Source organism: Streptomyces bambusae, from assembly GCF_020532645.1.
In the GTDB taxonomy this organism is placed as follows: Bacteria; Actinomycetota; Actinomycetes; order Streptomycetales; family Streptomycetaceae; genus Streptomyces; species Streptomyces bambusae.
In genome coordinates, this window is sequence record NZ_JAJAUZ010000010.1 from 1 (window position 1) to 161,983 (window position 161,983).

145 protein-coding genes, 1 tRNA gene and 2 pseudogenes are annotated in these 161,983 nt (G+C 72.3%); 72 read left to right on the plus strand and 76 right to left on the minus strand.

What is annotated here, in order from left to right:
• Positions 1 to 298: 298 nt before the first annotated feature.
• Positions 299 to 1,498 carry an NAD(P)-dependent malic enzyme gene (locus LG634_RS09555; protein WP_226733252.1) on the minus strand — a complete coding sequence of 400 codons (1,200 nt, stop codon included), beginning with the start codon at positions 1,496 to 1,498 and terminating at the stop codon, positions 299 to 301.
• Between the two features lie 530 nt (positions 1,499 to 2,028).
• On the opposite strand from LG634_RS09555, the gene LG634_RS09560 reads away from it, so the two are divergent.
• The 3 genes from LG634_RS09560 (at position 2,029) to LG634_RS09570 (ending at position 4,757) form a co-directional block, all read left to right on the plus strand.
• The gene (locus LG634_RS09560) at positions 2,029 to 2,991 is read left to right on the plus strand and encodes an ABC transporter substrate-binding protein (protein ID WP_226733253.1); all 963 of its coding nucleotides are present in this window, start codon (positions 2,029 to 2,031) and stop codon (positions 2,989 to 2,991) included.
• 63 nt (positions 2,992 to 3,054) lie between these two features.
• Positions 3,055 to 3,996: an amino acid ABC transporter permease gene (locus tag LG634_RS09565; RefSeq protein ID WP_226733254.1), complete on the plus strand. Its 942-nt coding sequence runs from the start codon at positions 3,055 to 3,057 to the stop codon at positions 3,994 to 3,996.
• Positions 3,996 to 4,757, plus strand: coding sequence for an amino acid ABC transporter ATP-binding protein (locus LG634_RS09570; protein ID WP_308072399.1), 762 nt, complete (start codon positions 3,996 to 3,998; stop codon positions 4,755 to 4,757). The genes LG634_RS09565 and LG634_RS09570 overlap by 1 nt, the downstream gene beginning before the upstream one ends.
• Positions 4,758 to 4,837: 80 nt before the next feature.
• Here the strand turns inward: LG634_RS09570 and LG634_RS09575 are convergent, their stop codons facing one another.
• The gene (locus LG634_RS09575) at positions 4,838 to 5,599 is read right to left on the minus strand and encodes a class I SAM-dependent methyltransferase (RefSeq protein WP_226733255.1); all 762 of its coding nucleotides are present in this window, start codon (positions 5,597 to 5,599) and stop codon (positions 4,838 to 4,840) included.
• Between the two features lie 91 nt (positions 5,600 to 5,690).
• Here LG634_RS09575 and LG634_RS09580 point away from each other — a divergent pair, with 91 nt between their 5' ends.
• Positions 5,691 to 6,320: a CGNR zinc finger domain-containing protein gene (locus LG634_RS09580; RefSeq protein ID WP_226733256.1), complete on the plus strand. Its 630-nt coding sequence runs from the start codon at positions 5,691 to 5,693 to the stop codon at positions 6,318 to 6,320.
• Here the strand turns inward: LG634_RS09580 and sodX are convergent.
• Positions 6,224 to 6,676, minus strand: coding sequence for a nickel-type superoxide dismutase maturation protease (gene sodX / locus LG634_RS09585; protein ID WP_372482398.1), 453 nt, complete (start codon positions 6,674 to 6,676; stop codon positions 6,224 to 6,226). The two genes, LG634_RS09580 and sodX, sit on opposite strands and share 97 nt — an antisense overlap.
• Positions 6,677 to 6,790: 114 nt before the next feature.
• On the opposite strand from sodX, the gene sodN reads away from it, so the two are divergent.
• The gene (gene sodN / locus LG634_RS09590; RefSeq protein ID WP_226733257.1) at positions 6,791 to 7,186 is read left to right on the plus strand and encodes a superoxide dismutase, Ni; all 396 of its coding nucleotides are present in this window, start codon (positions 6,791 to 6,793) and stop codon (positions 7,184 to 7,186) included.
• Between the two features lie 115 nt (positions 7,187 to 7,301).
• Here sodN and LG634_RS09595 read toward each other — a convergent pair whose 3' ends face one another.
• Entirely contained in the window at positions 7,302 to 7,487 is a 186-nt protein-coding gene (locus tag LG634_RS09595; RefSeq protein WP_010061466.1) for a DUF6104 family protein, read from the minus strand.
• A gap of 238 nt (positions 7,488 to 7,725) precedes the next feature.
• On the opposite strand from LG634_RS09595, the gene LG634_RS09600 reads away from it, so the two are divergent.
• Entirely contained in the window at positions 7,726 to 8,832 is a 1,107-nt protein-coding gene (locus tag LG634_RS09600) for an aKG-HExxH-type peptide beta-hydroxylase (RefSeq protein ID WP_226733258.1), read from the plus strand.
• An 89-nt stretch (positions 8,833 to 8,921) separates the two neighbouring features.
• Here the strand turns inward: LG634_RS09600 and LG634_RS09605 are convergent, their stop codons facing one another.
• From LG634_RS09605 to LG634_RS09620, 4 genes are all read right to left on the minus strand, one after another.
• Entirely contained in the window at positions 8,922 to 12,824 is a 3,903-nt protein-coding gene (locus LG634_RS09605; RefSeq protein WP_226733259.1) for a multifunctional oxoglutarate decarboxylase/oxoglutarate dehydrogenase thiamine pyrophosphate-binding subunit/dihydrolipoyllysine-residue succinyltransferase subunit, read from the minus strand.
• Positions 12,825 to 13,082: 258 nt separating this feature from the next.
• Positions 13,083 to 14,171, minus strand: coding sequence for a HAMP domain-containing sensor histidine kinase (locus LG634_RS09610; RefSeq protein ID WP_226733260.1), 1,089 nt, complete (start codon positions 14,169 to 14,171; stop codon positions 13,083 to 13,085).
• A complete protein-coding gene (locus tag LG634_RS09615) occupies positions 14,168 to 14,902 on the minus strand; it encodes a response regulator transcription factor (RefSeq protein ID WP_226733261.1) in 735 nt (244 codons plus the stop codon). The genes LG634_RS09610 and LG634_RS09615 overlap by 4 nt, the downstream gene beginning before the upstream one ends.
• A 234-nt stretch (positions 14,903 to 15,136) precedes the next feature.
• Positions 15,137 to 15,655, minus strand: a complete 519-nt coding sequence (locus LG634_RS09620; RefSeq protein ID WP_226733262.1) for a hypothetical protein — start codon at positions 15,653 to 15,655, stop codon at positions 15,137 to 15,139.
• 585 nt (positions 15,656 to 16,240) lie between these two features.
• Between LG634_RS09620 and LG634_RS09625 the strand changes: the two genes are divergently transcribed.
• From LG634_RS09625 to LG634_RS09635, 3 genes are all read left to right on the plus strand, one after another.
• Positions 16,241 to 17,545 carry a glycosyltransferase family protein gene (locus tag LG634_RS09625; protein ID WP_226733382.1) on the plus strand — a complete coding sequence of 435 codons (1,305 nt, stop codon included), beginning with the start codon at positions 16,241 to 16,243 and terminating at the stop codon, positions 17,543 to 17,545.
• 108 nt (positions 17,546 to 17,653) lie between these two features.
• Entirely contained in the window at positions 17,654 to 20,050 is a 2,397-nt protein-coding gene (gene lon, locus LG634_RS09630) for an endopeptidase La (protein ID WP_226733263.1), read from the plus strand.
• A 127-nt stretch (positions 20,051 to 20,177) separates the two neighbouring features.
• Positions 20,178 to 20,633 carry a MarR family winged helix-turn-helix transcriptional regulator gene (locus LG634_RS09635; RefSeq protein WP_226733264.1) on the plus strand — a complete coding sequence of 152 codons (456 nt, stop codon included), beginning with the start codon at positions 20,178 to 20,180 and terminating at the stop codon, positions 20,631 to 20,633.
• A 31-nt stretch (positions 20,634 to 20,664) separates the two neighbouring features.
• Here the strand turns inward: LG634_RS09635 and LG634_RS09640 are convergent, their stop codons facing one another.
• Positions 20,665 to 21,447, minus strand: a complete 783-nt coding sequence (locus LG634_RS09640) for a protein phosphatase 2C domain-containing protein (RefSeq protein ID WP_226733265.1) — start codon at positions 21,445 to 21,447, stop codon at positions 20,665 to 20,667.
• Between the two features lie 526 nt (positions 21,448 to 21,973).
• Between LG634_RS09640 and LG634_RS09645 the strand changes: the two genes are divergently transcribed.
• Genes LG634_RS09645 through LG634_RS09665 form a run of 5 tightly spaced genes read left to right on the plus strand, consistent with a single transcriptional unit; the run spans position 21,974 to position 27,843 of the window.
• Complete coding sequence (locus tag LG634_RS09645) at positions 21,974 to 25,081, plus strand: nitrate- and nitrite sensing domain-containing protein (RefSeq protein ID WP_226733266.1); 3,108 nt, start codon at positions 21,974 to 21,976, stop codon at positions 25,079 to 25,081.
• The gene (locus LG634_RS09650) at positions 25,078 to 25,560 is read left to right on the plus strand and encodes a roadblock/LC7 domain-containing protein (protein WP_226733267.1); all 483 of its coding nucleotides are present in this window, start codon (positions 25,078 to 25,080) and stop codon (positions 25,558 to 25,560) included. Before LG634_RS09645 ends, LG634_RS09650 begins: the two co-directional genes overlap by 4 nt.
• Positions 25,557 to 25,925 carry a DUF742 domain-containing protein gene (locus tag LG634_RS09655; RefSeq protein WP_226733268.1) on the plus strand — a complete coding sequence of 123 codons (369 nt, stop codon included), beginning with the start codon at positions 25,557 to 25,559 and terminating at the stop codon, positions 25,923 to 25,925. The genes LG634_RS09650 and LG634_RS09655 overlap by 4 nt, the downstream gene beginning before the upstream one ends.
• Positions 25,906 to 26,559: a GTP-binding protein gene (locus LG634_RS09660; protein WP_372482399.1), complete on the plus strand. Its 654-nt coding sequence runs from the start codon at positions 25,906 to 25,908 to the stop codon at positions 26,557 to 26,559. The genes LG634_RS09655 and LG634_RS09660 overlap by 20 nt, the downstream gene beginning before the upstream one ends.
• Positions 26,560 to 26,583: 24 nt before the next feature.
• Complete coding sequence (locus LG634_RS09665; RefSeq protein ID WP_226733269.1) at positions 26,584 to 27,843, plus strand: styrene monooxygenase/indole monooxygenase family protein; 1,260 nt, start codon at positions 26,584 to 26,586, stop codon at positions 27,841 to 27,843.
• On the opposite strand, the gene LG634_RS09670 is transcribed toward LG634_RS09665, so the two are convergent.
• The 4 genes from LG634_RS09670 to LG634_RS09685 all read right to left on the minus strand — a co-directional run bounded on the left by LG634_RS09670 (position 27,795) and on the right by LG634_RS09685 (position 31,284).
• Positions 27,795 to 29,180: a C40 family peptidase gene (locus LG634_RS09670; protein WP_226733270.1), complete on the minus strand. Its 1,386-nt coding sequence runs from the start codon at positions 29,178 to 29,180 to the stop codon at positions 27,795 to 27,797. The genes LG634_RS09665 and LG634_RS09670 overlap by 49 nt on opposite strands.
• A gap of 107 nt (positions 29,181 to 29,287) precedes the next feature.
• Positions 29,288 to 29,569: a DUF8847 domain-containing protein gene (locus LG634_RS09675; RefSeq protein ID WP_226733271.1), complete on the minus strand. Its 282-nt coding sequence runs from the start codon at positions 29,567 to 29,569 to the stop codon at positions 29,288 to 29,290.
• 5 nt (positions 29,570 to 29,574) lie between these two features.
• Complete coding sequence (locus LG634_RS09680; protein ID WP_226733272.1) at positions 29,575 to 30,300, minus strand: TetR/AcrR family transcriptional regulator; 726 nt, start codon at positions 30,298 to 30,300, stop codon at positions 29,575 to 29,577.
• Positions 30,301 to 30,330: 30 nt separating this feature from the next.
• A complete protein-coding gene (locus LG634_RS09685) occupies positions 30,331 to 31,284 on the minus strand; it encodes an AurF N-oxygenase family protein (RefSeq protein ID WP_226733273.1) in 954 nt (317 codons plus the stop codon).
• 173 nt (positions 31,285 to 31,457) lie between these two features.
• Here LG634_RS09685 and LG634_RS09690 point away from each other — a divergent pair, with 173 nt between their 5' ends.
• Complete coding sequence (locus tag LG634_RS09690; RefSeq protein WP_226733274.1) at positions 31,458 to 32,603, plus strand: ferritin-like domain-containing protein; 1,146 nt, start codon at positions 31,458 to 31,460, stop codon at positions 32,601 to 32,603.
• 16 nt (positions 32,604 to 32,619) lie between these two features.
• Here LG634_RS09690 and LG634_RS09695 read toward each other — a convergent pair whose 3' ends face one another.
• From LG634_RS09695 to LG634_RS09770, 16 genes are all read right to left on the minus strand, one after another.
• Positions 32,620 to 34,068: an FAD-dependent oxidoreductase gene (locus tag LG634_RS09695; protein ID WP_226733275.1), complete on the minus strand. Its 1,449-nt coding sequence runs from the start codon at positions 34,066 to 34,068 to the stop codon at positions 32,620 to 32,622.
• Positions 34,065 to 35,315 carry an amidohydrolase gene (locus tag LG634_RS09700; RefSeq protein ID WP_226733276.1) on the minus strand — a complete coding sequence of 417 codons (1,251 nt, stop codon included), beginning with the start codon at positions 35,313 to 35,315 and terminating at the stop codon, positions 34,065 to 34,067. The genes LG634_RS09695 and LG634_RS09700 overlap by 4 nt, the downstream gene beginning before the upstream one ends.
• Before the next feature lie 75 nt (positions 35,316 to 35,390).
• On the minus strand, positions 35,391 to 36,275 hold the full coding sequence (locus tag LG634_RS09705; RefSeq protein ID WP_226733277.1) for a DUF2182 domain-containing protein: 885 nt from the start codon (positions 36,273 to 36,275) through the stop codon (positions 35,391 to 35,393).
• A complete protein-coding gene (locus LG634_RS09710) occupies positions 36,272 to 36,868 on the minus strand; it encodes a DUF1326 domain-containing protein (RefSeq protein WP_226733278.1) in 597 nt (198 codons plus the stop codon). The genes LG634_RS09705 and LG634_RS09710 overlap by 4 nt, the downstream gene beginning before the upstream one ends.
• Before the next feature lie 43 nt (positions 36,869 to 36,911).
• Entirely contained in the window at positions 36,912 to 37,892 is a 981-nt protein-coding gene (locus LG634_RS09715; RefSeq protein ID WP_226733279.1) for a DMT family transporter, read from the minus strand.
• Positions 37,893 to 38,061: 169 nt separating this feature from the next.
• Positions 38,062 to 38,802, minus strand: coding sequence for an iron-containing redox enzyme family protein (locus LG634_RS09720; protein WP_226733280.1), 741 nt, complete (start codon positions 38,800 to 38,802; stop codon positions 38,062 to 38,064).
• Between the two features lie 216 nt (positions 38,803 to 39,018).
• Positions 39,019 to 39,648, minus strand: a complete 630-nt coding sequence (locus LG634_RS09725) for a hypothetical protein (protein WP_226733281.1) — start codon at positions 39,646 to 39,648, stop codon at positions 39,019 to 39,021.
• 10 nt (positions 39,649 to 39,658) lie between these two features.
• Entirely contained in the window at positions 39,659 to 40,720 is a 1,062-nt protein-coding gene (locus tag LG634_RS09730) for a TauD/TfdA family dioxygenase (RefSeq protein WP_226733282.1), read from the minus strand.
• Positions 40,717 to 41,829, minus strand: coding sequence for an amino acid kinase family protein (locus LG634_RS09735; protein WP_226733283.1), 1,113 nt, complete (start codon positions 41,827 to 41,829; stop codon positions 40,717 to 40,719). Before LG634_RS09735 ends, LG634_RS09730 begins: the two co-directional genes overlap by 4 nt.
• A complete protein-coding gene (locus LG634_RS09740) occupies positions 41,826 to 42,878 on the minus strand; it encodes an aspartate-semialdehyde dehydrogenase (RefSeq protein ID WP_226733284.1) in 1,053 nt (350 codons plus the stop codon). The genes LG634_RS09735 and LG634_RS09740 overlap by 4 nt, the downstream gene beginning before the upstream one ends.
• The gene (locus LG634_RS09745; RefSeq protein ID WP_226733285.1) at positions 42,875 to 43,879 is read right to left on the minus strand and encodes a DMT family transporter; all 1,005 of its coding nucleotides are present in this window, start codon (positions 43,877 to 43,879) and stop codon (positions 42,875 to 42,877) included. The genes LG634_RS09740 and LG634_RS09745 overlap by 4 nt, the downstream gene beginning before the upstream one ends.
• Positions 43,880 to 43,906: 27 nt before the next feature.
• Positions 43,907 to 44,872: a transporter substrate-binding domain-containing protein gene (locus LG634_RS09750; RefSeq protein WP_226733286.1), complete on the minus strand. Its 966-nt coding sequence runs from the start codon at positions 44,870 to 44,872 to the stop codon at positions 43,907 to 43,909.
• Positions 44,869 to 46,200, minus strand: coding sequence for a methylaspartate mutase (locus LG634_RS09755; protein WP_226733287.1), 1,332 nt, complete (start codon positions 46,198 to 46,200; stop codon positions 44,869 to 44,871). Before LG634_RS09755 ends, LG634_RS09750 begins: the two co-directional genes overlap by 4 nt.
• Positions 46,197 to 46,679, minus strand: coding sequence for a cobalamin B12-binding domain-containing protein (locus LG634_RS09760; protein WP_226733288.1), 483 nt, complete (start codon positions 46,677 to 46,679; stop codon positions 46,197 to 46,199). The genes LG634_RS09755 and LG634_RS09760 overlap by 4 nt, the downstream gene beginning before the upstream one ends.
• A 213-nt stretch (positions 46,680 to 46,892) precedes the next feature.
• Positions 46,893 to 47,798, minus strand: coding sequence for a LysR family transcriptional regulator (locus LG634_RS09765; protein ID WP_226733289.1), 906 nt, complete (start codon positions 47,796 to 47,798; stop codon positions 46,893 to 46,895).
• 57 nt (positions 47,799 to 47,855) lie between these two features.
• A complete protein-coding gene (locus LG634_RS09770) occupies positions 47,856 to 48,047 on the minus strand; it encodes a hypothetical protein (RefSeq protein WP_226733290.1) in 192 nt (63 codons plus the stop codon).
• Positions 48,048 to 48,421: 374 nt separating this feature from the next.
• Here LG634_RS09770 and LG634_RS09775 point away from each other — a divergent pair, with 374 nt between their 5' ends.
• Entirely contained in the window at positions 48,422 to 49,414 is a 993-nt protein-coding gene (locus tag LG634_RS09775) for a helix-turn-helix transcriptional regulator (protein ID WP_226733291.1), read from the plus strand.
• A gap of 55 nt (positions 49,415 to 49,469) precedes the next feature.
• Here the strand turns inward: LG634_RS09775 and LG634_RS09780 are convergent, their stop codons facing one another.
• Positions 49,470 to 50,924: a penicillin-binding transpeptidase domain-containing protein gene (locus LG634_RS09780; RefSeq protein ID WP_226733292.1), complete on the minus strand. Its 1,455-nt coding sequence runs from the start codon at positions 50,922 to 50,924 to the stop codon at positions 49,470 to 49,472.
• Positions 50,921 to 52,300 carry an FtsW/RodA/SpoVE family cell cycle protein gene (locus tag LG634_RS09785; RefSeq protein ID WP_372482400.1) on the minus strand — a complete coding sequence of 460 codons (1,380 nt, stop codon included), beginning with the start codon at positions 52,298 to 52,300 and terminating at the stop codon, positions 50,921 to 50,923. The genes LG634_RS09780 and LG634_RS09785 overlap by 4 nt, the downstream gene beginning before the upstream one ends.
• Before the next feature lie 119 nt (positions 52,301 to 52,419).
• Here LG634_RS09785 and LG634_RS09790 point away from each other — a divergent pair, with 119 nt between their 5' ends.
• Positions 52,420 to 52,833: a DUF6325 family protein gene (locus LG634_RS09790; protein ID WP_226733293.1), complete on the plus strand. Its 414-nt coding sequence runs from the start codon at positions 52,420 to 52,422 to the stop codon at positions 52,831 to 52,833.
• A complete protein-coding gene (locus LG634_RS09795; protein ID WP_226733294.1) occupies positions 52,833 to 53,153 on the plus strand; it encodes a hypothetical protein in 321 nt (106 codons plus the stop codon). The genes LG634_RS09790 and LG634_RS09795 overlap by 1 nt, the downstream gene beginning before the upstream one ends.
• Positions 53,154 to 53,422: 269 nt before the next feature.
• Here the strand turns inward: LG634_RS09795 and LG634_RS09800 are convergent, their stop codons facing one another.
• From LG634_RS09800 to LG634_RS09810, 3 genes are all read right to left on the minus strand, one after another.
• Positions 53,423 to 54,685, minus strand: coding sequence for a histidine kinase dimerization/phospho-acceptor domain-containing protein (locus tag LG634_RS09800; protein ID WP_226733295.1), 1,263 nt, complete (start codon positions 54,683 to 54,685; stop codon positions 53,423 to 53,425).
• Positions 54,682 to 55,452: a hypothetical protein gene (locus LG634_RS09805; protein WP_226733296.1), complete on the minus strand. Its 771-nt coding sequence runs from the start codon at positions 55,450 to 55,452 to the stop codon at positions 54,682 to 54,684. Before LG634_RS09805 ends, LG634_RS09800 begins: the two co-directional genes overlap by 4 nt.
• A gap of 224 nt (positions 55,453 to 55,676) precedes the next feature.
• Positions 55,677 to 56,282, minus strand: coding sequence for a hypothetical protein (locus tag LG634_RS09810; RefSeq protein ID WP_226733297.1), 606 nt, complete (start codon positions 56,280 to 56,282; stop codon positions 55,677 to 55,679).
• A gap of 484 nt (positions 56,283 to 56,766) precedes the next feature.
• On the opposite strand from LG634_RS09810, the gene LG634_RS09815 reads away from it, so the two are divergent.
• The gene (locus LG634_RS09815; RefSeq protein ID WP_226733298.1) at positions 56,767 to 57,558 is read left to right on the plus strand and encodes a nuclease-related domain-containing protein; all 792 of its coding nucleotides are present in this window, start codon (positions 56,767 to 56,769) and stop codon (positions 57,556 to 57,558) included.
• A 27-nt stretch (positions 57,559 to 57,585) separates the two neighbouring features.
• Here the strand turns inward: LG634_RS09815 and LG634_RS09820 are convergent, their stop codons facing one another.
• Complete coding sequence (locus LG634_RS09820; protein ID WP_226733385.1) at positions 57,586 to 58,467, minus strand: ATP-dependent DNA ligase; 882 nt, start codon at positions 58,465 to 58,467, stop codon at positions 57,586 to 57,588.
• On the minus strand, positions 58,467 to 59,375 hold the full coding sequence (ligD, locus tag LG634_RS09825; protein ID WP_226733299.1) for a non-homologous end-joining DNA ligase: 909 nt from the start codon (positions 59,373 to 59,375) through the stop codon (positions 58,467 to 58,469). Before ligD ends, LG634_RS09820 begins: the two co-directional genes overlap by 1 nt.
• A gap of 60 nt (positions 59,376 to 59,435) precedes the next feature.
• Between ligD and ku the strand changes: the two genes are divergently transcribed.
• Positions 59,436 to 60,629, plus strand: a complete 1,194-nt coding sequence (ku, locus tag LG634_RS09830; RefSeq protein ID WP_226733300.1) for a non-homologous end joining protein Ku — start codon at positions 59,436 to 59,438, stop codon at positions 60,627 to 60,629.
• Between the two features lie 153 nt (positions 60,630 to 60,782).
• Here the strand turns inward: ku and LG634_RS09835 are convergent, their stop codons facing one another.
• Together LG634_RS09835 and LG634_RS09840 are read right to left on the minus strand one after the other, a co-directional pair.
• Positions 60,783 to 61,133, minus strand: coding sequence for a DUF6479 family protein (locus tag LG634_RS09835; RefSeq protein ID WP_226733301.1), 351 nt, complete (start codon positions 61,131 to 61,133; stop codon positions 60,783 to 60,785).
• A gap of 616 nt (positions 61,134 to 61,749) precedes the next feature.
• Positions 61,750 to 61,959 (minus strand): hypothetical protein, encoded by a 210-nt coding sequence (locus LG634_RS09840; RefSeq protein WP_226733302.1) that lies wholly within the window; start codon positions 61,957 to 61,959, stop codon positions 61,750 to 61,752.
• A 2,589-nt stretch (positions 61,960 to 64,548) separates the two neighbouring features.
• On the opposite strand from LG634_RS09840, the gene LG634_RS09845 reads away from it, so the two are divergent.
• Positions 64,549 to 65,817 carry a tetratricopeptide repeat protein gene (locus LG634_RS09845; RefSeq protein ID WP_226733303.1) on the plus strand — a complete coding sequence of 423 codons (1,269 nt, stop codon included), beginning with the start codon at positions 64,549 to 64,551 and terminating at the stop codon, positions 65,815 to 65,817.
• Between the two features lie 251 nt (positions 65,818 to 66,068).
• Here the strand turns inward: LG634_RS09845 and LG634_RS09850 are convergent, their stop codons facing one another.
• From LG634_RS09850 to LG634_RS09875, 6 genes are all read right to left on the minus strand, one after another.
• On the minus strand, positions 66,069 to 67,022 hold the full coding sequence (locus LG634_RS09850; protein ID WP_226733304.1) for an XdhC family protein: 954 nt from the start codon (positions 67,020 to 67,022) through the stop codon (positions 66,069 to 66,071).
• A 299-nt stretch (positions 67,023 to 67,321) separates the two neighbouring features.
• Positions 67,322 to 68,002 carry a hypothetical protein gene (locus LG634_RS09855; RefSeq protein WP_226733305.1) on the minus strand — a complete coding sequence of 227 codons (681 nt, stop codon included), beginning with the start codon at positions 68,000 to 68,002 and terminating at the stop codon, positions 67,322 to 67,324.
• Positions 67,999 to 68,457: a DUF6114 domain-containing protein gene (locus LG634_RS09860; RefSeq protein WP_226733306.1), complete on the minus strand. Its 459-nt coding sequence runs from the start codon at positions 68,455 to 68,457 to the stop codon at positions 67,999 to 68,001. Before LG634_RS09860 ends, LG634_RS09855 begins: the two co-directional genes overlap by 4 nt.
• A complete protein-coding gene (locus LG634_RS09865; protein ID WP_226733307.1) occupies positions 68,448 to 69,089 on the minus strand; it encodes a DUF6230 family protein in 642 nt (213 codons plus the stop codon). Before LG634_RS09865 ends, LG634_RS09860 begins: the two co-directional genes overlap by 10 nt.
• A gap of 235 nt (positions 69,090 to 69,324) precedes the next feature.
• On the minus strand, positions 69,325 to 70,086 hold the full coding sequence (locus LG634_RS09870; RefSeq protein WP_226733308.1) for a MerR family transcriptional regulator: 762 nt from the start codon (positions 70,084 to 70,086) through the stop codon (positions 69,325 to 69,327).
• A 755-nt stretch (positions 70,087 to 70,841) separates the two neighbouring features.
• On the minus strand, positions 70,842 to 71,357 hold the full coding sequence (locus tag LG634_RS09875) for a response regulator (RefSeq protein ID WP_372482401.1): 516 nt from the start codon (positions 71,355 to 71,357) through the stop codon (positions 70,842 to 70,844).
• A gap of 52 nt (positions 71,358 to 71,409) precedes the next feature.
• On the opposite strand from LG634_RS09875, the gene LG634_RS09880 reads away from it, so the two are divergent.
• A tRNA-Arg gene (locus LG634_RS09880) sits at positions 71,410 to 71,481 on the plus strand.
• Between the two features lie 238 nt (positions 71,482 to 71,719).
• Here LG634_RS09880 and LG634_RS09885 read toward each other — a convergent pair.
• Positions 71,720 to 71,929, minus strand: a pseudogene (locus LG634_RS09885) (tyrosine-type recombinase/integrase); the annotation flags it as partial.
• A gap of 29 nt (positions 71,930 to 71,958) precedes the next feature.
• Between LG634_RS09885 and LG634_RS09890 the strand changes: the two are divergent.
• Positions 71,959 to 72,283: pseudogene (locus LG634_RS09890) on the plus strand (NUDIX hydrolase); the annotation flags it as partial.
• Positions 72,284 to 72,310: 27 nt separating this feature from the next.
• Here LG634_RS09890 and LG634_RS09895 read toward each other — a convergent pair.
• From LG634_RS09895 to LG634_RS09905, 3 genes are all read right to left on the minus strand, one after another.
• Complete coding sequence (locus tag LG634_RS09895; RefSeq protein ID WP_226733309.1) at positions 72,311 to 72,808, minus strand: nuclease-related domain-containing protein; 498 nt, start codon at positions 72,806 to 72,808, stop codon at positions 72,311 to 72,313.
• 935 nt (positions 72,809 to 73,743) lie between these two features.
• The gene (locus LG634_RS09900) at positions 73,744 to 74,274 is read right to left on the minus strand and encodes a hypothetical protein (RefSeq protein WP_226733310.1); all 531 of its coding nucleotides are present in this window, start codon (positions 74,272 to 74,274) and stop codon (positions 73,744 to 73,746) included.
• 22 nt (positions 74,275 to 74,296) lie between these two features.
• Positions 74,297 to 75,208, minus strand: a complete 912-nt coding sequence (locus tag LG634_RS09905) for a hypothetical protein (RefSeq protein WP_226733311.1) — start codon at positions 75,206 to 75,208, stop codon at positions 74,297 to 74,299.
• 405 nt (positions 75,209 to 75,613) lie between these two features.
• Between LG634_RS09905 and LG634_RS09910 the strand changes: the two genes are divergently transcribed.
• Positions 75,614 to 75,871 carry a hypothetical protein gene (locus LG634_RS09910; RefSeq protein ID WP_226733312.1) on the plus strand — a complete coding sequence of 86 codons (258 nt, stop codon included), beginning with the start codon at positions 75,614 to 75,616 and terminating at the stop codon, positions 75,869 to 75,871.
• A gap of 358 nt (positions 75,872 to 76,229) precedes the next feature.
• Here LG634_RS09910 and LG634_RS09915 read toward each other — a convergent pair whose 3' ends face one another.
• Positions 76,230 to 76,436 carry a DUF6243 family protein gene (locus LG634_RS09915; RefSeq protein ID WP_226733313.1) on the minus strand — a complete coding sequence of 69 codons (207 nt, stop codon included), beginning with the start codon at positions 76,434 to 76,436 and terminating at the stop codon, positions 76,230 to 76,232.
• Between the two features lie 223 nt (positions 76,437 to 76,659).
• Between LG634_RS09915 and nrtL the strand changes: the two genes are divergently transcribed.
• The 27 genes from nrtL (at position 76,660) to LG634_RS10050 (ending at position 105,975) form a co-directional block, all read left to right on the plus strand.
• Positions 76,660 to 77,958 carry an ArgS-related anticodon-binding protein NrtL gene (gene nrtL / locus LG634_RS09920; protein WP_226733314.1) on the plus strand — a complete coding sequence of 433 codons (1,299 nt, stop codon included), beginning with the start codon at positions 76,660 to 76,662 and terminating at the stop codon, positions 77,956 to 77,958.
• An 18-nt stretch (positions 77,959 to 77,976) separates the two neighbouring features.
• Positions 77,977 to 79,368, plus strand: coding sequence for a diaminopimelate decarboxylase (lysA, locus tag LG634_RS09925; protein WP_226733315.1), 1,392 nt, complete (start codon positions 77,977 to 77,979; stop codon positions 79,366 to 79,368).
• Between the two features lie 147 nt (positions 79,369 to 79,515).
• The gene (locus tag LG634_RS09930) at positions 79,516 to 80,805 is read left to right on the plus strand and encodes a homoserine dehydrogenase (protein ID WP_226733387.1); all 1,290 of its coding nucleotides are present in this window, start codon (positions 79,516 to 79,518) and stop codon (positions 80,803 to 80,805) included.
• A 7-nt stretch (positions 80,806 to 80,812) separates the two neighbouring features.
• A complete protein-coding gene (gene thrC, locus LG634_RS09935) occupies positions 80,813 to 81,883 on the plus strand; it encodes a threonine synthase (protein ID WP_226733316.1) in 1,071 nt (356 codons plus the stop codon).
• A gap of 475 nt (positions 81,884 to 82,358) precedes the next feature.
• A complete protein-coding gene (gene thrB / locus LG634_RS09940) occupies positions 82,359 to 83,276 on the plus strand; it encodes a homoserine kinase (RefSeq protein WP_226733317.1) in 918 nt (305 codons plus the stop codon).
• A gap of 442 nt (positions 83,277 to 83,718) precedes the next feature.
• Positions 83,719 to 85,773, plus strand: a complete 2,055-nt coding sequence (rho, locus tag LG634_RS09945; RefSeq protein WP_226733318.1) for a transcription termination factor Rho — start codon at positions 83,719 to 83,721, stop codon at positions 85,771 to 85,773.
• 419 nt (positions 85,774 to 86,192) lie between these two features.
• The gene (locus tag LG634_RS09950) at positions 86,193 to 87,104 is read left to right on the plus strand and encodes a S1 family peptidase (RefSeq protein ID WP_226733319.1); all 912 of its coding nucleotides are present in this window, start codon (positions 86,193 to 86,195) and stop codon (positions 87,102 to 87,104) included.
• A gap of 118 nt (positions 87,105 to 87,222) precedes the next feature.
• Positions 87,223 to 88,941: a trypsin-like serine protease gene (locus LG634_RS09955; protein ID WP_226733320.1), complete on the plus strand. Its 1,719-nt coding sequence runs from the start codon at positions 87,223 to 87,225 to the stop codon at positions 88,939 to 88,941.
• Positions 88,942 to 89,144: 203 nt separating this feature from the next.
• The gene (locus tag LG634_RS09960) at positions 89,145 to 90,257 is read left to right on the plus strand and encodes an LCP family protein (protein WP_226733321.1); all 1,113 of its coding nucleotides are present in this window, start codon (positions 89,145 to 89,147) and stop codon (positions 90,255 to 90,257) included.
• Positions 90,258 to 90,402: 145 nt separating this feature from the next.
• Positions 90,403 to 90,624, plus strand: coding sequence for a 50S ribosomal protein L31 (gene rpmE / locus LG634_RS09965; RefSeq protein ID WP_030492616.1), 222 nt, complete (start codon positions 90,403 to 90,405; stop codon positions 90,622 to 90,624).
• Positions 90,625 to 90,729: 105 nt separating this feature from the next.
• Complete coding sequence (prfA, locus tag LG634_RS09970) at positions 90,730 to 91,809, plus strand: peptide chain release factor 1 (RefSeq protein WP_226733322.1); 1,080 nt, start codon at positions 90,730 to 90,732, stop codon at positions 91,807 to 91,809.
• Positions 91,810 to 91,848: 39 nt separating this feature from the next.
• On the plus strand, positions 91,849 to 92,694 hold the full coding sequence (gene prmC / locus LG634_RS09975) for a peptide chain release factor N(5)-glutamine methyltransferase (protein ID WP_226733323.1): 846 nt from the start codon (positions 91,849 to 91,851) through the stop codon (positions 92,692 to 92,694).
• 46 nt (positions 92,695 to 92,740) lie between these two features.
• Complete coding sequence (locus LG634_RS09980) at positions 92,741 to 93,388, plus strand: L-threonylcarbamoyladenylate synthase (protein WP_226733324.1); 648 nt, start codon at positions 92,741 to 92,743, stop codon at positions 93,386 to 93,388.
• Complete coding sequence (locus LG634_RS09985; RefSeq protein WP_226733325.1) at positions 93,385 to 94,020, plus strand: arsenate reductase/protein-tyrosine-phosphatase family protein; 636 nt, start codon at positions 93,385 to 93,387, stop codon at positions 94,018 to 94,020. The genes LG634_RS09980 and LG634_RS09985 overlap by 4 nt, the downstream gene beginning before the upstream one ends.
• A gap of 104 nt (positions 94,021 to 94,124) precedes the next feature.
• A complete protein-coding gene (gene glyA / locus LG634_RS09990) occupies positions 94,125 to 95,375 on the plus strand; it encodes a serine hydroxymethyltransferase (protein ID WP_226733326.1) in 1,251 nt (416 codons plus the stop codon).
• 102 nt (positions 95,376 to 95,477) lie between these two features.
• On the plus strand, positions 95,478 to 96,812 hold the full coding sequence (locus LG634_RS09995) for an MraY family glycosyltransferase (protein WP_226733388.1): 1,335 nt from the start codon (positions 95,478 to 95,480) through the stop codon (positions 96,810 to 96,812).
• A gap of 441 nt (positions 96,813 to 97,253) precedes the next feature.
• On the plus strand, positions 97,254 to 97,691 hold the full coding sequence (locus tag LG634_RS10000) for a Cg1360 family ATP-synthase-associated protein (protein WP_226733327.1): 438 nt from the start codon (positions 97,254 to 97,256) through the stop codon (positions 97,689 to 97,691).
• 225 nt (positions 97,692 to 97,916) lie between these two features.
• A complete protein-coding gene (atpB, locus tag LG634_RS10005; RefSeq protein ID WP_504967644.1) occupies positions 97,917 to 98,735 on the plus strand; it encodes a F0F1 ATP synthase subunit A in 819 nt (272 codons plus the stop codon).
• 76 nt (positions 98,736 to 98,811) lie between these two features.
• Complete coding sequence (locus LG634_RS10010) at positions 98,812 to 99,048, plus strand: ATP synthase subunit C-like protein (protein WP_226733328.1); 237 nt, start codon at positions 98,812 to 98,814, stop codon at positions 99,046 to 99,048.
• A gap of 38 nt (positions 99,049 to 99,086) precedes the next feature.
• Entirely contained in the window at positions 99,087 to 99,635 is a 549-nt protein-coding gene (locus LG634_RS10015) for a F0F1 ATP synthase subunit B (RefSeq protein WP_226733329.1), read from the plus strand.
• A complete protein-coding gene (locus LG634_RS10020; protein ID WP_226733330.1) occupies positions 99,632 to 100,447 on the plus strand; it encodes a F0F1 ATP synthase subunit delta in 816 nt (271 codons plus the stop codon). The genes LG634_RS10015 and LG634_RS10020 overlap by 4 nt, the downstream gene beginning before the upstream one ends.
• A gap of 128 nt (positions 100,448 to 100,575) precedes the next feature.
• Positions 100,576 to 102,174, plus strand: coding sequence for a F0F1 ATP synthase subunit alpha (gene atpA, locus LG634_RS10025; protein WP_226733331.1), 1,599 nt, complete (start codon positions 100,576 to 100,578; stop codon positions 102,172 to 102,174).
• A gap of 20 nt (positions 102,175 to 102,194) precedes the next feature.
• Positions 102,195 to 103,112: a F0F1 ATP synthase subunit gamma gene (locus LG634_RS10030; protein WP_226733332.1), complete on the plus strand. Its 918-nt coding sequence runs from the start codon at positions 102,195 to 102,197 to the stop codon at positions 103,110 to 103,112.
• Positions 103,112 to 104,554, plus strand: coding sequence for a F0F1 ATP synthase subunit beta (gene atpD, locus LG634_RS10035; RefSeq protein ID WP_226733333.1), 1,443 nt, complete (start codon positions 103,112 to 103,114; stop codon positions 104,552 to 104,554). The genes LG634_RS10030 and atpD overlap by 1 nt, the downstream gene beginning before the upstream one ends.
• Positions 104,555 to 104,684: 130 nt before the next feature.
• Positions 104,685 to 105,059, plus strand: a complete 375-nt coding sequence (locus LG634_RS10040) for a F0F1 ATP synthase subunit epsilon (protein WP_226733334.1) — start codon at positions 104,685 to 104,687, stop codon at positions 105,057 to 105,059.
• 131 nt (positions 105,060 to 105,190) lie between these two features.
• A complete protein-coding gene (locus LG634_RS10045) occupies positions 105,191 to 105,637 on the plus strand; it encodes a DUF2550 domain-containing protein (protein ID WP_226733335.1) in 447 nt (148 codons plus the stop codon).
• A 95-nt stretch (positions 105,638 to 105,732) separates the two neighbouring features.
• Positions 105,733 to 105,975 (plus strand): hypothetical protein, encoded by a 243-nt coding sequence (locus LG634_RS10050; RefSeq protein ID WP_226733336.1) that lies wholly within the window; start codon positions 105,733 to 105,735, stop codon positions 105,973 to 105,975.
• A 129-nt stretch (positions 105,976 to 106,104) separates the two neighbouring features.
• Here LG634_RS10050 and LG634_RS10055 read toward each other — a convergent pair whose 3' ends face one another.
• The 3 genes from LG634_RS10055 to LG634_RS10065 form a co-directional block, all read right to left on the minus strand.
• Positions 106,105 to 107,994, minus strand: coding sequence for a glycoside hydrolase family 18 chitinase (locus LG634_RS10055; RefSeq protein WP_226733337.1), 1,890 nt, complete (start codon positions 107,992 to 107,994; stop codon positions 106,105 to 106,107).
• Positions 107,995 to 108,166: 172 nt separating this feature from the next.
• The gene (locus LG634_RS10060; RefSeq protein WP_226733338.1) at positions 108,167 to 108,817 is read right to left on the minus strand and encodes a response regulator; all 651 of its coding nucleotides are present in this window, start codon (positions 108,815 to 108,817) and stop codon (positions 108,167 to 108,169) included.
• A complete protein-coding gene (locus tag LG634_RS10065; protein WP_226733339.1) occupies positions 108,814 to 110,013 on the minus strand; it encodes a sensor histidine kinase in 1,200 nt (399 codons plus the stop codon). The genes LG634_RS10060 and LG634_RS10065 overlap by 4 nt, the downstream gene beginning before the upstream one ends.
• A 187-nt stretch (positions 110,014 to 110,200) precedes the next feature.
• Here LG634_RS10065 and LG634_RS10070 point away from each other — a divergent pair, with 187 nt between their 5' ends.
• Positions 110,201 to 110,761 carry a hypothetical protein gene (locus LG634_RS10070; RefSeq protein ID WP_226733340.1) on the plus strand — a complete coding sequence of 187 codons (561 nt, stop codon included), beginning with the start codon at positions 110,201 to 110,203 and terminating at the stop codon, positions 110,759 to 110,761.
• 15 nt (positions 110,762 to 110,776) lie between these two features.
• Here the strand turns inward: LG634_RS10070 and LG634_RS10075 are convergent, their stop codons facing one another.
• Entirely contained in the window at positions 110,777 to 111,349 is a 573-nt protein-coding gene (locus LG634_RS10075) for a cob(I)yrinic acid a,c-diamide adenosyltransferase (protein ID WP_226733341.1), read from the minus strand.
• 212 nt (positions 111,350 to 111,561) lie between these two features.
• Here LG634_RS10075 and LG634_RS10080 point away from each other — a divergent pair, with 212 nt between their 5' ends.
• The 3 genes from LG634_RS10080 (at position 111,562) to LG634_RS10090 (ending at position 115,802) form a co-directional block, all read left to right on the plus strand.
• On the plus strand, positions 111,562 to 112,410 hold the full coding sequence (locus LG634_RS10080; RefSeq protein WP_226733342.1) for a 3-hydroxyacyl-CoA dehydrogenase family protein: 849 nt from the start codon (positions 111,562 to 111,564) through the stop codon (positions 112,408 to 112,410).
• Between the two features lie 151 nt (positions 112,411 to 112,561).
• Complete coding sequence (locus tag LG634_RS10085) at positions 112,562 to 112,885, plus strand: STAS domain-containing protein (RefSeq protein WP_226733343.1); 324 nt, start codon at positions 112,562 to 112,564, stop codon at positions 112,883 to 112,885.
• Between the two features lie 280 nt (positions 112,886 to 113,165).
• Positions 113,166 to 115,802 (plus strand): ATP-binding protein, encoded by a 2,637-nt coding sequence (locus tag LG634_RS10090; RefSeq protein ID WP_226733344.1) that lies wholly within the window; start codon positions 113,166 to 113,168, stop codon positions 115,800 to 115,802.
• Positions 115,803 to 115,869: 67 nt separating this feature from the next.
• Here LG634_RS10090 and nucS read toward each other — a convergent pair whose 3' ends face one another.
• Positions 115,870 to 116,541 carry an endonuclease NucS gene (nucS, locus tag LG634_RS10095; RefSeq protein WP_226733345.1) on the minus strand — a complete coding sequence of 224 codons (672 nt, stop codon included), beginning with the start codon at positions 116,539 to 116,541 and terminating at the stop codon, positions 115,870 to 115,872.
• Between the two features lie 212 nt (positions 116,542 to 116,753).
• Here nucS and LG634_RS10100 point away from each other — a divergent pair, with 212 nt between their 5' ends.
• Positions 116,754 to 117,146 (plus strand): SCO5389 family protein, encoded by a 393-nt coding sequence (locus LG634_RS10100; protein WP_226733346.1) that lies wholly within the window; start codon positions 116,754 to 116,756, stop codon positions 117,144 to 117,146.
• Between the two features lie 150 nt (positions 117,147 to 117,296).
• Here LG634_RS10100 and LG634_RS10105 read toward each other — a convergent pair whose 3' ends face one another.
• Complete coding sequence (locus tag LG634_RS10105; RefSeq protein ID WP_226733347.1) at positions 117,297 to 118,328, minus strand: LLM class flavin-dependent oxidoreductase; 1,032 nt, start codon at positions 118,326 to 118,328, stop codon at positions 117,297 to 117,299.
• A 226-nt stretch (positions 118,329 to 118,554) separates the two neighbouring features.
• On the opposite strand from LG634_RS10105, the gene LG634_RS10110 reads away from it, so the two are divergent.
• Positions 118,555 to 118,881 carry an Rv1322 family protein gene (locus tag LG634_RS10110; protein ID WP_226733348.1) on the plus strand — a complete coding sequence of 109 codons (327 nt, stop codon included), beginning with the start codon at positions 118,555 to 118,557 and terminating at the stop codon, positions 118,879 to 118,881.
• Positions 118,882 to 118,892: 11 nt separating this feature from the next.
• Here LG634_RS10110 and LG634_RS10115 read toward each other — a convergent pair whose 3' ends face one another.
• The 7 genes from LG634_RS10115 to mce all read right to left on the minus strand — a co-directional run bounded on the left by LG634_RS10115 (position 118,893) and on the right by mce (position 128,892).
• Positions 118,893 to 119,717 (minus strand): ABC transporter permease, encoded by an 825-nt coding sequence (locus LG634_RS10115; protein WP_226733349.1) that lies wholly within the window; start codon positions 119,715 to 119,717, stop codon positions 118,893 to 118,895.
• The gene (locus tag LG634_RS10120; protein ID WP_226733350.1) at positions 119,714 to 120,835 is read right to left on the minus strand and encodes an ABC transporter ATP-binding protein; all 1,122 of its coding nucleotides are present in this window, start codon (positions 120,833 to 120,835) and stop codon (positions 119,714 to 119,716) included. Before LG634_RS10120 ends, LG634_RS10115 begins: the two co-directional genes overlap by 4 nt.
• Before the next feature lie 172 nt (positions 120,836 to 121,007).
• Positions 121,008 to 121,787, minus strand: a complete 780-nt coding sequence (locus tag LG634_RS10125; protein WP_226733351.1) for an ABC transporter permease — start codon at positions 121,785 to 121,787, stop codon at positions 121,008 to 121,010.
• A 3-nt stretch (positions 121,788 to 121,790) separates the two neighbouring features.
• Positions 121,791 to 122,804: an ABC transporter ATP-binding protein gene (locus LG634_RS10130; protein ID WP_226733352.1), complete on the minus strand. Its 1,014-nt coding sequence runs from the start codon at positions 122,802 to 122,804 to the stop codon at positions 121,791 to 121,793.
• An 86-nt stretch (positions 122,805 to 122,890) separates the two neighbouring features.
• Positions 122,891 to 123,829, minus strand: a complete 939-nt coding sequence (locus LG634_RS10135) for a coiled-coil domain-containing protein (protein WP_226733353.1) — start codon at positions 123,827 to 123,829, stop codon at positions 122,891 to 122,893.
• 196 nt (positions 123,830 to 124,025) lie between these two features.
• Positions 124,026 to 128,261 carry a polarized growth protein Scy gene (gene scy / locus LG634_RS10140; protein WP_226733390.1) on the minus strand — a complete coding sequence of 1,412 codons (4,236 nt, stop codon included), beginning with the start codon at positions 128,259 to 128,261 and terminating at the stop codon, positions 124,026 to 124,028.
• Positions 128,262 to 128,463: 202 nt separating this feature from the next.
• Positions 128,464 to 128,892 carry a methylmalonyl-CoA epimerase gene (mce, locus tag LG634_RS10145; protein WP_226733354.1) on the minus strand — a complete coding sequence of 143 codons (429 nt, stop codon included), beginning with the start codon at positions 128,890 to 128,892 and terminating at the stop codon, positions 128,464 to 128,466.
• A 145-nt stretch (positions 128,893 to 129,037) separates the two neighbouring features.
• On the opposite strand from mce, the gene LG634_RS10150 reads away from it, so the two are divergent.
• On the plus strand, positions 129,038 to 130,240 hold the full coding sequence (locus LG634_RS10150) for an acetyl-CoA C-acetyltransferase (RefSeq protein ID WP_226733355.1): 1,203 nt from the start codon (positions 129,038 to 129,040) through the stop codon (positions 130,238 to 130,240).
• A gap of 32 nt (positions 130,241 to 130,272) precedes the next feature.
• A complete protein-coding gene (gene meaB / locus LG634_RS10155) occupies positions 130,273 to 131,232 on the plus strand; it encodes a methylmalonyl Co-A mutase-associated GTPase MeaB (protein ID WP_226733356.1) in 960 nt (319 codons plus the stop codon).
• A gap of 79 nt (positions 131,233 to 131,311) precedes the next feature.
• On the opposite strand, the gene LG634_RS38425 is transcribed toward meaB, so the two are convergent.
• From LG634_RS38425 to LG634_RS10175, 5 genes are all read right to left on the minus strand, one after another.
• Positions 131,312 to 131,386, minus strand: coding sequence for a 50S ribosomal protein bL37 (locus LG634_RS38425; protein ID WP_372460710.1), 75 nt, complete (start codon positions 131,384 to 131,386; stop codon positions 131,312 to 131,314).
• Positions 131,387 to 131,440: 54 nt separating this feature from the next.
• Positions 131,441 to 131,917: a MarR family winged helix-turn-helix transcriptional regulator gene (locus LG634_RS10160; RefSeq protein ID WP_226733357.1), complete on the minus strand. Its 477-nt coding sequence runs from the start codon at positions 131,915 to 131,917 to the stop codon at positions 131,441 to 131,443.
• An 85-nt stretch (positions 131,918 to 132,002) separates the two neighbouring features.
• Positions 132,003 to 132,761 carry an AIM24 family protein gene (locus LG634_RS10165; protein WP_226733391.1) on the minus strand — a complete coding sequence of 253 codons (759 nt, stop codon included), beginning with the start codon at positions 132,759 to 132,761 and terminating at the stop codon, positions 132,003 to 132,005.
• Between the two features lie 92 nt (positions 132,762 to 132,853).
• Positions 132,854 to 133,504, minus strand: coding sequence for an AIM24 family protein (locus LG634_RS10170; RefSeq protein WP_226733358.1), 651 nt, complete (start codon positions 133,502 to 133,504; stop codon positions 132,854 to 132,856).
• Positions 133,504 to 134,142, minus strand: a complete 639-nt coding sequence (locus LG634_RS10175) for an AIM24 family protein (protein ID WP_226733359.1) — start codon at positions 134,140 to 134,142, stop codon at positions 133,504 to 133,506. The genes LG634_RS10170 and LG634_RS10175 overlap by 1 nt, the downstream gene beginning before the upstream one ends.
• Positions 134,143 to 134,294: 152 nt before the next feature.
• Here LG634_RS10175 and LG634_RS10180 point away from each other — a divergent pair, with 152 nt between their 5' ends.
• The 3 genes from LG634_RS10180 to glxA all read left to right on the plus strand — a co-directional run bounded on the left by LG634_RS10180 (position 134,295) and on the right by glxA (position 138,550).
• Positions 134,295 to 134,645: a DUF3817 domain-containing protein gene (locus LG634_RS10180; RefSeq protein ID WP_226733360.1), complete on the plus strand. Its 351-nt coding sequence runs from the start codon at positions 134,295 to 134,297 to the stop codon at positions 134,643 to 134,645.
• A 173-nt stretch (positions 134,646 to 134,818) separates the two neighbouring features.
• Positions 134,819 to 136,579, plus strand: coding sequence for a glycosyltransferase family 2 protein (locus LG634_RS10185; RefSeq protein ID WP_226733361.1), 1,761 nt, complete (start codon positions 134,819 to 134,821; stop codon positions 136,577 to 136,579).
• A gap of 3 nt (positions 136,580 to 136,582) precedes the next feature.
• Positions 136,583 to 138,550 carry a radical copper oxidase GlxA gene (gene glxA / locus LG634_RS10190; RefSeq protein WP_226733362.1) on the plus strand — a complete coding sequence of 656 codons (1,968 nt, stop codon included), beginning with the start codon at positions 136,583 to 136,585 and terminating at the stop codon, positions 138,548 to 138,550.
• Positions 138,551 to 138,608: 58 nt separating this feature from the next.
• Here glxA and LG634_RS10195 read toward each other — a convergent pair whose 3' ends face one another.
• Positions 138,609 to 139,634: a glycoside hydrolase family 6 protein gene (locus tag LG634_RS10195; RefSeq protein WP_226733363.1), complete on the minus strand. Its 1,026-nt coding sequence runs from the start codon at positions 139,632 to 139,634 to the stop codon at positions 138,609 to 138,611.
• A 131-nt stretch (positions 139,635 to 139,765) separates the two neighbouring features.
• Positions 139,766 to 140,761 (minus strand): DUF5937 family protein, encoded by a 996-nt coding sequence (locus LG634_RS10200; RefSeq protein WP_226733364.1) that lies wholly within the window; start codon positions 140,759 to 140,761, stop codon positions 139,766 to 139,768.
• A gap of 487 nt (positions 140,762 to 141,248) precedes the next feature.
• On the opposite strand from LG634_RS10200, the gene LG634_RS10205 reads away from it, so the two are divergent.
• The 3 genes from LG634_RS10205 to LG634_RS10215 all read left to right on the plus strand — a co-directional run bounded on the left by LG634_RS10205 (position 141,249) and on the right by LG634_RS10215 (position 143,433).
• Positions 141,249 to 142,472 (plus strand): MFS transporter, encoded by a 1,224-nt coding sequence (locus LG634_RS10205; RefSeq protein ID WP_226733365.1) that lies wholly within the window; start codon positions 141,249 to 141,251, stop codon positions 142,470 to 142,472.
• A 33-nt stretch (positions 142,473 to 142,505) separates the two neighbouring features.
• Positions 142,506 to 143,015 (plus strand): MarR family winged helix-turn-helix transcriptional regulator, encoded by a 510-nt coding sequence (locus tag LG634_RS10210; RefSeq protein ID WP_226733366.1) that lies wholly within the window; start codon positions 142,506 to 142,508, stop codon positions 143,013 to 143,015.
• 85 nt (positions 143,016 to 143,100) lie between these two features.
• Positions 143,101 to 143,433, plus strand: coding sequence for a DUF3817 domain-containing protein (locus LG634_RS10215; protein ID WP_226733367.1), 333 nt, complete (start codon positions 143,101 to 143,103; stop codon positions 143,431 to 143,433).
• Positions 143,434 to 143,479: 46 nt separating this feature from the next.
• Here LG634_RS10215 and LG634_RS10220 read toward each other — a convergent pair whose 3' ends face one another.
• Positions 143,480 to 144,772, minus strand: coding sequence for a serine hydrolase domain-containing protein (locus tag LG634_RS10220; protein WP_226733368.1), 1,293 nt, complete (start codon positions 144,770 to 144,772; stop codon positions 143,480 to 143,482).
• A 181-nt stretch (positions 144,773 to 144,953) separates the two neighbouring features.
• Between LG634_RS10220 and icmA the strand changes: the two genes are divergently transcribed.
• Positions 144,954 to 146,654 (plus strand): coenzyme B12-dependent isobutyryl-CoA mutase large subunit, encoded by a 1,701-nt coding sequence (gene icmA / locus LG634_RS10225; RefSeq protein WP_226733369.1) that lies wholly within the window; start codon positions 144,954 to 144,956, stop codon positions 146,652 to 146,654.
• A gap of 45 nt (positions 146,655 to 146,699) precedes the next feature.
• Here the strand turns inward: icmA and LG634_RS10230 are convergent, their stop codons facing one another.
• Positions 146,700 to 147,320: a TetR/AcrR family transcriptional regulator gene (locus LG634_RS10230; protein ID WP_226733370.1), complete on the minus strand. Its 621-nt coding sequence runs from the start codon at positions 147,318 to 147,320 to the stop codon at positions 146,700 to 146,702.
• 251 nt (positions 147,321 to 147,571) lie between these two features.
• Between LG634_RS10230 and LG634_RS10235 the strand changes: the two genes are divergently transcribed.
• From LG634_RS10235 to LG634_RS10250, 4 genes are all read left to right on the plus strand, one after another.
• Complete coding sequence (locus LG634_RS10235; RefSeq protein WP_226733371.1) at positions 147,572 to 148,543, plus strand: tetratricopeptide repeat protein; 972 nt, start codon at positions 147,572 to 147,574, stop codon at positions 148,541 to 148,543.
• A gap of 551 nt (positions 148,544 to 149,094) precedes the next feature.
• Entirely contained in the window at positions 149,095 to 149,727 is a 633-nt protein-coding gene (locus tag LG634_RS10240) for a DUF6230 family protein (RefSeq protein ID WP_226733372.1), read from the plus strand.
• 123 nt (positions 149,728 to 149,850) lie between these two features.
• Complete coding sequence (locus tag LG634_RS10245) at positions 149,851 to 150,453, plus strand: DUF6114 domain-containing protein (protein WP_226733373.1); 603 nt, start codon at positions 149,851 to 149,853, stop codon at positions 150,451 to 150,453.
• On the plus strand, positions 150,443 to 151,729 hold the full coding sequence (locus LG634_RS10250) for a hypothetical protein (protein WP_226733374.1): 1,287 nt from the start codon (positions 150,443 to 150,445) through the stop codon (positions 151,727 to 151,729). The genes LG634_RS10245 and LG634_RS10250 overlap by 11 nt, the downstream gene beginning before the upstream one ends.
• A 100-nt stretch (positions 151,730 to 151,829) precedes the next feature.
• Here the strand turns inward: LG634_RS10250 and pyk are convergent, their stop codons facing one another.
• The 3 genes from pyk to pta all read right to left on the minus strand — a co-directional run bounded on the left by pyk (position 151,830) and on the right by pta (position 156,656).
• Positions 151,830 to 153,260: a pyruvate kinase gene (pyk, locus tag LG634_RS10255; protein WP_226733375.1), complete on the minus strand. Its 1,431-nt coding sequence runs from the start codon at positions 153,258 to 153,260 to the stop codon at positions 151,830 to 151,832.
• 63 nt (positions 153,261 to 153,323) lie between these two features.
• The gene (locus LG634_RS10260; protein WP_226733376.1) at positions 153,324 to 154,532 is read right to left on the minus strand and encodes an acetate kinase; all 1,209 of its coding nucleotides are present in this window, start codon (positions 154,530 to 154,532) and stop codon (positions 153,324 to 153,326) included.
• A gap of 39 nt (positions 154,533 to 154,571) precedes the next feature.
• On the minus strand, positions 154,572 to 156,656 hold the full coding sequence (pta, locus tag LG634_RS10265) for a phosphate acetyltransferase (protein WP_226733377.1): 2,085 nt from the start codon (positions 156,654 to 156,656) through the stop codon (positions 154,572 to 154,574).
• 290 nt (positions 156,657 to 156,946) lie between these two features.
• Between pta and LG634_RS10270 the strand changes: the two genes are divergently transcribed.
• Positions 156,947 to 157,972: an ATP-dependent 6-phosphofructokinase gene (locus tag LG634_RS10270; RefSeq protein WP_226733378.1), complete on the plus strand. Its 1,026-nt coding sequence runs from the start codon at positions 156,947 to 156,949 to the stop codon at positions 157,970 to 157,972.
• A gap of 74 nt (positions 157,973 to 158,046) precedes the next feature.
• On the opposite strand, the gene LG634_RS10275 is transcribed toward LG634_RS10270, so the two are convergent.
• Positions 158,047 to 158,673 carry a helix-turn-helix domain-containing protein gene (locus LG634_RS10275; protein ID WP_226733392.1) on the minus strand — a complete coding sequence of 209 codons (627 nt, stop codon included), beginning with the start codon at positions 158,671 to 158,673 and terminating at the stop codon, positions 158,047 to 158,049.
• A gap of 272 nt (positions 158,674 to 158,945) precedes the next feature.
• Here LG634_RS10275 and LG634_RS10280 point away from each other — a divergent pair, with 272 nt between their 5' ends.
• The gene (locus tag LG634_RS10280; RefSeq protein WP_226733379.1) at positions 158,946 to 159,548 is read left to right on the plus strand and encodes a TIGR03086 family metal-binding protein; all 603 of its coding nucleotides are present in this window, start codon (positions 158,946 to 158,948) and stop codon (positions 159,546 to 159,548) included.
• A gap of 265 nt (positions 159,549 to 159,813) precedes the next feature.
• Here the strand turns inward: LG634_RS10280 and glgB are convergent, their stop codons facing one another.
• Positions 159,814 to 161,976 carry a 1,4-alpha-glucan branching enzyme gene (gene glgB, locus LG634_RS10285; RefSeq protein ID WP_226733393.1) on the minus strand — a complete coding sequence of 721 codons (2,163 nt, stop codon included), beginning with the start codon at positions 161,974 to 161,976 and terminating at the stop codon, positions 159,814 to 159,816.
• Between the last annotated feature and the right edge of the window lie 7 nt (positions 161,977 to 161,983).

Sequence of the window (161,983 nt, forward strand, 5' to 3'; positions counted from 1 at the left end):
ACCCGCCGGAGGGGCTGGATTCGGGGCTCCGCCCCAAACCCCGCTCCTCAAACGCCGGAGGGGCTGGATTCGGGGCTCGGCCCCAGACCCCGCTCCTCAAGCGCCGGAGGGGCTGGATTCGGGGCTCGGCCTCAGACCCCGCTCCTCAGGCGCCGGAGGGGCTTGAATTCGCCCCGCACGGGACGGGAACGGGCCGTGCCGCCCCCGGTGTGGGGGGCGGCACGGCCCGTTGAGGTGGGGCGGCGTTGCACGCGCCGGTCCCGGTGGCCCGGCGTTGCACGGCGCCGGGCCCGGTGGGTCAGGGGCGGCGGGCGACGCCCTCCGCGCGGGCCGCGGCGGCGACCGCGGCGGTGACCGCCTCGGCGACGCGCTCGTCGAACGGCGACGGGATCACGTGATCCGCCGCAAGGTCGTCACCCACGACACCGGCGATCGCATCGGCGGCGGCGATCTTCATGCCCTCGGTGATCCGCGACGCCCGCACCTTCAGCGCACCGGCGAAGATGCCGGGGAACGCCAGGACGTTGTTGATCTGGTTCGGGAAGTCGCTGCGCCCCGTGGCCACGACGGCCGCGTACTTGTGCGCGACGTCCGGGTGGACCTCCGGGTTCGGGTTGGCCATGGCGAAGACGAAGCAGTCCTTCGCCATCGTGGCCACCGCCGACTCGGGCACGGTGCCGCCGGACACGCCGATGAACACGTCCGCGCCCGCGAGCGCGTCCTCCAGGCTGCCCGACAGCCCGGTCTTGTTCGTCAGGCCCGCGATCTCCCGCTTGACGTCGGTGAGGTCCGACCGGTCGCTGGAGACGACGCCCTTGCGGTCGGTGACGCACACGTCGCCGATGCCCGCGTCGACCAGGATCTTGGCGATGGCGATGCCCGCCGCACCCGCACCGGAGATCACCGCGCGCAGGTCGCCGAGCGTGCGCCCGGTGAGCTTGGCGGCGTTCCGCAGGGCGGCCAGCGACACGATCGCCGTGCCGTGCTGGTCGTCGTGGAAGATCGGGATGTCCAGGGCTTCCTGGAGCCGGCGCTCGATCTCGAAGCAGCGCGGCGCCGAGATGTCCTCGAGGTTCACTCCACCGAAGGACGGAGCGAGGCGCACCACGGTCTCGACGATCTCGTCGGTGTCCTTGGTCGCGAGGGCGATCGGCACGGCGTCCACGCCGCCGAACTGCTTGAAGAGGATGGCCTTGCCCTCCATCACGGGGAGGGAGGCCTCGGGCCCGATGTCACCGAGTCCGAGCACGGCCGTACCGTCGGTGACGACGGCGACCACGTTCGACTTCCAGGTGTAGTCGTTGACCAGGTCGGGCTGCTCGGCGATGGCGCTGCACACCTTCGCGACGCCGGGCGTGTAAGCGAGGGACAGGTCGTCCTTGTCGCGGACGGGCACGGTGGCCTGCACTGCCATCTTGCCGCCCCGGTGCAGCGCGAAGGCCGCATCGGGATTGTTGTCCGTGATGTCGCTGCGAGGATTGACGATCTCCGCTGCCACTTGTTTGACCCCTTAAGTCTTTAATCGTTGAGGGTGGCCACTCCTGGTTGAGGGGTGGGCGGGCACCGCGTGCGAGCTCCGGCTTCGGCTGTGGCGGTAGGCCTGCCTCCCTCGGAGTGGGAGGTACGTACGCGCGGGCGCGCCGCACACGCGCCCTGAGCCCCGGATGAGGGGTGTAAGGATCTGTTCTACCCGAAGAACGCACGCCCAGACGAGTCGATTCCCCTGTGACTTTAAGCCGGTTGTCCGTTTTTGCCTAAAAGTCCACGGAACTCTGTCCAGGCATCGAGACACGCCGCAAAAATTGGCGCCCGAGGCACCTTTCGCACGAGAAATTCCCGTCGCGATCACCCTTGTCCGCAGGGCTGTTGGGCACTCCGGGGTACCCGTTATCCGATTTTGACCTCACTGGCCGTCCGATTCATGCAGTCCGAATGGCAAGATGCGGAATCACACGAGGTCGCGACACTCGAAGGTGCGTGCCCGACCGTTTTCGGCCCGCTTCTGCATCCCTGCCGGAGGACCAGCTCATGACCGCTAGCACCACTCGTCGTACGACCGCCGCCCGGTCCCGGATCGCCGCGGTCAGCGCCGTTGCGGTTGCCGGTGCCCTCATCCTGACCGGCTGTGGCGACCAGACGGACAAGGCTCCCGAGTCCTCCAACAGCCAGGCCGGCAACAGCAAGGCGCCGCTCTTCTCGAAGCTCCCGAAGAAGATCCAGGACGCCGGTGTCATCAAGGTCGGCACGGACGCCACGTACGCCCCGATGGAGTTCACCAAGGACGGCAAGATCGTCGGCCTGGACCCGGACGTCGCGGCCGCGCTCGGCAAGCAGCTCGGTGTCGAGTTCAAGTTCGAGTCCGGCACCTTCGACACCCTGATCGGCAGCATGCAGACCGGCCGCACCGACGCGGTCATGTCCTCGCTGAGCGACACCAAGGCCCGCCAGGAGGGCCTGGACGACAAGGGCAAGAAGACCGGCGCCGGCGTCGACTTCGTCGACTACTTCACCGCCTCCACCGGCATCCTGGTCAAGAAGGGCAACCCGCAGGGCATCAAGACCCTCGACGACCTCTGCGGCAAGAAGGTCGCCGTCCAGCGCGGCACCACGTACGAGCAGTCCGCCAAGGACCAGGCCGCCAAGTGCAAGAAGGACGGCAAGGGCGCCCTGAGCATCGAGTCGTACCCGACCGACGCCGAGGCCCAGACCCGCGTGAAGGCCGGCGGCGCCGCCGCCGACCTGAACGACTCGCCGGTCGCCGCGTACATCGCGCAGACCGCGAACGGCGGCAACGACTTCGAGGCCATCGCCAACCCGACCGACGCGGGTCCGCTCGGCATCGCCGTGGACAAGAAGAACACCCAGCTGCGCGACGCGCTGAAGGAAGCCCTGGCGGCGATCATCGCGGACGGCACGTACAAGGCCGCCCTCGACAAGTGGAACGCCGGCACCGGCGCCGTGACCTCGGCGCAGATCAACGCCGGGCAGTGACCTCCTGCGGGGCGCCCCTCCCGGGCGCCCCGCCTTCTCGTGCACCACTGAAGGGCAGTCACTGTGACTGACAAGCTCGACAAGGCCTCCGGCCCGGCGGACACCCCGCCGGCCGGGAGCACCCCTCACGAGCCGATCCGCGCCATCCCGGTCCGCCATTACGGCCGGTGGATCAGCGCCGTCGTGATCCTGGCCCTGGTCGTCGCCCTCGGGTACGCCTTCTCGCAGGGCAACGTCCGCTGGGCGACCGTGCCGGAGAAGCTCTTCGACGGCTCGATCATCAAGGGTCTGTTCAACACCATCTGGATCAGCGTCGCCTCGATGGCCGTGGGCCTCGTGCTCGGTGTCGTCTTCGCCGTGATGCGCCTCTCGAAGAACCCGGTGACCAGCACCATCGCCTGGTTCTACATCTGGCTCTTCCGCGGTACCCCGGTGTACGTCCAGCTCCTCATCTGGTTCAACCTCGCCCTGATCTTCCCCGTCCTGAACCTCGGGTTCTACAAGGACGAGATGACCCAGGTCATGACCCCGTTCCTGGCCGCCCTGCTGGGCCTCGGCCTCAACGAGGGCGCGTACATGGCCGAGATCGTCCGGGCCGGCATCCAGTCCGTCGACGAGGGCCAGACGGAGGCCTCGCACGCGCTGGGCATGACCCAGACGCAGACCATGCGCCGCGTCGTGCTGCCGCAGGCCATGCGCGTCATCGTGCCGCCGACCGGCAACGAGTTCATCAACATGCTGAAGACCTCGTCGCTGGTGGTCGCGGTGCAGTACTACGACCTGCTGCGCGCCGCCCAGGACATCGCGTCGACCTCGTTCGCGGTCATGGAGATGTTCTTCGTCGCCTCGATCTGGTACCTCGCGCTGACCAGCGTGTTCTCCGTCGGGCAGTACTACCTGGAGCGGTACTACGCACGCGGTGCGCTGCGCACGCTCCCGCCCACGCCGTGGCAGAAGGTCAAGGCGAACCTCTCCCGCTTCTCGAACCGCAAGGCGGTGGCCTGATGACTGCCATGGTGAAGGCCGAGGGCGTCCACAAGTCCTACGGTGCCGCGCACATCCTCAAGGGCATCGACCTGGAGGTCGCGCCGCGTGAGGTGTTCTGCCTGATCGGCCCCTCGGGTTCCGGGAAGTCGACCTTCCTCCGGTGCATCAACCACCTGGAGAAGATCAACGGCGGCAAGCTGTACGTCGACGGCGACCTCGTCGGCTACCGCCAGAAGGGCGACAAGCTGTACGAGCTGAAGGACAGCGAGGTCGCGGCCCAGCGCCGGGACATCGGCATGGTCTTCCAGCGCTTCAACCTGTTCCCGCACATGACGGCCATAGAGAACGTCATGGAAGCCCCGGTCATGGTCAAGGGCGAGTCCAAGGCGGTGGCGCGCGAGCGCGCGATCCGGCTCCTCGACCGGGTGGGCCTGGGCGACAAGGGCAACAACTACCCGTCGATGCTCTCCGGCGGCCAGCAGCAGCGCGTGGCGATCGCCCGCGCGCTGGCCATGGAGCCGAAGCTGATGCTCTTCGACGAGCCGACCTCGGCCCTGGACCCGGAGCTCGTCGGTGACGTGCTCGACGTCATGCGCGACCTCGCCGAGTCCGGCATGACCATGATCGTCGTGACCCACGAGATGGGCTTCGCCCGCGAGGTCGGCGACAACCTGGTCTTCATGGACGGCGGCGTGGTGGTCGAGTCCGGCCACCCGCGCGAGGTCCTGGGCAACCCGCAGCACGACCGCACGAAGGCGTTCCTCTCCAAGGTGCTGTAAGGCCTGTCGGCAGGCCCGCTCACCCGAACGGGCGAAGGGGCGGTACGGAATCTCCCGTACCGCCCCTTCGGCATCCCGGTCTACTTCAGGGCGAGCACCATCGCGTCCGACGGGGACCGCCAGACCGTGCGGGCCTCGGCGAAGCCCGCCTCGCGCAGGGCGGCGGCGTGCCAGTGCTCGGACGGGGTGTCGCCGTCGGCGTGCTCGCCGTAGATCTCGTAGCGGCGCCTGGTGGGCTCGGCGAGCACCGGGTCGGCGGCGCACAGCTGCCACCACTCGGCCCAGTCCAGGGCGCCGGCCGCGCGCGCCCGCTCCATTCCGGCGTGCCGGAGGGCGCGCTCGGCGGCGTTGATCCGCGGAGTGGTGTCGTCGGCCATGTGGTCGGCGTTCACGACCACCCCGCCGCGGCGCACGAGCGGGGCGAGCTGCCCGTAGACCACGGCGAGCTGCGGGGCGTACAGCCAGTGCAGGGCGGTGGCGGTGAGCACCGCGTCGTACGTGTCGTGCGGGAGCAGCGCCGGCCAGTCCGGGTCCTTGAGGTCCGCGGTGACGAAGGCGGCCCGGGGATCGCCCGCGAAGGTGCCCTCGGCGATCGCGAGCAGGGCGGGGTCGAGGTCCACGCCCGTGCACCGGGCCTCGGGGAACCTCTTGAGCACGCGGTCCGTGATACTTCCCGTACCGCACGCGAGGTCCAGGACCCGGGGCGCCGTCCCGACCAGTGCCTCGACCATGTCCAGCATCACCCGGAAGCGCTCCTCGCGGTCCGGCATGTACCACTCCTGCTGGCGGTCCCAGCTCTCCTGCCAGGCCCGCCAGTCCGTACCGGTCTTCGCGTCCGTCATCGGGAACCCCTCTGTACGTAATACCCTCGAAGCCAGATCGGCCATTACAGGGCCGTGCTCTGACCCTAGACCGTCGCCGTAAGGACTACAAGTGGAACTGGCCTATTACTCGGACTATGCCGTGCGCCTGGTCAACACCGAGGAGCCGGCCCGCGCCAGGGACTCCCTCACCTCCGTGGAGGCCGTCCGCGCCCTCTTCGGCGCCGGCTCGCAGATGGCCCGCCGGGTCACCGACGCGGACCTCACCCGCTTCCGCAGCGTCCGCGCCCGGCTGCGCGCGGTCTTCGACGCCGCCGACGGCGGGGACCACACCCTCGCGGTCGACCTGCTGAACTCGCTGCTGCTGGAGTTCCCCGTCAGCCCGCAGATCTCCGGCCACGACCACCTCGACGACGAGGGCCGGCCCCGCTGGCACATGCACCTCGCCGACCACCCCTCGAACGCGACCGCGGGCTACGCCGCGATCGCCTCCATGGGCCTGGCCTTCCACCTCACCGAGTACGGCGCCGACCGGCTGGGCCTGTGCCAGGCCGCGCCCTGCCGCAACGCCTACCTCGACACCTCCACCAACCGGTCCCGCCGCTACTGCTCCGACCGCTGTGCCACCCGCGCCAACGTCGCCGCCTACCGGGCCCGCAAGCGGCTGGAGGCCGACGCGTCGGCCGGCAGCGGGCGCAGCGCCGACAGCGCCCAGGAGAGCCGGGCGGGCAGCGAGCTCTGATGCGCCCGCCGGGGCCGGAACCGCAGCCGGGCGGTGGCCAGGATCAGCTCCTCGGGCACCGTCCCGTAGTCCGTGCTGTCGCCCCCGGCGAACGCGTTGTCGCCGAGCACCCACCAGCCGCCGGACCGCCGTTCCGCGGCCCGCTTGACCACCAGCAGGTCCTGCTGGAACGGGTGGCGCAGGATCACGATGTGCCCCGGCCGGACCGGCCGCCCGAACCGCACCACCAGCCGGTCGCCGTCCAGCAGGGTCGGCGCCATCGACGGACCGGTCACCTCGACCACCTCGAACGGCATCCTGGACGATCTTGGCTCCAGCACCCGGCAACCTCCCGCTCCGGCCGTACGTTCACTCACGTCTCCCAGGATGGCCCTGGACTTTTGTCCTAAGCCGCCGGGGGTGGCGGCGAAAACCGCTTTCTCACGGAGTAATCTCCCACCTGAGAAGACGATCACGAGGAGGAGCACCTCATGCTTTCCCGCCTGTTCGCCCCCAAGGCGACGGTCAGCGCCCACTGCGACCTGCCCTGCGGCGTGTACGACCCCGCCCAGGCCCGTATCGAGGCCGAGTCGGTCAAGGCCGTCCAGGAGAAGTACCAGGCCAACGAGGACGCGGACTTCCGCGCCCGCGCGCTCGTCATCAAGGAGCAGCGCGCCGAGATGGCCAAGCACCACGTGTCGGTCCTGTGGAGCGACTACTTCAAGGCCCCGCACTTCGAGAAGTACCCCCAGCTGCACCAGCTGGTGAACGACACCCTGAAGGCCCTCTCGGCCGCCAAGGCGTCGAACGACCCGGCGACCGGCCAGAAGGCCCTCGACCTGATCAAGGAGATCGACGAGATCTTCTGGGCGACCAAGCAGGCCTGAGCCCGCACGCCCCGCACGCACGAAGGCCCGGCCGGATCGCTCCGGCCGGGCCTTCGTGCGTCGCCGTTCCCGCAGTCGTCTGCGCGGACGCCCGCGCAGACGCCCGCGCGCGGGCCTACTCGTCCTCGTCGTCCTCGTCGTCCAGACGGGCCAGCCAGGTGGCCAGGCGCTCGACCGGGACCTCGAAGTCCGGGTTCAGATCGACGAAGGTGCGCAGCTGCTCCGCGAGCCACTCGAAGGTGACCTCCTCCTCGCCGCGCCGCTTCTCCAGTTCCTCGATGCCGCGATCGGTGAAGTACACAACAGGCTCCGTGCCGTGGGTGGGATGTTCCCCGCCAGGATAGTCGGCCGTCCGGGTGACACCCGGCGGACACGTGACCGCCGTGCACTTGACCGCTTTCCGACGTTAGCCCGCCCCCTCCGAGGGCAGGGATGGAGCGTCCGCAGCGGGAGGAACCACCGATGAGCCATGCCGGCACCCAGGGCGGCATACGGACCGCGCACCACGGCCACGCCCCCCGGCCCGCCGGAGGCGCCGCGTGAACCGGCCCGCCGTGCCCGGCCCGCTGCTGCGCGACCTGGCCGCCGCCGAACCCTCCGCCGAGGGCACCCGGCTGCTCCAGGGCGCCCGGCAGGACCGACGCACCGGCCTGCTCGACGCGCTCCGCTCGGCCGTCCCGCGCGGGCCCGCCGACGAGGCCTGGGCGCTGCTCGACGAGGCCGGCCGGCACGCCCCCGGAGCCGTCCGCGACGTCCTGCACTACCCCGCCACCGGGGTCTGGGCCGAGGAGACCCTGCGCCGGCTGCGCCGCCCCGGCGGCCCGCCGCCGGACCTCGGCCACCTCGACGGCCTGGCCGCGGCCGCCGCCCTGCGCGCCGGAATCACCTTCAAAGCCGTCCTGAAGCCCGTCCAGGGCCGCCTGGTGCTCCCCACCCTCGGGATCCTGCGCCCGCCGCACTCCGGCCCGTACACGCTCACCGAGGGCGGCTGGGACCCCGGCGACCCTGCGGCCCTGCCGCTGCACGCGCTGCCCTGCGGCCGCACCGCCCTCGACGACCTCGACCCGTACCGTGCGCCCGGCGGGGCCGCCGCCGCCCGGGCCGCCCGCCGGCTCACCGCCCGCGGGCACAAGCGCTGGGACACCCAGTGGACGGGCGCCTTCACCCTGCTGGAGCGGTACGACACCGCCCGCGCCGGGGAGACCGCCGGGCTGCTGCGCAGCATCGTCCCGCTGGCCGGCGGGATCCGCAGCGCCGGCGCCGCCGTCCGGCCCGCGCCCGGCTCGGCGCTGGTCCGCGGCCAGTCCCCGCCGGCGCTGGCCGCCGCCCTGGTCCGCGAGGTCCAGCACGCCAAGCTGGCCGTCCTCGCCGGGCTGCTGCCGCTGCGCACCCCCGGACCCGGCCGGCAGCCCCCCGACGGCCTCCTCGGCGGCACGTACGCGGACCTCGCCCTCGCCCGGTACTGGCAGCGGGCCGCCCTCTACGGGGCCCGCGGCGCCTGGACCCAGCACGCCCGGCACCGGTCCCGGGCCGCCGCCGCGCTGCCCGCGCTGGGGAGGGAGCCGGAGCTGACGGAGGCCGGCCGGGAGTTCGTCGCCGCGATGGCGGCCGCCGAACGCGCCCTGGACACGCCGCCCGCGGGCTGACACGCCGGAAGGCCCGGCCCCCGCGGGGGGACCGGGCCTTCCGGATGCCGTACCGGGTCCGTGCGGACCCGCAGCCTTGCCGTGCGGCCTTACGCGTCGAAGACCTCGGCGACCAGCTGGGCCTGCTCGGCCTGGTGGCGCTTGGCCGAGCCCACGGCCGGGGACGAACCGTGCGGCCGCGAGATGCGGCGCAGGCGCTCGCCCGCCGGGATGTCGGCACCGACCGCCAGGTCGAGGTGGTCGATCAGGTTGAGCGCGATGAACGGCCACGCACCCTGGTTCGCCGGCTCCTCCTGCGCCCACAGGTACTTCTCGGCGTTCGGGTACTTGGCGATCTCCGCCTGGAGCTCGGCACCCGGCAGCGGGTACAGGCGCTCGATGCGGATGATCGCCGTGTCCGTGACGCCGCGCTTGACCCGCTCGGCCTCCAGGTCGTAGTAGACCTTGCCGGCGCAGAAGACGACCTTGCGGACCGCGTTCGGGTCCACCGCCGTGTCACCGATCACCGGGCGGAAGCCGCCGGTGGTGAACTCCTCGGCCCTCGACGCCGCGGCCTTCAGACGCAGCATCGACTTCGGGGTGAAGACGACGAGCGGCTTGTGGTGCGGGTTGTGGACCTGCCAGCGCAGCAGGTGGAAGTAGTTCGACGGCAGCGTCGGCATGGCGACCGTCATGTTGTTCTGGGCGCAGAGCTGGAGGAACCGCTCCGGGCGGGCGGAGCTGTGGTCCGGGCCCTGGCCCTCGTAGCCGTGCGGCAGCAGCAGGGTGACGCCGGAGGTCTGGCCCCACTTCTGCTCGGCGGAGGAGATGAACTCGTCGACGACGGTCTGCGCGCCGTTGACGAAGTCGCCGAACTGCGCCTCCCACAGCACCAGCGCGTCCGGGCGGGCCAGCGAGTAGCCGTACTCGAAGCCCATGGCCGCGTACTCGGAGAGCAGCGAGTCGTAGACGTTGTAGCGGGCCTGGTCGTCGGACAGGTAGAGCAGCGGGGTGTAGTCCTCGCCGGTCTCCCGGTCCACCAGCACCGCGTGGCGCTGGCCGAAGGTGCCGCGGCGGGAGTCCTGGCCTGACAGCCGGACCGGGGTGCCTTCCAGCAGCAGCGAACCGAAGGCCAGGGTCTCGCCCATCGCCCAGTCGATCGTGCCGTCGTCGATCATCGCCGCACGGCGCTGGATCTGCGGCAGCAGACGCGGGTGGACGGTGATCCGCTCCGGGATGTTGACCTGCGACTCCGCGATCCGCTTCACGACCTCCTGGGAGATCGCCGTGGTCACGGTGGCCGGGAACTCCGGCTGGGCGGCCGGGACCGGCGCGCCGGCGACGGCCGGGTTGGCGGCGGCCTCGCGGACCTCCGCGAAGACCTTCTCCAGCTGGCCCTGGAAGTCCTGCAGCGCCTGCTCGGCCTCTTCCAGCGTGATGTCGCCGCGGCCGATCAGGGACTCGGTGTACAGCTTGCGCACCGAGCGCTTCTTGTCGATCAGGTCGTACATCAGCGGCTGCGTGAACGACGGGTTGTCGGCCTCGTTGTGACCGCGGCGGCGGTAGCAGATGAGGTCGATGACGACGTCCTTGTTGAACGCCTGGCGGAACTCGAAGGCGAGGCGGCCCACGCGGACCACGGCCTCCGGGTCGTCGCCGTTCACGTGGAAGATCGGCGCCTCGATCATGCGGGCCACGTCGGTGGCGTACATGGAGGAGCGCGAGGACGTCGGCGCGGCGGTGAAGCCGACCTGGTTGTTGATCACGATGTGCACGGTGCCGCCGGTGCGGTAACCGCGCAGCTGCGACATGTTCAGGGTCTCGGCCACGACGCCCTGGCCCGCGAAGGCCGCGTCGCCGTGCAGCGCCACCGGCAGGACGGTGAAGTCCGTGCCGCCCTTGTTGATCAGGTCCTGCTTGGCGCGGACCACGCCCTCCAGGACCGGGTCCACCGCCTCCAGGTGCGAGGGGTTCGCGACCAGGGAGACCTTGATCTGCTCGCCGTCGAGGCCCGTGAAGGTGCCCTCGGCGCCCAGGTGGTACTTCACGTCGCCGGAGCCGTGCATGGACTTCGGGTCGAGGTTGCCCTCGAACTCGCGGAAGATCTGCGCGTACGACTTGCCGACGATGTTCGCCAGGACGTTCAGGCGGCCGCGGTGGGCCATGCCGATGGCGACCTCGTCGAGGCGGGCCTCGGCGGCCGAGTCGATGACGGCGTCGAGCAGCGGGATGACGGACTCGCCGCCCTCCAGGGAGAAGCGCTTCTGGCCGACGTACTTCGTCTGCAGGAAGGTCTCGAACGCCTCGGCGGCGTTCAGGCGGCGCAGGATCCGCAGCTGCTCCTCGCGCTCCGGCTTGGTGTGCGGGCGCTCGATGCGGTCCTGGATCCACTTGCGCTGCTTCGGGTCCTGGATGTGCATGAACTCGACGCCGGTGGTGCGGCAGTACGAGTCGCGCAGCACGCCGAGGATGTCGCGGAGCTTCATCATCGACTTGCCGGAGAAGCCGCCGACCGCGAACTCGCGCTCCAGGTCCCACAGGGTGAGGCCGTGCTCGGTGATGTCGAGGTCGGGGTGCTTGCGCTGCTTGTACTCCAGCGGGTCGGTGTCGGCCATGACGTGGCCGCGCACCCGGTAGGAGTGGATCAGCTCGAAGACGCGGGCGGCCTTCGTGACGTCGTCGTCGTGCGAGGCGTCGATGTCGCGCAGCCAGCGGACCGGCTCGTACGGGATCCGCAGCGACTCGAAGACCTGGTCGTAGAAGCCGTCCTCGCCGAGGAGCAGGTTCGCGACGATCCGCAGGAACTCGCCGGAGGCCGCGCCCTGGATGACCCGGTGGTCGTAGGTCGAGGTCAGGGTCATGACCTTGGAGATGCCCAGCTTGTTCAGGGTGTCCTGGGAGGTGCCCTGGAACTCGGCCGGGTAGTCCATGGAGCCGACGCCCATGATGACCGACTGCCCGGGCATCAGGCGGGGCACGGAGTGCACGGTGCCCAGGCCGCCGGGGTTGGTCAGGGAGACCGTGACGCCGGTGAAGTCGTCCATCGTCAGCTTGCCGACGCGGGCGCGGCGGACGATGTCCTCGTAGGCCTGCCAGAACTCGAAGAAGTTGAGCGTCTCGGCCTTCTTGATGCCGGCGACGACGAGCTGGCGGTCGCCGTTGGGCTTGACCAGGTCGATGGCGAGGCCGAAGTTCACGTGCTCCGGCTTGACCAGGGTCGGCTTGCCGTCCTTCTCCGCGAAGGAGTGGTTCATCGCCGGCATGGCCTTGATGGCCTGCACCATCGCGAAGCCGATGAGGTGCGTGAAGGAGATCTTCCCGCCGCGGGCCCGCTTGAGGTGGTTGTTGATGACGATGCGGTTGTCGAACAGCAGCTTCACCGGGACGGCGCGCACGGACGTGGCCGTCGGCACCTCCAGCGAGGCGTTCATGTTCTTCGCGACGGCGGCGGCCGGGCCGCGCAGCGTCACGAACTCGGGGCCCGCGGGGGCCTCGGCGGCGGGGGCCGCGGCCGGCTTGGCGGCGGCGGGGGAGGCCTGGGGGGCGACCGTGGCCGGAGCGGCGGCCGGGGTCTGGGAGGTGACAGTCACAGCAGAGGCACCAGAGGGAGTGGCAGGAGCAGAGGCAGGAGCTGTTGCAGAGGGCGCGGCCTGCGCGGGTGCGGCGCCGGCCGCCCCCGTGGCGGCGGCGACGGGGGCCTGCGGGGCCGGAGCCGAAGCCGTGGCCGGGGCCGTGGGTGCGGGGGCGGACTGTGCGGTTCCGCTCACGCCGGCCGGGGCCGTGCCGTCCGTGGTCGCGGCGGGCTTCTCCGGCTGGGCCGCGGCGGCCTGGCCGCCCGGCTTGTAGTCGGCGAAGAAGTCCCACCAGGCACGGTCGACCGAATTCGGGTCCTGGAGGTACTGCTGGTAGATCTCGTCGACGAGCCACTCGTTGGCTCCGAAGCCCGAGGCGGGGTTCTTCCCGCCGCCTGCTTCGGTCGTGGTGCTCGCATTACTGGGGGACTGTGGCGACACGGCGGCAACCGCCCTCTTCCGCTTCACAAGGTGATGGACAGCGGGAATAAAGGCTACGCCTCCCCGGCCGCTGGATGCAGACCGGGCGGGACTTACGTCGTGCAAGTCACATCGAACGGCGGGTTTCGCGGGGTGGAATGGCGGGAAACAAACGCGGTTTGCGTACGCGGCACCGCGGTTGCGACCTGCCGGCTCGCACCCCTGACGGAACCCGGGCACGTGTGGCCGAGATCCCTGCTTCCTGACTCGAACCCTACGTCAACCTCGCGCGGTCCGGACTCCCGGAAGGGTGACCAGGATCCGGCAGCCCCGAGGGGATTCGGCCACCCCGATGCGCCCGCCGTGGAGTTCGACCGCCCAGCGGGCGATCGCCAGACCCAGTCCGGTGCCGCCGTCGCCCTTGGCGCTGCCCCGGTTGAAGCGCTCGAAGACCCGGTGCCGCTCGGACTCCGGGATGCCCGGACCCTCGTCCAGCACGTCCAGCACCAGCGACTCCGGCGCGTGCCCGCGCCGCGCCCGTACGGTCACCCGGCCGTGCTGGGGGCTGTGCCGGACGGCGTTGTCGATCAGGTTCGCCACCACCTGGTGCAGCCGCTCCGCGTCCGCGTGCGCGCTCAGGTCCGGCGGGAACACGTCCAGGTGCAGGTGCACGTCCTTGCGGGTGTGGCTGCCCGAGTTCGACGCCAGGCCCGGCCGGCCGGCCGCCGCCAGCCCCGCCTCCTTCAGGATCCCCGACAGGTACGGCCACACCTCGAAGCGGCGGGCGTTCAGCGGCACCACCCCATTGTCCACCCGGGACAGGTCCAGCAGGGTCTCCACCAGCCCGCCGAGCCGCTCGGTCTGCTTGAGCATCGTCCGCATGGTCTCGCCGTCCGGCTCCGAGACCCCGTCCACGACGTTCTCCAGCACGGCCCGCAGCGCCGCGATCGGCGTCCGCAGCTCGTGCGAGACGTTCGCCACCAGCTCCTTGCGGTGCCGGTCCACGGCCTCCAGGTCGTCCGCCATCACGTTGATCGTGGCGGCCAGCGCGCCCAGCTCGTCGCGGCGGTCCGCGCCCTGCACCCGCTGGGTGAAGTCGCCGTGCGAGATCGCCCGTGCCACCGTGGTCATCTCGTCCAGCGGCGCGGTCATGCTGTGCGCCACGAACTGGGTGATCAGCATCGAGGCGATCACCGAGAACACGGTGATGAACCGCAGCTCCGTGTCCGTGCGCAGGGCCACCATCAGCAGGCCCGTGGTGATGAAGACCGAGACGACCACCAGGGTGCCGAGCTTGGTCTTGATCGAGAGCCGCGTCCGCGGACGCGCTCCGGGCCGCTGCGGGCGCGGCCCCGGCCCGGCGGTCATGACGCCGGGGTCTCCAGGGCGTACCCGACGCCGTGCACGGTGCGGATCCGCTCGGCTCCGATCTTCCGGCGCAGCGCCTTGATGTGGCTGTCCACGGTCCGGGTGCCGGAGGCGTCCGCCCAGTCCCACACCTCGGCCAGCAGCTGCTCCCGGGAGAGCACCGCCCGCGGGGTGCCGGCCAGGCACACCAGCAGGTCGAACTCGGTCGGGGTCAGGTGCACGTCCGCGGCCTGCACCCGCACCCGGCGCTGGGCGTGGTCGATCTCCAGGTCGCCCAGCCGCAGGGTGCCGGCCTTGGGGGCGGTCGCGGCCAGGGTGGCCCGCTCCACCCGGCGCAGCAGCACGTGCACGCGGGCGGCCAGCTCCCGCATGGAGAACGGCTTCGTCATGTAGTCGTCGGCGCCCACGCCCAGGCCGACCAGCAGGTCGGTCTCGTCGTCGCGCGCCGTGAGCATGAGGACCGGCACCGGGCGCTGGGCCTGGACCCGGCGGCAGACCTCCAGGCCGTCGAAGCCGGGCAGCATCACGTCGAGCACCAGCAGGTCGGGCTGCCAGCCCTCGGCGGCCGCCACCGCGGCCGGGCCGTCACCGGCCGTCTCGACCTGGAAGCCCTCGGCCCGGAGACGGGCGGCGATGGCCTCCGCGATGGTCTGGTCGTCCTCGACGACGAGGACCCGGCGCTGGGCGCCGGGGGTCGCCGCTGCCGCGTTGTGGGTGTGTGCCTGTTCCATCGCCCCGCCCCTGTTCGGCCGTGCTCGCTGCTCGTCGTCGTCCGTCGTCGCCCGGGGTCCGGTCGCCGATCCGGTGTCGCGACCGGCCCGATGATCCGCGCGATGGGGAGCAGCGTAGAGGAGTCCTGCAGGACGGGCCACGCCCGGTGGAGCCAGGTCAGGACGGGCCCGGGCAAGGGGCACGTCTGGCCGGTACCAGGCTGAATCCGGCATTCCGGATCGTCTGGCGGTGCGTCAGAACGGCGGGAGGGCGGCCAGTACGGCGGCCAGGCGGGGCGGCATCACGGTCTCCTGCGCGGCGACCTCGCGGCCGGCGTGGACGAAGGCGTACATGAACGTGTCGAAGGAGCGGGGGTCCGTGCTGACCCGGGGGAGCTCCTGGAAATCGGCGGCCTCGAGGACGTCCCGGAGCCGGGCCAGCCGGGCGCCGGTGAGGCGGCCCTTCGACGTCTCCCGGCCGTGGTCGAGGCGGCGGTACGTGCCGTCCGAGGCGATCAGGATGCTCTTGTGCTCGCCGGCGTAGCCGCCGCTGCGGGTGACGGTGAGCAGGCGGTCGCTGCGGGGCGCGGGTGTCGTGGGCCGGGGCTGGTCCCCGGTGGGGGCGGGCGCCGGCGCGGAGCGTGCGCTGCTGCTGCTGCTCGCGGGCGGCCGGTCGCCCGCCGAATCGGGGGGCGGCGGGTCCGCGGCGGGGGAGCAGGCGGCCAGGGCGAGGGCCGTGCCGAGGGTGGCTGCGGTCGTCCGGAACCTTGCCATTGCTCCACCTCCGCTGTCGGGGCCCCTCCCCGCGCTCCTTGGACGCCCTCCCCGTCCCCCCGGTTCCCGCCTCGGCCACCGGCGGGGCCGGGCCGCGGGGCGGGATCCGGCGGCGCGGGGGCTCCGCCCCCGCGCCCCCGGTCCTCAAGCGCCGGACGGGCTGGATTTGGGGCTCCGTCCCCGCGCCCCCGGTCCTCAAGCGCCGGACGGGCTGGATTTGGGGCTCTGCCCCCGCGCCCCCGCGCCCCGGGCGCCTCAAGCGCCGGCGGGGCCGGGATTGCCGCTGACCGGGCTTCGGCTGCTCCGTCCATGGGCCGACGGGGCCGACAGGGCTGGATGCTGCGGGGAAAGCAGCCTCGCCGGCGGTTGAGGCGCGGGGTGCGGGGCGGCGGCCCGGGGGTTGGGTGGGATCGGCTTGGGCGGTGAATCCGGGCGGGGGAAAACCAGCCTCGCCGGCGATTGAGGCGCGGGGTCCGGGGCGGAGCCCCGGGGGTGGGGGCGCGCTGCCCCGGCCCGTCCGGCGATCGACCGCCGTGCCCGGGTCCGGACGGGGGGCCGGTCGTTGGGTGGGGTGTGGTGAAGGGGATGGTGTGGGCGGGACCCGCGGCGGCCGCGCTGACGGTCGGCGCCTGGGGCATCCGGCGCGGCGGCAGCATGTGGCGGGACGAGTCCGTGACCGTACAGGTGGGGCGGCGGACGGCCGGGGAGATCGTGCGGCTGCTCGGCCGGGTGGACGCCGTGCACGGGGTGTACTACCTGCTCGTGCACGGCACCTTCGGCGGGGCCCCGGGCCCGGTCGACGCCCGCGCCCTCTCCGTGCTCGCGACGGCGATCGCCGCGGCCGGCGTCGCGGCCACCGGCCGCCTCCTGGCCGGCGACCGCGCGGGACTGACCGCCGGCCTGGCCTACGCCTGGCTGCCCCCGGTCCAGATGTACGCCCAGGAGGCCCGCTCGTACGCCCTCGTCTCCGCCGCCGTCATCTGGTCCGGCCACTTCCTGCTCCGCCGCCGCTGGGCCGGGTACACCGTCCTCCTCGCCCTCGCCTGCTGCCTGCACACGTTCGCGGCCCTCGCCCTCCTCGCCCACGCCGTCACCGCCCGGCACATCCCGCACTGGCGGTGGAGCGCGGCCGCCGTGCTCACGGCCGCCGCCCCGCTCGCCCTCCTCGGCTCCCGCCAGGCCGCGGCCCAGCTCGGCTGGCTCGGCCGCCCGTCGTGGGCGGACTGGACGGCGTACGCGGTGGCCGCCGGCCTCGGCCTGTGGGCGGCCCGGGGCGCTCCGAAGGTCCTGGTCCGCACCGCCCTGCCGCTGCTCCTGCTGCCGCCCGGCCTGCTGCTGACGGTCTCGCTGGCCCACCCCTGGTACGTCGACCGGTACGTGCTGTACGCGCTCGCCGGCCTCGCCCTGCTGGCCGGAGCCCGCCGCGGCCGCACGGTGCTGCTGCTCGCCGTGCTCGTCCTGCCCTGGGCCTGCTGGCTGCGCACCCCCGAGAGCCGCAAGGACGACGCCCTGGCCGCGGCGGCCGCGGTGCGCGAACTCGCCCGGCCGGGGGACGCCGTGCTGTTCCTGCCGGCCCGCCGCCGCGAGTGGCTGCTGTCCTCGCCGGAGGTGCTCGGCCCCCTCGACGACCTCGCCCTCGACCGCCCGCCGGCCGCCTCCCGCACGCTCCACGGCACCGAACTGCCCGCCGACCGCATCCGGGCCGCGATGCTTGCCGCGCCCCGCATCGTCGCCCTGTCCGACCCGCCCGGCCGGCCGCTCGACCCGTACCCGCGGGAAACCGTCAAACGGCAGGCCCTGGCCGCCCACTTCACGCTGTGCACGGCCCGCCCGGTGCTCGGCGCCCGGATCGCGCTGTACGCCCGGCCGGGGCAGTGCCCCAGGAGTTGAATCCTCCCCTCCGGATCTTTCGCCGACGGCGAACGCCGGTTGGGGAACACTAGCCCGCGCAGATGCATTGAGTCGGCATAGCTCAACTTCACTGCCGGAGGGAAGATCATGGCTTCGACGTCCGTACCGCTCACTCTGCCCGTGCTGCCGCTTGACGACGAGGTCGTGCTGCCCGGCATGGTCGTGCCGCTCGACCTGTCCGACGCGGAGGTGCGTGCGGCGGTCGAGGCGGCGCAGGCCGCGGCCGGCAGCGGCAAACCCAAGGTCCTGCTCGTGCCGCGGATCGACGGCACGTACGCCGGGACCGGCGTCCTCGGCACGGTCGAGCAGGTCGGCCGGCTCTCCGACGGCGACCCCGGCGCCCTGATCCGCGGCCGCGGCCGGGTCCGCATCGGCGCCGGCACCACCGGCCCCGGCGCCGCCCTGTGGGTGGAGGGCGAGACCGTGGCCGAGCACGTGCCCGATCCGCTGCCCGGCGCGGTGACCGAGCTGGTCAAGGAGTACAAGGCGCTCGCCACCAGCTGGCTGACCAAGCGCGGCGCCTGGCAGGTCGTCGACCGGGTGGCGCAGATCGAGGGCGTGTCCGCGCTCGCCGACAACGCCGGCTACTCGCCGTTCCTGAGCACCGCGCAGAAGGTCGAACTGCTGGAGACCGCCGACCCGGTCGCCCGCCTCAGGCTCGCCGTCCGCCAGCTGAGCGACCACCTCGCCGAGCAGGACGTCGCCGAGTCCATCGCCAAGGACGTCCAGGACGGCGTAGACAAGCAGCAGCGCGAGTTCCTGCTGCGCCGCCAGCTGGAGGCCGTGCGCAAGGAGCTGCGCGAGCTGAACGGCGACCCCGAGGGCGAGGAGTCCGACGACTACCGGGCCCGCGTGGAGGCCGCCGACCTGCCGGAGAAGGTCCGCGAGGCGGCCCTCAAGGAGGTCGACAAGCTGGAACGGGCCAGCGACCAGAACCCCGAGGGCTCCTGGATCCGCACCTGGCTGGACACCGTCCTCGAACTGCCCTGGAACGAGCGCACCGAGGACGCGTACGACATCCGCGGCGCCCGGGCCGTCCTGGACGCCGAGCACGCCGGGCTGGAGGACGTGAAGGAGCGGATCACCGAGTACCTCGCGGTCCGCAAGCGCCGGGCCGACCGCGGCATGGGCCTGGTCGGCGGCCGCCGCGGCGGCGCCGTGCTCGCGCTGGTCGGCCCGCCCGGCGTCGGCAAGACCTCGCTCGGAGAGTCCGTGGCCCACGCGATGGGCCGCAAGTTCGTACGGGTCGCCCTCGGCGGCGTCCGGGACGAGGCGGAGATCCGGGGCCACCGGCGCACGTACGTCGGGGCGCTGCCCGGCCGGATCGTACGGGCCGTCAAGGAGGCCGGGTCGATGAACCCGGTGGTGCTCCTCGACGAGATCGACAAGGTGGGCTCCGACTTCCGAGGCGACCCGGCCGCCGCCCTCCTCGAAGTGCTGGACCCGGCGCAGAACCACACCTTCCGCGACCACTACCTGGAGGTCGAGCTCGACCTCAGCGACGTGGTCTTCCTCGCCACCGCCAACGTGCTGGAGGCCATCCCCGAGGCCCTGCTCGACCGGATGGAACTGGTCCGGCTGGACGGCTACACCGAGGACGAGAAGGTCGTCATCGCCCGCGACCACCTGCTGCCCCGCCAGCTGGAGCGCGCCGGGCTGGCCGCCGACGAGGTCTCCCTGACCGAGGAGGCCCTGCGCAGCCTGGCCGGCGAGTACACCCGCGAGGCCGGGGTGCGCACCCTGGAGCGGTCCCTCGCCCGGCTGCTGCGGAAGGCGGCCGCCCAGCACGAGCTGGGCGAGCGGGAGCTGCCGTTCGCCATCGGCAGGGACGACCTGCGCGGGCTCATCGGGCGGCCGCACCACGTGCCCGAGTCGGCGCAGGACCCGGCCGAGCGGCGCACCGCGGTGCCCGGTGTGGCCACCGGGCTGGCCGTCACCGGGGCCGGCGGCGACGTCCTCTACGTGGAGGCCTCCCTCGCCGATCCGGAGACCGGCGGGGCCGGGCTGACCCTCACCGGCCAGCTGGGCGACGTGATGAAGGAGTCCGCGCAGATCGCGCTGAGCTTCCTGCGCTCGCACGGCGCCGAGCTGGAACTCCCCGTGGCCGACCTCAAGGACCGGGGAGTGCACATCCACTTCCCGGCGGGCGCGGTCCCCAAGGACGGCCCGAGCGCCGGCATCACCATGACCACCGCGCTGGCCTCGCTGCTCTCCGGCCGCCAGGTCCGCACGGACGTGGCGATGACCGGCGAGGTGTCGCTGACCGGGCGGGTGCTGCCGATCGGCGGGGTCAAGCAGAAGCTGCTGGCCGCGCACCGGGCCGGGATGACCACCGTGATCATCCCGAAGCGGAACGAGGCCGATCTGGACGACGTGCCGGCCGAGGTGCTCGACGCGCTGGAGGTGCACCCGGTCACCGACGTCCGCCAGGTGCTGGAGCTGGCCCTGACGGAGGCCGCCGTGCCGGTCGCCGCCGCGGCCTGATCCCCGCCCGGCCCCTGCCGGACTTCCCGGGACGCGCCGTCCGGGGCCCCGCCGCCTGCGGGGGGCCGGGCGGCGCGCTGCGAAATACTGGTGCCCCGACCGGCCGCGGCGGCCGGGGACACCACCGATGGGAGCGCACGTGCAGGGCAGTGGAGAGCAGGAGTTCCTCGCACTGGAGCGGGAGCTTTCCGTGTTCCTGCGGCGCGCCAGGGCGTCGTCCGGGGAGATGGCGCGCGAGCTCCACCCCGAACTGGAGCCGGCCGCGTACGGGCTGCTCGTCCGCCTGGAGGAGGCGGGGCGGCAGCGGGCCACCGACCTCGCCGCGTACTTCGGGGTCGGCAAGGCCACCATGAGCCGGCAGCTGCGGGCCCTGGAGGAGCTGGGCCTGCTGGCACGCGAGCCGGACCCGGCGGACGGCCGGGCCTTCCTGGTGGGCCTCACCCCCGAGGGCCGCGAACGGTTCCTGAAGGTGCGTGACGCCCGCCGGGTCCGCTACATGCGCAAACTGGCCGGCTGGGACCGCGGCGAGGTCGCGGAGCTGGCCCGGCTGCTCCACCAGCTCAACGCGGGCACGGATTCCTGACGCGCGCGGGGCCCGGCCCCGCCGCACCGCCTCACAGCTCCGCGTACACCGCGGACGCGTCGTCGTGGCGCTTGCCGCGCGGGACCGGTCCGGGCCCCGACTCGCGTGCCCGCACCCGGTCGAGCAGCGCCCGCGGCCCCTCCGTGCGGAGCAGGTCCAGGCACTCCGGCCAGCCGCCCTCGTGGAAGGTGTCCGTCCAGCGGGTGGCACCGTCCGTGAGCGCGGCCGCCGCGGTCACCGCCGCGCGCGGCACCGAGCCCGTCACCGCCCGGGCCGCCACCGCCGGATCCGCGGCCGCCGTGAAGAACGCCAGCGGCTCGCCCGCCGCGTTGCGCAGCGCGTCGGTCGCCGCCGCAGACCCCAGCACCGCGCGCGGCACCCGGTCCAGCCGGTCGTCCCGGACCGCGGTCACCGTCCCGTCCGGGGCCCGCAGCAGCAGCACCGAGTCGGACAGCACGAGGTAGTCGAAGCGCTCCTCGTCCCAGCGCGCGAGCACCACCGTCGCCTGGGGAGTGCGGACGTGAGAAAGGTCACACGAGGTCCGGTGGTCGTCGGCGGTGCGCCCGATCGCCTCCGCCAGGACCTGCGCAAGCGTCATGTTCCGCCGCGATCCGGACAGTTCGGTCAGCCGGCCGCCGAGCCGGGCCGTGAACCAGGGCACTCCGTGCGTGCAGCCGTCCCCGCCCGCGGGTGGAGTGACCCCGTCCAGGACCACCAGGACTCCGCCCTGGCCGGAGGCCGGTAGCGCGGCCGACGCCCAGTCCTCGTTGGGGCGTTGCGGATCCCCCGGCAGGGAGGCCATCTCGATGCGCATGCGGACAGTCTGCCCGGGTTGCCCCGGTCTGGACCGGAGAACCGTCCGGACCCGCGTACAGGTACGTACCAGGGCGCGGCCGGGGTGCCGGCGGGCCGGGTGGGCCGGGGGAGAGGGGAATTCGACGCTCCGCGCGGCTGTGGGCGCGCATATTGCCAAGGCCCCCGCGATGTTTCAACCGCCGGTCCACCGCAGCCCCCTGGCGGGGCCCGACCCGAGTTGATCGCCAACTCGCACCTGATGTTCACTCGTTCGAGTGGCCGGGCCGGCGATGCACGCCTGTCTCCCAAACACACTTGGAATGGTCTGAAGCGGTACGAGGGGGCAGGGGCGTTTACTTGTTGACCGGCCGTCACCTCGGCCAGGGAATCCCCCGGGACACAGCCCGGGGAAGCAGACGAGTACACGTACAGGATTGCGAGCACCGGTGGCGAACAAGCGGTCTCGGAGGACCGGCAGCAGCACGGCGAGGACCGAACGCTCCGGGGGAACCGCGGGCGCCGAAGGCCGTCCCGACGGCCGTTCCGTGCGCGTGCGCACCCGGCTGGTCCTCAGCGTCGCGGTGGTCGGCCTCACCGTCCTCGGCGCGGGCGCACCCGCGGCCGTCTCGGTGTCCGCCGAGCTGAACGAGTCCCAGCGGCTCGTCACCCTCGCCGACCACACCCGGCAGACCCTCGCCCTCGCCCACGCGCTCTCCGACGAGCGCGACGCCGCCGTGGCCTTCGTCGCCGACGGCCGGCCGGGCGCCGGCAAGGCCGCCGTGCAGGACCGGGCCGCCCGGGTCGACCAGCAGATCGGCGAGGCCCGGCCCGAGGCCGGCGCCGACCTGGAGCGCGCGCTCGGCCGGGTGCCGGCCGTCCGCACCGCCACCCTCACCGGCAAGGGCAGCGCCCTCGCCGCGCACCTCGCCTACTCCGAGGTCATCGGCGAGCTGCTGAAGCCCGCCGGCGAACTCGCCGAGCGGACCCCGCCGCGCGCCGACACCGCGCTGGCCACCGCCCGCGCCCTCGACCCGCTGGGCCGCGCCGTCGACCAGGCCTCCGCCACCCGCGGACTCCTCCTGGCCGCGCTCGCCGTGCCCGAGGGCCCCGAGCAGGTGCCCGTCTACAACCCGGACACCGGCCGGTACGAGGAGCCCGGCCCGAGCCCCGAGGACAAGGCCCGCGACGAGCTGACGGCCGCGGCGCAGCGCGCCCGGGTCCGTGAGCAGGCCGCGCTGGAGGACTTCACCCGCGCCGCCCGGCCCGATGTGCGCGAGACCCTCACCGCCACCGTCACCGGCCCCGAGGTCAAGGCCGCCGAGGGCTACCTCGACCGGCTGACCGACCGCGCCACCCTCACCAGCGCCGACCGCAAGCTCGACGGCGAGAAGGTCGCCGCCGCGCTGACCGCGCGCATCGACCGGATGCGGTCCGTCGAGGCCACCCTCGCCGCCGAACGCGCCACCGCCCTGGCCGCGCTGCGCGACGACGACGTGACCGAGCTGGAGGTGCTGCTCGGCCTGGTCGGCCTGCTCCTGCTGATCGCCGTCGGCGTCTCCACCGGCGTCGCCCGTACGCTGACCCGCCCGCTGTCCGTGCTCAAGCGCGGCGCCGAGCGGCTCGCCTCCCCCGAGGGGGCCGCCGACCCGGTCCGCTTCATCGGCCGCAACGACGAGTTCGCCGCCGTGGTCCGCTCCCTCAACGCGATGCAGGCCCGCAACGAGGCCCAGTCCACCGCGCTGCACACCCGGATCGCCGGCCTCGACGACGACCGCAGCCGGCTCATCGAGCGCAACGACACCCTGAGCGCCGCCAAGACCGCGCTCGACAAGGAGCTGGCGGAACTCCGCGCCAACCTGGAGGAGTACCGCCGGGTCCTGTCGACCACCTCCGTCTCGCTCTCGCTGCGCACCCTCGGCCTGGTCGAGCGGCAGCTCGCGGTGATCGAGCAGATGGAGGCCAAGGAGCAGGACCCCGACCGGCTCGCCACCCTCTTCAAGGTCGACCACCTGGCGACGGTCATGCGCCGCCACAACGAGAACCTGCTGGTCCTCGCCGGCCAGGAGCACGGCCACGGGCAGGCGGGCCCGGTCCCGCTGGTGGACGTCATGCGGGCCGCGGTCAGCGAGATCGAGCGCTACGAGCGGGTCGAGCTCCAGGCCATGCCGGTCCTCACCCAGGTCGCCGGGCACGCCGCCGACGACATCTCGCACGTCGTCGCCGAGCTGCTGGAGAACGCCACCACCTTCTCGCCGCCGGAGGCCAGGGTGAAGGTCGCGGCCTGGCTGCTGGACGACGGCGACATCGTCGTCTCCGTCCAGGACGAGGGCATCGGCGTCACCGGCGACCGGCTCGCCGACCTCAACCGGCGGCTGTCCGACCCGGACGCGTACGAGCACGAGGAGGAGTCCGAGCACGGCCTCGGCCTCGGCCTGTACGTCGCCGGCCGGCTGGCCGCGCGGCACGGCGTCACCGCCGAGCTGCGGGCCCGGCAGGGCGGCGGCACGGAAGGCCTGGTCGTCATCCCGGCCGCGCTGCTCCCCGCCGCGCCCGTCGCCCCCGAGCACACCCTCAGCCTCCCGGACGCGCCCGCCCTCCGCCTCCCGGGCGTGATCGCCGAGGCCAACTCGAACGTCATCCCGCCGCGCCGCCGGCCGGACCGGGACCAGGCGGCTCCGGCCGAGCCGTCCGCCGGGCAGGCGCCCGCCGCGGAGGAGCCCGTCGCGGAGGCTCCGTTCGGGGACGAGCCCGTCACGGAAACCGCGTTCGCGGAAGAGCCCGCCGCGCAGGCGGCCTTCGCGGGCGAGCCCGCTGTGGAGGCCGGGGTCGCGGACGAGCCTGCGGCGGACGAGCGCTTCGCGCAGGACGCCTTCGCCCCGGACGCCGTCCCCGAGGCCCAGGCGTCGGCGGACCGGGCCGCCCCGGACCCCGCGCCCGTGCACGGCTTCGCCGAGGCCGGCGCGGCCGGGTTCGCGGAGGCCGCACGCCCGCAGGCCGCCGACGGCCCGCTCCCGTCGGCCGGCGAGGTGTTCCGGGTGCCCGCCCAGGCATCCGGGGAGCCGGCGCCCGAGGCCGCCGAGGAGCTGCCGCCCGCGGCCCAGGTGTTCCGGATGCCCGCCGCCGAGCCGGAGGCGCACGCCTTCGCCGAGGCCGGATCCGCCCCGCAGCCGGCCGGCCCCGAGGCCACCGGGCCCGTCGTCTCGCGCCGCCAGGTGTTCGACGTACCGGCGCCGGCCGAGGAGCCGCTGCCGCCCGCCGGGCAGGTGTTCCGGGTGCCCGCGCCCGAGCCCGCGGCGGAGCAGCCGCAGGACGGTGCGGACCCCGATGGCGCCGCCGACTCCGACGGCTGGGTGCTCGCCGCCCCGCTGCCGCGCCGCGCCGACGCCGGGGAGCAGGAGGCCGACGTCCGGGACGAGACCGACGAGGACGCGTACCGGCTCACCGACAAGGGGCTGCCCAAGCGCACCCCGCGGGTCGTCGAGCCCGCTCCCACGGACGAGCGAAAGACCGCCCCGCGAGTTGACGCCGAGGAACTCCGGCGCCGGCTCGGGGGGTTCTACCAGGGGGCCCGCGACGGCCGGCGGGTGGCTGACGCCGAGCACGCCGAGCGGGCGAAGGACGAGGGGGACACCGTCGAGGAGGCACGCACGTGACCGCGCCCAGTACGTACGGACTGAGCACGCAGGCCCGCAATCTGCAGTGGCTGCTGACCGACCTGGTCGAGGAGGTGCCAGGGCTGCTCTCGGTGGCCGTGGTCTCCTCGGACGGGCTCCTGCTGCTCTCCTCCGACCCGGGACAGGCCGACGCACCCGCACCGAAGAAGGAGACGAGAGGTCCGCGCGGCGCGTCCGCCGACCTCGCGACCATCGTCTCCGGCCTCGGCAGCCTGACCCTCGGCGCCGCCCAGCTCATGGACGCCGGCGGGGTCAAGCAGACCATGGTCTCGATGGAGAACGGCAACGTCTTCGTCATGGCCATCAGCGACGGCTCGCTGCTCGGCGTGCACGCCGTACCGGACTGCGACATGAGCGTCGTCGCGTACCACATGGCGCTCTTCGTCGGCCGTGCCGGCCACGTCCTCACCCCCGAAGTCCGCAGCGAGCTGCGCCAGTCCCTGGAGAGAACGCCGTGAGCGACCGGCTGCCGATACGCGGAGCCGACCGCCGCCCCGCCCGCGTCCGCCCGTACTCCCTGACGGGCGGCCGCACCCGGTTCGGGCACGTCCTGCTCGTCGAGACCTTCGTGGCCACCCTCGACACCACGACGGACGCCCCCGTCCGGCTGCCCGAAATGCGGGCCATCGTCGAGGTGTGCCGCCGCATGCGCACCGTCGCCGAGATATCGGCCCTGCTCAAGCTGCCGCTGGGCGTCGTCCGGGTGCTCCTGAGCGACCTGGCCGACCAGGGAAGGATCCGCGTCTACGGAACCGGTCACGGCAGCGGCCGGCCCGAGCGCGCACTGCTCGAAAGGGTGCTCAGTGGGCTCCGCCGTCTCTGAACCGCTCCCGGACCTGGACGGCCCGGACCACCTGCGCCTCCCGGACTCCGAAGAGGGCGTCCAGCCCTGGCAGTACGACCGCTCCCGCGCCCCGATCGCCGTCAAGGTGCTCGTCGCGGGCGGCTTCGGCGTCGGCAAGTCGACCTTCGTCGGCTGCATGTCCGAGATCACCCCGCTGAAGACCGAAGCCCTCATGACCGAGGCCGGCGCCCCCACCGACGACCTGTCGGCGACCCCGGGCAAGAACACCACCACGGTCGCCATGGACTTCGGCCGCATCACCCTCGCCGACGACCTCGTCCTGTACGTGTACGGCACGCCCGGACAGGAACGTTTCTGGTTCATGTGGGACGACCTGGTGCGCGGGGCGATCGGCGGCATCGTCATGGCCGACACCCGCCGGCTGCCCGACAGCTTCCCCGCCCTCGACTACTTCGAGAGCTGCGGACTGCCGTACGTGGTCGCCGTCAACCACTTCGAGGGCACCCGCTCCTACGAGCCCGAGGACGTGCGCGAGGCACTGACCGTGCCCCCGCACGTGCCCGTCGTGATCATGGACGCGCGGCGACGGGACACGGTGCTGGAGTCCCTGCTCGCGCTCGTGAGCCACGCCCTCGACAGCACGCCCGAATAAGCGGAGAGCCAGGAGAGCCAGTCCATGCGGAAGATACTCGTCGTCGGAGCCGGGCAGTCCGGTCTCCAGATCGCCCTCGGACTCCAGTCCAAGGGGTACGAGGTCACCCTCATGTCCAACCGGACCGCGGACGAGATCCGCTCCGGCCGGGTCATGTCCACGCAGTGCATGTTCACCACCGCCCTCCAGCACGAGCGCGACCTCGGGCTCGGGTTCTGGGAGAGCCAGGCGCCGAAGATCGAGGGCCTCGGCGTCTCCGTCGCCGGCCCGGACGCCTCCCGCCCGGTGGACTGGCTCGGCCGCCTCAAGGGCTTCGCCCAGTCCGTCGACCAGCGCGTCAAGATGGCCGGCTGGCTCGACACCTTCGCGCAACGCGGCGGCAAGCTCGTCATCCACGGCGCCACCGTCTCCGACCTGGACTTCTTCGCCCGCACGTACGACCTCGTGCTGGTCGCCGCGGGCAAGGGCGAACTGGTCTCGCTGTTCGGCCGGGACGCCGCCCGCTCCCCGTACGACACCCCGCAGCGCGCCCTGGCCGTCAGCTACGTGCACGGCGTCGGGCCGCGCCCCGAGCACCCGGACACCGAGGCGGTCCGCTGCAACCTGGTGCCCGGCGTCGGCGAGCTGTTCGTGATGCCGACGCTCACCACCTCCGGACGCGCGGACATCCTGTTCTGGGAGGGCCTGCCCGGCGGCCCGCTCGACGTCTTCCAGGGCGTCACCGACCCCGCCGAGCACCTCTCCCTGACGCTTGAGCTGATGAAGCGCTTCACACCGTGGGAGCACGAGCGGGCGGAGAAGGCCGAACTCACCGACGCCGGGGGCACCCTCGCCGGGCGGTACGCGCCGATCGTGCGCAACCCCGTCGGCCGGCTGCCCGGCGGCGGCCTGGTCCTCGGCGTCGCCGACGTGGTCGTGGCGAACGACCCGATCACCGGCCAGGGCTCCAACTCGGCCGCCAAGTGCGCCGCCTCGTACCTGTCCTCCATCCTCATGCACGGCGACCGGCCGTTCGACGAGGCGTGGATGAAGGCGACCTTCGACAAGTACTGGTTCACCACCGGCAAGCCGGTCACCCAGTGGACCAACGCCATGCTCGGCGTGCCGCCGGAGCACGTGCTGAACCTGATCGGCGCGGCCGGGCAGCTCCGGCCCGTCGCCGACCGGTTCGCCAACGGCTTCGACAACCCGGCCGACTTCGACGGCTTCTTCTACGACCCCGAGGACGCGGCCGACTACCTCGCCGAGGTGTCCGCCGCAGCCGGCGCCGACTCCGCCGCGTAGCCGCTGTCGTCCCCCGCCGCGGCCTCCTCGGGAAGCTCCGGCGGGGTGTACGCGGCGGCCGCCAGGGGCTCGCCCAGCGGGTCCGGGCGGACCGCGCCCAGCAGCGGGTTCGCCGCGATCGGGGAGACCTTCACCCGGGCCCCGGGCCGCGGGGCCTGCACCACCTTGCCGTCGCCGACGTAGATCGCCACGTGGGTGGCCTTCGGGAAGTACACCACCAGGTCACCGGGGCGCAGCCGGTCCAGCGGCACCCGGGGGAGCTGTGCCCACTGCTCCTGGCTGGTGCGCGGGATCGGCCGGCCGGCGTGCGCCCAGGCCCGCGAGGTCAGCCCAGAGCAGTCGTACGACTCGGGGCCCTCGGCGCCCCACACGTACGGCTTGCCCAGCTGCCCGGCCGCGAAGCCGACGGCGGCGCCGCCCGCGGCGGTGGGGGTGCGGACGGCGGCGCCGGGGCCGCCCGCGGTGCCCAGCCGGCCGGAGTCCACGAGGTCCTGCTGGGCCTGCGTCTCGTCGGCGCGCTCCCGGGCGGCGAGTGCGGCCAGCTGTTCGGCGGTGAGCGCGGCGAGCAGCCGCTCCACCTCGCGGAGCTGCCGGACCACCTCGTCGCGCTGCCGCTGCTGCCGGGCGGCCAGCTGCTGCTGGGCGTCGAGGGCCTTGCGGGCCGCGGTGGCGAGGGAGCCGGCGCGGTGCTCGGCGCCGGTCAGCCGGGCCAGTACGGCGGCCCGGTGCCGGGCCTCGCGGCCGGCGATCCGACGCTGGTCGAGGGCCTGCTCCGGGTCGCCGGACAGCAGCATGCGGGCGTACCGGGAGATGCCGGTGGCGCCCTGGTACTGCTCGCGGGCCAGCTGTCCGGCGAGGGCCCGTTCGCCGCCGAGTGCGGTACGGGCCCGGCCGAGGTCGGTGCGCAGCCGCTGCTCTTCGGACTCCCGGGCCTTGAGGGCGGCAGCCGTCGCGTTGTAGGCCTCGGTGGCCTCCTCGGTGCGCTGGTAGAGGCCCTGGAGGCGGGTCAGCAGCGCGGCGATGTCGGCGGGGCTGCCGGTGCCGGTGCCGGCGCCGGTGCCTGCGGCGGCGGTCGGTCCGGCATCTGCTTCCGTGCCCGGGTCCGTGCCCGGGTTCGTGCCCGGGTTCGTGCCCGGTTCCGTGCCCCGGCCCGCCCCGGGGTCTGTTCCCGTACCCGCGTCCGCGGTGCCCCCCGGTCCCGCCCCCGGGTCGGCGTCCGGCCGGGTGCGCGGGCCGGGGTCGGCCGGGTCGGCCGTGGCGGGCAGGGGGACCGCCGTGACCAGAGCGGCGGCGGTCGCGACGGCCACCCAGGCCGTACGCAGCAGTCCTCGTGACAAGGGATCACCTCCGAGGGAGGGATCGTCGCACGCACAATATGACGAATCGCCCAACCGGGTCGGCCGTGCCGCCGCCCTCAGCCGGACGGAGCAGCCGCCGTCGCCGCTCAGTCCCCGGGGGCCGGCGGCTGCGGCTTGGACCACGGCCAGCGCAGCCGGTCCCGGCGGCCCGTCGGGTCGAAGGCGTACTTCCAGCCGGTCTGCAAGCCCAGCCGCTTCGAGTAGCCGGCCGGCTCGCGCCGGTAGACGAGGACGGTCGGCGGGCCGCCGTCCGGGTCGGGCACGGGGATCTCGTACACCTTCGGCGGGTGGCCGGTGGGCCCGAGCAGGATCGGCAGCACCCGGCCGTCCATCGGGCCGCCTTCGAAGGGGGTGTTCTGGCTCTTCACCCTCCCTACAGTAGGTGCGCCGCCTCCGAGACCACCGGGATCACCCGGCGGGCCAGCACGCCCACCGGGCCGTCGGCGGCCTCCAGGGCCAGCGCCCGGCGGGCCGCGGCGGCCGTCTCGGGGTCCGTGGCGGCGGTCGCCGTCAGCAGCGCGACGAACTGGTCGACCAGCCAGTCCCGCAGCTCCGGCAGCGGCGGCTGCTTGCCCTCGTCCAGCCAGATCAGCGAGGCGGCCTCCACGGCGGTGATCCAGGTGCGGACCATCATCCGCAGCCGCGGGCCCGGCTCCGGGACCGCGAGGTGCACGAGTATCTGGTCGGCCGCCGCCCGCCGGATCCCGTCCACGGTGGCCGTGGTCCGGGAGGTCTCCACCACGCAGCCGCCCTGCAGCAGCGCGCTGAACCCGGTGTCGTGCTGGTCCACGAACGCCAGGTAGCGGTCCAGGGCCCGGGACAGCCGGCGGGTCAGCGGGCCGGCCTGCGGCTCGGCGAAGCACAGCGACAGCTCCTCGGCCGCCGACCGCAGGGCCGCCTCGTACAGCTGCTGCTTGCCGCCGGGGAAGTAGCGGTAGACCAGCGGCCGGGAGACCCCGGCCGCCTCGGCGACGTCGTCGAGGGACACGTCCTCGGGTGCGCGCTGCGCGAAGAGGTGCAGGGCCGCGTCGAGGAGCTGGCCCCGCCGCTCCTCGACGCTCAGCCGGCGGTACGTCCGTGTCGGCGAGGTCCTGGTCATGCCCCGCAGCGTAATGCCACGGCGCACGCCTCAGGCCAGGAGTCCGGAGCGCTGCCACAACTTCCGGCCGACTCCCCGCAGCACACCGATGTCGTCGAGGAAGTCGGTCAGCCGCTTGGCGCCGGTCTGCATCACCTCGCGGCGGTGCCCGCTCGCCTTCACCTGGGCCACCGCCTCCCGCCGGTCCAGGCCGACGTTCTCGTACACCTTCGGGTTCACGAAGGCCACCGAGAACACGCGGGCGGCCTCGCCGCAGCTGATCCGGGTCAGCTCCTGCTCCCAGCGCGGCGCGGTGACCATCTGGCGGCGCAGCTCCTCGCGGGCGTACCGGACGTGCCGGGCCTCCTCGATGACGTGGATCCGGGTCACTCCGCGCACCAGCGGCTGGATACGCTCGTCCGGGAAGGTCAGGCGCTGCATCCAGTCGAGGACCTCCTCGCCGAGGAGGGTGCAGGCGAAGGAACCCGGGGTCGTGGAGACGGTCTTCAGGACCCGGCCGAGGTTGTGGTTCGTGCGCGAGACCGGGTACGCGGGCGCGCCGTGCCGCTCGATCATGCGGGCGAACATCATCGAGTGCCGGCACTCGTCGGCTATCTCGGTGAGCGCGTAGCGGACGTGCTTGCTCGTCAGGGGCTTGTCGTAGACGTGCCGGACGAGGAGCTGCATCAGGATGATCTCGAACCAGATGCCGAGGGAGGCGAGGGCCGCGGCCTCGTGCCGGGCCAGCTCCATGCGCTGCTCCTCGGCCATCTTCTTCCACAGCGGGGTGTCGTAGAGCGAGACGAGCTCCGGCGGCCAGTACCACTTGCCCTCGACGGGTTCGGCCTCCCAGTCGAGCTCCTTGTCGGGGTCGAAGGAGTGCTTCGCGGAGGAGTCGAGCAGCCGCTCGGCGACCTGCTCGCGGTCCTTGAGCAGCCCGAGGGCGTCGCGCAGCGCGGTGAGGTCCGCCGGGCTCGCGGAGGTCGCTGGCGTCACGGTGGTCATGGCGGAGGCACCTCGTCGGGTGAGGGGGTTACCGGTGGTCACTGTTTATGAGACTGCTTGTCAGCAAGGTCGTCAATCCCTTGCGCACGGGTTGTTGACCCGGTGTCTACCAACGTGTGACGCTGCGGACCGTCCTGGCTTGTGCGGCAGTCCACAGCACGAAGGGGGCGTCCGTGTCGACGCGAGAGCTCTACACGAAGGACCCGGGAGAACCGGTGTGGCAGATTCCGGCAACCGGCGCGGCCCGGTTCAGCTGGGAGTACGACGAGGGCCGCGAGCGCCTCCTCGCCCTGTACCAGAAGGGCAAGGACAAGCAGTGGGACGGCGCGAAACGGATCGACTGGACCCTGGAGGTCGACCCGTACGACCCGCTCGGCACGCCCGACGAGGCGATGACCCTGTACGGCACCCGGCACTGGGCCAAGCTCTCCGAGAAGGACAAGGGCGACCTGCGCCGGCACTACACCTCCTGGCAGTTCAGCCAGTTCCTGCACGGCGAACAGGGCGCGATGGTGTGCGCGGCGCGCATCGTGGAGTCCGTGCCCGACCTCGACGCGAAGTTCTACTCCGCCACCCAGACCATGGACGAGGCCCGGCACGCCGAGATCTACACCCGCTTCCTGCACGAGAAGATCGGCATGCTCTACCCGGTCAACGAGAACCTGCAGGGGCTGCTCGACGACACCCTGCGCGACTCCCGCTGGGACATGCCGTACCTGGGCATGCAGGTGCTCATCGAAGGCCTGGCGCTGGCCGCCTTCGGCATGATCCGCGACAGCACGCCCAAGCCGCTGCCCAAGCAGATCCTCGCGTACGTGATGCAGGACGAGGCCCGGCACGTGGCCTTCGGGCGGATGGCGCTGCGCGACTACTACCGGCAGCTGACGGACGCCGAGCGGCGCGAGCGCGAGGAGTTCGTCATCGAGGGCTGCCACCTGATGCGCGACCGGCTGCGCGGGGTGGAGGTGCTGGAGAACTTCGGCATCCCCCGCAAGGAGGCCGAGGAGTACGCGGAACGCAACGAGTTCCTGCACCTGTTCCGCAAGCTGCTGTTCAGCCGCATCGTGCCCTGCGTCAAGGACATCGGGCTGTGGGGCGAACGGCTCCAGAAGGCGTACGTGGCCATGGGCGTCTTCGAACTGGGGGACTCCAGCCTCGACCTGCTGATGGCCCAGGACGAGGAGGTCGCCGAGGCCCTCGACCGGGAGCGGTTCGCCGCCGAGGAGCAGGCCCGGGTGTCCGAGGTGGCGGAGGCGATCGCAGAAGGCGCGGCCGCCGCGTCACCCGCGGCCACCGCGCCCCCCGCCGACGGGCCCTGACGTCCCGTCGCCCTCCTCACCCCGCAGACTTCAGCAGCTGTTTGACCTTCGAGCGGCAGATCCCGCAGCCGGTCGTCGCCCGGGTGGTCCGGGCGATGGCCGCGACCGTCCGCGCCCCGGCCCCGCACGCCTCCCGGATGCGCCGCTCGGAAACGTTGCGGCAGTAACACACCGGGGGTTCCGCCTCCGGCTCCGGGCTGTCCGGGGCGAGTTCGCCGCGCGGGCCCGGCAGCCGGGCCAGCCGGCCGCGCTCCGCCTCGGTCAGCACCCGGCGGTCCGCGCACGCCTTGATCAGCAGACCGGTGTCCGGGTGGCCGCCGAGCAGGGCCGCACCGGTGATCCGGCCGCCGCGCAGCACGATCCGCTGGTACCGGCCGGCGGCCTGGTCCGTGTCGGTCAGCACCTCCACGGCCCCCGGCTCCCCGGCCTCCTGCCCGCCGCCCGCCGGCTCCGGCTCGCCGATCAGCGTCAGGTCGATGTCCTCCGCCTTCAGCCGGGTCACCGCCGGCGGCGGCAGCACCGGGCCGCCCTGCGCGCCTGTGATGGCGTCGGCGGCGATCCGGGCGTGCGCCCAGGCGTCGTCCACCAGCCGCGCGGCCCGCCCGCCCTGCCGGGCGCAGTCCCCGATCGCGTAGACGGCCGGGTCCGCGGTGCGCATCCGCTCGTCCACCACGATGCCGTCGGCCACCGGCAGCCCGGCGGCCGCGGCCAGCCCGCTCTCCGCCTCCACCCCGCACGCCACCACCAGCAGGGTGCCCGGCAGCACCCGGCCGTCGGCCAGCTCGGCGCCGGTCAGCCGGCCGTCCGCGGACCGGACGAGCCGCACCGTGACCGCGTCCTGGACCACCGTGACGCCCAGCTCGGCCAGCTGGCGGGTCAGGATGCCGGCGGCCTCCGCATTCAGCTGCCTGTTCAGCACGGCCGGCCCCGAGTGCAGCACCTGCACGTCCAGCTGCCGGCCGGCCAGCGCGCGGGCCGCCTCCAGCCCCAGCAGCCCGCCGCCCAGCACCAGCGCACGGGAGCCCGGCCCGGCCAGCGACAGGATCCGGTGGCAGTCGTCCAGGGTCCGGAACGCCGCCACGCCCTGCCCGAGTTCGCCGTCCGCGTCCCGCAGCCCCGGCACCTCCGGGATCCGCGGGGTACTGCCGGTCGCCAGGACCAGGCTGTCGTACGGGTGGCTGCCGCCGTCCGCGGTCAGCACCGTGCGCCGCTCCCGGTCCACGGCCACCGCGCTGACCCCGGTGTGCACCCGGGCGCCGCGCTGGTCGGCGGGACGGTCGTAGATCTCGTCCTCGTCGATGGCGCCCGCGAGCACGTCCGTGAGCAGCACCCGGTTGTACGAGGCGCAGCGCTCGGCGCCGAGCACGGTCAGGGACAGCGCGGGGTCGCGGCGCCGCAGCTCCTGCGCCACCCGGGCGCCGGCCATGCCGTTGCCGATGATGACGACCCGCGCGGGGGCGGTCACCGCGGCTCCAGCCAGGCGAGTGCGGCGGCGGCCAGGGCCCGGACGCCGGTGCCCAGCGTCGGCTGGACGACGGGCGCGAACGTCGACGCGTGGTTCTGCGGGACGTCCTGGGCGACCCGGCCGGCGAGGAAGGCCTTCGTGTACTCCTCGGCGTCGAGCCCGCCGAAGAACCAGAACACCGACGGGACCCCGGCGGCCTCGGCCAGCAGCCCGAAGTCCTCACTGGCGCTGTTGGGGCCGACCGGGATCACCGCGCCGTCGCCGAAGTGGCCGCGGTGGGCCGCTGCCACCCGCTCGGTCGCCGCGGGGTCGTTGACCGTGTTCGGCAGGGTGCACACCGGGACGATCTCGGGTTCCCGCGGGGCGCCCGCGGCCAGCGCCTCCGCCTTGACCAGCCGCTCGATCGTGGCCAGCGCCAGATCGCGGGCGGCCGCCGAGGTGGTGCGGATGTTGACGGCCAGCTCGGCCTCGTCGGGGATGGTCGCGGCGGTCGTGCCGGCGTGCAGCGCGCCCACGGTCACCACGACCGGGTCGGCGGCCGCCACCGTACGGGAGACCACCGTCTGGAGCCGCAGCACCAGGTGCGCGGCCATCACCACCGGGTCCACCGCGGACTCCGGCTTCGAGCCGTGCCCGCCCCGCCCGAACAGCCGGATGCGCAGGTTGTCCGTACCGCCCATGACGGGCCCCGGGCAGGTGGCGACCAGGCCCGCCGGGCCGGGGCCGACGTGCTGGCCGAGGACGACCTCCGGCTTCGGGAACCGCTCGAACAGGCCGTCGTCGATCATCGCGCGGGCCCCGAGGCCGCTCTCCTCGCCCGGCTGGAACACGGCGACGAGGGTGCCCCGCCAGGACGCGCGGTCCCCGGCGAACAGGGCGCAGGCGCCCAGCAGCGCGGCCACGTGCACGTCGTGACCGCAGGCGTGCATGACGGGCACGGTGGCCCCGCTGTCGTCCACCGCCGTCTGCGTGCTCGCGTACGGGAGGCCGGTCCGCTCCTCGACGGGCAGTGCGTCCATGTCCGCGCGGAGCATCACCACCGGACCCTCGCCGTTGCGCAGCACGCCGACGACGCCGGTGCGGCCGACGCCGGTGGCGGTCTCCCAGCCCTGCTCCTCCAGCAGCGCGGCGACCACACCGGCCGTGCGCTTCTCCTGGAAGGCGAGTTCGGGGTGCTCGTGCACATCCCGGTAGACGTCCTCCAGGCCCGGCATCAGGCTGTCGAGACGGTCGAAGAGGCGGGACATGAGTCTCCCTTGGACGAGGATCGGGATCGTGGGACGGGCGGGAACGGGGCAGGCGGGGCCGGGGGAGCGGGCCGCCTACAGGAGTCCGGCGAGCGGGGTGTGGACGAGCGGTTCCATCACGAGCACCACGCCGAGGACCGTCATGACGGTCCCCGTGACCCGGGCCAGGGCCTGGCCGCGGCGCAGCATCCGCTCGGCGAGGAAGAGGAGGGTCAGCGTCCCCATCCAGGCGATGTTGTCCAGGCCCACGGCCACCTGGACGAGCATCAGGGCCCAGCAGCAGCCCAGGCAGTACACGCCGTTGAGGGCACCGGCGCGCAGCGCGCCGGGCAGGCCGGCGCGGAAGTCGTGCGTCAGGACGAACTGCAGCGGACTGCGGCAGACCGTCAGGCAGCGGGTCTTGAGCCCGCTGAACTGGAACAGCCCGGCGACGGCGAGGACCAGGCCGGTGAGCGCCACCCGCCACGGCCCGTCGAAGGACTCCGGCAGCACCGCCCGCTTGCCGGCCATCAGCAGCAGCGGCACCAGCCCGGCCGCCACCCAGGCCAGCAGGTACCCGGCGACGAGGAATCCGGTCTCGGCGGCGCCCCTCGGGCCGCGGGTACGGGTGACGAAGCGGTGCGCGGCGATCAGCGGCACGGCGACCGGGAACATCATCGCGACCACCATTCCCGCCCACATGGCGAGGAACATGGCGGCCTCGGCGCCGGACACCCCGGCCGCGGCGGCGGCCGGGCCGTGGTGCCCGCCGTGGTGCCCGGCTCCGGCTCCGGCGCCCGCTCCGGTCCCGGCCGCCGGGTCCGTGCCGTGGCCGCCCGCCAGCATCCACCACCAGGCGAACGCGGACGCGGCCAGCACCCACACCGTGGTCGTGACGGTGACCCGGCGCGACCAGACCCCGGGGGAGGCGGCCGCGGGGCGCGGGGCCGCCGCCTCGCGGACGGGTGCCGGCGCGCTCACGCCGAGGCCAGCTTCATCGGGCCGAAGTCGGCGTGCTCCAGCTGCCAGTTCCAGCCCAGGTCCTCGTCGACGAACCGGCTCTCCGTCTTGGCCAGCAGGCGCGAGCCGCCGAACGACATCAGCGCGTTGTTGACCTCGATCGGGGTCTTGCCGTCTTGGCCCAGCAGCGGCCGCAGGCCCACCACCGCGTCCCGGCCCAGCGTGAACGACGGCTTCTCGCCCGTCTCGTCCAGCTCGATCGGGACCCGGCGGATCCCCTTGAAGTCCGCGACGAGCGTGAACAGCGTGGCCAGCAGCCCGCCCGCCTTGCCGGTGAGGATCTGCTCGAGGGCCTCGCTCTGCGGGCCCGGGGTCTGCTCGTCGATGTACACGGCGACCTGGAGGCCGCCGTCCCACACGTGCTTGACCGTACGGTAGGCCACGCCCAGCTTGCAGCCGGACAGGTCCACGTCGCCGTAGTGGCCGCGGTCGACCACGCCGACGCCGATGGCGTCGCACGAGCCGTGCGTGGGGGCCTCGGCGAACCAGCACGGGCACGGCGTACCGCAGTTGCAGGCGCCAGCCAGGCGGCCGTCTATCTCCCAGTCGATCACTTGCGTACTCCTCGGGCGTGGGGTGGGGGGGGGACGGGGGTGGTCAGGCGCGGCCGGCGGGAACGGGTGCGGCCGGCGCGGCGGGTGCGGCGGGTGCGGCGGCGGCGGTGCGGGCGGCGGCGGCCGGGGCCGAGAGCCGGGCCCACTGGGCGAGGCCCACGCAGGCCAGCACCAGGACGGCGGCGGCCAGGGTCCACGCGTCGGCGGACTCGCCGAGCAGCAGCGCCGCCCAGCCGACCGTCAGCAGCGGCTGGAGCAGCTGCATCTGGCTGCCGCGGGTGACGCCGACCCGGGCCAGGCCCGGGTACCAGGCGCAGAAGCCGAGGAACATCGAGAAGACGGCGACGTAGCCGAAGCCGATCAGGGCGCCGGCGCCCGCGCCGTCGAGCTGCGGCGGCGAGGCGATCAGGGCGACCGCGGTGACCGGCACGGTCAGCGGCAGCGAGAACACCAGCCCCCAGGAGATCACCTGCCAGCCGGGCATGGCCTTGGAGGCCTTGCCGCCCTCCGCGTAGCCGAGCCCGCCGGCGACCAGCGAACCGATCAGCAGCAGGTCGGCGATGCCGAAGCCGCTGATGCCGTGCCGCAGCGTGAAGGCGAGGATGACCGCGGCCCCGGCGGCGGAGGCCCACCAGAACAGGGCGCCGGGCCGCTCGTTGCCGAGCAGCCGGCCGAAGGCGGCGGTGGCCAGCGGCAGCAGTCCGGTGACGACCGCCGCGTGCGAGGAGGACACGTACTCCAGGGCGAGCGCGGTGAAGATCGGGTAGCCGGCGACCACGCCCAGGCCGACGAGCGCCACCGGCAGCATCTGCTCGCGCGGCGGCAGCTTCGCCTTGAAGAGGAACAGGCACAGGCCGGCGAGCGCGGCCGCCACGACGGCCCGGCCGATGCCGACCTGCCAGGCGGTGAACACGGCCATCGCCTTCTGGGTGGCCGGGAAGGTCAGGGAGAAGGCCAGCACTCCGGCGCCGGCCATCAGCAGCCCGAACAGGTGGGAGGAGGCAGGCGCCTTGGGTGGGGACATGCCGGTCCTTTCGGGATCCGTGGGGGAGGGCGGAACGGGGGCGGAGCGGGGGCGGAGCGGGGGGTGGAAAGGGGCTGGAAGGGGCTGGAAGCGGATGGAAGCGGATGGAAGGGGGGACGACGGCCGGGCGGAATGCGGCCCGCCTGCTCAGCCGTTGCCGTGGTCCGACTCAGACATGCGCGGCACCGACTCCGGCAGGCTCCGCGGCGGCGACCGCCTTGGACGTGGCGTCGAACGCCTCGACGAAGTACATGACGAACAGCTTGTAGAGGTGGTCGAGGTGGGTCATCAGACGCGCCTCGTCCTCCTCGGTCTTCACCAGGGTCATCAGGACGTTCCACACGTCACCGGTGTGGTCCTCGTCGATGTCGTAGTTGACGTGGGTGCGGGCGCCCTGGACGTTGTCCTCGCCGAGCGTCTTCTCCAGGTTGTCCAGCCAGTCGGGCTGGGTGAGCCGCGTGGTGTACTCCAGGAAGTAGCTGCTGGTGATGGCCGCGAGCGGGGTGCCCTCGAACTCCAGGCAGTACAGGAAGTAGCCGTTGAGCAGCTTGGTGGCGAGGAACGGGTCGGTGCCGTAGACCTCGTCCGCCGGCACGCCGACCTTCTCCAGGTCCGCGAGGAACAGCTGGTCGTGCAGCATCTCGTCGTCGGTGTACGCCGCCCACTCCTTCGCCGTCTCCGGGTCGTGGAGCGTGAAGTAGCGGATGGCGTGCGCGTCGATGGTGCGCTTGCGGCGGATCCGCAGGATGGTCTCGATGGTGTGCCGCTTGTAGTACGGCAGGTCGATGTCGGTGCCGTTCAGGAAGTGCTGGGCGTACGGCGCCTCGGCGTAGAAGTCGACGATGAACGCGTTGAGCTTGGCGTCGACCTTCTCGCGCAGGTCCGGGCGGAGGATGGCGCTGTCACTCATGTGGGGTGTCTCCTCGGTGAAAGGTGTGGCGGAAGATGCGGTCGGGACGGGCCTGGGGGTGTTGCGAAGGTCCTGTGCGGTGCCCGCGGTGTCCGGTGCGTGCTCTCGGCGTGCCGGGCGAAGGCCCTCGTACTGGGCGTACTCGGGGCTTCGGCCGGTGCGGCGAGAGTGCGTGCAGGGCTCCGTGGGCGCTGTGCGGAACCTTCGCGACACCCCCTACGCCGGTGACGGGACCGGCTGGAGCACGTCGGCGACGGTGAACTCGGAGCGGCCGGCGGCCGCGGCGTCGGTCAGGTGCCCGAAGCCGTAGCCCCGGACGGTGTCCACGACCTTCGCGATGTCGGCGACGATCGTGTAGTAGTCGGACCCGCGGCCGGGGATGTCGTGCGGGCCGGCGACCACTTCGGCGCCCGCTGCCTGGAAGTTGCGCAGCTTCCCGCCGCGGCAGTACGACACGACGTGCGTCAGCGGCAGGCGCTCCAGCGCCCAGGCCGCCGACCAGCCGAACAGCAGCAGCGAGTTGGGCAGTCCGCCGGCGGAGGAGCCCGGCAGACCGGCCAGCCGGCCCAGCTCCCACACGTTCGGGTCCTGGGCGAGGCCGGCGGGCAGGAGACCGAGTTCCTCGATCTCCGTGGTGCAGGAGGTGACGGGGACGATCCGCAGGGTGGCCGCGGCCCGGTCGCCCTTGCGGAGCAGGAAGACCTTGCCGAGCGCGTCGCGGTCCCGGTCGAGCCACCAGAACTCGTCGTCGGGGAAGCGGGGCTCGTACCTCAGCAGGCGGAGGGCGTGCGCCTCCGCGAGGTCGGAGGTGGTCTCCGTCACGGAAAAGCTCAGTACGTCGTCCATGCGCTCTCCCTCAGTAGTGAACGCGTCGGTTCTCCGGCGTCACTCGGTAGCGGATGTCCCAGAGGTTGCGGCGCACGTAGCTGCGCTGGAGCCAGCGGTCCTGCCCGTCGTAGCGGGCGGTGAACGTGGACCTGGCGTGCACCCCCTTGCGGTTGTTGATCAGCAGGGCCTGGCCGGGGCGCAGGTACACCGCGTGGGCGACGCTCCGGCACACCCCCTGCAGCTGGTCCAGCGCCGCCTGCGCGCCGCTGGTCAGGGCGCGCACCCCGTTGGCGGCGATGACGATCTCCGGGTACTCGTTCGTCCCGCTGATCAGCGGTACCGGGTCGGACAGCACCTCGGTGTCGCTGGCCACGTCCCGGGTGTAGCTGCCCGGCGCGTTCAGGCGGAACAGCGGCGACCGCAGGGTCTCCAGGACCGTCGGCTCCAGCGCCGCCGAGATGTCCCGGGCGTCCGCGTAGAAGGTGCCGGCGACGCCCTCGTGGTCGGCGCGCACGCAGCTCAGCACGAGGAAGTCCGGGTTGGCGATGTCGTAGCGGCCGATCACGTCGTGCGTGATGTCGCTGTGGAAGTTGAGGAAGACCTCGGAGCCCTGGTTGGTCTGCGACTTGGAGCCGCCGGCCACCGGGATGACGTCGTGGACGACCCGGCCCGCCTTCTCGGTCAGGACGCCGATCGGCTCGCCCAGCAGTCCGCTGAGGCCCAGCAGCACGCCCTCGGCGACCCAGGTGGCCTTGTCGGGGGCCGGGTTGCCGTCCAGCGGGGTGGCCGGCACGTGCGGGTCCACCGGGAGGTTGTCGACGAGCGCGACACCGGCGGTGTCGATGTGCCGGCCGAAGTCCAGGACCTTCTGCAGCAGATCCGTCGGCAGCTGCGCGAAGATCTGCATCCAGCGGGTCATCGAGTGGTCGATGTCGTCGAGCGGGTCGGTCATCTCGGCGAGCGCGCCGCCCAGCGCGTCGCGGACCTCGTCGGGCAACCGGATCAGGGTGAAGGTCTCGGCGCCGGACCGGGCCGAAGCGCCGAGGTCCGTGCCGAGCGGACGGTCGATGAAGGTGGTCAATTCGCTCACACTCCTACGGGTTCGGGTATGGAGCCGACCTCGGGGAAGGGCGCCCGCTCGTCCTGGAGCAGGTCGTGCAGCCGCTGCGCCAGGTGCAGTGCGTCGTCCTCGCTCGCCGCCAGGTGGGTGGCGACCTTGCTGCCGCGCAGCGCCGTGACCGGCACTCCCGCGTACGTGCCGGGGGTCAGGCCCTGGCGGCGCTGGAGCTCGTCCAGGTCGACGAACCCGCCCATGACGGCGACCTGCGGGCCGGTGGTGAGGCGGATCGTGTCGATGTTCGCCCCGTGGAAGGCCGCGAACGCCCGGTCGGCGGCGGCGTCGCTGTCGTATCCCAGGGCCACGGACCGCTGGTTGAGGACGACCGCCGAGGCGGACGCGCCGGCCGTGCCGATCACCGAACCCACCGTGAACGGCGCCCGGTTGAGCCGGCAGACGATCTCGATCCGGTGCTTCTGCGCCAGCCGCACCGATCGTCGGTGCAGCACCTTCGCCCCGTACAGCGACATCAGCGCCGCCACGTTGTACGAGACCTCCTTCAGCAGCCGGGTGCCGCTGACCAGGTGCGGGTCGGTGCTGTAGATGCCGTCCACATCGGAGTGGATCTCGCACCGGCTCGCGCCCACCGCGGCGGCCACGGCCACCGCGGACAGGTCCGAACTGTTCTTGCCGAGCCAGGTCGGCCGGCCCTGCGCGTCGGCCGCCTGCCCGCCGGGGACCACCACCACGTCGTGGTCCCGCAGCGCCGTGCGCAGCGGCTCCGGGTCGGTGTGCTCCAACCGGGCCCACATGAAAGCCGAGTTGGTGACCAGGCCGAGCTGGTGGCCGGCCAGTACCGTGGCGGTGCGGCCGGTCCGGTGCAGGGCCGTGGCCAGCAGCTGGGCGCCGACGGTGTCCGCCAGCGTCAGCAGGCCGGCCACCGTCTCGTCCTCGGGGGTCGGGTTGACCTGGCTGAGGCGGTCCCGGAACTGCTCGGTCTCGCCCGGCTGCCCGCTGACCACGACGACCAGCTTGGTGCCGTCCGTGTCGATGCGCTCCCCGAGCGCCCGGGCGAGGTCCCCGTACGCGGCGAGGGTGCGGAAGCTCGACCCGCCGAACTTCAGGACCGCGGGAGCGCTCACAGCGTGCCCCGCTCCGCCAGCTCCTCGGCGATCTGGACGGCGTTCAGCGCGGCACCGATGCGCAGGTTGTCCGCCACCAGCCACAGCCAGAAGGCCCGCGGGTTGTTCTGGGTCGCCCGGATCCGGCCGACGTGGACGATGTCCGAGCTGTCCACGACCGCCGGGGTCGGGAACGAGGTCACCGTCTCCCGGTCGTGCACCCGGACCTCGGGCAGCGCGGCCAGCACCTCGACCAGCTCGGCCCGGTCCACCGGGGACTGGCACTCGACGTACACGGACTCCGAGTGGCAGTTGGCGACCGGAACCCGCACGCAGGTGGTGGTGACGTCCAGGTGCGGCAGCCCCAGGATCTTCCGGGACTCCTGGAGCATCTTCTCCTCCTCCATGGTGAAGCCGGAGTCGAGGAAGCGGTCGATCTTCGGGATGACGTTGAACGCCAGCGTCGGGTGGAAGTGCTGCGGCTCGAAGCCCGAGTCCGGGCCCTGCAGGGAGGCCCGGGTGGACTCCTGAAGCTCCTCCACGCCGGAGTAGCCGAGGCCGGAAGCGGCCTGGTACGTGCTGACCACCGCGTTGCGGATGCCCCAGCGGTCCTCGATCCCGCGCAGCAGGCGGACCAGCGGGATGGTGGAGCAGTTCGGGTTGGCGATGACACCGCTCTTCGGGCGGCGGTCCAGCTCGTGCGCGTTGACCTGGGGCACGACCAGCGGGGTGTCCGGGTCCATGCGGAACGCGATGGTGTTGTCGATGACGATCGCACCGGCTTCGGTGGCGACCGGCACCCACTTCTGGCTGACGGACGTGCCGGCCGAGAAGAAGGCGACGTCCACGTCCGTGAAGTCGAACTCCTCGATCGCCCGGACCGTGTACTCGCGGCCGTCGACGGTCAGCACCCGGCCCGCGGACCGTGCGGAGGCGACCAGGTACAGCTCCCGGTAGCGCAGCCCGCGCTCCTCGATCAGCTCGATCAGGGTGCTGCCCACCGCGCCGGTGGCGCCGACAATGGCGATGCGCGGGGCCGTGGGCGCTGCCGCATCGGTGACAAGAGTCATCGGGACTCTCCAATCGTGATCTTCTCGGCCGGGGCGGCGTGCGCGACGGCCGGTGCCTGAACGGCAGTGGTCTGGTTCTCCGGGCGGGCGGGCAGGAGCCGCCAGCCGAGGTTGATGCCGAGGCTGGCGCCGACGATCAGCGGGATGCCCAGGGCCTGGAGGAGGCTGACGCTGTGCCCGTAGACGGCCCAGTCGAAGAGCATCGCGACCGCCGGGTAGACGAAGGCCAGCACGGCGATCTTGGCGGTGGGCAGCTTCTGGTACGCGGAGTACATGAGCACGTACATCAGGCAGGTGTGGATCAGGCCGAGCCCGACCAGCCAGCCCCAGTCCGCGCCCATCCCGCCCATCTCCCCGAAGGAGGCGAACGGCAGCAGCAGGAAGATGCCGAGGGTGACCTGGATCAGCGCGACGAGGTGCGGCTTCACGCCGGTCACCCGCTTGGTGATGACGGTGGCGAAGGCGTAGAACAGGGCCGCCAGCAGGGCCTGTCCGAGACCGATCAGGTACGCGCTGGAGCCGCCGCCCCGGAAGTCGTCCACCGACACGCCGGCCACCAGGATCAGGCCGACGAACGCGACGCCGAGCCAGCCGAACTTGGTGGCGGTGATCTTGTCGCGGAACAGCAGGGCGCCCAGCAGCACGACGTAGAACGGCTGCGTGTGGTAGACGACCGTCGCCACCGAGATGGACGTCGCCTCGTACGACTCGAAGAGGAAGGCCCAGTTGAAGACGATGAACACACCGCCGAGGGCGGCGAGGCCGATCTTCTTCGCGGTGAACCCGTGGTTCTTGAAGAACCCGCGCACCAGGCAGTAGAGGCCCAGCGCGATCGCACCGAACAGGCACCGGAAGAAGACGACGTTGAACGGCGAGGCACCCGACTCGACGACGAACACGCCGAGGGTTCCGGACAGGATCATCGCCAGGGTCAGCTCGACCGATCCGCGCGTCTCCGTGCTGCCGGCCGGGCTCGCTGTCGCTGTGCCGCTACTGCTCATGGGGGTTCCTTTCAGAGGGACGGAGGCTCAGTGCAGGGGGACGGCGTAGTGCAGTCCGCCCCGGGTCCACAGCTCGTTGAGGCCGCGCGGCACGCCGAGTCCGGAGGCCGCGCCGAGGTTGCGCTCGTAGACGTCGGCGTACGTGCCGGTCGCCGCCAGCACCCGGGCCGCCCACGCGGTGTCCAGGCCCAGCGCCGGACCGTGCCGGCCGGCCAGCAGGGCGGCCTCGGCGAGCGCCTCCTCGCGGCGGCCGGGGCCGGCCTCGTCCACCTGGTACTCGGCTGCGACCAGCAGGTTCTGCACCCAGCGGACCAGCCGGAACCAGTGCGGGTCGTCGGCCCGCACGGCCGCGGCCATCGGCTCGCGGGAGATCGCGGTGCCGAGGATCCGGTGCGCCTGCGGGTCCGGCAGCGAGGCCCGCTCGCCGGCCAGCGCCGTGCGGTCGAGCACGTACGCCGTGCACGCGCCGGAGGCGTAACCGGCCAGGGTCGCCGCCGGGGTGGGGAACTCGACCGGCGTCACCGACAGTCCGCGGGAGCCGTACCAGGCGGCGAGGTTCGCGGCGCTCGTCGTGCCGCTCTGCACCGCCACCCGGTGCCCGTCGAGCTGCTCCGGGTGCTCGATGCCGCTGTCGTCGCGGACCAGGAAGCCCTCGCCGTCGTAGCAGGTCACCCCGGTGAACAGGACCGGCCCGCCGGTGTCGCGGCCCATCGTCCACGTCACGTTGGCGACGGTCAGCTCGGCGGTGCCCGCGGACAGCGGCTCAAGCCGGTCCGCCGGGTCGGACGGCAGCCACTCCACCGCCTCCGGGTCGCCCACGGCGGCCGCGGCCACGGCCCGTGCGATGTCGGTGTCCAGTCCGGTCCACCGGCCGTCCGCGCCGCGCAGGGACAGGCCCCGGATGCCCCGGCTGACGACGGCGCGCAGCGCGCCGCGTCCGCGGACGGCGTCGAGGGTGGGGGTGGTGGCCGGAGCCTCGGTCGCAAGGGTCACGTCAGGCTCCAGGAGGGCACGCGGGTCAGCTGTTCACGGTCGAAGCGGCGCTCGTTGTAGCCGAGCATGTCGAGCAGTCCCTGTGCGGACAGCGGCCGGCGGCCGGCCAGGTCCTGCGGCGGGAGCGGCATCGCACCGGGCTTGGCCCAGCGGAGCAGGCCGCGCGGGTCCACGTACGCCCGGGACTTGTTGGCGTTGTCGCGGTGCAGGCAGAACGGCACGTCGAGGTGGCCCCGGGCGAACGCCCGGACCAGCGCCGAACCCACCGTGTCGCCGAGCTCCAGGGTGCTCTCGACGAGCATCCGGGCCTCCTCGTACAGGCCGGTGCTCGTGGGCAGTTCGGGCTTGCCGAAGCGCGCCTCGTCGTCGGCGACGGCTGCGGCGAACTCCAGCGCGTCGACGTTCTCGGCGACCGTCGGGATGCGGAACGCCTCCGCGGGCGTCTTCACGATCAGCCGCTCGGTGCCGCTGCGGACCGCGAGCCGGGCGCTCTCCTCCAGGATCCGGAAGGAGCCGACCGGGGTGCGCGGGTAGACGCCCATGTACGTGTAGAGCACGACGTGCCAGTCGATGCCGGGCAGCCGCTCCCCGGCGAGCCGGCGCAGCGCGGCGAGCGCCTCCAGGTCCTGGCCGGCGTGCGTCTGCTGGGCGTAGCTGAGCGAGATGCTGGTCAGCCCGTGCTCGGCGAAGAACAGCGACTCCAGCACGCTGAGCGCGACGAGCAGGCTCGGCGGGCAGAGCTGGCCGAGCATGCAGCCGCCGAAGCTCTCCAGGTGCATCTGGTCGTCCTGCGCGGCCAGCAGGTCGCAGCAGCGGGACCAGGCGTCGACGGCCTCGGTCAGCGGCGCCCGGCTGTACGGCAGGCAGTAGGAGACCGGCCCGCCCTCGGTGGCGTCGATGCCGGCCTCGACCATCGCCTCGAACAGCGGGTACGGCAGTGCCGAGCCGTGCCGGACCTGGAGCGGGAACTCCGGGCCGGTCACCCCGTCGAGCATGCCGGTGGTGGCCTGGGGGCCGTGGGCGACGAGCGGGAAGCCGTTGAGGTCGGCGCCCGTGCGCAGGGCCTCGCGGGCCGAGTCGTGGTCGTTGACGCGGGTGTAGCTGTCCAGGGTCACGGTGCCGACGGAGGCGGCGTTCGCGCCGCGGACGGCGAGCAGGCCCTCGCGCATCACCGGGATGCGGGAGAAGCCCATGCGGGGCTGGACGACGAGCTGCCCGGCGTCCTTGGCGCGGTGGACGAAGGCGGAGAAGCGGTTGCGGCGGACCGGCGCGGGGGAGGCGGCGTCGCGGACGGCGGCGGGCGCCGGGACGGTGGCTGCGGGGGTCATGCCACGGCCTCCTGCATCTCCAGGGCGGGCCGGGCGGCCGGGCCCAGCCGGCGGGTCGGGCCGATGCCGCGCAGGAACTCGTCGAAACTGCTGAGGGCGCCCTCGGATTCGAAGACGCCGTCGAACCCGCCCTCGGCGAGCTTCTCGATGAACTCGACGTTTTCCGCACCGCGGACGCCGAGCTTTCCGCCGATGACGACGCGGAGGTCCTGGAGATCGGGCTCGCTGCGGATCTTTCGGATGAGGCGGAGGCCGTCGAGGTGGCCGTGGCCGTTCACGGTGCTGAGCACCAGGACGTCCGGCCGGACTTCCCGGCATTCGTCGATGATGACCTGGTCGGGAACGCACGCGCCGAGGTTGGTGACCTCGCCGCCGTTTTCTTCGAGCAGGAGCTGGAGAAACACCAGGTTCCACATGTGGGCATCGGAGGAAACGCTGGAAACTATGAATCGTTTCGCCGGCCGCGTGATTTCTTGCATGGATATCTCCGCAACTCTCCGCAATGTGAAGGTGGGGTCTGCCGAAATCCTGTCCGGTGGGACAGTTGTGCGTCCAGCCGGTCTGCGCGGAGTAGCTGATGCGGAATATCGCGATGTCCGATGGAGAAACCGCCCGGGCGCGCGCGGGGCACGGCCCGGGCGGTGCGGGGACGGCATACGGGGCCCCCGGGTGACCGGCGGCCCGCGAAGGGATCAGACGGCCGTCGGCTCGTACTCCACCGCCATGGACTCGATGGTGCGGTCGATGAACAGGCGCATCTCGCGGGTCGCCTGACGGCCGCGCCGCCACGCCAGCTGGGTGAACACCTCGAACGGCGGCTCCCACGCCAGGACGGCGAACTCCCCGGCGGCGATCTCCTCGGCCACCGTCATGGTGGGCAGCAGGCTCACCCCGAGGCCGGCGGCCAGACCGCGCTTGATGGACTCGATGTTGCCGAACTCCAGGAACGGCACCGGCTCGCCCGAGCCGTCGTTCAGCTCGGCCTCGAACAGCTCCCGGTAGGCGCACCCGGCCTCGGGCGCCAGCACCTGGCACTCGCGCAGCTGGTCGAGGTCCACCTTGGACTCGGCGGCCAGCGGGTGCTGCGGCGAGGCCACCACCACCAGCGGCTCCGAGCCGAGCACCTCGCTCTGCACACCCGGGTGCCGGGTCTCGGCCTCCATCAGGAAGCCCATGTCGAACGTGCCCTGGCGCAGCGAGTGCAGGGTCTCCGCGCACAGGCTCGGCCGCAGCACCAACTGGAGCTGCGGGTAACGGTGGTGGAAGAACTCCAGCACCGGCGGCATCCGGTACGAGGTGATGCTCTCCATGGTGCCGATGGTGAGCAGGCCGGCGGGCTCGCCGTCCCCGGTGACCCTGCCGCGCGCCTCACCCGCCAGGGACAGCATCTGCTCGGCGTACGGGAGGAAGCGCTGACCCGCCTGCGTCAGCTGGATCTTGCCCGCGAGCCGCTCGAAGAGCTCGACGCCGAGGGAGGTTTCGAGGCTCTTGATCTGCGCGGTCACGCTCGACTGGGCGTACTTCAGTTCGGTTGCCGCGCGCGTGAAGCTCAGCAGCGTCGCGACCTTGTGGAAGGTGGTCAATTGCCTGATGTCCATGGGGACTCCCGACGGTGTCGTAAGGCGGTTCTTTGCAGAGCGGCGAGCCGGCGCGGCTCACTGCCAGGTCCAGTCCTCCGGGGTCGAGGACGGCGTGGGGGTGGGCGCGGCAGCCGGGGCCTCGGCCACGCCGGTGGTGGCGACGGGCACGGAGGCGGGGGAGGCCGCCGCCACGGCCGGGATGGCGAGAGCGGTGCCGGCCAGGAGAGTGGCGACGGCGACCGTGAGGCCGAGGCTGCTGGAAAGCATGGGAAATTCCTCCGGTGTTTCGATGAGGGGTGTGGACCGGCAATCCAGCGGCCGATGGCCGAAACTCGCGTGCCTCATGCGCGGTGAGGCAGGTTTCAGGCCGGGGGACCGGCTGGATTCGCTCCCGGAGCGGCGGTGCTCCGACAGGCTCAAGCCTTCCTCCACCGAGGCTCCAGGGAAAGGGAGATAGGTTGGACGGATCCGTCCCAGGACCAACGTGTCCAGCACCAGAGAGGGCGAACTGGTAATTCCGTTTTACCGGCGTCGTCCGCCTGCGCCCGCGCTGACCTGGGCACATCTTGCTGAGCCATTGCTCAGCCGGTTACGATCTCCGCCGCGCGGTGCCGGGGCGGGCGGGAGTTGAGGGGGATGCCTTGCTTGAGTCGCTCGGACTGGACCACAGTACGGAGGCGGCATATCGGGCGATGCTCACGTTTCCGCGGCACGGTGTCGACGAACTCGGCGAGTGGCTGGGGGTGTCTGCCGAGGCCGTTCGGGCGGCCCAGGGCACCTTGGCCGGTTTGGGACTGGTCACCGAGTCCTTCGAGAAACCGGGTCATCTGCGCGCCGTGAGCCCCGAGCTCGGACTGGAGACCCTGCTCGCCCGCCAGTCGGCGGAACTGGCCGCCCACCAGCACCGCCTGGAACTCTCCCGCGCCGCCGCGGCGAAGCTCATCTCCGAGTACGCGGGCCGCTCCGAAGTCGCCAACTCGGGCATCGAGCACCTGATCGGCCTCGACCGGATCCGCGAGCGGCTCAAGGAACTCCACCACGGCATCCGCCACGAGGTGATGTCCTTCGCGCCCGACGGTGCCCAGACCGAGGACGCGCTCAAGTCCTCCCGGCCCCTCGGCGAGGCCATGATCCGGCGCGGGGTCCGGATGCGCACGGTCTACCTGGACTCCGTACGCAACAGCCCGCCCACGGTCGCCCACGCGGACTTCCTGACCGGTCTCGGCGGCCAGGTCCGCACCGTGCCCGCACTGCCGACCCGCATGCTGATCGCCGACCGCGAGCTCGCCGTCCTCCCCATCGACAGCGAGGACACCGCCGCCGGTGCGGTCGTCCTGACCGGCGAGGGGACGCTCACGGCGCTCTGCGCACTGTTCGAGAGCGTGTGGGACACGGCGCAGCCGCTGGGCGACGTCCGCCAGAAGGACGACAACGGCCTCAACAGCCAGGAGGCGATGACCCTCCGGCTGCTGGCCCAGGGCCACACGGACGAGGCGATCGCCAAACGGCTGGGCGTCTCCCACCGCACGGCCCGCCGCATAGCCACCCAGCTGATGGAGCGCCTCGACGCGCGGAGCCGCTTCGAAGCGGGCGTCCGCGCCGTTCAGATCGGCTGGCTCCCCTCACAGCCCTGACCCCGCGGGGCCCGGGGCGGAGCCCCGAGTCTTCGAGGCGCGCCGCCCCGCAGGGTCAGCGGAGGGCCGCCTGCAGGACCGCGCGGGCGATCGGAGCCGCACTGCCGCCACCGCTGATCGCGCCGCGGTCCGCCGCCGCGTCCTCGACGACGACCGCCACCGCCACCGCCGGCTGAGCCGCCCCCGCGGCCCGGGCCCAGGCGATGAACCACGCGTACGGCGTCCCCGCGTTGCCGAGCCCGTGCTGAGCCGTACCCGTCTTGCCCCCCACCTCCACCCCCGGCAGCGCCGCATTGCGCCCCGTCCCGTCCTCCACCACCTGCACCATCAGCCGCTGCAGCCGCAGCGCCGTCGCCGGGTTCATCGCCCGCCCCAGGCTCCGCCGGAACGTGCGCCGGACCGGCCCGCCGTCGTCCTCGGTGGTCCGCTCCACCAGGTACGGGTACGGCAGTTCGCCGCCGTTGGCGACGGCCGCGGCGACCATCGCCATCTGGAGCGGTGTGGCCTTCGTGTTGAACTGCCCGATCGAGGACAGCGCCAGCTGATCGGCGCTCATGTCGGTGTCGAAGCCGGACCGCGACACCCACGACGGCACCCGCAGCCCCGCATCGTTGAAGCCGAACCGTTCCGCCGCCGCCACCATCCCGCGCAGCCCGACCCGCACCCCGATCTTCGCCATCACCGTGTTGCACGACCACCGGACCGCCTCGGCCATCGACGCGTCCTCGCAGCCCTTCGCCGCGTTCGGGAGCGCCGTACGGGTGCCGGGCAGCAGGTAGGGGTCCGGGGTGTCGGTCGGCGCGTCCACGTCCGTCACCACCCCGGCGTCCAGCGCCGCCGCAGCCGTCACGATCTTGAACGTGGAGCCCGGCGGATACGTCTCCCGCAGCGCCCGGTTCAGCATCGGCTTCGCCGGGTCCGCGTTCAGCCGCGCCCAGGCCGCCCGCACCGCGGCGCCGGTCCCCGACAGCTCCGCCGGGTCGTACGAAGGACTGCTGACCAGCGCCAGGATCCTGCCGGAGGCGGGCTCCAGCGCGGCCACCGCGCCGCGCCGCCCGGCCAGCCCGGCGTACGCGGCCCGCTGCACCGAAGCCCGTACGGTGGTCGCCGCGTTCCCGCCCGGCGGCCGGCGGCGCAGGACGTCGTTCCACAGCGGGATCAGCGACAGCCCCGGGTCGGTGCCCGACAGCACGGCGTCCTCGGCGCGTTCGACGAAGCTCGTCCCGTACACCTGCGAGGCGAAGCCGGTCACGGGCGCGTACAGCGGCCCGTTGCGGTACGTGCGCTCGAAGCGCAGCAGCTGGCCGCTGTCCCGGGAACCGGTCACCGGCGCGCCGTCGACGAGGATGTCCCCGCGCGGCTTGGCGTACCGGGCGATGCTCGCCCGCTTGTTGGCCGGGTTGCCGTCCAGCGCCCCCGCCTCCGTCACCTGCACCCGTACGGCGTTCACCCACAGGGCGGCCAGCAGCAGCGCGCAGAACCCCGCCGACCAGCGGATGTAACGGATCACGGGACGGCCTCCGGCGCCGGTCCGGCCGGGCCGCCCGGCTCCGGCCGGCCGGCGCAGTCGCTGAGCCGGATCAGCAGGGCGACGATGATCCAGTTGGTGACGACGGACGAACCGCCCTGCGCCAGGAACGGCATCGCCATGCCGGTCAGCGGGATCAGCCCGGTCACCCCGCCGGCGATCACGAACACCTGGAGCGCCACGATCGACGCCAGCCCGGTCGCCAGCAGCCGCCCGAACGGGTCACGCAGCGCCAGCCCGGCCGCGAACCCGCGCGCCACCACCAGCCCGTACAGCAGCAGGATCGCGGTCAGGCCGGCCAGCCCCAGCTCCTCGCCGGCGGTCGCGAGGATGAAGTCCGACTTGGCGGCGAACCCGATGAGGGCCGAGTGGCCGAGCCCCAGTCCGGTGCCGAGGAACCCGCCCGCGCCGAAGGCGAACAGCGACTGCGCCAGCTGGCCGGGCCCGCGGCCCTCTTCGATCGAGGCGAAAGGATTCAGCCAGTCCTCGACCCGCCCGTGCACGTGCGGCTCGAAGGCGGCGACCGCGTACGCCCCCAGCCCCGCGAGCAGCAGCCCCACCGCGATCCAGCCGATCCGGCCGGTGGCCACGAACAGCATCACCACGAACAGCCCGAAGAACAGCAGCGAGGTCCCCAGGTCCCGTTCCAGCACCAGGACCCCCACGCTGAGCAGCCAGATCGTCAGGATCGGCGCCAGCACCCGGCCCGGCAGCAGCCTCAGCCGGCCGAGCACCGGACGGCCGGTGAGGGCGAGCGCAGTGCGGTTCGCCGCCAGGTAGGCGGCGAAGAACAGCGCCAGCAGCACCTTCGCGAACTCCCCGGGCTGGAACGACAGCCCGCCCACCCGCACCCAGATGTGCGCCCCGTTGACCGGCGGGAACAGGACCGGCGCCAGCATCAGCAGCAGGGCCGCCGCCGCCGAGACGTACGCGTACCGCTGGAGCACCCGGTGGTCGCGCATCAGCACCACGACCGCGGTGAACAGCAGCAGCCCGAGCGCCGACCACACCAGCTGCGCGCCGGCCGCCGGCCGGCCCGGGGCGGCCGCGTCCAGCCGGGCGATCAGCACCAGGCCGAGCCCGTTCAGCAGCACCGCGATCGGCAGCAGCAGCGGATCGGCGTACGGGGCGCGCAGTCGTACGGCCAGATGCGCGAGCAGGGCCGCGGTGCCGAGCGCGAGGGCGTACCGGCCGGTGTCCTGCGGGAGCCTGCCGTGGACGGCCAGGCCGGAGCAGACGTAGCCGAGGAGCACGGTGGCCACGGCTCCGGCGAGGAGCGCGAGTTCGGCGCCGCGCCGCCGGGGCGGTCGCGCGGCGGGCGGCGCGGGCTCGGCGGCCTGTGCCGTCAATGCGGTCATATGCGCAACGTAGCAAGCGTCCGGAGCTTATGCCCCTTAATGTCTGGTCATGTCATAGTGTGCTGCCGAGTGCGCATTCTGTGTTGAAGAAACGTCAGAACAGGACAGGGAGCCGCCGTATGGGGCCCGTGGAGTTCATCGTCTTCGCCTTTCCGGAAGAGCAGCTGAGGGTCCAGGCGGTCTCCGCGGTCCTGGGGCTGCGCAAGACGGGGAACGTCCGGCTCATCGACGCGCTGGTCGTCGCCAGGACGGCCGGCGGGGAGGTGCGGGCGGCCGAGCTCGACGAGTTCCACGAGCTGCGCGGGCTGCTCGCCGGGCGGGAGGCGGAGCCGCTGATCGGCCCCGAGGACGTCGAGGAGTCGGCCACCCTGCTGGACCGCGGCAGCTGCGCACTCCTCGTCCTGGTCGAACACGTCTGGGCGGAGGACGCGGCGACGGCGGTACGGGCGGCCGGCGGGCGCATCGCCGGCTCCGTCCGCATCCCCGCGGACCGCCTCGCCGAAGTCCGCGCCGCGAAAGGACCGGCCTCCTGATGTTCATCCGCCCCGTCGCCCCGGAATCCCGCCCCGCACCCCGCCCGCGGGGGAACCCGCTGCTGAGGGGGCTGCTGACGAGCGGGGTGTACGTGTGGGACGCCGCGAGGGCTCCCGAGGGGGCGGGGGAGGACATGGTGTGGGGCACGGCCGCCGACGAGCCGCCCCCTCCTTCCCCTCCTTCCCCTCCTTCCCCTCCGGCCCCGGCGGAGTCCGGCCTGGCAGCCGAACTCCGGGCCCTGGCCGCCCTGGCCGCCGAAGGCGTCCTCACCCCTGAGGAATTCACCGCCGCCAAACACCTCCTCCTGACGCGCCCCTGACCCCGCCGCGCCTCAGAAACCGGGGCTCCGCCCCGCACCCCGCGCCTCAAACGCCGGCGAGGCTGGAACTGCCCGGCAGTACCCAACCCGGACGCCGATCCCCAGCGCGGGCAACCCCCGACCCGCTGGAAAAGTCCGAGCCGGGGGAAACCCGGCCCGTCCGGCGTTTGAGGACCGGGGGACGGGGCGGAGCCCCGAATCCTCGAGCCCCGCCGGCGATCGAGGCGCGGGGTCCGGGGCGGGGCCCGGTTCGGGAAGGGGCCGCAGGGTCACGGGGACGGGTCGGCCACGACGTGCGGCAGGGTCAGGACGGCGAGCGCACCCCCACCCTCCGCCCCGCGGAACACCAGCCCCGCCCCGATGACCTCCGCCTGCCCCACCGCGATCGTCAGCCCCAGCCCGTGCCCCTTGGTCCCCGCCCCCGCCTCGGTACGGAACCGCTGCGGCCCGTGCGCCACCAGGTACTCCGGATACCCGTCCCCGTGATCCCGCACGGACACCACCGGCCCGTCGACCGTCACCACCACCGGCCCCCGCCCGTGCTTGTGCGCGTTCGCCACCAGATTCCCCAGCACCCGCTCCAGCCGCCGCCGGTCGGTCTCCACGTACACGTCCCGCACCACCGACACCTCCGTCGGCCGGCCGGAGGCCCGTACCGCCCGCTCGACCAGCGGACCCAGCCGGTGCAGGTCCCACTCCACCCGCTCGGTCCCCGAGTCCAGCCGCGAGATCTCCAGCAGGTCCTCCGTCAGCTGCCGCATCGTCCGCACCCGTTCCCGGACCATCTCCGTCGGCCGCCCCTCCGGCAGCAGCTCGGCCGCCGCCGACAACCCCGTCAGCGGGGTCCGCAGCTCGTGCGCCACGTCCGCCGTGAACCGCTGCTCGCTCAGCAGCTTCGCCTGGAGCGTGGCCGCCATCGAGTCCAGCGCGCCCGCGACCGTCGTCACCTCGTCCGGATGCCGCCGCGGATCCCGGGCCCGCGGGTCGTCCACCCGCGCGTCCAGATCGCCCTGCCCGATCCGCCGCGCCACCAGGGCCGTCTGGTGCAGCCGCCGGGTGATCCGGGTGACGGCGAACGCGCCGACCAGTAGCGTCAGCCCGATCGCCAGCACCGACGAGCCGATGATCGCCTTGTCGAGGCCGTTGATCGTCTTCGCGCTCTGGCTGTAGTCGACGGTCGTTGCCAGCGCCCGGCCGTCCGCCGGCGTCGCCGCCCACATCGTCGGTACGCCGTCCAGCATCGCCACCGCCGTACCCCGGCGGCCGTCCACGGCCAGCGCCCGCAGCGACGGCGGCAGACCCGGCGGGTCGATCCCGGACCCGGGCGGCAGCGGGTCGCCCGCCTCGTACGCCCGCGCCGTGTCCGTCAGCTTCGACAGCGCCTTCTCGCGCGAGGCCTGCACCGTCTGCCGGGTCACCTCGACGTGCACGAGCGCCCCGAGCACGGCCGCCAGCGTGCAGCACATGACCACGATGAAGCACGCGGACTTCCACGTCAGCGTCGCCGTCCAGGCCGGCAGCCGGAACCTCATCGCGAGCCCGCCGGAGACGGAGACGGCGCCGGGGCCGCGGCCCGGGACGGGCCGGGCGTCCCGTACAGCGGCGTGCCCCCGCCGCCCGCCCGCGGCCCGGCCTGCGGGATCCGCAGGATCTGGTCCCGAGTGATCAGCATCGACCGCTGCTTGGGGTCCCACGACCAGGCGATGTTCCACTCGTAACCGGGATTGCCGCCCGGCACCCGCAGGATGATGTCCCGCCCGGCCAGCTCCACGGCGATCACCGACTCGATCGTGCCCATGATCCGGTTCAGCCGCCCGTCCGGGTCCGCGGTGTAGGCGCGTACGGCGAGCTGCCGGTCGGGCAGTTCGATGCCGAGGACCAGCTCCTCACGGCCGTTGCCGGTCAGGTCCCGGTAGTACGGCTTGAGCACCGGGCAGCCCGGTTCCCCGGCGGCCTTGCAGCGGCCGATCCGCGCGACCACCTCGTCCGGCAGCCAGTCCGGCCCGGTCGTCGTCCCGGCGGTCGCCCGCTGCTCGGCGCGGACCACGGCCAGCGGGTCCACCTGGCGGACGTTCTGCCGCACCACCCGCGGGATGCCCGTGACGTACTCCGGCGGGCTCCCGGCCGGGTCGGCGGGCGCCACCGTGGCGCCCCTGCGCTCCGGCCACAGGTGCACCGGGCCGCTCGCGACCGGGGTGGGGCCGGCGCTCTCCAGCCGCCCCGTGCCCCCGCAGCCGGCGGCCGTCAGGGTGACGGACGCCAACAGGGCCGCGACCCCGGCGGTACGACGCAGCTCCACGCTCCTGTCCGCCCTCCCTGTGACCGGCACCTGTCTCCGACCACCTTATGCGCATGATTCGGATGAAAGTCCTTTTTACTCACCTTGGTGCGGGGCGGTGCGCCGGTGCGCCGGTGCGCCGGGGCGGCGGCCCGGGGCCGGGAGCCGGGGCCGGGAGCCGGGGCGCGCCGACGCGGACGGCCCGGTGCGGGCAGCCTTCGCTCAGGCCGCCGTACGCCCACGCCTCAGGCCGCCGTACGCCCGCGCCGCAGCATCGCGAAGCCGAGCCCCGCCGCACCGGCGGCGGCCATCCCGCCGCCCGCCGCGAGCAGCACCACGCCGCCGCCCGGCCGGTCCGCGATCGCGTCGAGCCGCAGCGCGCCGACGGTGCCGGCGGGCTGCGCCCGCACCTCGCCGGACCCGGCCGCCACGGTCCGGCGCGCCGTCTTGTAACCGTCGTCCGCCACGGGCGCACCGGCCGCACCGGCCGTGTTCACCCAGGACGACAGCCGCCCGTCCGCACCCAGCGCCACGTGCAGCCCGTCCGCACCGCCGTACCCGGCGCTCGCCGCGCGGCCGGACGCCGTGGACAGCGTCGACCGGGTGGCCCCGCCCGCCACGATGTCCGCCTCGTACGCCGCACCCACCCGGTACACGTGCGCGGTGGACCGCCCGTCGGCCAGCGCCAGCGTCTTCACCGGCGTACGCCCGGCCGCCGGGACCTGCCCGGCGGCGGAGGCGGGCCCGGCGGCGGAGGCGGCAGCCGCGGAACCCGCGACGGGAACGCATCCGGCCACCGCGACGACGGCGGCGGCACGGACCAGGGCACGACGGCTGAGCAGGGTGGCCACGGCAGATGTCCTTCGGCAGGGATCAAAGGGGAGAACGGCCACACCGTAGGCCGACGCCGTTGCGGCCGCCCCGCTGCCGTGTAACAGCCGCCCATAGCCCTCCGCGCGGTGTCGTTACACAGCCGTGCGGACCCGTGCCGCGCGTCTTGCCCGCGGCGGGGCCGACTGGTCCCATGGGGCGGGAACGGCTCCGCAGGCGCCGCGGCGGGTACGGAACGAACAGCCGGCAGCCGCCCGGCGCGTCCCGGCCGCATCTCCGCCCCGGACCCCGTCCGGGGCGGAGACCCGGACACCGGCGCCGGCCGGCAGGGGCTGCGCCGGGAGTGGCTGCGCGGGCGGGACGGCGGGTACGGATACGGACCGGGAGCCGCGGCGGCCGCCCGGCGCGGTCCGGGCGCGCCCGGGACCGGAGCGCCCGGCGCACCGGCAGAGGCACCGGCAGAGGCACCGGCACGGCAAGGGCCGCGAGGGGACGGGGGCAGCGATGCGCAGACTACGGGTGACACCGGCCGACCGGGCCGGCCGGCGGTTCGTGACCGGCACCGACGGCCGCACCCTCGCCTGGTACGACCGCGACGCGGGCCGCGTCAGCCTGCTCCGGGACGACGACGCCGAAGCCGTGCTCGCCGCCCTCCGCCCCTACCTCACCGGCAGCTGGACGGTCGGCCCGCCGCCCGTACCCACCGCCGCCGAACTCGCCCGGCTGGCCCTCCACCCCGACGACGACCTCGCCCCCAACCGGCCCGGCGAGCTGCTGCTCGGCGCCCTCGAACACGGCACCGCGGGCGCGCGCACCCGGCTGCGGCTGCGCGCCCACCTCCAGGCCCGGCAGTGTTTCGGGGCCGAGCTCGACACCCTCGAAGGCGCCGGCTGGCGGGTGCTGCACGACGTACTGCTGCCCGGCGGCGCCGTCATCGACCACCTGCTGATCGGCCCCGGTGGGGTGCTGGCCGTACGGACCGCCCCCGCCCGCCGCAAACGCGCCGCGGTCGGCGAACTGCTCCTGACGGTCGGCCGCGCCGAGCCCGTCCCGGACCCCCGGTGGGCCCGCCGGACCGCCGCCCGGGCCGGCCGGGCCCTCGCCACCGAGGTCGCCCCGGCCCTCGCCGTCATCGACGCCACCGAGGTCACGGTGTCCGCCACCCAGCGCGACCTCCGCGTCCTCCGCGAAGGCGCGGCCCCCGCCCTGGCCCGCCTCGCCGCCACCCTGAAGCCCGCCGAGACCGCGACCCTGTACGCGGCGGCCCGCGACCGCCGCACCTGGGCCCACTGCTGACCGGCCCCGGCGCCTGTCCTGGGCGTCCTACACCGGATCGCCCCGGAAGCGCAGCACTTCGGGCGGCGGGTGGCGGGCCGTGGAGTGCCGCACCTCGACCGTGAGCGGCGGGTCGAGCAGGCGGTACGGGACCTCGCCCACACCGATCGCGGTCACCGTGCCGCCCGTACCCGCCGCGCCCGCCCGGCCGGCCGCCTCCGCGAACTCCGCCCGCAGGGCCGCCGACAGCGGGCTGGAGACCACCGGGGTGTCGTCGCCCGGCAGCACCAGCACCAGAGCGGCCGGCCGCCGGGCCGGCCCGGTCCACCCGATCGCCGCCGCGTCCCGGGTGTCGGTGTGCCGCAGCTTCTGCCAGCCCCGCCGGCCCGCCGGGTACGGCTGGTCCAGCCGCTTGATGACCAGCCCCTCGATGCCGCTCGCGGGCAGGGTCTCGTACCAGGTCGCCGCCAGCTCCGGATCGGTGGTCATCGGCACCGGCTGCAGCGGCGGGCCCAGCGGCAGCAGCAGGTCCACGAGCAGCGACCGGCGCCGCTCGTACGGCCGGGACCGCAGGTCGAGCCCGGCCAGGCTGAGCACGTCGAACGCCGCGTACGAGGCCGGCAGGGTCTGCGCCAGCACGGCCGCCCGGGCCGCCGTCGCCGCGGCCCGGCGCTGCACCAGCGCGAAGTCGGTCCGCCCCGCGTGCCACACCACCACCTCGCCGTCGAGCGTGGTCTCCGCCGGCAGCACGCGGGCCGCGGCGGCCAGGTCGGGGAACGCGCTCGTCACGTTCCGCCCCGACCGCGCCTGGAGCACCACGTCGGTCAGCGTCCGGTGCACGACCAGCCGGTGCCCGTCGAACTTCGGCTCGTACGCCAGCCCGTCGCCCCGCGGCAGCACCCGCACCGGCTCGGCCAGCGCCACCCGGATCACGGCCCGCCCCCGGAGACCCCCGCCGGCAGCGCCCGGGCCCGCCCCGGGTCGGCCAGCTCCGCGAACAGGTCGCCGTCCAGCTCCAGCCGGGCCGTCACGTCCGCCGCCAGGAACACCAGCTCGTCCGCCCGGCGGCAGGACGCCACCTCCTCCCACGACACCGGCGCCGACACCGCCGGCAGCGGCCGGGCCCGCAGCGTGTACGGCGCGGCGGTGGTCTTCGCGGCCGCGTTCTGGCTGTGGTCGACGAACACCTTCCCCGGCCGCAGCGCCTTCGCCATCCGGTGCACGACCAGCTGTGGCAGCTCCCGCTCCGCCTCCTGCGCGAGCGCCTTCGCGTACGCCGAGACCTGCGCGGACGGTGTCGGCTCCAGCGGCACCGACAGGTGCATCCCCTTCGACCCGGACGTCTTCGCGAACGCCTCCAGCCCGTCCGCCGCCAGCCGTTCCCGCAGCCACAGCGCCGTCGCACAGCACTCCACGACCGTCGCCGGCGCCCCCGGGTCCAGGTCGAGCACCAGCCGGTCCGCCACCCCCGGCCGCTGCGCCCGCCACTGGTGGACGTGGAACTCCACCACCAGGTTCGCCGCCCACATCAGGCTCGCCAGGTCCCCGACCAGCACCTGCCGCGCCCCCTGGTCCTCGGAGCGCGGCACGGCGGCCGTCTTCACCCAGGCGGGTGTGCCCGGCGGCGGATTCTTCGTGAAGAACGTCTGCCCGCCGGGCCCGTCCGGATAGCGCAGGAAGGACAGCGGCCGCCCGCGCAGGTGCGGCAGCATCGCCCCGGCGACCGTGGCGTAGTAGTGCAGCACCTCGCCCTTGGTGAAGCCGGTCTCCGGATAGAGCACCTTCTCCAGATTGCTGAGCGCGAGGCGACGCCCCTCCACCTGTGTGATCGGCGTCATACGATGAGACTGCCACGGGGGGCGCCAAAGGGCACGAACGGCGCGAAAGGACTCCACGCCGTGCGATCCATCTGGAACGGCGCGATCTCGTTCGGCTTGGTCAGCATCCCGATCAAGCTGGTGAACGCGACCGAAAACCACTCGATCTCCTTCCGCCAGATCCACAAGGCGGACGGCGGCCGCATCCGCTACCGCAAGGTGTGCGAACTGGACGGCGAGGAGCTCGCCACCGCCGACATCGGCAAGGGCTACGAGGAGGCGGACGGAGTCATCGTCCCCCTCACCGACGAGGACCTGGCCGCCCTACCGCTGCCGACCGCCAAGACCATCGAGATCGTGGCCTTCGTCCCGGCCGAGGAGATCGACCCGCTCCAGATGGACGCGGCGTACTACCTGGCGGCGAACGGCATCCCGGCCGCCAAGCCGTACGTCCTGCTGCGCGAGGCGCTCAAACGCAGCCGCAAGGTGGCCATCGCCAAGTTCGCCCTCCGCGGCCGCGAACGGCTCGGCATGCTGCGCGTCGTCGACGACGTCATCGCGATGCACGGCCTGCTGTGGCCGGACGAGATCCGGGTCCCGGAGGGTGTCGCCCCCGAGACCGAGGTGACGGTCCGCGACGCCGAACTCGACCTCGCCGACGCCCTGATGGCGACCCTCGGCACCGTCGACATCAACGACCTCCACGACGACTACCGCACCGCCGTCGAGGCCCTCATCGCGTCGAAGTCGGAGGGCGCGGCCCCGGCCCCGGCCGCCGAGGCGGACGCCGGCGCCCAGGTGATCGACCTGATGGCGGCCCTGGAACGGAGCGTGCGCGAGGCGAAGGAGGCGCGCGGCGAGGGCGCCGGGCAGGCCGGGCAGGCCGGGAAGACCGGGCAGGCCGGCGGCAGTGCGAAGGAGGGGCCGGCCGCCGAGGTCACCCCGCTGCGCCGGCCGGCGACGCCCAAGCCGGTGGGCGGCAAGAAGTCCACGGCGGCGACCGCGAAGAAGACGCCGGCCGCCGCGGTGAAGACCGCTGCCAAGACGGCCGCGAAGAGCACGGCGAAGAAGACGGCCGCCCCACGGAAGTCCACGGCCAAGACGGCCGCGAAGAAGACGGCGACGACGGCCAAGGCGGCGACGACGGCGAAGGCGGCCGCCAAGAAGACGGCGGCGGCGAAGTCCACGGCCTCGAAATCCGCGAAGACGGCCGCGGGCACGACGGCCGAGGGTACGAAGAAGACGGCCGCGCGGCGGGGACGGGCGTCGGCCTGATCCTGCGGCCTGCGATGGCGGATGGTGGATGGCGGCAGGGTGAAGCCCGGGAGCGGCGGCTCCCGGGCTTCGGGGAAAGTGGCTTCGATGGGGTCTTCGGTTCCCTGAATTCCCTCGGGTCCCTCGGGTCCCTCGGGTCCGGCCGGGGTTACCTCAGGCCGGCTTCATCCGCCCCGGCGGCGGCCCGAACCGGCGCCGCTCACCCGGCGGCTCGACCGGGGCGGCCGGCTGCTCCGCCGCCGCGCCGTCGGCGCTGCGGGAGCCGAAGTTCCCGTACCCCTGGAGCTGGTGCGGTCGCAGGCCGCCCTCCGGGATGTCCACGTAATCACGGTCTTCACAGATCTCGGTCCGGCCGGAGTCCGGAAGCCGCGGCTGGCTCTCGGGGGCGGGGGGAGCCGGTTCGCGGTCCCGCACGCGCTGCCCGAGCCAGAAGCCCAGCATCAGGAATCCCGCGACGGCGATCCCGACGATCAGGAACCAGACGATGTCCACGAATGTGTCCATAACATCAAAATACCCCCGGTCGGCCGAACGTATGCGTACGCGTCCGCGAACGTCGAGATCAGGCCACCGCAGCCGCTGCGGGTGACGGCGGCCGGTGCACCGGGCATACATTCCGCATGCATTCCGGGACGGACCGGCACGGACACGCGAGTGCACCGAGACCGAGGGGGTCACGGCGGATATGAAGTGGCGCCTGCGACCGGCACCGGCCCCGCCGCCCCCGCCCGCCGTGGAGATCGGCACCGTTCCCGCCCTGGCCCCCGCCTTCCAGGACCGCAAACGTTTGCGCATCCGCATCGGGCCAGACGTGCCCACGCTCGTCCTCACGGGCCGCGGTGGCGTCGGCAAGTCCCAGCTGGCCGCCGCGTACGCCCACGAGGCGAAGGCCGCCGACTGTGAGGTGGTGGTCTGGGCCGACGCCGCCGGCGGCGCCGAAGTCCCCGCCTGCTACGCCCGCGCGGCCCGCCGGGTCGCGGCTCCCGGGGCGGACGGCACCGATGCCGAACACGACGCCCGCGCGTTCCTCGACTGGCTGGCCACCACCCGCCGCAGCTGGCTGGTCGTCCTCGACGGCATCACCGACCCGGACGCCCTCGCCCCCTGGTGGCCCCCCGCCTCACGCAGCGGCGCCGGCCGCGTTCTGGCCACCACCCGCCGCCACCGCGCCGCCGTCGCCGAGACCCTCCGGGTCGACGTCTACACCCCCGCCGAAGCCGTCGCCTACCTCCGCACCCGCCTCACCACCGCCGCCCGCCCCCACCTCCTGGACGACCGCCTCACCCCCCTCACCGAACACCTCTCCCGCCACCCCCTGGCCCTCTCCCACGCCGCCGCCTACATGATCAACGTAGGAGCCGGCTGCACGGAGTACCTCACCCTCCTCAGAACCGCTGCCGGAGCCCCGGGGGCTGCGGGGCAAGACCTCTCAGGCACGGGCCGGGCCGGGAGCCCGGGGGAGTGGCCGGGCGAGGGCGCCTGGGGCCGGATCGGGTGGTCCGGGGCGGGGGGACGGGGTCGGTCCGGGGATTCGGGTGGGGCTGATGCGGGTCCCGCCGGGGGTCGGGGCGGGCGGCCGGGTACGGGTGATCGGGGCCGGGCCTCGGGGTCCGGGGCGGGGGGACGGGGTCGGTCCGGAGAACCGGGTGAGGGCGATGCGGGGCCTGTGAGGGGCCGGACCGCGGGGCCGGGAGAGGGCGAATGGCGCCGAACCGGCGAGCCGGGTGAGGGGGCCACGGGTCCGTCCGGGGTTCACGGCCGGGGCGGGCGCCAAGGGGAGGGCCACCTGCGTCGGACCGGAAGCCCGGGGGGCGCCACGCGGGCCGGATCCCGGAGAGAACGGGACCGGCCCGAGGGGCCGAGCGGGGATGAGCGGGGGAGAGCCGACGGCCGGGACGGGAGCCGGTATCCGCTGGACGGCCGGGGGCGGGACGGCTCGGGCGAGTGGCGGGGCGGCGACGATCCCGGCCGGCAGGCCGTGCCCCGGCCGCCCGGCCGGCCGTCCGCCGGGGGCCCCGCCCCACAGGACCTGTCGGGCGGCGCCGCAGCAGCCCCCGCAGAAGCGTCGGCTCACCCAACCGGGCTGCGCACCACGTGCGTTGACGGTACATCAGAACCCTGTCACAGCGAACACCGGAGCAACCACGAGCAGGACGCCGCGGCACCGGTCCGCACCGGCGCCGAGCCTTCCTCCACGCCCGGGCCCGACCTCCACGAACCCACCACCGACACCCGGGCAGCCCCCCGTCCTCCCGCCCACCCCCGGCCCACCCGCCGCCACCCCGCAACCACCCCGCCCGCCCCTCCCACCCACACCACTCCCCACCACCCCACCCCTTCCGACCCCACCCCCCTCACACACCCCGCCGGGCCCCGGACCCCAGACACCGGCCTTGTCCCAGACACCGACCCTGGCCGAGGCGTCGGCTCTGGCCCCGGCGTTGCCCCTGGCCCCTGTCCTGGCCCCGGTTCCGTTTCCGGTACCGGTACCGGTACCGGTACCGACCCTGGTCCTGGCCTTGACCCTGATCCTGGCCCCGGTCCCGCCCCTGGCCTTGGCCCCGGTCCCATCCCCTTTCCCGTCCCCGGCCCTGTCCGTGGCCCTGCCCCTGGTCACGTCCCCGATCCCGTCCCCGGCCCCGACCCTGGACCTGTCCGTGGCCTTGGCCCTGGTCCCGTCCCCGGAGCCGGCCCTGGCGCCGGTTCCGTCCCCGGTCCTGGTTCCGTCCCCGGTCCTGGTCCCGCCCCCGTCCCCGGTCCCGTCACCGGTCCTGGTCCCGCCCCCGTCCCCGGTCCCGACCCTGGACCTGTCCTTGGCCCTGGACCTGGCCCTGTCCGTGGCCTTGGGCCTGGTCCCGGTCCCGGCCCTGTCCGTGGCCTTGGCCCCGGTCCCGGCCCCGATCTCGGCCCCGGCCCCGATATCGGTCCCGACTCTGGCTCGGTCCTTGGCCCTGGCCCGGTCCTTGGCATTGGTCCCGGTCCCGGTCACGGTCCCGGTCCCGGCCCCGGTCCAGGCCTTGGCCCCGGCCCCGGCCCCGGCCCTATCCCCGGTCCCGTCCCCGGCCCTGTCCGTGGCCCCGGTCCAGGCCCCGTTCCAGGCCCCGGTCCCGGCCCGGTCCGCGAGATCACCCCCGCGTTCGAACCCACCTCGCCCCCCGGCCGCAGTCCCTCCGGCCCGGGCTCCGCCCCCGGCGGTGGCGCGGGGGCCGGTCGCGGTGCCGGCCGGGCTCTGGGCAGTGCCCCGGTTCCGCGCCCCGGCCCCGTCCTCCAGCCCGGTCACGTGCCGCGCTTCGAAGCCGTCCCGCCCATGAAGCCGGCGCCCGTCCCTGGCCCTGGCCGGAAATCCGTCCCCCCGCCCGCGCACCACGCGCTGCCCGACTACGAACCGGTCGTCGACGACGCCGGCCTCCCCCACCGGCCCCCCGAACCCGGCTCCCACCACGGCCCGGCCGGCGACCCCGCAACCCGGCCCGCTCCCTTCACCCAGGCCCGCGACCACGCACACGGCCGCAATACCGCCCCCACCCGCGAACCCACTCCCTGCCCAGCGCCCACACTGGCCGACAACCCCACCCCACACCCCGCACCCCCTGCCCGGCCCCACGAGCCCGCACCCCACCCGGCCCCAGCCTCCGCATCAGGCCCCGCCGACCCCCCTGGGCCGCAGCCCACCACGCCCGCCCCGACCCGTGACCACACGCAGAGCCGCGATACCACCCAGTCCGCCGAGCCCGTACCCCACCCGGCCCCGGCCCCGGCCCCCGCCCCGCAGCCCGTCACCCCCGCCCCGGCCCGCGACCACGCGCCGGACCGCGATGCCGGGGCCGCCCCCGCCCCCCACCCGCCGACGGCCCCCGCCGGCCCGCCCCTCCCTCCTTCCCGGGCCGCCCGGCCCGTTGCGATCGCGCTGCGGCTGGCGATGGAGGCTGCGCAGGAGTGTGATCCCGTCGGGCTGGCCGTGCCGGCGTTGCGGCTGGCGGCCGTGCTGGATCCGGTCGGGCATCCGGCGGAGCTGTGGACCCGCGCGGCCGTGCTCCGTTACCTCGGCGCCGCCACCGGCAGCCGCGTCGACACCGCCCAGGCGCGGGCCGCCGTACGGCTCCTGCACCGGTACGGGATCCTCGCCGTCGAGCACCGGGCCGGCGCCCGCGCCGTGCACATGCACCCGCTCACCGCCCGCGCCGCCCGCGCCGCCACCCCCGAGGCGGACCGGCCCGCAGTCCTGCACGCCGCCGCCGACGCCGTACTCGAACTGTGGCCGCCCGCCTCCGGCCGGTACGGCGCACTCGGCGCGAACACCGCCGTCCTCGCCGCCCACCCCTGCGACGCCCTGTGGTCCCGCGGCGTACACCGCCTCCTCCCGCGGGCCGGCCACAGTCTGCTCGAAGCGGGGCTGCACACGGCGGCGATCGGCTACTGGCAGTACCTGGGCGCCCGCGCCGAGGAGGTCCTCGGCCCCGAACACCACGACACCCTCGCCCTGCGCGCCGGACTCGCCGTCAGCTATTCGAGGGGCGGGTTCCACGCCGCGGCCGTCGACCTCAAGGAGCAGGTGCTCGCCGACCGGATCCGGCTCTTCGGCCCCGACGCACCGCACTCCCTCGCGGCCCGCGCCGACCTCGCCGCCACCTACCTGGACCTCAACCGCTTCTCCGAGGGCATCGCCCTGCTGGAGGACGTGTCCGCCGCCCACGAACAGACCCACGGCCCCGGCCACCCCCGCACCCTCGACGCCCAGGCCGACCTGGCTGCTTCGCTCGCGACCGCCGGCCGGCCCGAGGACGCGCTCGCCCTGGAGCAGGAGATCCACGACACCCACGAGCAACTCCGCGGCCGAGACCACCCGGACACCCTGGCCGCCGCCGCCCGCCTGGCCGCCTCGTACTGGTCCCTCGACCGCCCGGCCGCCGCCATCGCCCTACGCGAACGCGTCGCCGCCGCCCGCACCCGCGTGCTGGGCCCGGAACACCCCGACACCCTCGACTCCCACACGGAACTGGCCCGTTCCTACTGGTCCCAGGGCCGCCACCAGGAAGCCGTCACCCTCCTGACCGACGTCACGGACACCCACACCCGCACCCTTGGCCCCCACCACCCCATCACCACCGCAGCCCGCACCCTCCTCACCACCTGGACCACCCACCCCCGCCGCCGCAGATGGCGCAAATCCAGCCCCACGAACGCCTGACCCGACCACCCGCCGGCCCCCGAATCCACCCCCTCACCTCACCAGACCCCCCTCGCCCCACCGGCTGCAGTTCCAGCCCCGCCCGGCCGGAATCCAGCCCCGCCGGCGTTTGAGGCGCGGGGGCCCGGGGGCGGAGCACCCGAACCGGTGTCCGGCCCAGGCCTCGACGACCCCGCCCGGCCGGGAACTCCAGCCCCGCCGGCGTTTGAGGCGCGGGGCGCCGGGGGCGGAGCCCCCGACCCACACCCCGCTCACGACCCCCCGGCAGTAAGCACGCTCAAAACCTCCGCACAAACAGCCATGGCCGTCTCCACCGCGTTCCGCGCCCCCAGATCCAGCCCGATCGGCCCGTGCACCCGATCCAGCAACTCCTCCGCCACGTCCACCGCCACCAGCCCGTCCCGCCGCCGCGCCTGCGTCTTGCGAGACCCCAGCGCCCCCACATACGGCGTCCCGCCCAGCAATGCCGCCCGCAGCACCGGCACGTCGAACTCCGGATCATGACTCAGCATCACGAGGCACTCCGACCCCCGCCCGGCCCCCAGCAGGGCCACCGCCTCGCCCACGTCCGTCGTGACCGCCGACCGCCACCCCAGCAACCGCGCCTGCGCCTCGATCAGCCCGGCGAGTTCCCCCCGCCCGCCGATCACCAGGAACGGATCCGCCGGCAGCGCCTCGATCAGCACCAGCCCCCGGTCCCGGTCCCCGCACTGCGCGTCCCGCCCGGCCCGGTGGTGCCCCAGCAGCTCCACCGCCCGCCGCTCCGCCTCCGACACCGCCGCCTGCCCGGGCCGTACGACCGTACTGACCGCCTGCCGCCCCGCCTCGTCCAGCCGCGACACGAGTGCCGCCCCGGCCCCCTCGCCGAGCAGCTCCCACCACTGCGCCGGTACGGAGGCCAGCGGCTGGAGCAGGATCTCCGCCTGCCCGCCGCACGTCAGCCCGGCCGCCTCGGCCTCACCGCCGTGCACGGACACCTCGCACAGCCGCGCCGTGTCCCCCTCCGGCACCGCCCCCGCCTCGGCCACCAACTGCGCGTCGAACACCCCGCGGTACAGGCTGCCCGCGCAGTCCCCCCGCGGATCCACGAGCACCGCCCCGCCCGGATCCCGCGGCCCGAACCCCTGCTCGGCCACGGGCCGCGCCAGAAACGCCCCCCGCCCCTCGCCCGTCCACTGCCGCGCCGTCTCCACGAGCTCCCGCATCACGCGCCGCCCTCCTGACAGAAGAACCTGGTCAGCTCGACCCTATGCCCGCACCACGGCCGGGAACCGGCTCTGCCCCGAGGTCCATGGGATCGCCCAACCCCTCTCGTCGAAAGGTCCACCACACGCACCCCGGCCCGCCGCCCCGAGAGGGACGACGGGCCGGGACGACGGGCCGGGTTCACGAGCGGGTTCACGAGCCGGGTTCACGGGCCGGGTTCACGAGCCGGGATTGCGGACCGGGATCACGGACCGGCCCCACCGATCAGGACCTCGCACCGATCACGGCCTCACACCGATCAGGACGTCACAGTGATCTGCTGCGCCGCATCCGTCGTGTCCGTCACCAGGTACGTCGCGGAGAACGACGACGACGTCGCACTCGTCGGGCACCCGAACCCGCCGACGACCTTCACCGGCACCGCCGCACCAGAGAACGCCAGCGACGACGGCGCCCCGTTGGTCCACGTGCCGGTGGCCGCCGCCGGCGCGGTCGGCGCGGCCGTGACCGTACAGCTGGCCAGGCCGCTCGTACGCACGACCAGCCCGCCGGTCGGCACGGTCATGGTCGCTGCCACCGGCGCCCCGTTCTGCATGGACACCGCCCACGTGCCGCTCGTGCTCACGGTCGCGGACACCCCCGGCATGCTCGTCGTGCAGGACGAGAACGTCGGCGCCGCCATCGTGTTGCTCACCGGCCCGGCGGGATTGTGGTTGCCCGGCGCCGCCGGCACCAGCCCGGTCGCCGTGGAGACGGAACAAGTGACCGTCACCGAACCGGACTTGAGCGTGGCCTTCCCGGTCAGCGCCGCCTTGAAGGCGTGCCCGGCCGGCGTGACGGTGGTGGATCCGGCGAGCGGGCCCTGCGCGGCGGCGCTGCCGGCGAGCCCGCCGACGGTCAGACCGCCGAGCCCCAGCACGGCAGCGGCGACGGCTAAGGAGGTGCGGGTACGGGGACGGGGACGGGTGTGTCGGGTCATGGCGTGTCTCCTCGTGGAGGTGGGGGAGCAGGCGCAGCCGTGGGGAGCGGGCGCCAGGCGAACATCAGGCCGCCGCCGACGATGCCGAGGACGGTCCCGATCAGGAAGCCGCCCAGGTTCGACATCACGAGGGCGGCGCAGGCCAGCAGCGCGGTGACGATGCCGGCCAGGGAACGGTGGTGCGGGGCGAACCAGCCCGCCAGCCCCATCACGATCATGATGAGCGCCAGCAGGACGGACGGGATGCCCGCGATGCCCTGGTGGAGCATGACCTTCAGCGGAGCCAGCGGCAGCACGGCGATCTCCAGGCCGGCGAGGACGGTGAACAGCCCGCCCCAGAACGGCCGGCTGCGCCGCCACCGCCGCCACCCGCCGCCGGCCCTCGCGAGGACCGACCGGCGCGCGCCGCCGGCGGCGCCGCCGCCCGCCACCGGCCGCAACGCGCTCAGAAGCATTCCTTCTTGCCCTTGGCGACGGTCATGTTGAGGCCGCTCAGCTTGAACGTTCCGGCATTGGTGGCCCAGGCCGTCTGGTGCAGTTTCGTGATCGTCACCTCGTCGGCCTGCTGCCCGAACAGGTCCTGCATGCCCTGCGCGTCCGTCGGCCCCTTGTCGAGCGTGGACGCGTCCCGCCCGATCTCGATGTTGCGGAACATCGCGTCACCGGAGAGCTGGGTGGCGTCCACGAACAGATCGGTGGCCTCGACCGGGGCCTTGCGGCCGGCGCTGAGGTTGAGCGAGATGTCCCCGATGACGGGGAGCGTGGTGACCACCGACTGGCACAGGTTGCGCAGCTCGGCCTGCTTGATCGCGGTGACGGCGACCGGGATGAGCTCCTCCCGCGCGTTCGCGTCGATGCTCCCGTACTGCGCGAAACCGGTGCCGGTCAGACTGTCCGCCGACACCTTGAACTGCTGCCCGGACACCGCGAACGAGGCCGCGAGCGCCCCGTTGGCCAGCGCGATGCCCAGCCCGGCCGTCACGGCGAGCGCCGGCACGGTCAGCACGGCGAACCGCCGCCATGCCACCCGCCCCGCGCCGTCCCGATCCGCGCCGTCCCGATCCGGCGGTAAGTGCTCTTCCTGCATGACGGACACCCCTTTTCGAGCCCACAAAGAACGCTGAAGGAAAGACCGACCCGACCCGCGGACGGCGGTACGGCAGCCAACAGGCGTTGCAGCACGCCCGGTTGCTGCTCGCAGGGTCACTCACGGGGTTACTCACGGGGTAACTCACGGGAGTTACTCGCGAGTCCGAAGACTCGTCTCGAACGTATGAGTGCCAATGGCGGTTGGCAAGGTTGCCGGAACGGCCGCTTTCGGCCTACTCCGGCTCCACCTCACCGCCGCTCATCTTCCGCAGCAGCAACTCCAGTTCCGCGTCCGCCCGCGCCGCCATCGCCCGCGCGAACTCGGCCGTCACCACGTCGCCGGCCAGCGGCCGCAGCGCCGCCACCGCCTCGGCGACCTCCCCCAGCCGCTCCGCGGACAGCCCTTCGAGACCCGCGCTGCCGATCACGTACCGCCGGAACAGCCCGACGAACCGGTCCGCCACCGCAGCCGCCTCACGCTGCAGGAACTCCCCGGCGTCCAGGATCTCCGACACCGGAACCCCCTGCCGTACGAGTGCCAGCGTGGCCTCCAGCAGCGGCGCGCTCCGATGCGTGACGGTGTCACCGTCGACGCTCACGTACCCGAGCTCGACCGCCCGCCGCGCGTCCTCCGACGTGCTCCCGGCCCCGAACAGCGCCCGCGCCTCGGCCGCCGCCAGCGTCACCGGCTCCGCCCGCTGCCAGTCGCGGGTCATGGCGCGTTCCAGCCCCAGCAGCTGAGCGATCCCCCCGCCCCGCTCCCACGCCTGCAGCAGCTCGCCGATCGCATTGACGGTGTACCCGCGCCCCAGCAGATCGTCGATCAGCCGCAGCCGCGCCAGGTGGTCCTCCGAGTACCAGGCCACCCGCCCCTCGCGCCGCGGCGGCGGCAGCAACCCCCGCTCCTGGTAGTACCGGAGGTTCCGCTCCTTCACCCCGGCGGCCTCGGCCACCTCCGCCCGCCGGTACCACCGCCCACCCGCATCCGTCCCCACCCGCGCGAGTCTAGGCCGTTACCCCCAAGTCACCCCCGCCCCCACCGAGGACACCCACCTCCCATCCCCCACCCACCGAGCCCGCCCGCCCCGACCCGCAGACCCACGGCCACACCCGCCCGTCCCGACCCACCGACCCGCGGCCACACCCGCCCGTCCCGACCCACCGACCCGCGGCCACACCCGCCCGCACCGACCCACCGACCCGCGGCCACACCCGCCCGCACCGCCTCGCCGGGGACCGACGGCCGTACCTGCCCCTACCGCCTCGCCGGGGCCGTACTTGCCCGGCTCACCGGCTCACCGGCTCACCGGCTCGCCGAGGCCGACAGCCGCAAACGACGGCGGCCACCTTCCCGAAGACCGACTGCCAATTCCGCCCGTCCACCGCTGGCCGACAGCTACATCCGCCTGCCACCGCCCCGCCGGGGGCCCGAAGGCCGTACTCGCCTCCGCCACCGCCCCCCGCCACGCCGAGGGCCGACGGCCGCCGCATCCGCCCCTCCACCGGCTGACCCGCGGACGTACGCACCCTTCCGCACCCTTCCGCGCGTATCCGCCGGCCGACGCCGGCCAAATCCAGCCCCGCCGGCGATTGAGGCGCGGGGTCCGGGGCAGAGCCCCGTGAAGCTCCGCCGGAACACCCACGGCGGCCCCCCACCCTCGCGGGACACCCGCCCGCCACAGAAACCAGGCCCATGCCGGACCCGCAGGGTCACGACACCACGGCCGCCCGCAGGGCAAGGGAACAACCCCTACCCCCGAGCCCCCTCCGCCTGCGCAGCCCGCCGCTTCTCCCGGTCCACCAGCCGCCGCACCAGCCGAATCAACTCCGCCGGCTCGAACGGCTTCGCCAGGAACGCGTCGACCCCGGAGGCGACCCCGCTCTCCAGCTCGTACTGCGTACACGCGCTCACAATGGCCACCGGCAGATGCCTCGTCCGCGGATCCGACCGCAACCGCGCCGCCGTCCCGAACCCGTCCAACCGCGGCATGACCACATCCAGCGTCACGACATCCGGCCGCACGTCGTGGACGACGTCCAGACACTCGGCACCATCGCTCGCGGTCACGACCTCGAAGCCCTCCAGCTCGAGGTTGACCCTGATCAGCTGCCGGATGACCTTGTTGTCGTCGACAACAAGCACCCGGCCCGACGCGCCTGGCACAACTCGAGAGTAGGTCCGCCCCGGCCCCCGCGTCCGGGTTTTCCCCACTTCCACCCCCTCCGGGCGACCCCGCCCCCGTTCCCCGCCAAACCCGTTCCTGATCACCCCCCAGAAGCTGGTAGGGTTCTACCCGTCGCCGCAAAACGAACGACACGCCCCCGTAGCTCAGGGGATAGAGCAACGGCCTCCGGAGCCGTGTGCGCAGGTTCGAATCCTGCCGGGGGCACTTCGCAGGAAGTGCCAAAAGACCCCGCCACCAGCAGAAACGCTGGGGACGGGGTCTTCGCGTATGTGCAGCCGGGTGTCACGGTGGGCAGCGGCGTGACAGCCCCTGCGGCCTATACGCGGGATGGACCACACCGCATCCGCCCAGCTCAGCCCGGGAAAACGAGAAGGCCCCCGGGGCGCTCCCAGGGGCCGTGGCGCGACTGTCGCCACAAGATCACTCGCGGCTCACGCGAAGATCACTCGTACTCGTTCAGCAGGTCCTCGATCCGCCGGTTCGCCACCTCCTGCCGACCGTCGAGACACTTCGCGTACCGGCTCAGCAGCACCTCCACACTGTTGCCGGCACGCTCGGCCACCTCGGTCGGATCCACCCCCGCGTTCAGCCACGTGGACAGCGCCGAGTGCCGCAGGTAGTACGGCGGGTCCGCGAGCGGCGAGGGCGCGACCCAGCGGACATTGGCGGCGGGGCCGGCTTGGCGGAGTGCTGGAGTTGCCCAAGTCCCCGGAGAGGGGCGTACCCGCGAAGTCCTGGAAGAGACCGGCATCCACGTATCCGTGGACGAGCTCACCGGGGTCTACAAGAACACGACCCGAGGCATCGTCGCCCTGGTCTTCCGCTGCACCCCGACGGGCGGCACAGAACGCACCTCCAACGAGTCCACGGCTGTTGCCTGGCTCACCCCCGACGAGGTCGCAGAGCGCATGCCGAGGTCTTCGCCGTACGCCTACTAGACGCGCTGGATGGAGCCGGGCCCCACGTGCGGAGCCATGACGGGCGCCGGCTCATCCAGGCGAGCTAGGGATCCGGGCCGCCCTTCGGCCTGATCTCAGGCGCCCTTCCAGGCCTGGCGGTGCCGGGCCACGGCGTAGATCTGTTCCACCTGCCGGGCGTCGAGCACTCCGTTGACGTGGGCGAGGGCCGCGAGGGTGCGTTCGTCGTAGACCCGCACCTTCTGCTGGGGCGAGGCGAGTTCGACTGCTGCCGGCTGGACGAAGACGAGCAGGGGGTTCACGGCGACCGAGAACCCGCAGTGCGCGGACAGGACCTTTGCCGCCCGCTCGGACTCACGGCGGGCCTTCCGGGGGATCGGGTACCCCGGCCCGTGATCCACTTTGATGACGTCGTCGCCGACCCAGACGCTTCGCCCACGGAAGTTCTTGGTGTTCAGGGTGAACACGCCGCCGGGCCCGATCAGCAGATGATCTATGTCGTGCTTCGGGGGCAATGGAACGGAGTGCAGCACCTGCCAGCCGTGCCCGAGGAAGCGCCGCAGCTCCTTCCCGACCTTGCGCTCACCTTCCAGACCCTTGCGCCAGCTCTCCAATTTGGGAGGGCGCCGGAGCATCGCATCGAGGAGCCGCCGGGCTGGCCCGGGCCCTTCGGCATCCAACTTGTCCTTGAGCATGGCCCCGGGTCGGTTGCGGGCCAAGTCGTCCTCGGCAGCCAGGGGCGGCAGCGCGGGCAGTGACGAGGGCCGGGGCGGAGGCGGTGTCTGCGGCCGTGGCGGCGGCGATACCGGCCGAGGCGGAGAGGCGGGCGGGGGAGGAGACCCAGACGGAGGCTTCACAACCTTCCCAGCAGAGCCGTGGCCGTTCGGCCGAGCCTGATCAGGCGGCACGTACTGCGCAAGCGCCTTGAGCACCTCAGCTTTTAACTCCGGCCGGATCAACTCCAGATGCCCACTGACCTGGTCGAACCACGCCACCAGACTCCCATTCGAGTCATTGACGTACAGCCGGTCCCGCCCATGCTTCTTCCACGCCTTGACCGTCAGATCTCCCACAGACCCCCCTCAGCCGCAGCCATTCCCCACAGAACATGGCAACAGCCAGAGCGCCGGCCGACAAGAAGGCCTCAGGCGCGTGCGGTGAAACTTTCCCTACTTCATCAAGGGCGCTTCCGCCGCCCAAGGCGGCGTCGCGCGCCCGTCGCCCCGGGCCTGCGCTCCTGTCTCCGCCCCGCCCCGCTCCAGCCCGGACCGCCGGCCGCGCGCCAATGGGCTGAAGGGTTGACGGGATGACCGGGGCCTGCATTGCGTCTGCCGGCCGGTTAGTGGTGAGGGTGGGGAGCTGTCATCCCGTCTGCCGTCGACCCAGGCAAGCCATAGCAGACCAGGCTTCTGGGGCCCAGGTCGTTCGTCCAGCAGGGCGCTCCACCTGGGCCCCAGAAACCTGCCCCGCTATCACTCCGTGTGGGTCGACGGCAGACGGGATGACAGCGGGGTCTGTAACGGCCGAGGGTGCCCGAGCCTTCACCCAATTACCCCTTGGGCGGCAGGTAGGGAATCTTCGAGTGAGCCATCCACAGCCGCTTGAGGCTCATGAGCACCGTCAGGATGAGGTGAGAGAAGAGCGCTACCAAAACCCCAGTCCACGGCCACGGAACAGCGACCTTTGGATCCGTGACGGCACTGCAGGACACCAGCGCCACAACCAACCCGAGGCCAGTCACCACAGCCCAGCTCACATTGGCAAACAACTCTTTAACATTCTTCGCCGCCTCATGATCAGAGAGATCTTCGTCTCGCTGAAGCTTGAGGCTGAGGGTGAACACATTCGTGAGCAGCCCAAAAAGGAGCCCCGTGAAAATCCCGACACCACCCACAAGTTTCGAGACGTCATAAAGCTCAAACTTTTCAATATGTCGAAGCGTTGCTGACAGCACGCCAAGACCCACTGGAACGCCCACGAAAGCGAAATAATCAGATTTCCTGACTCGACGCGTCCTTGCGTCCACGTACGTGCCAAAATGGGCTGCGGCGATGTCCCTGATGCTCCATTTTTCACTCACGACAGCCCCCTCGGCGCAAGACCTACCCCTGCCACGTCCTTGGGTCGACGTGCATGTACTCCAGTGAAGCACCCACCTCTGACATTACGGCCGACCTGAACGTTTCATCCGTGGGCGCCGGGCCGCGCTCATCCGCGATCTCATACATGAACCGGGGAAGGGATCGGCCAACTACGATCGTTCGCTGACGCCCGTCCGTCTCGATCTGCATTCGGATCTCGTCAGCTTCGGGAAGCTGTTTCGCCGAGAATACCGTGTCAGCTGGAAGTTTCTTTTCCAGCGCCTGCTTAATCCAGGGACTGGGGAGACGTGAGCGACGCACCGCCCTCACCTTGTGCTCTTGAATTCGACTACCGACCGACCCATCTGAGTCTTGCTCATGAACGACATACGTGATCTCGTTCAGGCTCGCCTTGTCGATGAACTCGTTCCAGGCATTCGTATCCTGAAAATGATTAATCTCTGTGATCAGCTTTTCACTGTCATGCTTCCGCCGAAACCAGTCCCTGAAAGAGATCGAAAGACCGCCGAAGGCGGATGCGTGGCCAACACTTTCAGTGGCCCACAAGGCGTAATTTCCCACACTGGGAACAATGAGCGCCTGCCGGAGAGGGTAGGACGCCGCGTCATCAACGTTGATCTCATAGGCGTCCGCCCCCGTGTCAGTCTCCACGATCTTCCCGGGAACGCCGTACCGGCCCGCCTCGACCGTGAACCAGAGCGTTCGAAAGTCGACCTCGGAATCCTTCAAGCGAAGGTATCTCTCGCCCTTATCAATCCTCTTCCCGGCACCTTTAAGCTCTTCGTCGAGAAACCGATTGTAGCTATCCAGGAGGTCTTTTCGCTGGGCTCCATATTTCGCGGCTTGCAAGCTCTCTTTGTCTCGCACCCTGCGGATGTTGATCTCGTACAGGGAGAATTGATAGCGAGGCACGGGTCCCCTCCCTTTGGCTGCCGCAAGAGTTCGAGAGCTCAGGCTACTATCCGAACATCTCGGCGGGCAGGGGCTCTTCTCAATCAGATACCCTCCAGCTGCACCGCGGCGAGTCGCGCCTCAGTCACCTGCGACAAGACTGAGGTTCCCGTGCACGGGAACCTCAGAGGTATGACAACTGAGGCGAACAAGGACGCGGTACAGCGCTTAGCTGGGCAGGCACACGAAGTGGGCTGGGCATCCCTGCCTGAGGCGCCGCGTGGACTGCTTCAGCGGCTAAGCCGCGTGCTGCTGGGTCGGCCAGAGCAGCAGGACCAACCAGAGCTGGACACTCCGTGGCAAGACGTCGCCTCACCCCTGCGGAGCGGGTGGCGGGAGAGGGCGGCGAACCTCGATGGCGAGTCCGTGTTCAGCATCGACTACCGGGTCTGCTCGGCGTGCCGGCTGGCTTGGGTGGAGGAGCCCTACACCGAGCCGGAGTATCAAGGCTTCGGCTTGGCTTCGGCTGGTCTCGCCGCGCTGCGGGACGAGTACGGAGACGTGTCGTGGCACACGCTCGGCGGGCATCTCAGGGAGGCGAAGCCGTTCTGGGCTGCTGTGGGCACCGGCGTACCCGGGGAGTACCAGCGGCGTGCGTTGTGCTCCCACGTCTCCAACGGGTGAGGGACGGCTTCCCGAGATGCGGCCCATTTATGGACGGGGGACAGGGCGCAACTGCTCTCTGGCTCTTTGACCTGCGAGAACGCATGAGACGCAAGGCCCCTCCGGAGCCGTGTGCGCAGGTTCGAATCCTGCCGGGGGCACTTCGCGAGAAGTGCCGTAGAGACCCCGCCGCCAGCAGCAGTGCTGGGGACGGGGTCTTTGCGTGTCTGCCGGTGGGTGCCGTTGCAGGGCAGCGGATCGCAGGGGCCGGCGGTGTGGATCGCCCGCCCCGATGCGCCGCAGGGCCCCGGCCGCGTGGTGCGGTCGGGGCCCTGCGGCGGCTGTGCGTCGGTTCCGGGGGCGTGCCCGCGGCCGTGCGTCAGTCCTGGGCCGGGTCCGTGGCGGGGGCGTCCGGGGTGCCCGTCTTCTCGCGCATCTTCTGGAGGAGTTCGGCCTTCTTGTCGGCCGCGGTCTTGCGGTCGAGGTTGCGGTGGGGGCCGTTGTTCTGGCGCTCGGCGCGGGACAGCCGCTTGCGCTGGCCGCCGCCCTGGCCCACGGGGTTGTTGATGTTCTTGCTCTTGGTCACGGGTTCTCCCGGTCGTCGTGTCGTGCAGTGATCTACGGATGCAGCGGGTGGGGCGGGGCCGTCACGCCCTCACTCGTAATCCGGCGTCGGGAAGAACATGACAGCGACGGTACCCGGTTCCCCCGACCCTGTGCACCGGCCTTTCGGCCGCCCGCACGACCCCCACCGCCCGCATCGTGAAACCGTTCGCGGTGAGGAAGGGGTCCTCGCCTAGGGTGGGGTCGTGACCCCCGCAGAGTTGGCCTCGTACGTCGTGTGTGCTGTGCGCGGCGCCGTCGAGGACGGGGAGCTGCGTGTACAGGTGCCCGAGCGGGTCGTGGTGGAGCGGACCCGGCCCGGCGGGGTGGGGGAGTACGCCTGCAACGTGGCGCTGCGGCTCGCGCGGGAGGCCGGGCGGCCGCCGCGGGAGGTGGCCGGGGTGCTGGCCGGACGGCTCGCCGGGGCCGCCGGGATCACCGGCGTCGAGATCACCGGGCCCGGCTTCCTCAACTTCTCGCTCGACGGGTACGGCGGCCTCCCCGCGGTCATCGCCGCGCAGGGCCTCCGGTACGGGCACTCCGACGCGCTCGCCGGGACGCGCTACCGCTTCCCCGAGGGCGGCGGCCTCCGCGGCGAGGTCGTACGCGCCGCCGTCGCCCGCCTGCTCGAGTCCCAGGGTGCGCGGCCCGCCCGGGCTGCCGAGCCCGTTCCCGGCTTCGGCGTGCCGGAGTCGCAGGGTGCGGCCCCCGCCGCCGAGCCCGCCCCTCAAGCCGCCGAGCCCGCCTCCCCGGTCGCGAGCCCCACCGTGGCCGCCGAGCCCGCCCCTCAAGCCGGCCTGCCCGCCTCCCCGGCCGCGGCCCCTGCATGCGCCCGGCCCGCCCCCCACACCGGCCACGCCGGCCATACCAGCCACACCAGCGACACCGGCCACACCAGCCACGCCCGCCCCCTCGCCCCCCAAGCCGTGCGATGCCCCGTCCCGGACGCCCAGCCCACCTTCCTCACACCCCTCCCCCTCCCTCTCACCCCCCTCCCCATCACCCCCCTGCCTCCCCGCCACGAGGACCTGGTCCACCGGCTGGGGGCCCCCGATGCGTACTGGGTCGTGCTGGCCGTGCCGCCGCGCGAGGTGCCTGCGTGTCCCGGAGGCGGGCCGTTGCGGCAGGACGAGGGGAATCCCTGTTTTCTCGTGCGGTACGCGCACTCCCGCGCCCGGGCCGCCGTGCGCGAGGCCGCGCGGCTGGGGTTCGCCCCGGGGTACGACGTGCCCGCGGACGGCCGGGCCGCCCCCCTCCTCGCCGCGCTCGCCGAGTACCCGATGGTCCTCGAAGCAGCCGCCCACCACCGGGCCCCCGAGCGGCTGGCCCGCCACCTCCACGTCGTCGCCGACCTCCTGCTCGGCCACGTGCACGACGTCCTGCCCCGCGGCGGCGAGAAACCCTCGGCCGCCCACCGGGCCCGGCTGGCGCTTGCCGAAGCCGCCGGGACGGTGCTGGCCGGCGGCCTGTCCCTGCTCGGCATCGACGCACCCGACACCCTGTAAAGCAGAGAGAGACCGACGATGAGCCGTTCCGCGCACCCCGCAGGGCCCCGCCACGGGGACGTGCTGCCCGAGAGCCACTACACCGCGCCGCCCGCCGACCTGAACGCCCTCGACGAGAAGGTGTGGGCGAAGACCGTCAGCCGCGGCGCCGACGGGGTCGTGACCGTCGGCGGGATCGAAGTCACCCGGCTCGCCGAGGAGTTCGGCACCCCCGCGTACTTCCTCGACGAGGCAGACTTCCGTGACCGCTGCCGAGCCTGGGCGCACGCGTTCGGTCCGGGCGCCGACGTGTTCTACGCCGGCAAGGCGTTCCTCTCCAAGGCGGTCGTGCGCTGGCTGAAGGAGGAGGGACTCAACCTCGACGTCTGCTCGGGCGGCGAGCTCGCCACCGCGCTGGCCGCCGAGATGCCGGCCGAGCGGATCGCCTTCCACGGCAACAACAAGTCGGCCGCGGAGATCCGCCGCGCCATCGAGGCCGGCGTCGGGCGCATCGTGCTCGACTCCTTCCAGGAGATCGCCCGCGTCGCGCACACCGCCGCCGAACTCGGCGTCCGCCAGCGGGTGCAGATCCGCGTCACCGTCGGTGTCGAGGCGCACACCCACGAGTTCATCGCCACGGCGCACGAGGACCAGAAGTTCGGCATCGCCGTCGCCGACGGCACCGCCGCCGAGGCCGTCCGCCGGGCGCTGGGCCACGACAGCCTCGAACTGATCGGCATCCACTCGCACATCGGCTCGCAGATCTTCGACATGGCCGGCTTCGAGGTCTCCGCCCGCCGCGTCGTCAAGCTGCTCGCCGACGTCCGCGACGAGCACGGCGTGGAGCTGCCCGAGATCGACCTCGGCGGCGGCCTCGGCATCGCGTACACCTCGGAGGACGACCCGCGCGAGCCGCACGAGATCGCCAAGGCGCTCAACGAGATCGTCACCCGCGAGTGCGAGGCCGCCGGGCTGCGCACGCCGCGCATCTCCGTGGAGCCGGGCCGCGCGATCGTCGGCCCCACCGCCTTCACCCTGTACGAGGTCGGCACGATCAAGCCCCTCGAAGGGCTGCGTACGTACGTCAGCGTCGACGGCGGCATGTCCGACAACATCCGCACGGCCCTCTACGACGCCGAGTACAGCGTGTCGCTGGTGTCGCGGACCTCCGACGCCGAGCCGATGCTCAGCCGCGTCGTCGGCAAGCACTGCGAGAGCGGCGACATCGTCGTCCGTGACGCGTTCCTGCCCGCGGACCTGGCGCCGGGAGACCTGCTGGCGGTTCCGGCCACCGGTGCGTACTGCCGCTCGATGGCCAGCAACTACAACCACTCCCTGCGCCCGCCGGTGGTGGCGGTGCGCGACGGCGTGGCTCGAGTGATCGTCCGGCGCGAGACGGAGGAAGATCTCCTGCGGCTCGACCTCGGATGATGAAATAGACATCTCACGCACTGGACAGAGGATGGAAACTTGTGTCCAGTGCGTGAGACTGGTTCATACCTGGCCGGGATTGTCCCCGGCCAAGGGAACGGCCTGCAGGGCGCAGGCCGTGTTCTGACGAAAGGCGTAGGTCGAATGATGCGTACGCGTCCGCTGAAGGTGGCGCTGCTGGGCTGTGGAGTGGTCGGCTCAGAGGTGGCGCGCATCATGACGACGCACGCCGACGACCTCACGCAGAGGATCGGCGCGCCGGTGGAGCTCGCGGGCGTGGCCGTGCGCCGCCCCTCCAAGGTCCGCGAGGGCATCGACCCGGAGCTGGTCACCACCGATGCGACCGCCCTGGTGAAACGCGGCGACATCGACGTCGTCATCGAGGTCATCGGCGGCATCGAGCCGGCCCGCACCCTGATCACCACCGCCTTCGAGCACGGCGCCTCCGTGGTGTCCGCCAACAAGGCGCTGCTCGCCCAGGACGGTGCGGCCCTGCACGCCGCCGCCGACCAGCACGGCAGGGACCTCTACTACGAGGCCGCCGTGGCCGGCGCCATCCCGCTGATCCGCCCGCTGCGCGAGTCCCTCGCCGGCGACAAGATCAACCGGGTGATGGGCATCGTCAACGGCACGACGAACTTCATCCTCGACAAGATGGACTCGACCGGCGCCGGCTACCAGGAGGCGCTCGACGAGGCCACCGCCCTCGGGTACGCCGAGGCCGACCCGACCGCCGACGTCGAGGGCTACGACGCCGCCGCCAAGGCCGCGATCCTCGCCGGCATCGCGTTCCACACCCGGGTCCGCCTCGACGACGTCTACCGCGAGGGCATGACCGAGGTCAGCGCCGCGGACTTCGCCTCCGCGAAGCGGATGGGCTGCACGATCAAGCTGCTCGCCATCCTGGAGCGCGCGCAGGACGGGGAATCCGTCACGGCGCGAGTCCACCCGGCGATGATTCCGCTCAGCCACCCGCTCGCCTCGGTGCGCGAGGCCTACAACGCCGTGTTCGTCGAGGCGGAGGCGGCCGGGCGGCTGATGTTCTACGGTCCGGGCGCCGGCGGTTCGCCGACGGCCTCGGCCGTGCTCGGCGACCTCGTCGCCGTGTGCCGCAACAAGCTCGCCGAGGCAACGGGGCCCGGCGAGTCGGCGTACACCCAACTGCCGGTCAGCCCGATGGGCGAGGTCGTCACCCGCTACCACATCAGCCTCGATGTGGCGGACAAGCCGGGTGTCCTCGCGCAGGTGGCCACGGTCTTCGCGCTCCAGGGCGTGTCGATCGACACCGTGCGGCAGCAGGGCAAGGACGGTGAGGCCAGCCTCGTCGTCGTCACCCACCGCGCACCCGACGCGGCCCTTTCGGGGACCGTCGAGGCGCTGCGCAAGCTCGACACCGTGCGCGGTGTCGCCAGCATCATGCGTGTTGAAGGGGAGTAAAGGACCCATGAGCAGCAATCGCACCCACCAGTGGCGAGGAATCATCGAGGAGTACCGGGACCGGCTTCCGGTCACGGCGACGACCCCGGTGGTCACGCTCCGCGAGGGTGGCACTCCGCTCGTCCCGGCCCAGGTCCTCTCCGAGCGCACGGGCTGTGAGGTGCACCTCAAGGTAGAGGGTGCGAACCCGACGGGGTCGTTCAAGGACCGCGGCATGACCATGGCCATCACGAAGGCGAAGGAGGACGGCGCCAAGGCCGTCATCTGCGCCTCGACCGGCAACACCTCCGCGTCCGCCGCCGCGTACGCGGTACGGGCCGGCATGGTCAGCGCGGTGCTCGTGCCGCAGGGCAAGATCGCCCTCGGCAAGATGGGCCAGGCGCTGGTGCACGGCGCCCGCATCCTCCAGGTCGACGGCAACTTCGACGACTGCCTGGACCTGGCCCGCAGCCTCTCCGAGAACTACCCGGTGGCCCTGGTCAATTCGGTGAACCCGGTGCGCATCGAGGGCCAGAAGACGGCCGCGTTCGAGATCGTGGACGCGCTCGGCGACGCCCCCGACATCCACGTCCTCCCGGTGGGCAACGCGGGCAACATCACCGCGTACTGGAAGGGCTTCAAGGAGTACAAGGCGGACGGCCTGGCCACGCGTACCCCGCGGGTCTGGGGCTTCCAGGCCTCGGGTTCGGCGCCCATCGTGCGCGGCGAGGTCGTCAAGGAGCCGCACACCATCGCCACCGCGATCCGGATCGGCAACCCGGCCTCCTGGGACTACGCCCTGCAGGCGCGGGAGGAGTCCGGCGGCTTCATCGACGAGGTGACGGACCGCCAGATCCTCGCCGCCTACCGGCTGTTGGCCTCGCAGGAGGGTGTCTTCGTCGAGCCGGCGTCAGCCGCTTCGGTGGCCGGTCTGCTCAAGGCGGCGGAGGCGGGTCTGGTCGACCCGGGGCAGAAGATCGTGTGCACCGTCACCGGCAACGGCCTGAAGGACCCCGACTGGGCGGTGGCCGGCGCTCCGCAGCCGATCACCGTTCCGGTGGACGCCGAGGCGGCCGCGGTGCGGCTGGGCCTCGCGTAGGCACGTCGGCACGGCGTCGAGGGCGGCCGGGCCGCGGCCCGGCCACCCCGACGTTCCGCCGTACCGCTTCGCACGTCTTTCCGGTCGCCGTACGATCGGAACCGGCCGGATTCTGGCCGAAAAATGCCCGTCGAGTGCACTCGACGGCCGGAATGTGAACCCGCTGCCCCCGCCCCACGAGCGCGCCGGCACCGGCCCCCCACCGCCCCACGGCGCACCCAAGCCGCCTGAAACGCGGTGAAAACGCGATAAAGAGGCACAGCGGGCTCGCGACACGCATCGTGCGCCTCCTGTGCGCCCTATGTCGCGACAGAACCTTCCTTCGATAGGCTGTACTTACATCCGTCCGCCGCATATGCCGTGCCGACACTGCATATGCCAGGGTTCCGCCCGTCAGCGGCCTGTGGATGTCGTACCTTCTGCAGTACATTCGCCGCGAAATCTCGCAGCCAGTCACAAGGAGTGTCATCGAGAGATGGCCGGTCCAGCGTTCCGCGCCGCCGCCGTACGGGTGCGCGTCCCCGCTTCCAGTGCCAACCTCGGCCCGGGCTTCGACGCCCTGGGTCTCGCCCTGGGGCTCTACGACGACGTGGTCGTCCGGGTCGCCGACTCCGGCCTGGACATCGACATCGCGGGCGAGGGCGCCGAGACGCTGCCCCGCGACGAGAGCCACCTGCTGGTCCGCTCGATGCGCACGGCCTTCGACCTGCTCGGCGGGCAGCCGCGCGGCCTCGAAGTCGTCTGCGCCAACCGGATCCCGCACGGCCGCGGCCTCGGCTCCTCCTCCGCCGCGATCTGCGCCGGCATCGTCGCCGCCCGCGCCGTCACCATAGGCGGCGAGGCGAAGCTCGACGACGCCGCGCTGCTGGAACTCGCGACCGAGATCGAGGGCCACCCCGACAACGTCGCCGCCTGCCTGCTCGGCGGATTCACCCTCGCCTGGATGGACGGCGGCTCCGCCAAGGCGATCACCATGGAGCCGGCCGATTCCATCGTTCCGGTGGTCTTCGTCCCCTCGAAGCCGGTGCTGACCGAGACCGCCCGCGGCCTGCTGCCGCGGACCGTCCCGCACGTCGACGCGGCGGCGAACGCCGGCCGGGCCGCACTGCTCGTCGAGGCCCTCACCCGGCGCCCCGAGCTGCTCCTCCCGGCGACCGAGGACCGACTGCACCAGGAGTACCGCGCCCCGGCGATGCCGGAGAGCGTGGCCCTGGTGAACCGGCTGCGCGCGGACGGGGTCCCCGCAGTCATCTCCGGCGCGGGCCCGACGGTCCTCGCGCTGGTCGACAACGGTGCGGCCGACAAGGTCGCGCTGCTCGCGGGGGAGGGCTGGGCGGCCACCCGGCTGGCCTTCGACACCGCGGGCGCCAGCGTGCTCCCGCTCGGCGGCTGACCGGCCGCCCGGGCGACCGCGCGGGGGCGCTCCTGCACAGGGCAGGCGGGGGCGCTCCGGCGGCGGGTCACGCGATTGCCGGTGAATGAGAGGGGGAATGTCTGTTGGATCCGGTAGTGTTAATCTCAAGTACGCATCCGAAGCCTTTGCGGCTAGGTGCTCAGTGTCCCCATCCGGGACCACCTTTCTTCCGGGAGCCTCCCCAACTGCTTTGATCACTGCCAGGCAGTTTTGAGCACGCTCCGGAATCGGCGTGACATTCCCACGCTTCCAGCTCGGGGGCTTCTCGCCGGAACCCATGCACTGAATTCCTCCGCCGTACCCGTACCGGGCTCCGGCGGACCACCGCCCCGGCACGGTCCAGACAAAAGGGCCGAGGTCGGACAGCACAACCGGTCGCCGAGCCAGACAGGCCGACGTCCGCTCCAGGGAAGGACCCTTCGTGAGCGACACCACCGATCTGATGGGCGTTGCCGACAGCTCTGTCGACACCAGCGCGCCCGCCGCGGGCTCCGCCCCCAAGCGACGCCGCTCCGGCACCGGCCTTGAGGGCATGGTCCTGGCCGAGCTGCAGCAGGTCGCTTCGGGCCTCGGTATCAGGGGCACCGCGCGGATGCGCAAGAGCCAGCTGATCGAGGTCATCAAGGAGGCCCAGGCCGGCGGCGGCTCCGCCGCCAAGGCCGCGGACTCCGCCGACGCCGAGGCCAAGCCGAAGCGCCGCGCCACCTCCAAGGCCCGCGCCACCGAGGCCGCCGAGGCCCCGGCTGCTGCCGAGAAGGCCGCCGAGAAGCCGGCCGCCCAGCAGCAGATCGACATCCCCGGCCAGCCGGCCGGTGCCGACCAGCCCGCCGGCGAGCGCCGCCGCCGCCGCGCCACCGCCCCGTCGGGCAGCCCGGAGCCGGCCGCCGCCCCCGCGCAGGCCGAGCCGAAGGCCGAGACGGTCCAGGCCGAGGCCAAGGCCGACGCCGGTGCGGTGCAGGCCCAGGACGGAGCGGCCGAGGGCCGCGGCCGCCGGGACCGCCGCGACCGCGGTGAGCGTGCCGAGCGCGGCGACCGTGCCGAGCGCGGCGACCGTGCCGAGCGCGGTCAGCGCGACCGCCGCGACCGCGCCGCCAAGGGCGAGGAGCAGCAGGGCGGCGGCCAGCAGGACCGCCAGGAGCGCGGCCAGCGCCAGCAGCAGCAGGGCGGCCGCGGCCAGGGTGCCCAGGGCGGCCAGCAGGGCCGCCAGGACAACGGCCCGCAGGACGACTTCGACGACGAGGGCGGCCGTCGCGGCCGTCGCGGCCGCTACCGCGACCGCCGTGGCCGTCGTGGCCGCGACGAGTTCGGTCCGAACGAGCCGCAGGTCGCCGACGACGACGTCCTGATCCCCGTCGCGGGCATCCTCGACATCCTCGACAACTACGCGTTCATCCGGACCTCCGGCTACCTGCCCGGCCCGAACGACGTGTACGTGTCCCTGGCCCAGGTCCGCAAGAGCGGCCTGCGCAAGGGCGACCACGTCACCGGTGCGGTCCGCCAGCCCAAGGAGGGCGAGCGCCGCGAGAAGTTCAACGCGCTCGTGCGCCTCGACTCGGTCAACGGCATGGCGCCGGAGTCCGGCCGCGGCCGCCCCGAGTTCCAGAAGCTGACCCCGCTCTACCCGCAGGACCGGCTCCGCCTGGAGACCGACCCGGGCGTGCTGACCACCCGCATCATCGACCTCGTGTCGCCGATCGGAAAGGGCCAGCGCGGCCTGATCGTGGCCCCGCCGAAGACCGGCAAGACCATGATCATGCAGGCGATCGCCAACGCGATCACCACCAACAACCCCGAGTGCCACCTGATGGTCGTCCTGGTCGACGAGCGTCCGGAAGAGGTCACCGACATGCAGCGGTCGGTCAAGGGCGAGGTCATCTCCTCGACCTTCGACCGCCCGGCCGAGGACCACACCACCGTCGCCGAGCTGGCCATCGAGCGCGCCAAGCGCCTCGTCGAGCTGGGTCACGACGTGGTCGTCCTGCTGGACTCCATCACCCGCCTGGGCCGCGCGTACAACCTCGCGGCGCCCGCCTCCGGCCGCATCCTGTCCGGTGGTGTCGACTCGACCGCGCTCTACCCGCCGAAGCGCTTCTTCGGTGCCGCGCGCAACATCGAGGACGGCGGCTCGCTGACCATCCTGGCCACCGCGCTCGTCGACACCGGCTCGCGCATGGACGAGGTGATCTTCGAGGAGTTCAAGGGCACCGGCAACATGGAGCTCAAGCTCGACCGGAAGCTCGCCGACAAGCGGATCTTCCCCGCCGTCGACGTCGACCCGTCGGGCACCCGCAAGGAGGAGATCCTCCTCAACAGCGAGGAGCTCAGCATCGTGTGGAAGCTGCGCCGGGTGCTGCACGCGCTCGACTCGCAGCAGGCGATCGAGCTGCTCCTCGACAAGATGAAGCAGACCAAGTCGAACGCCGAGTTCCTGATGCAGATCGCGAAGACGACCCCGTCGTCCAGCAACAACGACTGAGACCCGGGCCACCCGCCCGACTCCGGTCCGAAGCCGCCCCGTCACCTGGTGACGGGGCGGCTTTGCGTTTCCCGCACGGCTGTCGCCGCAGCCGGCCAGCGAGTTCGGCCGGGCGCCTCAAGGTGCGTGCCATTTCCCGGAATTCAGCTCCGGATAACGGCCCGGTCTCCTTTGTCACCAGCGCGTCTCAGAACGGTCATGGTGCCAACTTACGCTCGCCTTATGTCAGTTGTTGATTGGATCTCGCTGCGTACACGTCATAGGATCGGTGAGCCGCACGTCGGGGGGCATCGGTCGCGCTGAATCGAGCGCGAGTCCATGGGCGGCCGGCAGGGATTCCTGCCCTTCACGCCACCGCCGGATCCTGATCCGGGCAACCTCCCCCGCGTGCCCAACAACCGTTTCCACGGGGAGTCTGAGTGATCATTTCCAAGACCGTGCGCCGCGTTTCCGCCGCCGGCTTCGCCTCCGCCATCGCCGCCGGCCTGATGGCCACCTCCGCCGCGCCGGCCGGTGCCGCGCAGCAGCCGGGCGACGCCGAGGCCATGCGCATCATCCAGAGCGTCTCCGGCGCCCAGCACGCCCCCGAGCGTGACTCGTACATCATCGGTGGCACCAAGACCACCATCAAGAACTACCCGTACATGGCGCAGCTGTTCGTCGAGGTCAGCCCGGGCCGCGGTTCGTTCTGCGGCGGTGCCGTCATCAACTCCCGCAAGATCCTGACCGCCGCGCACTGCGTCAGCGGCCGCAACTTCGTCACCAAGGGTGTCGTCGTCACCGGCGCGACCCGTCTCGCCGACGGCAGCAGCCTGTACGGCGGCAAGGCGTTCCGCATCAAGAAGCAGTGGCAGCACCCGAAGTACAACTCCCGCACGTTCGACAACGACATCGCGGTCCTGACGCTGGCGGCGCCGACCAACGCCAAGACCATCAAGGTCACCACCTCCACGGACAAGGCGTCCTACCGTCCGGGCACCAAGGCCACCGCGGTCGGCTGGGGCCGTACCAGCTCCACCAGCCAGGCCATCTCGACCTACCTGCGCCGGGCCACCCTGCCCATCCAGGCGGACTCGAAGTGCACCAGCCCGAGCGTGTGGGGCCGCAGCTTCATCAAGGGCCACATGCTGTGCGTCGGCAACAAGACCACGGGCAGCGACCGCACCACCGTCGCCCCCTGCAACGGTGACTCCGGCGGCCCGCTGGTCGTGAACGGCCGCGTCGTGGGCGTCACGTCCTGGGGCGTGAAGAACTGCGTGCAGAAGGGCCTGTACCCGGTCTACACGAAGTACAGCACCTACGCGAAGACGGTTGCCGCGCAGCTGCGATAAGGCACCCCCCCTCCCGTGAGGCGGCCCGATACGGAATGATCTGGTCCGCCCCATGTACCTCTGGCGCGCGCCTCCCGTTTCACGGGGGGCGCGCGTCGGCCTATCCGAAGGATGATGCGTGCACATACGCACCCGTGGCGGCCGCCCGTCCGGCAAGCGCCGCCTCGTGGCTCCCGTGGCCGTGTCCGTACTCGCCCTGGCGGGTGCCGGCCTGACCGCAGGCGGCACCGCCCAGGCCGCCGAATCGCCGGCCCCTCCCACGCAGTCCGAGATGCGCAAGCAGATGCAGGACGCGTACCGCTCGGCGCTCTCGTCGAACCGCAAGAGCACCCCGTCCCGGACCCCGATGATCATCGGTGGCGGGACCACCACGATCAGCACCGCGCCGTGGATGGCCCAGCTGTTCTGGACCGACCCGACCAACCCGGAGAATGGTTTCTTCTGTGGTGGTTCCGTGGTCACGCCCACGAAGGTCGTCACGGCGGCGCACTGCGTCGACCTGATCGACTGGTCCAACGGCGGCACGATCGTCACCGGCGCCACCGAGATGGCCGAGATCGACGCCACCGGCAAGGTCGTCAACGCCTTCGGCGGCACCGTCCACAAGGTCAAGCGCCAGTGGCGCCACCCGTCCTACGACGACGTGAGCTTCGACAACGACACCGCGGTGCTGACGCTGGCGACGAAGACGGCTGCCGCGAACCTGCCGCTGGCCCGCTCCACCGACACCTCGCTGTACGGGACGGGCACCGCCACCGTGTACGGCTGGGGCCGGACCTCCTCCACCAGCTACGCCGGCTCGCCCGTGCTGAAGAAGGCGGACCTGCCGCTCGTCGCCGACACCACCTGCGACGACGCCTGGGGCGACTGGCTGGTCAAGGGCCACATGGTCTGCGCCGGCAAGCCCGCCACCGGCTCCGACGCCGGCACCACCACCTCGTGCAACGGTGACTCCGGCGGCCCGCTGGTCCGCAACGGGCGCCTGATCGGCATCGTCTCCTGGGGCGTCACCGACTGCGTCGAGAAGGGCTACTACAGCGTCTTCGCCAAGGCCACCGGGTACGCCGGCCCCCTGCGCGCCGAGATCTACGACGCGAACTGGACCGGGGACGCCGCGGCCGACCTGATCGCGCGCAACAGCTCCGACGCGGACCTCTACCCGTTCGCCTCCAAGCTGACCTCGCTGTCCAAGGGCGCCACCCTCGGCGACGCGGCGGGCATCAACCTGTTCCGCCAGACCGACCTCAACCGGGACGGCGTCCAGGACCAGGTCCGCCGCACCACCAGCGGCCAGATCCAGTGGTACAACGGCGCCACCAAGACGGTGTCCAAGATCTACAGCGACTGGTCGACCCGCAAGCAGATCGTCGCCCCCGGCGACGTGACCGGCGACGACCTGCCCGACCTGGTCCAGGTCACCTCCACCGGCGACCTGTACCTGAACCCGGGCAACGGCGCCGGCGCCTTCAACGCCCCGGTCAAGGCCGGCTTCGGCTGGAACGTCTACAGCATGGTCCGCGGCGCCGGAGACCTGACCGGCGACGGCAAGACCGACCTGATCGCCCGCGACTCCGCCGGGGCGCTCTACCTGTACCCGGGCACCGGCACCGCCGGCACGGGCGCCTTCGGCTCCCGCGTCAGGATCGGCACCGGCTGGAACATCTACAACCAGATCACCATGACCGGCGACGTCAACAACGACGGCAAGGCCGACCTGCTCGCCCGCGACAGCGCCGGCACCATGTGGCTCTACAAGGGAACCGGCAAGTCCGGTGCGACCTTCGCCACACGCGCCGGCTTCGGCGGCGGCTGGAACGCGTACAACCTCTTCGGATAAACCCCAGGTGAGCCCGTATAACGCGCTGGTTACGACCTGATCCGGCCCCTTCCCTGTGCCCACCGTGCCCGCGCGGTGGGCACAGGTCGTCGTGCAACCCTTTGCCCGCCCCTCCCGTCTCCCCTTTCGGGCCGGGGGCGGGCCGAGCACTTTTCAGGGCGCACACGACACCGGGGGCCGGGATCCGGAGAACCGAGGAGAGCATGACCGAGCAGAGCAGCGGCCGGGCCGCCACCCGTGCGGCCGCACGCGGACGGCGGCGCAAGAAGGCGAGCGGGGGCCGCCGGGTCCTCACCCTGATCGGGTGGACCGCCGCCGGCGCGCTCGTGATCGGCGGCGTCTCCACGGGCTACTTCTGGGTGAAGTTCGACGGGAACCTCAAGAGCGTCGACATCGACGCCGCCCTCGGCGACGACCGCCCGGCCGACGTGGACAACGGCTCGATGGACATCCTCGTCCTCGGCTCCGACTCGCGCGGCGGCGCGAACGGCGAGTACGGCCGCGACGACGGCGGCTCGGCCCGCTCCGACACCGCGATGATCGTCCACCTGTACGAGGGCCACAAGACGGCCAGCGTCATATCCATACCGCGCGACACCCTGGTCACCAGGCCCTCCTGCGAGACCCCCGGCGGCAAGACCGATCCCGGCGGCGAGCGCAGCATGTTCAACGAGTCCTTCACCATCGGCGGCGCCGCCTGCGCGGTGAAGACCGTCGAGAAGATGTCGGGGGTCCGGATGGACCACTACATCGAGGTCGACTTCACCGGCTTCAAGAAGATCATCGACGAGCTCGGCGGCGTCGAGGTGACCACCACCAAGCCGATCCGCGACAAGGCCAGCCACCTCGACCTCGCGGAGGGCACCCACCAGCTCAACGGCGAGCAGGCCCTCGGCCTGGTCCGCACCCGCAAGAGCGTCGGCGACGGCAGCGACCTCGGCCGCATCCAGCTCCAGCAGGCCTTCATCAAGGCACTGATCAAGCAGGTCAAGAGCATCGGCGTGTTCGACAACCCCAAGCGGCTCCTCGACCTCGCCGACACGGGCACCAAGGCCATCACCACCGACAGCAAGCTCAGCGGCGTCAAGGACCTGATGGGCTTCGCCTCCGGCCTCGCCGAGATCGACGCCCGGGACCTCCACATGATCACGCTGCCGGTCGGCGCCGACACCCGCGACCCCAACCGGGTGGTCCCGCTGGAGGCCGAATCCCGGCAGGTCTGGGACGCGCTGCTGGCCGACCGGCCCATCCCCGCCTCGGCCACCGAGAAGTCGGCCGGCGACAAGGGCACGGCCGGCTCCGTGGTCAAGGAATAGACCGGGTACCGACCCCGTTGAAGGCAGCGTCCTCGAATTTTGAACAGGCGGCCCGGTCCTGGCAGACTGGTCCGTCGGCCCCGGTTCACGCAGCGTGCAATTCCGCCCCCTGCGACCCGGCGCCCTCCCGAAACTAGGAGACACCTTGAAGCGCGAGATCCACCCCGAGTACGTCGAGACCCAGGTCAGCTGCACCTGCGGCGCGTCGTTCACCACCCGTAGCACCCTGACCGAGGGCACCATCCGTGCCGAGGTCTGCTCCGAGTGCCACCCGTTCTACACGGGCAAGCAGAAGATCCTCGACACCGGTGGCCGTGTGGCCCGCTTCGAGGCCCGCTTCGGCAAGGCTGCCGGCTCCAAGAAGTAGCGAGCCACGGCGCCGGTCGACGGCCGCCCCTGTCCACTCGGGGGCGGCCGCGCCGGCGCCTTTGTCGTCCCGCAGCCCCACGCCCATTCCCCCCAGGAGCACCCGATGTTCGAAGCGGTCGAGGACCTGGTCGGCGAGCACGCCGACCTCGAGAAGCAGCTCGCCGACCCTTCGGTCCACGCCGACCAGGCCAACGCGCGCAAGCTCAACAAGCGCTACGCGGAACTGACCCCCATCGTGGGCACCTTCCGCGCCTGGAAGCAGACCGGGGAGGACATCGACACGGCCAAGGAGCTGGCGGCCGACGACCCCGACTTCGCCGCCGAGGTCAAGGAGCTGACCGCGCAGCGCGAGGAGCTCACCGAGAAGCTCCGCCTGCTGCTGGTACCGCGCGACCCCAGCGACGACAAGGACGTCCTCCTGGAGATCAAGGCGGGCGCGGGCGGCGACGAATCCGCCCTCTTCGCCGGCGACCTCCTGCGCATGTACCTGCGCTACGCCGAGCGGATCGGCTGGAAGACCGAGATCATCGACTCCACCGAGTCCGAGCTCGGCGGCTACAAGGACGTCCAGGTCGCCGTGAAGACCAAGGGCGGCCAGGGCGCCACCGAACCCGGCCAGGGCGTGTGGGCCCGCCTGAAGTACGAGGGCGGGGTGCACCGCGTCCAGCGCGTGCCCGCCACCGAGTCCCAGGGCCGCATCCACACCTCCGCCGCCGGCGTCCTCGTGACCCCGGAGGCCGAGGAGGTCGAGGTCGAGATCAACCCGAACGACCTGCGCATCGACGTGTACCGGTCCTCGGGCCCCGGCGGCCAGTCCGTCAACACCACCGACTCCGCCGTCCGCATCACCCACCTGCCGACCGGCGTCGTCGCCTCCTGCCAGAACGAGAAGAGCCAGCTCCAGAACAAGGAGCAGGCCATGCGCATCCTGCGGTCCCGGCTCCTCGCCGCCGCCCAGGAGGCCGCCGAGCAGGAAGCCGCCGACGCGCGGCGCAGCCAGGTGCGGACCGTCGACCGTTCCGAGAAGATCCGTACGTACAACTTCCCGGAGAACCGGATCTCGGACCACCGGGTCGGATTCAAGGCGTACAACCTGGACCAGGTACTCGACGGCGACCTCGACGCGGTCATCCAGGCCTGCGTGGACGCGGACTCCGCGGCCAAGCTCGCGTCTGCCCAGTAACCCCGTACCAACCCCCCGTACGACCCCGGTGGAGGAAGCGTGAACCTGCTGCTCGCGGAGGTGGCCCAGGCCACCCAGCGGCTGGCCGCCGCCGGCGTGCCCTCACCGCGCTTCGACGCCGAGGAGCTCGCTGCGTGGGTGCACGGCGTCAAACGGGGTGAGCTGCACAACGTGAAGGACGCCGACTTCGACGCCCGGTACTGGGAGGCGGTCGCGCGCCGCGAGGCCCGCGAACCGCTCCAGCACATCACCGGGCGGGCCTTCTTCCGCTACCTGGAGCTCCAGGTCGGCCCCGGCGTGTTCGTCCCCCGGCCCGAGACCGAGTCGGTCGTCGACTGGGCCATACACGCCGTACGGGCCATGGACGTGGTCGAGCCGCTGATCGTGGACCTGTGCACCGGCTCCGGCGCCATCGCCCTCGCCATGGCCCAGGAAGTGCCGCGCTCGCGCGTGCACGCCGTCGAGCTGTCCGAGGACGCGCTGGTCTGGACCCGCAAGAACGCGGACGGCTCCCGGGTCACCGTCCACCAGGGCGACGCGCTGACCGCGCTGCCCGAGCTGGACGGCCAGGTCGACCTGGTCATCTCCAACCCGCCGTACATCCCCCTCACCGAGTGGGAGTACGTCGCCCCCGAGGCCCGCGACCACGACCCCGAGATGGCGCTGTTCTCCGGCGAGGACGGTCTCGACACCATCCGCGGCCTGGAACGCACCGCGCACCGGCTGCTGCGCCCCGGCGGCGTCGTCGTGATCGAGCACGCCGACACCCAGGGCGGCCAGGTCCCGTGGATCTTCGCCGAGGAGCGGGGCTGGGCCGATGCGGCCGACCACCCCGACCTCAACAACCGGCCCCGCTTCGCCACCGCCCGCAAGGCACTGCCGTGACGAAGCCCCACCCCACCCCCACCACCCCGCACCAGGAGGCCCGCTGATGGCCCGGCGATACGACTGCAACGACGCGACGGACCGCAAGACGGGCCTCCGCGAGGCCGCGTCCGCCGTCCGCCGCGGGGAACTCGTCGTGCTGCCCACCGACACCCTCTACGGCATCGGCGCCGACGCCTTCAGCAGCGAGGCGGTCGCCGACCTGCTCGCCGCCAAGGGCCGCGGCCGCTCGATGCCCACCCCGGTGCTCATCGGCTCCCCGAACACCCTGCACGGCCTGGTCACCGACTTCTCCGAGGCCGCGTGGGAGCTCGTCGACGCCTTCTGGCCCGGCGCCCTCACCCTGGTCGCCCGCCACCAGCCGTCCCTCCAGTGGGACCTCGGCGACACCGACGGCACCGTCGCCATCCGGATGCCCCTGCACCCGGTCGCCATCGAGCTGCTCACCGAGGTCGGCCCGATGGCCGTCTCCTCCGCCAACCTGAGCGGCCACCCGGCGCCCGAGGACTGCGACGCCGCCCGCGAGATGCTCGGCGACTCCGTCTCCGTCTACCTGGACGGCGGGCCCACCCCGGGCATCCAGCCGTCGTCCATCGTCGACGTCACCGGCAAGGTGCCGGTCCTGCTCCGGGAAGGAGCCCTGTCGGCCGAGCAGCTCCGGGAGGTCGTACCCGACCTTGAGGTGGCCCCGTGAGCCCTCAGGGGCGTGGCATAGCCGGCACGGACGCGTTCCGCATCCTCCACGTCAGCACCGGAAACGTGTGCCGCTCGCCGATCACCGAGCGGCTCACCCGGCACGCCCTCGCCGACCGGCTCGGCGCCGAGTGGCCGGCCGGGGCCCTGATCGTGGAGAGCGCGGGCACCTGGGGCCACGAAGGCGCACCCATGGAGGCCAACGCGGCCGCCGTGCTCGCCGACTTCGGGGCCGACGCGTCCGGCTTCTTCGGCCGCGAGCTCCTCGACGAGCACGTCATACGCGCCGACCTGGTCCTCACCGCCACCCGCGACCACCGCGCCCAGGTCATCTCCATGGGCCACTCCGCGGGCCTGCGCACCTTCACGCTGAAGGAGTTCACCCGGCTGGTGCGCGCGATAGACCCGGCCACCCTGCCGCCCCTCGACGACGGCGTCGCCGAACGCGCCCGCGCCCTGGTGCGGGCCGCGGCGGCCCTGCGCGGCTGGCTGCTCGCCCCCTCGGCCGACGCCGACGAGGTGCATGACCCGTACGGCGCCCCGATCTCGTTCTTCCGCTCCATCGGCGACGAGATCAACCAGGCCCTCGACCCCGTGGTCACCGCCCTGACGGGGGTCAGCGCCCACCACTGACCCGGTCCGGCACGCCGATCGGTGAAAAGTCCGATTTTCGGTGCGTATGCCGGGAGGGCGGCCTAGAGTGGGCGTACTGCCCGCCCACGCGTCGGAGCCGCGCCATGACCACCGTCAGCACTTCCGCCGGACCCGCCGCCGCCGTGGACGACGTGCTGCGCCGCCAGGACCCCGCCATCGCGGACCTCCTCGCCGGCGAGCGGCAGCGCCAGGCGACCGGGCTCCAGCTGATCGCCGCGGAGAACTTCACCTCGCCCGCCGTCCTGGCGGCCCTCGGCTCCCCGCTCGCCAACAAGTACGCCGAGGGCTACCCCGGCGCCCGCCACCACGGCGGCTGCGAGTACGCCGACCTCGCCGAGCGGATCGCCGCCGAGCGGGCCACCGCCCTGTTCGGCTGCGACCACGCCAACGTCCAGCCGCACTCCGGCTCCGCCGCCGTCCTCGCCGCCTACGCCGCCCTGCTGCGCCCCGGCGACACCGTCCTCGCCATGGGACTGGCGTACGGCGGCCATCTGACGCACGGCTCCCCGGCGAACTTCTCCGGCCGCTGGTTCGAGTTCGTCGGCTACGGGGTCGACGCCGAGAGCGGGCTGGTCGACTACGAGCAGGTCGCCGCCCTCGCCCGCCGGCACCGCCCCAAGGCGATCGTCTGCGGCTCCATCTCCTACCCCCGGCACCTCGACTACGCGGCCTTCCGCGCCATCGCCGACGAGGTGGGCGCCTACCTCATCGCCGACGCCGCCCACCCGATCGGGCTGGTCGCCGGCGGGGCCGCACCCAGCCCGGTGCCGTACGCCGACATCGTCTGCGCCACCACCCACAAGGTGCTCCGCGGCCCCCGCGGCGGCATGGTGCTGTGCGGCGCGGAGCTCGCCGACCGGGTGGACCGGGCGGTCTTCCCGTTCACCCAGGGCGGCGCCCAGATGCACACCATCGCCGCCAAGGCCGTCGCCTTCGGGGAGGCGGCCGGCCCCGCGTACACCGCGTACGCCCATCAGGTCGTCACCAATGCGAGGGTTCTCGCCGAAGCGCTCGCGGGGGAGGGGCTGCACCTGACCACCGGGGGCACCGACACCCACCTGATCACCGCCGACCCGGCTCCGCTCGGCGTCGACGGCCGCACCGCCCGCGGCCGGCTCGCCGCCGCCGGGATGGTCCTCGACACCTGCGCCCTCCCGTACGGCGACCAGCGCGGCCTGCGGCTGGGCACGGCCGCGGTGACCACCCAGGGCATGGGCCGGGCCGAGATGGCGAGGATCGCGGAACTGTTCGGAGCGGCGCTGCGCGGCGACGGCGCGGTGCGCGACCGGGTGGAAGAGCTGACCGGGAGATTTCCCCCTTATCCGCCCGAGTGAGGACACCGTGGGAGGCCTGCAACCGGAGACCGGCCCCCGTGTGTCCTCAAGGCCAGGGGCAACGAAGCTAATGTGTGGGGCTGAGATGGCCGGCGAAATCATCTGGGGCAGCCCGTGCGTGAATACCTGCTGACGCTGTGCGTCACGGTCGCGGTGACCTATCTGCTGACCGGGCCCGTGCGCAAGTTCGCGATCGCGGCCGGTGCCATGCCCGAGATCCGGGCCCGCGACGTGCACCGGGAACCGACCCCGCGGCTCGGCGGGATCGCGATGTTCGGCGGCCTGTGCGCGGGCCTGCTGGTCGCGGACCACCTGGAGAACCTCAACGGGGTCTTCGAGCTGTCGAACGAACCGAGAGCGCTGCTCTCCGGGGCTGCGCTGATCTGGCTGGTGGGCGTCCTCGACGACAAGTTCGAGATCGACGCCCTCATCAAGCTCGGTGCCCAGATGATCGCCGCCGGTGTGATGGTCATGCAGGGCCTCACCATCCTGTGGCTGCCGATCCCCGGCTTCGGGACCGTCTCGCTCACCCAGTGGCAGGGCAACCTGCTCACGGTGGCCCTGGTCGTGATCACCATCAACGCGGTGAACTTCGTCGACGGCCTAGACGGCCTCGCGGCCGGCATGGTCTGCATCGCCTCCGCGGCGTTCTTCCTGTACTCCTACCGGCTCTGGTTCGGCTACGGCATCGAGGCCGCGGCCCCGGCCACCCTGTTCGCGGCGATCCTCATGGGCATGTGCCTGGGCTTCCTGCCGCACAACATGCATCCCGCGCGGATCTTCATGGGGGACTCCGGGTCGATGCTGATCGGCCTGGTGCTGTCGGCCGGCGCGATCTCCATCACCGGACAGGTGGACCCGGACGCGATGGCGCTGTGGTTCGACGGCGAGCGCAACGCCACCCACGCGATGCTGCCGGTCTTCATCCCGCTGCTGCTGCCGCTGACGATCATCGCCATCCCGATGGCCGACCTGATCCTGGCGATCGTCCGGCGCACCTGGAACGGCCAGTCGCCGTTCGCGGCCGACCGCGGTCACCTGCACCACCGGCTGCTGGAAATCGGCCACTCGCACAGCCGGGCCGTCCTGATCATGTACTTCTGGTCGGGCCTGATCGCCTTCGGCGCGGTCGCGTACTCCGTGCACTCGGCATCGATGTGGATCGTCTTCGTCCTCGTCGGACTGAGCGCGGTGGGCCTGGTCCTGCTCCTGCTGCCGCGCTTCACGCCGCGTGCGCCCCGCTGGGCGGAGCGGTTGGTCCCGCCCCGCTACCGGCACGCCCAGCGCGCCGCCGAGGCCGCCGCAGAGGCCGCCCTGGCCGGTGCCACGGCCGAGGAGCCGGCCCCCCGCCCCGCCATGGTCGGCGTCTCCGGCGCCAACGGCGCCACCGCCCTCAGCGCCCACCCCGACCACCACCCGGCGGGCTCCCCGCGCTGAACATCCGGTGAACTCCTCCTGTGGGCCCCTTGCGCGGGGGCCCACAGGCGTGTGTGGGGAGCGGTGCGGGGCGTTCGCAGGGCGGGCCGGGGCCGGTCCGGACGGGGTCAACATCACGCCGTTCGGTGGCCTCCTTCCGCGCCGGGTCCGTCTCCCCGGGCGGTCGAACACGGAAACGGAATGATGATTTCTGCCGCCATTAGCAGACATACCGACGCTGTCTGCTGCACAGACGCGCATGTTCACTCTCATGTGTGACAGCAAGCACACCTGGCAGGTAAAGACCTCATCAAATAGTTTGTGATACCGTTCACTAAACCCGGCGACAGAGCCGAAGGACCGTAGTGCGACGGTCCCTCGGCCCGAGGCTCGCTCTCGGTCCGGGCTTACGCTCGTCCCGAACGAGTCCCGTGCCCCCACCATCAAGCGGAGCAATTCGCCATGCGCTCTGAAGACACCCGGTCCCTTCTGCGTACCGTCGTACCCACCGCTGCCGCCGGCGCCATCGCCACGGTCATCAGCGGGGTCGTCGCCGGCGGCAAGGGTGCGATCGGGGCGGTCGTCGGAACGCTGATCGTCATCCTCTTCATGGGGATCGGCGTGGTGGTGCTGCAGCGCACGGCCAAAACCTTGCCGCAGCTGTTTCAGGCCATGGGGCTGATGCTCTACACGGCCCAGCTGCTGCTGCTGTTCATCTTCGTCGCCGTGTTCAAGGACACGACGCTGTTCAACCCCCGGGCCTTCGCGGCCACGCTCGTCGCCACCACCCTCGTGTGGATGGCGGCCCAGGCGCGTGCGCACATGAAGGCCAAGATCCTTTACGTCGATCCCGACTCCGACAAGGGTGAGAAGCCCGAAAACTCGGGGTCTTCGTCGTGAAAGGTAGGGGCGGGATAAGTGTGCGTTCGGGATCCTGCTATCGTCCGGTGCCAACTGCGGCATCGCGGGCGCGGGCATCTGAGCTGACGCCTGCTCAAGCGCGAGGCTCACTGCCTGCCAGCCGCCCCCACACCTGTAAGACCAGTCCAGTGCCGAACCGCGGCCTCATGCCGCGCCGACACAACGAGGTTGCCGTACCTATGCGCCACGCTGAAGGAGCCCGCGGTGAGTGCTGACCAGACCCAGCTTGCCTTTGACTGGAGCTGCCGCATCATGGCCGACAACGGCTGCGGCTTCCCCGCTCCGGGCCTGCACTCCTTCCTGTTCCAGCCGCTCTTCACGGTCGGCGGGTACGAGTTCAACAAGGTGATGCTGCTCGCTCTCATCACCACGCTCGTGGTCGTGGGGTTCTTCTGGACCGCCTTCGCGAAGCCGAAGGTCGTGCCCGGCAAGCTCCAGATGGTCGGCGAGGCCGGCTACGACTTCGTCCGCCGCGGCATCGTCTACGAGACGCTCGGCAAGCGCGAGGGCGAGAAGTACGTCCCGCTCATGGTCTCGCTGTTCTTCTTCGTATGGATCATGAACATCTGGTCCGTGATCCCGCTGGCCCAGTTCCCGGTCTCCTCGATCATCGCCTTCCCGGTGGTGCTCGCGCTGATCGTCTACGTGGTCTGGGTCTCGCTGACCTTCAAGAAGCACGGCTTCGTCGGCTTCTTCAAGAACGTCACCGGCTACGACAAGTCGCTCGGTGCGGTTCTGCCGCTGGTCATGGTCATCGAGTTCTTCTCGAACCTGATCGTGCGCCCCTTCACCCACGCGGTGCGACTGTTCGCGAACATGTTCGCCGGTCACCTGATGCTGGTCATGTTCACGGTCGCCTCCTGGTACCTGCTGAACGGTGCGATGATCCCCGCCGCCGGCGTCTCCTTCGTCATGACGATCGTCATGATCCTCTTTGAGCTTTTCGTGCAGGCGGTCCAGGCGTACGTGTTCGTGCTCCTTGCCTGCTCCTACATTCAGGGCGCTCTCGCCGAGCACCACTGAGCCAAACCCGCCCCGCAAACCCCAGTCGTCCGGTGGCCAACCCCCACCGGTCCGTGAAAGAGAAGGAAGAACCGGCATGTCCGCTCTCCAGAACCTCGCTGCCGTTTCCGGCTCCCTCGGCTCCATCGGCTACGGCCTCGCGGCCATCGGCCCGGGCGTCGGCGTCGGCATCATCTTCGGTAACGGCACCCAGGCCCTCGCCCGCCAGCCCGAGGCTGCCGGCCTGATCCGCGCCAACCAGATCCTCGGCTTCGCCTTCTGTGAGGCGCTCGCCCTCATCGGCATCGTTATGCCGTTCGTGTTCGGTAAGTAATCACCTTCTTACTGACGCATTCGACGAAAGGCACTGATGTGATCGCCAACCTGGTTCAGCTGGCGTCCGGGGAAGAGCAGAACCCGCTCGTCCCGCCGGGCCCCGAGCTGCTCGTCGGCACCATCGCCTTCGCCATCGTCTTCATCGTCTTCTGGAAGAAGCTCCTCCCGAACATCAACAAGGTTCTGGAAGAGCGCCGCGAGGCGATCGAGGGCGGTATCGAGAAGGCCGAGGCGGCTCAGACCGAGGCCCAGAGCGTGCTGGAGCAGTACAAGGCCCAGCTCGCCGAGGCCCGGCACGAGGCCGCGCGCCTGCGCCAGGAGGCGCTGGAGCAGGGCACTGCGCTCAAGGAAGAGCTGCGCGCAGAGGGCCAGCGGCAGCGTGAGGAGATCATCGCTGCCGGCCACGCCCAGATCGAGGCCGACCGCAAGGCTGCCTCGCAGGCGCTGCGTCAGGACGTGGGCAAGCTCGCCACCGACCTGGCCGGCAAGCTCGTCGGCGAGTCCCTCGAGGACCACGCCCGGCAGAGCCGCACCATCGACCGCTTCCTCGACGAGCTTGAGGAGAAGGCCGAGGCTGCCCGATGAACGGAGCGAGCCGCGAGGCGCTGGCCACCGCTCGTGAGCGTCTGGACGCGCTGACGGACAACACGTCCGCCGATGCCCAGAAGCTCGCCGGTGAGCTGGCTGCCGTCACCGCGCTGCTCGACCGCGAGGTGTCGCTGCGTCGGGTCATCACGGACCCGGCGCAGGCCGGCGAGGCCAAGGCTGAGCTGGCCCAGCGCCTGCTCGGCGGCCAGGTCGGCGGGGAAACCCTGGACCTCGTGTCCGGCATGGTGCGGTCGCGCTGGTCGCAGTCGCGCGACCTGGTGGACGCGCTGGAGGAGCTGGCGGACACCGCCGAGCTCACCGGTGCCCAGCAGGCCGGCGTGCTCGACAACGTCGAGGACGAGCTGTTCCGCTTCGGGCGGATCGTCGCCTCCAGCACCGAGCTGCGTGCGGCGCTGACCGACCGGTCCGCCACCGCCTCGGCCAAGGGGCAGCTGCTCGGCAGTCTGCTCGGCGGCAAGGCGAACGCGGTCACCGAGCGCCTGGTCACGCGTCTCGTGACGCACCCGCGGGGACGTAGCCTGGAGTCGGGACTGGAGTCCCTGTCCACGCTCGCCGCGGCGCGCCGCAACCGGATGGTCGCCACCGTGACCACCGCGGTGCCGCTGACCGACGTGCAGAAGCAGCGTCTCGGTGCGGTCCTGGCCAAGCTGTACGGCCGCCAGATGCACCTCAACCTCGACGTCGACCCGGCGGTCCTCGGCGGGATCGCGGTGCGCGTCGGTGACGAGGTCATCGACGGCAGCCTCGCGGAGCGCCTCGCCGAGGTGTCCCGCCGCATGGCCGGCTGACCAAGCCACCAAGCAAAAAGCATTTCCAGCGGCCCGGTTGGGCCGTGCAGAACTTGCAGAAGATTCCTGGGGGTCGCCCCCAGACCCCTAAGAAGCTTCAGGCCCAACAAGGAGAGCAGGGAACCCAGATGGCGGAGCTCACGATCCGGCCGGAGGAGATCCGGGACGCACTGGAGAACTTTGTCCAGTCGTACAAGCCGGACGCGGCCTCGCGCGAAGAGGTCGGTACGGTCAGCGTTGCCGGCGACGGCATCGCGAAGGTGGAGGGCCTGCCCTCCGCCATGGCGAACGAGCTGCTGAAGTTCGAGGACGGCACCCTCGGTCTCGCCCTCAACCTTGAGGAGCGCGAGATCGGCGCCATCGTCCTCGGCGAGTTCAGCGGCATCGAGGAGGGCCAGCCGGTGCAGCGCACCGGTGAGGTCCTCTCCGTCGGCGTCGGCGAGGGCTACCTCGGCCGCGTCGTCGACCCGCTCGGCAACCCGATCGACGGTCTCGGCGAGATCGCGACCGACGGCCGCCGCGCCCTTGAGCTGCAGGCCCCCGGCGTCATGGTCCGCAAGTCGGTCCACGAGCCGATGCAGACCGGCTACAAGGCCGTCGACGCCATGGTGCCGATCGGCCGTGGTCAGCGTCAGCTGATCATCGGCGACCGCCAGACGGGCAAGACCGCCCTGGCCGTCGACACGATCATCAACCAGCGCGACAACTGGCGCTCGGGCGACGTGAACAAGCAGGTCCGCTGCATCTACGTCGCCATCGGCCAGAAGGGCTCCACCATCGCGTCCGTCCGCGGCGCGCTGGAAGAGGCCGGTGCCCTGGAGTACACGACCATCGTCGCCGCCCCGGCGTCCGACCCGGCCGGCTTCAAGTACCTGGCGCCCTACACCGGCTCCGCCATCGGCCAGCACTGGATGTACCAGGGCAAGCACGTCCTGATCATCTTCGACGACCTGTCGAAGCAGGCCGACGCCTACCGCGCCGTGTCGCTGCTGCTGCGCCGCCCGCCGGGCCGTGAGGCCTACCCGGGTGACGTCTTCTACCTGCACTCGCGTCTGCTGGAGCGCTGCGCCAAGCTCTCCGACGACATGGGTGCCGGTTCGATGACCGGTCTGCCGATCGTCGAGACCAAGGCCAACGACGTCTCGGCGTTCATCCCGACCAACGTCATCTCCATCACCGACGGCCAGTGCTTCCTGGAGTCCGACCTGTTCAACGCCGGCCAGCGTCCGGCCCTGAACGTCGGTATCTCGGTCTCCCGCGTCGGTGGCTCCGCGCAGCACAAGGCCATGAAGCAGGTTTCCGGCCGTCTCCGCGTGGACCTCGCCCAGTTCCGCGAGCTGGAGGCGTTCGCCGCCTTCGGTTCCGACCTGGACGCCGCGTCGAAGGCCTCGCTGGAGCGCGGCAAGCGCATGGTCGAGCTGCTGAAGCAGGGCCAGTACCAGCCCATGCCCGTCGAGGAGCAGGTCGTCTCCGTCTGGGCCGGCACCACCGGCAAGATGGACGACGTCCCGGTCGAGGACATCCGCCGCTTCGAGTCGGAGCTGCTGGAGCACCTGCGGGTCAACCGCAAGGACCTCCTGACCTCGATCGCCGATGGCGGCAAGATGTCGGACGACACCCTGCAGTCCATCGCCGGTGCGATCGCCGACTTCAAGAAGCAGTTCGAGACCTCGGACGGCAAGCTCCTGGGCGAGGACGCTCCGGCGGCCGTCAACGTCTCCAAGTGACGACGGAAGGGACCTGACTCATGGGAGCGCAGCTCCGGGTCTACAAGCGTCGCATCCGATCCGTCACCGCGACCAAGAAGATCACCAAGGCGATGGAGATGATCGCCGCCTCGCGCATCGTCAAGGCGCAGCGCCAGGTGGCGGCCTCCACGCCGTACGCGACCGAGCTCACCCGTGCGGTGACCGCGGTGGCGACCGGCTCGAACACCAAGCACCCGCTCACCACCGAGGCCGAGACGGCGACCCGCGCCGCGGTCCTGCTCATCACGAGCGACCGCGGTCTGGCCGGCGGCTACTCCTCCAACGCCATCAAGGCTGCGGAGCGGCTGACGGAGCGGCTGCGCGGCGAGGGCAAGGAGGTCGACACGTACATCGTCGGCCGCAAGGGTCTGGCCTACTTCAGCTTCCGTGAGCGCAAGGTCGCGGACAGCTGGACCGGCTTCACCGACAGCCCGAGCTACGCGGACGCCAAGGCGGTCGCGGCGCCCCTGATCGAGGCGGTCTCGAAGGAGACGGCCGAGGGCGGCGTCGACGAGCTGCACATCGTCTTCACGGAATTCGTGTCGATGATGACGCAGAACCCGGTGGACGACCGGATGCTGCCGCTGAGCCTCGACAAGGCTGTGGAGGAGACCGGCGCGAAGGGCGAGATCCTTCCGCTGTTCGACTTCGAGCCGTCGGCGGAGGACGTCCTCGACGCCCTGCTGCCGCGCTACGTCGAGAGCCGCATCTACAACGCACTGCTGCAGTCGGCTGCTTCCGAGCACGCCGCCCGCCGCCGTGCGATGAAGTCGGCGACCGACAACGCCGGAGAGCTGATCAAGAACCTCTCCCGGCTTGCCAACGCGGCCCGCCAGGCCGAAATCACCCAGGAAATCAGCGAGATCGTCGGTGGCTCCGCAGCCCTTGCCGACGCGACCGCGGGGAGTGACAAGTAATGACGACCACTGTTGAGACGGCCGCCGCCACGGGCCGCGTCGCCCGGGTCATCGGCCCGGTCGTCGACGTGGAGTTCCCCGTCGACGCGATGCCCGACATCTACAACGCGCTGACCGTGCAGGTCGCCGACCCGGCCGAGGAGGGCAAGCTCAAGACGCTGACCCTCGAAGTCGCCCAGCACCTGGGTGACGGCCTGGTCCGCACCATCTCGATGCAGCCGACCGACGGCCTGGTCCGCCAGGCCGCGGTGACCGACACGGGCGAGGGCATCACCGTCCCCGTCGGCGACTTCACCAAGGGCAAGGTCTTCAACACCCTGGGCGAGGTGCTGAACTACCCGGAGGCGAACGCCGAGGTCACCGAGCGCTGGGCGATCCACCGCAAGGCCCCGAGCTTCGACCAGCTCGAGTCGAAGACCGAGATGTTCGAGACCGGCGTCAAGGTCATCGACCTTCTCACCCCGTACGTCAAGGGTGGAAAGATCGGTCTGTTCGGTGGTGCCGGTGTCGGCAAGACCGTTCTGATCCAGGAAATGATCTACCGCGTCGCCAACAACCACGACGGTGTGTCGGTGTTCGCGGGCGTCGGTGAGCGTACCCGTGAGGGCAACGACCTCATCGAGGAAATGAGCGACTCGGGCGTCATCGACAAGACCGCCCTGGTCTTCGGCCAGATGGACGAGCCCCCGGGCACCCGTCTGCGCGTCGCCCTCGCCGGCCTGACCATGGCGGAGTACTTCCGCGATGTTCAGAAGCAGGACGTGCTCTTCTTCATCGACAACATCTTCCGGTACACCCAGGCCGGTTCCGAGGTGTCGACCCTGCTCGGCCGCATGCCCTCCGCGGTGGGTTACCAGCCGAACCTGGCCGACGAGATGGGTCTCCTCCAGGAGCGCATCACCTCGACCCGCGGTCACTCGATCACCTCGATGCAGGCGATCTACGTCCCCGCGGACGACCTGACCGACCCGGCGCCGGCGACCACCTTCGCCCACCTCGACGCGACGACGGTTCTCTCCCGTCCGATCTCCGAGAAGGGCATCTACCCGGCCGTGGACCCGCTGGACTCCTCGTCCCGCATCCTCGACCCGCGGTACATCGCGAAGGACCACTACGAGGCCGCGACCCGCGTCAAGGGGATCCTGCAGAAGTACAAGGACCTCCAGGACATCATCGCGATCCTCGGCATCGACGAGCTGGGCGAGGAGGACAAGCTCGTTGTCCACCGTGCCCGTCGTGTCGAGCGCTTCCTGTCGCAGAACACCCACGTCGCCAAGCAGTTCACCGGCGTGGACGGTTCGGACGTTCCGCTCGACGAGTCGATCGCCGCGTTCAACCAGATCTGCGACGGTGAGTACGACCACTTCCCCGAGCAGGCGTTCTTCATGTGCGGTGGCCTCGAGGACCTGAAGGCCAACGCCAAGGAGCTGGGCGTCTCCTGACTCACCTGCTCTCCTGAGCAGCGCTGATTCGCAAGGAGGGGGGCGGGCCCGTCCCGTCCCCCTCCCCACGCCCATTAGAATTTGACCCAACACCCGGCCGACCCGCCGGGTGGAGACCCGAGGAGCCACCTTGGCTGCTGAGCTGCACGTCGAGCTGGTCGCCGCGGACCGCAGTGTCTGGTCCGGCGAGGCCACTCTCGTTGTCGCGCGCACCACGTCCGGCGACATCGGCGTCATGCCCGGTCACCAGCCGCTGCTCGGTGTGCTGGAATCGGGCCCGGTGACCATCCGTACGAGCGAGGGCGGCACCGTCGTCGCCGCGGTGCACGGCGGATTCCTCTCCTTCGCTGACAACAAGCTGTCGCTGCTCGCCGAGATCGCCGAGCTTGCCGACGAGATTGACGTCCAGCGTGCGGAGCGGGCACTGGAGCGCGCCAAGTCGGAGGCCAACGCTGCCGCCGAGCGTCGCGCCGAAGTCCGGCTGCGTGCGGTGACGGGGTCCTGACCCCGGAACCGAAGAGCTTTACCCCTCAGCCGCGGCCCGCTGGAATCATCCAGGCGGGGCCGCGGCTGAGGCGATGCAGGTGCTGTTGCTGTTCCATTGCGTCATTCGGATGAGCGAGGAGGTCGGTGAAGATGCTCCTCGCTCTGCTTGTGAGCGGCCTGGTCGTCGCCCTGGTGGTGATCGGCCTCTTTGTGTTCGGCCTGCGCCGGCGGCTGATCCAGCGCTCGGGCGGGACGTTCGACTGCAGCCTGCGCTGGGACGTGCCCGAGGAGACCGACCTGTCCGGCAAGGGCTGGGTCTACGGGGTGGCCCGCTACAGCGGTGACCGCATCGAGTGGTTCCGCGTCTTCAGCTACTCCCCGCGGCCGCGCCGGCTGCTGGAGCGCTCGTCGATCGAGGTGCTCGCCCGGCGTGCCCCCGAGGGCGAGGAGGAGCTGGCGCTGCTGTCCGACGCCGTCGTGCTCGGCTGCCTCCACCAGGGGGTCCGCCTGGAGCTGGCGATGAGCGAGGACGCCCTGACCGGCTTCCTGGCGTGGCTGGAGGCGGCTCCGCCCGGCCAGAGGGTGAATGTCGCCTAGCCTGCTGGGCCGTACGGCCGAATCCGGGTGACGCACACCCCGGTGTCTCGTTTGTGCTGCGGACAGTGCTCCCGTCACAGGATCGAGGCCCTGCAATGCCTTTTCCCCGTGTTCCCGCGGCCTTCGCCGCATTCCTGCTGTCCGCAGGTGCCCTGACGCTCGGCGCCGGTTCCGCGGCCGCCGCCCCCGGGGTGCTCTGCGAGGAGGGCACCTGGGCGCTGCCCGGCGGCCTCTACACCGTGTGCGAGAACGGTGACTACGTGGTCCACACCTGCCCGCCCGGCAGCTCGGCGGTGCAGATCGGCCAGGGCATCGCGACCTGTGAGTGGGACGAGTAGCAGCCGGTACCGGCCCGGGAACGGGTGAAGCCGGGGAGCGGGGGGCGGACCCCTCTCCCCGGCTTCGGTCTCCCGGCCGGTGGTGCTTCCGGCCGGTGGTGCTCCGGGCGGTCGTGCTCCGGGCCGGTGTTACTTCAGGCCGGTGTGAATCGCGTTCGCGAGCTCGCCGTTGGCGGTGTCGCCGCTGAACTCCCAGAAGAAGGCGCCCTTGAGGCCCTGGTTCTTCAGCCAGGTCATCTTCCCGGCGATGGTGGCGGGGGTGTCGTAGCTCCACCAGTTGCTGCCGCACTTGGCGTAGGCGGTGCCGGCGACGGTGCCGGTGGCCGGGCAGCTGTTCCTGAGGACCTTGTAGTCCTCGATGCCCTGCTCGTACGTGCCGGTGGCCGGGCCGGTGGCGGTGCCGCCGGGCGCGTCCTGGGTGACGCCGGTCCAGCCGCGGCCGTAGAAGCCGATGCCGAGGCTCAGCTTGCTGCCGGGGACGCCCTTCGCCTTGAGCTTGGCGATGGCGTCGGCCGAGTTGAAGCCGGCCTGCGGGATGCCGGCGTACGAGGTGAGCGGGGAGTGCGGGGCGGTCGGGCCCTTGGCCTCCCAGGCGCCGAAGAAGTCGTACGTCATGACGTTGTAGAAGTCAATGTACTGCGCGGCGCCGGCGTAGTCGGCCTTGTCGATCTTGCCGCCGTCGGAGGCGTCGGCGGTGATGGCCGCGGTGACCAGGTTGTTCGCGCCGAACTTGGCGCGCATGGCCTGCATCATGTTCTTGAACGCGGCGGGGCCGGAGGTGTCACAGGACAGGCCGCAGGCGTTCGGGTACTCCCAGTCGAGGTCGATGCCGTCGAAGACGTCGGCCCAGCGGGGGTCCTCCACCAGGTCGTAGCAGGACTGGGCGAAGGCCGTCGGGTTCGCGGCCGCCTGGCCGAAGCCGCCGGACCAGGTCCAGCCGCCGAACGACCACAGCACCTTGATGTGCGGGTACTGGGCCTTCAGCTTGCGCAGCTGGTTGAAGTTGCCGCGCAGCGGCTGGTCCCAGGTGTCGGCCTTGCCGTCGACGGACTGGTCGGCGGTGTACGCCTTGTCGTAGTCGGCGTAGGAGTCGCCGATCGTGCACTTGCCGCCCTGGACGTTGCCGAAGGCGTAGTTGATGTGGGTGATCTTCGCGGCGCTGCCGGAGGTGACCAGGTTCTTCACGTGGTAGTTGCGTCCGTAGACGCCCCAGTTGGTGAAGTAGCCGAGCTTGATCTTGTCGCCCGGGTCCGGGTTGCCGCCGCCTCCGGTGGTGGTGACGGTGAGGCCGCCGGAGGAGGGGCCGGTCTGGTCGGCGGTGTCGCGGGCGGTGACCGTGTAGGTGTACGTGGTGCCCTTGGTGAGGCCGGAGTCCGCGTACGAGGTGCCGGTGACCGTGGCGATCCTGGTGCTGCCGCGGAAGACGTCGTAGTTCTTGATGCCCTTGTCGTCGGTGGCCGCGGCCCAGTTCAGGGTGAGCGAGGTGTCGGCGACGTTGGCGGCGGTGGGGGTGCCCGGGGCGCTGGGGGGATTGTCGCCGGGCTGGCTGCCGCCGTCGCAGGAGGCGCCGTTGATCTTGCAGCCGGTGGGGGCGCCGGCGCCGGTGCCGTTGAAGCCGAAGGTGACCGAGGCGCCGGGCGCCAGGGTGCCGTTCCAGCCGAGGTTCTTGCCGGTCCAGTGGTTGCCGCTGCTGGTGACGGTGGCGTCCCAGGCGGAGGTGACGCGGGTGCCGGTGGGGTAGTCCCACTCGACGGCCCAGCTGCTGAGCGAGGTGGTGCCGGTGTTCTTGATCGTCCACTTGCCTTCGAAGCCGCTGCCCCAGTCGGAGACCTTGGTGTAGGTCGCCGTCGCTGATCCGGCGGCCTGGGCGGGGGAGGCCAGGCCCACGAGGCCGGCCAGCGGGAGGGCGAAGGCGGCGACGGTCGCCGCCACTCTGGACAGGATGCGTGTGCGCGGGGGTGCTGTGCTCAAGGGTGCTCCTCCGTAGGTCCGTCGGCATCGGGGGATCGACAACGACATGGGGGTGGGACCTGCGCCGCCCGTGAGCACGCTTTGTCATGGCACGCTCACCACAGTGATTGCGGTGAGCGTAGAAAGGTCTGGACCAAGCGTCAAGAGGTCCAGACCTCATGGGGCCGACACTGCGCCGTTTGTCGGCCGGATGTCGGCCGGATCTCCGCCGGCCTCCGGGCTAGAGCCCCAACTCCTGTGCCAGGACGGCCGCTTGGACCCGGCTGCGGAGTTCCAGCTTGCCGAGCAGCCGGCTCACGTGGGTCTTCGCGGTGGCCTCCGCCATCTCCAGCCGGGCCGCGATCTCCGCGTTCGACAGCCCCTGGCCCAGGCACGACAGCACCTCCCGCTCCCGCGGGGTCAGGGCAGCCACCGCGGCGTGCTGCGCCGGGTCCGGCTGCCGGGCCGGCTTCGGGGCCGCGAACTCCGCGATCAGCCGCCGGGTCACCGCCGGGGCGATCAGGCCCTCGCCGCGCGCCACCGTCCGCACCCCCGCGATCAGGTCGGCCGCCTCCGTGTTCTTCAGCAGGAAGCCCGACGCACCGGCGCGCAGCGCCCCGAACACGTACTCGTCCAGGTCGAAGGTGGTCAGGACGAGGACGTCGGCCAGGCCCTCGGCGACCACCTGGCGGGTGGCGGAGACGCCGTCCAGCCGGGGCATCTGCACGTCCATGAGCACCACGTCGGGGCGCAGGGAGCGGGCCAGCCGGACCGCCTCCTCGCCGTCCGCGGCCTCGCCCGCCACCTCGATGTCGCCCGCGCTGCGCAGGATGAGCACCAGCCCGGCCCGTACGGCCTGCTGGTCCTCGGCGACCAGCACCCGGATCGTCACGTGTTCACCACTTTCTCGTCGGCGGGCAGCTCGGCCCGCACCCGCCACCGGTCCGGACCGTCCGGACCGGCCTCGAACTCCCCGCCCAGCAGGGCCACCCGTTCGCGCATGCCGACCAGGCCCGCGCCCGAGCCCGGTGCTCTCGGACCGGAGCGGTGCTCACCGTACGGACTGTCGATCCGGACCGTGAGCACCCCGTCGGCCAGCGCCAGCCGCACCTCCACCCGCCCGGGCGCCGCATGCTTGATCGCGTTGGTCAGCGACTCCTGCACGATCCGGTACGCCGCCAGGTCGACCGGCGCCGGCAGGCCGCCGCCCCTGGCCCCCGCCGCCGGCCGCTCGTCGTGCAGCACGAACTCCAGCCCGCTCGCCGCCCCGTTCCGCCCGGCCTGCTCCAGCAGCGCGTCCACCGCCTCCAGGGTCGGCTGCGCCACCGCCTCGCCGTCCCCGCCCGCCGTCCGCAGCAGCCCGATCAGCCGCCGCATCTCCGCCAGCCCCTGCACGCTGTTCTCCCGGATCACCGCCAGCGCCTCCCTGCTGGTCTCCGGCGAGTCGATCGACAGCGCGGCGGTCGAGTGGATCGCGATCGCCGACAGGTGGTTGGCCACCATGTCGTGCAGCTCCCGCGCCATCCGGGCCCGCTCCGCCGTCACCGCCTGCTTGCGGTCCATCTCCGCCAGCAGCGCCGTCTGCTCCGCCCGCAGCCGGGCCGCCTCGGCGGTGTCCCGGTGGCTGCGCACCGCGGCGCCCGTGACCGCCGGGAAGAAGCAGATGATCGACGTCACCACGCCGAGCATCAGCGCCTGGACGTCCTGCCACCAGGCCAGCGCGGCCACCGTCACCGCGATGGTGATCCCGGCCGTCGTGAACGGCAGCCGCCGGGCCATCCGCGCGTTGCCGTACACCACCGCCGCGTACATCAGGTCCGTGAACATCATGACCGTGGCCATGCTGCCCACCGTGAACTGGTCGGTGACCACCGCCGCGGTGCCCACCAGCAGGGCGGTCTGCGGGGCGGTGCGGCGCAGCAGTTCCAGGACCGCCGTCACCGCCATCGGCACCAGCACCACCCACTCGGGCACCAGCCGGCGCCCGGCGTTGAGATGCAGCCCGAGGGCGTACAGCAGCAGGCCGATGAACAGGCTGATCCCGGCGATCATGACGTCGTGCCGGTGCGGGCGGGGGAGGGTCACCACGCCATCCAACAGGGTCCCGGCCCGCTGCGCGTCACCTCCGCGGCCTTGGCCGGGAAGGCCGTGTACATCGAAGGATGCAGGCGCGGTTCACCACCGGAGACGAGGAAACGGCGCCGGCGCCCGGCGACAGTGGAAGAGCGGCCGGACCCCGGCCCGGACACCCCACCCCCGAGACCCGGAGGACGTCGTGATCGTCGCGCTCATCATCGCCTGCGAAGTGGCGTTCTGGCTGCTGCTCGCCGCCGGGCTGGCCCTGCGCTACGTGGCGCGGATGCCGCGCGCCGGGGCCGCCGTCCTGATGTGCGAGCCGCTGCTGGAGGCCCTCCTGCTGGTGGTCACCGTGATCGACCTGCGCAACGGCGCCGAGCCGGACTGGAAGCACGGCCTGGCCGCCGTCTACATCGGCTTCTCGGTGGGCCTCGGCCGCCACACCATCCGCCGGGTCGACGCGTACGTCGCGCACCGCTTCGCCGGCGGCCCGGAGCCCGTGAAGCCGCCGGCGGCGGGCCGGGCGCGCACGGTGTACGAGTGGCAGTCGGCGGGCCGCTGGATCCTCTCGGCCGCCGTGGCCTGGCTCCTCCTCCAGGCCGCCGCCTGCTTCGTCGGCAGCGCCGCGGCCGCCCCCCTGCACGGCTGGCAGACGAAGATGCTCTGGGTGATCGGGATCAACCTCGTCATCGCCCTCTCGTACACCTTCTTCCCGAAGCAGGCGAAGGAGACGAGGAAGGCCGCCAGCCCGGGCCGCTGACCGGGGCCCGGGCCGTCAGCGTTCGCCGCCGGGAACCCACAGGACGTCGCCGGTCTCCTTGTTGGCGATGCGGGCCAGGATGAAGAGGAGGTCCGACAGGCGGTTGAGGTAGGTGGCCGTCAGGGGGTTCATCGAGTCGCCGTGGACCTCCATCGCCGCCCACGTCGAGCGCTCGGCCCGGCGGACCACCGTGCACGCCTGGTGGAGCAGGGCCGCGCCGGGCGTGCCGCCGGGGAGGATGAAGCTGCGGAGCTTCTCCAGCTGCTCGTTGAAGCGGTCGCAGTCCGCCTCCAGCCGGTCGACGTAGAACTGCTCGACGCGCAGCGGCGGGTACTGCGGGTCCGGCACCACCGGCGTGGACAGGTCCGCGCCCACGTCGAAGAGGTCGTTCTGGACCCGGGTGAGGACCGTCGCGACCTCCTCGGCGAGCCCGCCGAGGGCGATGGCGGTGCCGATGACCGCGTTCGCTTCGTTGGCATCTGCGTACGCGGAGATGCGCAGGTCCGTCTTGGCCGTACGGCTCATGTCCCCCAGGGCTGTGGTGCCCTTGTCGCCGGTACGGGTGTAGATGCGCGTCAGATTCACCATGCCGCCAGCCTAGCCAGAACCCCTCGGCCGGCGGCCGCGGCCGGGTCGGGTCCGGTGCCCAACTGGAGGGCTTCCGCGCGGCGATGGGCCGTACCGGTGTGATGTCCGTCATCTGAGACGTGACGCGTGTTACTTCCCGGTCACACGGCCGCTCACGGACGCTAGTCTCCGCCGGAGAGGCCGTGATATCGACAGAGATCCAGAGGTGTGCAGTGGCTGGGAAGCTTGCCGTCATCGGTGCCGGACTGATGGGTTCCGGTATCGCCCAGGTATCCGCCCAGGCGGGTTGGGACGTCGTCCTGCGTGACGTCACGGACGCCGCGCTGACCCGCGGCACGGACGGCATCAAGGCCTCGTACGACAAGTTCGTCTCGAAGGGCAAGCTCGCCGCGGAGGACGCCGAGGCGGCCCTCGCGCGCATCACCACGAGCACCGACCTCGACGCCGTCGCGGACGCGGACATCGTGGTCGAGGCCGTCTTCGAGAAGCTGGAGGTCAAGCACGAGATCTTCCGCTCCCTCGACAAGATCGTCCGGGACGACGCGGTCCTCGCCTCCAACACCTCCGCCATCCCGATCACGAAGATCGCCGCCGTCACCGAGCGCCCCGAGCGCGTCGTCGGCACCCACTTCTTCTCGCCGGTCCCGATGATGCAGCTCTGCGAGCTCGTCCGCGGCTACAAGACCAGCGACGAGACCCTCGCCACCGCCCGCGCGTTCGCCGAGTCCGTCGGCAAGACCTGCATCGTCGTCAACCGCGACGTCGCCGGCTTCGTCACCACCCGCCTGATCTCGGCACTCGTCGTCGAAGCGGCAAAGCTCTACGAATCGGGCGTGGCCTCCGCCGAAGACATCGACATCGCGTGCAAGCTGGGATTCGGCCACGCGATGGGGCCGCTGGCGACGGCCGACCTCACGGGCGTCGACATCCTGATGCACGCCACCAGCAACATCTACACCGAATGCCAGGACGAGAAGTTCGCCCCGCCGGAGCTGATGCGGCGCATGGTCGATGCCGGTGACATCGGCCGCAAGAGCGGACAGGGCTTCTACAAGCACTGAGCGAGCGCGACCGTTCGACTGCATCACCCTGCAGGGTGAATTAAGTATCGGTTCGCTCACGGTCGGCAACTTCCCTGCCCGCAAGGCAGTCACTCCAGTGAGAGTTGCCGACCTACGGACCACACGCACGCGTACCTGCCGGGGAGCACACATGCACATCAGGGGCGACCACGCCGAACTCGCTGTCGGGGGCCGCCTCGACGTGCGCAGCGCGGCTGACGCCCGAACGGTCCTGCACTCCGCCCTCGACGACGGCGTCGGCGACCTGGTCCTCGACCTGACCGCCCTCGACTCGTGGGACGCGACCGGCCTGGGCGTCATCATGGGCGCCCACCGCCGGGCCGGCCGCACCGGCCGCCGGCTGGTGCTGCGCGGTGTGCCCCCGCAGATGCAGCGACTGCTGGTCGCCACCCGGCTGCACCGGATCCTCGCCATCGAGGGCGGCCTCGCCGCCGAATCCCTGCCCCGGGTCTGATCCGCCGCCCCGCTCGCCGCCGGCGGACCCCGCCCGTCCGTTCTCCCCCCGTCCTCCACAGTTCTCCCACCGACCCCTCGCCGTCCACACGTCCGAGTCCGTAACGTGATGGTCCCGTGCCGAGGGGACCCCGGCTGTTCCCGGATACTGGGCGTACGTCTAGGGTTCGGCCGTCGGCCCTTGGTGAACCCACGGGGCGGACGCCGGACCAGATGCGACAGCGGAGTGTGCGAAGGCCGGGAAGAACGACGGCGCACCACGCGATCGGGGGGCTTTGGTCATGGAGCGGATACAGGGGCCCGGGGCTGCGGGCGGACCCGGCGGTACGGCGCGGCCGCGCCGCACCGGACCGGCCCGGATCACCCGCCTCGACTGCGGCGACTTCGTCCTGACCGTCAACCCCGTCGACGGCAGCGAGATAGAGGCGCGCCGGCCCGACGCCCCCGAGACCGCCGTCGGCCGGCGCACCGCCGAGGACCGCGCCGCCCGCGACGAGGCCGCCTTGCCGCCCGTACCCGCCGGCGCCGATCTGTCCGCACCGCTCCTCCTCGAACGCGACGAGGACCGCGACCGCGCGGTCCGCCTGCTCGCCCGCGGCCGCTCCGTCCGCATCACCGGCCCCGCCGGATCCGGCCGTTCCGCCTTCCTCGACGCCGTCGCCGCCGAATGCGCCGGACTCGCCCCCGACGGCATCGTCCGCCTCGGCGGCCTCCGCCGGACCGCCGGAGACCTGCTGCACGCCCTGCACGCCGCCGTCTTCGACGCCCCGCAGCGCCGCCCCGACCTCGCCGAACTCCTCGGCCGCACCAAGGAGATCGGCGCCGTCGTCGTCATCGACGACTTCGAACTCGGCGACGCCGGCCTCGAAGAGCTGCTGCGCGCCACCCCCGAATGCGCCTTCCTGCTCGCCGTCGCCCCCGGCAGTCCGGCCGCCGGGCACACCGGCCCCACCGAGCACCTCGACGAGATCGCCCTCGCCGGGCTCACCCGGAGCGCCGCCGTCGCCCTGCTGGAGCACGCCCTGCTGCGGCCGCTCGGCACGGAGGAGGCCGACTGGGCCGGCGACCTCTGGTTCGCCTCCGAGGGGCTGCCCCGCCACTTCGTCCAGGCCGCCGCCCTGCTCCGGCAGCGCGACGCCGTCAACCACACCGGCGAGGACGAGGACGACGAGGAGCCCGGCGTCTTCGAGGAGCGCGCCCGCGAGACCGGCCAGGTGGGCCTGCCCACCCTCGGCCAGGCCGCCGCACCCGCCGTGCTGCTCGCCTCCCGGCTCAGCGAGTCCGCCCGCGCCACCCTGCGGTTCGCCGTCGCCCTCGGCGGCGAGGTCCCGCACCCGGCGCACCTGCCCGCCCTGGTCGGCGACACCCACGCCGACGCCGCCGTCGGCGAACTCCTCGGCTGCGGCCTGCTCAGCCCGGCCGGCGCCCGGTACCGGCTGGCCGCCGGCGTGCTGCCGCAGCTGGAGGAGGCCGGGTACGGCGACGAGGCCGCCGAGCAGGCGCTGACCGCCGCCGGCCACTACACCTGGTGGACCGGGCACGGCTCGGTCACCCCCGAGCGCGCCGCCGCCGAGGCCGACGCCGTCCTCGCCGTCCTCGCCGCCGTGGTGCCGGGCCCCGCCGGGCACGAGGAGGCGGCCGCCGCCGCGGGCGTCCTGCTGGCCCGGGCGGCCGCGCCCGCGTTCGCCGGCGGGCTCCAGTGGGGCGCGTGGGAGCGGATCCTGCACACCGGGCAGGAGGCGGCCCGGATCGCCGGCGAGGTCGCCGAGGAGGCGTACTTCCACCACGAGCGCGGCATCCTGGCGCTGTGCAACGGCCAGTTGGACCGGGCCCGCGCCGAACTGGAGGCCTCCATCGGCCTGCGCGGCGCGCTCGCCGACAAGCGGGGCACCGTCGCCGGACGGCGCGCGCTGGCCCTCGTGGACGACCGCGAGGGCGGGCCGCGGGTCGCCGGGCCGCTCTCCCCGCCGCTCGTCCTGGAAGCCCCCAAGCCGTCCGAGGCGCTCACCCAGGCGCTGCCCAAGTCCGCTCTGCCGGCGCTCTCCGGACTCGGCTCCGAGGCCGCCGCCGCGGCCGACGCCGTCAAGACGGCGTTCCCCAAGCTCACCCCGCCGAGCGAGGTCACGGCCACCCCGCCGCAGCCGGTGATCCCCGTGGTGCCGCCCGGCGCGCCCGCCGCGCCGGCCCGCCCGGCGCTGCTGCGCGGCGCCCGCCGCAACATCCTCGCGGCGGCCGGCGCCGCCGTCCTGGTCGCCGTGCTCGGCACGGTGGTCGCTCTCGGACCGAGCGGGAACGACCAGCCGTCCGGCGGGCCGCGCAGCGGCCAGTCGGTGAGCGGCGGCCAGAGCAGCGGACCGGCCACCGGCGACCCGGACGACGCCACCACCACGGAGCCCGGCGACGGCTTCACCCCCGGCGCCGGCCCGGCCGGCCAGTCCGGCGGCAGCACCGGCGGCGCGGACGGCACCACGGGCGCCGCGGGCACCACCGGCACCGGCGGCACGCCGGGCACCACGAGCCCCGGCACGAGCCCCAGCCCGTCCGGCCCCGGCGGCAGCTCCCACCCGAGCCCGCCGGCGACCTCGGGCGGCCAGGGCGGCGGGACGTCCACACCGGGGAGCACGGGGTCCACGACGGGCGACACGGGTACGACGGGCAGCACGACCGGTGACACCGGTACGACCGGCTCCACCAACGGCGACACGGGTACGACCGGCAGCACGACCGGCGACACCGGTACGACCGGCAGCACCACCGGTGACACGGGCACGACCGGCAGCACGACCGGTGACACGGGCACGACCGGTACGACCACCGGCAGCACGACCGGCGACACCACCGGCGACACCACGTCCGGCACCAACTCGGCCGCCACCTCCGGCACCGGCACCACCGCCGGAAACGGCGGCACCCCGTAGCCGGCGCCCGGCCGGAACCGGGGGACCACGGGGTGCGGACGCGCGCGCGGGGCGGACCCGCCCGCGCTCAGAACAGGCGCAGCTTGTCGTCCTCGATGCCGCGCATGGCGTCGTAGTCGAGGACCACGCACTCGATGCCGCGGTCGTTGGCGAGCACCCGCGCCTGCGGCTTGATCTCCTGCGCGGCGAAGATGCCCTTCACCGGCGCCAGGTGCGGGTCGCGGTTGAGCAGCTCCAGGTAGCGGGTGAGCTGTTCGACGCCGTCGATCTCGCCGCGCCGCTTCAGCTCGACGGCCACGGTGGCGCCCTCGCCGTCCCGGCACAGGATGTCCACGGGCCCGATCGCCGTCATGTACTCGCGGCGGATCAGCGTGTAGCCCTCGCCGAGCGTCTCGATCCGGTCGGCCAGCAGCTCCTGCAGGTGGGCCTCCACACCGTCCTTGATCAGGCCGGGATCCACGCCCAGTTCGTGGGAGGAGTCGTGGAGGACTTCCTCCATCGTGATGATGAGCTTCTCGCCCGCCTTGTTGATGACGGTCCAGACGCCGGCCTCGTCCCCGGTCCCCTCCTTGAGGGTGCACGGCGGGGACATCCAGTTGAGCGGTTTGTACGCCCGGTCGTCTGCGTGGATGGACACACTGCCGTCGGCCTTCACGAGGATCAGACGGGGTGCGGAGGGCAGGTGGGCGGTGAGCCGGCCCGCGTAGTCGACGGAGCAGCGGGCGATGACGAGACGCATGGTCGGCAACGCTACTCGACCGACCGGCCCCGGCGCGATTCGCCCCTGAAAGCCCCCTTCGGCACTGGCTCGTTGTATGCGCATTCTCCTGGTGCCGCACCCGAGGGGCGCCTACCGTGTAAGCGAGAGGTCGCTGACCGTGCACGCTGTGTCGCCGGCCTCTTTCCCTGCCCGTAAGACCTCGGTCGCCCGGGGTCGCGAGAGGAGAACTCATGTCGCTCGACGTCTCACCGGCCCTACTCGAACAGGCCGAGCGAGGCGAGGTCGACGAAGCCGCTTTCGTCGACTGCGTCCGGACCTCCCTGCCGTACGCATGGGAGATGGTCAGCTCACTGGTGGACCGGCTGAAGGTGGACGGCGGAGAGTTCGCCGACAACCAGACGCCGCCGCCGGACGAGCAGGCGCGCGGCCAGCTGCTGCGCGCCCTTGCGAGTGACGCGATACGTGGTGCCCTGGAGCGGCATTTCGGGGTGCGTCTGGCGTTCCAGAACTGCCACCGGCTGGCGGTCTTCCCGCAGGACCCGTCGGCGGACGACCGTCTGGCCAAGTTCACGTCGATCCGCGGCCAGCTGCTCAACCAGTCGCCGGAACTGCGGGACTGCTAGCACTCCGCCGGGTTTCCGTACGGCACGTCGTTCAGTCTTCACTGCCGCTCGCGGCCCGCGGGAACGTCTGCGGGGCGAGGGCGGCAGTCCCCGGGGGGTGTGCTCCGGCGGGGGGTGTGCGCTCCGGGCACACCCCCTTCGACGCGGTGCTCAGCCGAGGCGGGGCAGGACCTCGGCGCCCAGCCGGCGGACGTTCTCCTCGGTGGCCGCGAGGTCCCCGGAGCCCTCCACGAACAGGGCGAAGCGCGTGATCCCGGTGCGCTCGGCGGTGGCCGCGAGCCGGTCGGCGGCCAGCTCCGGTGTGCCCACGGGGTGCAGCCGGCACAGCAGCTCGGTGTACTCCACCGGGTCCCGCATCGTGCGCGGCCGGCCGTCCACCGTCTCGTACGCCGCCAGGCCCTGCCGCAGCCAGCCCGGCATCGCCTTCACCAGGGTCTCGACCGCGTCCTCGGTCCGGTCGGCGAGCTGCGCCACCCCCGCCGAGACGTGCCCGGCAGCGGCCACGGCGGCCCGCGGGTGCCCGGCCGCGAGGGCGGTCTCCCGCCACAGGGCGATCATCCCGGCCTTGTCCTCGTCCCCGCAGTGCATGCCCAGCAGCATCGGCAGCCCGCGCTCGGCGGCCAGCCGCACCGACGCCGGCGAGGTGCACGCGACGATCACCTCCGGCCCGCTGCCGTCCCCGTCCAGCGCCTCCGCCGGCCGCGGTACGACCGCCACCTCGCGGAAGGAGTACCGGTCGCCGCGCGCCCCCACGCGCGGCTCGGACAGCCAGCGCCGCAACAGGTCGAGGGAGTCCGGGAAGCCGTTCTCGTACGCGTCGAGCCCGGCGCCGAAGACCTCCAGGTCCACCCACGGACCGCCGCGGCCCACGCCCAGCGTGAACCGGCCGCCCGAGGTCAGGTGCAGCAGCGCGGCCTGCTCGCCGAGCGCCACCGGGTGCTGGGTGGGCAGCACGCTCACCGCCGTGCCCACCCGCAGCCGCCGGGTGCGGCCCAGCATCAGCGCCGCGAGGGTCACCGCCGACGGGCAGACCCCGTACGGGATGAAGTGGTGCTCGGCGATCCAGGCCGAGTCGAGCCCGGCCTCCTCGGCGACCTCCGCGGTGCGCACCGCACGGTGCAGCACCTCCCCCTGCCCCTGGCCCGGGAACTGGGCCGCCAGCACGAATGTTCCGATACGCATCGCCCTTGTGCCTCCTTGCGGCTGACGCGACGTCCGCCCCCGACGGCAACAACGTCCGACACGTGCCAAGGGCACGGGCGCCGGAGGAAGTTATTGGGATTGTCGGGGAATCACTCTCGGGAGGACTGTGGAGTCCGTCCCTCCGCCTGCCACGATGGGGGTACGGGAGACTGCGCCGCGTAGTCTGGAGGAAAGTCCCCGTCCGCCGCAGCTACGTGAGGTATACGTGTCACCGCGCCACAACCGCCCCCGGGGCGGCGAGAATCCGCCGGAGCGCGACAGCGCCGGCGTGGACCGCTTCGGCCTGGAGCGCACGGAGGAGTGGCAGGGCGAGGACTGGAAGGTCCGGCAGGTCTCCGGCGCGAGCGCGCAGGGCAAGCGCTACCGCTGCCCGGGCTGCGACCAGGAGATCCCGTCCGGGGTCCCGCACGTGGTGGCCTGGCCCGAGTACGGCGGTGTGGACGACCGCCGGCACTGGCACAAGGCCTGCTGGAACGCGAAGGACCGCCGCACCTCGAAGGTGCAGCGGTCCCGCAACGCGCCCAAGTACTGACCGCCCGCCCGTCAGACGTCCCGCCGCGCGGTCTCGGCGTACGCGCCCGCCACCGCCGCGCCCGTCACCAGCAGGAGCACCAGCAGCTGGCGCACCGGCACCGGGCCGGCGTCGTCGCCCATCGGCAGGCCGAACATGTCGCCGAGGGCCACCGGCGCGTTGTAGCGCAGGATCAGACCGCCCAGGCCCTGCGTGCTCTCCCACACGGTGAGGAACCCGCCGAGCACCGGCGGCAGCGTCACCACGCCGAGCATCGCCGCGATCGCGCCCGCCGAGTGCCGCAGCATCGCGCCGACCGCCAGTCCGAGCACCCCGAGCAGGGTCACGTACACGCAGCCGCCGAGGGCGCCCAGCCACTCGCCGGCGCCGTGCGGGCCGGCGTCCGGGCCGCCGTGGACCAGCGCCGTGGCCAGCCCGACCAGCATCACCGAGGCGGTGGTGGTGGCGAAGGCCACGCCGGTGAAGACGAGGAACTTGGCGGTCAGCACCCGGTGCCGCTCGGGCGCCGCCGTGAACGTGGTGCGCACCAGGCCGGTGCCGTACTCGGAGGAGATCGTCAGCACGCCGAGGGCCATCACGCTCAGCTGGCCGACGAACAGCCCGAAGAGGGCCGGGGTGAGGAACGGCACCTGCGAGTAGTCGGTGTCCGAGGTGTTGGCCACCGCGATCAGGCCGATGCCGACCACCAGCCCGGCCAGCGAGCCCAGGGTCCACACCGTCGACCGGAGCGAGATCATCTTGGTCCACTCGGAGGCCACGGCGTGGCCCAGCGTGGGCCGGGTCTCCGGCAGCGGCGAGGTGTAGCCGGCGGGGCGGGCGGCGGCGGGGGCGGTCATCGGGGGTCCTCGGCAGTGGTCGGGCGGGAGGCGGGGGCCTGGGCCAGGTCGCCGGGCTGGGCGGGCATCAGGAACGGCGCGGCGGCCGCGCCGGGCGGCGGCGGCGCGTACCAGCCCTCCGCGGACACCTGCGGGGCCTCCTCGGCGGGCCAGGGCTTCAGGCCCTGCTCCTCCTGTGCCCACAGCTCGGCCCGCGGGTCCTCGGTGGAGGTGTACTCCACGGCGCTCTGCGTCATCCGCATGTACGCCTCCTCCAGCGAGGCCCGGTGCGGGGACAGCTCCCACAGCCGCAGGCCCGCCTCGTGGGCGAGGTCGCTGATCCTCGGCAGCGGCAGGCCGGTGACGCGCAGGGCGCCGTCCGGCTCGGTCAGCACCCGGGCGCCCGCGCCGTCGAGCAGCTCGGCGAGCGCGTCACGCTCGGCCCGGCCGGTGCCGGCGGCCCGCACGCGGGCGAAGTCGGCCGAGTTCAGGGAGATGAAATCGCTCACGCCCATGTCGGCGAGGAGCCGCCCGCGGCCGATGACGATGAGGTGGTCGGCGGTGAGGGCCATCTCGCTCATCAGGTGCGAGGAGACGAAGACGGTGCGGCCCTCGGCGGCCAGCTGCTTCATCAGGTTGCGCACCCACAGGATGCCCTCGGGGTCGAGTCCGTTGACGGGCTCGTCGAAGAGCAGCACCTGCGGGTCGCCGAGCAGCGCCGCAGCGATGCCGAGCCGCTGCCCCATGCCGAGGGAGAAACCTTTGGTCCGCTGCCGGGCGACGTCCTGGAGGCCGACCACGCCGAGCACCTCGTCCACGCGCTTCTCCGGGATCCCGGAGAGCTGCGCGAGGGCCAGCAGGTGGGTGCGGGCCCGGCGGCCGCCGTGCACCGCCTTGGCGTCGAGGAGCGCGCCGACGTGCCGCTGGGCGTTCGGCAGCTCCCGGAACGGCTGCCCGTTGATCGTGACATGACCGGACGTGGGCCGGTCCAGCCCGACGATCATGCGCATGGTCGTCGACTTGCCCGAGCCGTTCGGCCCCAGGAAGCCGGTCACGTGACCCGGCCTGACCTGGAACGACAGCTGGTCGACGGCGGTCTTCGCGCCGAAGCGCTTGGTCAGGCCGACTGCCTCGATCATTGCTCTGCCCTTGCTCTGCCCCGTGCCAGGCCCGGACGGCTTTCGTCCGCGTAAGGGTTAAGAGCTTATCCGCGGGCTGACGGTTCCGTCCCGGCCCGAGCGCGGGGGAAGACCCTGAGACAACCCTGAACCGTCCCTGACGACCCTCTCGGGGCCGTCCGGCCGGCCCGGCTCAGGCGTCCCGGTGCTTGATCACCAGCCAACCGCCGAGCAGCGCGGCCGCCACCCACACCAGCATGATCCCCAGGCCGCCCCAGGGCCCGTACGGCGTCTTGTCGCTCCCCATGGCCTGCGGCACCACCTGCATGATCTTGGCGCCGGCCTGGTCGGGGAAGTAGCGGGCGACCTCCTTGGCCCCGGGGACGGCGGCCAGGATCTGCGAGACCAGGAAGAAGAACGGCATCAGGATGCCCAGCGACAGCATCGAACTGCGCAGCATCGCGGCGACGCCCATCGAGAAGACCGCGATCAGCGCCATGTAGAGCCCGGCCCCGAACACCGCCCGCAGCACGTTCGGCTCGCCGATCGACGTACGGTGGCCGCCCAGCAGCGCCTGGCCGAGGAAGAACGACAGGAAGCTGGTGACCAGGCCGACCACCAGGGCCAGGACGGTGGCCACGCTGATCTTCCCGAAGAGGAAGACGGTCCGCTGCGGGACCGCGGCCAGCGAGGTGCGGATCATGCCGGAGCTGTACTCGGTGCCGACGACGAGCACGCCGAAGACCACCATCGCCAGCTGCCCCAGCACCATCCCGGTGAAGCTGACCAGGGTCGGGTCGAAGGTGGCGCGTTCGAGGTCGGACAGGTTGTGGAACTGCGCCTTCGTCAGCGCGCACAGCGCCGCACCGAGCGCCACGGTCACCACGAACGCACTGACCAGTGTCCACGAGGTCGAGGCCACCGTGCGGATCTTCGTCCACTCGGAGGCGAGGACGGCGGGTACCGAGGCCATCGGTCACTCTCCCCCGAACTGCTCGTCGTACGAGGCGCCCCAGCGCGGGGCGTCGGCGGGCTGGAGCGGCGGCGGGGGGCCGGCGTCGACACCCGTGCCGCCGTCGGCGCCGGGGGAGTGGGCGTGGTACTCCACCGCCCCCGCGGTCATCCGCATGAACGCCTCCTCCAGGGAGGCCCGCTGCGGGCTCAGCTCGTGCAGGACCAGGTGGTTGCGAGCGGCCAGGTCGCCCAGCTGCTCCGCCGTCAGCGCGTCCACTTCCAGCGCACCGCCGGCCGCGGCCACCGCCGGCACTCCGGCCTCGTGCAGCAGGTCCCGCAGCCGCTCCTGCTGCGGCGAGCGGACCCGTACGTAACTTCGTGAGTTCTGCTGAATGAAATCGGCCATCGAGGTGTCCGCAAGAAGCCGTCCTTGGCCGATAACGATCAGGTGGTCGGCGGTGAGGGCCATTTCGCTCATGAGGTGACTGGAAACGAAGATCGTCCTGCCTTCCGCCGCCAGCCCTTTCATGAGATTCCGGATCCAGTGAATTCCCTCCGGGTCCAGACCGTTGACGGGCTCGTCGAACATGAGGATCTCCGGATCGCCCAGCAGTGCGGAGGCGATTCCCAGCCGCTGCCCCATGCCGAGCGAAAATCCTTTCGACTTCTTCTTCGCCACCGCCGTCAGGCCCACGGTGTCCAGCACCTCGGCCACCCGGGTCGCCGGGATCCGGTTCGACTGGGCCAGGCACAGCAGGTTGTTGTACGCGCTGCGGCCGCCGTGCATCGCCTTGGCGTCGAGCAGCGCCCCGATGTACTTCAGCGGCTCGTCCAGGTCGCGGTAGTGGCGGCCGTCGATCCGCACCGTGCCGCTGGTCGGGTTGTCCAGATCGAGCATCATCCGCATGGTCGTGGACTTGCCCGCCCCGTTGGGCCCCAGAAAGCCCGTCACCACCCCGGGCCGCACCCGGAAGCTGAGGCGGTCCACCGCGGTCTTCGCGCCGAACCGCTTCGTCAGTCCGTCGAGCTCGATCATGCCGCTCACGCTAGAACGGCCAAGGGCCCCCCGCCACCGCAGTGACGTAGGGGGCCCTTGGCCGCACGGGGGTGTGGGAACCGGCGTCAGCGGCTCTGCTGGGCCGGGACGCCGCGGGTGACCGGCTCGTCGTCGATCGGGGAGCCGGCGGCGGCCACCGCGGCACCGGTCAGCGTCGCCAGCATCTCGCGGACGTTGGTCAGCTGCGCGTTGATCGAGTCGCGGCGGTTGGTGAGGGCCGCCAGCTCGCGCTCCGATTCGCTGCGGATGCGGTCGGCCTTGGCGTTGGCGTCGGCCACGATGTCCTCGGCCTGGCGCTGCGCGGTCTCCACCGTCTGGCGGGCCCGGCGCTCGGCGTCCGTACGGAGCTTCTCGGCCTCCAGGCGGAGCTGCTCGGCACGGTGCTCGATCTCGGCGAGGCGCTTCTCGGCCTTGGCCTGGCGCGAGGCCAGGTCGCGCTCGGACTGCTCGCGGCGCTTGGCCAGGTTGGTCTCGAAGTCCGCGGCGGCCTGGGCGGCCTTGGCACGAGTCTCCTCGAAGAGCGCGTCGGCCTCCTCGCGCTTGGAGGCGGCGTCCTTCTGGGCCTCGGCCCGCAGGGTGGCGGAGTCGGACTTCGCCTTCTCGACGATGCGGACACCCTCGTCCTCGGCCTTCGCCTTGCGCTCGGCGGCGAACGACTCGGCGTCGTTGCGCACCTGCTGGGCCGCAGACTCGGCGAGCTCGCGGTGCTGCTCCGCGGCGCGGCGGGCCTCCTCGCGCAGGTCCTTCGCCTCCTCCTCGGCGAGCCGCAGGATCTTCTCGACCCGGGCGCCGAGACCGGCGTACGACGGCTCCGCGTCGTTGACCTGGGCCTGGGCGTTCTGCGTTTCGAGGTGGAGCTCCTCGATGCGCTTCTCCAGGGAGTTGATGCGCGAGAGGGCGCTGTCACGGTCGGCGACGAGCTTGGAAATGCGGTCGTCCACCTGACCGCGGTCGTAACCACGCCGCACGAGCTCGAAGCCGAAGGGGGAGGAAGTGTCGCTCATGGGGTTCCTGTCGAATGAGACCGATGAGGGTGCTAGGTGAGGTGTTAAGGGGAATCCTAGGCGCCGGGACGGCGTGTCATCGAGTCAATCCGCGTTTGATCTGGACAATGACACCCCTTTTGAGTGGCAAGACGCCGGAATGCTTGTCACTCGTTCGACTGAACCTTCATCAGGAGCACACATGCAGTCCCACTGGCTAGCTCCCTGACGACTTGCCACCCGAACGAGTGGAACCCGCTGCCGCTCCGGCCTTGACCCCGCCTCCGGACGGACCGCCCTGCGGCCCGATCGTCTTCCCGCCACCCGTAGGCGCCTCGAATGATTCCAACGCCTCAAGGACGTCCTGGACACGGGAGATCTCTGCCTGAATGTCCTCCCGGCGGCGCACCAGCACCTCCAGCTCGCGGCGGCCCTCGGCGACGGTCTCCTCGGCCTCCGCGGCCGCCTCGTCCCGCAGCCGCTCCGCCTCGCGGGACAGCTCGGCCTTCTTCTGCTCGGCCTCCTTGAGCAGCTGCTCGGCCTTGCGGACCGCCGCGATGCGCACCTTGCTCGCCTCGCTGCTCGCCTCGGACACCAGCGTCCGCGCCTTCCGCTCGGCTTCCTCGCTCTGCTCGGTGGCCGCCTTGACCAGCTTGTCCACCCGCTCGCCCGCGGTCTTCATCTGCTCGGCCGACTCCCGGCGGGCCCGCTCGTGGAGCTCCTCCACCTCGGACTCGACCCGGCTCTGCAGCTCCTCGGCGCGCTCCCTTATGGCGGCCGCGTCCGTGCGCGCACCCACCAGCAGCTCGTCCGCGTCCGTACGGGCCTTCTCCACCAGCGAGTTGCCCTCGACGGTGGCCTCCGACGTGATCCGCGCGGCCTCCTTGCGGGCCGCCGCCACCATCGAGTCGGCCTGCTCCTCGGCCGCGGTCGTCGTCGCCAGCGCGGTCTTCTGCGCCTCCGCCGTCAGCTTGTCCGCCTCGGCCGCCGTCTCGCCGATGAGCCGGTCCACCTGCTCGGCCGCCTCGGTGCGCTTCTTGTTCGCCGCCTCACGGGCCTCGTCGAGCAGCCGCTCGGACTCCTCGCGGGCCTCCGTGCGAAGCCGCTCGGACTCCGCGGCCGCCTCCGCCTTGAGCCGCTCCGCCTCCTCGCGGGTCCGGGTGGCGTGCTCCTGCGCCGAGGCCAGCGCCTGCGCGGCCTCGGCCCGCAGCTGCTCGGCCTCCGCCGCGGCCTCGCCCACGGTACGGTCGTTCGCCTTGCGGGTCTCGGCCGTCAGCTTCTCCGCCTCGGAGGACGCCTCGGCGATGAGCCGGTCCGCCTGCTCGGCGGCCTCGGTCCGCAGCCGGTTCGCCTCGCTGCGGGCCTCGTCCAGGGCCTGCTCCGCCTCGCGCTCCGCCGTCGACAGCGTCTCGCCGGCCGCGACGGTGACCCGCTCGGCCTCCGCGGTGGCCTCGCCGATGATCCGGCCGCCCTCCGCGCGCGCCTCGTCCAGGGTCTGCGCGGCCTCGGTGCGCAGCCGCTCGGCCTCCTCCGCGGCCTCCCCGACCGTACGGTCGTTGGCGGCCTGCGTCTCGACCGTCATCCGCTCGGTCTCGGCCGTCGCCTCGCCGATCAGCCGGGCGCCCTCGGCGCGGGCGTCCTCCAGCACCTGCGCGGCCTCGGCGCGCACGGCCTCGCCGTCCTCGGCGGCCTTCTCCCGCACGCCGTCGGCCTCGGCGGCCGCCTCCGAACGGATCCGGTTGGCGTCCTCGCGGGCATCGGCCCGGGTCCGGGCGGCGTCGCGCTCCGACGCGGCCAGCGCGTCCGTGGCCTCGGTGCGCACCCGCTGGGCGTACTCGGCGGTGTCGCTGCGCAGCTGCTCGGCCTCGGCGATCGCGTCCGTGACCGTACGCTCGGCCAGCGCCTTCGCCGCGTCCGTCTCGGTCCGCGCCTCGGTGCGGATCCGGTTGGCGTCCTCGGTGGCCCGCTCCCGCTCGGCGTACGCGTCGGAACGGACCCGGTCGGCCTCCTCCTCGGCCTCGGTACGGGTGCGCTCGGCCGCGACCTCGGCGGCGCTGCGCAGCCCGGCGATCTCCTCCTCGGCCTGCTCGTGCAGGCCCGCCACCGACTCGCGGACCTCACGGGCCGTGGTCTCGGCGGCCGCGACCAGCTCGGCGGCCCGCTGCTCGGCCTCCTCGACCAGCCGCTGCGCCTCCGCCTGGGCCTCCTCGGACCGCTTGCGGGCGGCGGCCAGCAGCTCCTCGCTCTGCTCGCGGGCCCGGTCGCGCTCGGTTCCGGCCTCCTCGCGGGCCGCGGACAGGGTCTCCTCGGCCTCGCGGCGGCGCCGGGCGGCCTCCTCCTGCGCGGCGGCCAGCGCCTCGGCGGCCTCCTCGGCCACCCGGTCGGCGGCCGCGCGGGCCTCGGCGCGCAGCCGGTCCGCGGTGTCCTGCGCCTCGGCGCGCAGCCGCTCCGCCTCGGCGGCGGCCTCGGCCTGCAGGCGCACCGCGGCGGTCTCGGCCTCGGCGCGGGACCGGGCCGCGTCGTCGGCGGCCTCGTCACGCAGCCGTACGGCCTCCTGCTCGGCCTGGGCCTGCAGGGTGCGGATCCGCTCGGCGGCCTCGGAACGCAGCCGCTCGCTCTCCTCGGCGGCCTCCCGCCGGATGCCGTCGGCCGCGTTGCGGGCGTCCCGCAGGGTGTCCTCGGCGCCCGACAGCCGCGCCTCGGCCTCCTCCTGGAGGCGCGCCAGCTCGGCGGCCGACTCCTCGCGGCGGGCGGCCAGCGTCCGGTCGGTCTCCTCGCGGCGCTCCCGGGCGGCGTCCTCGGCCTCGGTGCGGACGGTCTCCGCCCGCTCCTCGGCCTCGGTGCGGATCCGCTCGGCCTCGGCCCGGGTCCGCTCCAGCGTCTCCTCGGCCTGCTTGCGCAGCGTGGTGGCCCGCTCGATGGCCTCGGAACGCACCCGCTCGCTCTCCGCGCCGGCCCCGGCGCGCAGCTCGTCGGCATCCGCCTTGGCCTTGGTCAGCAGCTCCTCGGCGGTCTTGGCCGCCTCCTCGATCTGCTGGACGGCCTCCCGGCGGGCCTCGCCGCGGATCCGCTCGCCCTCGGCGACGGCCTCGGCGCGCAGCTGCTCGGCCTCGCCGCGCAGCCGGCGGGCCTCCTCCTGCAGCTCGACGGTCTTGGCCCGGTACTCCTCGGTGTCGTCCTTCGCGGCGCCCTTGAGCTGCTCGGCGCTGGCCGCGGCCTGCGCCTGCAGGCGCTCCGCCTCCGCCTCGGCCTCGCGGCGGATCCGCTCGGCCTCCTCGGTCGCGGCCCGGGTGGTCGCCCTGGCGTCCTCGGACGCCTTGTTCAGCACGTCCTCGGCGGTACGGGCGGCCTTCGCCAGCTGCGCGGCGGTGTCCTCGGCGGCGGCCGTACGGGCCTGCTCGCCGGCCTCCGTGCGGATCCGCTCCACCTCGTCGCGGGCGTCGGCCAGCAGCTGCTCGGCCTCCGCCTTGAGGCTCTCGGCCTCCCTGGTGGCCTCGCCGACCAGCCGCGCGACCTGCTCCTTGGCGGTCCGGGTGCGCTGCTCGTTGACCGACTCGGCGGTCGCGATCCGGCGGTCCGCGTCCTCCTTCGCCTCGGCGAGCACCTTCTCGGCCTCGGCGCGGGCCTCGCGCAGCGCGCCGTCGGCCTCCTGCACCCGCTGCTCGGCCACCCGGCCGAGGTCCAGGGTCTGCTGCCGGGTCTGCTCGGCCTCCGCGCTGGTGGCCGTCCGCAGCCGCTCGGCGTGCTCGGTGGCCTCCTGGGCCTGTGCGGAGGCGGCGGTCAGCAGCCGCTCGGCCTCCTTGCGGGCGCGCACCAGGGTGGCCTCGGCCTCGGTACGGGCCGCCTCGGCCTCCGCCGCCATCCGGCGCCGGGTCTCCTCGGCCACCCGCGCGGCCTCGGTACGGGCCGTGTTGAGGGACTGCTCGGCCTCGGCGCGCGACTCCTCCATCAGGCGCCGGGCCTGGGACTCCGTACGCGACCGCAGCTGCTCGGCCCACGCCACGTTCTCGTTGACGTGCGATTCGACGGTCTGGCGGCGCTCGTTGAGCTCCTGGTCCAGCCGCTGGCGGCGGCTGACGGCCTCCGCGTGCAGTTCGGCCTGGAGCCGGGCCTGGTGCTCGGCGTGCTCCTGGAGGATGCGCTGGGTCTGGGCCCGGGCCTCGCGCAGCTCGCGTTCGGCGTCGGCACGCATCTGGTCCGCCTGGACCTGGGCGTTCCGCAGCAGCTGCTCGGCCTGGTAGCCGAGGTCCGCGGAGTCGTACGCGGGCCGGGAGGCCAGGTTGCGGCGCGCTTCGTGGAGCTTCGCGCGCAGCACCTCGACCTGGTAACCCAGGTCGTCAGCGTGCTGGACGGCCTTCTCGCGCTCCTTCTTCAGCCGCTCCATCTCGGCCTCGAAGCGCGAGAGATGGTCGGCCTCGGCCTGATGGCTCTCCTGGCGTTCGTAGCCCCGCACGGCGCGGTCCCATCCGTCCCCTGGTCGCAAGCTCTCTCCCAAGAGCGCCGTCCGCCCGCTGAACGGCGCCCCCGGGGAATGGTGTCAGATTCTCGCTGCCGGTCAGGAGGTCCCGACCCCACAACGCAGCACCAAACCCCGGCCGAGCCACGGCCACTCTACCGGCCGCGGAATCCGGGGGTCAGTGCTCAGGGGGGAGAGGTCAGTGGTCCGGGGCGGAGGTGACCAGTTCGGTGAGGACGCCGTGGCAGTCCTTGGGGTGCAGGAAGGTGATGCGCGAACCCATGGATCCGATGCGCGGCTGGTCGTACAGGACGCGGACGCCCTTGCCGCGGATCGCCTCGGCGTCGCCGTCCACATCGGCGGTGCCGAAGGCGATGTGGTGCACGCCCTCGCCGTTCTTGGCCAGCCACTTGCCCACCGCGGAGTCCTCGCGGGTCGGCTCCAGGAGCTGGAGGTACGAGGCGCCGCCGTCGGAGGTCTCGTTGATCTTGAGCATGGCCTCGCGCACGCCCTGCTCCTCGTTGACCTCGGAGTGGAACACCTCGAAGCCGTACGTGGCACGGTAGAACTCGACAGTCTTGTCGAGGTCGAAGCAGGCGATCCCGATGTGGTCGATTCTTGTCAGCATGCCCCCAGTGGACCGGTCGGCCCGTGGTTACGCAACGTGCGCGCGATCACACCGGCTGCCCGGTGACGGCGCAGAAACCGCTCAGTACATTCGGGTAAACCCTCGTTCACTCCTCAGTCTCCCCAGCTGAAAGGGGATTCGCCTCATGTCCGGAACGAACAGCACCACGTCGGTGATCGTCGCCGGGGCCCGCACGCCCATGGGACGTCTTCTGGGATCCCTCAAGTCGTTCTCCGGCGCCGACCTCGGCGGCATCGCCATCAAGTCCGCTCTGGAGCGGGCCGGGATCTCAGGCGACCAGGTCCAGTACGTGATCATGGGGCAGGTGCTCCAGGCCGGCGCAGGCCAGATCCCGGCCCGCCAGGCCGCCGTCAAGGCGGGCATCCCGATGAACGTGCCCGCGCTGACGATCAACAAGGTCTGCCTCTCCGGCCTCGACGCCATCGCGCTCGCCGACCAGCTGATCCGCGCCGGCGAGTTCGACATCGTCGTCGCCGGCGGCCAGGAGTCGATGACCAACGCCCCGCACCTGCTGCCGAAGTCCCGCGAGGGCTACAAGTACGGCGCGATCGAGATGCTCGACGCGATGGCGTACGACGGCCTGACCGACGCCTTCGAGGGCATCGCCATGGGCGAGTCCACGGAGAAGCACAACAGCCGCCTCGGCATCGAGCGCGCCCCGCAGGACGAGCTGGCCGCCGCCTCGCACCAGCGCGCCGCCGCCGCGCAGAAGAACGGCATCTTCGAGGCCGAGATCACGCCGGTGGAGATCCCGCAGCGCAAGGGCGACCCGGTCGTCTTCTCGCAGGACGAGGGCATCCGCCCGGAGACCACGGCGGAGTCCCTCGGCAAGCTGCGCCCGGCCTTCGCCAAGGACGGCACCATCACCGCCGGCACCTCCTCGCAGATCTCCGACGGCGCGGCCGCGGTGGTCGTGATGAGCAAGGCCAAGGCGGAGGAGCTGGGCCTGGAGTGGCTGGCCGAGATCGGCGCCCACGGCAACGTGGCCGGCCCCGACAACTCGCTCCAGTCGCAGCCGTCGAACGCGATCCTGCACGCCCTGAAGAAGGAGGGCAGGGAGGTCGCCGACCTGGACCTGATCGAGATCAACGAGGCCTTCGCCGCGGTCGCCGTCCAGTCAATGAAGGACCTGGGCGTGACCCCGGAAAAGGTGAACGTCAACGGTGGCGCGATCGCCCTGGGCCACCCGATCGGCATGTCCGGCGCCCGTGTGGTGCTGCATCTCGCGCTGGAGCTGAAGCGGCGCGGCGGCGGGCTCGGCGCGGCGGCCCTGTGCGGTGGCGGCGGCCAGGGCGACGCCCTGATCGTGCGCGTTCCGCAGGCGTGACCCCGTAAGACCCGACGAGGAGGCAGGCAGGCATGGCGGTGGACGTCCCCCAGCTGGTGGCACAGGCCCGGGAGGGCCGGCCGAGGGCGGTGGCCCGGCTGATCTCACTGGTGGAGGGGGCGTCCCCGCAGCTCCGCGAGGTCATGGCGGCGCTGGCCCCGCTCACGGGCAACGCGTACGTCGTGGGCCTGACCGGGTCGCCGGGCGTCGGGAAGTCGACGTCGACGTCCGCGCTGGTCACCGCGTACCGGCGGGCCGGCAAGCGGGTGGGCGTGCTCGCCGTCGACCCGTCCTCGCCGTTCTCGGGCGGGGCGCTGCTCGGTGACCGGGTGCGGATGTCGGAGCACTCGTCCGACCCGGGCGTCTACATCCGTTCGATGGCCACCCGCGGCCATCTGGGCGGGCTGGCCTGGGCCGCCCCGCAGGCGATCCGGGTGCTGGACGCGGCCGGCTGCGACGTGGTGCTGGTGGAGACCGTGGGCGTCGGGCAGTCCGAGGTGGAGATCGCCTCGCAGGCCGACACCTCGGTGGTGCTGCTGGCGCCCGGCATGGGCGACGGGATCCAGGCCGCGAAGGCGGGGATCCTGGAGATCGGCGACGTGTACGTGGTCAACAAGGCGGACCGGGACGGCGCGGATGCGACGGCCCGGGAGCTGAACCACATGCTCGGCCTGGGCGAGGCCCGGGGGCCCGAGGACTGGCGGCCGCCGATCGTCAAGACGGTGGCGGCCCGGGGGCAGGGCGTCGACGAGGTGGTCGAGGCGCTGGAGAAGCACCGGGCGTGGATGGAGGAGCGGGGCGTGCTCGCCGCCCGCCGGGTCGCCCGGGCCTCCCACGAGGTCGAGACGATCGCCCTGACCGCGCTGCGGTCTCGGATCGGCGACCTGTCCGGCGACGCGCACCTCGGCGCGCTGGCCGAGGGGGTCGTGGCCGGACGGCTGGACCCCTACACGGCGGCGGACGAGCTGCTGGCCTCCCTGACGGGGGCGTAGGCCTGCGGGGCTGCCGGCCCCCGGTCGCACGAAGAGGCCGGGCCCCTGGTGTCAGGGGCCCGGCCTCTTCGCGGAGCCGTCAGGTGTTGGGGCGCTTGCCGTGGTTCGCGCCCTTCTTCTTGCGGGCCCGGCGCTTGTTGCCGCGCTTCGACATGGCGTATCTCCCTCAATTGGGACAATGCGGGCTACGCCAGTCTAGGGTCGCGGGTCAGATCTTGCCTCGGCTGTCGCGCAGCTGCTCCGCGACCGGCTTGAGGGAGGAGGCCAGTCCGGCCAGCGCCTCCGGCGTCAGCATGTCGATGAAGTGCCGGCGCACCGATGCCACGTGGTGCGGGGCGACCTTCCGCATCGTCTCCATGCCCTGCTCGGTCAGCACGGCGTAGAGGCCGCGCCGGTCGGACTCGCAGTTCACGCGGACCACGAGCCCGGCCGACTCCATGCGGGTGATCTGGTGGGACAGGCGGCTCTTCGACTGCAGCGTCGCGGTCGCGAGGTCGCTCATCCGCATCCGGTGGTCCTCGGACTCCGAGAGGTTGACCAGGATCTCGTAGTCGTTGTTGGTCAGGCCGAACGGCTGGAGATCCTTCTCCATCTGGTACGTCAGCAGTCTGTTGACGTCCAGGTACGTGCGCCAGGCGCACTGCTCCGCGTCGTCCAGCCAACGGGTTGCCGTCTCAGTCTCCATATGAGGACTCTACCCTAAGATGTTGAATACCGTACAAAGATGAACGATCCCCGGACCGGAACCCTCACCCTCGGCAGGGTAACTGTCACAGTCCGAAGCGGCGCTGCAGGTCCCCCAGCTGCCCCGGCATCCGCGGCACGCCCAGCTGCTGCCCCAGCGGGCCCTGGCCGTGCCCCGGCACCCCGGCGGCCGCCTGCACCTGGCCGACCGGCTGCTCGGCCATGAGCAGCTCCGTCGACTGGAGCAGCACGGTGCCCGCCCCCACGAACTCGAACTGGTGCTCCTCGCCGGAAGCACCCCCGATGCCCGTGAGCTGGCGCAGACCGCCCATCACGCCCTGCATGTAGCCGTGGTCGTAGTGGTGGCACGGGGACGGGCAGTCGGCCCATCCCACCAGCGCCTGCGGGTCGACCCGCAGCGGCGGCTCCATGAACACCACCGGACCGTTGGACGCCGCCACGAACTTCCCGGTTCCGATCAGCGTCAGGAATCCCGGCACGATCGACTGCTTCAGTGCCAGGCTCGGCTGGTACGCGAGCAGGTTGCCGGACCGGATCGTCAGGTTGCCCTCGTCCAGGTCGTACGAGTTCACGTCGAAGGCCCGGTCGGCGAGCAGCATCTTGCCGGAGCCCTCGGCCACCACCCAGTCGCTCGCGTGCAGCGGCGAGTGGAAGCTGGTGCGCAGCAGCCGGTCGAAGCGGCCGTGGCCGATCCCGTTGAAGTCGATCTGCCCGTAGTAGGCGATCATCTTGCCCTTCTGCAGGAACCACTGGCTCCCCTTGAGCTCCACGCAGAAGGTGTACGGGTTGACGTTGTCGTCCGAGGGCAGCGCGTACGGGTCCAGGACGGTCGGGCCGCCGGGGCCGCCCGGACCGCCGAAGCCGGGGCCGGGACCGCCGCCCGGGCCGGGTCCGTAGGAGGGTGCGGGTCCGTAGTTCACAGCTTTTCCTCCGACGCCTGGACGTACACGGCACCGTGCCCGGACAGCTCCAGCTGGAACGCCTCGCCCGAGCCGCGCCCCACCATGTCCCGCCAGCCGAGCGCGGTGGAGAGCTTGTTCCGTACGTCGCCGTGGTGGGCCACGTACGCCTGCGGGTCCACGTGGACCGGCCGGTTGGGGGTGATGGGGAGCTCGATGACCCCGCCGTGGGCCATCACGGCGACCGCGCCGTGGCCCTTGAGGGTGGTGGTGAACAGGCCCTGGCCGGTCACCTGGCCGCGCACCATGCCCATGACCCCGCCCTGCGAGCCCATGAACATCGTGCCCTGCTGGAGGGTGCCGTCGAAGGCCAGCAGTCGGTCGGCCTCCACGTACAGGGTGTCGCCCTGGAGGTTGATCACCTGGATGTGGTGGCCGCCGTGGCCGAACATCACGGTGCCCTGGCCCTCGACGGTCATCAGCGGGGTCTGCTCGTTGGCCACCCGGCGGCCGATCATGCCCATCACGCCGCCCTGGCCGCCCGTGAGGTCCGGGGTGAAGGAGACCTCGCCCCGGTAGGCGAGCATCGCGCCGCGCTGGCTGTAGACGCGCTGGCCCGGCACGATCTGGGCCTCGATCATCTTCGAGTTGATCTCGCGGAACGGCATCAGACGTCGCCCCCGACCGTGTTCCGCTCGCTGGGCTGCACGTACACCAGGCCCTCGCCCTCGAACCGGATCTGGAACGCCTCGCCCGAGCCCTCGCCGATCAGGGTGCGGAAGTTCACGCCCGACTGGAAGTGCTGCTGGAGGTTGCCGGTGTGCGCGATGTACGCACCCGGGTCGACGGAGAGCGGGTACTGGGCGCTGACGCGCAGTACCACCGCCGGGCCGTCGGACATGATCGCGGCCTGCCCGGTGCCCTCCACCGTGGTGGTGAAGAGCCCGTTGCCGGTCGCGCCGCCCCGCAGGCCGGTGAAGGTGGTGCCGGTGCGCAGGCCGGCGTCGGTGCACAGGAGGTTGCTGGACTCTACGTACAGCTTCTCCCCGTGCAGGTTGACGAGGTTGATCTCGCTCGCGCGGTCGGCGAAGTAGCAGGTGCCGTGCCCCTGCACTTCCATGACGGTCATCTGTTCGCCGGTCAGCCGGCGGGTCACCATCCCGCGGAGGCCCTCACCGCCGCCGGACATCTTCTTGAAGGCCATCTGGCCGTCGTACGCGACCATCGAGCCGTTCTTCGCTTTGACGGCATCGCCGGAGAGGTCGACGGCGAGCACCTTGCTGCCTTGGAGTCGGAACTGTGCCACGGGGGAGACGTTAACGGCCCCCGGCGCAGGCGAACAGGGGCAGCCGGCTCCTCGCGGCGATCGGGGCCCGTCCGAAGGGGACCCTCGGTCAAGATCGGGCAAAGGGGGCTGGGAGAATGGCGGGGTCCCAGCCCCCGGCCCGAAGGTTCCCCGTGGACATCAAGACCGCTTCCGCCCTGCACCGACTGCGCCTGATCTCCGTTCCGGAGGCGCTGTCCTTCCCGGCCCTGCTGATCTTCGGATCGCTGCTCAGCCGGATCTCGGACATCGACTACCTGATGATGCCGCTCGGTGTCCTGCACGGTGCGCTCTTCGTGCTCTACGCGCTCTTCCTGCTGGACGTCTGGAACAAGGCGAAGTGGCCCTTCAAGAAGGTCGCCCTGTTCTTCGTGCTCGCCCTGCTGCCCTTCGGCGGCCTGTACGGCGACAAGCTGCTCAAGCGCGACGAGGCCGACAGCGTGGTCGCCGCCCGCACCGCCGAGCAGGAGGGCGCCGCGGCCTGACCGCCGCCCCGCACCGCTTCCGGCCGGCCCCGCGCCGACCGCCGTCCGCCACCCGGACGGCGGTGCGCGGGGCCTTTGCATGAGATCCCCCGCTCGGCCGAATCCCGTTCGACATGCCCTGGTATGTCCACTTTTGTGGAGGCATCAAGTTCGGTTCGAGCTCTGGAGGGACCGTGCGGCCGGAAGGCTACGACTACGAGACCCACAGCCGACTCGCCGGCCCGCTCCGGGAACCGGATCCCGCGGGCTACCGGGTGCAGTACCGCCCCCTGCTGTCGCAGGGGCCGAACCGAATACGCGCCGCCCTGCTGATGACGCTCGCGCCGATCGCGGCGTCCGGGCTGCTGCTCTACCTGGTGTGGCCCTCGCACTGGACCCGCCGCGACGGCGCCGCCGAGTGGCTGGTCACCCTCGACGCTGTGATGCTCGCCTCGATCGCGCTGATCATGTTCTTCACGGTGGTCAACGTCGCCTCGATCGCCCACGCCACCCTGGTCGCCCGGGACCCGGTGCCCGTCACCCCCGAGCCCGGCACCCGCGTCGCGTTCCTCACCACGTACGTGCCCGGCAAGGAGCCCCTCGCCATGGTGCGCGCGACCCTGGCGGCCGCCGTCCGGATCCGGCACGAGGGACACCTCGACGTCTGGCTCCTCGACGAGGGCGACGACCCCGAGGCCCGGCTGCTCTGCGAGGAGCTGGGCGTGCACCACTTCACCCGCAAGGGCGTCCCCGCGTGGAACCGGGACAAGGGCCCGCACCGCGCGAAGACCAAGCACGGCAACTACAACGCCTGGCTCGCCATGCACGGCAAGGACTACGAGTTCTTCGCCTCGGTCGACACCGACCACGTGCCGCTGCCGGCCTTCCTGGAGCGCATGCTCGGGTACTTCCGCGACCCGGACGTGGCCTTCGTCGTCGGCCCCCAGGTGTACGGGAACTACACCGAGTACGTCACCAGGGCCGCCGAATCCCAGCAGTACCTCTTCCATTCGCTGATCCAGCGCGCGGGCAACCGGTACGGCGCCCCGATGTTCGTCGGCACCAACAACGTGGTCCGGATCAGTGCCGTGCTGTCCGTCGGCGGGCTCTACGACTCCATCACCGAGGACATGGCCACCGGCTTCGAGCTGCACCGCCGCCGCAACGCGGCCACCGGCCGGTTCTGGCGCTCCGTCTACACCCCCGACGTGCTCGCCGTCGGCGAGGGGCCGGCCTCCTGGACCGACTTCTTCACCCAGCAGCTGCGCTGGTCCCGGGGCACCTACGAGACCCTCGTCAAGCAGTACTGGAAGAGCTTCTTCCGGATGCCGCCGGGACGCTGGCTCAACTACACGCTGATGCTCGTCTACTACCCGATGACCGCCGTGAACTGGCTGCTCGGCATCCTCAGCTGCGTCCTCTTCCTGTGGTTCGGCGCCTCCGGCACCCAGGTCTCGACCTCGGTGTGGCTGATGCTCTACAGCGACGCCGCCGCCCTCCAGATCGGCCTCTACCTCTGGAACCGGCGGCACAACGTCTCCCCGCACGAGCCCGAGGGCTCCGGCGGCCTGGCCGGCATGGCGATGTCCGCGATCTGCGCGCCCGTCTACCTCAAGTCGCTGGGCGCGGCCGCGGTGCGCACCCGCGGCCGGTTCGTCGTCACCCCCAAGGGAGACGGCGCAAGCCCCGACCGGATGGCCACCTTCCGTATCCACCTCTACTGGGCCGCCGTCCTCGCCGTCTCCCTGGCCGCCTCGGTGCGCTACGGCCACACCCACGCGGCGATGCGGATCTGGGCGGTGCTCGCCCTGCTGATCGCGCTCGCCCCGGTCGCGGTGTGGACCGTGACCCTCGTAAGGGACCGCCGGGCCCGCGCCCGGGCCCTCGTGCTCGGCGGCGCCGACCCGGGCGACGAGCCGGAGCCGGCCTTCGCCACGACGACTGGAGGGAACTGACCCATGGCCTACCGGCCTTCCCGGAAGTTCAAGAAGACCGCCCTCGGCGCCGGCGCGGTGGTCGTGCTGGCCGGGCTCAACGCCCCCGCCGCCCTCTCCTTCGCCGAGGACCGCTACCAGGCGTACAAGATCGGCCAGGCCAGCTACAAGATCCAGTACGGGTCCTGGTCGTTGGTCGGGATGCCCGCCGAGCACCGCGTCAACGCCATGCACGCGGCCCTGCTGCACACCGGGAAGGTGCTGCTCATCGCCGGGTCCGGCAACAACCAGAAGAACTTCGACAAGGGCTCCTTCGACACCGTCCTGTGGGACCCGTCGAACGACACCTTCAAGAAGATCCCCACCCCCGAGGACTTCTTCTGCTCCGGCCACAGCCAGCTGCCCGACGGCCGGCTGCTGGTGGCCGGCGGCACCGCCCGGTACGAGGTCCTCGACGGCAAGGTCACCCGCGCCGGCGGCGGCATGCGGGTCAAGAACGAGAGCCCCGACAAGGCGGTGACGCTGAAGAAGGGCACCGTCTTCCGGTCGCCCTCCGGCGTGGAGTACGTCTCCCGGTTCGACGTCACCGTTCCCAAGGCCAAGCGCGAGTTCCAGATCTCGTACGCCCCCAGCGGCCGGATGCTGCCGTGGCAGACGAAGGTCACCGCCGCCGAGGCCCGGGTCTTCGTCGAGGCGGTCGCCGAAGGCCCGCAGGGCCTCACCACGCAGGCCGCCCAGTACGAGGTCGTCGGCCTCAAGGGCGTCGACGCCGACAACGTGTACGGGCTCGCCGAGCGGCTCAGCGTCGACAAGCAGGACTTCCAGGGCATCCGGGCCGCCTACGAGTTCGACCCCAGGGCCGAGAAGTACATCCCGGTCGACCCCATGAAGGACGCCCGCTGGTACCCGACCCTGGTCACCCTCCAGGACGGCAGGGTGCTCGCCGTCTCCGGCCTCAACGACGTCGGCGACGTGGTCCCCGGCGACAACGAGATCTACGACCCGAAGACCAAGAAGTGGTCCAAGGGCCCCTTCCGGTACTTCCCCACCTACCCGTCACTCTTCCTCACCAAGGGCGGCAAGCTCCTCTACACCGGCTCCAACGCCGGCTACGGACCCGCCGAGAAGGGCCGCGAACCGGGCCTGTGGGACCTGAAGAACAACAGCTTCCACAAGCTCCCCGGCCTCACCGACCCCGACCAGCTGGAGACCTCCTCCTCCCTGCTGCTGCCGCCCGCCCAGGACCAGCGGCTGATGGTGCTCGGCGGCGGCGGGGTCGGCGAGTCCCGCAAGGCCACCGGCCGCACCTCGATCATCGACCTCAAGCAGGCCGGACCGGTCTTCAAGGACGGGCCGCGGCTGCCGCAGGGCACCCGCTACCTCAGCTCCGTGATCCTGCCGGACGACTCCGTGTTCACCACCGGCGGCGCCTCCGACTACCGCGGGCGCGGCGCCAGCGACATCCGCAAGGCCCAGTTCTACTGGCCCCGCACCAACTCGTTCGTGGCCGCGGCCGCGCCCTCGGTGGGCCGCAACTACCACTCCGAAGCCCTCCTGCTGCCCGACGGCCGGGTCGCCACCTTCGGCTCCGACCCGCTGTTCGCCGACAAGGACAACACCAAGCTCGGCAAGTTCGAGACCAGGCTGGAGGTCTACACCCCGCCCTACCTGCACCGGGACCCGTCCCGGCGGCCGCAGCTGGGCGCCGGCCCCGACGAGGTCGACCAGAAGGGCCGGGCCACCTTCAAGACCCCCGACCCCGGCCGGATCGAACGGGCCCGGCTGATGCGGCCCAGCGCCGTCACCCACACCACCGACGTCGAACAGCGCTCCGTCGAACTCGGCCTGACGAAGACCGCCGACTCGGTGACCGTGCAGGTGCCGGCCGACCCGACGCTCGTGCCGCCCGGCTGGTACATGCTCTTCGTCACGGACGCGGACGGGACGCCGTCGGTGGCGAAGTGGATCCGGGTCGGGGGAGCCGGGAGGTAGGGCACCGGCCGCCGCTCCGGCCCGGCTGCTCCCTCGGCCCGGCTGCCTCTGGGCCCGGCTACTCCTTGGCCCGGCGGGCCAGACCCAGGGCGTAGTCGGGCCACCAGGTGCCCGCCTGCGGGCCGCCGCGGCACCGGCCGTCCGACTCGCCCGGCCGCTTGATCCACAGGAAGGCGTCCACCAGCGGGTCGCCGGTCCGGTCCGTCGGCGGCGCGCCCAGCGCCCGGCCCGGCGGGTTGCACCAGGCCTCCGCCCGGTTCCCGGGCAGCGGGCCGTCGCCGTTGCGGCTGGTGTCGATCACGAAGTGCTTGCCGCCGGTGGCCTCCGAGATCCGCGCCCCGTATGCCCGGCCGGCGGCGTCCGGCTGGAAGTTCGACACGTTCAGTGAGAACCCGTCGGCCTCCTTGAGCCCGGCCCGGAACAGCGGCTCCACCAGCTTCGCCGGGTCCGGGATCCAGGCCGGGTTGCCGGCGTCCAGGTACACCCGGGTGTTCGGCTGCCGCTTGAGCCGCGCGACCGCCTCGGCCAGCAGGGCGTACCGCTCGTCGTGGTGGTCGGCCTGCGTGCAGCCGTCGATGATGTGCGGGATCGCGTCCGGCTCCAGCACCACGATCGCCTCGGTGCTGCCGATGCTCTCCGCGAACTTCCCGATCCACTGCCGGTACGCGTCCCCGTTCCAGGCCCCGCCCGCCGAGTGCTGGCCGCAGTCCCGGTACGGGATGTTGTACGCGGTGAGGACCAGGGTGCGCCCCGCCTTCCGGGCGCCGGCCGCGGCCCGCCGGATCTCCGGGCCCGGGTCGTCGCCCGGCCCCCACAGCGCCATCGGCCGCTCCGAGATCCGCCGCAGCACCTGCGCGTCGCTGTTGCGGCCCTGCGCCTCCCAGCGGGCCACCTGCCGCGCCGCGTCGCTCTGGGGGTCCACCCAGAACGGCGACTCGGGCGGGGCGGCCGGGTCGGCCGAGACCGGCGGCGCGGTCGGCGCGGGGGCCGGCCCGGCCCCCTCCGTGCAGGCCGTGGCCGGCGCCAGCAGCAGGACGAGGCCGAGCGCGAGAACGGGGGAGCGGAGGCGACGGTGGCCGGACATCCGGGACCCTTCGGGGCGGCAGGGGCGGGTACGGGCCGGGCCATCGTGACATGACGGACATCCGGTCCGGCGCCACGACACCGGTCCGCGGGCGGCGTCCCCCGGACGACAGGCCCCGGAGGGCAATACACCTAGGCCGCGCCCTCGGCGAGGGCGATGCCGATGGGGGTGCGTTCGTACAGGACCTGGTGGCCGTGGCGGCGGCCGAGCAGGAGGCCGGCGCCGGCCAGGGCCTTCAGGTGGGCCGAGACGGAGGACGGGGCCAGGCCGAGGCGGGCGGCGAGGGCGGTGGTGGACGCGGGTTCGGCCAGTGCGCACAGGACGTCGGCGCGGGCCCGGCCGAGCAGCCGGGCCAGGGCCTGCGGGGTCCGCTCCCGCGGCTCGGTCCACAGTGCGCCGATGCCGCGGGCCGGGTACACGACGGTCGGCTGCCAGGGCGGGTCGAAGCCGCCGACCACCTCCGGCCAGACGAACGAGCTCGGCATCAGGACGAGGCCCTGGCCGCCGAGGTCGCGGTCGTGGTCGGTGGGCCGGTCCATCGTCAGCGTGCGGGCGGGGCCGTCCCAGTGCAGGTCCGGATGGAGCCCGGCGAACAGGCCCTCCAGGCCCTCGGCGGCCAGCCGCCTCGCGTGGAACACGATGTCCGCCTCCAGGAGGGCCCGCAGCCGGGGCCAGTAAGGCTCCACGAGCGCGTGCCAGGCCTGCTCGGTGAGGTCGGCGAGGCGGGCCACGGCGGCGGCGGGGTCGGCGAGGAGGTCTCGGCCGGTCTGCGAGGTCAGGGCGCCGGGGGTGCAGGCCAGCGAGCGGGTGAGGTCGGCGTGTACGGCTGCGGGGTCCTGTGCGGCGGATCTGATGCGGGCCAGTTCCTCTTCGAAGGAGGCGGCCGGGCCGATGGGGGGCGGGCCGAGGAAGTCGGGGCTGTGGCCGCGTCTGGGCATGAGCAGCCAGAGGGGGTGCAGGTCGAGGTCTTCTGCGGCGCGGCGGATGTGGCGGAGCCAGGGGAGGTGGTAGCCCTGGCGGTCCGGGCGCTGCAGGGTGCGCACGGCCTCGTGCGTCTCCCAGCGCGGGGACACCGCGAACCGGCACCGCAGGAGGTCGCCCTCCCCGAAGCCCAGCCGAAACGGCACGTCTCCTCCTCATGCGGGTGCTTGCGGCGAACCGGCTGCTTCCCGCCTGGCCGGGCCAAGTCCAGCCTCGCCAGGGGGCACCTCCCAGCCCCCTGGGGCTGGGGGAGTTTGAGGCGCGGGGGCCCGGGGGCGGAGCCCCCGACACCCCGACCCTGCGGGGCTGTTCCCCTACCCGCCCCTTCCCGAACCGGGGCTCCGCCCCAGACCCCGGTCCTCAAACGCCGGACGGGCTGGAAGACCGGGGCTTCGCTCCAGGCCCCGGTCCTCAAGCGCCGGACGGGCTGGAAGAGCGTGGCTTCGCCCCAGGCCCCGGTCCTCAAGCGCCGGACGGGCTGGAAGAGCGGGGCTTCGCCCCAGGCCCCGCGCCTCAAACGCCGGCGAGGCTGGAGGGTGCCGGCGAGGGTGGGGGCGGCGGGGTGCCGGGGGTGGAGATTCGGGGTGGGGCGAATCTATCGTGTGGTGGGGGCGGACGGGGGAGGGTCGGCGCATGTCCGTTACCGACACCCGCCCGGCGGGATACCGCTCGGCCCTGCGCGTACGGGAATTCCGGGCCGTGTTCGCCGCGCACCTCGCCTCGATCCTCGGCGTGGTCGTCGCCGAGATCTCGCTGACCGTGCTCGTGTACCGCCTCACCGGTTCGCCCCTGCTCAGCGCCCTGACCTTCGCCCTCGGCTTCCTGCCGTACCTGCTCGGCGGCACCCTGCTGGCCGGGGTGGCGGACCGGTACCCGGTCCGCCGCGTGCTCGTCGGCTGCGACCTCGTCTGCGCCGCGTGCGCCGCACTCATGGTCCTGCCCGGCACCCCCGTGGCCGTCCTGCTCGCCCTCCGCTGCACGATGGCCTTCGTCGCCCCCCTCTTCCAGGGCGCCCGCAACGCCTCCCTCCCCGACGTCCTCGGCACCGGCGAGCCCCTCGTCCTCGGCCGCTCCCTGCTCCGCATGGTCGCCCAGAGCGCCCAGCTCGTCGGCTTCGGCCTCGGCGGGCTGCTGCTCGTCGTGGTGCCCGCCCGCGGCGCCCTCGCCCTGACCGCCGCCGCCTTCCTCGGCTCGGCCCTGCTGCTCCGCTTCGGCACCGCCCGCCGCCCGGCCCGGGCCGCGGCCGGCCCCCGTACCGGCCCGCTCGCCGGCTTCCGCGCCGTGTTCGGCAACCGGCGCCTGCGCGCCCTGACCCTCGCCTTCTGGCTGCCGTCCGCGTTCGCCGCCGCCCCCGAGGCGCTGATGGCCCCGTACACCGACGGCATCGGCGCCGGCACCGCCGCCCTCGGCCTGCTGATGTGCGCCCTGCCGGCCGGCACGATCGCCGGCGAGCTGTGGGCCGGCTCGTTCCTCGGCCCGGCGGCCCGCGCCCGCATCGTCCGCCCGCTCGCCGCCGCCGGCCTGCTCCCGCTGCTCGGCTTCGCCCTCCGCCCCTCCCCGTGGCCGCTCGCCGGTCTGCTGTTCCTCGCCGGGCTGGCGCACGCGTACACCATCGGCCTCGACCGCTGGTACGTGGACGCCGTGCCGGACGAGCTGCGCGGACAGGCCATGACCCTGCTCAGCACCGGGATCATGACCCTCCAGGGCGCCGCGATGGCACTGGCCGGGCTCGCCGCCGAGACCGTACCGCCGCACCTGGTCTCCGCCGGCGCCGCCGCCCTCGGCACCCTCTGCATGCTCGTGCTCCTCGGTGAACTCAAGGCCACCGAGGGCGACCGAAAGACGAGACGGGGCTGAACCGCGATGTTCCCGGGCGGTAGGGTCGGGCGGGTGTCCAAGCCGCTCAGTCTTCCCTTCGACCCCATCGCCCGCGCCGACGAGCTGTGGCAGCGCCGCTGGGGACCGGTCCCCGCGATGGCCGCGATCACCTCGATCATGCGGGCCCAGCAGATCCTCCTGGCCGGGGTGGACGCGGTCGTGAAGCCGTACGGACTGACCTTCGCCCGCTACGAGGCGCTGGTGCTGCTCACCTTCTCGAAGGCCGGCGAGCTGCCGATGTCGAAGATCGGCGAGCGCCTGATGGTGCACCCGACCTCCGTCACCAACACCGTGGACCGGCTCGTCCGGTCCGGCCTGGTCGCCAAGCGCCCCAACCCGAACGACGGCCGCGGCACCCTCGCGTCGATCACCGACAAGGGCCGCGAGGTGGTCGAGTCGGCCACCAAGGACCTGATGGCCATGGACTTCGGCCTCGGCGCCTACGACGCCGAGGAGTGCGCCGAGATCTTCGCGCTGCTCAGGCCGCTGCGGGTGGCCGCCGCCGACTTCGAGGAGAAGTAGGCGCGGCCGCAGGGGCTCCCACGGCCGGGGCCGCGAGGGCGGCCCCCGTCAAGATCGGCCAAAACGGACGGCTACGCTCGTGGGCATGAAGAAGAGCGTGCTGACCAGGTACCGGGTGCTGGCCTTCGCCACCGCCGTCATGCTGCTCGTGCTGTGCACGTGCATGATTTTCAAGTACGGCTTCGACAAGGGCGCCGACGTCACCTTCGTGGTCTCCCAGGCCCACGGCGTGCTCTTCATGATCTACCTGGTGTTCGCGTTCGACCTCAGCTCCAAGGCCCGCTGGCCGTTCGGGAAGATGCTGTGGGTCATGGTCAGCGGCACCATCCCGCTCGCCGCGTTCTTCGTCGAGAAGAAGGTCCGCGCCGAGGTCGAGCCGCTGCTCACCGACGCCGGGCCCGCCGTCGCGAAGGCCTGAACGGCTTCCGCCACGGCGGGTACGGCAGCTGCCGCGGCCCCGTCGGCTACGACCCCGACGGGGTCGGTTTGCCGGCGGTCACCGGCTTCGGCAGGAAGTAGACGTTGCCCGGCGAGACGACCTGCGTGATCGCCTGGCCGATCAGGGTGCTCGGCTCGTGCCCGTCGGCCGGGATGTCCGTGTTGAGGATGACCACCATCGTGGCGTCCGCGTCCGGCAGGTGCATCACCAGGTCCTCGTAGCCGGGCAGCGAGCCGTTGTGCCCGATCCAGCCCTGCACGTTGAAGAGACCGAGGCCGTACCCGGCACCCGGGATGCCCGTCGGCAGCACCTTCAGGCGCTCCAGCTGCGTGGCCTCGGAGACCAGCTCCGTGCCGTCCGGCGTCCGCCCGGTGGCGACCACGGTGGCCCACGTCCGCAGGTCCTCCAGCTTCGAGATCATCGCGCCGGCGGTCCAGCCCCAGGACGGGTTCCAGTCCGTGGACTTCTCCTCCTTGCCCGAGAGCGTCTGCTCCGTGTAGCCCTGCGGGTGCGGGGTGGGGAAGGCGGCGTCGGTCGGGAAGACCGTGTTCTTCAGGCCGGCCTTCTCGATCACGTTGGTGGTGATGTGGTCGCCCGCGTTCTGCCCGGTGATCTTCTCGATCAGCACGCCGAGCAGCACCAGGTTGGTGTTCGAGTAGTTGAAGCGGGTGCCGGGCTCGAAGATCACCGGCTTGTCGCTCTTGAACGCGTAGTCCAGCAGCTCGTCCGGCGCGAACGACCGCGTGGGGTCGGACAGCAGGTCGTCGACGAAGTCGTTCTCCGTGGTGTAGCTGACCAGGCCGCTGCGCATCTCGGCGAGCTGGCGGATCGTCACCTTGTCGGCGTTCGGCACCTTGGTGCCGTTCGGCAGCTCGCTCATGTACGTGCCGATCGGCTCGTCCAGGTCCAGCCTGCCCTGGTCGACCAGCTCCAGCACCGCCGTGACCGTGAACGTCTTCGTCACGCTGCCGATGCGGCTGTACATGTCCTCCGTCATCGGCGTCTCCTTGGCCTTGTCGGCCACGCCGAAGGTCTTCACGTACGTCTGGTCCTCGCCGGGCCGCCACACGCCCACGATCACACCCGGCACGCCGGTCTTGCGCAGCGCTTTGCCGATGGCCTTGTCCAGCTCCTTGACCACCTTCGGGTCGCTGAGGTCGGCGAAGTCCCCGGGCGCCAGCGGCGCCGCGGCCTCTGCACGGGGACCGGGCGCCCGCCCGTCGTCCGCGTACGCGAGCCCCGGGGCCAGCGGTACGGCGATCAGCCCGGCCGTCACGGCGGCCGCCCAGGTCCTGCGCAGCCGGATGCTCCAGTTCACGGAAGTCTCCTCGCACCCCGAGTGCCCCGAGGACAGAACTCACCCCAGCGTAGGCACGGGCCGATCAAGGGCGCACGGCGAGCCGGGACGGGCCGCGGCAGGGGCCTGCGGGGGAGGCCCGCCGCGACTCCCCGAGGTTCGCCATCGACATTTACTAGGACGTCCTAGTAAATTCGAAGGCATGGACGCTGACGCCATCGAGCAGGGCCGCCTTCGCTGGCAGGCCCGTTACGACCGGGCCCGCAAGCGGGACGCCGACTTCACCACCCTTTCCGGCGACACCGTGGAGCCCGTCTACGGGCCGCGGCCGGGCGACACCTACGAGGGCTTCGAGCGCATCGGCTGGCCGGGCGAGTACCCGTACACCCGCGGCCTGCACCCCACCGGCTACCGCGGCCGGACCTGGACCATCCGGCAGTTCGCCGGCTTCGGCAACGCCGAGCAGACCAACGAGCGCTACAAGATGATCCTGGCCGCCGGCGGCGGCGGCCTCTCGGTCGCCTTCGACATGCCGACCCTGATGGGCCGCGACTCCGACGACCCGCGCTCCCTCGGCGAGGTCGGCCACTGCGGTGTGGCCATCGACTCGGCCGCCGACATGGAGGTCCTGTTCAAGGACATCCCGCTCGGCGACGTCACCACCTCCATGACGATCAGCGGCCCCGCGGTGCCCGCCTTCTGCATGTACCTCGTCGCCGCCGAGCGCCAGGGCGTCGACCCCGCCGTGCTCAACGGCACCCTGCAGACGGACATCTTCAAGGAGTACATCGCGCAGAAGGAGTGGCTCTTCGAGCCCGAGCCCCACCTGCGCCTCATCGGCGACCTCATGGAGTACTGCGCGCAGGGCATCCCCGCGTACAAGCCGCTCTCGGTCTCCGGCTACCACATCCGCGAGGCCGGTGCCACGGCCGCGCAGGAGCTCGCGTACACCCTCGCCGACGGCTTCGGCTACGTCGAACTCGGCCTCTCCCGCGGCCTCGACGTGGACGTCTTCGCGCCCGGCCTGTCCTTCTTCTTCGACGCGCACCTCGACTTCTTCGAGGAGATCGCCAAGTTCCGCGCAGCCCGCCGGATCTGGGCCCGCTGGATGAAGGAGGTCTACGGCGCCCAGACCGACAAGGCGCAGTGGCTGCGCTTCCACACCCAGACCGCCGGCGTCTCGCTGACCGCCCAGCAGCCGTACAACAACGTGGTGCGCACCGCCGTCGAGGCCCTCTCGGCGATCCTCGGCGGCACCAACTCCCTGCACACCAACGCCCTCGACGAGACTCTCGCGCTCCCCAGCGAGCAGGCCGCCGAGATCGCGCTGCGCACCCAGCAGGTGATCATGGAGGAGACCGGGGTGGCCAACGTGGCCGACCCGCTGGGCGGTTCCTGGTACGTGGAGCAGCTCACGGACCGGATCGAGGCCGACGCCGAGAAGATCTTCGACCAGATCAAGGAGCGCGGTCTGCGCGCCCACCCGGACGGTCGGCACCCCATCGGCCCGATCACCTCCGGCATCCTGCGCGGCATCGAGGACGGCTGGTTCACCGGCGAGATCGCCGAGTCGGCCTTCCGCTACCAGCAGGCCCTGGAGAAGGGCGAGAAGCGGGTCGTCGGCGTCAACGTCCACCACGGCTCCGTCACCGGCGACCTGGAGATCCTGCGGGTCAGCCACGAGGTCGAGTGGGAGCAGGTCCGGGCGCTCGGCGAGCGCAAGGGCCGCCGCGACGACGCGAAGGTCACGGCCGCGCTCGACGCGATGCTCGCCGCCGCCCGCGACGGGTCGAACATGATCCCCGCGATGCTGGACGCCGTCCGCGCCGAGGCCACCCTCGGCGAGATCTGCAACACCCTGCGGGACGAGTGGGGCACCTACACCGAGCCCCCGGGCTTCTAGGACCTGTCGTCCCCTTCACGACGCACCTCCCGGGCGCCGTACGGCTCACAGCTGTGCGGCGCCCTTGAGGCCGTGCATCAGCAAGGTGGTGAACGCGGTCACCCACAGCCCGTCCACCGGCTCCGAGCTGACCAGTGCCCGGTGCACCACGGTGCCCGCGATCACGTCGAAGATCAGGTCGGTGGTGTGCCCGGCCAGCGCCGCGTCCTGCTCGTACGGCAGCTCCCCGCGGGCCTGGGCCCGCTCCCGGCCCAGCACCACCAGGTGCTTCTGCCGGTCCACGATCGCCGACCGGATCCGGTCGCGCAGCGCCTCGTCCCCGGTGGACTCCGCCACCACCGCCATCAGCGCCGTCCGCGCCTCGGGCCGCCGCAGCAGCGCGGCGAACTGGGTCACCACGCCCTCGATGTCGGCCTCCAGCGAGCCCCGGTCGGGCAGCTCCAGCGCGTCGAACAGCTCCGCCACCGCATCCACGACCAGCTCGTTCTTGCCCGCCCAGCGCCGGTAGAGGGTGGTCTTGGCCACCCCGGCGCGGGCCGACACGTCTCCCATGGTCAGCTTCGACCAGCCCAGCTCGACCAAAGCCTGCCGGGTGGCCGCGAGGATCGCGGCGTCGGCGGCGGCGCTGCGCGGGCGGCCGGTGCGGGCGGGTGGTCTGGCATGCATGGCGGTGACCATACCCGCCGGTAGGAATACGGCCTGTGGCCCACATCACGGAGCGCCGGAGCGCGCGGGCAGTTACGCTACGGCTCGTAGCGTAAGAGCGACAACCACAGGCGCCAGGTGGGGACCCGGTGCCGGAACGCTTCGACCGGACGGATGCGTCTGCACCGTCCGGCACTTCACAACCGGCCTTCGGACCGGGTGTTTTCGGCCGGTCTTTTCGCGGTCGCGCGCGCAGGGGGGAGGATGTACGCATGCAGCCCAGAAACATGTCCATGAGCGGCGTCGTCGACCTCGCCGCTGTCAAGGCGGCCGGCGAGGCCAAGGCGAAGGCCGAGCAGGCGCGGGCCGAGGCCGCGCGCCAGGGCGGGAGTGCTGCCGTGCCTCCGTCCGCGCTGGTCATCGACGTCAACGAGGCCGGTTTTGAACGCGATGTGCTGCAGCGGTCCGCCGAGGTCCCGGTCGTCATCGACTTCTGGGCCGAGTGGTGCGAGCCCTGCAAGCAGCTCGGCCCCCTGCTGGAGCGCCTGGCCGTGGAGGCCAACGGACGCTTCGTCCTGGCCAAGATCGATGTCGACGCCAACCAGATGCTGATGCAGCAGTTCGGCATCCAGGGCATTCCCGCGGTCTTCGCGGTGGTGGCGGGCCAGGCCCTGCCGCTGTTCCAGGGCGCGGCGCCGGAGGCCCAGATCCGCGAGACGCTGGCCCAGCTGGTGCAGATCGCCGAGGAGCGCTTCGGCCTGACCGGCATCGCGGTCGACGCGGACGCCGCCGGCGACGGCAGCGCCCAGGACGCCGCTCCCGTGGGTCCGTACGACGCGCTGCTGGAGGCGGCCGTCGACGCGCTCGACTCGGGCGACCTGGCCGGCGCGGTCCAGGCGTACAAGAACGTGCTGGCCGACGACCCCGCCCACCCGGAGGCCAAGCTGGGCCTGGCCCAGGCCGAACTGCTCGCCCGGGTGCAGGACATGGACCCGCAGGCCGTGCGCGCGGCGGCGGCCGCGAATCAGAAGGACCCGGCGGCCCAGATCGCCGCGGCCGACCTGGACCTCGCCGGCGGTCACGTCGAGGACGCCTTCGGGCGCCTGATCGACACCGTGCGCGTCACCGTGGGCGACGAGCGGGACTCCGTACGCGTCCGGCTGCTGGAGCTGTTCGAGGTCATCGGGGCCGACGACCCGCGGGTCGTGAAGGCGCGTACGGCCCTTGCGCGCGTGCTGTTCTGAGCCGTGTGCGCAGCGGAGCCGGGACCCCCGGTTCTGTTGACAACGAGATAAACAGCGGCCTCGCTTTGCCAAAACTTGGCAATCGTGGCCGCTGTTACTCGCAGTAAATCGAACCACCGGATCTGTCCTTTTTATTGAGACGCATCCCCTTCTGTCGTGGCCTTGGCTGCCACCCTGAGTACCCGCCCGAAGCCGACCGTACGCACGGCGGTTATCGGGCCGTTACTAGCCAGTAACGAACCCCCTTGTGCCCCGGCCGTGAATGCACCACGATCGGCCACGCTCGGTCCATCACTCAGATGGGTCCCCACCGGGCGGACCGGAGCCTTCGGCCCCGGTCCGGGACAGGGGGGTCTCTGCCGTCGGCAGGGCCTGTCCTCCGGCCGTGCGCGAGTGCGGCCCAGTGGTTGTCGCTCGGGGGTGGTCGCCGGTGATCCTTTGCGGTTCGCGCCGCCTCGGCCGCTTGCGCTCCTCCGAGGACGTAGCACTTCTCCCATCCCAGGACGGGCTCTGCCCGGACCGGAGATGTACGTCCGAGAAGGAGGAATCAGATGAGTTCCCAGGTTCGTGGCGGGACCAGATGGAAGCGTTTCGCTCTCGTCATGGTGCCGAGCATCGCGGCGACGGCCGCGGTCGGCGTCGGTCTGGCGCAGGGTGCCCTTGCCGCCTCGTTCAGCGTGTCCGGCCAGGACTTCAAGGTCACGGCCGACAAGCTCGAAGGCTATGACCTGATCCAGTACGGCGGTATCGCCGAGGGTCACGACATGGCGGGCAACAAGGCCGCCCACCCGGTCACCATCTCCGGGTTCAAGCAGGCCAAGATCACGAACATGTGTCAGTCGCTGGTCACCCCGGTGCCCGGCCTCGGCAACATCACCATGAAGCTCCGTGCGGGCCACAAGGGTGACCCGGCTGTCGCCGACAACATCTACCTGGATGTTGCGGACCTCGACACCAGGGTGTCCACGTTCAAGAACCTGGACATCGGTGTCGCGGTGGGCGACGCGAGCCACACCACGAAGCCGCAGCCGGGCACGGTCAAGAACCCCTACGCGTTCTCGCAGCGCGCCGAGGTGGCCGTCCTCGAGGGTGTCAAGCAGCGCGCCTGGGCCACCACGGCCGGCACGTTCAAGCTGAGCAACCTCAACCTGCAGCTCGTCGCGGGCAACGAGCCCTGCTACTAGGCCCCACGGGCTGGTGAGCTGAGCCAGTGACCGGACGGGCGGGCCGTCGTATGCCGGCCGTCCGTCCGGGCACGAGCACTTCACGTAGTTCTCCGTACCACCGTTTCCAGGGAGCTGTAGTCCATGAACGCCGAGACCCCGGGTTCCCACGAAGACATGCACTGGCTCCGCTACGGGCGGATGAAGTTCCGCGACTGGCGCGGTCAGCGGCCTTTCTGGGCCGGGTTGTTCACGCTGCTCGGCGGTGTTCCGATCGCCTACTTCCCCTACGCGGACGTGCGGCTGGGCAACATCACCATCGCCATGGCGACCACGGCGGGCGCCGGCTCGCTCATCATCGGTGTACTTCTCGTGACGCTGGGCCTGGCCCTCTGGTTCCAGCAGACGATCCGCATCTTCGCGGGCGTCGCGGCGATCCTGCTGGCCCTGGTGTCCCTGCCGGTCTCCAACTTCGGCGGCTTCCTCATGGGCTTCCTCTTCGCCCTCTTCGGCGGCGCGCTGGCGCTGTCGTGGGCCCCGGGCGTCCCGCAGGAGGACGAGCCGGAGGCCGCCGCGGGCCCGGAGGGCGCGCAGGCGCCGCCGGCCGGCGAGGTCTTCCCCGGCCCCCGCACGGAAACGGACCCGCAGGACGGCTTCTACGAGCACGCGCAGGGCGTCTCGTTCCAGAAGCCCGATGCGCCCGAGACGACTGCCCACGCCAATGGCGGGAGGAACAGTGCGGGGTGACGAGACGCAGCGGGCGGTGGCCCCTGGCGCAGAGTCCCGTGAACGGAAGGGCCCGCGGCACGCGGCGCCGAAGAAGTCGCTGCTGACCAAGATCCAGATACCCGCCGGCAAGGCGATGGCCCTGGCTGCGATGCCGACGGCGGTCCTGGTCGGGATGGGCATGGCGCCCAAGCTCGCCCTGGCCGACGACAAGGACATACCGTTCGCCCCCGGGCCGTGCGTGACGCGGTCCGACGAGCCTGCGGAGTCCCAGTCCCCGGAACCCACGAAGTCCCCCGAGGCCACGCCGTCGCCCTCGGTCTCGCCCAGCGCGACCGCGAGCCCCGGTGTCACCACCGGCCCGCTGCCCACCGCCTCGCCCTCCGCGTCCAAGTCGGCCGAGGACGAGGCCCCGAAGCCGAAGACCAGCCCGCCGGCCGCCAAGCCGGACACCCGGACGGTCGTGGACCCGCTCGACCCGCTGGGCGTCGGGGACAAGGTCAAGGACATCCTCGACGAGCTGGGCCGGCCCCTCAAGGACGGCGACACCGCCCCGGAGCCGACCGCGACGGCGACCCCGCCCGCGGCGCAGCTGCCCGGCACGGTGCAGAGCACGCCGGCCGACGACCCGACCGAGGCGGCCATCCGGGACGCCGCGAAGCGGGCCGGAGCCAAGGTCGAGGACCTCTCCGACGAGGCGCGTGCGACGAAGGACAAGGCCAAGGACGAGACCGGTACCAAGGCCGAGGACGACGCCGACAAGTCCGAGGACGACAAGTCCGAGGACGAGGAGGGCAAGGACAAGGACGGCAAGGAGCCGTTCCCGTGCCCGACCTACGACGCCGAGGCCCTGGCCAACGCGAAGCTGGAGGCCGAGGCCCCGCTGCTGCCCGCCGAGCCCTGGCGCCTCGACAGCTCGCTCCTCACGCTGTACGGGCTGGACTACCACGGCATCGTCGAGGTGAAGACGGCCGACGGCAAGATCAAGAAGGTGCTGAAGTTCACCGCTTCCGGCATCGACATCAAGGACCTGCACCAGACGATCGTCGAGAACGGCAGGACCACCCACGTCAAGGCCCGCCCCGGCTCCACGTCCACGATCCGCGACGGCACGGTGACCATGTACACCGAGGAGCTGAAGGGCAACCTCTTCGGCATCGTCCCCATCACCTTCAGCCCGGAGTCCCCGCCGCCGCTGAACGTCCCGTTCGCCTTCTTCAGCAGCGTCAAGCTGAAGCAGGCGGGCCAGTTCGGCGGCACCCTGACGGTCCCGGGCCTGCAGAACTGGATCGACTAGGACCGCACGGTCACCGTGCGGACAGCACCGAGGGCGGCACCCCGGATCCCTTTCACGGGACCGGGGTGCCGCCCTCGGTGTTTGTGGCGGCGGGTGCGGGTCAGTCGCGGTCGCCGCCGCCGAGGTGGTGGACGCGGACCATGTTGGTCGTGCCGGGGACGCCGGGGGGCGAGCCGGCGGTGATGACCATGGTGTCGCCGGCGTTGTAGCGCTGGAGCTTCAGGAGCTCGGCGTCGACCAGGTCCACCATCGCGTCGGTGTTGTCCACGTGCGGGACCACGTACGACTCGACGCCCCAGCTCAGCGAGAGCTGGTTGCGGGTGTTCTCGTCCGTGGTGAAGGCCAGGATCGGCTGGGTGGCGCGGTAGCGCGACAGCCGGCGGGCGGTGTCGCCCGACTGCGTGAAGGCGACGAGCGCCTTGCCGTCGAGGAAGTCCGCGATCTCGCAGGCCGCACGGGCCACCGAGCCGCCCTGGGTGCGCGGCTTCTTGCCCGGGACCAGCGGCTGGAGGCCCTTGGCGAGCAGCTCCTCCTCGGCCGCGGTGACGATCTTCGACATCGTCTTGACGGTCTCGATCGGGTAGGCGCCCACCGAGGACTCGGCGGAGAGCATGACCGCGTCGGCGCCGTCGAGGATGGCGTTGGCGACGTCGGAGGCCTCGGCGCGGGTCGGCCGGGAGTTGGTGATCATCGACTCCATCATCTGGGTCGCGACGATCACCGGCTTGGCGTTGCGGCGGCACATCTCGATGAGCCGCTTCTGCACCATCGGGACCTTTTCGAGCGGGTACTCGACGGCCAGGTCGCCACGGGCCACCATGACGGCGTCGAAGGCGGCGACCACGTCCGCCATGTTGTCGACGGCCTGCGGCTTCTCCACCTTGGCGATGACCGGGACGCGGCGCCCGACCTCGTCCATGACCCGGTGGACGTCCTTGACGTCGTTGGCGTCGCGGACGAAGGACAGCGCGACCATGTCGCAGCCCATCCGCAGCGCGAACCGGAGGTCCTCGACGTCCTTCTCGGACAGGGCCGGGACGTTCACCGCGGCGCCGGGCAGGTTGATGCCCTTGTGGTCCGAGATGACACCGCCCTCGATGACGATCGTCTTCACCCGCGGGCCGTCGACCTCGGTGACCCGCAGCTCGACGTTGCCGTCGTTGATGAGGACCTGGTCGCCCATCGCGACGTCGCCCGGCAGCCCCTTGTACGTGGTGCCGCAGATCGACTTGTCGCCCGGGACGTCCTCGGTGGTGATGGTGAACTCGTCACCGCGCACCAGCTCGACCGGGCCCTCGGCGAAGGTTTCGAGCCGGATCTTGGGGCCCTGGAGGTCGGCGAGGACGCCCACCGCGCGACCGGTGTCCGCGGCGGCCTTCCGGACGCGGTCGTACCGCTCCTGGTGTTCTGCCTGGGATCCGTGGCTGAAGTTGAATCGGGCCACGTTCATGCCTGCCTCGATGAGCGCTTTCAGCTGCTCATACGAGTCGACGGCGGGGCCCAGCGTGCAGACGATTTTGGAACGGCGCATGGAGCGGATCCTATCGGGTTTGTTTCGTAGCGGAATATTCCGTCTGGCGGAAACTCCAAGTGACTACCGGGTAACCAGCGCGTAGGCCTGGGTGGCGATTTCCAGCTCCTCGTCCGTGGGCACCACGGCCACCGCCACGCGGGCGTACTCCGCAGAGATCAGCCGGGGCTCGCCGGACCGCACCGCATTCGCCTCCAGGTCGAGGGCCAGGCCCAGTTCGGCCAGCCCGTCCACCGCAGCTTCCCGCACCGCGGCCGCGTTCTCGCCGACCCCGGCCGTGAACGCCACCGCGTCCACCCGGCCGAGCACGGCCGCGTAGGCGCCGATGTACTTCTTCAGCCGGTGCACGTACGTGTCGAACGCCACGCGCGCCGAGGCGTCGCCCTCGCCCGCCCGGCGCAGGATCTCCCGCATGTCGTTGTCGCCGCACAGCCCCAGCAGGCCGCTCTTCTTGTTCAGCAGTGCGTCGATCTCGTCCACCGACATCCCGGCCACCCGCGCCAGGTGGAACACCACCGCCGGATCCAGGTCGCCCGACCGGGTCCCCATGACCAGCCCCTCCAGCGGGGTCAGTCCCATCGAGGTGTCCACGCACACCCCGCCGCGGACCGCCGAGGCCGAGGCCCCGTTGCCCAGGTGCAGCACGATGACGTTGACCTCCTCGGGGGCCTTGCCCAGCAGCGCGGCCGTGGCCCGCGACACGTAGGCGTGCGAGGTGCCGTGGAAGCCGTACCGCCGGATCCCGTACCGGTCCGCGGTCTCCGCGTCGATCGCGTACCGGGCCGCCGCCTCCGGCATCGTCGCGTGGAAGGCCGTGTCGAACACCGCCACCTGCGGAAGGTCGGCGCGCAGCGCCCGGGCCGTCTCGATGCCGGTGATGTTCGCCGGGTTGTGCAGCGGCGCCAGCGGCACCAGGCTGCGGATCTCGGCGAGCACCTCGTCGTCGATCACCGTCGGCGCGGTGAACCGGGTGCCGCCGTGCACCACCCGGTGCCCGACCGCGGCCAGCTCCGGCGAGTCCAGACCCAGCCCGTCGGCCGCCAGTTCCGCGGCCACCGCCTTGAGCGCGGCGCCGTGGTCGGTGATGGGGCCCCGCTGCTCACGGGCCGGGCCGGCGCCGGGCAGCAGGGGGGTGTGCACGAGCCGGGAGGTCTCCTCGCCGATCCGCTCCACCAGCCCGGTGGCGAGCCGGGACCGGTCGGCCATGTCGAGCAGCTGGTACTTCACCGACGAGGAGCCGGAGTTGAGGACGAGTACGCGCGATGCGGTCACGATCGGGGTCTTTCCTTCGAGGGGTGTGGGGGCGGGGGGTCAGGCGCCGGCCGGGCCCCGGGACTGCGCCTGGATGGCCGTGATCGCCACCGTGGTCACGATGTCCTGGACCAGCGCGCCGCGCGAGAGGTCGTTGACCGGCTTGCGCAGGCCCTGCAGGACCGGGCCGACCGCCACGGCCCCCGCCGACCGCTGCACGGCCTTGTACGTGTTGTTGCCGGTGTTGAGGTCCGGGAAGATCAGGACGGTCGCCCGGCCGGCCACGTCCGACTCCGGCAGCTTGGTCGCCGCCACCGAGGGCTCTACGGCCGCGTCGTACTGGATCGGGCCCTCGACCAGCAGGTCCGGCCGGCGCTCGCGGACGATCTCGGTGGCCTTGCGGACCTTGTCCACGTCGGCGCCGCTGCCCGAGGTGCCCGTCGAGTACGAGAGCATCGCGATGCGCGGCTCCACGCCGAACGCGGCGGCCGTCGCGGCGGACTGGACGGCGATGTCGGCGAGCTGCTCGGCGTTCGGATCCGGATTGACCGCGCAGTCCCCGTACACGAGGACCCGGTCGGCCAGGCACATGAAGAAGACGGAGGAGACGATCCCGGCCCCCGGCTTTGTCTTGATGATCTCGAAGGCCGGGCGGATGGTGGCGGCCGTGGAGTGCACCGAGCCGGAGACCATGCCGTCGGCCAGGCCCTCCTGGACCATCAGCGTGCCGAAGTAGTTGACGTCGGTGACCACGTCGTTGGCCAGCTCGACGGTCATGCCCTTGTGGGCGCGGGCCTTGGCGTAGAACTCGGCGAAACGTTCCCGCAGCGGGGAGGTCTGCGGGTCGACCACATCCGCGCCGCCGATGTCGATGCCGAGGTCGGCGGCCTTCTTGCGGACGGCCTGCTCCTCGCCGAGCAGCGTCAGGTCGCACACCCCGCGGCGCAGCACCACGTCCGCGGCGCGCAGCACCCGGTCCTCGGTGCCTTCCGGGAGCACCACCCGGCGGCGCTCGGAACGGGCCTGCTCCAGCAGCTCGTGCTCGAACATCATCGGGGTCACCCGGGTGGAACGGGTCACCGAGATCCGGTCGCGCAGCCCGGCGGTGTCCACGTGCCGCTCGAAGAGGCCGAGGGCGGTCTCCAGCTTGCGCGGCGTGGCCGAGTTCAACCGGCTCTGCAGGGCGAAGAGTTCGGCGGCGGTGGGGAAGCTGTTGCCGGCCACCGAGACCACCGGGGTGCCGGGCGCCAGCCTTTCGGCCATCGTCAGGACGTGCGGGGCCGGGCGCTCGTTGAGGGTCAGCAGCACGCCGGCGATCGGCGGGGTGCCGGAGGTGTGCGCGGCGAGCGCCCCCACCACCAGGTCGGAGCGGTCGCCGGGGGTCACCACCAGGCAGCCGGGGGTCAGGGCGTTGAGGAAGTTCGGCAGCATCGCACCGCCGAACACGAAGTCCAGGGCGTCGCGGGCCAGCCCGGCCTCGTCGCCGAGGAGGACCTCGCCGCCGAGCGCCTGGGTGATCTGGGCGACGGTGGGGGCGGACAGCGACTTGTCCTCGGGCAGCACGTAACAGGGCACCGGCAGCCGGGCGGACAGCCGCTCGGCTATGGACTCCCGGTCGGCGGGCGCCACCCGGTTCACGACCAGCGCCACCACCTGGCAGCCCAGCGCCTCGAACGCGCGGTACGCGTTGCGGGCCTCGGCGCGCACCGACTCGGGGGGCTGCGCGGTGCCGCCGACCACCGGCACCACGACGGCCCCCAGCTCGTTCGCCAGCCGGGCGTTCAGCCCCAGCTCGTCGGGCAGGTTGGTGTCGGCGTAGTCGGTGCCGAGCACGAGGACCACGTCGGAGTCCCGGGCCACCCGGTGGTAGCGGTCGACCAGCTGCGAGACCAGCTCGTCCACGCCCTTCTCGGCCAGCAGCGCCGAGGCTTCCGGGTACTCCATGCCGTAGGCGGTGGCGGCGTCCTGGTCCAGCCGGTACCGGGCCTTCAGCAGGTCGAACAGGCGGTCGGGGCCGTCGTGCAGGAGCGGGCGGTAGACCCCGACCCGGCCCGTCTGGCGGGCCAGCAGCTCCATGATCCCCAGCTCGACGACCTGACGGCCGTCCCCCCGGTCGATGCCGGTCACGTACACGCTGCGCGTCACGCCTGCTCTCCGTCCCTCGTGCCCGCCGGTCCGGCGGCGGAATGTCTGTAGATTTCCCCGTTAGGGTGAGCTTGACCTCTTGACAATACCCCTGCGGATGGATAGGGCGCCCGTGGAGGAAAGGCCTCCGGAAGAGGACCAAGGGCCTGTCTTCCCGATCGGACCGGAGCAGCAGCAGGGGCGGCCGGTCCGGGCACCGTGGAACAATCGGACAAGCCTCATTCCACTTCGTGGCGGCTTCACCCAGTACATCCGCACATGTACGACCCCAGAGCAGGAGACACAGCGAGATGCGTATCGGAGTTCTCACCGCAGGCGGCGACTGCCCGGGCCTGAATGCTGTCATCCGCTCGGTCGTCCACCGCGCCGCCGTCGGCCACGGCGACGAAGTCATCGGCTTCGAGGACGGGTTCAAGGGCCTGCTCGACGGCCACTACCGGCCGCTCGACATCAACGCCGTCAGCGGCATCCTCGCCCGCGGCGGCACCATCCTCGGCTCCGCCCGCATGGAGCGCGCCCGGCTGCACGAAGCCGCCGAGAACGCCGCCGAGTTGGCCCGCCGCTACGGCATCGACGCCCTGATCCCGATCGGCGGCGAGGGCACCCTCACGGCCGCCCGGATGCTCTCCGACGCCGGCATGCCGGTGGTGGGCGTACCGAAGACCATCGACAACGACATCTCCTCCACCGACCGCACCTTCGGTTTCGACACCGCCGTCACCGTCGCCACCGAGGCCATCGACCGCCTCAAGACCACCGCCGAATCGCACCAGCGGGTCATGGTCGTCGAGGTGATGGGCCGGCACGCGGGCTGGATCGCCCTGGAGTCCGGCATGGCCGGCGGCGCCCACGGCATCTGCCTCCCGGAGCGCCACTTCGAGGTGGACGCCCTGGTGAAGATGGTGGAGGAACGCTTCTCCCGCGGGAAGAAGTTCGCCGTCATCTGCGTCGCCGAGGGGGCGCACCCGGCCGCGGGCTCGATGCCGTACGAGAAGGGTGCGATCGACCAGTACGGCCACGAGCGGTTCGCCGGCATCGGCAACCGGCTCGCCATCGAGCTGGAGCACCGACTCGGCAAGGAGGCCCGGCCGGTCATCCTCGGCCACGTCCAGCGCGGCGGTGTCCCCACCGCCTACGACCGGGTGCTCGCCACCCGCTTCGGCTGGCACGCCGTCGAGGCCGTCCACCGCGGCGACTTCGGCAACATGACCGCACTGCGCGGCACGCAGATCGTGATGGCGCCGCTCGCCGAGGCCGTCACCGCGCTCAAGACGGTCCCGGAGGACCGCATGTTCGAGGCTGAGTCGGTCTTCTGACCTCCGGGGCCGGGCCGGACGTCCCCTCCCGCCGGGACCTCCGGCCCCGATCTGCCGCCGGACGTCCCCGGTCCTCACCGGCCGGTGAGGCGCGCCAGCTCCCAGAACCGGTCCACGATCTGCGCGAGGAAGGTGCGGCCGGCGTCCCCGTTGGCCGCCTGGCCGCCACCGCCGCCCCAGCTCAGGGTGGCCACCATGGTCGACTGGTACTCGTCGTAGAGCTGCACCAGCACCGCCTCCAGGTGCTGCTTCGGCACCGGCAGCAGCTTGGCGAGCGGCCGTACGTACGCCTGCCAGCGGGTGGTCACGGCGTTGCGGAGGTGCTCGGCGAGCTCCTCCTCCTTGCCGGTGGCCGTCACGAAGGCGGGCAGCGACAGGCCGAGGGCCTGGGCCAGGGCGGCGGACTGCCGCTCGTTGCCCTTCCAGCGGCCCGACTCCTCCATCTTCAGGTAGGCGCCGGCGTCCAGGCCGGTCCGGCGGGCCAGGTCCTCGGCGCTCATCCCGCGGGCGATGCGGTGCTCGCGCAGCGTGGTGGGCTCGGCGAGCAGCTCGCCGGGCGAGCACCACAGGACGCCCGCGAGGGCGGTGAGCTCGGTGGCGGTCGGCGAGGCGTCGCCGCGCTCCCAGGCCATGACCTCCTCCGGCGAGACCGTGAGGCCGTACTGGGCGCCGAGGCCGTACGCGACGTGGCCGGGCGCCATGCCGAGGGCGGCGCGGAGGCGGCGGGCGGCGGGGGCGTTGAACGGGGGGCTGGAATGCACGTGGCACACGCTAGGAGCGGACGGGGGCCGTCGACTACGGGCTGTTCGCCCAAGGTCACAACTCGTAGGAACGTCCTAGGATCCTCGGTGGTTTGGGCGGTTTTCCCCGTGACCGTCCGGTAAACGGAATCCCGTCAAGATCGTCGTTCCGTACGGAGTCTTCCGGCCGCGCGGGGGTGCTGTCCAGAGGGCGGTGGCGGAGGATGGTGGGCATGACTCCTCTGTCCGGCGAGACGATCGCCGAGCGGTACCGGCGGCACGCCGATGCCTTCGAGAGCAAGGTCGCCGCGGTCACCGACCCGGCCGTCTGGGACCGGCCGTCGCCTTGTGCGGAGTGGACGGCCGGGGACGTGGTGGGGCACATCGTGGACATGCACGGGGTGATGCTGCGGCCGTTCGGGCGGCCGCTCACGCCGGGCGGCGATCCGCTGACCGCCTTCCGGTTCGCGCGGGCCGCGGTGGAGGAGGTGCTGCGGGATCCGGCGCTGGCCGGGACGACCGTGGAGACACCGATGGGGAAGGTGACGGCCGCGCAGCACATCGACCAGGTCGTGAGCGAGGACATGGTGCTGCACGGGTGGGATCTGGCGCGGGCGACCGGGCAGGACGACACGATGGATCCGGCGGACGTCGACCGGATCCACGCTGCCACTGCGGCGATCCCGGCCGAGGACATGGCGTTGCTGCGTACGCCGGATGCGTTTGGGCCGGGCGTGGTCGTCTTCGGGCCGGAGGTGTCCGTCCCGCACGACGCCCCCCTCCAGGACCGCCTCCTGGGCCTGATCGGCCGCGACCCGTCCTGGCTCCCCGCCTGACCCCGCGGGCCCCTTCCCCACCCGGGGCTCCGCCCCGCCCCCTGCGCCTCAAGTGCCGGCGGGGCTGAAAGATCGGGGCTCCGCCCCGGACCCCGCGCCTCAATCGCCGGCGGGGCTGGAGGGTGCGGCGGAGCCCGATCCTGCGCCTCAATCGCCAGCGGAAAGATCGTGGCTCCGCCCCGGACCCCGCGCCTCAAGCGCCGGCGGGGCTGGGGGTTGCGGCGGAGCGCGCGGGTGTGGGGGCGGAGCCCTGGCGAGGGGTGGGTCAGAGGGGCCTGAGGACGGGGTGGAGCCAGACCGTGGCCAGGGGAGGGAGGGTGAGGCGGAGGGCGGCCGGCCGGCCGTGCGAGGGGATGGGGACGGCGCGGAGCGGAGCCGGGTTGCGGATGCCGCTGCCCCCGTACCCGACGGCATCGGTGTTGAGGCACTCCTGCCACGCAGGGAAGCGATCCGGCACGCCCAGCACGTAGTCGTGCCGGACGACGGGCGAGAAGTTCGACACGGACAGCAGCGGCGCCCCGTCGGCCGCAAGACGGAGGAACGCGAACACGTTGTCCTCGGCCGCGTCCGACACCACCCACGAGAACCCCTCCGGCACCGTGTCCTGCTCCCACAGCGCCGGCGCCCCCGCGTACACCCGGTTCAGATCCCGCACCAGATCCCGCACCCCGCAGTGGTCGGCCGCCGCCCCGTACACGGGGTCCACCAGCCACCAGTCCGGCCCGCTCGCCTCCGACCACTCCGCGCCCTGAGCGAACTCCTGTCCCATGAACAGCAGCTGCTTGCCCGGATGGGCCCACATGAACCCCAGGTACGCCCGGTGCCCGGCCCGCTGCTGCCACCAGTCGCCCGGCATCTTCGACACCAGCGACCGCTTCCCGTGCACCACCTCGTCGTGCGAGATCGGCAGCACGTAGTTCTCGCTGTACGCGTACACCATCGAGAACGTCATCTCGTGGTGGTGGTACTTGCGGTGCACCGGCTCGTGCGCCACGTACTCCAGCGAGTCGTGCATCCACCCCATGTTCCACTTCAGCCCGAACCCGAGCCCGCCGAACCCGCCCGGCCCGATGTGGTGGGTGGCCCGGGTGACCCCGTCCCAGGCAGTGGACTCCTCCGCGATCGTCACCACGCCCGGGCAGCGCCGGTACACCGTCGCGTTCATCTCCTGGAGGAACGCGACCGCGTCCAGGTTCTCCCGCCCGCCGTGCTCGTTCGGCGTCCACTCGCCCTCACCGCGCGAGTAGTCGAGGTAGAGCATCGAGGCCACCGCGTCCACCCGCAGCCCGTCGACGTGGAACTCCTCGCACCAGTACACCGCGTTGGCCACGAGGAAGTTGCGGACCTCCTTGCGGCCGTAGTCGAACTCCAGCGTCCCCCAGTCCGGGTGCGCCGCCCGCCGCGGGTCCTGCGGCTCGTACAGCGGCCGCCCGTCGAACTCCGCCAGCGCCCACTCGTCCCGCGGGAAGTGCGCCGGCACCCAGTCGAGGATCACCCCGATCCCCGCCCGGTGCAGCGCGTCCACCAGGAACCGGAAGTCGTCCGGCGTGCCCATCCGCGAGGTCGGCGCGTAGAACCCCGTCACCTGGTAGCCCCACGAACCGCCGAACGGGTGCTCGGCCACCGGCATCAGCTCGACGTGCGTGAAACCCAGCTCCTTCACGTACGCCGGCAGCTGCTCGGCCAGCTGCCGGTACGTCAGCCCCGGCCGCCACGAGGCCAGGTGCACCTCGTACACCGAGAACGGCGCCGCGTGCACCGGCCGCGCCCCGCGCCCCGCCATCCACTCCGCGTCGCCCCACGCGTACGCCGAGGCGGTCACCACCGACGCGGTGGCCGGCGGCACCTCGGTGCGGCGGGCCATCGGGTCGGCCCGCAGGGTGTGGCTGCCGTCGGGCCGCGTGATGTCGAACTTGTACAGCGCCCCGTCGCCCACCCCCGGCAGGAACAGCTCCCACACCCCGGTGCCGCCCAGCGAGCGCATCGGGGTGGCCGTGCCGTCCCAGTGGCAGAAGTCCCCGGTGACCCGCACCCCCTGCGCGTTCGGCGCCCAGACCGTGAACCGGGTGCCGGCCACGCCCTGGTGCTCCATCGGCCGGGCGCCGAGCGCCGTCCACAGCTCCTCGTGCCGGCCCTCGCCGATCAGGTGCAGGTCGAGTTCGCCGAGCGCGGGCAGGAACCGGTACGGGTCGTGCACCTCGGCCTCGTCGTGCTCGTACGCCACGAGGAGCCGGTAGTCGGGGATCTCGGCGAGCGGCAGCAGCCCGCCGAACAGGCCGTCGCCCTCGTCGAGCAGCGTGGCCCGCAGCCCCTTCGCCACGATCGTCACCGACCGCGCGAACGGCTTCAGCACCCGGACCGCCACCCCGCCGCGGTGCGGGCGGGCGCCGAGCACGGCGTGCGGGTCGTGGTGGCGGCCCGCCAGCAGCCGGGCC

Bases quoted from the DNA above. Each gene is read 5' to 3' on its own strand.
- LG634_RS10135 (WP_226733353.1), bottom strand. From the start codon at position 123,829: ATGAGCGACACTTCCTCCCCCTTCGGCTTCGAGCTCGTGCGGCGTGGT.
- LG634_RS10230 (WP_226733370.1), bottom strand. From the start codon at position 147,320: ATGCATGCCAGACCACCCGCCCGCACCGGCCGCCCGCGCAGCGCCGCC.
- LG634_RS10235 (WP_226733371.1), top strand. From the start codon at position 147,572: ATGCAGCCCAGAAACATGTCCATGAGCGGCGTCGTCGACCTCGCCGCT.
- LG634_RS09575 (WP_226733255.1), bottom strand. From the start codon at position 5,599: ATGACGGACGCGAAGACCGGTACGGACTGGCGGGCCTGGCAGGAGAGC.
- LG634_RS09620 (WP_226733262.1), bottom strand. From the start codon at position 15,655: ATGGCAAGGTTCCGGACGACCGCAGCCACCCTCGGCACGGCCCTCGCC.
- thrB (WP_226733317.1), top strand. From the start codon at position 82,359: ATGGCCGGTCCAGCGTTCCGCGCCGCCGCCGTACGGGTGCGCGTCCCC.
- LG634_RS09765 (WP_226733289.1), bottom strand. From the start codon at position 47,798: ATGGACATCAGGCAATTGACCACCTTCCACAAGGTCGCGACGCTGCTG.
- sodN (WP_226733257.1), top strand. From the start codon at position 6,791: ATGCTTTCCCGCCTGTTCGCCCCCAAGGCGACGGTCAGCGCCCACTGC.
- LG634_RS10020 (WP_226733330.1), top strand. From the start codon at position 99,632: ATGAACGGAGCGAGCCGCGAGGCGCTGGCCACCGCTCGTGAGCGTCTG.
- LG634_RS09755 (WP_226733287.1), bottom strand. From the start codon at position 46,200: ATGACCCCCGCAGCCACCGTCCCGGCGCCCGCCGCCGTCCGCGACGCC.
- LG634_RS10275 (WP_226733392.1), bottom strand. From the start codon at position 158,673: ATGGCGCCCGGCCACGTCGCGTACGGCCTCGGCGCCCAGTACGGCCTC.
- LG634_RS09815 (WP_226733298.1), top strand. From the start codon at position 56,767: ATGCGCAGACTACGGGTGACACCGGCCGACCGGGCCGGCCGGCGGTTC.
- glxA (WP_226733362.1), top strand. From the start codon at position 136,583: ATGGCCTACCGGCCTTCCCGGAAGTTCAAGAAGACCGCCCTCGGCGCC.
- LG634_RS10010 (WP_226733328.1), top strand. From the start codon at position 98,812: ATGTCCGCTCTCCAGAACCTCGCTGCCGTTTCCGGCTCCCTCGGCTCC.
- LG634_RS10245 (WP_226733373.1), top strand. From the start codon at position 149,851: ATGAACGCCGAGACCCCGGGTTCCCACGAAGACATGCACTGGCTCCGC.
- LG634_RS09835 (WP_226733301.1), bottom strand. From the start codon at position 61,133: ATGGACACATTCGTGGACATCGTCTGGTTCCTGATCGTCGGGATCGCC.
- LG634_RS09680 (WP_226733272.1), bottom strand. From the start codon at position 30,300: ATGACCAGGACCTCGCCGACACGGACGTACCGCCGGCTGAGCGTCGAG.
- meaB (WP_226733356.1), top strand. From the start codon at position 130,273: ATGGCGGTGGACGTCCCCCAGCTGGTGGCACAGGCCCGGGAGGGCCGG.
- LG634_RS09860 (WP_226733306.1), bottom strand. From the start codon at position 68,457: ATGCTTCTGAGCGCGTTGCGGCCGGTGGCGGGCGGCGGCGCCGCCGGC.
- LG634_RS10105 (WP_226733347.1), bottom strand. From the start codon at position 118,328: ATGCGTATCGGAACATTCGTGCTGGCGGCCCAGTTCCCGGGCCAGGGG.
- icmA (WP_226733369.1), top strand. From the start codon at position 144,954: ATGGACGCTGACGCCATCGAGCAGGGCCGCCTTCGCTGGCAGGCCCGT.
- glyA (WP_226733326.1), top strand. From the start codon at position 94,125: ATGACCACCGTCAGCACTTCCGCCGGACCCGCCGCCGCCGTGGACGAC.
- thrC (WP_226733316.1), top strand. From the start codon at position 80,813: ATGAGCAGCAATCGCACCCACCAGTGGCGAGGAATCATCGAGGAGTAC.
- LG634_RS09850 (WP_226733304.1), bottom strand. From the start codon at position 67,022: ATGCGGGAGCTCGTGGAGACGGCGCGGCAGTGGACGGGCGAGGGGCGG.
- LG634_RS09740 (WP_226733284.1), bottom strand. From the start codon at position 42,878: ATGACTCTTGTCACCGATGCGGCAGCGCCCACGGCCCCGCGCATCGCC.
- LG634_RS09560 (WP_226733253.1), top strand. From the start codon at position 2,029: ATGACCGCTAGCACCACTCGTCGTACGACCGCCGCCCGGTCCCGGATC.
- LG634_RS09865 (WP_226733307.1), bottom strand. From the start codon at position 69,089: ATGCAGGAAGAGCACTTACCGCCGGATCGGGACGGCGCGGATCGGGAC.
- LG634_RS10130 (WP_226733352.1), bottom strand. From the start codon at position 122,804: ATGATCGAGCTCGACGGACTGACGAAGCGGTTCGGCGCGAAGACCGCG.
- LG634_RS09770 (WP_226733290.1), bottom strand. From the start codon at position 48,047: ATGCTTTCCAGCAGCCTCGGCCTCACGGTCGCCGTCGCCACTCTCCTG.
- LG634_RS09725 (WP_226733281.1), bottom strand. From the start codon at position 39,648: ATGGACGACGTACTGAGCTTTTCCGTGACGGAGACCACCTCCGACCTC.
- LG634_RS09665 (WP_226733269.1), top strand. From the start codon at position 26,584: ATGCGGAAGATACTCGTCGTCGGAGCCGGGCAGTCCGGTCTCCAGATC.
- LG634_RS09625 (WP_226733382.1), top strand. From the start codon at position 16,241: ATGGTGTGGGCGGGACCCGCGGCGGCCGCGCTGACGGTCGGCGCCTGG.
- LG634_RS09610 (WP_226733260.1), bottom strand. From the start codon at position 14,171: ATGACCGCCGGGCCGGGGCCGCGCCCGCAGCGGCCCGGAGCGCGTCCG.
- LG634_RS10205 (WP_226733365.1), top strand. From the start codon at position 141,249: ATGTCCGTTACCGACACCCGCCCGGCGGGATACCGCTCGGCCCTGCGC.
- LG634_RS10215 (WP_226733367.1), top strand. From the start codon at position 143,101: ATGAAGAAGAGCGTGCTGACCAGGTACCGGGTGCTGGCCTTCGCCACC.
- LG634_RS09960 (WP_226733321.1), top strand. From the start codon at position 89,145: ATGACCGAGCAGAGCAGCGGCCGGGCCGCCACCCGTGCGGCCGCACGC.
- LG634_RS09800 (WP_226733295.1), bottom strand. From the start codon at position 54,685: ATGAGGTTCCGGCTGCCGGCCTGGACGGCGACGCTGACGTGGAAGTCC.
- LG634_RS10150 (WP_226733355.1), top strand. From the start codon at position 129,038: ATGTCCGGAACGAACAGCACCACGTCGGTGATCGTCGCCGGGGCCCGC.
- LG634_RS10075 (WP_226733341.1), bottom strand. From the start codon at position 111,349: ATGGTGAATCTGACGCGCATCTACACCCGTACCGGCGACAAGGGCACC.
- lon (WP_226733263.1), top strand. From the start codon at position 17,654: ATGGCTTCGACGTCCGTACCGCTCACTCTGCCCGTGCTGCCGCTTGAC.
- LG634_RS10170 (WP_226733358.1), bottom strand. From the start codon at position 133,504: ATGCCGTTCCGCGAGATCAACTCGAAGATGATCGAGGCCCAGATCGTG.
- LG634_RS09785 (WP_372482400.1), bottom strand. From the start codon at position 52,300: ATGACCGCATTGACGGCACAGGCCGCCGAGCCCGCGCCGCCCGCCGCG.
- LG634_RS09790 (WP_226733293.1), top strand. From the start codon at position 52,420: ATGGGGCCCGTGGAGTTCATCGTCTTCGCCTTTCCGGAAGAGCAGCTG.
- nucS (WP_226733345.1), bottom strand. From the start codon at position 116,541: ATGCGTCTCGTCATCGCCCGCTGCTCCGTCGACTACGCGGGCCGGCTC.
- mce (WP_226733354.1), bottom strand. From the start codon at position 128,892: ATGCTGACAAGAATCGACCACATCGGGATCGCCTGCTTCGACCTCGAC.
- pyk (WP_226733375.1), bottom strand. From the start codon at position 153,260: ATGCGCCGTTCCAAAATCGTCTGCACGCTGGGCCCCGCCGTCGACTCG.
- LG634_RS10050 (WP_226733336.1), top strand. From the start codon at position 105,733: ATGCCTTTTCCCCGTGTTCCCGCGGCCTTCGCCGCATTCCTGCTGTCC.
- LG634_RS09615 (WP_226733261.1), bottom strand. From the start codon at position 14,902: ATGGAACAGGCACACACCCACAACGCGGCAGCGGCGACCCCCGGCGCC.
- LG634_RS09635 (WP_226733264.1), top strand. From the start codon at position 20,178: ATGGGAGCGCACGTGCAGGGCAGTGGAGAGCAGGAGTTCCTCGCACTG.
- LG634_RS10055 (WP_226733337.1), bottom strand. From the start codon at position 107,994: ATGTCGTTGTCGATCCCCCGATGCCGACGGACCTACGGAGGAGCACCC.
- atpD (WP_226733333.1), top strand. From the start codon at position 103,112: ATGACGACCACTGTTGAGACGGCCGCCGCCACGGGCCGCGTCGCCCGG.
- LG634_RS10195 (WP_226733363.1), bottom strand. From the start codon at position 139,634: ATGTCCGGCCACCGTCGCCTCCGCTCCCCCGTTCTCGCGCTCGGCCTC.
- LG634_RS10090 (WP_226733344.1), top strand. From the start codon at position 113,166: ATGGAGCGGATACAGGGGCCCGGGGCTGCGGGCGGACCCGGCGGTACG.
- LG634_RS09715 (WP_226733279.1), bottom strand. From the start codon at position 37,892: ATGTCCCCACCCAAGGCGCCTGCCTCCTCCCACCTGTTCGGGCTGCTG.
- LG634_RS10160 (WP_226733357.1), bottom strand. From the start codon at position 131,917: ATGGAGACTGAGACGGCAACCCGTTGGCTGGACGACGCGGAGCAGTGC.
- LG634_RS10045 (WP_226733335.1), top strand. From the start codon at position 105,191: ATGCTCCTCGCTCTGCTTGTGAGCGGCCTGGTCGTCGCCCTGGTGGTG.
- lysA (WP_226733315.1), top strand. From the start codon at position 77,977: ATGAGCCGTTCCGCGCACCCCGCAGGGCCCCGCCACGGGGACGTGCTG.
- LG634_RS10115 (WP_226733349.1), bottom strand. From the start codon at position 119,717: ATGACCGCCCCCGCCGCCGCCCGCCCCGCCGGCTACACCTCGCCGCTG.
- LG634_RS09930 (WP_226733387.1), top strand. From the start codon at position 79,516: ATGCGTACGCGTCCGCTGAAGGTGGCGCTGCTGGGCTGTGGAGTGGTC.
- LG634_RS09745 (WP_226733285.1), bottom strand. From the start codon at position 43,879: ATGAGCAGTAGCGGCACAGCGACAGCGAGCCCGGCCGGCAGCACGGAG.
- LG634_RS09720 (WP_226733280.1), bottom strand. From the start codon at position 38,802: ATGAGTGACAGCGCCATCCTCCGCCCGGACCTGCGCGAGAAGGTCGAC.
- ligD (WP_226733299.1), bottom strand. From the start codon at position 59,375: ATGACGCCGATCACACAGGTGGAGGGGCGTCGCCTCGCGCTCAGCAAT.
- LG634_RS09980 (WP_226733324.1), top strand. From the start codon at position 92,741: ATGGCCCGGCGATACGACTGCAACGACGCGACGGACCGCAAGACGGGC.
- LG634_RS09640 (WP_226733265.1), bottom strand. From the start codon at position 21,447: ATGCGCATCGAGATGGCCTCCCTGCCGGGGGATCCGCAACGCCCCAAC.
- LG634_RS10085 (WP_226733343.1), top strand. From the start codon at position 112,562: ATGCACATCAGGGGCGACCACGCCGAACTCGCTGTCGGGGGCCGCCTC.
- LG634_RS10000 (WP_226733327.1), top strand. From the start codon at position 97,254: ATGCGCTCTGAAGACACCCGGTCCCTTCTGCGTACCGTCGTACCCACC.
- LG634_RS10240 (WP_226733372.1), top strand. From the start codon at position 149,095: ATGAGTTCCCAGGTTCGTGGCGGGACCAGATGGAAGCGTTTCGCTCTC.
- LG634_RS09795 (WP_226733294.1), top strand. From the start codon at position 52,833: ATGTTCATCCGCCCCGTCGCCCCGGAATCCCGCCCCGCACCCCGCCCG.
- LG634_RS09685 (WP_226733273.1), bottom strand. From the start codon at position 31,284: ATGACCACCGTGACGCCAGCGACCTCCGCGAGCCCGGCGGACCTCACC.
- LG634_RS10120 (WP_226733350.1), bottom strand. From the start codon at position 120,835: ATGATCGAGGCAGTCGGCCTGACCAAGCGCTTCGGCGCGAAGACCGCC.
- LG634_RS10125 (WP_226733351.1), bottom strand. From the start codon at position 121,787: ATGGCCTCGGTACCCGCCGTCCTCGCCTCCGAGTGGACGAAGATCCGC.
- LG634_RS10100 (WP_226733346.1), top strand. From the start codon at position 116,754: ATGTCGCTCGACGTCTCACCGGCCCTACTCGAACAGGCCGAGCGAGGC.
- prfA (WP_226733322.1), top strand. From the start codon at position 90,730: ATGTTCGAAGCGGTCGAGGACCTGGTCGGCGAGCACGCCGACCTCGAG.
- LG634_RS09760 (WP_226733288.1), bottom strand. From the start codon at position 46,679: ATGCAAGAAATCACGCGGCCGGCGAAACGATTCATAGTTTCCAGCGTT.
- LG634_RS10280 (WP_226733379.1), top strand. From the start codon at position 158,946: ATGACTCCTCTGTCCGGCGAGACGATCGCCGAGCGGTACCGGCGGCAC.
- LG634_RS09855 (WP_226733305.1), bottom strand. From the start codon at position 68,002: ATGACCCGACACACCCGTCCCCGTCCCCGTACCCGCACCTCCTTAGCC.
- LG634_RS10030 (WP_226733332.1), top strand. From the start codon at position 102,195: ATGGGAGCGCAGCTCCGGGTCTACAAGCGTCGCATCCGATCCGTCACC.
- LG634_RS09570 (WP_308072399.1), top strand. From the start codon at position 3,996: ATGACTGCCATGGTGAAGGCCGAGGGCGTCCACAAGTCCTACGGTGCC.
- LG634_RS09700 (WP_226733276.1), bottom strand. From the start codon at position 35,315: ATGTCCCGCCTCTTCGACCGTCTCGACAGCCTGATGCCGGGCCTGGAG.
- LG634_RS09845 (WP_226733303.1), top strand. From the start codon at position 64,549: ATGGAGGCTGCGCAGGAGTGTGATCCCGTCGGGCTGGCCGTGCCGGCG.
- LG634_RS10270 (WP_226733378.1), top strand. From the start codon at position 156,947: ATGCGTATCGGAGTTCTCACCGCAGGCGGCGACTGCCCGGGCCTGAAT.
- atpA (WP_226733331.1), top strand. From the start codon at position 100,576: ATGGCGGAGCTCACGATCCGGCCGGAGGAGATCCGGGACGCACTGGAG.